Below are 201,854 nucleotides of genomic sequence, written 5' to 3' on the forward strand. Positions count from 1 at the left end.
GGAACTCGGCACCGGTCTGGTGCGCTACCCCGGCGGCAACTTCGTCTCGGGGTACCACTGGGAGGACGGTGTCGGACCGCTCGCCGAGCGGCCGCGACGCCTGGACCTCGCCTGGCGCTCGATCGAGACGAACCAGGTCGGCACGAACGAGTTCCTCGGCTGGGCCAAGGGCCTCGGCCTGGAACCCATGATGGCCGTCAACCTCGGCACCCGCGGCATCGACGCCGCCCGCGCCCTCGTCGAGTACTGCAACCACCCCGGCGGGACGGCCTGGTCCGACCTGCGGATCAAGCACGGCGTCGCCGATCCGCACGGGGTGAAGCTGTGGTGCCTGGGCAACGAGATGGACGGTCCCTGGCAGACCGGACACAAGACGGCGACCGAGTACGGACGCCTGGCCGCCGAGGCCGGCAAGGCCATGCGCCAGGTGGATCCGAGCATCGAACTGGTCGCCTGCGGCAGCTCGAACTCGACGATGCCCACCTTCGGGACCTGGGAACGCGAGGTCCTGGAGCAGACGTACGACGAGGTCGACTACCTCTCCCTGCACGCCTATTACGAGGAACTGGACGGCGACCGGGCCAGCTTCCTCGCGTCGGGCGCGCACATGGACCGTTACATCTCGGACGTCGTGTCCACGGCGGACCACGTACGCGCGGTGCGTCACGCCAAGAAGCACATCCGTCTGTCCTTCGACGAGTGGAACGTCTGGTACGCGGCCCGCTTCCCCGGAGAGCGGAACCTGGAGACCGCCGAGACGCCGCGGCTTATCGAGGACACCTACAGCGTCACGGACGCCGTGGTCGTGGGCTCGTTGCTCATCACGCTGCTGCGCCACGCCGACCGTGTCGCCGTCGCGTGCCTCGCCCAACTGGTCAACGTCATCGCTCCGATCCGCACCGAACCCGGCGGGGCCTGCTGGCGTCAGACCATCTTCCACCCGTTCGCGCAGGCCGCCCGCTTCGCCACGGGCCGCGTGCTGCGTACGGAGATCAACGGCACCAGGATCCACACGGACCGGCACGGGGACGTCACCGCCCTGGACGCCGTCGTCACCCATGACGAGACGGACGGTTCCCTCACGGTGCTCGCCGTCAACCGCGCGCAGGACCGCCCGTTGAAGCTGGAAGCGGCGTTGCGGGGTCTCCCGGGAGGCTACCGCCTGGAACAGCATCTGGTCCTCACCGACGACGACCACGACGCCGTGAACACCGAGGCGGAACCGAACCGGGTGGTCCCGCGCCTGGTGGCCGGTGCTCATGTCACGCCTGACGGCGTGCTGGAGGCCGAACTCGCGCCGGTCTCCTGGAACGTCGTCCGGCTGGTCCGCGCGGACTCCTGACCTCGCCCGGGCCGTCGAGGACTACCCGGCGGAGCCGGAGGCGGACACACCCGCTTCCGGCTCCGAGCGGGGCGAGGCACCCCGCCGCATCACCCATGCCCCCCCGGCATCGGTCCTTCCCCTGCGCGGGACGACGGCCCAACGGCGCAGGAGACGCACGTCACACTCGACTGCCTGTCACATTCCGCCGAGTTGCCCGGTCAGCAATGCGTCAATGCAACTCAGCCAGGAGATGGTCATGGAATCGCGCCTCAACTACTTCGGCAACGCCCTCGCGGGGAAGATTCTGAAACACATCAACTCGGCCGCCAAGGTGCTGTCGGAGTCGGGGCTGCCCGCCGCCACCCAGGAGCTGGTGAAGATCCGTGCCAGCCAGATCAACGGGTGTGGCTTCTGCACCGACATGCACACCAAGGAGGCCACTCTCGCCGGTGAGACCGCGGTGCGGCTCAACCTGATCGCCGCCTGGCGGGAGGCGACGGTCTTCACCGACGCCGAGCGCGCGGCGCTGGAGCTGGCCGAGCAGGGCACCCGGGTCGCGGACGCCGCCGGCGGTGTCAGCGACGAGGCCTGGGCGAACGCCGCCAAGTACTACGACGAGGACCAGCTCGTCGCGCTCATCTCCCAGATCGCCGTCATCAACGCCTACAACCGCATCAACGTGATCAATCAGCAGCCGGCGGGCGGCTACCGCCCCGGACAGTTCGGCTGAGCGATTCCGGCCCGGCCGGACACCCACGGTCCGTCTTCTCGTCGCCCCGGCCCACGGCGAGAGGGCGGACTTCCCGTGTCCGCCGGTCCCACGGACCATGCGGCGGGGCGACGGCCGGACGCGCCCGCCGCGAGGAGACAGAGGAATCAAGGGACCCCGGGCACTCGGCGAGTGACGTCGTCAGCACGTCATTCGCGGTTGTTGTACAGGCCACCCAGTGCCGTGGGCGCACTGCTGTGGCGGCTTGTAGCATGGTGATCTCGGGGTCTGAAGGGACGACCATGCACGCTGGGGACGACGCCGACTCCCTCGACCGGGCGACGAAGGATTTCCTGGCAGCGCGCCCGCAGCTCTTCGGTATCGCGTACCGCATGCTGGGCAGCTCCGTGGAAGCCGAGGACATCCTTCAGGAAGTGTGGGTGCGGTGGCAGAAAGCCGACCGCACGAACATCCTCGAACCGGCGGCCTTCCTGACGACCGTCACCACACGTCTGGCCATCAACCATGCCCAGTCCGCCCGGGTGCGGCGGGAGTCGTACACCGGCCCGTGGCTTCCCGAGCCGGTCGACACGAGTCAGGATCCGCAACTGGGCGCGGAGCGGGCCGAGGCGCTCGAACTGGCCGTTCTGGTTCTGCTCGAGAAGCTGAACCCGGTCGAACGCGCCGCATACGTCTTGCGGGAAGCATTCGACTACCCGTACAAACAGGTCGCGGACATGCTGGACACGAGCGAGGCCAATACCCGCCAGCTCGTGAGCCGTGCGCGCAAACACCTGGCAGCCGAGCGCAAGGAGCAGGTCAGCCGGGCCGATCACCGACGCCTGCTGGAGGTGTTCGTCACGGCGGCGCAGACGGGCAATCTGACGGAGCTCGAGGATGTGCTCGCCGCCGACGTCGTCAGTTATGCCGACGGCAACGGAATGCGCGGCGCGTCGAGGATTCCGGTCGTCGGACGCCCGCACGTCTCCAAGTACGTGGTCGCCTTCCGGCCGCGGTTCTGGCCTCAGTCGGACGTCCGGTGGGTCGAGGCCAACGGTCGGCCGGCCGCTCTCGTCACGTCCGGCGGGAACCCCATGGCCCTGCTGTCCATCGATGTGTCGGCGGACGGGATCGACCGTCTCATGTGGGTGCTGAACCCGGACAAGCTCGCGCCCTACATGGCGTCGCTGAACGCCTGAGCGCCGCTCCGTCACAGGCGCGCGGCGCGGCCACCGCTGTTCCAGCGGTCTCGTGGCGCTGCCCGTCTCCCAATGGATGAACGAACACCTGTCACAGGGCGCGCCGTCACGCCGTCGCGCGGGCGGCCCTCCCACCATGGCTCACAGCATGCGGACTCCGAGAAGAGGAACATGACGTCCCCAGTGAACACCTTCGTGATCGTCGGAGGCGGTCTGGCCGCGGGCAAGGCGGCGGAGGCACTCCGGGAGCACGGCCACAACGGCCCGCTCCTCGTCGTCGGCGACGAGCGGGAGCGCCCGTACATCCGGCCGCCGCTTTCCAAGGGCTATCTGCTGGGCAAGGAGGAGCGCGACTCGATCTTCGTGCACCCCGAGGACTGGTACGCGCAGCACGAGGTCGACCTGCTCCTGGGCACGAGCGTGCGCGCCGTCGACGCCGGGGCGAAGGAGGTGGAGCTGGAGGACGGGCGTCGTGTGCCCTACGCCAAACTGCTCCTGGCCACCGGTTCCTCCCCGCGCCGTCTGTCGGTTCCCGGGGCGGAACTGGACAACGTCATGTATCTGCGGCGCGTGGGAGACAGCGAACGGCTGAAGGAAGCCTTCACCGCGGGGGCCAGGATCGTCGTGATCGGCGACGGCTGGATCGGTCTGGAGACCGCCGCGGCCGCCCGGGCCGCGGGGGCGGAGGTCACGGTCCTCGAACACGGGGAGCTGCCGCTGCTGAAGGTGCTGGGGCGTGAAGCGGCCGAGGTCTTCGCCCGCCTGCACACGGATCACGGCGTCACCCTGCGCCCCCGCGCCCAGGTCGAGAGCATCACCGGGAGCGGCGACCGAGTGGACGGCGTACTGCTCGCCGACGGCACCCGGCTGCCCGCGGACGCCGTGGTCGTCGGCATCGGCGCCGCCCCCAACGACCAGCTCGCACAGGAGGCGGGCCTGAAGGTGCGGAACGGCATCGTCACCGACGAGCATCTGCGGACGTCCGCGCCCGACGTCTACGCCGCGGGCGACGTCGCCAACGCCTACCACCCGCTGCTCGGACTGCACCTGCGCGTCGAGCACTGGGCCAACGCCCTGAACCAGCCCGGCACGGCCGCGCTCGGCATGCTCGGCCAGGACGCCGTCTATGACCGGCTGCCGTACTTCTACACGGATCAGTACGACCTCGGGATGGAGTACACGGGTTACGTGCCGGCGGACGGCTACGACCGTGTCGTCTTCCGCGGCGAGGCCGCCGAGCGGCAGTTCATCGCCTTCTGGATGTCCGGGAACCGTGTGCTCGCGGGAATGAGCGTCAATGTGTGGGACGTCATCGATCCGATCCGTTCCCTGATCCGGTCCGGGGCCGACGTCGACGACGCCCGCCTCGCCGATCCCGGTGTCCCCCTGGACGGCCTTCTCCCCTGAGGCCGGCAGTACCGGGGCGAGGGGACGACATCGCCGGTCGTCCCCTCGCCCCGGGAACGGGAAACCCTCCCCCGCTGTCACAAATACCTCCGCCGCCCGGTCGTACTCGATGACGACCAAGTCGATCGGAGTAATCGTGGCTATCACCGAACAACGTTTGTCCACCATGGTGCTGGTGATCGGTACCGGCGGAGCGGGCCTGCGGGCGGCGATCGAGCTGGCCGAGGCCGGTGTCGACGTCCTCGCCGTCGGCAAGCGTCCCAAGGAGGACGCCCACACGGCGCTCGCCGCCGGGGGTATCAACGCGGCCCTGGCCACGATGGACCCCGAGGACAGCTGGCAGCAGCACGCCGCGGACACCCTCAAGGAGAGCTACCTGCTCGGGGACCCCCGTACCGCCGAGATCGTCACCCGGGGCGCCGCACTGGGCATCGACGACCTGGAGCGCTACGGCATGGCGTTCGCCAGGGAGACGGACGGCCGTATCTCCCAGCGGTTCTTCGGCGCGCACAAGTTCCGCCGCACCGCTTTCGCCGGCGACTACACCGGCCTGGAGATCCAGCGGACACTCATCGGGCGCGCGAGCCAGCTCGCCATTCCGATGCTGGACAGCGTCTACATCACCCGGCTGCTGGTCCACGACGGCGCCGTGTTCGGGGCCTACGGCTTCGACCTCGCCAAGGGGACGCGCTACCTCATCCACGCGGACGCCGTGATCCTCGCGGCCGGAGGCCACACACGTATCTGGCGGCGCACGTCCTCCCGACGCGACGAGAACACCGGCGACTCGTTCCGGCTGGCCGTCGAGGCCGGGGCCCGGCTGCGCGATCCCGAGCTGGTGCAGTTCCATCCCTCGGGCATCATCGAACCGGAGAACGCGGCGGGCACCCTGGTCAGCGAAGCGGCACGCGGTGAGGGCGGCATCCTGCGCAACGCGCTCGGCGAGCGGTACATGACCCGCTACGACCCCGAGCGCATGGAACTCTCCACCCGCGACCGGGTGGCCCTCGCCTCCTACACGGAGATCAAGGAAGGGCGGGGGACGGCCAACGGCGGGGTGTGGCTCGACGTCTCGCACCTGCCGCGGCAGACGATCATGACGCGGCTGCCCCGCGTCTACCAGACGCTCCTGGACCTTCAGATGCTGGACATCACGAGGGAGCCGATCGAGATCGCCCCCACGGCGCACTACTCGATGGGCGGCGTCTGGGTCAGGCCGGAGGACCACAGCACCGACGTCCACGGCCTGTACGCCATCGGTGAAGCGGCGAGCGGGCTGCACGGCGCCAACCGTCTCGGCGGCAACAGTCTCATCGAGCTGCTCGTCTACGGCCGGATCACCGGACAGGCGGCGGCCGCCTACTCGGAGTCGCTGACCGCGCAGCCGCGGTCGGCGGCGGCGGTGGCCGAGGCGCGCGCGGAGGTCGACGACCTGCTCGCCGCGGACGGCCCGGAGAACGTGCGTGCGCTGCAGCGCGCCATCCGCAACACCATGACGGAGCACGCCGGAGTGGTGCGGGACGAGGAAGGCCTGCGCGCCGGACTGGCGGAGCTCGCGGTGATCGAGAAGCGGATGCAGGACGTCGGAATCCATCCCGACATCGCCGGCTATCAGGATCTCGCCCACGCCTTCGACCTCAAGTCGGCGGCCCTGGCCGCGCGAGCCACACTGGAAGCAGCGGTGGAGCGTCGTGAGACCCGTGGCTGCCACAACCGGAGCGACTACCCGGACATGGACCCGGCGATGCAGGTCAACCTCGTGTGGTCCCCGGCGACCGGCATCACCCGCGAGCCCGTTCCGGCCGTCCCGGACGAGATCTCCGCGCTGATGGAAGAGGTCTCGACCCGAGGAAAGCTCGTCGAGTAGTCCGCGCGGGCCCGGATTCGGCGCAGCGCGCCGCGGGCCTGCCCCCATGGCTCACGCCCGTGCACGGAGCGTGACGCGACTTGCATGTCGCACCCGAAATACATGAAGACTCATCGAAAGGACCCTCGTCATGAAGGTTGTAGTCATCGGCGGAACCGGACTCATCGGCTCGAAGGTGGTCGCCAAGCTCAAGGAACACGGACACGAGGCGGTGCCCGCCGCGCCCAACACGGGCGTCAACACCCTCACGGGTGAGGGCCTGGCGGAAGTACTGAAGGATGCCTCCGTCGTGGTCGACGTGTCGAACTCCCCGTCGTTCGCGGACGACGCCGTCATGGAGTTCTTCCGCACCTCGACGACCAACCTCCTCCGTGCGGAGGCCAAGGCCGGTGTGACCCACCATGTCGCGCTCTCCATCGTCGGCACCGACCGGCTCCCGGAGAACGGCTACTTCCGTGCCAAGGTCGCGCAGGAGGAGCTCATCAAGGCGTCGGGCATCGCGTACTCCATCGTCCACGCCACACAGTTCTTCGAGTTCGTCACGGGCATCGCCGACTCGGCGACCGAGGGCGACACGGTGCGGGTCCCCGACGCGAAGATCCAGCCCATGTACTCCGACGACGTGGCCACCGCCGTGGCGGGCGCGGCGATGGACGCGCCCCTCGACGGCGTGGTGGAGGTCGCCGGCCCCGAGGCGTTCTCGTTCGAGGAGTTCATCCGCACGGGCCTCGCCGCCGGGAACGACCCTCGTACCGTCGTCGTGGACCCGCACGCCGAGTACTTCGGTTCCGAGCTCGAGGAGACCAGCCTCCTCCCCGGCCCCGGCGCACACATCGCTGAGACCCGCTTCACCGACTGGCTCGCGCAGCGGAAGTAGTCGGCGGGTCGGCTCCGTCCGATGACCAAAGGCGAGAGGGCGGGTGACATGGAGTCACCCGCCCTCTTTTCGGTCGGTCAGCGGGTCGCCCGCGCCGCCTCCTCAATGATCCGGGACACGTCGCCGGGACGCGAGACGCTGACGGCGTGCGAGGCCCTGACCTCCACCGTGCGGGCGTCGGCGCGCTCGGCCATGAAGTGCTGGGTCCTCGCGGGGATGTTGCGGTCCTCGGTGGCCACGAGTGCCCAGGACGGGACGGTCTTCCAGGCAGGCGTGGAGGAGTCCTCCGCCAGGGCGGCACCGGTCACGGGCCGCTGGGTGACCGCCATGATGTCGGCGGTGTTCTTCGGGACGTCCGCGGCGAACTGGCTGCGGAACTTGCCCTGTTCGATGTAGAGGTCCTGGCCCCGTGAGCCGTCGGGCAGGGTGACCGGGACGGGACGCAGGGCCGCGCCGAGCGTGCTGCCGGGGAACTTGTCCGCCAGATCGAGTGCGCTCTCCCCCTTGTCCGGTATGAAGGCGGCGATGTACACCAGCGCCTTGACGTTGTCGGCTCCACGGGCGGCGTCGGTGATGACCGCCCCGCCGTAGGAATGCCCGGCGAGCACGACGGGCCCGTCGATGCCGGCCAGCAGTTCTCTGACGTAGGCGGCGTCGCTGCCGAGTCCGCGCAGGGGGTTCGCCGCGGCCACCACCGGGTAGCCGTCCCGCTTCAGCTTCTTCACGACGCCGTTCCAGCTGGTGGCGTCCGCGAATGCGCCGTGCACGAGAACCACCGTCGGCTTTCGGGTGTGCGCCGTGAGTGCCTTGCCGGCGCTCGCCGGGACGACCGTCGCGGCGAGGATGCCCGCGGCGATACCCGCCGTGGCCATCACAGTGAGCGGGGTGCGGACACTTCGGCGAAGAGGATGCCGGTTCATGAGAATTCCTTTCGGGAATGCCGGTCGAGTGGTTGATGTCGCTCTTATGACAGGAAGCCCATGAAAGATGTGACATCTCCATGGAAAAGTGCCTCGTCAACAGGACTGTCGCCTAGCGCGGCAGCGACTGGCCGGCGGGCGCTGTGACGCGCGATCGGCCGATGTCACAAACGGCGTGGCTGTCCGGTCTGAATGGTTGAACGCACTGAGGGAACAGGGAGGTCGTCCTCCGGGACGCATCCCACCGACGAGGCGCCGGGCCCGCTCCGGCCTTCGTGAACCGCACCGGGGCGATCGACGCGCGGCTGTACCGATGGTGCTGCGCGAAGGGAAGGATGCCGTATGCGGCATTCCGATGAGGCGACGCCCATCACGGAGCTGCTGGACGAGCGGAGAGATCTGCTGGCTCTCGTCCGCGGAATGCTGGGCAGCGGCAGCGAACTCGACAGCGTCGTCGACGAGACCTATCGACGGTGGTACGAGCTGTCCGGTCCGGTGCGGGCGCAGATCGCGGCGCCCGGCTCCTGGCTGACCGACGTCGCCGGCGGCATCTGCCTGGCCCGGCTCGCCCTGCCCGTCCGAGGGGAGGCCCCTGCCGGAAGGGGCATCGCCCGGCAGGCCGAGGCGGGGCCCGGCGAGCCGGCCGGCCACGCGCGCCGCAGCCTTCGAAGGCGGCGCCTGGAGCCCACTACACCGCAGCAGCACGATGTCGTGGTATGTGCCGTCCGGCAGGCGTGTGCGGCCCGGGACGCGGTCGCTCTGGCGTCCTTGCTGGCGTGCGATGTCACGGCGTTCTTCGACGGCGGCGGCAAGATCCGTGCACTGGTCGAGCCGGTGCACGGCAGTGAACAGGTCGCCCGCGCCCTGCTGACACTGCTCTCCGGACACGCGCCCACCACACTGCGCGCCCAGTCCGTCAACGGCAGGACCGGACTGGTGGTGCGCTCCGGCCACCAGGTGGCCGCGGTCATCGGCCTCGACGTGACCGTCCGTCATGTCGTGCAGGTGTGGGTCACCCTCAACCCGGACAAGCTCCGCTCCTGGAACCCTCCCGGCAGCACACCGCGCCCCCGCCCCGGACTCTCGCCACGCCGACAGACGTCGACGTCGTGACCAGGGCGCCGGCGCCCGGGGTGCCTGCTCGTGCGACGCGACGGCGGTGGGGCGGGGTGGCCGGTCCTTGCCGGCCGCCCCGCCCCACCCCGTCACACGCCGCCCGCTCTCAGCCGGCCCCGGCCCTCACACGTCAGCTCTTGGGCATCAGGACGGTGTCGATGATGTACACGTCGGCGTTGGCCGTCTTGACGTTGCCGCAGACCACCTTGGCGGAGTCGTTCACCGTGTAGGACTCTCCCGAGCCGGACGTCATGAGCTTCGACTTCTCCAGCGTGTCGAACGAACCGTTCTCCAGGTCCTTCGGAGATCGCTTCCCGCCGACGACGTGGTAGGTGAGGATCTTCGTCAACTGCGCCTTGTCGCCGAGGACCTTGTCGAGCGTGGCCTTCGGGATCTTGGCGAACGCGTCGTTCGTCGGCGCGAACACCGTGATGTCCTCGGCGTTGTTGAGTGTGTCGACCAGACCCGCCTTCCTCACTGCCGACACCAGGGTGGACAGCGCGGGGTTGTTGGACGCCGCCGTGGCCACCGGATCCTTCGCCATTGCGTCGAAGGAACCCGCACCGCTCTTCGGCACCGACGAACACGCCGGTCCGAACGGCTCGTCCGTCGTCGCGGGGCTGCTCGCAGCGTCGGACATTCCGTCGTCCGAGGCGGACGCGGAGGACTTGGCGGCGGAGTCAGACGTGGCCGAGTCGCTGCCGCTGTCGGAACAGGCGGACAGGGACAGGGGCAGCACAGCGGCTGCGGCCAGGGTGACAGCGGTACGACGGATACGGGTGTTCATCAGATCTCTCCTGTTGTCGATCGACGCGGCGACTGCCGCTGGAACCGTGCGGAAGAAGGTCATGGGTGGGTCATTCGACGGTCACCGCCGTGGAGTGCCATCCACTGGCCCCGTCGGGGGCGGTGCGGGTGCGCTTGTCGGTCTGCACCGCACCGGTGCGGTCGGTGGCACGCACCGTGAGGGTGTGGCCGCCCTTGGTGGCCGTCCAGGCGAACGACCACTGCCGCCAGGTGTCGCGGGAGTCCTCGGCCGCGAGCGTGGCGGTCCGCCAAGGCCCGTCGTCGACACGGACCTCGACCTTGTCGATGCCGCTGTGCTGTGCCCAGGCGACCCCGGCGACCATCACCGTGCCCGCCTCGGGCCGGGCGAACGGCTTCGGCGTGTCGATGCGCGACTGCGTCTTGACCGGCGCCTGCCGCGCCCAGTCGCGCCGGACCCAGTACGGGTCGTACGCGTCGAACGTGGTGAGCTCGATGTCCTCGATCCACTTGCAGGCCGACACGTAGCCGTACAGGCCGGGCACCACCATCCGGACGGGGAAACCGTGTTCGAAGGGCAGCGGCTCTCCGTTCATGCCGAGAGCGAGCAGGGCGTCCCGGCCGTCCATCACGTCCTCGACAGGGCTGCCGATCGTCATGCCGTCCACGGAACGGGCCACCAACTGGTCCGCGGGGCCGCCGTCGGACGGCGCCCGCACCCCGCACTCAGCCAGCAGGCCGGCCAGACGCACCCCGGTCCAGCGGGCGTTGCCCACGTACGGTCCGCCGACCTCGTTGGACACACAGGTCAACGTGATGTTCCGCTCGACCAGTTCGCGGCGCAGCAGGTCGTCGAAGGAGAGCGTCACGGGCCGTCGTACGCCTCGGCCGTGGATGCGCAGCCGCCAGGCCCCCGCGTCCACCTTCGGCACCACCAGCGCGGTGTCCACGCGGTAGAAGTCCCGGTTCGGCGTCACGAAGGGACTCACGCCCGCCACGCGTACCTGGGCACCCCTGGGCACCGCCGAGGCCGGGGACCCGGGGGCGGGGAGGACCACCCGCTGCCGGGACGCCACGGCATCGCGGCCACGCCGTCCGTTCAGGGTGCGTCCGAGGACACCCGCGCCGGTGGACGCGGCGGCGGCAGCGGTCGCGGCGACGACGAAGCCGCGGCGGTCCCAGACCTCGTCCGAGGGCTGGTCTCCGGCCGGTGAGCCGGCGGCGCCGCCACGGCCCACGTCGTCGGTGGGCCGGTCCGCCCGCCCGAGACGGCCGGCGAGCAGGTACAGGAGCAGGGCGCCCGCGGCCGCGCCGGCGAGTGACGGAAGGGCGTCGCCGAAACCGGTCGAGTCCGGACGACCGGTCGCCGCGAGCGCACCCACCCCGCCCAGGATCAGTACTCCGGCGGCGCCGGTGCGCCGACGATGCACGGCGAGAACACCCAGTGCCAGGGCGACCAGCGCCAGGATTGCGAGAATGCCGGTCTGGAGGACGACTTTGTCGCCGGTGCCGAAATGGCGGATGGCCCAGTCCTTGACGGGAGCGGGCGTACGGTCGATGGCCGCACCGCCGACGGCGACGACGGGGGACGCCTGAGGACGCACCGCGGCCGAGACCGATTCGGCGACACCGAGCGAGGCGAAGCCGGCCAGTGCGCCACTCAGTGCGCCCAGCGCCGTCCTTGTCCGCCGGTGTCGGCTGCGTGTCTTCTTCTCGTCGTCCCTCACGTGGGGAATCCGGTCCGGCGCCGCAAGCGGATTGGTGGACTGCCCGATCGGATGAATGTCTCTTCCGGGCCAATCCGAACAGCCCGCGGCAACGGATGAATCGGGTCCTTCGCCGCGCGGACCGCCTTGCGCCAAGGCACTTTCATGACGTCGACCGGCCTCGGTCACACATGTGCGGGCACGCCGTCTAATCCGCTGTGCGGCGCCATGCGACGTGTCCGTGGAATCGGGGCCATCTGCCGCACCGCTCCGGTCAACGGCGCGGGCACGACGTCCGCGACCGACGCCGTCACGGCGGTCCCGCCCTGCCGGGGGTCAGTCGGAGGGGCCCGGCGGCAGGAGCGTACCGAGGGGGCCGAGGTCCAGATTGAGGTCGTCCATGGTCAAGCCGTAACTGGCGCACAGCTCGTTCATGCGGTCGTGGAGGATCATGAGGGTGGCCCCCAGCCGTTCCTCCTCCTCCTCGGTGAGGTCACCGCGGTCGACCCGGTGCAGTGCCTGCCGCTCCATGAGCTGCCGCAGCAGCTCGACGAGCGTGAGGACGAGCCTGACCAGATCACGCTCGACGGTGTCGGGATCTGCGCTGATCCGGCGGGCCGGACGAGGAGGCCCCTGCCGACGGGTCCGTGCGATGTCGTCCGGCACCGCGGGCAGCAGGCGGAAGGCCCGCTCGGCCGCGTCGGTGATCTCCCCGAGACGATCGGGCGGACGGCCGTCGTCCGTGCCCGTCACGGGCCGGCCCCGGGGCGTGCGGCCGCGTCCCACGGTGACGGGTTCTGGGCGCTCACGGAGACGATCAGCGCGCGCAGCGAGATGCGGACGAGGTCGATGTCGGCGATGGACAGCACCACATCACCGGTGAGCACCACGCCACCGCTCAGCAGGCGGTCCAGCAGGTCGATGAGGGCCACCTGGCGCTGCGCCAGGGGCTCGTCCGAAGGAGCCCGCTCGACCGGGTTCACGGCGCCCGATCCGGTGCGGGGTTCTCCTCGCGCTCAGGGGCGGCGAAGGAGTACGGGGCCCAGGGCCCGGTGACTTCGATGCGTATGCCGGACAGTCCCTCCCCGACGTCGAGGATCTGCTTCCGGAAGTCCTCCGCCGTCTCACGCGCGACGAGATAGGCGTCGTTGACGACGTTCTCCCCGGCGCTCGCGGCGAGTTCGCCCTGCTGTACGCGGTGCCGGGCGTGACCGGCGGCCACGGTGCGGCCGATCGCCTCGACGAGCTCGGCGGCCTGCCGGGCGGCTTCGTAGCGCTCGTCCATCGAGTGCCGCTGGGCACGGCGGGCGCGCAGGTAGGCCCGCCCCGGGCTGAGGCCCTCGGCCGCGTCGGGCGCGCCCGCGGCGTCGGGTACCGCGGTGGCGGACGGCGTCTCGACGTAGATCTTGACGCCCCACTCCAGATGCCCCGACAACCGGTCCAGGGCCTGGGAGAACGTCGCCGCGTCCTGCCGCAGCATCGCCCGTACACGTTCGTCGTCGAGGTACACCGTGGCGAGGCGGAGGGGCAGCACGGTGGTGTGCGCGGCCAGCACCTCGATGACGGTGTGGTGGGCGCGCGCGACCGCTTCCAGCCAGTCGAGGTCCTCCAGGTGGCGTCTGAGGGCGCTCTCCTGGAATTCGGGGGCGGGCACCGGGCTCACCGCGGCCGCGAGCTCCATCGCTGCGGTGCCCGCGCTCACGAGGCGGACCGGGGCCCGCGCCACGCCCTCCACCTCCGTCAGGGCCGAAGCGAGCCCGGCGGCGTCGCGCAGCACCGCGTAGGCGTAGGTGACCTGCTCAGCCATCGTCCGCCCTCCCGCGCCGGGCGGTGGACGGCTTGGAACCACGACGCTTGGGGGCGGTCGCCGTGTCCTCCTCGCGAGGCAGCTCCCGCTTCTCCTTGAGCGCCTCGATCTCCGCTCGCAGTCGCCGGTTCTCCTCCGCCAGCGACCTTTCGCCGTTCGCACGGGAGGACAGGGACGGATCGTGCTCCCACCAGTCGATGCCCATTTCCCGGGCTTTGTCGACGGAGGCGACGATCAGCCGGAGCTTGATGGTGAGCAGCTCGATGTCGAGCAGATTGATCCGTATGTCGCCCGCGATGACGATCCCCTTGTCGAGGACGCGTTCGAGGATGTCGGCCAGGTTCGCGGAAGAGCCCTGGCCGTAGCCGTACGGCGCCCCTGCCCGGGACGGGTACGAGCTCAGTCGGCCGGCAGGGGTCTCCGACATGCGGTCACCTCGTTTCCCGTTCAGGGGGCTGTCTCGCCCCGCCGGTAGGCCGCGATCTCGTCCAGCCGGTCGAGGAGTTCGTCCTCCCGCTCCTCGAAGGTCTTCTGGTCGATGCGGCCTTCGAGCAGGTCCTTCTCCAGGTCGGCGAGTGCACGCTGCACGGGCTCCGGGTCGTAGTACTCCTGCTCGGCCGCCTCCACGACGCGGTCGACGACCCAGCCCACGCCCCGCACGGGCGCCAGCGGCAGGGTGAGAATCTGACTCAGCAGGCCCATGAGCAGCACCTCTCGGATCAGACGAAGCTGTAGGGCGGCAGCGGTCCGTGCAGCCGGAACTCGCACTCCTCGCCCAGTTGGTTGGCCAGGCTCATCTCCGTGGCCAGGAACATCTCCTCCTTGTCGTCGGCCACCAGGAAGGAGACGTTCAGGAAGTCCTGGCCCCCCGGGGGTGACACGCTTTCCTCGCGTGCGTACGGGCGCAACGCCTCGACGATGCCCGCCGCGAGCGCCTCCTGCTGCGTCTGGACGTCCTGCGCGATCAGTTCACCGAGCGCGATGGACATGGCGGGGGTGCCGGTGCCGTCACGGATCTGCCGGTTCAGGGTCCGGGCCTCCTCCGACTCCGCGAGGATCCGGCGCAGCAGAGCGTCTTCGTCCCAGGATGCCCTCAGGTGGTACTCGCTTCCGCCGTCCAGGCGGCTGAGCCGTTCCCGGTACTCCCCCGCCCGTTCCTCCAGGACTTCCCGCACCGCCTGCTCGTCGTCGGCCGTGAAGCCGAATCGCAGGGGCAGGATCGCCCCGTCGGCCATCAACCGCTCCTGGACCCCCTGGTGCGCCATGACGTCGCGCCGCCGGGCACGCAGATCCTCGGGCGCGTCGCTCACGACCGCGCACAGGTCTCCGACCGTCACCGTGCGCAGCGGGCAAGGCGGATCGCCGACGCCGGATACGCCGTCGAGAGGCAGGGGATGGTCCTTCGAGGTGATGGAGTAGACGTAGACGCCCATGCTCACTCCCTCTCCCGCCGCGCGGTCCGCCGGGCCGGCCGGCGCCGCTTCTGCCGCGGCTCCTCCTCGTACTCGGCTTCCTCCTCCTCGCCTTCGCCGTCCTCCTCGTACTCCTCGTCCTCGTCACCTTCGTCGTCGCGGCCGGTCAGGGACTCCCTGACGGCATCGACGGCACCTGTCAGGGCACCCTTGGACTTGCCTCTCGCCCCACCCTCGGTGACCTCACCGACCAGGTCGGTGAGCTGTGAGGGCTGTTTGTTGCCGGATTCCAGGTCCAGGCGGTTGCAGGCCTCGGCGAAGCGCAGATAGGTGTCGACGCTGGCGACGACGATGCGCGCATCGATCTTGAGTATCTCGATGCCGACCAGGGACACGCGTACGAAGACGTCGATGACCAGGCCGCGGTCGAGAATCAGTTCCAGGACGTCGTACAGGGTCCCGCTGCTTCCCCGCGAGACACTGCTTCCGCCTTGCGGCACCACGGTCATGGCGCCTCCCTTCGCCTCCCCCTCGTGCGTATCAGCCGCGCCGGTCGATCTGCCCGCGCGTGTAACGGCGGGTCCGCTCGTAGGCCACCAGGTCTCCCTCGTCATCGAGTGTCACGTGGTACGTGCCGATCACGCTGGTGGTCTGGGGGACCCGCTCCAGTTCGAGTACCTCGACATCCGCCTCCCACCCGTCCTCGGTCCGTTTGATCGCCGACACCGATTCGGGAACGCGCCCCAGCAGTTCTGCCAATTGGCCCGCCGCGGATCGCATCGCCCACGCCGCCGTGCGCTTGCCCCGCTTCTGGGCTCCACCCCCGCTCGTGCGACGCGTAGCGCCACCGCGGGAGGGACGTCGCCCGCTCCCGGTGCCGTCCTTCTCCGACGCGGCCATCTTCGGTACTCCGTCACTGGGGCGGCACTTCTCGGCACACAAAACGTACTATTTGAGTATATAGCCCCAAAAAGGTGAGCTGCGATGGGGCGCTTGAGACCGTCCGTCGGCGTGCGCCCACGCGGCGGCTCTCCGGAGGGAATGACCGATGAACGATTCGACGAAGATCGCTCTCGCTGCCGCCGTCGCAGGCGGCTACGTCCTCGGCCGAGCCAAGAAGGGGCGACTCGCCTTCGCGATGGCCACCTTCATCGCCGGCCGTCGTTTCGGACTCGAACCGCAACAACTGCTCACGGAAGGCCTGCGCAAGCTCCAGGAACTGCCGCAAGTCGCCGACCTGAACGAGCAGATGCGCGGCGAACTCAAGGACGCGGGACGCCAGGCACTCGCCGCAGCGGCCGACCGCAAGCTCACGGACCTGGCGGGCGCCCTGCACGAACGGACCGCGCGCATCGGGACCGACAACGGCCGAGCGGAGGAAGAGGAGGAGGTCCCGGAGGAGGAAGAAGAAGAGGAACCGGAGGAGGAAGAAGAAGAGGAACCGGAGGAGGAAGAAGAAGAGGAACCGGAGGAGGAAGAAGAAGAGGAGGAGGAAGAGCCCGAAGAGGAACCGCGAACGGCCAAGAAGGCCGCGCCGAAACGCAAGCGCCCCACCCGGCGTTCCGAACCGGCAGAGGAGAAGGGGGAGTCCGAGAGGCCCACGCGTCGCCGCACCGCCAAGCGGTCCGCGCCACGCAAGGCGCCGGCCCGCAAGACCGCCACGAAGCGGCCGGCGGCCAAGAAGACGCAGCCCGCCAGGAAGGCGCAGCCGGCCAAGAAGACCGCGGCCAAGAAGACGGCAGCCAAGAAGAGCGCGGCGAAGAAGACCGCCCCCAGGAAGACGGCAGCCAAGAAGACCGCGGCGAAGAAGACCGCCCCCAGGAAGACGGCAGCCAAGAAGACCGCCAAGAAGGCTCCAACACGGCGGAGGTAGGCCATGGCCAGGACGGCGCAGGACACCGAGCGGGACGGGCCTTCCGGCCTCGACCGGTTGCGCGACGAGTTCAAGGACTACCTAGGCGCCCAGGTGGAGCATCTCGCGGATGTGGCGGGCGACAAAGTAGACGACCTCACCGGCCAGTTGATGGACGTGGCCGACAGCGGTGGCATCCTTCCCAAGGTCGGCATGCGGGTCCTCCAGGGCGATTCGCCAATCAAGGCCCTGATCGGCGAGAAGGCGAAGAGCATCAAGGATTCCGTGACCGAGAAGGTCTCCGGTCTGTTCGGCGGGGGCAAGGGCCGCAAGTCCGGCACCAGCAAAGTCACCAACATCATCGAGCACTTGGACGTCGGCGTCCCGATACGCGTCGCCTACGACCACTGGACCCAGTTCGAGAAGTTCAGCTCCTTCACCAAGGGCGTGCGAAGCGCGTCCAAGGGGGACGAGACGAACAGCGACTGGAAGGTCAAGGTCGGGCCCTCCACCAGGTCCTGGAAGGCCACCGTCCAGGAACAGATCCCGGACGAGCGGATCATGTGGACCTCCGAGGGCGCCAAAGGCAGCACGCGTGGCTGCGTCACCTTCCACGAAGTGACGCCCACGCTCACCCACATCGTGATCGTCGTCGAATACTACCCCTCCGGCTTCTTCGAGAAGACGGGCAACATCTGGCGCGCCCAGGGCCGTCGACTGAGGCTGGACGCCAAGCACTTCCAGCGCTACGTCACCCTCTCCGACGAGGAGCCGGACGGCTGGCGCGGCGAGATCCGCGACGGCGAGGTGGTGCGCAGCCACGAGGAGGCAGTCGAGGAGGAGGAAGCGGAGTACGACGAGGAGCAGCCCGAGGAGGAGCAGGAGGATCACGAGGAAGCGGAAGGCGAGTACGACGAGGAGCCCGAGGAAGAGGGGGAGGAGGAAGAGGGCGCGGACGAGGACGAACTGGGCGAGGACGAATACCCGGAGGACGAGACCGAGTACGAGGACGAAGAGGAGGAGGAGTCCTGAGGTCCGCCTCTCCAGTGCGCCGCAGGTGAGCGCCGAACCACCCCCGCTCCCTGCCTGTTCCGCCCCGCCGCTCACAAGGCACGGAAGGGGAAAGGCAGTTCAGCAGGGTCAGGCGGCTCCACGGTGTCGTTCGCCGTGCCGGGTCCGACCGTGGACCGATGCGGAATCGTCCGCGTCAGGGACCACACGCAGGTGACGGCGCCTGGCGTGCCGCGGCGTCGGCGGATCGCCGAGCATGAGCTCCTCGACGCGGTCCATCCCGTACAGCAGAAGTCCCAGTGCCGGAAGCACCAGAAGCGCTACGGCTATCACCACACAGCACCTCCCGACCGACGTCAGATCCATCGGGTGCCCCCTTCTTCACCGGTCAGCTACCGGTATGTGTGAAGGTCCGGTGACCCCGTTCCCCCGGCGTCGGGCGCGAGCCCGGCTCCTCGCAACGGACCGTGCGGCTGCTGTGCGGGAGTCCGTCGGGCGTACGCCTCGATCTCGATCTTCATACGGGGGTCGGCGAGGCCGCACACGAGCATCGTCGCGGCCGGCCTGACCGCACCGAAGCGGCGTCGCAGTACCGGCCAGCAGGGCTCGAAGTCCTTGCGGTCGGGCAGCAGGTAACGCACCCTCACCACGTCGGCGAAGGTGCATGTCGCCCCGGCCAGTGCGGCTTCGATGTTCCGCAGGCACTGCTCGGCCTGTTCCACCACGTCGTCGGAGATCGTCATGGTGGCGTAGTCGAACCCGGTGGTCCCGGACACGTGAACCCAGTCGCCGTCGACCACGGCGCGGGCATAGCCGATCTGTTCCTCGAACGTCGAGCCACTGAGGATCGTGTGTCGCTCTGTCATGCCCCGAACGCTAAGTAACCCGCACCGATACGTCCAATACGGCAGGAGGATGGAACTGATACCACTAGGCGTATGGACCGCCCCGAAATCCCCCTGCCACAGCTGCACGCGTTCGTCGTGCTCGCGGAGGAACTCCACTTCGGCCACGCGGCCGCCCGCCTCGGAATCGCCCAGCCGCCGCTGAGTCAGCAGATCCGCCGGCTGGAGGACAAGGTCGGGCACGCGCTGTTCAGCCGTACCCCCGGACGCGTCGCCCTCACACCGGCAGGCCGGGAACTGCTGCCCGCCGCACGAGGAGCCCTCACCGAACTCTCCGACGGACTGGCCGCGGCGCGGGCCGTCGGCAGCGGCCGGGCCGGCCGCCTGCGGATCGGGTTCGCGGCGTCGCTGGCCCTGACCGTGCTGCCGGGTCTGCTGCGCACGTTCCGGCAGCGGTTCCCCGACGTACACCTGGACATCCACGAGATGACCACCGCGCCGCAGATCACCGCCCTGCACGACAAGGTTCTCGACATCGGCCTGCTGCGCGAACCCCCGGCCGACGAGACGGAGCTCAGCTTCCGGACCGTACTCAGCGAGCCCTTCGTGGCCGTACTGCCGTCCGCTCATCCGCTGGCCGCCCAACGGACCGTGGATCTGGCGCAGTTGGCGGACCAACCCTTCGTGCTCCTCCCCCGTACGGTCGGCCCGCGGCTCTACGACCGGATCACCGGACTCTGCACCGAGGCGGGCTTCTCGCCCAGGATCGCCCAGCACGCAGTGGAGTGGCAGACCGTGTGCGCCCTGGTGGAAGCGGGCCTCGGCGTCTCCCTGGCCCCGGCGAGCATCCGACGCATCCGTCTCAAGGGGGTCGCCTTCCGCAGGACGCAACCGGGCGTCGCCCGTACACGTGTCGCCGTCGCCTGGCGGAGCGCCGACCGGAACCCCCTGGTCACGCACCTGACGACGGTCATCCGCCAGGAGCGGACGGACGGGCCGTAGCCGGACGGCCCACGGACCTGGGGAGGCCACCCGCTCCTGCGGCGTCCGCGGGTCGAGCGCCGGCCTCCCCGGGGCACGGCGGGAGCGGCAGCAGCCTTCCGACGACGGCCTCACCTGGACAGGAGAACAAATAGTCCCGTATGCGCAGTTTCTCGTGAGGGAGGGCGGGGACTCGGTCGGAGCGACCGTTCGGCCTCACGGTGTCGGGACGAGGCCGTCGCACCGGGAACACCGCTCCCGTCCTGTCCACGCGCTGGAGAAGCGATCCCCATGGCTGACGAGACTTCCGACCCGGCAACCGGGTCCCAGCCATCACACGGGGACGGGTGTGCTCTCGTCGTCATCGACATGATCAACACATACGACCACGACGATGCCGAACTGCTCATACCGTCCGCCGGTGACGTCGTGCCCGTCCTCGTGGAGCTCATCGGCCGCGCCCGTGCCGCGTCCGTCCCCGTGATCTACGCGAACGACAACTTCGGGCTGTGGCGCTCCCACCACGGCGAACTCGTCGACGCCGCGCTGGCCTGTCCGCACGCCGACCTGGTCGAGCCCGTCCGGCCCGACCAGGACTCGCTCTTCGTGGTGAAGGCCCGGCATTCCATCTTCTACGAGACGCCCATGTCCTACCTGCTCAGTCAATTGCACGTCGGCCGTGTGGTGCTGTGCGGTCAGGTCACCGAGCAGTGCGTCCTCTACTCGGCGCTGGACGCGCACATCCGGCATCTTCGGGTCACCGTGCCCGAGGACGCCGTCGCCTCCATTCACCCTCGACTCGCCGAGGCCGCGCTGGAGATGATGCGGCTCAACATGGGCGCAGACATCCTCACGGCCGAACAGGTGGACTTCACCAGGGCGGAGCCGTCGTGAGCGAGCTGGTCATGGGCGGTGCCATAGCCCCGAAAAGGGCGACACCTCACACCTGAGCCGCTGTACGGTCCCCCAGCCTCTTCCCCGTTCCGCTGACGGTCCACGCCCGCGATCGGCAGGCCGACCGGTCAGTCCTCACCCCGCACGATGTTCGATTCCGTACCCGAATGCGTACCGCCGGGGGCTTGGCGCTTCACTACGGCGGGCTCACAGGTACGTATGCGCTTTCCGTTCAGCCGACGGGCCTTCGACCAGCCCGTTTCGGCTCGGCGGACACTTCGCTCCGTGCCGTAGACGGCCACAGCAAACATCTTCCTTCCACTTCCACTGTCGCGAGACCGTCGGGTCCCCTTCAGGTCAACCATTAAACGCCCTGTGCGGGGGCTCCGCCCGTTGGATCACGGCCGGATTGCCTCGGTCCGTGCGAGCGGGGAACGCTCAGGGGCCGGGCCGGCGCGCGGCCATGAGGTCCGCGGACGGGGCCCGCACGACATCCAGTCCGGCTTCCCGGAGTTCGGCGACGATCACCGACGGTGGGGCGGGCCAGGTGTCGAACGCCTCGCGCTCCTCGCGCAGGAGGCGGCCGTCCCTCTCCACGCGGTAGGTGAACGTGATGCGCAAGGTCTCGTGGCACGGCGTGCTCGTGAGCTCGGCACTGTAGGTGTCGGGGCCGACGCGTGCCGGGCCGAGCCGCCCGACCGTCCGGGCTCCGGCGGGCATGGCGGCGGGAGGAGGGTCGAAGAGCAGCAGGCCGCCCGGGACGAGCGCCGAGACGACGGCCTTCCAGGCGCTGCGTCGGGTGACGGGATCGAGGCAGGCGACGACGTTGGACGCGACCGCCAGGTCCACCACGCCGTCCAAACCCGCTTCCTGCACGGGTTCGGGGTGCACGGTGACGCGAGCCCGCCGGTCGTCCCCGACGTGCGCCAGCCTGGTCAGGAGCGCCGCCCGCATCGCGGGCGCCGGTTCGACCACGTGGACGGGGGCCGCGGACTCGGCGAGCAGGACTTCGGTGACGATGCCCGTACCGGCCCCGATGTCCAGGATCCCGCGGTCGGCCCGGCGGGCGGCCTGCGTGAAGCGTCGTTTCGCCTGGCGGCGGTCCCTCTCGGCCTGCAGCAGGTCGTAGAACTCCACGGAGACCGTGTACGGCGCATCGGGCTTGTCGGTCACGGCGCCGCGGCCGTCCCGGCGACCGAGCCCGACCACGGGCGCGGAAGGTCGGACGCACCGGCTCGACGTGAGGTTCCGGCGCCGTCGAAGAGACCGGCGCCCCGCGGCCGTCCGTTCCGCGCCACGTATGCGCCGGCCCCGAACCGCACAGGGGTGTCGACAGCGCCTGACATCGGCCCGCTCCCCTCTGCGCCGTCGTACCTGATGGGTGCCTCCCTCAGACGCTACGACGCTCCCGGTGCCGCGGCACGGCCAGGCGACCGCGCGCGCTTGCTCCCGGTACCGTCACGGCCGAGCGGCGACGAGCACGCATACTCCCCGCTGCCCTGGCACGGCAGGGCGGCCACGTGCGTCCCTGCTCCGAGTACCGCGTGGAGCAAGGCGCCCGCGCGCGGGTACGCCGGGCGGCCGACGGTGATCCCGCGGCGGTTCCAGTGTGCCGGCGACAGCCAGCCGAATTCCGCCGCCCGGGTTCCCCGCGACGGCGGCCGGCGAGCGGACTTCGGTACCGGGGCCGGTCAGTACGCGCGGGTCGGTGCGGCACGTCGTGACGCTCAGCCGTCGAGGCCCTCGATCAGCAGCCCGTCGAACAGCGCGATACGGGCGGTGATGCACTTGCCGACCGGCTCCCTCCGCGCCTCGAACCCCTGCACCACCGCCATCACGATCTCCAGGCCGTGCTGCCCGACCCGCCCGGCGTCCGCCGCGCGCGCCACCGGCAGCACCGGGTCGGTGTCCCACACCGAGATCTCCACCGCGCTTCCGATGATGCGCAGCTGCACCAGCACAGGTCCGGGCGCGTACTTCAGCGAGTTGGTGACCAGTTCGCTGACCACCAACTGCGCGAAGTCGAGGGCGCGGGCCGACACCGGCAGCCCGTACTCGGACTGCGCCCGCGTCAGGAACTCGGACACCTGGTGGCGCGCCAGGGCGATGCAGCCGTCCGCGCCGTCGAGAGCCACGGTCACCTCGGCAGGTGCATCCGGCATCCGGGAGCCCTCCTCGGGCGGGACAGGTTCCCTGCTGATGGTCTTCGATACCCCGTTCATACGCGCGCGTTTACCCCGTGAGACACGTGATACTCCTCCGGCGCAGGCACGTGGATGGAACATGCATGGACTCCGGGCCCGTGCGGGACGGACTCCCTGCCCGTACGTGCCCTCGTCCGGTGGCGACACCGTGGTCCACGACCGCGTTCCGCACCACAGGCACGGTGCGGTGGGTCAGCGGCGCGAAGGTGTCCGCAGGGCGAGCAGTGCGACGTCGTCCTCGTTGCCGGCCGGCCGGGCCCGCTCCAGCAGCTGGTCCGTGAAGGACTCAAGGCCGCGGTGGACCAGGTCGGCCGCGTGCCGGCGCAACCGGTCCAGGCCCTCGTCGAGCGATCGGCCCGGGGACTCGATCAGACCGTCGGTGTACAGCACGAGCGTCGACCCGGGCGGGAGCGACTCCGTGGCGTCGGTGCGCGGCCGGTCGGTCGCGGTGCCCAGCAGGATGCCGTGCCCGTCGGTGAGATAGCGCGCAACCCCGTCGGGCGTGACCAGCAGCGGGGGCGGGTGCCCCGCGTTGGTCCAGGTCAGCCGCCAGCCGCCGTCGCCGTCGCCGTCGTCCGCCGTCATCCGGCCGAAGAGCAGGGTGGCGACCGGGACCTCGGCGACATGGACGGCCGCCCGGTCGAGCCGCTCGACGACCCGGCTCGGCGGTTCCTGCTGGGACCACGCGTAGGCACGCAGCATGTTGCGCAGCTGCGCCATGCCCGCCGCGGCCTCCAGGTCGTGCCCCACGACGTCCCCGATGGCCAGTGCCAGCACCCCGTCCGTCAGCGCGAAGGCGTCGTACCAGTCCCCGCCGACCTGTGCCGCGTCGGAGGAGGGCAGGTATCTGGCGGCCATCTCCAGCTGCGGTACCCGCGGCAGTTGGGGCAGCAGATGTCGCTGCATGGTCTCGGCGACCTTGCGCTGCTGCTCGTACAGGCGCGCGTTGTCCAGGGCCAGGCCAGCCCTGCGTGTGATGTCCTCCAGCAACGGCAGATCGGCCACGGTGAACGGTTCGGGGCGGTGGGAACGGCCCAGCGTCAGGGCGCCCAGCACCTCGCGCAGGCCCCGTATCGGAGCGATGACCGCCGAGTGCATGCCGGTCGCCTCGAACAGCCGGCGCTGTTGGACGGCGATGCCGGAGTCGGGCGGGCCGTGATAGGTCTGCGGGCCCACCAGGGCGGACCCGACGCCCCGCAGCGCCCGCGACAGGGGCATGGAGGAGTTTTCGGAAACCGGCGGCATGGCGCCCTCCAGGTCGCGCCGGTACACGAGGGCTCCGTCCACCGTGTGAGCCACTGCCGTGCGCCACACCGCGCTCCGGTCGCTGACCAGATCGACGACCGCCCAGTCGGCCAGCCGTGGCACCACCAGGGCCACCAGCCGCCGCAACCCCTCGTCGACGTCCAGCGTGGAGGTCAGTCGGGTAGTGGCCCTGGCCAGCAGGGACAGCCGGTCCAGATCCGTGAGGGGCTCGAGCGCCGGCTCGGGGGGCACCGCCTCCGGCGCACCGGGCTCCGCCGGAGGGTGGAAGAGCACCAGCGTGGCCGGTGCCGGTCCGCCGAGGTCGTAGCGCGTGATGAGCCACGACACCGGCAGCAGGGAGCCGTCCCCGCGCTCGAACCAGTCCAGGTCCGCCTGGGCCGTCCGGCCGGCCAGGAACGCCTGGCGCATGCCGCACCGGGTCCGGGGCAGTTCCTCACCCTTGCTGGTGCGGTGCAGCAGGTCGTGCGCGTCGCGGCCGACCAGGTCCGCGGCGGGGCGCCTCAGCAGTTCCTCGGCGCGCGCGTTGACGGCCACGAAGCGCCCCTGCTCGTCGACCACGTAGGCACCCGAGCCGAGCGCGTCGAGAAGGACACCGAGATCGCCCGGTGGTCTGTGCTCGCCCCCCTGCCCGGCCGTGCCCACGCTCTCCTGACCCCCCATTGCCCTGCCCCCCATCACTTCGGTCGGAGGCGCGCACCCGGTGTGCCGGGTCGTCCCGCCCCGCCGCTCCCAGCGCGGCCTACGCGTCTCATAGTGTCCAACCGACGCGCGCTCGAACATCACACGTTCGACCAACCGGCGTCACGCGACGCCCGGGGATGGCCCGTACGTCAGAGGGGCGCGGGAGGCGGGGAGGGCGTCAGGTGAGCGTGCCCACCAGCAGCGCCGCCGCGACGGTCAGCACGGCGACCGGCAGCACCGCCATACGCAATCGCGTCAGCCAGTCGGCGGCATCACGGCCCTCGTCCGCCGGTGGTCGCCGCTTCACGCCCTGCAACCGGAGCAGTTCGCGGCACCAGCGACAGTCGTCGCCCGCGTCGTCCAGCCAGTAGGCACCCGTCAGTTCGGCGAAGACCGCCCCTGCCCCATCGTCCCTCACAGCGCTCACACCGGGCCAACGACGGACCACGCCGACAGACCACTGCCGGGCACCAGCCTGTGATCCCTCCGCAGCCCAATCGTGATGGACGAGCCCCGATCGTGCCGGACACCTCGAAGCCGGCCCGCCCGGGCCGCGCGTGGCGCGGGCCACTCCGGCCGCGGGCCGCAGACCGCAGACCGCAGACCGCAGACCGCAGACCGCAGACCGCAGACCGCAGACCGCAGAGCCTGGTGACCGCGATCGCCCTCCGCGGCGCGACACGCCCCGGCGCACGCATCGTCCGAGAGCCCGGCGCCGTCGCCCAGGATGATCCCTGCGGACTCCCGGGACGCGACGACAAGGTCGCGTCACGTCGTGCGGGGTCCGTCGGATCGGCAGCCGCCACCGCCCGTCCCCGAGGAGGACATCACACCGTGCACATCGATCTTTCGGGCCGCACCGCGCTCGTCACCGGTTCCACGCAGGGCATCGGCTACGCCATCGCCGCCGGCCTCGCCCGGGCCGGAGCCCTGGTGGCCGTCAACGGCAGGCGCAGCGAGTCGGTCGCCGAAGCGGTGGAGCGGCTGCGCGGGGAGACCGGCAGCGACGGGCTCGTCGCTGCCCCGGGCGACCTGGCGAGCGAAGACGGGACAAGAGGAGTCCTGGACGTGCTGCCCGCGGTGGACATCCTGGTCAACAATCTGGGCATCTTCGGCGCCACCCCGCCTCTGGAGATCGAGGACGCCGAGTGGCGGCGCTACTTCGAGGTGAACGTGCTCTCCGCCGCCCGGCTCATCCGCTCCTATCTGCCCGGCATGAAGGAGCGCGGCTGGGGGCGGATCCAGTCCATCGCGAGCGACTCCGCCATCGTGATCCCCGCGGAGATGATCCACTACGGGATGACGAAGACGGCGCTGCTCGCGCTCACACGCGGCTTCGCGAAGGACGCCGCCGGGACGGGTGTCACCGTCAATTCGGTCATCGCCGGTCCCACGCACACCGCGGGTGTCGAGGACTTCGTGTACCAGCTGGTGTCACGCGACCTGCCGTGGGAGGAGGCCCAGCACGAGTTCATGATCAAGCACCGTCCTCAGTCGCTCGTCCAGCGCCTCATCGAGCCCGAGGAGATCGCGAACATGGTGGTCTACCTCAGCTCTCCGCAGGCCTCCGCGACCACCGGCGGCGCGTTGCGGGCCGACGGCGGCTACGTCGACTCGATCCTGCCCTGACGGCCTGCTCCACGCCTTTTCGGTGGCGCGACAAGGCCCTGGCCGATGGCTCGACGGCGTCCGTGACCGGAGGGGCCGGCGCCCCTCGGCCAGGGCCTCGCACCGCAGCGCGGCGCATCGGGGACGGACAAGATTCACCCGAAGGACGGATGCGTGCCCCCACGGGGCCGGTCCGGGACCGGTCGCCCGGTTGCCGCACCGCACGGATACGCGTTGAGTCGGACACAGCGCGCTCGGGGCCACAGGCGCGCGGGCGGCTGGCCTCAGGGGTAGAGCTTCTTCTGCTCGGCCAGCATTGCTACGTACTTCTCGATCCGCCGCACCCGGGTCTCGGGCTTCTTGGCGTCCTGGATGCGGTAGAGGATCGAGTAGCGGTTCTGCCCGTCCAGTGTCGCGAAGAACTCCGCCGCGGCGGGGTTCGCGGCGAGGGCCTCGGTCAGATCGTCCGGCACTGAGGCGCTCTTCCACCCGTCATACGCGGCGTCCCAGCGACCGTCCGCCTTGGCACGCTCGACTTCGGCAAGACCGGCGGGCCGCATACGTCCATTTTCGAGTAGGGTGTCGGCTTTGTCGCAGTTTGTCTTCGACCACTTGCTCTGCGGTTTGCGCGGCGTGAACCGCTGCAGCCAGTAGGAGTCGTCGAACCTGCCCTTCTGCCCGTCGATCCAGCCGTAGCAAAGTGCAACGTCGAGGGCCTGTGCGTAGTCCAGAGCCACGACACCCGGAGCCTTCTTCCTGAGCTTCAGCCAGATGCCGGGCGAGGAGGAGTGATGATCGTCCAGCCAGCGCTCGAATGCCTCAGCGGAGTCGAACAGGATGATTTCCAAGTCGTCGGCCACCTCTCGGTGTTGGTCCTCAGGCGGGTTCGAGCACAGGGACTGGCTTGCGCCGGGGCTCATTCACTGTGCTCGGTGGCTCGTTCGTCAGGGTAAGACCGTCGGTCGGGACGCCCACCCCTCCCAGGACGTTGAGGCCCGTGCGGTGCGGCGGGGCGAGGAGGCCAAGGGCGTCGCCGTGGAAGCGGGCCGGTTCGGGCGGGTCCGGGCAGGCGAACGCGACGGCCGAGTAGCGGATCGCGGGCGAGGAAATGGTTCCGGTGCTCATGCGGAGGACGCTACGACGAGACCAGGACAGATTCGGTCCTGGTCATGAGGGACACTTCGGGATGTGATCAGCACCTCCGCCCGCCTGCTGCGACTGGTCTCGCTCCTGTCCGCGCGCCCGTCGTGGACCTGCGGCGAGCTGGCCGACCGGATGGAGGTCACCGAGCGCACCGTCCGCCGGGACATCGCCAGGCTGCGCGAACTCGGCTACGGCGTCGAGTCCGAGCCCGGCCCCTGGGGCGGCTACCGCCTCAGCGGCGGAACCCGGGTACCGCCGCTGATCCTCGACGACGAGGAGGCACTGGCCGTGGCCGTCGCACTGCGCGAAGCCGCGTTCAGCGGCGTCCTCGGCAGCGATCAGGCCGCTCTGTCGGCGCTGCTGAAACTGCGCCAGGCCCTCCCGCCGCGGATCGCGGACCGGCTGGGCGCGATGGACGCCGCGTTCGTCCACACACCCAGGCCCGACGAGCGGCAGATCGCGCCCGGCATGCTGCTGGAACTGGCCACCGCGTGCCGCCAGGAGGAGCGCGTCCGCCTGTCGTACCGCGACCGGGAAGGGAAGGACACCGTCAGGGACGTCGACCCGTACCGCCTCGTGCACACCGGGCGCCGCTGGTACTTCGTCGCCCGGGACGTGGCACGGGGCGAGTGGCGAACGTTCCGCGCCGACCGGGTGACGCAGATACGGACAACCGGGGTCGCAGTGGAACTCCTCGATCCTCCCGATCCAGCACTTCTTGTCTCGCAAGGCATCGCGAGCGGCGCGTACCCGCTGTACGTGACGGTCCGCCTCCCGCTGCCCATGGACCGCGCGCTGCGGCTGGTCCCGCCGACGGTCGGCACCCACCACCCGGACGGCCCCGACGCCACCGTCATCGAGATCGGCGGCCCCGACGCCGACGGACTCGCCAAATACCTCCTCAGCCTGGGCACCCCGCTGCGAGTGCTGTCCCCGGACGACGTACGGCGGGCACTACTGCGCCGCACGCGCGGGCTGTTCGAGGACAACGGGGGTTGTCAGCCGCTGTAGGGGCTTTACGCCGGGTACGAGCACCGAACCTCGGTCGAACACCCGGGCCGCGTCACTCAGACCGGTCGAGTCGCGTCGGCCCCGCCGCCCGGTGTCGCCGGAAGCGCCAGATGGGCCAGATCGGGCGGCGGAGGAGTCGCGGCGGGCCAGAGAGGGACCGCGCATCCGTCGGCCACTGCCGCCGGCGCGTCGGTGAGTCTCATGCGTTCACGCAGCCGGCCGTAGAAGTCCATGGGCCCGAGTCGGACCGCCCGCAGGCGGCGGGGGGCCGCGTACACGCCGATCCAGTCGCCCGGATCGAGCACTCCGCGCAGTTGGCCGTCGAGGCTGACGGCGGCCCGACCGGACCGTTCGAGCACCCGCAGGCCGATGGGCTCGTCCGGTGCGGCGACCACCGACCGGTTGAAGGCCATGTGCGGGGCGACAGGTGTGAAAACGAGACCTTCCGCCCGGGGCGACACGACGGGACCCCCGGCGGCGAAGCTGTACGCGGTCGATCCCGTCGGGGTGGCGACGAGCAGGGCGTCGGCGGAGTAGGCCGCCAGCAGCCGCCCGGCCATGTACACGCCCACGGACACCTGCCGGTCTCTGGACAGTTTCTCCAGGACCACGTCGTTGAGCGCGGTGACGTGCAGAGCGATGCCCCACTCACCGCCAGAGGCGCAGTCGGCGCGCACCCGTGGCGGCGGCAGCAGCGGACCGCGGCCGTAGCGGACCAGTGCCTCCATGTCCGGGGGCACTTTCAGGGGGCACGAGGCCCGCATGGTGAGCATCATGCGGCTCTCGACGGTGATGCGGTCCTCGCGCACGGCGTCCAGGGCCGCGTGCATCATCGTCACGGGCACCTCCGTCAGGAAGCCGACCCGGCCGAAGTCGACGCCGAGGATCAGGGCGTCGTGCTCGGCGGCCAGCCGAGCACCTCGCAGGAACGTCCCGTCGCCGCCGAGGGTCACGATGAGGTCGGGGTCGCCCGCCGATTCGACCTCGTCGCACGCGCTGTGCCGTTCGCCGTCGTTCCACACGTCGATGTCCGTGCACTGCACGGCCTGCGCGGCACACCAGGTCCGGACCGAGTCCGCCGCCCGTACGGCTTCCTCGCGCCCCCCGTGCACGACCAGGCCGATACGGCTCACCGTCACGTCTGCCTCCAGTCCACTGTCTGTAGCCCGCGGTCCGCGGTCCGCGATGCGACGGCGCTCTCGACGAATGGCCCGGCGCAGAAGCCATACTCCGCGAACCGGCCCGGACGGCACCGGACGCCACGCCGCCCGGTGCGCGGGACGGGCGGCGCCACCGGAGCCCGAGGGTCGCCACGGCATTCGGGGGTACCCGGTTGGTAAGGAGCCGTTCCGACCGGCCCGGGTCCTGCAGCATGGCTTGCGCCGGTTGGGCAGGCCGAACCAGGGCGGTCATGATGGGAGTGCGGGTCCTCGGACCCCAGGCGTGGAGCGGTACCCGCTCGGGAGGCATGTCCTTCTGGCCAGCGGAGGAGGATCTGCGATGACAGCCCAATCCCGCCGACCGGCCCTCGGCGACGGCGCCGGCCTCGTGCCGCCGCGGCCGACCGGTTTGCTGGACTTGCTCAGCGTGGCCGCCGTGGTGCTCGACGCGAGCGGGCGCATCGTGTTCTGGACCCCGCAGGCCGAGGAGCTCTTCGGCTACACAGCGGAGGAAGCCCTGGGGGAATACGCGGCACGGTTGATGATCGGCCCGGAGCACCTGGATGCCGTACTCGGCCTGTTCGCGGAGGTGCTGGAGACCGGCCGGAGCTGGGCCGGGGCCTTCCCCATCCTCCACAAGGACGGCAGCACTCGCGTGATGGAGTTTCGCAACATGCGGCTGCTGGACGACCTGGGAGACGTGTACGCGCTGGGCATCGCGGCCGACCACACCCTGCTCCAGCGCGTCGAGACCGACCTGGCCCTGTGCGAGCGGCTGATCAACCAGTCCCCCATCGGCCTGGCCCTCATGGACCCCGATCTGCGCTACCTCCTCGTCAACCCCGCGCTGGAGCGCATCGACGGCATACCCGCGGAGGACCACATCGGCCGGCATCTGAGGGAGACCCTTCCCTTCCCCGATGTCGACACGATCGAGTCGGCCCTGCAGCAGGTGCTGACCACCGGCACGCCGCTGCTCGACCAGTACCACGTGGGGCGTCCGCCGTCCGATCCCGAGCACGACCGGGCCTGGTCCCTCTCGTTCTACCGGCTGGAGGACCCCGGAGGCCGGATTCTGGGCGCGGCCGCCTCCGTCGTCGACGTCACCGAACGGCACCGTGCGGCCACCGAGGCCGACCGGGCCCGTAGGCGCCTGGCCCTCATCGCCGCCGCGTCCACCCGCGTCGGCACCACGCTGGACGTCGAGCAGACCGCCCACGAACTGGCCGAGGTCGTCACGCCCGAACTCGCCGACGTCGTCGCCGTGGACATACTCGACTCCGCCCTCGCCTGCCGCCGTACCCGCGCACCGGACAACGGCCCGGAGTTCTTCCGCGCCCTGGCCCTCAAGGCGGCACACCCGACGGCGGCCCTGCGCGCCGCCGACCCGCCCGGCGGCCTCGCCGCCTACGACGGCGACCGTCTCGTCACCCTGTGCGTGCACACCGGCCGCCCCGTCCTGGTGCGCCATGTGGGCGACCACGACCTGCGGCGCATCGCCCGCGACGCGGAGGCCACCGCGATCCTGGCGCGCGCCGGCGTCCACTCGTATCTCGCGGTGCCGTTGATCGCCCACGGCGAAGTACTGGGTGCTCTCGACCTCAAACGGACGCGCAACCCGGTGTCGTTCGACCAGGACGACGTCGTACTGGCCGGTGAGCTCGCGAGCCGCGCCGCCGTGGCCATCGACAACGCGCGCTGGTTCCAGAGCGTGCGCAACACGGCTCTCACACTCCAGCGCAGTCTGCTGCCCGACCACCCGCCGAACCGGACCGGCCTGGAACTCGCCTCCCGCTACCACCCGGCCCAGGCCACCAGCGAGGTCGGCGGAGACTGGTACGACGTCATCCCGCTGACCGACGACAAGACCGCGCTCGTCGTCGGCGACGTCATGGGCAACGGCATCGACGCCGCCGCCACCATGGGCCGGCTGCGCACCGCCACCTGCGCGTACGCGGACCTCGACCTGGCACCCGAGACGCTGCTCCAGCACATGGACAAGATCACCTGCGATCTGGAGCACTACATCGTCACGTGCCTGTACGCGGTCTACGACCCGCGCAGCGGACAGTGCCACATCTCCAACGCCGGACACATGCCGCCGGCGATAGCCCGCCACGGCCACCCGCCCGAGCTGCTCGACCTGCCCGCCGGGGCCCCGCTGGGCGTCGGCGGCATCCCCTTCGAGACGACCACGACCGAACTCAAACCCGGAGACCTGCTCGTCCTGTACACCGACGGCCTCGTGGAGACCCGGCACCATTCCATCGACGACCGGCTCAACACCATGCTGAGCTTCCTCGACGACCTCGACCGGCCTCTGGAGGAGACCTGCGACCGTCTGCTGCACGGCCTGCGCCACCCCGAGGACCACGACGACGTCGCCCTCCTCGTCGTGCGGGCCGTCTAGACGGCCCGACGGGACGACGTCCGGCTCCGGATCCAGGGCCGGACGTCTCAGAGCAGGCGCAGGACTCCGACGACCTTGCCCAGGATCTGCACCCCGTCGCCGGGGATCGGGTCGTAGGCGGGGTTGCGGGGCATCAGCCAGACCTCGCCGTCCCGGCGGCGCAGCTGCTTGACCGTGGCCTCGTCCTCCAGGAGCGCGGCGACGATGTCACCGTGGTCGGCGCTGTCCTGCCGTCGTACGGTCACGATGTCGCCGTCGCAGATCGCCGCCTCGATCATGCTGTCGCCGGACACCGTCAGGGCGAACAGGTCGCCGTCACCGACGATCTGGCGGGGCAGGGAGTAGACGTCCTCCACGGATTCCTCGGCGAGCAGGGGCGCACCGGCGGCGATCCGTCCGACGAGCGGCACCTCCACGGGCGGTTCGCCCCGTTCGCCGAGGTCGGGCGACCAGGGGGAACGCACCCGATAGGCGCGGGGACGATGCGGGTCGCGGTACAGGAGGCCCTTGCGCTCCAGCGTCATCAACTGGTGGGCGACGGAGGAGGTGCTGGCGAGCCGTACGGCCTTGCCGATCTCCCGCATCGAGGGCGGGTAGCCCTGCTGCTGGACCGTCGTCGTGATGAAGTCGACGATGGCCTGCTGGCGTGCGGTCAGCTCGCCCTTGACAGCCCGAATGCCCGGGGGGCGGCCCCGCCGGGCGGGCTCGCTGTTGTCCATTCCGGGCACCTCCGTACAAGATCTCTCGGACGAGACCTTAACCCGCGACACCCCGCGTCTGGAACGCCTCCCGTCGAACATGTGGACCCGGTGCACGGCGTTCCGCCCGCCGTCGGACGCCGGGGAGCCTCGAAGGGACGCGGGAGCGGCGCGCACAAGCGTCAAGCGTGCGGTGGTCCCGACCCCGCGGAAGCGAGTCGGCGCGCTGCGAGCTCACCTGCCGCCCGCAGCGGAGTGCAGCCCTTTTCGTGAGCGAGGTCGAGGACGCGGCTCACGGTGTCCCCGATGGCGTCCACCCGCTTCATCGCCCCATCGTGGCTGTGGTGGTCCGACTCCCGGCTGAGCGTGTAGGCGATGCCGCCCGCGCCGGCGACGTAGTCGGGAATCCAGACGATCCCCCGGGAGGCGAGGTCGTCCGCGACGGATTCCTCGGTGAGCTGGTTGTTCGCCGGACCGACGACCAGCCGGGCGTCGAGCCCCGGGACGGTCTCCTCGCTCAGCACCCCACCCGTCGCGGCGGGCACCAGGATGTCGGCCCGTGCGGAGAGTGCCTGTTCGGGCTCGACCCATCCGAAGCCCGCCGCCAGCGCCGCGTGCTTCCTCGACTGCTCCACGTCCGACACGACGACGTGCGCCCCCTCGGCCGCCAGACCCGCCGCGACAGCGCTGCCGACCGCCCCGAAGCCGCTGATGACGACCGCTCGACCCGTGCAGGACGCGTCGCCGAAGACGTGCCGCGCACCGGCGTGCAGGGCGGCGAGGACGCCCGCAGCGGTGGGGCCACTGGAGTCGCCGGTGCCTCCCTGCTCCTCCGGCGCGCAGTACGCGTACGGAGAGAAGCGGCGCAGGACCACCATGTCGTCGGGGCCCGTGCCGATGTCGGGACCCGTCCGGTAGGAACCCTCGAACGACGCGATCAGTTCGCCCAGGTCCAACAGCGCGGCCTCGCGCAGATCCGGCGTCAGTTCGGTGTGCCGGTCGAGTGCGATGACGCTCTTGCCGCCGCCGAAGTCGAGGCCGGCCACGGCCGCTTTGTAGGTCATCGCCTCGGACAGGCGCAGCGCGTCGGTCAGTGCGTCGCGCCAGCTGTCGTAGCGGCGCAGCCGGCAGCCGCCGACGGCCGGGCCCAGCGCCCGGGAGTGCACGGCCACGATCAGCGGCAGACGGGAACGACGGCCCTGTCGGACCACGATCTCCTCATGCGCAAATGATTCGCTCATGCCCTCGAAGCTAGGGTGATATGCAGGACCGAAACCGTTCTGCCGAACGAAATTCGGCATGCGAGGCCTGGGGGCGATCGTGGACGAACTTGATACAGAGATCCTGCGGCATCTGCAGTCGGACGCACGCCAGTCCAACCGGGCGCTCGCCGAGAAACTCGGCGTCGCCCCCTCGACGTGCCTCGAACGCACCCGGCTCCTGCGGCAGCGCGGCGTCATCCAGGGCTACCGCGCCCAGGTGTCCCTGCCGGCGCTCAACCGCGCCGTACAGGCCATGGTGTTCACCCAGGTCCGGCCGCTGCGCCGTGACGTCGTCGCCGCCTTCGAGCGCTCGGTGACCCGGTTGCCGGAGGTGCTCTCGGTCTACACGATGGCCGGCAGCGACGACTTCCTCGTCCACGTCACGGCGCAGGACATCGACCACCTGCACGCCTTCCTGCTGGACCAGTTCACCGACCGGCGCGAGATCGTCGGCTTCCGGACGTCGATCATCTTCCAGCACCTCACCAACCCGGTGATCGGCCCCCTGCCTGCCGCCGACGAAGCCCGGGGGTGACACACGTACGCCAAATCCCGCGGGACGGTGCCGCGTTCCGGCCGCTCGCGGGGTGTGTGCCGAGCACGGGGGGTCAGCCGAGTCTGCGGTCGAGGTTGAACGCGGCGCTGATGAGGGCGAGATGGGTGAAGGCCTGGGGGAAGTTCCCGTGCTGTTCGCCGGTGTGGCCGATCTCCTCGGCGTAGAGACCGAGGTGATTGGCGTAGGTGAGCATCTTCTCGAAGGCGAGACGGGCCTCGTCGAGCCGGCCCGCGCGGGTGAGCGCCTCGACGTACCAGAACGAGCAGATGGAGAAGGTCCCTTCCTCGCCCTGGAGGCCGTCGGGGCTCGCCTGCGGGTCGTAGCGGTAGACGAGGGAGTCCGAGACGAGGTCGTCGCCCAGGGCGTCGAGCGTCGTCAGCCACTTCGGATCCGTCGGGGCGATGAACTTCGCCAGCGGCATCATCAGCAGGGACGCGTCGAGGATCTTGCTGTCCTCGTACTGGGTGAAGGCCCGCCGTTCGTCGGACCAGCCATGGCGCATGATGCGGCGGTAGATGTCGTCGCGGACCTTCGCCCAGCGGACGGTGTCGGCGGGCAGGCCGCGGTGCTGGGCGAGACGTATGCCGCGTTCGATCGCCACCCAGCACATGAGCCGTGAGTACAGGAACGGCTTGCGCCCTCCGCGGGTCTCCCACACGCCTTCGTCGGGCTGGTCCCAGTTCTCGCAGACCCAGTCCACCAGTTCGCCGATGCTGTCCCAGTGTGCGCTGGAGATCGGCTTGCCCCACTTGTCGTAGAGGTAGAGGGAGTCGATCAGCGCGCCGTAGATGTCGAGCTGGAGCTGTCCGACGGCTTCGTTGCCGATGCGTACGGGTGCGGAGTTCCGGTAGCCCTCCAGATGGGGCAACTCCTCTTCGGGCAGTTCACGGCGGCCGTCGATGCCGTACATGATCTGCAGCGGGCCGGTGGGGCCGGGCTCCTGCGCCGTGGTGAGACCCGCGTAGTCCGTCAGGAAGCCCATGAAGGCCTCGGCCTCGTCGGTGAACCCGAGGCGGAGCAGCGCGTACACGCAGAACGCGGCGTCGCGGATCCAGACGTACCGGTAGTCCCAGTTGCGCTCACCGCCGATCTGTTCGGGCAGGCTGGTGGTGGGCGCGGCGATGATCGCGCCGGTGGGTACGTAGGTCAGCAGCTTCAGCGTGAGCGCGGAGCGGTGGACCATCTCCCGCCAGCGGCCGCGGTACCGGGAACGGGACAGCCACTTCCGCCAGTAGCGCACGGTCGCGTCGAACGACCTCTCGGCCTCGGCCACGGCGCAGAAGCGCGGGGCGACGTCGCCGCCGACCCGGTCGAGGGTGAAGACGGCGGCCTCGCCCTCGTGCAGTTTGAACAGTGACCACACGTCCTGTCCGTCGATCTCGGTGGGGACCGTTGAGGTCAGGGCGAGCTTGAGCGTGGAGCTCTCGAAGAGGGCCTGGCCCGGCTGCTTGCGCACGGTGTGCGGCAAGGTGCCGTAGGCGAAGCGAGGGGCGACGCGGGCACGGAAGGGCAGGGTGCCGCGCACGCAGATCACGCGGCGGATGAGACGGTGCCGGTCGGCCTCGCGCGAGTCGTCGAAGACGGGCATGAAGTCCTGGATCTCACCGACTCCGTCCTCCGCGAAGAACCGCGTGATCAGCACGTTGGTGTCGGGGAAGTAGAACTGCTTCGTGCGGGCGGGCACGTCGGCGGCGAGTTCGAAGCAGCCGCCCCGGTCGGCGTCGAGGATCGAGGCGAAGACGCTGGGCGCGTCGAACCGTGGACAGCAGTACCAGTCGATCGTGCCGTTGGTGCCGACGAGGGCGGCACTGCGCAGATCGCCGATCAGACCGTGTTCGGCGATCGGCAGGTAGCGGGGGGAATGGGCGCCGGCGGACGGGCCGGGCATGCCGTGGGGCCGTCCCCGTGTCCCGGCGCCGGTCGTTGCGTCAGCCGTGTCAGCCACGTCGGCCTCCTTGGGCGTTGCCCGAGCCGCTCCCCCGCACATACAGGCTAGCGAGTCGTTGCCGTCCGCACGTGTCGAGCGCGGGCGCTTCTCGAACTGCCGGGCAGCCGCGAGGCCGTCGCGGCACGGCAGCACACCGGTGAGACACCTCTGACATCCACCCGGCTCAGGGGGCGATACCTCCTCCGCCGAGTCGCGTCAAGTGACGAACAGCCGGGACTACGGCGCGCCGCACCCGGCGGGCACGGTGGCAGGACGCGCCTGACGCAACCCCGGGCGGAAGGCACCTGGAGGCTCGGATGTTGTGCTGGATCGGTGAGGCGGCGACCCGTCGTCCTCGGCTGGTGCTGTTCGCCGGGCTCGTCTTCCTCGTACTGTGCGTGGTGCTCGGCGCCGGAGCCGGCGGCCGTCTGAAGACCCAGGGATACGACGATCCCCGTTCGGACTCCAGTTTCGCGGCCCGGGTGACGGCCGAGCACTTCGGCGGGTCGCCGAACGTGGTCGTCGTCGCGCAGGTACCGCGGGGGTCCGTGGACGACCCCGCCGCCCGTCGGGCCGGTGAGGAGCTGACCCGGCGTCTGGCGGCGCAGCCGCACGTGAGCGCCGTCGTCTCGTACTGGACGACGCATGCGGACCGGCTGCGCGGCCACGACGGCCGCGCGGGCCTGGTGCTCGCGCACGTGGACGGGGAAGGAGAACAGCTCGGGGAGCGGGTCCGGGAGCTGCGCGCCTTGCTGGCCGGGGCCGGGTCGGGTTCTGGTGCCGCCGCCACGGCCGGCTCCGGTGCCGCCACGGCCGGCTCCGGTGCCGCCACGGCCGGGTCCCCTTCCGATGCCGCCACGGCCGACTCCGGGTCCGGGTCCGGGTCCGGGTCCGGGTCCGATGCCGCCACGGCCGGCTCCGGCGCGGCCAGGGCCCGTGCCGGTGGGTCCGCTCTCGGTTCGTCCGTGGCCGCGGGGGCGCCCGCCGACGGATCATCCGGCGCCCGGACCTCCCCGGGCGAGTCCCCCGCTCGCGGGGCTTCCGCCCGCACGGCTTCCTCCGGGGAGGCCCCCGGCCCGTCGACGCCGGGCGGGACGGCCGCCCTGCACGTACGCGTGGGCGGGCCCGCGCTCGTCGAGTCCGAGATCCAGGACCTCTCGGACTCCGACCTGAAACGGGCGGAGGCCGTCGTCGTGCCCGTCACGCTGATCCTGCTGGTCCTGGTCTTCGGCAGCGTGATGGCGGCGCTGCTCCCCCTGCTGATCGGCGGACTGGCCGTCGCCGGAACGCTCCTGGTGCTGAACGTCCTGGGCGCGGTCACCGACGTATCGGTGTTCGCACTGAACCTGACGACGGCGCTCGGGCTGGGTCTGGGCATCGACTACGGTCTGCTGGTCGTCTCCCGCTTCCGTGAGGAGATCGCCGCCGGACGCCCACCGCGCGAAGCCGCCGTGGCCACCGTGCGCACCGCGGGCCACACGATCGTCTTCAGTGCCGCGACCGTCTGCGCCGCGCTGGCGACGCTGCTGGTGTTCCCGCCGTACTTCCTGCGGTCCTTCGCCTACGCGGGCATCGCCGTGGTGGCGATAGCGGCCCTGGGAGCGCTGACCGTCATGCCCGCTCTGCTGGCGCTGCTGGGCCGGCGGGTGAACGCGTGGCCCATGCCGTGGCGCCGTCGGACGCGAGCGGGCGGCGCGTCACACGGCTGGGAGTCGCTGGCACGGCGTGTCGTACGCCGCCCGGTGCTCGCCGCGCTGCCGGTGATCGGCCTGCTGGCGGTCCTCGCCTGGCCGTTCGCACACGCTTCGTTCGCCACCCCCGACGACCGGACGCTGCCGGTGAGCGCGACCAGCCGCCAGACCGGGGACGCGCTGCGCGACGAGTTCGGCGGGAAGGGCGCCGCGCCACTGACGGTGTTCACCACGAGTACGACACCACAGGTCGCCCGGGACTACGGCCCCCGGCTGTCCGCGTTGCCCGACGTGGCCGAGGTCGTCGGGCCGTCGGGCGTCTACCGCGACGGCCGACACGTCGGCCAGACCGACCCACGGGCGGCCGGCACCGGGACCGACACCGACGGTCCCGCGTTCCTGGTCGTCGTACCCTCGGCCGACCCCCGGTCGGGCGCTTCTCAGCATCTGGTGCGTGCCATCCGCGCCATGCCCGTCCCCGCGGGCACCGAGGTACACGTCGGCGGGCCGAGCGCCGTGCTCGTCGATGCCAAGGACACGGTCGCGCATCGGCTCCCGGCCGCGCTGGCGATCATCACCGCCACCACGTTCGTGCTCCTGCTGGGCTTCACCCGCAGCGTGATCCTGCCGTTCAAGGCCATCGTGCTCAACGCGCTGAGCCTCGCGGCCGTCCTCGGCGCGATGGTGTGGGTCTTCCAGAACGGCCACCTGCAGAACCTCCTCGGCTTCACACCCGGACCGCTCACGACGACCATGCCGGTCCTGCTGCTGTGCATCGTCTTCGGGCTGTCGGTCGACTACGAGGTCTTCGTCCTCGCCCGCATCAAGGAGGCCCATGACGCCGGGCAGGGCACCGCCGACGCGATCGTCACGGGCATCGCCCGCACCGGCCCCATCGTCACCACCGCGGGCGCTCTGCTCGCGTTCACCCTGCTCAGCTTCGGCACCTCCCGGGTCGGGCTGCTCCAGTTCTTCGGAATCGGCGCCGGCCTCGGCGTCCTCCTCGACGCCACCCTCGTACGCGGTGTCCTCGTGCCCGCGCTCATGCGGCTGGCGGGCCGATGGAACTGGTGGGCGCCGCGTCCGCTGCGGTGCGGGCCGCCCGCCGCGCGGACCGCGGCGCCCGGCCCGGAGCATCCGCCGGACCGGACGTGCACAACGCCGCCGGACCCGGCGTGCCCACCGCCTCCGGGCTCGGGACGCGGATCGACTCCGCCCCCGCCACCCGTGGCGGCACGCCGGTGGCCTCCTCCTCCGCCGCCGGTCCCGGCGCCGGGGCAGCGGCCACCACCGCCTCCGCCACCACCACCGGTGCCGGAGCATCGGTCGCCTCCGGCGTCCGGGTCCGCGCCGCCCGCCGCGCTCCCCCCGGCCTCCCCGCCCCGTGGCCCGCTCCCCGGTCCAACGACGACCCCGCCCTCCCGAACGAAGGAAGACCTGTCATGACCGCCATCGCCTCCCCCGCCGACATCGCCGTCATCGGGCTCGGCTGCCGTTTCCCCGGCGCCCGTGACCTCCAGGAGTACTGGAAGCTCCTGCACGCCGCCGAGCGGCAGTTCGCCGCCGTCCCTGCGGAGCGCTGGAACCACGCGCCCTTTCACACACCGGGCCGGCGCGCCGCGTCCGCCGCCTACACCGACCAGGTCGTCTTCCTCGACGATGTCGACCGCTTCGCCGCCCTGCACTACGGTCTGCCGCCCGCTCGCGTCGAGGCCATGGACCCGCAGCACCGGCTCATGCTCGACGTGACCCGCGAAGCCCTCGACGACGCGGGCTGGGGCCGCGGCGGGTTCGACAAGGACGACACCGGGGTCTTCGTCGGGATGTCGGCGTCGGACTACAAGGACCTCCTGTCGGCCCGGATCAGGGCCCTCACCCTCGCCGAGGGACCACCAGGTCTGCCTCCCGACGGCCCCGGGTACGGCGCCCGTGGCGGCGCAGCCCTCTCAAGTGACGCCACATCCGCCGGTGACGCGTACACCGCGGAGGCCCGGAGGGCCCGCGCGCGTGCGTCCGATGCCCGTGCCGCCGACGCCCTGCGGCAGTGGGCCCGGCAGCTGTGCGAGATCCGCGCCTTCACTCTGCCCGGCAGTCTGCTCAACATGGCGCCCGCCACCATCAGCCGGCAGTTCGGCCTCGGCGGTCCCAGCTTCGCCGTGGACGCCGCCTGCTCAGGCTCCCTGATCGCGCTGGAGACGGCCGTCTCCCATCTGCGCCGGAACACGTGCCGCATCGCGGTCGTCGGCGGTGTCTACATCAGCCTCACCCCCGACGGCCTGATCGGCTTCTCCCAGCTGGGCGCGCTGTCCGCCACCGGAGTCTGCCGCCCGTTCGACCGGCGCGCCGACGGTTTCGTCCTCGGTGAGGGCGCCGCGAGCGCCGTCCTGCGGCCGCTCGCGGACGCGCTCGCCGCCGGCGACCGGATCTACGCCGTGATCAAAGGCATCGGCTCCGCCAACGACGGCGCCTGCCCCGGCCCGCTGGCCCCCACGTCCGAAGGTCAGCTGCGTGCCATGCGCCGTGCCTACCGCGACGCCGGCCTGGCCCCGTCCTCGGTGGGCTACGTCGAGGCGCACGGCACCGCCACCCGTGCCGGCGACCGCGCCGAGGTGGAGGCGCTGCGCCGACTGCGTACGGAGTTTCCCGACGACGATCCCGGCCTGTGCTACCTCGGCTCGGCGAAGGCCCTCATCGGGCACGCCCTGGCCGCCTCGGGGCTCGCGGGACTGGTGAAGGCGGCTATGGCCGTCCACCGGCGGACGATCCTGCCGCAGCCGGACGTCGCACCGCACCCGGATCTCGCCTTCGGCGCCGCCGGTCTGCGGTTCGCCGACACCGTGCGGCCCTGGCCGCGGGAAAAGGGGCCGGTGCGGGCCGCCGTCAGCTCGTTCGGCTTCGGCGGCACCAACGTGCACGCGATCCTCGAAGAAGCGCCCGCACCCGTCCCCTCGCCTCCTCCGGTCCGACGGGCGCGTGCGCACCACGGAGCTCCGGCCGGGCCGGCCATGCCCCGCCGCCTGCCGCGGCCGCAACGCGCCCCGCACCTCGTCCTCGTCTCCGCCGGCAGTCCCCGTCTGCTGGACGCCCACATCGGCGAGCTGCTCGACGTCCTGGGCCGGGCACCCGAGACACCGCTCGCGGCCCTGGCCCACACCCTGGGCTGCCGCGAGCCCCTGACCTCCCGCCTCGCCGTCACGGCCACCAGCCTTGACGAGTACGTGAGGCGGCTGCGCCTGGCCCGTCGCCGGCTCGCCGAGGGGGCGCGGGGCGACCTGGGCGAGGGCGCGTTCGCCGCGGACGCTCCCCTGCCGCCCGATCGACGCCGTGTCGCGTTCGTCTTCCCCGGGCAGGGCAGCCAGCGGCTCGCCCTCATGCACGACCTCTACCGGCGATTCGCCCCGTTCCGGTCGGCATTCGACGAGCTCGGCCGCGTCGCCCGCGAGCACATCCACCTCGACCCTGCCGAGGTGCTGTACGGGCCACGGGCGACGGCACGGCCGGACGACGCGGAGCTGCGTCGGCAGCTGGCCGCCACCGAGGTGTGCCAGCCGCTGCTGGGCACCGTCCAGATCGCCGCGACCCGTCTGCTGGCCGCCTGCGGCATCCGTCCCGATCTCGTACTGGGCCACAGCGCCGGGGAGTTCGCCGCCGCGGCGGCGGCGGACGTGCTCACCGGCGAGGACACCGTCCGGCTGCTCGCGAACCGCGGCGCCGTCCTCGCCCGCACCGAGTCCGGCCGGCGGGGGCAGGCCGGATCCGCGGGCGGGATGCTGGCCCTGCACGCCGACAAGGCGACCTTCCGGCAGCTGGCCGACGGCGTCGACGACGTGTGGCTCGCCTGCTTCAACCACCCCCGGCACGTCGTGGTGAGCGGATCCCTGGAAGGTCTCGCCACCCTGGAACGCGCCTGCGCGGCCGCGAAGGTCGCCACCCGGCGGCTGGAGGTGTCGGGCGCCTTCCACTCGCCGCGCGTGGCCGACGCCGAGAAGGCGATGCGCAGCCACCTCGCCCGTCGCGACCTCGCCCGCCCCGCCGTGGCGTTCGTCTCCTGCGTGAACGGCGCCCTGTGCACCGAACCCACCGAACTGCGCGAGCTGTGGGCCCGGCACGCCTCCGCGCCGGTCCGCTTCGAGGACGCCGTACGCAGCGCCCATGCCCACGGTGCCCGCGTCTTCGTCCAGGTGACCGGACACCGTTCGCTGCTGTCGTGCGTCCGCCGCACGCTCACCGGCCACGACGGCGTCCACCTCGTGTCCGCCGACGGGCCGGCACCGGACAACGGACACACCTTCCTCGACGCGCTCGCCCGCCTCGCGGTCCTGGGTGCCGGAACCGACCCCCGCGCCCTCGTCCCCCGCGACGAACGCCGGCTCCTGGACCTGCCGGTGGCCCGGCTCGACACCCGGTCCTACTGGATACGGGAGGCGCGGCGGCCCTCGGTACACCCCGAGGCGGGTTTCCACGAAGGCCTCGCCACCCCCGAGGACTCCGCCGTCCCCGTGGGCGACGCCGCCCCCGAGGACTCCGCCGTGCCGGTGAGCGCGGCGGTCGACGCCGGTGTGGTGGACGACGCGACAAGAGCGGACGGAGAGCAACAGGAAACCGGCGTAAGGGACTTGCTGACCGAGGCACTCGCCCTGCTGCGGGAACAGGCCGTCTCACTGACCCGCCTCGAAGCGGCGCTGGATGCCCACGCCGCCACCCGCCCCGCCCCGGCCGCAGGACCGCCCGTGCCGCGGGGCACCGAGCCGAGAGACGGCGCGGACGGTTCAACGGGCCTTGCCCTGGCGGAGGTTGTGACGCTCCCGGCGGCCCGGTGCGAACTGCCCGACACGGCTGGGCCTGACGAAGGGTGCTCGCCGACCCGGGACGTCACGGAAGCCATCGCGGCCGCGGGAGACACGGAGACCGCCGACGGCGCGGGAGCCACGAAGGCCGTCGAAGCCACAGCAGTCGCGGAGGCCGTCGAGGTCCCGACACCCGCGGCGACCGTCCAAGCCCCGACGGCGACGGGGCCCGTCGAGGGCGCCGCAGCCGCGGGCCCCGTAGGGGGCTCCGCAGCCGCGGAGATCGCCGAGACCGTATTCGCACACGTCGCCCGGATCAGCGCGTTCCCGGTCGGTCATCTGCGCGCGGACCATCGACTGGTCGAGGATCTCGGGTTCGACTCGCTCATGCTGACCGACCTGTTCACGGCCCTCGCACGACAGTGGCCGCGGTTGTCGGCCGACGAGAAGCGGCACGAACTGCCGACCCTGGCCGCCCTCACCGCCATGATCACGGCAAGTGCGGGCGGCACGGACGTCTGCGCATCGGCCGCGACACCGCCCGCGGCCGGGCCCGCCGCAATCCCTGCGGGCGAAGCACCGCGCGCCGCTCGGCCCGCACGACCGCGCCCCGGCCAGGAGGCGCCCGGTGTGCTCACCGCCGTACCCGCCACGGAGACGGAACCGGAAGTCGACGGCAGTCACGACGGCACCAAGGCCCGACCGGCAGTGGACGACGGCCACAACGACACGGATGCCGGCCCGAGGGCGCATGCCGGCCACCACGACACGGACACCGGACCGAGGATGGACGGCAGTCACGACGGCACCGGTCTGGAGGGGCCGCCCGCCCGCCCCGACGCGACGGCACCCGCCGCCGAGGGACGGGGCGGGCGGCAGAGCCGGATCGACCGCTTCCCGGAGGTCGCCGCGCACAACGCACGCGTGGCCGCTTTCGTTCAAATGGGCCTACCCAACCCGTACTTCCTCGTCCACGACGGCGGCATGACGGACACGACCCTCGTCGAGGGCCGCGAACTGCTGTCGTTCTCCAGTTACAACTACCTGGGCCTGGCCACCCACCCGCACGTCTGCGAGGCCGCCGCGCAGGCCATCGAACGCCACGGCACCTCGGTGTCCGCCAGCCGGCTGCTGTCCGGCAACCGCCGGCTCCACCTCGACCTGGAGAGGGAACTGGCCTCCGCCCTCGGGTGCGAGGCCGCGCTCACGCTGGTCAGCGGACACGCCGCGAACGTCACCCTGATCGGGCACCTCGTCGGCGAAGGAGACCTCGTCGTCCACGACGCCCTCGCGCACGACAGCATCCTCCAGGGGTGCCGGCTCTCCGGTGCCACGCGGCGGCCCTTCCCGCACAATGACGCGGCCGCGCTCGACGCTCTGCTCACCGAGGTGCGCCCTCACCACCGCCGGGTCCTCGTCGTCGTCGAGGGCGTGTACAGCATGGACGGCGACATCGCCGACCTGCCCGCGCTGATCGAGGTCAAGCGCCGCCACGGCGTGCTGCTGATGATCGACGAGGCGCACAGCATCGGGGTGCTCGGCGAGCACGGCCGCGGCATCGGGGAGCACTTCGGCGCCGCCGCGGACGCCGTCGACCTGTGGTCGGGCACCCTGTCCAAGGCACTGGCGAGCTGCGGCGGCTACGTCGCCGCGAGTCGTACGGTCGTGGAGTACCTGCGCTACACCGTTCCCGGATTCGTCTTCAGCGCCGGAATGACACCCGCCAACACCGCCGCGGCCCTCGCCGCTCTGCGCGTCCTGCGCGCCGAGCCCGAGCGCGTCGCACGCCTGGCGGCCAACGCCCGTCTCTTCCTCCGTCTGGCCCGCCAAGGAGGCGTCGACACCGGTGACAGCCGCGGCACGCCGGTCGTCCCGTGCATCGTCGGGGACTCGATGAAGACGCTGCGTGTCGCCGATCTGCTCTTCCGGCGAGGGATCAGCGTCAATCCCATCCTCCACCCGGCGGTGCCCGAGCAGGAGTCCCGGCTGCGCTTCTTCGTCACCCGCGACCACACCCCCGAGCAGATCTACCAAGCGGTGAGCACGCTCGTCGCCGTGCTGCGCGAAACCGACGCCACGGGTACCGCCGCCGCCTGAGCGGGGTCCGCAGGGCAGCCGACGGGCCCGGGCGTGACCGCCCGGGCTGCGGGTGTCACGACCGTCCCGCGCCGCAGGACGGTCAGGGGGCCGGGGCCGTGTGCTTGAGCTCGGTCTCGACGAAGGCCAGGTGCGCCTCGCCGACGTTCACGACGTCGCGCTCGCCGCCGGCCGGGCGGGCGTACGACTGCCCCGCCCGCAGGTCGGACTCGGTCACCGACCCGTCGGGGGCGACCGCACCGGTGCGCCCGTCGGTCACCGGTACGACCACGTAGTCGTGGGCGTGCACGTGCCGACCTGTGCGCTCGCCGGGCCGGAAGTCCCAGCGGGTGACCCGGATGTGGTCGTCCTCGTACTGCACGCCCGCCTGCGCTGTCGTCGTCATCGACGTTCTCTTCCACTCGCCTTGATCCATTGCCCCAGGCCAGCGGACCACACCGAGGTGCCCGCACGGTCGGCGCGGCCGTCCGATCGTGCGGCCGTCGTAGCCTGTGCCGTGCTGAGCCGGTGGCCTCGCGTGTCACCCTCCTAGATCGCCTGAATTGTCCGTTAGGCTCGCGCCGCCACACAGGTCTCGATCTTCACGGAGGGCAGGACGGCGAAGATCAATCGCGAGCGTCTCGTCAGAACGCTGACGTTCTGGCTGCGCCCCGCCTTCGCGTTGCGCGTCGTCGGCCGGTTCCAGAAGATCGTCGGCTTCGACCGCTCGATGGCCCTGGCCTCCAGCGCCCTGACCACGCTGATTCCGCTCGCGATCCTGAGCAGCGCCGTTCTGAGAAACCTCGTCAAGGAGGACTCCGCACAGCGGATCATCAAGCGTTACGGCCTGACCGGCGCCGGTGCCGAGGCGGTCGACTCCCTCTTCTCCCCCGCCGAGAACACGGACGCGAGCGTGGGCATCTTCGGTGTGCTCTTCCTGACCATCTCGGTGCTCAGCTTCGCGCGAGCGGCTCAACGGCTCTTCGAGCAGACCTGGGAGCTGAAGCCCCTCAGCGTGCGCAACACGCGCAACGGCCTGTGGTGGGTCCTCACCCTCGGCGTCTACGCGATTCTCACCGGATGGCTCACCGCTGAGCTTTACGATGGCGGACTGGGACTGGTGACCGCCGCGTGCCATGCGCCGCTGACCGCCGTCTTCCTCGTCTGGAGCGGCTGGAGTCTGTCGGCGAAGCGGATCGCCTGGCGCGACCTGATCCCCTTCGGCGTCACCGCGGCCATCCTGACGGCGGCCTACTCCGTGGCCGCGACCCTCTATCTGCCGCACCTGTTCAACTCGTACGCCACGCGCTACGGCGTCGTCGGCGCCGTCTTCGCGATGATCTCGTCCCTCTTCTCGGTGATGCTCGTCGTCGTCGCCTCGTCCGCGCTGGGACGAGAAGTACGGGACGAACTCGTCCGCATCCGCGACGGCCACCGTCCGTCCGACCACGAGGTCCGGCGGCAGTGGGACAGCGTGGTCGAACAGGCCCGGTCCCGTTGGCGCTCGGCACGGGAACAGGTCTCTCATCACCGCTTCAAGGACACGAACCACTGATCGGCGGGGCGGACCGCACCCGCACGACCCGCATCACGTCTCGCTCAGAGCCATGACGAGAGTGCGAAGGACCTCAGGCGGTCGGCCAGTGCGCAGACGGGTGTGTGTGACCATCATGAGTTCGTCCGCGCCGGTCGCGTCCACGAGGTTCGCCGGGTGCTTCGCGACGGTCTCGGGCGCGCCGCGCGCCTGCTGGGCGCGGAAGTCCGCCGGCGCCGGCAGCTCGTCCGCGGCGAACGAGTGGGCCGCCGCCTCGCCGGGCACTGAGCTGTACGGTGATCATCCGGCCGGTGCAGAAAGCGTCCGCTGAGTCGAAGTCCGTCGCCCGCACGGCAGTTGGGCCACCGAGGCCGACTCACCCGCCCGGTTCCGGCACGCGCCGGACGACAGCCATGGATCCGTCCCGCCCGCCGGCCGGACCGGCACCCGGACGGCGGTGTGTCACAGGCCGAGCGAGATGGCCAGTCGGGTCATCTCGGCGGTGGTGGTGATGTTGAGCTTGGCGCGGATCCGGCGCAGGTAGGCGTCGACCGTGTGCTTGGACAGTCCCATCTGGCGTGCCGCCTGCAGGTAGGTGCAGCCGGCGGCGATATGTCGCAGGGTCTCGCGTTCGCGCGGGGCCAGCGCGGGGGCGTCGGCCTCGGAGGTCGTGGCGGAGGTCATGGCGGAAACCTGGGCGCCGGGGGCCGAGGTCTCGGCGGACGGGGCGGGGACCGGGGCGGACGGGGTGGAGATCGGGGCGGTGAGGGCGGGGCTCATGAGGTCTTCCTTCTCTGTCGACGGGTCGGCCGGGTCGTCACTGCCCGCACCCTCGGAAGCAGTAGGCAAATGCCCGATTAAGGCGTTTTGCGCTGGTTCCAAAAGACTGACTCGGCGACGTCATCACCACGTCCGTCGACTGTCACGGGCGTGTCACAGGCCACATCCCCGACACGTACGACCACTGGCACCCGCCACGGCCCCACGCGCACGAGTGGCACCCGCCATCCGTCATGCCCCGTCTGCCGCACCCCACCGGACACGGCCGTGAGGACGCACCCGGGTCCCTGCCGCGACGCGGCAGGGGACGGCGGCCACGCGGCGACCGGGCGCATGGCCCTGGAGGGCAGCGCCGGGTTGGTGCTCCGCGCTCCCCAGGATCATGCTGGACAGGAGGGCCCTTGCCCCAGGCCCAGCCGTCCAGGTTCCCGAAGGGCGAGATGAGCGGCGATGGAGCGACTTCCCACCCCTCCCGGTGAGCAGGCGCAGGCAAATGCCCTGCCCGACCCGGCCGTCACGACCACCACCGCCACGGCGACCATCAGCGACCAGGGCATCGTGACCGGATGGAGCGAAGGCGCCGAGCGCCTGCTCGGCTACACGTCCTCGCAGATCGTCGGACAGCCCGCCGTACGCCTGCTCGCCGACGACGCCGACGGCACGGGCGGCCCGGTCGACGCCACCGACACCGCCGCGGCGCTCCGCCGGGACACAGCCGGACGGGAACGGTGGAACGGCACCGTGCCGCTGCGGCACCGCGAGGGCCACCAGGTCACCCAGCGGCTGCTCGCGCACCACCGGACCGAGAGGGCAGCCGGCTGGCTGGTCGTCTCCGCCGTGCGGGACCGCCCGCACCCCCCGGCTCGCCCGGTCGGCAAGCCCTCGCAGGAGGGCGACGTCCTGAGGGAGTGGACCTTCCGCCAGACGCCGTGCATCCTCGCCGTCTTCGACACGGATCTGCGGCTCGTGCGGGCCAACGTCGGCATGGAGCACGCCCTCCTCCTGACCGAGGACGACATGCGCGGGCTGCGGCTGTCCGACCTCGCTCCCCACACCGCGAGCGACGAGGCCGACGCGAAGATGCGCCTGGTCCTGGACAGCGGCGAGCCGCAGCACATGGACGCCTTCCTGCACCACTCGGGCGTCAGCAGCGAACACGGCTGGCCGGCGTCGCTCACCCCGCTCAAGGACCCATCGGGCCGAGTGCGTGCCGTGTGCCTGGCCGCCCACGACATGCCGCACGAAGAACCCGCCCGGCAGCGCATGCAACTGCTGCACGACGCCGCCGGGCGCATCGGCACCACCCCCGACAGCCGGCGCACGGCCCAGGAACTCGCCGACGCAGTCGTCCCGCGCCTCACCGACCGCGCCGTCGTCGACCTGTTCGAGACCCCCCAGCCCGCCGACACCTCCCACGCTCCGCAGGCCAGGGACTTCACCATGTTCCGTGCCGCCGTGAGCCCGGCACCGGACAGCGGCCCGCCGTCTCCCACTGGCTCCGGTCCGAAGGTCCGGCACCTGGCGGAGTCACCGGTGGCGCAGTGCCTGGCCCAGGGCCACGGGGCCCTGTTCGACGCGGAGTCCCCCGCGCTCGCCGAGTGGGTCGCGCACGACCCCGAGGCCGCCCGGATCCACGAGGGCGGCATCCACTCCTTGATGATCGTGCCGCTGCGCGCGAACGGCTCCACCCTCGGCGTCGCCCTCTTCGCCCGTCACGAGCACCCCGCCCCTTTCGAACAGGACGACCTGTGGCTCGCCGAGGAGCTCACCGCCCAGGCCGCCGTGAGCATCCACCACTCCCGACGTCCGGCGCGCGACCACACCACCACCATGACCCTGCAGCGGAGCCTGCTCCCGCAGACGCTGCCCGACCAGCACGCCCTCGACATCGCCACCCGCTATCTGCCCGCCGTCGCCAAGGCCGGAGTCGGCGGCGACTGGTTCGACGTCATCCCCCTGTCGGGCGCCCGCGTGGCCCTGGTCGTCGGCGACGTCGTCGGGCACGGCATCCGTGCCTCGGCCACCATGGGCCGCGTGCGCACCGCGGTGCGCACCCTCGCCGACGTCGACCTGCCGCCCGACGAACTCCTGACCCACCTCGACGACCTCGTCCTCCACCTGTCCGCCGAGGAGACCGGCGCCGACGACGCGACACCCGAGACCGCCGGAGGCATCGGCACCACCTGCCTCTACGCCGTCTACGACCCCATCTCCCGCCGGTGCACCCTCGCTCGTGCCGGCCATCCCCCGCCCGCCGTGGTCACCCCCGACCACACCGTCCGCTTCCTCGACGTCCCCGCCGGCCCACCGCTCGGCCTCGGCGGACTGCCCTTCGAGGCCTTCGAGACCGAGCTGCCCGAGGGCAGCCTCCTCGTCCTCTACACCGACGGGCTCCTCGAAACCCGAGAGCACGACATCGACGAAGCCCTCGACACCATGTTCGCCGCCCTCGCCCGCCCCGCCCAGAGCCTCGACACGGTCTGCGACCGGGTGCTGACGTCGATGGTGTCGCACCGTCCCGACGACGACATCGCCCTGCTCATCGCCCGCACCCGCGCCCTGCAGACCGACCACGTCGCCGCCTGGGACCTCGACTTCGATCCGGCGGTCGTCGGTCGGGCCCGCCAGCATGCCACCGAGCAGCTCACCGCCTGGAGACTCGACGACGCCGCCTTCATCACCGAGCTCGTCGTCAGCGAACTGGTCACGAACGCCATCCGCTACGGCCGCCCGCCCGCCCAGCTCCGCCTCATCCACCAGAACAGCACCCTGATCTGCGAGGTCTTCGACTCGAGCAGCACCGCACCGCACATGCGTCGGGCCCGTACCTTCGACGAGGGCGGCCGGGGCCTGCTGCTGGTCGGACAGCTCGCTCAGCGCTGGGGCACCCGCCACACACCGACCGGAAAGACGGTCTGGGCCGAGCAGTACCTCACCCCCGACGAGGGTCCGCGTTCTGAAGCCCCCTAAGCCAGGGCCTTGGCCTTGTACGACTCCGGGTAGTGCTCCGTGAACTTGACCGTGCACGCCAACAGGACGATCGGGACGACCCAGTTGAACCAGTCGTCCAGGGACGGCACGAGGATCGCGAGCAGGCCCAGCACGGCGATGACGACGAAGACACCGCCCCACACGGTGGTCAGGACCATGTTGATGTGCTTGAAGACCGGCGAGTCCCAGACACTGGGCGGGGTCGCACGCCGCGCGTACTGGGCGGTGAACGGATCGAAGAACAGCGAGCCGAGTGCCACAAGGGCCACGACGGCGTTGGCGAGCACCTGCGCGTAGGTCTCCAGCCAGATCAGCTCGTGGTGGTCCAGGGCCAGGGCGAGGACGGAGATCACGGCGAAGAACACGATGCCGGTCATGTCGAGCAGGTTCAGGTGGCCCTGCAGGATGTCCCGTCCGGAGAGCACGAGGGACGCGGCGAGCGCGGCCAGCGCCGCGTACTCCCAGGTGCTGGGACCGGCCACGATCGTGAAGATGATCCAGGGAGCGAACCCGAGGAAGACGCCTCCGGCGCTGACGGATCTCTTCGGCGGTGCCTGCGTCTCCGTCATCTGTCCCATGGAACGGCTCCCATCGCTTGTCACGAGCGAGCGGGCGGGCACACCGCTTTCCTCATCATGCCGACGGGGAGACACGGTTGCACCCGGGCGGCACCGGGCCCCAGTGCGCGCCTGCACGGACCCCCACCGATCACGGATCCCGAATATCGGCAGTTCGCCTTCGACGGCTGGACGCCCACGCGGACGGCTCGGGAGCCCGGCCACCGAGCCGTCCGCACACGCACGCCCTACCGCTCATCCGTCCGTTCGCCGACGACCACCTTGGTCGAAGCACCGGCCGGTCGTGCCCGGCGGCCCAGCGGCCTGCGATCACTGGATTCCCAGGTCGCCCTACCGCTCGCCCTCCGCCTGGGACGGCTCGGTCCTGGGAACGTCCGGGTGCCGCTCCATGGCCGCGCTCACGCGCTCGGCGGGCTCGTCGCGCTCGCCCTCGGCCTGGGAGGGTGTGTGGGAGTACAGCCAGCGGTCGTACTCCGAGGCTCCGGTCTTCATGGTGGCCTCCCTTGCTCGCTCACCTCCCATGGTCCTCTTCGGACCGCGCCGGGGCCAGGGCAGTCGGCACGCCGGTACGGCTGTCCCGTCGGAGCGCCGGTTCCCCTGTCCTGGCCCGGCCGTGTCAAGTCACGAGATCCCGTGTCGTGACCCCGGGCGCCGGCTCGGGCCTACTGGAAGCACGGGCCCGCCTACATGACGCGGGCCCGGCCAAAACACCCTCACGAGATGTCTTCCGCCGCCGGGACGGCCGACAGGCCGGACAGATGGAGCGGCGTACGGGACGGCTTCTCCTTGCGGACGAAGGCGCGCCGCAGCGCGTGGTACGAGCTGTCCGGGTCGTCGAAGGTCCGGCGCATCCGGGCCAGCTCCCGTTCCCGGAAGACCTCCAGTGGTCCGGTGTTCGCCTGCTCGGCCTTCTTCCTCTCGATCCGGGCGCGCGTGGCCGGAGCCGCGGCCAGCCGGGCCGCCAGGAGACGGACCTCGTCGGCGAAGTCGTTCGCGCCGCACTCCACGACACGGTCGACGAGGCCGAGGCGCAAGGCGCTGGCGGCGCTGACCGGAAAGGCTTCGCGCATGAGCCGTGCCGCGGCGGCGGCTCCCACCCGGCGAGGCAGAGTGCACGTCCAGTACTCCGAGCCGTACAGGCCCATCAGACGGTAGTGCGGGTTCAGCACGGCGCCGCCGCGGCACCACACCTCGTCGGCGGCCAGGGCGAGCATCACGCCGCCCGCCGCCGCGTTGCCCGGGACGGCGGCGACGACGAACTTGTCGTCGGTGGTCATCACCGCCTCGACCAGGTCGTCGATGGCGTTGATGTTCGCCCAGGACTCCGCGGCGGGGTCGGCGGCGGCCTCGATGACGTTGAGATGGATGCCGTTGGAGAAGAAGTCCCGCCGTCCGCCGAGGACCAGCACGTCGGTGGGGCGGGCGCGCACCTCCTCGTAGGCGTCCAGGAGCCGACGGCACTGGGATGTGCTCATGGCTCCGCCAGGGAAGGAGAACGACAGGTGGCCGACGCCGTCCTCCTCGCGGTACTCGATGTCCGACCAGGTGCGCCGGCCGTCCGCCGGGAACAGCGGTGCGCCGAGCTCGGGCAGTGGGGGCAGCCGGGAGCCGAGTGCCGACACGGCCGGAAGCTTGAAGGTGGGCGGCTGCCCGGGCACGCGCCGCCGCCGCAGCTCGGGGATCCACACCGCGCCGTCCTTCGTCGCCCGGCAGAGCGCTCCGGTCCTGGTGGCGAGCGGCTCGCCGGGGGCGCCGCGCAGGGTGTCCTCGGGATGGCCGCCGTGCAGGTACCACTCCTCGCCGAACAGCACGTCCAGGACGCCGGGTTGGGAGTCCGCGGCACGCAGCTTGCGCAGGACGGCCGGCGTGTCGTCCTCCTGCCAGTCGATCCGCCGGGCGCTCTGACCGAGGTAGGGGCGGGTGCGGGAGGTGCTCTGCGGCAGGGGGGTGTGAGTGCCCGAGGCGAAGCGTTCCACGGCCAGCAGGACGGCGGAGAGTGCGGCGTCGGCGATCTCGTTGCGGTACAGGTCGCTCTTGGCCAGCGGCGGCAGCGTGCAGGCCGCGGTCGCCCAGATGTCACCGGCGTCCATCTCCTCCACAGCCTGAAGGACCGTCACACCCCAGTCCTCCGCGCCCTCTTGGATGGCCCAGTCGAGGGAGGACGGCCCCCTGTCGCCGAGAGGACCCGGGTGGACGACGAAGCAGGGGTAGGAGGCCCACACGTCGCGAGGGATGGCCGTTCTCAGCATCGGGGCGATGACGAGTCGGGGTGCGTGCCGGTGGACGGCGTCCGCCAAGGAGCAGCCCGGGAGGGCGAGTTCCACGGGGACCGTGTGGCCACGGTCCCGCAGCTCGGCGTGGACGCGTTGGGTGAGGCTGTTGAAACCGCTGGCGATGAGCAGGATGTGCACGGCGAACTCCCCCGGCGGGCGACGGTGTCTGCGATGATGCCAGGCCGCCTGTGATCCTGTGGCCCGCTCTCGTCAGGCACGCGTCGACCGGCCGGCCGATCCCTCGAAAGCGAGGCGGGAACGGCCACTTGGCCGCGCGACCACCCCACCGCGCGGGCCGCGCCCACTGCCGGAGCGCGTCCCGCCGGTCGGACCGTGGTGTGGCGCTCGTCCCCGGCGCCGGGATCCGTACTCGCCCTCAGCGCCTGGACATGTAGAGGTTTAGAGCCTTGTGGAGGACCTTGTTGAGCGGGTAGTCCCACTCGCCGAGGTACTCGACCGCCTCGCCGCCCGTGCCGGCCTTGAACCGGAGCAGGCCCAGCAGGTGGTTGCCCTCGTCCAGCGTGTCGGTGATGCCACGGAAGTCGTAGATCCGGGCTCCGAGTTCGTGGGCGTCGGACATCATGCGCCACTGGACGGCGTTGTTCGGCTGGACCTCGCGCCTGCGGCTGGTCGAGGCGCCGTAGGAGTACCAGACGTGGTCGCCGACGGTGAGCATCGTGGCGGCCGCGAGGACCTCGCCCTCGTGATGAGCGAGGTAGAGGCGCATGCGGTCGGGATCCTCGGACGTCAGAGCGGCCCACATCCGCTGGAAGTAGGGCAGGGGGCGGGGGATGAACCGGTCCCGTTCGGCCGTCTCGACGTACAGGTCGTAGAAGGCGGGCAGGTCTTCGTAGCCTCCCTGGACGACCTTGACGCCGGCCTTCTCCGCCTTCTTGATGTTGCGGCGCCACTGCTGGTTGAGGCCCTGCCGGATCTCGTCGAGCGACCGTCCGGCGAAGGGCACCTGGAACACGTAGCGCGGCTGGCCCGCGGCGAAGCCGTCCTCGCCCCCGGGTTCGGTCCGCTGCCAGCCCATCCGCCGCAGCCGGTCCGCGATGTCCGAGGCTCCGGGCTCGTGCGCGGTGGCCTCCACCTCCCGCAGCCACCGGGCCTGCGGGTCGGCGATCGCGTCCTTGACCGCCTCGGCGCTCCAGCGCCTGGCGACGACCGGTGGGCCCATCTTCACCGAGAACGCGCCCTGGTCCTTGAGATACGCGAGCATCGGCTCCAGCAGACGCTCCAGGTCCGGCGCCGCCCAGTCGAGGACCGGACCCTCGGGCAGATAGGCGAGGTACCGCTTCAGCTTGGGCAACGGCCGCATCAGCACCAGACCGGCGCCGACGAGCCGGTCGTGCTCGTCGAACCAGCCCAGGCTCTCCGCCCGCCAGTCCGGCTTCACGTCCCCCCACGAGGGAACCTGCATATGACTCACCGAGGAACGGGCCGAGACGAAGCCCAAGTGCTCGTCACGGCTGATCGCCTTCAGGCGATAACTCATGCGCAATGCTCCTTTGCTCGGCGCACCAGCCTACTGAGCCGTAGCGCGATCACGGCGTGTCACACGGCCGGGAGCGCGAAGCGGGACGAGCCGGGCCCGGGCAGGCGCCACCGAGGGTGCCCGCGGTGTCCGGCGAGTGGGACGCGGACCGCCGCGCGCGCCCCCGCTCGGCCTGCACGTCGGGGACCCCGCGGTGCGCCTCCCCGACGAATACAGACCTGACGGCGTCAGACGGCCGGAGGGACGACCTCGCCACCGCCCCGGCCGCCGCCCTTGATGCGCGCCCGGCCGCCGCGGGCAGCCGGCTGGAACGTCCGTGCAGTCGGGGCGACGGGGCGAGGGGGCGAGGGTGGCTCAGTCCGGGAAGTCAGGCAACGGCGGAAGTGGGATGCTGCTGTTGGAGCAGTGACCATTTGCCCTGTTCGGCCGTGCCAGGCGGTGGTCCCGATTGATCAGGGTCGTGTCAGGAGGCCGGTGTGTACCGCTCAGGTCAGCGCCTGCACGAGCGGCGCCGTCGCGGCCGGCGCGCGCCGGCCGTATCGCGGCGTACGTCGATGCGCACACCACGTGCGCCCTGCCCCGACCTGCGGACGAGCATCCGGGCTGCCCTCCTGTCCGGCGACCCGACCGCGGCCGGCGCCCCCACTCGGCAGCATCGAGCCGACGCGGCCGGCGACGGCACTCCGTCGACCTCGACCGAGACGGACCGCTGCCACCCGAGGACGCCGCGGTCCCGACATCAGGCCGTCAGGCGCTCGTGATGGCCGGACACGAGGAGGGCAGCCCGAGGCAGCCGCACCTGCCAGATCTGAATGTGCGTCTGCGCGCCGAGGTGGGCCGCATCGACGAGCAGTTGCGGGCCCTGCTGGACGCCATGGACCGGCTGCAAGGGCTGCTGGACGCGGTGGTGGCCATCAGCAGGGAGGTGGAACTGTCCGCCGTGCTGCACCGCATCGTCAGCACCGCCATGGACCTGGTGGGCGCCCGCTACGGTGCGCTGGGTGTCCTCAGCGAGTCCGGGGAACATCTGGAGCAGTTCATTCCGCTCGGCCTGTCCGAGCAGGAACGAACCGATCTGGCCGAAACCGGGATGCCGCGCGGGCTGGGTGTCCTCGGGCACCTGATCCATCACCCCGAGCCGCTGCGGGTCGACGACATCTCGGCCCATCCGTCCTCCTCGGGGTTCCCGGCCGGCCACCCGCACCTGCGCACCCTGCTCGGCGTCGCCATCAGCGTGCGCGGCGAGATCTACGGTGACCTCTACCTGTCGGAGAGGAGTGACGGCCGGCCCTTCGACGTGCACGACGAGAACGTCGTCATCGCGCTGGCGAGCGCCGCGGGCATCGCGATCGACAACGTCCGCCTGTTCGAACGGGTGCGTGTCGGGGCCGAGCAGTTCCAGCGACTCCTGCTGCCGAGCCTGCCCGACCTGCGGCCCTTCTCGGCCGCCGCCATCTACCGGCCCGCCACGGAGCCCAGCCAGCTCGGCGGGGACTGGTACGACGCCGTACTGCTGCCCGACCACGTGGTGGCGATCGTCATCGGTGACGTGATCGGCCACGATCTGCACGCCGCCGCCTCCATGGCCTCCACCCGCAACATGCTGCGCGCCCTCCTGTTCGACCGACTGAACCCGCCCGGCGCGGTCCTCTCCCAGCTCGACCGCACCCTGCAGGCCGTCACCAGCAATCCCGTCACCACGATCACTCTGGCGCGGCTCGAACCGGAGGGGCCGGGGTGGCGCCTTCACTGGAGCACGGCGGGCCATGTGCCACCGCTGGTGATCAGCCCCCCGCACCGCGCGGAATACCTGTTCGCCGAGCCCGGACTGCCGCTGGGCGTCGATCCCGACCAGCCACGCCCCGACCACTCCCGCTACGTGCCGCCGGACTCCACCGTGGTGTTCTTCACCGACGGCCTCATCGAAGATCCGGCACGGCCGATCGACGAGAGCCTCGACAGGCTCGCCGGCCTCGCGGCGACGTACAGCAGTCTTCCCCTGGACGACTTCGTGCAGGCACTGGCCGATCACCATCCCAGTGACGGCCACGACGACATGGCCATCCTCGCGCTGCGCACCCCGCACGTCTGATCCGGTCCTCCGCCCGGGGCCCGGCGCCGGCCCGAAGGCGCCGTGGAGGATCCGGGAGATCCGACGGATGATGGATCTCGGGGCGGTGTCGATGCGGAGGTCGCCCGATGGCTGTCGCGCCGCATGAACGGCTCCGGCGCGGCGGGGTACTCGCCCTGGAGATCTGCGTCGTCGCCGCGCTGTACTACGGCTCGGCCCGGCTCGGACTGGCCCAGCAGCTCGTACGCAGCCAGGTCACACCGCTCTGGCCGCCCACCGGTATCGCGCTGGCGAGCCTGCTGCTGCGCGGCCCCCTCGTCTGGCCAGGAATCACGCTCGGTGCCTTCCTGGCCAACTTCTCGCTCGGCCCGTCGATCCCGGCCGTCCTCGCGATCACCGCCGGGAACACGCTGGCACCCCTCTGCTCGTACCTGCTGCTCCGCCGGACGGGGTTCCACAACGAGATCGGCCGATTGCGGGACGCACTCGCCCTGATCTTCCTCGGTGCGTTCGTCGGCATGCTGGTCAGCTCGACCATCGGCAGTGGCACCCTGGTCGCCGCCGGTGTGCTCGGCCCCGGCGCCTTCTGGCCGACGTGGTCGGTGTGGTGGACCGGGGACGCGATGGGCGTCCTGCTGGTCACTCCGTTCCTTCTCCTGCTCCGCTCTGTGCGTCCACCGAGGGGCATCCCGGCGGCGCGCTGGGTGGAGGCGCTGCTGCTGGTGGCAACCACCGTCGCGGTCGGATACCTCCAGACGACCGACACACCACTGCTCTTCCTCGGCTTCCCCCTGCTGATCTGGGCGGCCTTCCGTTTCCAGTTGGCCGGGGCCGCGCCCTGCGCCCTCGCCGTCTCGACGTTCGCCATCGTCGGCGCCGTCCAGGGAACGGGCCCGTTCGCGGGTCGCGACCTGCTCACCAGCATGATCACCCTGCAGGCCTTCAACGGTTCCGCCTCGCTGACCGCGCTTCTGCTCAGCGCGGCCGTCACCGAGCACATTCAGACCCAGTTGGAGGTCGCGCGAGCCTGCAGGCAACTCGCCGAGATGGTGGCCAAGATCGCGGCCAGCAGCCACCGCCCGGTTCTCTCCGACGGCGAGCACGAGGACGTGTGCGAGGTGAAGGAGGTGGAGCAGGACGTGGAGCAGGAGGTGGCGAACGGGGCGGAGAAGCACGAGGAGGGCAGCCGGACCGCGAAACCGTGAACACGCGACCGCTGCGTGCCGGGCCTTGCCCTGCAATGCCGTACGGGTCGCGCCGTGGCGTGTCGGAGACGGCCTCACCGGCAGGCGATCGGGCAGGCCGTCCCGGCGGCTGCCGGGCGGCACACAGTGCCGCGCGACGCGGAACCCCTTGTGCACGTCCACGCCGACCAGACGTCCGTCCATGACCGAAACGTACAGAGCGCCACGGACGGTGAAGCGCCGCTGTACCGCCTCGCCCAGCCCGGCCCAGCCCGGCCCGCCCAGCCCCGCCCTGCCCGGCCCGGCCCGTCGCGGGGCTGGGCAATGAGACCGGCGAGGCCATTGGCCGACGTGCGTGAGCGGCATTGTCAGTGGTGGACGGCAAGATGCCCGTCATGACTACAGCTGCAGCAGTGATCGTGGACGCCGTCGCCTACGCCCAGGCGGTCGAGGACGCCGTACGAGCGGCGACCGCCTATTACGAGGGTGGCACTTCGCCGATCGACGACGACACCTACGACCGCCTGGTGCGTGCCATAGCCGAGTGGGAGTCCGAGCATCCCGACGAGGTGCTGCCCGACTCGCCGACGGGAAAGGTCGCCGGCGGATCCGTCGAGGGCGACGTCCCTCACACCGTGGCGATGCTCAGCCTGGACAACGTGTTCTCCGCCGAGGAGTTCACCGCGTGGACGGCGTCACTGGCCCGGCGCATCGGCCATGACGTCACCCGCTTCAGCGTCGAGGCGAAGCTGGACGGTCTCGCGATCGCCGCGCGCTACACCGGCGGCCGCCTCACTCGGCTGATCACCCGGGGCGACGGGACTGCCGGGGAGGACGTCTCGCACGCGATCGGCACCATCGAGGGCCTGCCGCGGGAGCTGGCCGAGCCGGTCAGCGTGGAGGTGCGGGGCGAAGTCCTCATGACGACCGCCCAGTTCGAGCACGCGAACGAGGTGCGCACCGCGCACGGCGGGCAGCCGTTCGCCAACCCGCGCAATGCGGCCGCCGGCACCCTGCGGGCGAAGGAGCGCGCCTACACGGTGCCGATGACCTTCTTCGGCTACGGCCTACTGGCCCTGCCCGACACCGACGCCGAGCTCTCCGCGCGGCTGAACGAGCTCGCGCACAGCGACCTGATGACCCTGGCCGCCGAGCTCGGCGTGCACACCACGGCGCGAACGGCCGTGCCGGGCACGGCCGTCGACACCGCGGAGCAGGTCCTGGAGCGGGTGACGGAGATCGCCGGCCTGCGCGCCGAGCTGCCCTTCGGGATCGACGGGATCGTCGTCAAGGCCGACCTGGCGGCCGACCAACGGGCCGCCGGAGCGGGCTCTCGGGCGCCACGCTGGGCCGTCGCCTACAAGCTTCCCGCCGTGGAGAAGATCACCCGGCTGCTGGCGGTGGAGTGGAACGTCGGGCGGACCGGCATCATCGCCCCGCGCGCCGTACTGGAGCCGGTGCGGATCGAGGGTTCCACGATCACGTACGCGACCCTCCACAACCCGGCCGACATCACACGCCGCGACCTGCGGCTGGGCGACCATGTGATGGTCCACCGCGCAGGTGACGTCATCCCGCGCATCGAGGCCCCCGTGGCGCATCTGCGCACCGGGGACGAACAGCCCATCGTCTTCCCCGAGCAGTGCCCGCGCTGCGGGTCGGCGATCGACACGAGCGAGGAACGCTGGCGCTGCGAACGCGGACGCGACTGCCACCTGGTGGCCTCCCTCTCGTACGCGGCGGGCCGCGACCAGCTCGACATCGAGGGGCTCGGCGGCACCCGGGTCGTCCAGCTCGTCGCGGCCGGTCTGGTCACCGACCTCGGCGACCTCTTCGCCCTGACCCGGGAGCAGTTGCTCGGCCTGGAACGGATGGGTGAGACGAGCACCGACAATCTGCTCGCGGCGATCGAGAGGGCCAAGGGACAGCCGTTGTCCAGAGTGCTCTGCGCGCTGGGCGTCCGCGGCACCGGACGGTCCATGTCGCGGCGCATCGCCCGGTACTTCGCGACCATGGGCCATGTCCGCGCCGCCGATGCCGAGGCGATGCAGCGTGTGGAGGGCATCGGTGCCGAGAAGGCCCCGTCGATCGTCGCCGAACTCGCCAGCCTCGCCCCTCTCCTCGACAAGCTCGCCGCGGCCGGGGTCAACATGACCGAGCCCGGTGCCACGGCGCCCGCCCCCGCGGACGCGACCGACGAGGCCGTCGCCACGGACACCGAGGAGGGTGGTCCGCTGGCCGGCATGGCCGTGGTGGTCACCGGCGCGATGACCGGTCCGCTGGAGAAGCTCACCCGCAACGAGATGAACGAACTCATCGAGCGTGCCGGTGGCCGGTCCTCGTCCAGCGTCTCCAAGAAGACCAGTCTCGTCGTCGCGGGGGAGAACGCGGGCTCCAAGCGCGCGAAGGCCGAACAGCTCGGCATACGGCTCTCCACCCCCGACGACTTCGCCGTTCTCGTCGCCGACTACCTGGCCTGACCCGCCTCGACCGCCACGCTCGCCGTCCGGAGGTCCCGACGCCCTGTGCCGGGGCCGCCGTGGCGGGACTCCGGGAGCGGTATCGTGCGGCGGTGACCGGTACCGGACAGCGTGCACTGCTCTTCCTCGACGTCGACGGACCACTGATCCCAGCCTGGGTGTCGGCCCACCATCCGGGCCGCGCCCTGCTTCATCGCGTCGACCACCGTCGCGGACTCGTCGACGCGGACTACGGCGTTCTCGAGAAGTGGCTGCGAGGAGCTGCAGAGGGTCCGGGCGTGGTCCACCGCCGCCGTCACGACGAGGCGGGCCAGTCCCCGCCCCCGCAGGTCGGGCGCGACGGCCACGCCTCCGACGCCCATGACGTCCCGGCGTGTTCCCCCGATCGACAGGGGGATCCTCAGCAATCCGGTATGGGCCACGAGGCGGCCGGCCAGCCTGATGCCGAAATGCTCTTCCTTGGGCAGCCACGTCAACCCGGCGTCCGCGACACCGAAGGGGTCGGCGCCGTCACCGAGGATCTCGTCCTGATCGGCCCTCTCGTACCGCGCCAGCCGTTCGACGATCGGCGCTGCGGGAATCACGTCGTCAGTCATCCCCACATGATCCACCGCACACGGGTCGCGGCCGAGCGAGTGGGCCGTCGCGTGAGCGGTCCCCTAGCCTGAGCAGGTCCGTGAATCCGAGTCCCCGTGCCGGAGGTGGCCGAGACATGGCGGTTCCGAGCGTCCTCGGGGTGTTCGCGCATCCTGACGACGAGTCTCTTTCGGCCGGGGGCGTGCTCGCGCGTCACGCCACCATGGGGGCGCGGACGGCGGTCGTCACGGCGACCTGGGCGGAGGGCACCCCACGTGCGGCGGAGCTGTCCGAGGCGCTCCGGATTCTCGGTGCCGGCGAGCCGCGGCTCCTCGGCTACGCCGATGCCCGTGCTCCGCAGTCGGCCCCGGGACATGTCCGGTTCTGTGATGCGCCGTTGGACGAGACGGTGTGGCACGTGGTCGCGCACATCCGGGAGTTCCGCCCGGATGTGGTCATCACCCACGACGCGTACGGCGGGCTGACGGGTCATCCGGACCATCTCCATGCGCACAGGGTGACCTCTTTGGCGGTGCAGGCCGCCGCTCTGGAACGGCTCTGTCCGGACGCCGGTGCCCCTTGGCGGCCCAGCGCCCTCTACCTCGCCACCCACCCGCACTCGGCGGCTCGGGCGCTGGGGGCCGGGCTCATGCGGCCAGGCAGGGAGATGTTCAGCGTGCCGGACGAGTGGATCGGCGCCGCCGTGGACGTGGGTCCGTGGTTCGAGCGGAAGGTCGCCGCCGTGCTGGCCCACCGCTCCGAGGTGGCTCGAGGCGCCCTGCCAGGTCGCATCGCCGCACTCCCGCCCGGCGAGCAGAGACGTCTGCTGGCCACCGAGTGGTACATCCGCCACGACCTCGCTCCCGCGCCCGCGGCTGCGGCCAGGGCAGGACTGACCCTGTGAGCGCCGGGCCGAGGCATGCGGTCGTCGGATCCGCCGACACCGGCGCCGACGTCCGGCGGGGCCCCGCCGTCCGGCTCGCCGCCCCTGTACGGCCGGGCGACCATGGACGTACCGCATCGGTCCGAGGGCCAGGCAGCGGGAGGCACCCGTGGCGCACACCCCAACGACCGACGTCCTGATCGCCGGCGCCGGCGCGGTGGGGCCGGGTGCGGCCGCCGACTGGGCCGGCACGGAGCGAGCTGTCGTCTCGTCGACCGGCTGCCGACGGCGCCCGTCCGGCCTCCCGCGGACGGCGCCTACGGCGTCGGCCCGCTGAAGACAGGGCGCGCCCAGGCCGGCGGTTCGGGCGCCGGTCCCGGCCTCCGCGGCGCGGCCGACCCGCTCCGGGTCCCGCCCGCGGGACGGTCGGTGCCGGCCCGTGGGACCGGACCATGTCCGGCGGTGATGCCGGCCGCAGCGGCGGCACGCAGCGCGGCCACGAACTCCAGGCACGAGTCGAAACGGTCCTCGGGCACCTTCGCCAGAGCCTTCGCGAGCACGTCGTCGAGGCCCGGCGGAGCACCCGGCCGTCGCTCGCTCAGCGGCGGCGGCTGGTCGTACTGGTGCGCCCACAGCAACGCGATGTCCTCGTCCCGGACGAAGGGCGGCCCGCCCGCCAGCATCTCGTACACCACGCAGGCGAGACTGTAGAGATCGCATCGGCCCTCCACGGGGCGGCCGGAAATCTGCTCGGGCGCCACATAGTCCAGGGTCCCGACGAACTCGCCCACCGTCGTGAAGCCGGTCAGCGACAAGGACTTCTTCGTCAGTCCGAAATCCGTCAGGTACACGTGCTCCGGGTGATCGCTGTCCGTGCCGGGGGCCACCAGGACGTTCCCGGGCTTCACGTCGCGGTGCACCAGATCGTGCTCGTGCGCCGCGTCCAGAGCCGATGCCACCTGAGCGCCGATCCGCAGCGCCGCGTCCACCGGCAACGGCCCGTCCCGGTCCAGCAGCGCCCTCAGATCGAGACCCGAGACGAACCGCATCGCGATGTAGAGAACCCCCTCCACTTCACCGGCCTCGAAGATCGGCACGATGTGCGGGTGGTCGATGGCCGCCGCCACCCGGGACTCATGGGCGAAGCGACGGCGGAAGGTGTCGTTGCGCGCCATCTCGGGGGCGAGCAATTTCAGCGCGACCGTTCGCTCCAGACGCAAATCACGTGCGCAATAGACGACCGCCATTCCCCCACGCCCGATTTCACGCTGAACGTGATATCCGGCGAACTCCACCCCCACCAGGCCTTCCCCGCCGCTCCCGTACACCCCTGAGACACCCGGCACCGCCGGACTCGCCGTTCCGTCCGGCGTGGAGGCCATCACACATCACCTCGCAGTCGGCCCCGCCCGTGCCGGCGTGCCCCGCTCACGCCGGCACCACGAATTCAACAAAACTCTCATCTACTCATAAATGCTACCGACCTCCCCCATCGAAGGCATTCGTTTCCTCTCGGCTCGGGGCAGGGCGGTATGTCAGCGAGACGAGCCACGGGTCCTTGCCGGGCCCGGCGGTCAGCAGCTCCCACGCCTGGGGGGTGCGGCCGGGCCGGTAGAGCGGAGTCCCGTCGGTGAAGACGGGGACGACGGTCATGGTCAGCTCGTCGACCAGGCCGGCGTCGCAGAGCGTCTGCCCGAAGCGGCCGTGCCCGTAGACGATCAGGTCCTGGCCCGGGTGCCGCTTGAGCTGTGTCACGGCCTTGACCGGGTCCTCGCCGATCACTGTGGTGTTGTTCCACCGCGGCTCCTCGAGGGTGGAGGAGAAGACGTACTTCGGCATCGCGTTGAGCCGGGCCGCGTAGGGGCCGGGCGCCGACGGCCACTGCCGGGAGAAGACGTCATAGGTGCGGCGGCCCATCAGCAGCGCTTCGCACCGCTCCAGGACCTCCAGGGAGTGCGCGGCACTGCCCTCGCCGAAGTACGGTCCGGCCCAAGCCAGCGGTTCGCTCGTCACACCGTTGAGGGACACGAGCAGCGACTGCAGGAGCCTGCGGGAGTTCTCTTCTGTCTGGGTCATGCACAGGTGGACCCGCGCGGCGTGCGAAAGGAATCGACGTGCGTCAGTCGGCGGTCTCCGGCCCCCAGTGGTCCGGGCCGACACCACGCCAGTCGATGAGCGAGGACGTGGCCACCTCCTCGGGCGCGATCTCCAGCCCGGCCCGGCGCAGGAACTCCGCCACGTCCGCCACGTCGAACGCCAGCCCGAGGATCTCTCCGTCCACGCGCACCCGCCGTCCGCCCGTCGGCGACGGCGGTGACACGATCACGGACCGCGGATCAGCCATGCTCCCAGGATCATCCGTCCACCTCGGGTTCGCATGGGGAAGGCGGTCCACGCACGTGCCTAGAGCTGCTCCTCCATGCCGATCGCCTTCCGCAGGTCGTCATGGGCTTTGCGGCCCTCCCCCTCGTACTGTTCGAGCAGAGCCGCCGCGATGCTGTCGAGCTTGCGCTGGACGGCGTGCTCCGCCCGGCGCTCGGAGTTCTTCAGCAGCGCCAGCAACAAGAGGTTCACGGCCGTCATGACGTCGCCGACGAGCAGCTGCCACGACAATGGCAGGTGTGCCGCGTGGACGGCGATGAAGGCGGCGACCAGAGCCACGCAGAAGCAGGCGAACGGCACCGAGCTGGTGACATTCGAGGCCGTCTCGGCCAACCGCTCGAACCACCCCCGGCCGTTGTGGGTGCGCTCGGCGGGATGCGACACGGTCATGGAGCGCCTCACTTCCCGGGCAGTGCGGGCCGCCCGGCTCGTCGGACTTCGCCGCGCAGATGTCGTCCGGCTCCGGCATCGGCATCGGCTCCGGAATCGACCGGTACCGGCGTCGGCTCCCGTGCGCTCGCGACAGTCGCCGACGTCCTGTCGCCGTACGGCCGGTGCGGGCGCACGGCGTGCAACCGGCCTCCGCTCGCCGTGCGGCCGGCGCTGCTGCACGGCGTGTGGGGAGCCGCGGACTTCAGGACGTGCAGTAGGTGTGAGCCGGTGCGCCGTTCCAGCGCACCCGGACCGGATTGTCGAGCAGGTGCGGACCGAACGGCATCCCGGACCGACGCATGAGCTCGACCACCTCGGTGTCGCTGTGCGCCAGACCCACCCGATGGTCACGCACGGTTACGGGCCGGCCTCCGGCGGGCACCGGTCCGTGGACTACGATCGGCGCGGTCACCATGTGCCCAGCTTGCCCCGCCTGCGCGGACTCCGCCTCTGGTCGGCCGCGGGCCGCTCAGCCCAACGCCCGGTACTCCTCGGGCGGATCCTGCAGGTCCGGGCGGTCCACCCAGTACTGGGGGCCCTCCAGGTCGAGCATCGCCCAGTGCCATGCCTCGTCGTGGAACGTCAGTCCGCGGTGGGGCGTGCCGGGCGGTTCGTACGGGTAGCGCCGCAGGGCCGCCTCACTGGCCTGCCACGACGTCATGCCGCCGTGGCTTCGCATGACCCACGCGTAGGCTTCCCGCTCCGCGCGCAGACACTCGTCGTACCCACCTTCGTCCCACGCCTCTTCGCCGGCCACGGCCTCAGGCTACGGCCTGCCGCGTGCCGGTCAGCCGAGGAGCCGGCGCTTCTGCGCCTCGAACTCCTCCTCGGTCAAAACGCCTTGTGCCTTCAGATCGGCCAACTGCTTGAGCTGGTCGATCTTCTGGGTCATGTCGTCGGCGGCCGGCGGCGCCGCGGGAGCCGGCTCCGCCGGCTGCTGGAACGCCTGTTGTTGCCGGTAGGCCTGCTCCTCCGCCGGCTGCTGGAACGCCTGTTGTTGCCGGTAGGCCTGCTGCTGAGGCGGCTGCTGGAACGCCTGTTGTTGCCGGTAGACCTGCTGCTGAGGCGGCTGCTGCTCTTCCTGTTGCGCCCAGCGCCCCGCCTGTCGTCGGGACACACGGTTGGACACCGCCGTGGCGGTTCCGGCGACGACGGCGGTGCGTGCGACGCCCCTGAGGAGTCCAGGCATGATCACTCATCTCCCATGCTGCGACGTGCGCGGAGCCGGTACGGTGCTGCCGGCCCGGACGGATCAGCGGTTCGGGCGGCTGCCCTGCCGCCGCCGGGGTCGTTCATTCCGTCGCGTCCAGCGAGGCCAGGATGGCCTGCACGGGGATACGGCCGCCGGCGACGATCTGCGCCCCGCTGCGTCTAAGCGCGCCGGCCATCGGCGCGGCCCACAGGTTCTCGTACACCAGGACGGCGGCGGAGTTCCCGGGCTCCAGGGCGTTCCCCGCCTCGTCCATGTCCTCTTGGTCGATCAGTCCCGAGGAGGCGCCTTCGAAGACGGTCAGATCGACCTCGTCCCCCAGTTCCCGCAGCTCCAGAGCGGTGACCGATCCGTCGGTGTCCTTGCGGAGGAAGGCGAGATCGAGGATCCGGATGATCCGGCGCTCGGCGAGGTCGACCAGCAGGGGAAATGCCTCCCCCGTCATCCGGTTGCCGGGGAACTCGATGACCAGGTAGTCGACGGGGCCCATGTCTTCGACGTGGTTCATGGCCACTCCTCGCGAGCGGGACGGGAGTCGATGGCCGGCACTTCACCGCCCGTCCCTCGCGGCAGCCGTGGCGGACGGCCGGCGGTCGTCGGTCCTCGTGGTCATTCCAGCACGCGGGGATGTACCGCGCACTTCCTGAACCGCACCGGCTGCACGGACGGCGTCCGGCCTCGAGGCGGACGCCCGCGGCACGGACGACGCCCGCCACCGAGACGCATGCCCTGACATGGACGACGCCCGCCACCCGAGGCGAATGCCCGCGGCCACCGCGCACGCCGAGCCCGCACCGTCACCGTGATCACGGTGGCTCAGGCGCGCGGCGGTGTTCCGACGCGCGTGTACGTCACATCGAAGTCCGGTTTCCAGAGCTCGCCGTCCTTCGGCCGCTCCCAGCCGCCCGCGATGGTGTCGCGCCCGTCGCTGAAGGTGGCGTTGAACCGGTGTGGGAAGCCAGGTGCGGCGCGCGCCGCTGGGTCCGGCCGCCGTCGCTCAGGCTCGTCCGGTCGACGCGGCCGACGCCACGGGCGTCGGCGTACGACGTGGTGAAGCCGTCCGTCGTGTCGTCGTACCCGGTCATCGGTCGACGACGACGCCGTCCGCGTCACCGGCGACTCCCCCGCCGAGGCCGGCCGAGGGTCCGATCGTCGGCACCTGGCCCTAGGGAAGCAGAGCCAGCGTCTCCCGGAGGTTGTGCTCCGCGATCCCTCGCATGAACTCACGGTCGGGGAAGTCGCCGTCGAGCAGGCGCAGGGGGCCGGCGACGAGGGAGAGCCGCATCGCCGTCATGTAGAGGTCGAGGCGCCGCCGGTCGAGGCCCGGCCGGGCAAGAACCGGATAGCGCTCACCGAAGCGGAGGCTCAGGAAGACGTGCTCCCACTCGATGTCGAAGAACATCAGGCCCTCGATGTCGATGAGGACAGCCTGCCCCTCCGGGTTCACCAGGACGTGGTCGGGGCCGAGTTCGCCGTGGATCAGACCGAATTCACCACGGGGGGCCACCAGCGCGCGCAACTCGCGCAGCCGGTCGTCGAGCCGGGTGCGTACGGACTCGATCCTGGCGTCCCGGCCCGCCGCCTCGTCCAGGTCGCGCAGGGCCCGGTCGAGGACCACCTGCTCGCAGGATTCCCCGACGGAGACGCCGCCGCCCTCCAGCAGGTCCACTCTCCCGTACCGGGAGGCCTGGTGACGGTGCATCAGCCGCAGGGTGCCGGCCAGATGGTCCAGTGCGGTCGCCGCACGAGCGGGGTCGGTTTCGAAGAGCGCTTCCAGGGTGCCGCCGGGGATGTCCTCGACGACGGCGACGTCCGCTCCGTATCGCCGCCCGCTGCCGTCCGCCCACAGCACGCGCGGAACGCACGCTCCGATCTCCGCGAGCTCGCGCTGCGCTGCCAGGAAGGGCATCAGTCCGGAGGCGCGCGCGAAGGGGTCGGCCCCGTCGTCGTCGGCCGTACCCGGCCAGAAGTTCTTCTCCTGGGCCCAGCTGTAGACGATCACGCTCGCCGGGCCGGCCCCGGCGAGCCGCACACGGTAGACGCCCTTCTTGCTGCCCCCGCGCAGGCGGTCGGCGCCGACGATCCGGCAGTCCTCCCCCAGCGCCTCGCGCACCACTGCCGACAGGTCCTCGGCCCCCGCAAAAATCCTCATCCGGAGACCGTAGTCAAAGTCGCGTGAGCAGGCACCGCCAATTCCCGGCCCCGGGTGCGCAGAGGCGGCTCGTCAGGTCCGGAAGACCGATCGTGAGGACGGTCGGCGCGACGAGCGCCGCCGGCGTGTCGGTGGCGCCCACGGGTGGGGACGCCGCACGGTGTGCTCCGGGGCCGGGACCGACGCACCACCCCGTACGACCTGTCCGAAACCCTCCGTTACATTGTCCCCTCTGTGGCGAGAGGGGAGACGGACGTGCGGGGCGGGGCTGTGAAGGTGTGGGGTGCTGCGGCACATGTGGCGTTGCTCGCCGGGGTGTTGACCGGGTGCTCGGAGGGGACCGAGGACGACCCGAAGGCGTCGACGAGCGCCACGGCGTCCGCGAGTGTCACCGGAGGCGACGCGCGGACGGCGAAGAGCGGCGGCACCGTCGGGGCGGCGGGGTCGCCCTGCGAGCTCCCTGTGACCTTCGACATCGCCGAGGACTGGAAGGCGGAGGCCGTCGACGCCGGCGGGGCGAAGGACAGGGCCTCCGCGTCCGGCGGCGGTGAGGACGACCTGGCTTCGGAGATCGCCGACGCCCTTCTGCGCCAGGGGCCCGTCACCGCCGCCTGCGAGGTCGACGCCAAGCCCGCCGGGAACATCGGCTACCTCCGTGTCTGGACCGGCGCGCCGGGCGACGCCACGGCAAGGGCCGTGCTGGAGGAGTTCGTGGCGGCCGAGGACGGGGCGAGCAGGGCGAAGTACCGGCCGTTCGAGGCGGGTGGCCTCAGCGGCGCCGAGGTGGAGTACCTCTACACGAGCCAGGCGCTCGACGAGACGAAGAAGGAACGCGCCCTCGCCGTCACCACGGCGGACGGTCCGGTCGTCCTGCATCTCGGAGGAATGGACACCGCGGAGCACGAGGCGATGCTCCCGGCGTTCGAGCTCGCCAAGAGCACCCTGCGCACCACGTGACCCGCCCACGGCACCGCGGGCCTCGGACACACTCGTCGAGTACCGCCCCGACTGTCGCCGAGGATGTCCACCCCCGGGGCACGGCTCATCCAGCGGCCAGGGGCCCTTTGCGCAGCATGCGGAGGCCGTCCAGGGCCGCCGGGGTCAGCGCGGCCTGCCGCAGGTCGCGCAGGGGGATCCATCGCACCTGGTCGGTGGATCCGGCTACCTCGACCACCCGCGCTGCGCCCTCCTTCACCGTCACGGCGTAGAACAAGGACACCAGGTTCCAGTCCACGTCGTTTCGGTGGACCAGGTAGCTCCGGGCGTCGATCAGCCGGGCATCGGCCGGCTGGAGGCCCGTCTCCTCCAGGAGCTCCCGGGCCAAGGCCTCATCCGGCTGCTCCCCCGGGTCGATCCCTCCACCGGGGAGGTGCCACATTCCCGGGGCGAAGACCGGAGAGGCGTCGGACAGGCGGGTCAGCAACAACCGCTCGTCCTGCACCACCAGGGCATAGGCCGAAACTCGGGCCCGCACACGAGAGTTCAAGGTTTCCCGCCTCCTCGAAACAGCCGACATCCCGGGAAACTCTAGAAGCAGTCCGGCCGTCCTTCGGGGGCACATGTGTGCACCGCGCAGCGGGCGGAGGTCGCGGGGAGCCCGGGCACGGTCACGATGCGGCAACGGAGCCGGCCGACCGGGCCCACGGCCCGAACGACACGGGGGGGCCAGGCGTCACAGGAGCGGCGCGGTCGCGACGCCGCGCCGCACACTCTCAGCCCGTCACCGACAGCACCAGGGGGACCCATGCGTACGAGGACCACACGCACCGTCGATCTGCTCGTCCTGCTCTCCCTGCTCGTCGGCGGGGCCGGAGCGGCGACGGGATGCGGGAGCGAGAAGGCCGGCGGCAGCGCCGTCGTCACGGACCCGTACGCGCGGACACGTGCCCGTCAGGTCGCCGAGGCCTGGGACGGTTCGCAGGCCGCCGAGACGTGGCGCAAGGGCTACTACGCGCTGACGGACGGGGTCCAGCTCCCCGAGGGCGCCTTCCACGACAATGCCGACAAGATCGCCTTCACCACCCAGAACTTCGTCCTGCGCACCGAGCTGCCCGCGTCCCCGGACAAGGAGGGCAGGGTGGAATGGGACGGCGGAGCCTCGCTCGACCTGCCGCTCATGTCAGCACGCGAGGCGTACGAGACCGTGGCCCGCGGCAGCAACGACGGACCTCATCTGACCGTGACCGGAGCGAAGTCGGGCCGCATGAAGCTGACCACGAGCCGCGGGCCCGCGACCGTCCCCGCCTGGCTGTTCACCTTGGAGGGATACGACACCCCGCTCAAGCGGGCCGCCGTCGGCTCGGGGCACGTGCCCAAGTCGCCCGTCAAGCCGAGCCGGGCGGTGCCCGACAGCGTCCTGGCCGCCCTGGGGCGGCTGGTCGAGGTGGCCGGGGACGGCCGGTCGGTGACCGTACTGGCCCACCACGGTTCCTGCGACGACGGACCGGCCGTCCACGTCCTGGAGACCGACGGAAGCGTGGTGCTGTACGCGTCCGTCGTGGGCACGCGGGAGGGTCCGTGCACCAGCGACCTGCGTGCCGAAGAGGTGACCGTACGGCTGGCGCGACCGGTCGGCGGCCGTGTCCTGCTGGACGCCTTCACGGGCCGTCCGGTGTCGAACGGGCCCGGGCGGGGCTGACACGGGGTCGGCCGCGACTCGGCACGTCCTTGCCTCTCATACGCCCGCAGCACCCCCTCGCGCGGGCACGGCCCGGCCCCGGCCGGTGAACCGGTCGGGGCCGATGCGGGTGGAGAGGACGGGAAAGGCCACGTGCTGTGGCGGAAGCCGGTACGGTCAGCGGGCCGTGCCGAAGTCCTGCGTCCAGTAGTCGCCGGGCTGCGCGAGACCGACGCCGATCTCCTTGAAACCGCAGTTCAGGATGTTCTCCCGGTGACCGGGGCTGGACATCCAACCCGCCATGACCTGCTCGGGGGTGGAGTACCCGTAGGCGACGTTCTCGCCGTAGGAGCTCCAGCTGTAACCGGCGCTCGTGATCCGCTGGCCCGGGTCCGAGCCGTCGGAGCCGGTGTGCGACATGTTCTGGTGGCTCGCCATGTCCGCGCTGTGGGCCTGGGCGGCGTTCGAGAGCTTCGCGTTCAGGGTCACCGCGGAGCAGCCGGCCTTGCTGCGCTCGCTGTTGACCAGGGCCACGATGCGGGCCACGGCACCGGACGCGGGGGCCGAGGCGCTCGGCGTCGCAGAGGGGGGCGTCGAGGCGGATGGTGCCGAGGTGGACGGCGCGGAGCTCGACGGCCTGGGCGCGGCGGGCTTCGCCGGCGTGGGTGCCTGGGGCGCGACGGGCTTCGCCGGCGCCGACGCCGTGGGGGCCGCGGGCCTGTGGGAAGCGGACGCCTTGTGCCACGTCCTGTGCCACGTCTTGTGCCCGGCGTGCCTCTTCTTCGCCTTGTGCGTCCCGGGTGCCGACAGTGCCGTGGAAGCAGGCGCACTGGGCGCCTGTGTGGTCGGTGTCGCCGACGGCGAGGTCAGGTCCTGGCTCTGCCACTGCCCCCGGTGGGCCGCGTCCAGCCAAAGCCCCTGGTTGTCGGACACGTTCTGCCACTGACCGGCGGAGCCGACGGTGCGGGTTCCCTGGTCGTCCCAGCACGCCATGGCGGCGGTGGGCACGGCCAGCGCGCCGAGCGCGAGGGCAGCGACGGTTATCTGCCGATGCCGTGTCTTCCTGCGGTGCTTCCTCATTCGGGCCTCGCTCGGTGGTCGCGGGGCGTCACTGGTGGGGTCGGCTCGGCACGAGCGGTGTGCCTGAGCTGCGGAGACGCCCCTGTGGGGCCGTCATTGTTAAAACCCGTGCGAGGCAAGGGCAACGCGCGTCACTACTACCCGACCTCGTAGCCACCGGGGGTCCTTGAATTGAGCGCACGGGTGTGCAGATCCGGCTCACGGGAGCACAACAACCCCTGACCATCCGTCAGGAGCACGCACAGATCGGACAGAAGGCACGAAGGGGCTGCGTGAGGCACATCGCTCCGCACCACCTGCACCGTATGCCTGGTTGCGGCATGATAAGTCGCCCATATCGCCCGGACGGCGTCTACTAACCAACCCGTCTAGTGCGGGAAGTCGGCGTGAGGGATGTCACCGGGCACCTCGGGAACCCTTTCGGACACCCCGGGATCAGCCGTTCAATAGCCCGTGTGGGCGGGTGATATGAGGACATACGAGTCTATGGCGCATCTTGCTGACATAGTGCGGCCATGACGATCATGACCGCGCGAGCAGGAGCCGCCCCCGAGGCCGGGAGGAGAGTGCCCCCGCCGACCGGCAGGCGCGTCCATCGACCGACGAGCGGCCGCGCGTGCCGACCTGCGTCCGTGTCCCGGGACGCCCGTCGGACGCTCCGATGAGGACGGCGCGCACCCGGCCGCCGCGGGACCCGGCCGGCGAGGAACGCGCCGTCCGGGGCCTGCGTACCCGTCGTATGGCCTTCGTGCTCACCCTGGGCAGCACCGTCGGGATCGCCGCGGCCACCGTCCTGATCGGTCTCCCCGGCGAAGGCGGCCACTCCTCCGATCCTCCCGGCGTCATCGCCCCGGGCCCCTCCGCCGCCAGGACCGGGGCGGATCCCTCCCCTGGCGCGCGCGGAATCGGCGACCCCCTCATGCCCCTCGCCGGCAACGGAGGCTACACGGTCCGCCATTACGCTCTCGACTTCGACTGGCGGGCGCCGAGGACGCCGTTCGAAGCGGCCGCCACCATCAGTGCCACCGCCACGCAGGCCCTGTCCCGCTTCGACCTCGACTTCGCGGGCAACACTCTGCGCACGGTCACGGTGGACGGCCTGGAGGCGAAGGCGGTACGCGACGGCGACGAGCTCGTGGTCACCCCGGCGAAGCCGATCCCCCAGGGCGGCGCGTTCACCGTCCGGGTCGCCTACACCGCCGACCCGACACAGCAGCGGCACCGCGGCGACGCGGTCGGCTCCTACGGCTGGGTGCCCACGCCCGACGGCACCCTGCTCTTCGCCCAGCCCGACGGCGCCAAGATGATCTTCCCGTCGAACGACCACCCCAGTCTGCGGGCCCCGGTCACCTTCCGGATCACCACACCGTCCGGCCTCGGCGCGGTGGCCAACGGCCGGCTCGTCGAGCGGACACAGCAGCCCGACGGACGCCTGCGGTGGACCTACGACTCCGAGCACCCGGTCTCGCCGCAGCTGGTCCAGATGGCGGTCGGGAAGTTCACGTTCGCCGAGAGCACGGGACCGCACGGCCTGCCCCTGCGGGACGCCGTCCCGGACAGCCTGGTGGACCGGACCAAGGAGTACCGCTCACTCACCGCCGAGCACCTGGAGTGGCTGGAAGAGCGGCTCGGGCCGTACCCCTTCCACCGCTACGGCGTGCTGGTCGGGGACACCGATCTGCCGGCGGCGCTGGAGACACAGTCGCTGTCCGTGGTGCCGAAGGGCGACCTGCTGGGCGACCGGACGGAGGCCGAGCGCAACCTCGTGCACGAGCTGGCCCACCAGTGGACCGGCGACAGCGTCGCCATCCGGCGCTGGTCGGACCTGTGGCTGAGCGAGGGACACGCCCGGTTCTACGAACGTCTGTACGCCGAGACGCACGGCGGTCCCGACATGGAGGACGCGATGCGGCTGGCCTACGAGCAGCACGACCAGTGGCGGCACGACGCGGGCGCACCCGCCGAGCCCACCGCGCCGACCCTGTTCAAGCAGATGCGCTACGACGGTTCGGCGCTGGTGCTCTACGCCCTTCGGGAGAAGGTCGGCGAGGAGACCTTCGACAAGATCGAGCGGGCCTGGGTCACGAAGTACCGGGACCGCGCGGCCGGAACCGAGGACTTCGTCGCCCTCGCCTCCGAGACCGCCGGACAGGACCTGGAGCCTTTCCTGACCCCGTGGCTCCACGGCTCGCACACCCCGCCGATGCCGGGGCACCCCGACTGGCAGGTGGACCCGGCCGAGGACTGAGCCGTCACCCCGCCGCCACCGCACCGCGGCAGCCGTACGTGACCCCGCGCCGCGCTCGCGGCCGGGGCCTTCGTGCTGCCGCCGACCGGGTGGCCTCTGCCGGACCGCTGGTCCACGCCGGTGACCCTTGGCGCGACGTGGCGCTCCAAGCACGGAAACGTACAGGAGGTGTCGAGAACGGCAAGTCCGCTGTCCCGGTTGTGACGAGCATTGGAGACGCCCGCAGTGAAGAAACGTTCTACCCCTCGTGTCCCCACTGCCGTACGCAGGCACCGTCGGATGGTCTGTGTGACCGCGTCGACGGCGTTGATGGCTCCGCTCCTCATCCCCCTGCTGTCCGGCCCGTCGGACGACGGGGTGGCGGCGGACCGGCGCCTGCAGAACGACTTCACCACCGCGGCGGACGAGTACCGCGTGCCGCGCAGCGTGCTCATGGGCGTGTCGTACCTCCAGTCCCGGTGGGACTCCCATCCGGGCGCGCCGAGCGTCAGCGGCGGCTACGGGCCCATGCACCTGGTGGACGTCCACCAGTCGCAGGCGCCGTACCACGGAACCACCAGGCCCCGGGTGGTCGCGGCCGGGCCGCCGCCCTCGGCCCAGGCGAGCGCTCCCGGCGGGCCTCTCCAGCCGACGGACCTGCGCAAGGCCGCCCGCCTCATCGGGGTTCCGGAGGAGCGGCTGCGGACCGACTCCTCCGACAACGTCCGCGGCGGCGCGGCCCTCCTCGCCGCGGCCCAGCGCAAGCTGGGCAAGCCGCTCAGCGCCGATCCGGCGGACTGGTGGGAGGCGGTGTCGGAATTCCCGGGCACGGACGACGAAGAGGCGGCGGCCACCTTCGCGAACGACGTGTTCGCGGTGATCCGCAGTGGCGCCCACCGCACCACCGACGCCGGGCAGCGCGTCACGCTCCCCGCCGGCCCTGATGTGCGGCCCCACGCGGCGAGCACGGCCGGGGCCAAGCGACCGAAGGACGTCGAGTGCCCCAAGGAGCTGTCGTGCTCCTGGCTCAGCGCGCCGTACACGGAGATCGACGACGAGCGCTACGGCAACCACGATCTGGCCGACCGGCCCAAGGACCAGAAGATCGATTACATCGTCATCCACGACACCGAAGCACCTCTGACGTCCATGCTCCAGACGGTGCAGGATCCCGAGGAGGCCTCGTGGCACTACTCGGTCCGCTCCAGTGACGGCCACGTCATCCAGCACATCAAGACCAAGGACGCCGCCTGGCACTCCGGCAGCCAGTTCGTGAACGGGCGGTCGATCGGCATCGAGCACGAGGGTTTCCTCGCTCAGCCCGACGCCTGGTACACGGAGCAGATGTACCGCTCCTCGGCCCGCCTGGTGCGTTACCTCGCGAAGAAGTACCACGTCCCGCTGGACCGGCAGCACATCTTCGGACACGACAACGTGCCCGCCCCGACCGCCGACTCCATCCCCGACATGCACGACGACCCGGGTCCCTACTGGGACTGGCGGCACTACTTCGACCTGCTCGGCGCGCCGCTGAAGGCCACGGCGGGGCCGGACAGCGACATGGTGATGGTGCTCCCGGACTTCGACGCGCACAGGCCGCGGTTCACCGGGTGCACGGAGGACGGGGCGGCGTGCGCGCCGCACGGCTCCAGCGCCGTCCGCCTGCACACCGCGCCGGCCGACGACGCTCCGCTGATCCAGGACCCCGGCCGGCGCCCGGACGGCGACGACTCCACGGAGGACGTCAACGACCTGGGTTCGCGGGTCTCCGCCGGCCAGACCTACGCGGTCGCCGACCGCAGCGGCGACTGGACGGCGATCTGGTACCTGGGCAACAAGGCCTGGTTCAGGAATCCGAGGATTCACCCCACGGCCGTCGGCGCGAGCGGCCAGATGGTCACTCCCAAGGAGGGCCTCTCGGAGGTCGAGGTGTTCGGGCGCGCTCTCCCGGAGGACGACGCCTACCCCGAGGGCGTGCCGGAGCCCCAGGAGTCTCCGCTGCCGTACACGCTTCGCGCGGGCCAGCGGTATGTGACGCAGTCCCGTCTGGTCGGCTCGTACGTCGACCGGTCGACCTTCGAGGACAAGCCGAGCCCCGTCGTCAAGGGTCAGGAGGCGTACTACGAGATCCAGTTCGGGCATCGGCTCGCGTATGTCCGGGCGAGTGATGTGGACGTGGTGAAGGTGAAAGCACAGACGCAGGCAGGACCGCCGTCGGGACACGGGGGCCGTTCCGCCAAGCACTGACCGGCCGGACCTCGGACACCGACACGGCACGCGGCGCCGACCGTGCGACGGCGCCGCGTGGCCTGTGCCTGTGCCTGTGCAAGTGATCATAGTGGACCGATAAGCATGAAAGCCGTATTTGCGCATTCTCTGTGCGCGGCGCCGCCTCTGGCACCCGCCGCCTCAGGTGCCCGCCACCGGCATCACGTTCGCGCCGAAGTCGTCGAGGCCGGGAGGTCCCACGGGCCGCCCGGTGCCGCCGGGCAGCGACGAGCGACGGCCTTCGGACGGGGGACCGTGCGCCGGACGGTGCATCGGCGTCCGGCCAGAAGGGCGCACCGGGCGGTGGTTTGCCGGTCCGGCAACAACGCTCGCCCCGTGCGCGATCCGCCCCGCATGATCGGCTGTGAGCACCGGGCACGGGTGAGCCACCCCGGCCGCGGCCCAGGCAGGCCGATCGACGCGGAGGACTCATGCACTGGCAGGACACGAACGTCACTCATCGCCTGGTCCCGTCGTCAGCGGGCCGTATCCATCTGGTGGAACAAGGCAGCGGTCCGCTGGTGCTGCTCGTGCACGGCTTCCCGGAGTCCTGGTACTCCTGGCGTCACCAGTTGCCCGCACTGGCCGACGCCGGCTACCGCGTGGCCGCGCTCGACGTCCGCGGCTACGGCCGCTCCTCGAAGCCCGACGACACGGCCGCCTACCGGATCGTCGACCTGGTGGCGGACAACGCCGAGGTGGTGCGGGCCTTGGGCGAGGACACGGCGGTGATCGTCGGTCACGACTGGGGGGCGGCCATCGCCGCGAACTCCGCACTGCTCAGGCCGGATGTCTTCCGTGCGGTGGGACTCATGAGTGTGCCCTACGCTCCGCGCGGCGGTCCGCGCCCCAGCGAGGTCTTCGCGGCGATGGCCGCGAACGAGGAGTTCTACGTCTCCTACTTCCAGCGGCCCGGCCGTGCCGAAGCCGAGATCGAACCCGACGTACGCGGCTGGCTCGCCGGGTTCTACGCCGCCCTGTCGGCCGACACCATGCCCGCGCAAGGCGCCCCCGACCCGCACTTCGTCGGCACGGGCGGGACGCTGCGCGAGAGGTTCCCCGCCGGTGTCCTGCCCGCATGGCTCGGCGAGAGCGAACTCGACTTCTATGCAGCGGAGTTCGAGCGGACCGGCCTGACCGGGGCACTGAACCGCTACCGGAACATGGACCGCGACTGGGAGGATCTAGCCGCCTTCGACGGGTCTCCCCTCACCCAGCCGTCCCTGTTCGTCGGCGGACGGCTGGACGCGTCGACCATGTGGCTGGCCGACGCGATCGAGGCCTACCCCACCACGCTGCCCGGACTCGTCTCGTCCCATCTCCTCGACGGCTGCGGCCACTTCGTCCAGCAGGAGCGGCCCGACGAGGTGAACCGGATCCTCACGGACTGGCTGGCCGCACTGCCCTAGTGCGGAACTCGCCCGCGCCCGAAGGCGGTCCGAGGAGTCGGCCGTCTCGGCAGGATGTTGCGCGAACGCGTGAACCCCGCCCCCAGACAGGGGCGGGGTTCGGATCGGAGCGCCGGGCAGGCCTTGCACCTGCATCTCCCCGCAGGAAGCGGGACGTCTTTCCTTGGACCACCAACGCACGGCCGGACACCTGTCGGTTCAGGCGTTCTGCTCAAGATCAAGTCTACCCCACTCCACGGGATGCTGTCTCCCGACACGCCCACGGGCGACGCCGAGGCCGGGCGCCGCTCACGCTGCCCGCCGGAGTCAGCCCATCAGGCCCGCCGCCACCGTCGCACCGAGTTCCCAGCACGCTTCGGTGTCCGCCTTGGCCGGCTCCCCGGTCACCGTCACCGGCTCGGCGGCACGTCGCCAGCCCAGGCCCGTGGTGATCGACTCGATGCCCCGCACCGCGCCGGTGACGTCATTGCCGCCGTGCACCCAGAAGCCGAAGGGCCGCCCCCGCGTCTCGTCCAGGCAGGGGTAGTAGACCTGGTCGAAGAAGTGCTTCAGCGCCCCGGACATGTAGCCCAGATTCGCCGGTGTGCCGAGCAGGTACGCGTCGGCGGCCAGCACGTCGGCCGCCGTGGCGGACAGCGCCGCCCGCCGCACCACCCGGACACCCTCGATCTCCGGGGCCGTCGCACCGGCGACGACGGCCTCGAACAGGGCCTGGCAGTTGGGCGAGGGAGTGTGATGCACGATCAGCAAGGTAGCCATACCGCGGAACCCTGCCGCGACGCCCCGGCCCGCCGCAAGCCGTGACGCCGCCGTTCGCTCCTCCTCCGTCGTCGGGCTCGTGTACGGCGTGAACGAATGGCTGTCGAAGTGGACCGCTGTCGAGCACGGGTGCCGCGGGTCGGTGAGCATGCGGTGGACGAACTGTGCGGTCGACCCGTCGAAGCGATGCCAGTGCGCGTACACGTGAAGCACAGGCCACCGGCATCGCCCCTCGGGGCTCGTCCCCGGCCGGGCCTGCGCGCGGTGCGGCTTCTCAGGGCGCCTTGAACAGGCCCGGGAAGCGGGGCGCGAGCCAGGGCCTGCGACCGGTCACGAGGATGCGGCCCTGGGCCAGGGCGCCTACCTGGCCGCGGCGGCCGAGGGCCATCAGGAAGAAGGTGACCGGCTCGATGTGGATGGTGCAGTCCGGGCGGGCGGACGGCTGTGCCTCGACGGACACCGCACCGTCGTCCACCGTCACACCGAACCGTTCGCCGCCCCAGAGGCGGATCGCGTAGCGGACGGTCAGCTCGGCGGTGCGGGCCGTGTCCGTCACCCGTGGCATGGCCGTGAGCATGAACGGCAGGGTGAGGCCGACCCGGGCACGGTCGATCATGTGGGGTCGGCGCAGGGCGCGGGCCAGGTCGTATCCGTGGCCCAGCATGTGCGTGAGCAGGTAGGACCCCAGGACCACGGGGTTCATCGGGCCCAGCGGGGTGAGGACGGTTCCGTCCGCGGCGCCTTCGTCCAGCGCCTTCAGATAGGCGTCGGCCTGGTCCACGATCATGGCGGCCAGCGGTTCGGCCGCGCGCTCGTCGAAGGCGGCGAGCGCCTGCTCGTTGGCCGCGGCGAGGCTCTGCGGTGTGCCGTCACCGTAGGGGCGTGGGTTTCCCGCGGCGAGGTCGGCCATGAGTTCGTTGGCCTGTGCCAGATGGGCCGCCGCCTCCCCCACGGTCCACTGGGAACCGGGGACGGGGCGCTCCATGTCGGTGCACTGGCGCAGCAGCGCGGCTATGTCCTCGGCGGTTTCGCGTATGGCGGTGCCCAGTCCCTCGGGCAGGGTGTCCCGTACGTTCTCTCCAGCCGTCGATTCCACGCCGTTCCCGTCCTGGTCCGCTGCTCCTGCCGGGTGCGCGCGCAACCGGGCGGTGAACGCGTCGCCGATCACCGGGGGTACAGGAGACCAGTCGATCGAGATCGCGGCAAGACCCTGAACAGCTCGTTCTGGCGCGGACCGGGGGTGCCCGTCCAGTCGCGGCCCGGTGGACGTCGGGCCGACAGGCCTCGTGCTCGGCTTCGGACGGGACGAGCCGGCTGCCTGGGGCAGCCGGCTCGCCTGGTTCACGGCGCTCGATCAGCCCGCGATCACATGGAGCTGCGCCTGATACGGCGAAGGAGGACGAAGCCCCCGATCACGAGGAGGCCTCCCACCGCGGCCGGCCACAACTGCGTTCCGGTGTCGGCGAGATCGCCCGTCACCGCCTGCGGCTCGGTCTGGTCGTCGGCCGACGGAGCGGGCGCCTGCGTGGCGGGCGCCTGTCCGGAGTCGCCCGCCTCGCCGCCGTTGTCGTCCGTGTCGCCCTGGCCCGCGGGGGCTTTGGCGCTCTGGGAGGCAGCGGGCTTGGTGTCGGACTTGGTGTCGGGCCCGGGGTCCGACTTTTCGGTGTGCGTGCCGCCGCCGGCCGGTGCGCTGGTCGTCGTGCCGGTGTCGGCCGGAGGCTGCGACGCGTCGTCACCGCCGTTGTCGCCGCCGCCCGGGTTGCCGGTGCCGTTGCCCGGGTCGCTCGTGCCGTTTCCGTCGCCGTTTCCGCTGTTGTTCCCGTCGGCGGGGTCGTCGGCGGTCTGGGTGGGGGTGGGCTCGGGGTCGTCGGCGGTCTGCGTGGGGGTGGGCTCCGGGTCGTCCTGCGGCGGCTCGTCCCCGCCGCCCGTACCGGCGCCGCACTTGCGGCCGCCGTTGATGCAGTCGACCATCTCCCGCATCAGGTTCTCGTCGAAGACGTTGATGAAGTCTCCGTGGTCGGTGACCGGCTTGTGGAGCTGCTCGGGGAACGAGTCCACCGCGAACAGCGGGGTGGTCTTGCCGCCGTCGTCCAGGCTGGGCGCGTCGACGTCGTACACGATGCGCTGAACCAGTTGCGGGATCGCCCGGAAGCCGCCCGCGCAGCTGCCGTCGGCCGCGGCGAACGCCACGTGCGTACGATGGTTGGCGCTGTCGATGTTCTGACCGTCCCAGCAGCTCTGGAACTTGAAGGTGCGGACCACGTCGCTGCCCTTCGGGCAGATCGGGTACTTGTCCTTCAGCTGCCGGTCCTCGAAGCCGGTGCAGCTCCAGGAGGCGTTGGCGTTGCCGGGGCCGTTGACGAAGGCCTTGGCGTCACCGGTGATGATGCGCAGCAGTCGCGGCATGGCCGTGACCTTGCCGCGCGGGCTGCCCACGAAGGTCAGGGTGACCTGCTTGGGCGTGACGATCTGGCCGGCGTTGCCCTCGGTCCCGCCGCCGGGCGCGCCCGCGTCCCGCTCCTGGGTGCCGTTCTGCAGGCGCAGCACGGGCCAGTAGTAGGTGGACTTGTCGCCCTGGTTCTCGCAGGTCGTGTCGGCCTTCGCCAGGTCGTCGTCGGTGGCGAAGGCGTTGTTGGACTGGTTGCCGACGTAGTCGTGGAAGTGGTGCGCGCCGTTGGTGACGCCAGGGGCCACGATCACGTTGTCCGAGTTGAACAGGCCGTTGGCGTTGACGCCGCAGCTGGTGGCGAAGGTGCCGCGTGAGGCGTCCCCGCCGGGGTTCGGGTTCTGCACATTGGGCTGGACGGAGTTGATGTCCGCGTAGTCGGCGGCCACGGGGCCGTTGCCGGCCTGACCGCCGTTGCCGGCCTGGCCGTTGCCCTGGTCCTGGCCGCCGTTCTGGTCCTGACCGCCCGGCTGTTCCTGGCCGGCGCTCTGGTCCTGACCGCTCTGGTCGCCGGCGTTCCCGTCCTGGCCGTCGCCGTTCTTGTTGCCCGAGGCCTGCAGGGTGCAGGGGGCGAGCTCGTCCAGTCCTTCGGGACGGTCTCCGACGCGGTCGATGGCGTCGGCGATCCGCCCGATCGTCGCCGTCCGCTTCTCCTTCAACGGGTTCATGATCGCGTTGTCGGCGAAGCCGTTGTCCTGCTGCTGCGCCTGCGCCGATTCCTGGACCCGCTGGTAGGCCTCGGCTATCTGCTGGTCAAGGAGCGCGAGTTCCTTGTCCACGTCCGCCTTGGCCTCTTCCGGCACGTCCGTCAGCTTGGCGCCGACGTCCGGACAGTCGATCGTGGCGGCACCGGAGGCGAGGACGTGGTCGGCGTCGCTCCCCTGCGTCTGGCCGGAGTCGCCCTCGGTGGCCGACGCGTAGACGTTGACGGCCACGAGCCCACCTCCGCCCAGCATCATGGCGATCGCCAGCGAGGTCGCACGCCGTGCACCCGTGGGTCGGCGTCTGCGCGTGTTGCGTCTCAAGGCACTACTCCTGCGCGTCGTGAGCGGCTCGACATCGAAATCCCCGTGGCCCTATACGGAGATGAGTCATGGCGCGTTCAAGTGCCTCGGAAATTCACAGGAATTGCATACGGCCTCGCGCGTTTCCAGCCGCCTGAGCAGGGGAAGCGCACGCGCGCCGATGCATGGCGGGAGTCTGCGCACGGCGTCCGCGGTTCCGGCCGCCGGCCGGACCGGGCGTCATCGGTCCCGGACGCACGACTGCCCGGCCTCCGCGATCCGCGGAGGCCGGGCAGGCCGCTCGGTGTGCGTTCCGTCAGCCCTGGCGGGCCTTGAAACGCGGGTCCTTCTTGTTGATCACGAACGTCACACCACGCCGGCGGACCACCTGGGCCCCGGGCTTGGACTTAAGTGACCGCAGGGACTTGCGTACCTTCATGACTCTGCTCTCCTCCATGTACGGAAGACCGTTCTTCGGCGCGGGCCTCGGCACGCCGTGTGCGTGTCGGGCGCGGGCCGCTGCGCGAGGGGGCGCTTCAGACTCGGGCCGCGGACGTACGGCCGTAGCGGCGTTCGAACCGCTCGACTCGGCCCTCCGTGTCCAGGACCCGCGAGGTCCCGGTGTAGAAGGGGTGGCTCGCAGACGAGATCTCCACGTCGATCAGCGGGTAGGTGTGACCGTCCTGCCACTCGATCGTCCGGGCGGAGTCCGCGGTCGAGCGCGTGAGGAAGGCGACGTCGGCGGCGCGGTCACGGAAGACGACCGGGCGGAGTTCGGGGTGGATACGGGTCTTCATGCGATGTCCTTCCTGGTGACCGTGCGTCCGGTGGCGTGGCGCCTGGGTCAGCGCTCCTCCCGGAACGCGACGTGCCTGCCGACCACCGGGTCGTACTTGCGCAGGACGAGCCGGTCGGCGTCGTTCTGACGGTTCTTGCGCGTCACGTAGGTGACGCCGGTCCCGGCGGTCGACCTGAGGGTGACGACGGGGCGTGCGGTGCTGCGTGCCATGAGGTGCTCCTTTCACCGACATCCCCGGATTGATCCGAGCATGTCAGTCACGCTCGTTGTAACAGGGCGGGGGGCTTGCGCATTCCCGCCCCTTCTCCCCGTCCTGTGCCTTATCTCACGTCCGAATACCGCCCATCGGCGCCGCCCCCGGAAATACGGGCGGATCACCTGCCCGTTGTCGCTTACATCCGTGGGCTCTCTGGAGGCTGGCATGGACAACGGTCGTACGGGACGGCGAAGGCGGCCGCGATGAGCCACTTCACCCCGGGGCTCTTCCGCGGTGGCTCCGGCCGCCCCGCACCCGGCACGGCGTCGCGCGGAACACGGCAGCGCGGCGCGATCGTCCTGCTCGCGGTGGGTCTCGACCTGGCCGCCGCGGTGATGCTGCTGAGCCGTGATCTCTCGAACGCCCTCGTCGGTCTGCTCCTCGCGGTCCTCGGCTGGTTCGCGACCGGTCGCGTCGCGGCCCGGCACCCGGCGCCCCAGGAGAGCGGAACCGACAGACGGACGCGGCGATGAGCCGGCCGACCACGACCACCGGGACGGTCGCCGCCTTCCCGGATGCACCCCTTCCGGCCAAAGCCGCTCATTGCGGGCGAGGCGGGCGCGCCACCCCGGAGGAGCGGCGCCGGAAGCACGTCGTGGAGCTGCTCACGGCGTCAGCGCTGGTCCTCGTCCCCTGGACGGTGCTGCTCGGACTGACGCTGCCGTCCGACTACCGCGTCCACGCGTGGCGTGCGACCTGGGTCGGATTCGACGTGCTGCTGCTCACGGCGCTGACGACGACGGCCGTCCTCGCCAAGCGGCGTCACCGGGCGGTGGTGATGCCCGCGCTGGCCAGCGCAGTCCTCCTCGTGTGCGACGCATGGTTCGACGTCTCCCTCTCCCTGGGCACGCCGGCCGTCTGGGGGTCCCTCGCCTTCGCCGTCTGCGCCGAACTGCCCATGGCGGCATTTCTCTTCCACCGCACGCACGCATTGCTCCGGCGGCAATGGGCGCCCCGGCAGCCAGTGGACGGCGACGCACGGCAGGCGACCGAGGCCACGACCGGCCGGCTCTGATCACCTCGCGTGCCCCGTGGCCGGTCGAATCGCGACGGGCCGTACGGCACGTCGAGCGATCCCCCGGCTCGGGTGCGCCGCGTCGGCGACAGGGCCGCTCCCCTGCCAGAGGCACACGAAGCGGCCTCGTAAGAAGCGCGCGAAGCGGCGCTGTCAGGACCGGGCGAAGCGGCGCTGGACGTCGGGCCGCGACTTGAGCCGCTCCGGGTAGCCGGGCCCCATCCGCACGGACGTGTTCTCGGATCCCATCGGCTCGCCGCACGCGGAGCACACGACCCGCGCCTCGGCGTCGTGGCCGCAGGAATCGTGGTGAAGTGTGACGGGGACTCCCTCCTCCCCCGCAAGCCATCGGTCGCCCCACCGTGCCATCGCGGCGAGGACGGGGAAGAAGTCGCGCCCCTTCTCCGTCAGCACGTAGTCGTAACGGGGCGGCTCACTGTCGTAGAGCCGCTTCTCCATCAGCCCCTCGGCCACCAGACCGCGCAGCCGGTCCGTCAGGGTGTTGCGCGCGATGCCCAGCTCCTGCTGGAACTCGTCGAAACGCCGGCTTCCGTAGAACGCCTCCCGCAGCACCAGCGACGTCCACGCGTCGCCGAGGAGATCGACGGTGCGCGCGATGGAGCAGGGCCAGTTCGCGAACGACTTCCGCGCGGTCATCACGCATCACCGACTTCACGGACCAGTTCGATGGCCCTGGCCAGCGTGTCGAGCTTCGCCGGCATGCCGTCTCCGGCCGGATACAGCCGTACGGTGTCCACGCCCGCGTCGCGCCATACGCGCAGCCGTCGCCGCACCATGTCCTCGGTGCCGATCAGTGTGGTGGCGAGCACCATGTCGTCGGTGACCAGACCGGCCGCACCCTCGCGGTCGCCGCCCTGCCAGCGCTCCCGGACCTGCGCGGCCACGTCGGCCCAACCCTGCCTGCTGTAGGCGCGGTTGTAGAAATTGGTCGACGCGGAGCCCATCCCGCCCAGGCTGAAGGCCAGTTCCTTCTTGCGGCCCGCGACCATGGCGCCGAGCGCCTCCTCGTCCGGGGCGAAGGCCACCTCGGCGCCCTGGCAGACGTCGAAGTCGGCACGGCTGCGGCCGCTGAGGGCGAGTCCTTCGTCCAGCGGGGCGAAATAGGCAGCCGCCGCCCCTTCGGGGACGAAGCTGGTGCCGAGCCAGCCGTCCGCGACCCGGCCGGTCAGCCGCAGCATGGCCGGGGACAGGGCGGCCAGATACACCGGGATCGGGTGCTCGGCTCGCATGGACAGACGCATGGGTACCGCGTCCCCGCCGGGCCGCGGGATCGTGAACTCCTCGCCGGCGTACGAGATCTTGTCGCCCGCCACCGCCTGCCGCACGATCTCCACGGTCTCGCGGACGCGCGCCAGGGACCGGGCGAAGGACACGCCGTGCAGCCCTTCCATCACCTGGGGACCGGAGGGGCCGAGGCCCAGCAGGAACCGCCCGCCGGAGAGGTTGGACAGGGTGATCGCCGTCTGCGCCAGCGCCACCGGGGTGCGTGTGCCGACCTGCATCACGGCGGAACCGAGCAGCATGCGTTCGGTCCTGGCCGCGTAGAAGCCCAGGGCGGAAGGGGCGTCGGAGCCCCACGCCTCGGCCACCCAGCAGATGTCGAGGCCGGCCTTCTCGGCCTCGACGACGAAGTCCGCCTGCTCCGTCCAGGAATCGAAGCCCGACGCCTCGACCGTCGTCGCCGTGCGCATCACGCCTCAGCCAGGTTCTTGATGTGCTCCAGCGTGACGGTCATGTTGCGCTCGAACTCACGCATGCGCACGAACACGATCTTCTGCTCCTTGTCCGGCATGGCGTCGATCGCGTAGGAGAGTCCGGAGCGGCCGGGGCCCATCTGCATCCACTGCGTCAGCTCGGTCCCCCCGTCCTTGGGTTCGAGCCGGAATCGCCAGACGGCGCTCGGGTGCGCCGGGTCCTCCACGGCCCAGGCGAACACCCGCCCCGGCTCGGCTTCGACGACCGTCGAGGTGGTCGCCCACTCGCCGAAGGAGTCGTGCCTGCTCCGCCCGACGAACCTGGCGCCGGCCGCGGGCCGGGTGGCCCCGTCGAGCCATTCGACGGACTGCAGCTCCGAGCTCATGCCCGGCATCAGCTCCACGTCCGAGACCAGCTGCCACACCCGCTCCGGTGTGGCAGCGATCCACGTCGTCACCTCGACCGTCGGTCTGTCCGCGTACACCGCACCCGTCCACTCCACCGTGGGCCGCCCTCCGCGCCGTCATGGGGTTCCGAACTCCAGAGTTGCGTAATAAGACTCACCAGGTCAAGGGATCCCGGCAGGCCAGGAGTGCGGAACGCGCAACAGGAGTGCGGGCGGCCGGGGCGAAGGGGCCGGGCTGCGCGGTGAAGCGCCGGTGGTCCGGCCGCGGCAGGCCGGCAGCCGTGTACTACTGGGCCAGCTGCGGGTAGAGCACCGCCGGGTCTGCGGCCAGGCCCGCCTTGACCTGCCGCGTGAGGTCGTCCGCCAGTACCTCGAAGGCTCCCGCCTCGACGCCGTCGAGCGCCAGGGCCGCGATGTCGTGGGCACCGGACTTGGGTGCGTCCACATGGGCGGCCATGTCGGTGTCCACGTAACCCATGTGCAGGCCGGTGACACCGATCCCGCGCTCGTGCAGTTCCAGCCGCAGGGTGTTGGTCTGCGACCAGAGGGCGGCCTTGGAGGCGCTGTAGGAGCCCGAGACGCCCAGCCAGGAGAGCACGGAGTGGGCGTTGAGTATGTGGCCGCCGCCGTTGCGCTCGATGATCGGCACAAAGGCGCGGGCGAGCAGGAGCGGGCCGTAGAAGTTGGTCTCGAACTCGCGGCGGACGTCGTCCACGGACGAGTCGAGGAAGGACGCCCCGACGTAGGCACCGGCGTTGTTGACCAGGAGGGTGACGTCCTGCGCCTGCTCGGCGGCGGCAGCCACGGAGGCGGGGTCCGTCACCTCGAGCGCCAGCGGGACGGCGTCCGGGTGCGTCACCGTGCGCGGATCGCGGGCCGTGGCGTACACCTTGGCGGCTCCGCGGGCGTACAGCTCCTCGACCAGAGCCTTGCCGATCCCCCTGCTGCCGCCGGTGACGAACGCGGTGGCTCCCTTGATTTCGGTCATGACTTCCTCCAGAACGTTGGAAACCGATCGGTTTCCGCCTACCGTAAACCGATCGGTTTCCGCATTCAAGTCAGGAAGGGGCAACTGAGTCCTGTCTTCAAACTCACACCGAGGCGTGACAGGCCGACAGCAGCACCTACGGGTCGCCGGGCAGCACTGGATCACGCCCGCCCCAGACCGGGGCGGGCGCCATGTCAGCGTGAACGAAGCAGGTCAGCGCAGTCCTGCGGCGTCCAGGAGCGCGGCCACCGTCGGTCCGATGAGCCCCACGAGGTTGTCGGCACCGACCCCCGCACGGGCGCTCGCCCCGTCGAACACCAGGGTCAGCTGCCGGGCCAGCAGATCGGGATCGCTCGCCCCGCCCTGCTCCGCCTCCACGCGGAAGAAGTCCGTCAGGGTTGCCTTGACCCTGTGAGCCACCCGGCTCGCGGGGTGGTCCACGTCCTTGAGTTCGATCTGGACGGCGAGATAGGGGCAGCCGCGGTATCCCGGCGCGGCGGCCTGCGCCTCCGCCTGCGTGAAGACGTGCAGGATCCGTTCGCGGGGCGAACCGCCGTCGCCCTCCGGGGGCAGCAGCCGGTCGGAGAAGTCGGCCGCGCGGCGCTCCAGACTCTCCGCGAGCAGGTGGTCCTTGCTCTCGAAGAGCTGGTACATCGACCGCTTGGAGACGCCCGCGGCCCTGCACAGCGCCTCGACGCCGACACCGACGCCCTCGGCGTACGCGAGACTGGCCGCCGCATCGAGCAGCCGGTCGCGGGAGCTGGTCTTCGCCTCTGAGGTCATGCCAAAGGCTAACGCGATTGCGCCCGATCAAAAACCGATCGGTTTACGGCACCGTCCGAGGTGCCCCTGGCCGGACGGGCGACGCTCGCTCCGCTGTCAGGCGCGCGCTGCCGAGGCGAGTGCCGCCGTGCGCTGAGCAAGGCGCCTCAGAGCCATCTCGCCCCACTGGATCGTCGATCGTTCCAGGGCGAGTCCGCCCTGCAGGGTGAGGTACGGCCCGAGGCGCTCGACGGTGGCGCAGTACTCGTCCTCGGTGCGCCCGTCGAGCATGCGCTGCTGTGCGCGCTCGTACCGGGCGAGCTTGGCCGCGGCCCGTTCGACGCGCTCGACGAGGTCGGCTCGTACGGCCTCGATGTCGCCGAAGTCGACGCACTGCACCTTGACGAGCAGCTCGTCACGGATGGCCGTCGGCTTCGCGGGCGCGTCGGAGACGAAGGCACGGACGGCTTCGAGGCCCGCTTCGGTGAGCGAGTAGAGGCGCTTGTTGGGGCGGCGCTCCTGCTGCACGACACGGGCGGAGACGATGCCCTCGCTCTCCATGCGCTCCAGCTCGCGGTAGATCTGCTGCGGCGTGGCCATCCAGAAGTTGGCGACGGAGACCTCGAACCCCTTCGCGAGGTCGTACCCGGACGCCTCGCCCTCCAGAAGCGCGGCCATCACCGCATTGCGCAGAGCCATGACGCCCAACCTAACACCGCGTCCGACGCCTGCCGACGCGCCTGATCACTGCCTGAGCGGAGCACTGGAAGCCCCCTCGGCGGGGGCTCTTTCAGACCGCGCCGCCGATCGGTTCGGCGGCCTGTCCCAGCGCCTGCCGGCAGGCGACGATCGCGGGATGGCCGCCGCGGCCCCCGCGTACGGCGGTGAAGATCTTCCGTTTCCGCGACCGTGCGGGAGTGGCGTGAGGGGCACCGTCGGCGCGTACCCGCTGCGGACCAGGTCCGGGAGGAAGGCGACGGCGTGCCCCTGCTCGACGAGCGGTTGGGCGCGGCGGGCGCGGGCCCGGCGGGCCTGGTCGCCGTCCCGGCCGGCGTGGGGTCGCTCGCCCATGCCGCCGTCACCCACTACCGCCGAGGCCCGGCGGGACCCGCCACCTCCCTGTTGCCGGTGGAGCCGGACAACGCCGCCTGCGTCCTCGCGAGCTCGTCGCGGCCTGAGACACACGGGTCACGTCAGTGAGCCACGGGTCCTCGGCGGTCAGGACAGGTCTTCGGCGGGCACGGCCACCGGCAGGAGCGCCGGCCTCTTCGCCGTCCGGCCGTCGCCGGACGACCGTCCCCGTACCCGCCGCGCGATCCACGGCCCGAGGAAGGAACCCGCCCAGCGCAACTCCGCGCGGACCGCCCGCAGTCCCGACGGGGTCGCGTGGTCGGCGGGCAATGGCCGCGTCCAACTGTCGTCGCTGCCCGGCAGGTCGAGTGCCTGCGCGACCGCGGAGGCGATGCGTGCGTGGCCGAGCGGGGCGGCGTGCAGGCGGTCCGCGCTCCACAGCCGCGGATCGGTCACGACGGGATGGTGGGAGGTCTCGGCCACCACGACACCGTGCCGCCGGGCGGCCACGCGGATGCCGTCGTTCAGAGCGAGGACGCGGTGGCCGACGGGTCGGGCCAGAGGCGTCATCCTGGCGACGTCCGGGAAGGTCAGCGTGGCGACGCGGGCTCCCTGCGCGGTGAGTGCGGCGAACATGGCGTCCAGGTGGGCGACGACCTCGTCGGCGTCGAACCGGGGACGCAGGACGTCGTTGACACCGGCCACGACCGTGACGAGGTCGGGGCGCAGAGCGAGGGCGGGTTCGAGTTGTTCGGCTCGCACCTGCCCGGCCAGCCGGCCCCGTACGGCGAGGTTGGCGTACACGAGGTCCGGGCTGCTGCGCGCGAGTTGCTCGGCGAGCCGGTCCGCCCAGCCACGCAGCCCCCGGACGTCGTCGCCGTCCCCGAGCCCTTCCGTCTGGCTGTCCCCCAGCGCGACGTACCGCAGGTATGCGCTGTCGGGCACCTGCCGATCACCGTCCTCCGTCACCGCGGTCGCGCGGGCGCGTCGTCCCGCTTCGCGCAAACCACCAGTCAACAATGCACCTAGGTGCATTGTTGACTTTAGCAAGGCATGGTCAGGGCCGCACGTCTCCGCTCCGCCGCACTTCGAAACCCGCGTCCGCGACCGGCCCGTCCAGCGGCAGGTCGACGCGGTTGTGGGGTATGCCCGGACTGCTCGCGCCGTGCACCGGATGCCGGCGGATACGAGTCCTGGGCGGTCGGAACTCGACGGCCGGAAGCCGACCGCCCGGGCGCAGCACACGGCACATCTCGCGCAGCGCCACAAGCCGGCGCGACGCCGCCGCCCGACGAAGCGGACCGCGCCGAGGAGAACGCGGTCGGACTGCGCGCCGTCCTCGTGACGGCGGACCGGGTCGGAGTCAGGCCCCGGCCGTCGCCTCGATGCGCCAGCGGCCGACCTCTTGATGGTCCGAGTCGTAGACGGCCGAGCCGTCACCCGGTTCGAGCGCGTAGTGGTGGAGGTTGCCGCCCCAGTAGCGGAGGATGCGGCCGAGTTCGCCCGCGGGGTCCTCCGCCAGGCGCGCGTCGTCCATGGTGACTTCCAGCAGGAATTTCAAGTCGCCCACTCCCCTGATGCATCCGGACAGCCCGCTCGAACGGCCGGGCCTCGGCTTTCAATTGTTTCATTCAATTGCTTGTGGGGACTTCCGGAGCAATCAGCCCTGGACATGCCCTCGTGATGTCCGAAAAGTCTCAACCGGCCTTGAGGGGTTAAGGTGAGCGTCTCGATACGGGCGGCGGGGACAGCGGAGGTCGATGTGGGTCAGCGACTGCGCGCCGTCGACCTTGCGCGGACCGCCGGGATCTCGGTCCAGCAGGTCCGCAATTACGTGGAGTTGGGGGTTCTGCCGCCGACGGAGCGGACGGAGAGCGGATACCGGGTCTTCACCGCCGCCCACGCGCGGGCCCTCGGCGCGGCCCGCGAGATGGCCGCGGGTCACGGGTGGCCGACGGCCCGCGTAATCATGCGAGCCGTCCACGACGGCGACCTGGAGGCGGCGTTGGCCGCCCTCGACGCCAGTCATGCCCGACTGGACCGCGAAAGAGCGGAGTTGGCCGCGGCGCACGAGGCGCTGGGCACCGTGCTGGCGGGCGGCACGATCACGTCGGCGTCCGCTCGCCGTCACCTGCGTATCGGTCAGGTGGCCAGAGCCGTGGGGGTCCGGCCACCTGTCCTGCGGCTCTGGGAGGACCGCGGTCTGCTGCGGCCGGACCGGGAGCCGGCCACCGGCTATCGGGTCTACTCCCGCACTGAAGTGCATGCCGCGCAGGTCGTCTCGCTGCTCCGCCGAGGCCATTACCCCCTCGCGACGATCAAGGCGGTCCTGGACGAACTGCGGTCCACCAAGAACCCCGACCGTGCGGTCGGCGAACTGGCCGGCCGGGCCCGGGACCTGCATCGTCGCAGCCTCCACCGGCTGCGTGCCTCGGCGGCCCTGGACGATTACCTGGGGTACCTCGGTCACCGGGATTGAGGGGGCGCCGGCGTGTTGCCGGCGCCCGCACCGCCTCCGCGCGCCCGGTCGTCTCCAGCCCGCCGGCTGAGCCGACGGCCCGGCGTGCGGAGCGTCATCGGGACGCCGGTGTGCCGAGAAGTCCGGACAGGAGCGCGGTGGCCGCGGGCTCCAGCAGCGCGCTGCCCTCGGCCTGCGACTCCAGGCCGACGACGAGCGCGATGGCGATGTCGGCGGCCTCGGCCGGCTCGACACCGCCGACCGTGCCCGCCTCGGCGAACAGGCCGATGAGCAGGCGCCGCAGGTCGGCGGTGAAGGCGCAGCAGATCCCGCCGAACAACCGGGCCTTGGCGTCGAGGAGTTCGGCGGTGTGCGGCGACGGGCCGCTGAGCTCGAGGACGAGGTCCAGCTTGGCCGCCAGGACGCCCCTGATGCGTCGGTCGTGCGGGGCGTCCCGGTCGGCGGCGGCCGCCCGGGCACGGACGAGGGCCCGGTCGTGCAGGCGGGCGGCCAGTTTGCAGAAGGCGTCGTCCTTGCTGCGGACGTACTGGTAGACCGCCGACCGGGACACGCCCATGGTGGAGGCGATGTCGTCCATCGTGGTGCGCCGTACACCGTACCTGGTGAGGCAGTCGTACGTGGCGCCGAGGACCTCTTCGAGCCGGTCGGTGCTCATGCGTCAGCCCAGCTTCTGCAGCAGTTCCGCGGCGAGCGGTGCGGAGGACGCGGGGTTCTGGCCGGTGACCAGGCTGCGGTCGACGACCACGTTGGGCGCCCAGGGCTCGCGGACCTGTACGTCCACACCGGCCTCGACGAGGCGGGTCTCCAGGAGCCACTTCGCACGGTCGGCGAGTCCGGCCTGGGTCTCCTCGACGTCGGTGAAGGCCGCGACCCGGTAGCCGGCGAAGGCGTTCGTGCCGTCGTCGCGGGTCGCGGCGAGCAGCGCGGCGGGCCCGTGGCAGACCACGCCGAGCGGCTTGCCCGACGTCAGGGTGTCGATGAGGAGCCGGCCGGAGGTGGCGTCGACCGCCAGGTCCTCCATGGGACCGTGGCCTCCGGGGTAGAAGACGGCGGCGTAGTCGTCGAGGTTCACGTCCTCGAGACGGATCGGGTTCCGCAACTCGGTCATCCCGGCGAGCACGTTCGCGACCTTGTCGGCGCCTTCCTGGCCGCCGTTGACCTCCGGAGCGAGGCTTCCCTTGTCGACGGTCGGGACGACGCCGCCGGGCGTGGCGACGACGATCTCGTGACCGGCCGACGTGAGGATCTCGTACGGGGCGGCCGCTTCCTCGGCCCAGAAGCCGGTGGGGTGCTTGGTGCCGTCGGCGAGGGTCCAGTGGTCGACGCCGGTCATCACGAAAAGGATCTTGGACATGCGCTGCCTCCGAGGGATAGGGGCCCGTGGGGGCCCGGGGCGATGGTGATCGCACACTCCGGCATTCTGCGAGCGCTGACGCTTCGGGTGCAGATCGTCAGTGCGGCCACGTCCTCGAAGGTAGGTCCCCCCTCCTATTCGTTTCCAATGACGATCCCAATGTCAGGCATTGGAAATCCAATGCCTGACAGGAGTGCGGGCCAAAGTGCCGACCGAAGCCACCACAAGCAGCTACCCGTCGGGGACTTAGGACGTATGCCGTAGAACGAGCAAGGGGTGGCCGCGGAACAAGCGAGGGGCGACCACCACCCGCTCCCCGCACCTCGGCCCCCGCACCGCAGCGCCCTCACCCCGTCGCACGGCTCCCGCGGGCCGTCCGACCCTCGTTCAGCCCGGCACGGGGACCGACCGCGCCGTGAGGTACCCGGCGCTGTGCAGCCCGACGACCAGCACGGCACACACCAGCCCGGTGCCGGCCAGCACTGCCCACGGCAGCCAGCTCACGCCCGTGTCGAACAGCGCCCCGACGCCGAGATTGCCGAGGGAGACGGCGATGCCGGAGACGGTGTTGTAGGCGCCGTAGTGCGTCGCGACCAGCCGGTCGCCGCAGAGACGTACGACGGTGTCCATCTCGAACGGGTAGAGGAGCGCCCCGCCCCAGGCCAGCAGTGCCGCGCACACCACCAGAGCGCACGCCCCGGCCACGGGGTCGTACGGCCGGGGCACCAGCGGCAGGAAGGCGGCCCCCATCACCACCAGTCCGCACGCGATCGCCTGCGGACCGGGCAGCGTCCGCTTCGCCCAGGCCGTCAGCTTCAACTGGCCCGACAGCGCGGCGAGCGCGGAGACGGCGAAGACAGCGCCGGTCACCAGGCCGGTCCGCTCGCCGAAGAGTTCGCGGGCGCGCAGCGGCAAGGCGAGGTACACCTGAAAGGCCAGGACGTACGAGCAGCTCATCGCCGCCGCGAAGAGGAGGAAGGGGCGGTTGGCGGCGACCGTGCGCCAGTCGGCGGCGACCGACCGCCGGGCAGGTTCGGCCCCCCGGTCCACCGCGGGACGTACGGGCAGCGCCCGGGCCTGCACGATCGCCAGCGCGCCGAAGATGAGCGCGGCGACCGTGCACACCACCGCGAAGTCCCAGGCCAGCAGGGCGAGTCCGGCCAGCGGGCCGACGAGGATGCCTGCCTGGTAGAACACGTTGAACGCGGCGAACGCCTCGACCCTTCGCTCCTCCCCCGCCTCCGCGGCCAGATAGGCACGCACCGCCGGGTTGAACAGGGCTCCCGCCAGACCCGTCAACGCCGAGGCCGCGATCAGTGCGGGCAGTCCGTCGGCCACGGCGAGCAGCCCGAACCCGACCGTCCGCAGCGCGCACCCGGCGAGGATCGCCGGCTTGCAGCCGTAGCGGTCGGCGATCGTCCCGCCGACCAGGAACATGCCCTGCTGCGAGAGGTTGCGCACGCCGAGGACCAGGCCCACGGTCCAGGCCGCGAGGCCGAGCCCGTGGGCGAGATGGTCGGCCAGGTACGGCATCAGCATGTAGAAGCCGAGGTTGATGGCGAACTGATTGACCATCAGCAGCCGCGCGGGGCCGTCGAAGGAGGCCACCTGGGTACGCAGCCCCTTCATCGGACGCCCGCCCTCACCGCGCCGCGGCCGAGCGGATCGCGCACCCGGCTGCACCGGGTCCAGCGTGTCACGACCCGTTCGTCCTGCTCGGCGATCTCGTCGGGTTCCTGCGGCGCCGGGCGGCCGAGGAGCCGCTGCTCGTGGCACCAGGCGTCGTTGTAGACGGTCTCCAGGTACCGGTGCGGGCCGTCGGGGAAGATCGCGGCGATCCGGGTTCCGGCCGGAAATTCCCGCGCGGCCCATCCCGCGACGAGAGCGACCGCGCCGACGCTCCAGCCACCGGAGGCGTAGTGGCGGCGGGCCAGTCGGCGACAGGCCCACACCGCCTCGTCCGGAGCCACCCAGTGCACCTCGGCGAAAGCGCCGTAGTCGACGTTGGCGGGGTGGATGCTGGATCCCAGGCCGCGCATCAGGCGCGGCGCGGCGGGCTGTCCGAAGATCGTCGAGCCGACCGCGTCCACCCCGATCAGCTTCAGCCCGGGGAACGACTCGCGCAGCCCCGCCGTGACACCGGCAGAGTGACCGCCCGTGCCCACCGCGGCCACCAGGACGTCGACGTGGCCGAGTTGGGCGGCGAGCTCGGCGGCCAGCGGCCGGTAGGCGGCCGCGTTGTCCGGGTTGTGGTACTGGTCCGGGCAGTACGCGTCCGGCGTACGGGCCAGGTGTTCGGCGACGCGGTCACGGCGGGCCTGCTGCCAGCCGCCCTCCCGGTGCGGGACGGGGACCTGGTCGACCCGGGCGCCGAGCGCGGTCAGCAGCCGGACCACGGACAGCTCCGCGCCGGGATCGGTGACGACGGTGACGGGGTGACCGTACGTCAGCCCGGCCAGGGCGAGGCCGAGGCCGAGGGTGCCGCTGGACGACTCCACGATCGGGGCGCCGGGGACGAGTTCGCCGCGACGGCGCGCCTCGCCGACCATGTGCAGTCCGGGGCGGTCCTTGATGCCGCCGGGGTTGGCGCCTTCCAGCTTGGCGTGGAACCCGCGGCCGGGCGGGGCGAAGGGTTCGCCGACCCACAGGACGGGGGTGTCGCCGACGAGTTGGGCGGGGCGGCGGGCGATCGCGGGAAGCGGGCTGCGCCCCCCGCGGGCTTCGAGCAGGGAGAGGTGCATGGGCGTACGGCTCCTTGGCGCCCGGCCGGATTCGGCGGGCGCGTCGCGGCGGATCACGGGCACACGGCGGCGCCCCCCGGCGGCGCCCTTGCGCGGGGGCGCCGACGAGGAGTGCGGGCGGGCGTCTAGAGCCGCCAGACGCAGTGCAGCGCACGGATGCCACGACGGTCCGCCGCGGCGAGCGGCCGGGGCGGACCGCCGCCGGGGGCGTGCGCGGCTCCGGGAGCGACGGCCGTGGCCGGCGGGGTGTCCGGTCCGTCGTGGCCGGGCCCCGGGCCGATTTCGCCGGTGCGGGGCCGGTCCGCCACGTGGTCGACATGCCCGTCGGCCGTGTGGTCGTGACCGGGAGACGGCTTGATCCCGTCGGCGGTGTACTCCGCGCCGTCCGCGTGGGAGATGACCGGGAAGGCCGTGTGAGTGCCCGCGAGAGCGGCGCCGTGCACGGCTCCCGCGAGATGGGCGACGACGATCAGGACGACCCCGAGGAGCAGCCAGAGCCGTCCGGCCCCCGATGTCCTCGTCCTGACGCGCACCCCGATCATATGCACAGAGTATGCGACCGGATGCACTGTGTTACGCAACGACGGTCCGGCTTGCCCGTCACATGCGCACGATCACCAGGGCGGTGTCGTCGGTGGCGCCACTGGAATTCCTCGTTCGCGTCGGCGTAGGCCAGTCGTGGGGTGTGCAGGGCCACCGCACCGGAAGGGCCTGGAAGACCGCCGCGTAGTCGATTCCCGGTTCCGTCACCTGCTCCTGCCTCGCCGTTCGCCCGCCGGGGGCTCCCACCATAGGAGCGGGCGCCCGGCAGGCCGACGATGCGGCCCCGGCCGAGCGGGGGCGTTCGCACCGTCGGCCCCGGACCGGCGGATGTCCGGCCGCCGGCGCGCGATTCCGGAACTCAGGAAGTGGCGGCGGGGGACGCGTTCAGGTCGTGGTTGACCGCGCGGGCGGCGGCCTCCAGGGTGGCCACGCCTTCGTCCATCGTGCGGTTGTCCTGGGAGAGAACGGCCATCCCGTAGTCGTGGCCGCCGCCGGTGAACACGCCGACGCTGTGCACCCTCCAGCCATGGGTCTCCAGCGGCAGCCAGCCGTTCTTGACGTGGACGGCCGCGGTCGCGGGAGCTCCGGCGGGCGCGCCCCAGCGCTGGTCCGCGGCGACGTGGCCCATCAGCCGGAGGGCGTAGGCGCGCGCGTTCCGGTCGAGGACCGGGTTGTCGGAGGTGAGCAGGCGCAGCAGCTTGAGCTGGTCGGCGGCCGTGATCCGGGTCCGCCCCCAGTGGTTCGCCGATCCGGGCACGGTGTCCTTCATGCCGGCCTGGTCCAGGAAGTGCTGGATGCCGTCGGCGCCGATCCGGTGCCACAGGGTGTTGGTCGCCTCGTTGTCGGACTTGGTGATCATCGCGGTGGTCAGCTTCACCTCGTCGGCTGTGAGCTCGCGCTTCTCCTCCGCGGCCTGCCGCAGCAGGGCACCGAGGACGGTGACCTTGACCACGCTCGCCGAGTCGAAGGCCGCGTCGGCGCGGTACGCGCAGGAGGTCCCCGTGGTGCGGTCGTAGAGGGCGAGGGCCGAGGCGTCCTTACGGCCCTTGAGAGCCTCGGCTATGTCCAGCGCCAGCCGGTCCGCCAGCGCCGACCGCTTCGAGGTGCACGTCACCTTCGCGCCACCGACGGTCGTCGAGGCGGAGCTCGCGTGGGCGGGGGCGGCGGCCGCGAGCGCTGCGAGCGCCGTCCCCGCGGCCATGGCCCCAACGAATCCACGGCGCGCTCGGCGCGATGTCTGCGTTCCCGGCATGGAGTGTCCGTCCTGCTGCGTGTCGGCGGGCGTGTCTGTTCGGGGCCGTGGGCGGGTCCCGGCCGACGGTGACGCTACAGGGGGGCATTGATCAACCAGCCGCCAAATGCACCTTTATGTCCGAAATGCGAGGTTGTCGGCAATGTGACATTCGCTACGGAAACGGGCGGTATCGCCACCGCGCCGAAGCCGAGCGTGACGGCGGCAGGCGGTTACTCGACGCATTCGCCGCTGTGCCCTTGCGGGAGCATTCGCCGGTGCGTGCTTCGGCGCGTCCGCACGACCGCCGGGGCCAGATCCCTGTGCGCACCCCAAGCCCTCGGCGCTGCGCGGCACCGCCCGGGCCGGAACGCGTGGCGGCCGGCTCGCAAGGCGTGGCGCCGCCTCGGCGGTCGTACGGGCGATCGGCTCCACAGGCGGGCCCCGCCTCGGCGGTCGTAGGGGCGACGGACTCGGCGGGCGGTACCGGCCACCAGTTCGGCGGACGTACGCACGGCGAGCCGGACAGGCGGCGGGACGCCGTCCCCGGTCCCGTCGGCGCCGCGTGGCCTCTCGGACCTTCCAGCCGTTTCACCTGCGGTTGTGCGGGCCCGGCGGACGCACCCGCGCCCCGGGGACGTCCCCGCCGTCCCCCGGGACGCGGGGACGGAATCCGCCCCGGCGGCCACGGAAACGCTTGGCGACACGAGATCACACCTCGTGATCCAGAACGTCAGTCCGGAGGTTTCCATGTTGCGTCGGACCACGCAGAGCGGCCTTCTTGCCACGGTCGCGGTGTTCGCGCTGCTGCCCACCGCGGCCGTCGCCGCCGACTCGGGCACCACCGTGTCCCGCCCGGCCCACTCGGCGGCGCCGCACGGCACGTACTCACCGCTGCCCGCCCTCGGCTCCAGCCTGCACACCACCACGCGTCACACGCCGAAGTACCGGCACCACACCAAGCGTCACGTCACGCATCACCGCACCCACGCGGTGGGGCGTGTCGTCACCCGGCGCGCCGCGCTGAACGTCCGGTCCGGACCCGGCACCGGGTACTCCGTGGTCGGCCACCGGTCCCGGAACGGTCTCGTCCACCTCACCTGCCTCCGTGACGGATCGTCCGTGTTCGGAGTGCGGCACTGGTACCGGCTCGCACACCACAAGGGGTACGTCTCCGCCCGCTACGTGTACACCCGCGGCTTCGTCCCCTGGTGCTGAGGCGGCCTGACCTCCCCATCTCCCCGTGAACGGCGGCCTGTTCGAGCACCCCGTGCCCGGACGGGCCGTCGGCGTGCCTGCCGCACCGACTCACCCTTCTCATCCGTGCACCAGTGTGTCGCGACACCACTCCCCCGGGAACAGATATCGACAACAGGGTCTAACCACCTATAAAGGACGAAAGATTGGGAGTCGTGTCATGCGGCAGCCCCCAGGTGCACGGTGTCCGACGGCCGCGACGACGCCGGAGCGCCAGGACGAACCGTTCGTGGCCGAACTGCGTCTGCTGCGGTCACGTACGGGACTGAGCCTCGCGGCGCTGGCCGCGCGCACCCCGTACAGCAAGTCCGCCTGGCACCGCTATCTCGCCGGGACGAAGGTGCCTCCCCTCTCGGCCGTGGAGGCACTGGCCGCGCTCGCCGGTGCGGAGCCGGGTCACCTACGGGATCTGCACCAGTCCGCGGTGCGCTCCGCCGCACGGAAGGACGGCGCCGATCCCGGCGACGCGAGCCGGGAGAGCGGTGGACACCCGGCGGGAACGGCCACCGCGCCGTCGCCGTCGCCGTCGCCGTCGCCGTCGCGAGCATCGTCGTCAGGGACGGCGGGCGCCCTCGCCCGGCGGTCGGCCCTGCCGGTCTGCATCCTGCTCGCCATGGCCGTGGCGGCGGTCGTGGCGGCCGCCGCCACCAGCGGGCACGTCAGCCCACGGAGCGGGGGTGTCGCGTTCTCGACGCGCTGCGGCGGCGCGTCCTGCCAGGGCCGGCTGCCGGAGGACGTCGCCTGCGACCGCGACGCGCGGACCGAGAGCACCGTCACCGACACCTCGTACGCGGTTCGCCTCCGGTACTCGCCGTCCTGCGGCACCGCCTGGTCCGAGGTCCGGGCCCGCACCTCCGAACCCCGGGAGCTCTCCGTCCGCTCGGGGCAGGACGTGCTCTCCGCCGCCTATCCGGGGGACGGCCCCGCGGGTTCCACGAGTCCCATGCTGGCCGTGCACTCTCCCGAGGGTGTGGAGGCCTGCGCGGAGGTGGCCGGGAAACTGGCGTGCACCGGCCTCGACGACGGCTGGGAGACCGATCCCGTCGAGCGACGATGAGCCGGCAACTGCCCGATCGGGTCAGGGCCGGCCGCGTCATGAGGTACGAGGAGACACGTGGACGCGAGCACGTCGGCCCGCCGGCTGGCCCGTCTGCCCAGCGGAGGCGGCCTCGGCGACTGCGGCCCGGTCCTCGCCACCGTGGAGTCGTGGCTCTCCGAACGGGCCCTCCGGCACCGGCGCCTGCACGATCCCGACGGCGCCCTCGCCGGCATCGTGGTGGAAGCCCCGGAAGCCGGGCCCGGCCCCGCCGCGCGGACGTCGAACCGGTCGCCACCCGGCCCCGTTCCAGCTACGCCCCGAGGAGGAGCCTGCGGCGGCGCTGCTGGCCGCCGCCCGAGCGGTCGGCCTCGCGCCGCGCCCGAAGACCACCGGACCGTCGAACATCGGGAACCTCCTCGCCGGCGAGGGCATCCCCGCGACAGCAGGGTTCGGCGTGCGCTACGAGGGCCCGCACGGCACGGACGAACACGCCGATCTCACGGACCTCCCCCTGGTCCCACGCCGCCCACCACGCCGCCCACCACGGAGCCGTCCGCAGCTTGCTCGCCGCGCCATGACGGGATGCGGGTGCCGGCCGCGGCGCCGCCGAGGCGCCGATCGCACACCCTCGATCCACACATCACAAACAGGATGAATCGAACATAGTCACCCGTCTGGGGATGTCCGTGATCCACGGGGACCTCGCTGATTCCCCTCGGGACCCGCGGTGACCATACTGGGAACGCACACCGCACCCCACCAGCAAAGTGACACATGCCCAAGCCCCCTACCGCCCGTGTCGCGGCCCCCGAAACGGTCTGGCTGGCACGCGGGCGACACACCGGACCCGATCCGCGGGAGCTGCTGCGGGAGAACCTGCGGCAGCTGAAGGCCGACGGCACGATCGACGGCTTCATGGAGCCGGAGCGCTCCGCGCTCCTTGCCGAACGGGTCTTCGAGGCCCGCTGGCGCGTCGACGGCACCGGCACCGTGCGTGCGAGGCTCAGCGTCGAACCACCGGAACGGCCGGAGCGTTCCGACGACTGGCCCTGGACGCTCGCCGCCGAGGCGGACCGCCCGTGGAACCCCGGCTGGTCCTCCCCCGCGACCAGGTTCTGGCCCGACACGGACGACGTCTCCTGGGACCACGACGTGGTGCCGGGCCTGCGTCTGCGGGACACCAACCCGCTCCCCAAGGAGGACGCCGCGCTGCGCCGGCTGCTCAAGGACGCCGCGCGGCACAGCTGGTGCATCAACGTCGTCGTCCACGAGGCCATGACGCCCGATCCGCGCGGCCGGCTCCCCCTGACCCGTCTGCTGCCGCCGGTGCTGCGGCACCGCGTCGTGGAGCACCGCGCCGCGCCCGAGCAGTTCCAGGCCGTCAACTGGGCACTCAGCGACCTGGGTACTTCGGTGCCTCGCGGCGGCGCGGTCATCCTGCCCGGCACCCCGCTGAGACCCGGGTACGACGACGAGGCCTTCACCGTACGCAGTGTGTTCCTCGACGGCTCGGAGCCGACGGAGCTCCTGGAGAAGATCGTGCGGTACGCGGAGCTGCCCTGGCCGCTGCCGGTCGGTGCGGCCGAGGCGCTCGCGGCGCTGCGCCAGGACTGGCACCTGGTGACCGTCGAGGAGGAACTCGCCCATGCCCGGGCACTGCTGGACTCCTACGCCGAGGCGCTCGACGCCATGACCAAGTCGCGCGACCTGTACCGCGAGGCCACCGAACTCGCGCACGCGGCCCTGGCCGACCTCAAGGACGCCCAGGGCGCGGCGGACACAACGGGCACGGCCCCGCACGGTCGGGCGCCGCACCCGCTGGCGAAGACGCTCCAGCGGGTCGCGGGCAGCATGTGGTCGCGGCGCGCGACGGGCGACGCCACCCCGGCGGCGGAAACACCCGATCCGAAGACCGCGGCACGCAAGCCCGACCACTAGACCACGGGACCCGCGTTCGGCCCGGTCCGGGCGCGGGCGAAGATCCATCTCGGCACGGTGGTGCGGTGCCGAGGGGACCGACAAGCACCTACGGCCGGGCCGAGAACCTGCCGTACGGTCCGCCCGCGCCCACCGGTCAGGGGCCGCGCCAGATGTTGGCGAACGCGGCGTTCTCGATGGCCCGCCGCTGCCGTACGGCTTCGAGTTCCATGACGGCGTCATGGACGGCGGCCAGCACGGTCGTCTCCGGGTCGTCGCCACCGGCCGGAGCCTCCTCCCGCGCGATGTCCTCGCCCGAGGCCCCCTCGCCGGACATCTCCTCGCCGTACCCGGCCGAGGTGTCCTCGCCAAAGGCCTTCTCGCCGTGGATCCCCACGGCGGACGCCAGCGCGTCGAGGACGGGGTCGCGCGACGTCCAGCGGCTCATGGCGTGTTGACGCTCTGGCGAGTCGGCCGGCTCCATACGGGCGGTGCCGAGCGACAGCCGGCCGCGCCGGTGCTCCGTGAGGAGACCTGCCTCCACGAGGGCGGTCTGGTATGCCTGGGACAGGTCACGGCCCCGGCGCCAGAGCCAGTCCTCGACACGTTCGTACGGAGCGTCGCGCTCCAGCAGGGACGCGGCCTCGCCCAACAGCGCGTCGTCCGTAGCCGGCTGACCGGCAGTCGGCACGATGCGGTCTCCGTCGATGTCGACGGCCCGGCCGCCGAGGAGATCGATCAGCTCGGCTCCGGCGAGCGCCAGCGACAGGTCGCCCTGCCCCACGGAACGGCTGGGCTCCACGTCGAGGGCGACGATGAACAGATCCTTGGCCGTGGTCATGAACGGCTCCCCTCGCGGTTGTCGGCGACGGCGCGTCCGGCCCACCGCCTGCCCGTCGCCGGTCCGCCCGCGGGCCGGTCGGCGCACGGGACGCCTACGGTGTCAGACACATAGGACGACATGCCAGGCGTCCGGCTCCCCATGTGCCCGGGACACCCGGCGGATGGGCTGGGCCGCGGCTCATCGGGCCGCCGGCTGTGCGGGCAGGTCGAAGACGTGCTCCGGTGTGATGATCTTGGTGATCGCCTGGCCGAACAGCGTGCTGGGCTCCGTGTCGTCCTGGCCGATGTCCGTGTTGAGCACCACCACGAGCGTCGCCCGGGCCGACGGGAGATAGATGGTCAGGGACTCGTAGCCGGGCAGCGAGCCGTTGTGGCCGATCCAGCCCTGGACATCGAAGATGCCCAGCCCGTACCCGGCCCCCGGAATCGTGGTGGGCGGTGTGGTGAGCCGCTGCTTCTGCGTGGCGGGGCTCACCATGGTGCGGCCGTCGGGCAGGATCCCCGTGGCGACCGTGCGCGCCCAGATGCGCAGGTCCTGAAGCGTCGAGATCATCGCACCGGCCGCCCAGCCCCAGGACGGGTTCCAGTCGGTGGAGACCTCGACCTTCCCCGTCGCCGTCTGGTTCGTGTATCCCTGCGCGTGCGGAGTGGGGAACGCCGCGTCGTCGGGGAACGACGTGTCGTCCAGGCCCGCGGGCGTCAGGATGTTCGTCCGGATGAAGTCCGAGAGCCGCCGGCCGCTCTCCTTCTCGATGACCAGGCCGAGCAGGATGAGGTTGGTGTTGGAGTAGGAGAACTTCTCACCGGGCGGGAACAGCACGGGGTGCCTGAAGGCGTAGTTGAGCAGTTCCTGCGGGGTGAAGGGGCGCTGCGGGTCGGTGGTCAGGGCCTTGAAGAAGTCCGGGTCCTCGGAGTAGTTGTAGAGGCCGCTGCGCATCCCGGCCAGTTGGCGCAGGGTGATCGTGTCCCCGTTGGGCACTCCGCTGATGTACTTGCCGATCGGGTCGTCGAGTGTCACCTTGCCCCGGTCGACCAGCTGCAGCAGCGCGGTCACCGTGAACGTCTTCGTCTCACTGCCGATCCGCGTGAACAGATCGGGCGTCATCCTCTGCCCGGTGCTCTTGTCCGCGACCCCGAACGAGCGGACGTAGTTGCCCTTGTCGGGTGTCCACACCCCCACCGTCACACCTGGAACCTTCGCCTCCTGCTGCACCTTCTGCACGGCTTCGTCGATCTGCTGTCTGACGGCCGGGGTGAGTTCCTGGAAGCCGGACGCCGACGAGTCGGACGGTGACGGTGGGTCGGCCGACGCGGCGGCCGAGGGTACGAACGCGGGTGCCCCGAAGGCCGCGCCACCCGCCGTCGGCACCATGAGCACCCCCACCGCCACGGCGGTGACGGCCCCCCTGCGCAATCGCCTGGACGAGTGGGTCATGGGCTGACTCCAACCGCAAGAGGACGAGACCCGCGATCGCCTACGACGACAGCGGGTCGGAAAGGTGTCCGCCTGCGGGGACGCCCGACGGAAGTTCCGCCGAGCGAGAGCGTCCGGGGCGAGCGGACGAAGTGGTGGGGGCGGGCGAGTCGCCTGCGGCGGAACCGTGGCGGACGGCGCGGGACGGCCGCGGTCACGGCGGACGTGCCGCGTCACAGGCCGCGATGACGCCGTAGGAGACAAGCTCCATCCCCCTACGGCACCAGCATAGGAGCGGCCGCCGCACCCCGCCTGTCGGACGTCGGGGCACGTGCGACGCCGCCCCGGGCACGGCCGGGACCGCGTCGCGCGCCGCTCTTTGGGCCGTGTCCTCGTGCCGCGGTTCAGACGAGATGGGCGAAGACGACCAGATTCTCGGTGTAGTCCTCGGCGGCGTGGTCGTAGGAGCCCGCGCAGGTGATGAGCCGGACCTGGGCCTGGGGGGTGTCGGCGTACACGCTGTCGGGGAAGTCGTCCTTCTCGAACGTCTCCGAGCTGTCGACCACGAACCGGGCCGTACGGCCGTCGGCCCGCTCGACCTCGAAATGGTCGCCCTCCTCCAACTCGCCGAGGCCCACGAACACGGCGGCGGAGGTCTTCGTGTCGACATGGCCGGCGATGATCGCGGTCCCGGGCTCGCCGGGCGAGACACCGGCCGCGTGCCATCCGACGAGGTTCACGTCGTCGGCGGGCGGAGGTTCGAGGCGGCCCGACGGGCCGATGGAGAGGGCGGTGAACGGTGCGTCCACCGAGATCTTCGGGATGATCAGGCGCGTCGGAGCGGACCTCGGCAGATGTTTGCCCGCCTTCGCGACCACCGACGGTGAGAGCGCCGCGGAGCCGTGGGGTCCGCGGGAGGCTCCGGCCGACGGGTCATGACTGCCGATCAGCCCTAGGGCCAGGATCAGCAGGCCGATGGACCAGGTGAGCAGGGTGCGGCCGGCGCGGGCGCCCTGCCCCGGCTCGGCGTTGTCGGTTGGTGAGGACGACCGGGCTGTCATCGGGAACCACCTCACAAGAACGCGGCAGCTGTGGGGCACAGCGGGAGGAGGGGCGAGCCGCGGCCGCCACGGTGTGCACACGCGGCGGCCGCGACTGCTATCGCGTAGGCCTTCGGTCAGGACAAACCGCCGGACGTCTTCTTGCGACGCATCGCGAAGGCGCCCGCCGCGGCGACGGCCAGGACCGCCGCCCCGCCGGCGGTGACGCTCGGGGAAGCGAGCCCGCCACCACCGGTGTGCATGCCGCCGCTCGGCTTGTCGCGGTCGCCGCCCGAGTCGCTGCCGTAGTCGGAGTCCTTGTCCTTGTAGGTCTCCGGGTCGAACCTCTTGTCGTTGCCGTTGTCGTTGCTGTTGCCGTTGCTGTTGCTGTTGCCGTTGCCGTTGCCGCTGCCGCCGCCGTCCTTGCCCCAGTCGTCGTCGCTCTTCAGCATCGCGAGCGCACCGCCACCGGTGTGCATGCCGCCGCTCGGCTTGCCGTGGCGGCTGCCCTCGTCGTCCCCCTTGCTGTACGAAGAGTCGTGATCGCTCCCCCCGTCGCGGGAGGAGTCGTCACCCTTGCTGTACGAGTCGTCCTTGCTGTGGGAATCGTCCTCCTTGCTGTAGGACGAGTCGTCGCCGGAATCCCGGTCGAACAGGCCTGCGGCGTGGGCACCGGGTGCGGCGATCGCGAGGGCCGCCGTGGCCGTCGCGGTGGCGAGGAGCATGCGGGCAGAGCGCATCGTCGGATTCCTTCCGTCTCGGCCGGGCAGCTGGCGCTGTGTCAGCTCAAGAGAACCCGGCCTCGACGTGATCCACCGTCAGTGAGTCCCTTCCGTCCCACCACTCGGGCGGCTCACCTGGGCTACCCCTGTGTCCGCTCATGGTCGGCCTGGCCGACGTCCCACCCCGCCCGGCCGTGAATGGCTGACCTGGTGGTTCGTCACGGATGGCGGAAGGCCCCGGCGCCGGGGCGACGCCACGGAAACAACCCGTTCGGCTGGACACACCTCCGGCGCGCCTCCGGCACTCCGTGATCAAGGTGTGGCACCGGCATCGGGCGGGCCGTCCCGAATGACCGGTCAGTAGGTTACGTACTGGTAGCCGTGGCGGGGAGGTCCGCTGCCGGGACCGGCCACCGGACGCGAGCGGACACAGAACTGACATTCCCTGACGCCCTGTTCGACACCGATGGGCGTCCCCTGCCCGCCCCCTGACCGGTTCTGGCCGAGCCGACCGGATCACCACGGCGACGGCATCCGGGCCCTAACGTCGAGGCAGCGCAGTACCGAGACACACCCCACCGACCCGAGCCGAGGATCCACGCGTGCACGACGCACCGATCTACGCCCAGCTGATCTCAGAACGCGGCGACATTCCCCTCCTGGTGCGCAGCGAAGCTCGCCGACTGCGGCGCGAGTTCGAATGGATCCTCAGCTGGGACCCCTCCGCGGGCGGTCCGCTCCCCGGACACAAGGGCCGGTCGGAGTCCGCTCCCCGGCCGTCGGGCCCCGACGGCTCCCGTGCCGCCCCGGGCGACCGGACAGCCTGACATCTCGAAGACGCCGGGGGACGGCGCCGGGTGGTAACGCCCTGGTGAGGACGACGTCGGACACGCGCGGGGTCCTCGACGACGGCGTTCGCGTACGCCCCGGGTTCTCCCCGGCGGACGGTTACTCATTCGCCGTGCGCCCGGACCGGCCGTCGAACAACCCGTCGGGGTGAACCGGGCGGCGCAGGGGGCTGCCTCCTTGGCGCCGCACGGTCCGGCCAGGCGCCGCGCTCGACGAGGCCGAGGATCAGGGCGGCGATGTTCCAGGCGTCGTCCTCGCCCCGGTGGTGCCGTCCCTCCAGCGGAAGTCCCGCGACGCGCAGCGCCTGTGCCATGCCCGGCCGCTTGCGCAGGCCGTGCGCGTCGGTGAAGACCGCCTTGGCGTTGGTGTGGCGATGGCCGAAGGGGTACGTGGTTCCCGTGGCGCGGCACTGGCGGATGAACTGATGGCGGTCGTAGTCGCCCCAGCTCGCCCATGGGCGTTCACCCGCCCGGTGCCGGACGGCCAGGATCCGGCAGGCCTCCGCGAAGCCGACTCCCGCCGCGACCTCCTCCCGGGTCAGCCCGGTGAGTTCGGTGCAGAAGGGGCTGACGGCCGAGCGGGCCGGCGCCACGAGGAGGCGGTGCTTCTCGACGCGCTCGCCCGTGCCCAGATCGACGACCGTCAGTCCGATCTCGATGATCTCGCTGACCGCGCCCGGCGGGGGTCGCCCATCCCAGCAGGTCGCCTCGACGTCGATGACATTCAGAAGTCCCCCGGTCTCGGTCATGCGGGGAGCCTAGACAGGCGTAAGTCGCGGGGCATGCGGTTTTTTTTGGGCGGTGACCGGCCGCCGCCGCGCGCACGCGGCGGCGGCCGTCAGGGCCGGGGCCAGGGGCGTCCGCCGAGGCGCTCGATGTCGGTGTTGAAGCGGCGGAGATAGGCGGCGAACGCGGCGATGTCCTCGTCCGGCCATTGCGCCATGACGTTGTCCAGGGAGCGGATGAGCCCCATCCGTTCCTCGTCGAGCAGACGCGTCCCCTCGTCCGTGATGCGGAACTTGCGGGCCATGCCGCCCTCGGGGTCCGGGATGCGCTCCACGAGCCCGGCGCGCATGGCCGCCGCGGTCTGCCGGTTGAGGGTGGACGCGTCCAGCCCGAAGGCGTCGCTCAGCTCACCGATCGACATCGGCCCCTGGACGCGGATCCTGCTGAGCAGGATGTAGGCGCTGCGCTCCAGCACGCTGTCCTTGGTGCGGCCGCCCTTGTAGTGCAGGAGGCCGTGGCGGCTCAGCAGCATCTGCTCGTACTCGACCTCGTGCGTGGGCCTGACCATCCGCGTGCCGCCTCCTCGTGTTCAGCGAAGCCGCCTGCGCATCTCGTTCCGGTGCGGCCCGAATCCATCCTCCCACACATGCATGTATGGGACACATCACATGCTCTATGCATACGACATGTACGATGCACATCCTTGCTCCCGCAGTCAGACACACGAGGAGTCCCGCTATGGACGCCCCCCAGCCCACCGCCCGCGCAGGCGGCGTGATCGCCACGCTCGCCTTCGCCGGCACCGTGGCAGCGATCATGCAGACACTGGTCACGCCACTGATCGCCGAGCTGCCGCAGATCCTGCACACCTCGTCCTCGAACTCCGCGTGGGTGATCACCGCCACTCTGCTGGTGTCGGCCGTGTGCGTCCCGGTCTCCGGCCGCCTGGGCGACCTCGTGGGCAAGCGGCGGATGCTGCTCGCGTGCTCCGTCCCGCTGGTGGCGGGATCCGTCGTGTGCGCGCTCTCGTCCTCGGTCGCGCCCATGATCGTCGGACGCGGTCTCCAGGGCATGGGCATGGGCATGGTGCCCCTCGGTATCGCGCTGCTGCGCGATGTGGTGCCCGCCGAGAAGCTCAGCTCGTCCATCGCGCTGGTCAGCGCCTCCATGGGCATCGGCGGCGGCCTCGGCCTGCCGATCTCGGCGGCGGTCGCCCAGTACACGAGCTGGCGCGTGCTGTTCTGGGGCTCCGCGGCGCTCGCCGTGGCGATCGGTGCGCTGATCTGGTTCCTCGTGCCGGACGTACCGGCCGGCGCCAAGGGTCAGCGCTTCGACGGACCGGGTGCGATCGGCCTGGGCGCCGGCCTGGTCTGCCTGCTTCTCGGGGTCTCCAAGGGCGCCGACTGGGGCTGGGGCTCCGTGACGACCCTGGGCCTGCTCGGCGCTGCGGTCGTGGTGCTGCTCGCGTGGGGCGTGTGGGAGCTGAAGGCCCATGACCCGCTGATCGACCTGCGCACCACGGCCCGCCCCCGGGTCCTGCTCACCAACCTCGCCTCGATCTTCGTCGGATTCGGCATGTACGCGAGCATGCTGATCATCCCTCAGCTGCTCCAGTTCCCCGAGGCCACGGGATACGGCCTGGGCCAGTCGATGCTCGCGGCCGGCCTGTGGATGGCCCCCGGCGGCATCATGATGATGATCGTCTCCCCGCTCGGCGGGAAGCTGACCGACGCCCGCGGCCCCAAGTTCACGCTGGTCTGCGGAGTTCTGGTCATCGCGCTCGGCTACGGCCTGTCGCTCGCGCTGATGGGCTCCGCCTGGGGCCTCATGCTCGTCGGCATGGTCATCAACAGCGGTGTCGGTCTCGCCTACGGCTCGATGCCCGCCCTGATCATGACCTCGGTCCCGCTCTCCGAGACCGCGGCCGCCAACGGCTTCAACACGCTGATGCGCGCACTGGGCACCTCGGTCGGCGCCGCGGTGGTCGGCGTCGTCCTCGCGCAGCTGACCACTTCCGTGACGGGCTACACCTTCACCTCCGAGAACGGCTTCCGGACCGGACTCGTCCTCGGCGGTGGGGTCGCGCTGATCGCAGCGGCGATCGCGGCCGTCATTCCGGCGGCCCGCGCCGCGGGGGGCGACGGCAAGGGCGATCCGGCCACCGCGCCCCGGACGGCCGCGGTCGAGGCCTGATCATCCGGAGCGGATCCCGGGCCGGCGTTTCGGACCCGGCGGCCATCGCTTCCGTTCCAGTGGCCGTCTTCGTACCGGGGAGGCCCGCGGGCTTTCGTCCCGCGGGGCCGCTCGCGCGCCGTCCCGCGGGAGGCGTCACGGCAGCGGCCGGGCGCCTCACACGTCGTCAGGGGAGGGTCGGCGCCGCCCCGGGCGACGTCGACCGTACGGCCGTCGATCGGCCCAGGTACGTGAGAGGGCCCGGGTCCGGAACGTCGATCTCGTAGAAGCCGAGACGGTCGTAGAACGCCCGCGCGGCCACGTTCGCGGTGACCATGCCCAGGTGGACGGCGGGCACCCCGCGGTCGTACAACGCGGCCAGGAAGGTGGCCATCAGGGCCCGGCCGTGGCCGCGTCGCTGGAAGTCCGGCAGAAGGTCGATGTGCAAGTGCGCGGGGTGCTCGGCCAGTTCGGGCACGAGCATGCGCTCGGGCGTGTGCAGCAGCGAGATCATCTGCTCGCTGGGGGTGACGGGTGGTGCGGTGGGGGCGGGATAGCGGTCGGCGACGCGCGGGATCCACTTGTCGCGGAAAGCCCTGACGAACACGTCGGTGTCCGCGGTGCCGACGACGTAGCCGACCACCCGGCCGTGTCCGTCGTCCAGGACGAAGGCCAGTTCGGGCTCCAGGTGGCAGTAGGGCTCGGCGAACAGGGACGGCATCAACTCCTCGTCCGGGTAGAGGGCGCGTGAGTCCCCTCCCAGATCCGCGGTGCTCACGCACACATGGGCGACGTCCGCCCGGTCGGTGGGCCGGTAGGCGCGGATGAACGGCTGTGGCTCCATGGAGGCATCCTGACTATTTTGGGAGCGCTCCCACAAGTGGTTTGACGCCTCTCGTCCGGGTCAAAAACGGGGGCTCGACCACTTCGGCTGCGGAGCGACGCCTCGTGACATGCTGGAACCGCTGATCATGCGGTGCGGAGAGGCAGGAAGAACGGCCACGTGAGGACCGGGAAGAACGACCACGTGAAGACCGCGGGGAGCGGCCGGGGGACGGCACGGGCACGATCCCGGCCGGCGGAGATCTGGGACCGGTTCGCGGCCTCGGACCCCGGACTGCTGCGGCTCATGGCCGGTCTGCGCACCGTGGCCGCCATCGCCCTCACGCTCGCCGTGATGGCTCCCTTCGGGGTTCCCGTGACACATCTGGTGGCCGGCTCCGTGGCGGCCATGGTCGCCACCTTCGCCCTCAAGGAGAAGCAGTGGCGCGGGCAGGCCGTCACTCTCGCCCTCGGCCTGCCGGTGGCGCTCGCGGCGCTCTCGCTGGGCGCCCTGCTGAGCACCCGGATCGTCGCGGGCGACCTCTTCTTCATCGCGCTGATCTTCGCCGCGGTGTACGGCCGCCGCTTCGGAGACCGTGGCACGGCACTCGGACTCATCGGGTTCCAGACGTACTTCGTCGCGCTGTTCGTCGGGGCCTCGCCCGCCGCCCTCCCGGGGCTGTGCGCGACCGTGGCGGTCGCCTTCGCGTGCAGTGCGGTGGCGCGCTTCGCCCTCGTGCCCGAGACACCGGAGCGCATCCTGCACAGGCTGCGCCAGGCCTTCCGGACACGGCTCGCTCAACTGGTGTCCGCCCAGATCGACCTGCTCGACGCCGGGCCCGACGAGGCCGACAAGGCGCTGGACGACGTACGACACCACACCGCGCGCCTGCACGAGAGCGCGATGATGATCCAGGGGCGGCTGGAGGAGGGCACCGGTGACCGCGCCACCGCCGCGCTCGTGCAGCGTCGTGTCGCCGACGCCGAGATCGCCGCGGAGCGGCTGGGTGTCCTGCTGCTCACCGCCCGGAGCGCCGAGCGAGCCGACACGCTGACCCTTCATCTGCCGGACGCGCCGGTGCCCGCCCCGGGCGACCGGCTCCGGCCCCAGGACGACACCACCACGACGCTGCGCCGCGACCTCGACTCCCTGCGGGTGCTCGTCATGCGCCCGGTGACGCACACGGGCGGCCTGGCGGTGGCCCAGGTGCGCAACCGGCTGCTGGGGTACCGGGACGAGGAGAACCTGCCGCGCGCCTCGGCCGCCGTGCAGGACGTGTTCCGCGGCATCGGCGAGGCGGCGCGCGCCGTCCTGGGACTACGGCTCGCACTCGACGGACCACAGGACGAATCCGACGACTCGCCCGCCACCGCCCGCTCGCGCGAGGAGCTGGAGGCGGAGCACGTCGCCATCGCGGGTGCCGAGGAGAAGAAGCCGACCGCGGACGAACGTCGGGGACTGCGGCCCACGACCCGTACGGCCGTGCAGGTGTCGGTGGGTTCGGCGCTGGCGATCGCGGGCGGGGAGCTCCTGTCCAGCCAGCGCTGGTACTGGGCGGTGCTGACCTGCTGGGTCGTCTTCCTCAACACCTCCTCCACCGGGGAGATCCTGGTGAAGGGCTACCGCCGGCTGCTCGGCACGGTCGTCGGCGTCGTCGCCGGTGTCGGCCTGGCGGGCCTGGTGGGCACCCACACCTGGACCGCTTTCGCGCTGGTCCTGCTGTTCATCTTCGCCATGTTCTTCACCGCCCCGCTCTCGTACGCCCTGATGTCCTTCTTCGTGACGGCGATGCTGGGGCTGCTGTACACGCTGCTCCACACCTACAGCACCCAGGTGCTGGTGCTGCGGATCGAGGAGACGGCTCTCGGCGCCGCCTGCGGTGTGATCGCGGCAGCCCTCGTCCTGCCGGTCAACACCGACCGCCGTACCGACGAACTCCTCGCCACGGTGCTGACCCGGCTCGGCGACGTGACGGGAGCGGCGGTGGAGCAGCTCAGCGGAGGTCCGGCGATCGACCTGCTGGACAAGGCCCGGGATCTGGACACGGCACTGGAGGATCTGCGGGCCTCCACGCAGCCGCTGACCCATCCGATCACCCCGCTGCGGGCCCGCCGCCAGACCGCCCGTTACGTCGTGGCGCTGCTGGAGACGTGCGCCTATCACGCACGATCGCTGGCGGCGACGGCCCAACTCCTCCCTTACAGCAAGACCGTGGCCGCGGATCCGCGGCTGAAGGGGGCCGGCCGGCGCATCGCCCACAACATCGACGTCCTGATCGCCCGTGTCGAGGACGAGGACAGCGACGGTGTGGCCGAGACCGGCGCGAGCCTCGCGGCCATGCTGGAGACGGACCGGCCGGGTACGCCCCGCCACGACCGCGTGACGGACCGGGTCCTGCGGCACCTCCAGCGGCTGGACGAGGGCGTGATCGGACTGGCCCGGCCCCTGGAGGTGCCGGTGGCGCGGCCCGAGGGATCGTCGGCCAGGAGCACCGTCGCCTAGCCGGTTCGGGGTCGAGCCGCGAAATCCGGCCGGGCGACGTACGAACCGTACGGTCGGTCCACGATCCGTGCGGTCCGCTCGGGCGACGCCCGGATCAGCCCACGTTCCACAGGAACCGGTGCGTGTGGATGCCGAAGTAGGGGAACGACTGGACCTTGCCGACCCCTTCGAGGGGGCGGACCACGTCGTTGACGAAGTCCAGCAGTTCTCTCGGCCCCGGGCAGACCACTTCGGCGAACAGGTCGAAGCCACCGGAGGTCAGTACCGAGTACACGACCTCCGGACGCTCGGCCAGTTCGTCGGCGACGGCACGCGGATCGCCGTCCACGGCGATGCCGAGCAGCGCCATCGACTGCCCGCCCATGCCCATGGGGTCGGTGACTCCGACGACCTGCACGGCCTGGGTGTCCAGCAGTCGTTGCAGTCGCTGGCGGGCCGCCGACGCGGACAGGCCCACCTTGGGGCCGAGTTCGGCATAGGCGATGCGCCCGTCGATCTGCAGCTCCCGCAGGATGGCCCGGTCGATCTCGTCCACGCTGTTCCTCTCCGGCTCGCCCGGTCCAAGATTAACGGCGTGGGTCAGCCGACGAGTTCGGCGAGGGCCGCGGCGAAGACCTCGGTATGGGTGTCCACGTCCTGTTCCGTGGTGGCCGGGCACATCAGCGCCATGTTGTGGAACGGCGTCAGCAGGATGCCGCGGTTGGCGAGGTAGAGGTGGAGGAAGTCCTCCACCTCCGTGTCGGACGCCGCGGCCGATTCGGTTCCGGTGCGCGGCGCCGGATCCGCGAACCGGTACTCGGTGCGGGCGCCGAGGCGGCTCACCGACCACGGCAGCGACCAGGTGTCGATGCCCGCGCGCACCCCGGCCTCGAATCGCTCCGACAGCTTCGACATGGCGTCGAAGGCGTCGTCGGTGAGGACGTGTTCGAGGGTGGCGCGCATGGCGGCGACGGAGAGGGCGTTGCCGGCGAGGGTGCCCCCGACGCCTCCCATGTCCACGAGGTCCAGGTCGTCGCGGTCGAGCAGCCGCTCGGCGAGTTCGGCCGAGAGCCCGTAGGCGCCGGCCGGGATGCCTCCGCCGATCGCCTTGCCGATGGTGAGCACGTCCGGTTCCAGGCCCCAGGCGGCGGTGCAGCCGCCCGGTCCGGCGGAGAAGGTGTGCGTCTCGTCGTTGATGAGGAGCGTGCCGTACCGACGAGTGAGGGCGCGCACGCCTTGCAGGTAGCCGGGTTCCGGCAGCACGATGCCTATGTTGGTGAGGGCGGGCTCCATCAGGACCGCGGCGACGTCGCCGTGGGCGAGCTCGCGTTCCAGCTGCGCCAGGTCGTTGAACTCGGCGACCCGGCTGGTCAGCGTGACGTCGCAGGGGGCTCCGACGTTGCCGGGCCGGGCGGTGCCGTGGCCGTCGGGTCCGACCACGATCAGCGACTCGTCAACGCTTCCGTGGTAGCTGTAGCTGTTCACCAGGATCTTGGGGCGGCCCGTGACCGCGCGGGCCAGCCGGATGGACCAGCGATTGGCGTCGGTCGCGGTCAGCGAGAAGCTCCAGCGCGTCAGTCCGAAGCGGCGGGTGAGCTCGGCGCCCACCCATTCGGCGTCCTCGGTCGGCAGCATGGCAGTGGCGCCGCCACGTTCGGCGAACTGGTGCTGGACGGCCTCGGCCACCACCTCGGGCGAGTGTCCGGCCATGGCGCCCGTGTCCCCGAGACAGAAGTCGATGTACTCGTGGCCGTCGATGTCGGTGACGCGGGCGCCGCGCGCGGTGTCCAGGTAGCGGGGGAAGGCTCCCGCGGCGGTCTTGTTCATCCAGGTCATCGGAACCCGGCCGAAGAGGTGGTCGGCCCGCGCATAGGCGGCCTTGGAGCGCGGGTTGCGGCGCGCGGCTTCGGCGCTCTCACGGGCCAGGAGCTGCTGCAGGCGGATGCGATCCATCGGATGTGCCCTTCGTATGCTGACCGGATACGCCGATGCTACGAGTGAAAACGCCGCGTCGGCAAGTTCTTACGATCGATTCAATCGTCTCAACGATCGAATCGCGCGCGGTGACGACCGATCCCCCTGTCCCGATGCGTCGCGGACGCATCGGATCCGGTCGGAATGAGTCACAGAGCGACGCCCTTCGTATGAGTGGATCAGCGCGGACACGCCCCGTCCTGTCGGTGGGCGACCCCGCGCTCGCCTCCCGAGCCGCCGGTCACGGACGAGACGTGGCCGCGCGCCGGGACCGGCGTCGAGGATGAGCGAGGAGCGGTGAATGGCAGGCATCACGGGGGCGTCCACGTGCGCGGACCACAACGGACGGGAGAGCGGGAGCGCCCGCGGGGCCAGGACGCCGGGCCCGGCCCGTCGGCGTGTCAGCCTGGTCAAGGACACTCCGGCCCCCAGGGACCGCGGCCCGGCCGGGGATCCGGCACCACCCGCGCCGGGCGCGCCGGTGGACGCAGCCGTGTTCGTGGACGTGAGCGGTCGTCGGCGCGCATGGCTGCGCGGGATGGGTTGGATGGTGGCCGCGTCCTGCGTCTGCTTCGGGGCGACGCTCGCGGCGGTGCTGAGCGGCGCCGACTCGGCCGCTCCGCGGCTCTCGCTGCCGGGTGGGGTGCGGACCCACGACAAAGCGGGCACCGGTGCCGCGACGCCGGGGGAAGGCCCCGGGCGCAGCGCCGTCCGGTCGCCGTCGCCGGGGGGCGGCCTCGGCGCGCCGCCCCGGCCGGCCCAGGTCGACACCACGGGCGGCGCGGTGCGTGCCGACGGTTCGTCCGCTCCGGCACCTGCCGGCACGCCCCCGCTGACGCAACCGCCTCCCGGCCCTTCGCGCGGCACGGCCGCGCCCTCGCCGAGTCGCCGGTCGACCGCGACACCGCCGGGACCGTCGCCGACTCCCCCGGCGGGCGAGGCGACCGGCTCTCCCTCGGCCTCCGCCGGCGACGACCCGGCCGGCACCGGCGAACCGTCGGCCTCGGCACCCGGCGGCGAACCCACCGAGGGCACGGCTTCGCCGGGCGCGCTGCTCGAACGGGTCTCGCGGCTCCAGGCATCGGGCTGACGCCACCGCGGCCAGGCTTACGAGGTGGCTGCGTCGGCCGGCGGCCCGGGGACGCAAGAGTGCCGCCCGCCGCGCAGGACCGGGCGGGCGGGACGCGAGGAAGCGGCGCTCAGCCGGAGGTCTCCGGGGCCCAGACGCGTTCCGCGTAGTCCAGGAAGTTACGGCCCATGATCTTCTCGATGCGTTCGGAGCGGTACCCGCGGCGTTCGAGGAGCCTGATCAGCTCCCGGAACTGCTCCACCCCGCGCAGGTCGAGCACGAAGGGCAGTGTGTCGCTGCGCTCCCCCGCCGCGCCGACCCCGGCCGCACGGCGCAGTTCCACGTGCTCGGCGAGCCGGTCCCGGTACGCGTCGAGGTCGTCGACGGTCGTGACGGTCCCGTCGGTGCCGATGCCGACGTGGTCCTCGCCGCACACGTTCACCGCGTGGTCGATGTGTTCGACGACGTCCGCCGCGCGGGCGTGTCCCGAGGTGTCGAGGAAGGGCATGAAGTAGATGCCCACGAAACCGCCGCGCGAGGCCACCAGGCGCAGCTCCTCGTCGGTCTTGTTGCGCGGCAGGTCGGCCAGCGCGCGGCAGCCGGTGTGGTTGACGGACACCGGGACGCGCGAACTCCGCGCGGCGTCGAGGCAGGTGTTCTCCCCGCTGTGAGAGAGGTCGACCATGAGGTGGTGCTCGTTGAGCGCGTCGACCAGGCGGCGGCCGAAGTCGGTCAGGCCCCGGTTGTCCGGTGCCATCGAGCCGTCGCCGATGTGGTTGGCCTGGTTGTACGTCAGCTGGACCACACGGACGCCGAGTTCGGCGAAGGTGGCGACGCGACCGGTGTCCTCGCCCACGGCAACGGCGTTCTGGAAGCCGTAGATCACGCCGATCCTGCCCTCGCGGTGGGCCCGGTGCACATCGGCGACGGTCCGGACCTTCAAAAGGTCGGCCTCGTTGTCCTGGACGATGCGGTCCCACACGGCGATCTCGTGCACAGTGTGCTCGTACGGCGGCATGTCGCCCATGGTGTATCCCAGGGTGACGTTGACCGCGGTGAGGCCGGAGGCGCGGGCGTCGGCCAGGGTCCGGGCGTCGACGGTGAGTTGTTCGCTGGAGGGGTTGAGCTCGGCGGCGGCCTCGGCCGACCTGGGCGCGTTGGGATTGTCGAGCTGGCCGAGCGCGTTGATGATCATGGGTGTGGTGGTCATCGGGTCTCCTCGACGCGGTGGGGCTGCCGGTCTCCCGGGTTCGGGGTGCGGTGCTGTGTCTCCGCGGCCGGCGCTTCGGGTACGAAGTCGCCGCGCTCGAAGCGGCGTCCGCGCTTGACGGTCAGCGACACGCTGCGCAGATGACCGATGTCGGCCAGCGGATCGGCGTCCAGGACGACGAAGTCGGCCAGCTTGCCCGCTTCGACGCTTCCCCTCATGTCCTCGGCGCCGGCGCTCCGGGCGCCCAGGAGCGTGGCGGAGCGCAGCACGTCCGCGGGCGGCATCCCGCAGCGGTCCACGAGGAAGGCCAACTCCTCGTACAGGGCGGGGAACGGGTCCTTGAGGTCGGTCTCGTAGTCCGTGCCCGTGCAGATGTCCACTCCGGCGCGATGGGCCTGCGCGGTGAGGCGGGCGGCGAGTTCCGAGTCGGCCGCCGCCTTGGCCGCGGCCTCGGGCCCGTCTTGGGCCAGGGCGTCGCTCGCCCACATTCCGGCGGTCGCGTCGAGCACGGTGCCGCGTCGGCGCATCAGGGCGAAGAGTTCCTCGACGCGGGGGTCGTCGCCGGCGGCGAACCGGTCGTGGTCGACAGGCGGTTTGTGCTTGTAGCTCGTCAACTCGGCGTCCCGGCCCTCGAAGGCGAGCAGGGTGACGTGCGAAACGCTGTCCGCACCGGCCAGCACGACCTGTCGGGGCGTGGCGGGGAACACGGCGGCATGCGCCCACACGGGGATGCCCTGGCGGTGCGCCTCCTCGGTGATCGCGGCGACGGTGCCGTGGTCGAGATCCGCGTAGACCTTGATCGCCGCAGCATGGGTGCCCCGCGCCAGGGCGACCGCCAGGCGCAGATCCGTGTCGGCCGTGACGGCCTGCATCCACGGCACCGCCCCCGGCACCTCACCCTGGGTGACCTGGTGGGTGCGCGGATCGTCGAAGAACCCCGGGCCCGCCATCAGCGCGGCGTACCGGATGTCCGGTCCCGGGATCTCTCCGACGAGCGAGGCCCGTGCGAGGTCGCCCACCTGCCGCAGGTCGTCGGCCATGTCCCGGATGGCGGTGACGCCGCTGTACACGAGCCGGCGCAGCACCGCCTCGGCCGCCGGCCGGTCGGGGGGCGTCGCGAGGTGCTGGTGCGAGTCGATCAGACCGGGGACGACGAAGCGGCCGTCCAGGTCGAAAACCTCGGCGCCCGCGGGCAGTTCGGCGGAGATCTCGGCGTCGTCGCCGACGGCGAGGATGTACTGGCCGTCGATCACGATCGACGTGGAAGGCCGGGACGGACTCCCGGTTCCGTCGAACAGGGTGGCTCCCCGGTACACCGCCACGGTTCCCGCAGCCGGGGGCGCGTACGGGACCGGAGCACCCGAAGTCTCGTCCGCCATCTTCACCTCGCATATCGTTGTTACGCTCTACGAAACAGCTGTATCGCTTGCCGAAACATGCGTTACCGTACGCTCGCCGTCGCGGACACCACAAGGAGGGGTGGGCATTGCCCGAAGCACCGCGCACCGCCGTCGACAAGGCGCTGGACCTGGTCGAGGCCGTGGCCCGTTCACCGCATCCCCTGCGCCTGACCGACCTGGCCGAGGAGGTCGGCCTGCACCGGGCGACCGCCTATCGCGTGCTGCTCGACCTGGTGCGCCGCGGCTGGGTGCTGCGGGCGGGCGACCGCTATCTGCCGGGCACCGCGGTCCTCCAGCTGTCGTCGTCCGCGGCCCGGAACTCGCTCGTCGCCCTCGCCCGGCCGGTCCTCACGGCGCTGGCCGAGCGCACCGGCATGATGGTCAATCTCCAGGTTCCGGAGACCGACCGCTCCCGGGTGATCGACGTCGTGCGCCCCGACCGTCTCTCGATGATCACCCGTCTGATGGGCGAGGCCCTGCCGGTGCACCGGTTCGCCGGACCGCTGGCCCTGGTCGCCGCGCTGGCCCCCGCGGAGCGGGCCCCGTATCTGGGCGTCGCCGAGGAAGCAGGTCACGCGCTGAGCGGTCCGGAGGGTCTGCTGGCCGACGTCGAGCGCACCGAACGCACCGGATTCGCCGTCGAGTACGGACGCAATGAACAACCCGTCGCCTCGCTGAGCAGGGCGGTCGTGCCCCAACCGGGCAGACCCGTCTGCGCGGTGACCGTGGTCGGCCTCGCCGCGGAGTTCGACGAGGCCCGTCTGCCCGAACTGCGCCGGGCCCTTTGCGAAGCGACGGACGCACTGTCCTCGCTCCTCACCGGCTCGGCGGGGCCGTCCGGGACGGCGGAGGGGACGGCATGAGCGAGCTGCTCTTCCTCGACGGCGCACGGACGCGCGCGGCGCTCGAACCGCGGCGTGTCATGGACGCCGTGGCGACGGCTCTGATCGCCGTCGGCCGGGGCGAGGCCTCCGCGCCGCCCCGGATCGCGGCCCGCGCCCCCGGCGGTCTGCTCGGAGCCATGCCCGGATACGTTCCCGGGCTCGGCCTCGCGGCGAAACTCGTCTCCGTGTTCGGTGATCCGGCACGGCCGGGGCGCAGCAGCCACCGCGGCGTCGTCGCCCTCTTCGACGCCGAGGACGGAAGCCCGCTCTGCCTGATGGACGCCGAGCCGCTCACCGAGATCCGCACGGCGGCGGTCGCCACCGTCAGCGCCCGCGCGCTGGCCCGGCCCCGGCCCGAGCGCATCGCCGTCGTCGGGACCGGCGCGCAGGCCCGAGCCCAGGTGGGACTGCTGGCGGCGCTCGACCCCGGCGTCCCCGTCGTCGTCGCCGGACGCGACCGGCGACGCGCGGAGAGCGCCGCCGCGCCGCATCCGGCCGCCCGGGCCGCGGACACCGTCGAGGCGGCCGTCCGCGAAGCCGACACGGTCTTCTGCTGCACCGGCGCCGTGCGGCCGGTGATCCGCCGAGACTGGCTCTCCCCCGGCACACACATCAGCTCCGTGGGCGGATCCCACGGTCCGGAGGTGGACGCCGACACCGTGCGTGACGCCGCTCTCTTCGCCGAGTGGCCCGGCGCCGCGGACACCCGGCCGCCGTCCGGCGCCCACGAGTTGCAGGACCTCCCGGCCGGGCGGACCGTCACGCTCCTCGGTTCCGTCCTGTCCGGACGGCACCCCGGCCGCCTGGACGAGAGCGAACTGACGCTGTTCAAGTCGACCGGGCATGCCGCCCTGGACGTCGCCGCGGCCCACGTCGCCCACGCCGTGGCCGTCGAGCGCGGGTGGGGCCGGCCCGTGGCGATGTGACCGCGGGCCATATGCCGGGCCTGCCCACCCTCCGCTTCACGCCAGGGGGACGAAGACCCTGACCGACTTGCCGCCCCGCGGACCCGGTTCGATGGTGATGTCGCGGGACAGCCGGATGATCAACGGCCAGCCGTAGCCGCTGACTTGGTGCCCCTGGGGGAACTCCCCGGTGCCGTGGGCCGGGGTGGGGACGACATCGCTGTTGTCGCGCACGTCGAGCAGTATGCCGCCGTCGGTCACCGTCGCGGTGAAGCCGGCCAGCCCCCCGCCGTGCCGAATGGCGTTCGTCACCAGTTCGGAGACGACGAGGAGGAGGTCGGTGACGGCGTCCGGGCCCATCGCGCCCTGGGACGGATTCCAGTGCTCGCGCAGCAACGACCGGACGTGGTCGCGTGCCGCCGCCGCACTCGTGATGGCGTGACCGCTCGCCGGGAGCGGGGCCAGGTTCTCGTGAGCTGCCGGAAGGCCGTTGATATGGTTCATCGCTCGGTCGCCTGGTCCGGGAGGGCCAAGGCGGCCTGCACGTTGTCCACGAGGACGAAGAAGTCCTCGGTCCCTGTCACCTCGAACAGCCTCCGAACGATGTCGCTGAACGGTCCGCACACCACCATGACGGTTTCGCGGGACCGGTGGGCACGCTGTGCTTCGAGGAGGACGTGCAGGACCGAGGAGTCCGCGAAGGCCACTCGCGAGAGATCCACGACCGTGCGCGAGGCGCCCACTCGGTGCGCCTCGTGGAGGGCCTCCTCCAGCCGGGGGGCGCTCTCGTAATCGATGTCGCCGCCCACGCGTACGACGAAGGCGTCTTGGGCCGCCCCGTGCGTGACCGTGGCCTGCAACTCGTCGGGCATCTGCACACTCTTTCCGGTCTGCTCTGTCAGGGGCACGCCTCGCGCTGCCCATCAGTCTGGCCTTCCGGCCGGCAGGCTCCGGTAATAGCTGCCGACGTCGGCCAAGTATGCGGGGTCGAACGTCTCACGGTCGGTCTTGAACACGGGGGCCGACTTGATCTCCTCCCGTGTGCACGACACGGTGATCTTCTGGCTCTCCGTGTCGATCCCGGCCACGACACCCACGGGAACGAGCACGCTCTTCCCGAACACCCATACACCCGTGTCGACGATCAGGTGACGCATGCCGGAGTCGTCGGCCTGCCGGTCGACATGCCCTATCGTCCCGTCGGTCGCCTCGACGGAGTATCCGGTGAGTTCATGGGCCTCGGGATGACCGAACTCAGGGGCGTAGGACCAGATTCTGTCGACAGTCACCATGTACTCCTTCTGTGTCACCGGCATCGCCACCGGCGTTTCCCGCCCTGGGCGGGAACCGGCAGGCGGAGGCCCGGTGGGGGGAAATCCGTCCGCGTCGCGCTCCAGGGCTGCAATTACCCTGTCGGCCGCCCTGCATTCGGTGCACTTTCCCTTGCCGTGATAGCGCCCGGGGCATGCCCGCACGCCCCTGTTCCGTCCGAGGCCCCCAGATGTCAGCCGGCTCCCGGGCGCTGCTCGCGTCGGCCCACGTCGCAGGGTGCGGTGAGGTGGGCGAGCGTTCCCGTGATGTCCAGGAGCCGCTCGAGGCCGGCCGGGCGCTCGTCGAGATGCAGACGGACCCCCGCGGCGTCCGTCTGACGCCGGATCATCAGCAGGGCGGAAAGGCCCATGGAGTCGATGTTGTCGAGTCCGGCGAAGTCCACGTGCAGCCCCTGGACGCCGTGGGGGCCACCGCCCCGGCCGGCGAGGGTCTGTCGGACGGTGCTCACCAACGCGTCGCACGTCTCGTGGTCGAGATCACCGACGACGCGGACGACGGCTTCGGTGGTCTCGACCTCGACGGTGAGCGAGAAGGACGGATGATGTGAAGTGGTCATGCGGGCTTTCCGGGGCGGGGGATCTTCTGTGCCGGCGTTCGGGTCCTGAGCGCCTCCCGTGCGTGGGCCAGTGCGTGACAGGCGCGCGGGAAATCCTTGAGCTGTGCGGCCAGCAGGTCGAGAGCGGGGTCGAGGCTGCGGGCGGGAACGCGTCGGGCCGTGAGAATGTCCGCGGTCCAAAGGATGAACCGGGCGAACGGCTCGTCGTCGGCGACGTACAGCGCGGTGGCCAGGTACTCGACGATGTGGGCGATGTCCTCGGCGGTGTGCCGGCGCTGGCGTTCCGTGTAGCCGCGCATCGGCGCGAACCGGTCCTCCAGTTCCGTCAACGTCCCCTTGACGAGCTGGTGCGTGGTGCGCACGACCATGGTGTATTCCTGGTCGGCCAGATGGGGCAGGTCGTCCACGACCTGGTGGGCGGCCAGCGGATCGGGGCGGCTCAGGCCCTTCTCGAGGATCGTGGCCGCTTCCCTGGCGTGCGGGGCCCAGGCGTCCGCCCCGAGCGCGCGGGCGTAGCGGCCGTCGGGCCCGAACGCCGCGCCGCCCGCGATGACGGGGACGCCGGTCGCCTGACAGGCCGTGATGGCGCTGTGCGCCGTGGGCAGATGGGTGGGGATCGAGGACGACAGGGCGATCGCCTGGGGGCCCGTCCGGTGCAGATGCGCGATGAGGTGCGGGGTGGGCACGTGTGCGCCGAGGAAGTCGACGTTCCAGCCGCGCAGCCGCAGCACCTCGGACAGCAGTCTGGCGGGCAGGGCGTGCCATTCGCCGTCCACGCAGGCCACGGTGACGAGGGGGCCGGCCGGTACGCCTGTTCGGTGGTCGGGGTGGTGGGCCAGAGCCGCGATGACGCGCTCGTGTATGGCGGTCGCGGTGTGCTCCTGTGCGACGGTCAGCCGGTTCGCCGCCCACTCCATGCCGACCTTGGCCTGGACGGGGGCGATCAGGTCGAGCAGTACCGCCTCCAGGTCGGCGGAGGACCTCGCGGCGTCGAGGACGACGGCGACGGCGCCGTGTTCGTCGCCGCCGTGCACCGCGGACCACAGACGCTCCCGGGCGTCGTCGAGTGCCACGCCGCCGTCGGCGTGGGCGGGACGTCTCATCATGCGGTGTACCTGCCCCGGGTGTGGCCGTTCACCGCACTGAGGTGCGCGTGGTGGGGTGCGGTGACGGCGACGGTCGCCATGTCGTCGTGGCCGCCTCGTCCGACCCACTGGGCCGCGAGCATCTGCACGTGCTCCACGACCGCCTCGGCGGGCATGCCCGCGCACTGGGTGAGCGCGGCCTCCAATCGCTCGGTACCGAAGAGTTCGTCGCCGAGCGGGCCGCCGCGGGCCTCGGTGATGCCGTCGGTGAAGAAGAGACAGGTCTCGCCCGGGGCCAGTTCGAGGTGCGCCGTGGTGGAGCTGACATCCCAGAACGCGCCGACGAGCGTCCCGCGTGTCGGCGCCTGTTCGACCTGCCCGTCGGCGCGCACGATCAGCGGCGCGGGATGGCCCGCGCTGGTGACGCGAAGATGGACAGTGCCGCCGCGGCGCACGACGGAGGCGAGCGCCAGGGTGGCGAACCGGGCGTGATGGGAGTTCATCAGCGCTCCGTTGAGCAGGCCGAGCAGCCGCTGGTGGTCGTCGGCCAGCGGCAGCAGCGCCTGCACCGTGTTGCGGATCTTGCCCGTCAGCACCGCGGCTTCCAGCCCCTTGCCGCACACGTCCCCGAGGACGACGAGGGACTCCTGGCCCGCGTCCGTACCGGGGTGGACGTCGTAGAAGTCGCCGCCCACCCGGTCGGCCTGGCCCGAGGGCCGGTACTTCCCGGCGAACTCCACGCCGTGCACGCTGTGCAGCGTCGGCGGCAGCAGCTCACGCATGAGCGTGGTGGTGATGGCCGCCTGCTCGGCGTACATGCGGGCCGCCGACATGGCCGCGCCCGCCCGCGAGGCGAAGAGCCGGGCGAAGATCTCCTCGCCCTCCGAGAAGGCCGCCCGGTCGCGGGCCCGGAGCAGGACCAGCGCACCGGCCGGAACCCCGTGACCGGGCAGCGGTGTCACCACGGCGGAGCCGACGGGCTGTGCGAAGCCGTCGGGGACGGCCCAGGCCGGCACGGTGGCCGGATCGATCCAGCGGGACGGGACGGGCGGGAATCCGCGCAGGGCGTCGCTGAGTCCCGGCAGGAGGTCGATGTTCTCCTGCACCGTGCGGTGCGTGACCGCTCCGTCGGGCCCGCAGTACGTCAGCGGTACGTTCATGCCGCGCGGCGGCGCCACGATCACCGCGGCGTCCGCGAGGTGTTCGGCGGCCAGGCGGGCCGTGACCTCCATACAGCGCTCGACGTTCAGCGACGACAACAGGGCGCTGGACGCGCCGGCCAGGAAAGCGGTGCGCTCGCGTTCGCTCTTGAGGGCGTCCTCGGCCAGCCGCCGGTCGGTGTCGTCGACCAGCCACCACATCACGTCGCCGTCGTCGGTGCAGGTGGGATGCGCCTCGAAGGTCCGGTCCCCGACCGCGCCGTGGGCCGGCCACCCGAACTCGCCGCCCTCCGGGCGGGTCCGGACGCGGGCATGGGCGTCGGCGATCCACGCCGGGGTCACATCCGTCAGCCAGGAGCCGGTGACCGCACCAGGGAAGAGCACGGCCGCGGCCGCGTTCAGTTCGACCACGCCACCGGATGGGTCCGCGACCACCACGGGGTAGGGGGCGGAACCCCACGTCGCGCCGAGGCCGACACTGCGCGGGCTGGCAGGGGGCTGCTGGGAAGTGTCCACGAGCAAGGGCCCGCGTAGGCGGGCCCACCACCTTTCCGGTCGGCTGAGATTGTTTCCTTCCGACAACCATCTCGCGCCCGGCGGTGCGACTGCAAGTCGCTGACCCCAAGTCCCTCCGAGAACATTCGTGACGGTCACCATGTGTTTTGGCCCTGCCCAGAGATGCCGCGTCCGCAGATGCCGCGTCCGCCCGCCCGGCGGGCGAGCGGGAGACGACCGGGACCGGGGCGCGGGGTCACCGCCCGCCGCGCCCCGGCGCGTGGGCCTGTACCGGCGGGGACGGGGTAGCCGCACGCTACGAGCGACCACAGCCAACCCCTGCCTGGAGGACCGTCATGCCCGGAATCGTGGACCGGATCAAGCAGTTCGCGCGCAGCCCGCAGGGCCGGCGCGCCACGGAGGAGGTGCGCCGGGCCGCGGCGGACCCCCGTCGCCGGGCGCAGGCGCAGCGGCTCCTCGGCAGGCTGCGCGGACGGCACTGACCGCCGCCGCCCGGCGCCGAGGGTGCCCTCGGCTCGCACCGGAGCGATGAGCGCCGTGGGACCTGCTCGCACAGAAGTCCGCTTCCGCGGGCCGGGACCAGACGGGGTTCCTGCCGCCATCATTGACTTCACGCCACCCGGGGTGCGAGCGTCGCACGTCCTGCTCCCGTCGCCGCGCGCGCACTCCGGGGGCCCACGCCTTGTCGCGAACGGAACGAAATGCCCGACACCGGGGACTCCTCGGCCCGGCCGCCCACCGGGATCCCGTCATGACGGCGGACCGCATCCCGGGACTGATCCTCCCCGTGATCTTCCTCTGTGCGGCCGGCACGGGCCTCGTCTGGTACTGGCGGCATCGGGGCGAGTAGCGGCCCGGGCGAAAAAGATCCGTCTCCGCGACGCGTCGAATCGAACAAACGGGTTACCAGGCCTCCTACTTGTCCTACCTGTGGGAGGAATCCATGTCCGGAGCCCAGAATCCGTTGTCGATCGATGTCTCCGTGCCCCGCGAAGACGCCGCCCTGCTGGCCGTGGACGGTTTCCTGGACATCGACACGGCGACGGAGTTGCACCACCATCTGGCCAATCAGCTCCATCACGGACGCCGGCACTTCCTTCTCGATCTGTCGGGCGTCCCGTTCATGGACTCGTCGGGGATGAACGTCATCCTGAGGGGCTACCAGGAGACACGCGAAGTGGCGGGCAGCGTGCACGTCATCGCTCCCACACCGGCCGTGCGGCGCATCCTCGACCTCACCGGGGTCAGTCTCACCGTGTCGCTCGCGGACAGCGTCGACGAGGCCCTGGCACACGTGGACGCCCGAACGGCGCAGCCCTCGCCCGAGGACCGGACGGACACGCCGGGCGCCTGAGGACGGGCGACCGGTGAGGGGCGTTGTCGCCACCCCCGCGGGGGTGGCGACAACGCCCCTCACCGGCACGGTGCGAACGGCACGCCCCGTCAGACGAGCGTCCCGGGCACGGCGCCGCCCCGGCTGCCGGGCACGGTGGCCGGCCGGCCGTGCGCGGCGACCGCCTCGACGGGCGGCCGTACACGGGCCACGGGGAAGGGGGGCTGTTCCCGTCCCTCCTCGTCAGCGGATCCGCGCTGTCCGCCTGCGGCGACCAGCAGGGCGTCCGCGGCGGCCACGGCGTCGTGGACGCGGTTGGTCCCCGTCATCACACAGAGCGTGTAGGTGACGTCCTCGAGCGCGCGAGCCGTCTCGAGGGTCTCCTTCTCGGCGTACGCGATCTTCAGTGACGCGTAGCGGGTCAACAGCCTCCGCACTACCTTCGGGTCAGGCACGAGCACGGCGAGGGCTCCTCTCTCCATTTGGCCTTCGTGTGCCCGCCTGTCGCCTCTTCATTCACAAGTACCCCCTCTCACAACCCTTTTGGCGCAATCGCGAAGCCGGTCCGCACACGTCGGGGCACCACGGCGAAGCGGGGCCGACCGCGGGGAAGCGGGCGGCGAAAGAGATCAAGCGCGGGCGAGATAGCTGCGCACGGTGGTCCCAAACCTCCCGGTGTGCACCCGGACGAGGTCGGAGACGAAGTGGACGAGGAACAGTCCGCGCCCGCCGATCTGGTCGGGCCGCACCGGGCGCCGCCCGGCCATCGGGTCCGACAGGCGCCCCTCGTCCTGCACCTCGCACACGATCCGGTCGTCCTCGGCCCAGATCCGCAGCGTCCCCGAACCACCCCCGTGCACGACGCTGTTGGTCGTGAGCTCGGCGACGACGAGGTTCAGGTCCTGCAGGCGAGCCGGTCCCATCCCCCGCTCGCGCGCCTCGGCGACCGCGAAGTCCCGTGCGGCCGGGAGGAACCCGGCGTCGAACCGGACCGCCGCCGCTCCCGGCGGATGCCGCAGCGCCTCGTTGTAGCGGGCGAGCACGCCGTCGGGGTCGTAGGCGTGGCTGACACCGGCCCGGCCCGCACGGATCACGACGGGGTGCGTGGCATGGGCGTCCGCGATCACGTCCTCGGCCAGGGCCCGTGCGTCGTACGGACACAGGATCGTGACGTCGCGTCCGCCGAACGCCGCATTGATCAGCGCTTCGTGCTGGACGCAGGCCGGGTACTCCACGGACGTCCGCCCGTCCCAGATCGGCTCGCCGACGATGCGCACGCGCCTGCCCGGGTGGGCATCGGCGAAGGCGCGCAGCACCGAGGGAATGATCCGGCCGGGGTTCCGTCCCGCCTCGGTCATGTCGATCCAGCGGACATGGTCGGCGTCCGCGCCGAGGGCGGACCGGAGAAGTCCGAGCCGTCGGACCGGCACGGCCACGGCGACCGGATGCCCGGCGGCCAGTCCCTCCTGCACGAAGGGAGCGGTGCCGTCGACGTACTCCCGGTCGCCGTCGTAGAGGAGAGCGGGGTGGGCGAAGGGTTCGGCGGGCGGCGTCGCGGGCGTCATGTCACCGCCCCTGGCGTCCGGCCGTCGCACCGCGCCCGCACGAAAGAGCCACGACCGCTGAAGTGCGCCGCTCGGTGAACTCCGCGGCCGGACAAGGCTGTGAGGGCCTGCTTCCAACCGCGTGGGGCAAGCGGCTCGGTCCCGAGGCACAGAAGGGTCAGAAGTGGCGGAAAAGTGCCTTCTCGCTGCTCCATGCCCACATGCTCACCCCGAAACCCAGCTTACTCGGCGACCGTCGCCCCGGTCCTGTGGCCCGGCGGCTTAGGAGCACCGCCCATGGTGCGCCCCGGCGCTCCCCTGCCCCGAGGCCTGTCCACCGAACCGTCCACCGCGCCCGCGAGAAGACACTGCGCGAACTGCATCCGGACGACGGCTTCGTGAGGAAGCACTGACCGGTCCGGCTACGGAACGTCCGCGGAAGATCGCCTTCCAGAGATTTTCCGGAACCGGCAGGCATGACCCACATGAAGCAGGGCAGACGCGCCCTGTCATCAATTCCTTCGGAGATATGGGGTGGACGGCATGGCAGCCGTGGCGGAGGCGAACGCGACGGACACGGCACAGCGGGCAGTGACGGCAGAGGGGGCGATCCTTCCTCAGATCGACGAGCCGCTGAAGATCAGTCCCAAGGACGCCCGCGAACTGTCCCGGCCGTTCTTCGACCGACTGGCCGTGTTGGAAGAAGGCACGCACGAATACCAGTACGCGCGCAACACCCTCATCGAGATGAACCTCTCCCTCGTGCGGTACGCGGCGGCGCGGTTCCGCAGCCGCAGCCAGGGCGAGATGGAGGACATCGTCCAGGTCGGCACGATCGGCCTCATCAAGGCCATCGACCGCTTCGAGCTGTCCCGCGAGGTCGAGTTCACCTCCTTCGCGGTGCCGTACATCGTCGGTGAGATCAAGAGGTTCTTCCGCGACACGAGCTGGGCCGTCCATGTGCCCCGCCGCCTCCAGGAGGCGCGGGTAGAGCTCGCGAAGGCGACGGAGGAGCTGCGTACCCGACTCGGCCGTACTCCGACCACGCGCGAGCTGTCCGAGCTGATGTGCCTGTCCGAAGAAGAGGTCATCGAGGCCCGCAAGGCCTCGAACGGCTACAACTCGTCCTCCCTCGACGCCGCGCTCACCGCCGACGGCGGGGCGGACGGCGAGGCCGTGCTCGCGGACTTCATCGGCGAGGACGACCCGTCGCTGGAACTCGTCGAGGACTTCCACTCCTTGGCACCACTGATCGCCGAACTCGACGAGCGTCAGCGCCGGATCATTCACATGCGGTTCGTCGAGGAGCGCACGCAGGCCCAGATCGGTGAGGAGCTGAACATCTCCCAGATGCACGTCTCCCGCCTGATCACGCGCATCCTCAAGCGGCTGCGCGCCGGACTGCTCGACCCCTCCGTCGTCTGAGATCCGCACGCCACGACCGGTCCGTCGGCCGCCGCCCCGACTCCGGGCGGCGGCCGACGGCTGTCTGCGTGTGTGCGATGCGCTGCGCGGGCCCGTGGCGCTCTCTCCGGCGTGCCGGTCAGTGGGCCAGTTCCCCGATGTGCGGCACGACCCGGGTCAGCCTCACCACGCCCCACAGGATCAGCCCGACACCGACTGCCTCGGGCAGCAGCCACCAGCCGGTCCGGACGCTCTCCTCGAACAGGAAGACGCCCAGCAGCAGGCTGACCGTCGCGTCGCCGATGGTGAGGGCGGGCTGCGACGCGGCCAGGGGGCCCGCCTGCAAGGCGTTCTCCAGCAGCAGGATGGCGCCGACACCGGTCACCGCGAAGCCGTACGTCTGCCACGCACCGAGGAAGGCGTCGAAACCGTGGTCGGCGAGTGCCCCGGCGGACGATTTCAGCAGCGCGGCCGTCAGCGCGTTGCTGACGGCCGACGCCGAGCCGAGCACGGCGGCCCGGAACAACGGCGGCCGCCCCGGCCGGGCCAGTGCGATCGCGCAGCCGACGGCTCCGAGGCACACCACCAGCACCGGGACCCACCGCGTCATCGGCGCCTGGTGCGTCACACCCGACGGCGCGGCCGCGCCGAGGACCAGTCCGAGGCCCACGACCACTCCCGCGACGGCCCACCAGCCCGCGCGGGGCAGACGCCGGTGCAGCAACGGGATGGCGAAGAGCAGAGCGAAGGGCAGTTCCAGGATGAACAGGGGCTGCACGAGTGCCATTGGCCCGTTCACGAGAGCCAGCGCCTGGAAGGTCGCGGCCCCGATCACTCCCGCGATGCCGATCATCCAGGCGGGCTGCCGTGCCAGTGCGATCAGCAGGCGCAGACCGCCGCCGGTCGGGACGGTGGCTGCCGCCTTGCGCTGGAACGCCGTCCCCGCCGCGTTACTCGCGGCCCCCAGCAGAGCGAACAGCACAGCCAGCACAGTCACGCCTCCACCATGCCCTCCGGAACGGGCCCGGGCCTCCCGTCGCGGCCGGGACACACCCGCGCGGAGCAGCCCGGGGACCGCTCCGGAGCTCTAGAGCGCGGCGGCCTCCCCGTCGCCCTGCGCGAGCGTCTCCTCGCCCGGCGTGTCGGTGACCGTGTCGGCTGCTTCGGTCGTCGGCGTGTCGCTGAGCGAGGGCATTGGACCGGGGGGCGTGCTCGGCGAGGGCGGGCCGGAGGACGGTGACGTGGCCGCGATCGTGCTCGGCGCGGCCGCCGACGTTCCCCGGGCGTCCGGGTCCCCGTTCCCGCACGCCGTCAGCGCCGCGCACAGAATCCCCAAACTTATCGCCGCCACGAGCCGGGGCCGGACGGATCCGGGCAGCCCGGTGGCACCTGTCCTGACGGACATGACATCCCCTCCCCCACCTGAAGGCTCCCCCACGAGCCTCAGGAGGCAGGACGTTACGCTTCGCGTTCGTTCCGTCACGTGATACGCGGCCTTCGTTACCTTTTAGTGCCTGCGCCCGCACGTCTGTCCGGTCGTCGACGTCCGGGCCCGGCGGCGCGGGCCTCCGGTGCCGCCCTCAGCCGGCCGGGCGGTTCAGCCGGGCCCGCTCCTTGGCCGCGTGCACCGCGGCCGTGAGGCTCTCGATGTCGTACGCGCCATGGTGGCGGCGGCCGTTGACGAAGAACGTCGGCGTCCCCGAGACACCGCTCAGGTCGGCGGACTCGACGTCCTCGGCGACCCGCGCGGCGCCGGAGTGGAGGCGCAGGGCCTTGTGGAAGCGTTCGGTGTCGAGGCCCAATTGCTCGGCGTACCGGAGCAGATCGACCGCCCGCAGGGCGCCTTGGTGTTCGAGGAGCAGATCGTGCATCTCCCAGAACGCGCCCTGTTCGGCGGCGGCCTCCGCGGCCTCGGCGGCGAGTTCGGCGTGCGGGTGCACGTCGTCGAGGGGCAGGTGGCGAAAGACGTAGCGGACGTCTCCGTAGTCGGCAAGCAGTTCACGGATGACGGGCTCCGCGAGCCCGCAGTACGGGCATTCGAAGTCGGCGAACTCGACGACCGTCACGGGCGCGTCCAGGGGACCGCGGACGTGGTCGCGGTCGACGTCGACCGGCGGGACCAGGTCGACGATCGTCGCCCCGGTGCCGAGCAGGGCACGGCTGCGCGCCTGGCCCGGCAGGTGGCCGACGATCCAGGTGACCAGCCACGTCGTCGCGAAGGAGCAGACGACCGCGCTCAGTACGCCGATCTTGGCCTGGGTGAGGCGCTCTCCCGAGAAGGCGAGGGTCGCGATCAGCAGGGAGACGGTGAACCCGACCCCGGCGATGGCCCCTCCTGCCGTGGTCGCGCCCCAGCCGACCGGCGGGCGCAGGTTCCCGCGGCTGAACCGGGAGACGAGCCAGGAGGCACCGACGATGCCCACGGGCTTGCCCACCACGTAGCCGGCCAGGATGCCCAGGGTGATCGGTGACGTGTACGCCTCGGCGAGCCGGCCGCCGTCGACGGTGATCCCCGCGTTGGCCAGCGCGAACAGCGGAACGATCACGTAGCTGGTCCACGGGTGGTACATCCGCTGGAGCCGCTCGTTGGGCGAGATCGCCGAGGCGAGACCTAGTCGCACCGACCGTTCCAGCTCCGGCGTCGGCTGTTCACGGAACAGCCGGAACAGCCCGCTCGCCCGCTCCAGGTCGCTGCGGCTGGCCGGGTACGCGTAGGTCAGCAGCCCCATGGCCAGTCCGACGACGACCGGGTCGACGCCCGACTTCTCCAGGGCCACCCAGGTCGCGACGGCCAGCACCGCGTACACCGCGCCGCGCCGCACGTGCGCGGCCCGCACCGCGAGGATCACGACGAACAGGCCGAGGGCGGCCCACAGGGCCGGCTGGTCGATGGGGCCGCTGTAGGCGACGGCGATGACGACCAGCGCCACGAAGTCGTCGACGACCGCGACGGTGAGGATGAAGACCCGCAGGCCTGTGGGCAGGCGTCCGCCGAGGAGTGCCAGCATGCCGAGCGCGAAGGCCGTGTCGGTCGACATCGCCGCGCCCCAGCCCTGCGCGGAGGACTCGCCCATGTTGAGCGCGAGGTAGATCACGACCGGCACGAGCATGCCGGCCAGTCCGGCGATCACCGGCAGGGTGACCCGTCTGCGTTCGCGCAGCTCGCCCATGTCGAACTCGCGCCGCGCCTCCAGGCCGACGACGAAGAAGAACAGCGTCATCAGACCGCTGTTCACCCACTCGCGCAGATCGAGGGCCACCCCTCTCGCGCCGAGGTGGACGGACAGCTCCGTCCCCCAGAACGTCTCGTAGGCACCAGGAGCGAGGTTGGCCCAGGCCATCGCGGCGAGGGCGGCGGCGAGCAGGACGGCGGCGCTGCCCGTCTCCGTGCGCAGGAAGTCGCGCAGTGGTGTGTGCATGTCCGAGCCGCACTCGGTCCGCCCGGTCAGGTGGGGCGCCGTCGGCGGCATGCTCGTCTCCCGTTCCGCCCGCTCCGTGCCTGTCGCCGACTGGTTCGGCGTGGCCGGCGTCCGGGTCGGGACGCGGTCCGAGCGGCTTGATCGTACTTCGAGGTGAACCCTCGCCCATCGTGATCTGTTCCGGGCCGAGGCGCGCGGAGCCGCCGACAGCGCCGACACAGGCGGCGGCCCGGTGTGCGCCGAGCCTCGCGTGCTCTGCTCCTGACCACGAGCCTGCGTCGCGGCTCCGGGTGAGCGCCATCCTCGGCCACCGGCGTCCCGAGCATCGCCGAAGGCCGGTCCGGGCGGGCAACGGCACACACATCGCGACAACCGCCGCACATGTGCGTCAACCTCGATCACGACCAGACGGTCGGCTGCTCTTTTCCGTCATGTTCCGCAGCAGGCACACGAAAACTACACAGAGGCATCACTATGTGACGCGACGAAAGCGTCGACGGCCGGCGTCTGAGGGGGGCGACGGCGTCACGCAAGGGGGTGCGTCCGCTCCATGGGAGCAGTGATCGCCCCTGCCCGGGGAGGGAACTTCACCGCATGAAGCGGACCATTGGCTCGACCGCGCTCGGCGTGGGCGCACTCGTCGCCCCGCTCGGCCTACCGGCCGGGGCGGCGTACGCCGACACCACCGCGCCCCGCATCGACCCGCGGGTGCTGGTCGTGAGTGACGGCGGCGCGACCACCGACGCGATCGCGGCCGAACCGGACGCGGCCGCCGACGTCCCCGAGCAGGACGCGAGCAACAGCACTCCACGCCCACGGGTACCGGCCGCAGTGAACGAGCGGGTGCCCTACGCCGCGGACAACTGAACGGCGCACCGACCGAAGGTCCCGGCCGCGCACGGCGGCCGGGAAGGCCCGACCACCCCACACCTCGGCCGTGGAGCACATCGATGCACGTTCCCCACGCCGCGCGGCGCCCCAGCGCGACGCGCGTCACCCTGCTCACCGAAGGCACATACCCGCACAGTCACGGCGGCGTGAGCGTCTGGTGCGACCAACTCGTCGTCGGCATGCCCGACATGGACTTCGACGTCATCGCCGTCACCGGAACCGGACGTGAACCGATCGTCTGGGACGTGCCCGACCACGTCTCGCGCGTCGTCGGGGTCCCGATGTGGGGCCCGCCGCCCGAGGGCGGTCCGCCGCGCGGGCGCCGCCGCGACCGGCTGTCCGCCGCCTACGAGCAGTTCCTGACCGCACTGCTCGACCCTTGTGCCGAGGACCGGTTCGGCACCGGCCTGTACGAGATGGCGACCGCGGCTGCCGACGGGCAGCTGAGTCCCTTCCTGCGCGGCGACCGGGCCGTCGCGATCCTCGCCTCCGCGTGGAACCGCCCGGGGCTCGCCGTGCGCGAGGCCCGGCCGACCCTGCACGACGCCGTCACCGCCACCGCTCTGCTGGAGCACGCCCTGCGTCCGCTGGCCGCGCCGCTGCCCGAACACGGAGTGGCGCACGCCGTGAGCGGCGGCCTCGCCGTCCTGCCGGGGCTGGCCGCGCTCCGACAGCACGGCGTGCCACTGCTGTTGACGGAGCACGGGGTATATCTGCGGGAGCGCTACCTCGGCTACCGCACCGCTCCCTACCGCTGGCCGGTCAAGGCCCTCGTCCTGGGCTTCTTCCGGCTGCTCGCCGAGGAGACCTACCGGCGGGCCGCGCTGATCACGCCGGGCAACCGCTACAACCGGCTGTGGGAGGAACAGGGCGGCGCCGACCCGGCGTCCATCCGCACCGTCTACAACGGAGTGGACCCGAGCGCCTTCCCGCCGGCCGGTCCCGAACCGGAGGAACCCACGCTCAGCTGGGCGGGCCGGGTGGACCCGATCAAGGACCTGGAGACCCTCATCCGCGCGTTCGCGCTCGTCCGGGCCCGACTGCCCGCCGCACGGCTGCGGTTGTTCGGCGGCACACCGCGGGGCGGCGAGTCCTACCGTGAACGGTGTGAGGCCCTGGCCGCCGAGCTTGGGCACGCGGACGCGGTCACCTTCGAGGGACGCGTCGACGCCATCAAGGACGCGTACGCGGCGGGCAACGTCGTGATGCTGTCCAGCATCAGCGAGGGATTCCCGTTCACCCTGATCGAAGCCATGTCGTGCGGTCGGGCGACCGTCTCCACGGACGTGGGTGGCGTACGGGAGGCCGTGGGCGACACCGGACTCGTCGTCCCGCCGCGCGATCCCGCCGCCATGGCCGCGGCGGCGCTGGAACTGCTCGCCGATCCCGGGCGGCGCCGCACCATGGGCGAGGGGGCCCGGCTCCGGGTGGTCGAACAGTTCACCCTGCGCCGGACCGTCGACACCTTCCGCTCGATCTATCTGGAGCTGTCGGCACTCGGCGGCTTCACCCTGCGCGACCCGTGGGAGGCCGGCACCGCCGCCGACCTCGCTTCGACGGGCGAGCCGCGGGCCGCCCTGCCGAGGAGTCTGGCCGGATGAGCGGACCGATGGCCCTCGAACCCGGGGGCGCGGAGGGCGACATGCTGTCGCTGCGGCTCGCCGGCCACCGCGCACCGGCCGCGGCGGCGCCGGACCACCCGGAACCGGACGCGGTCGACCGGCTCGCCGCGGAGCTGGCCGACCGCATCGGCCCGGCCGTCCACCCCTACGAGGTGGCCGCGCTGCTGGAGTCGGAGGGCCTGACCGCCGAGGTGATCCAGGAGCGGTACCGGCACCCGAACCTGTTCTCCCTCGCCTCCGCGCTGTACGAGCGGGTGCCGCGCACCTTCCCCGAGCCCGCGACGCCACCGGACCCCTGGCGGCCGGACCATGTGCGCTGTGCCCTGCGCGGTGTGCTGTTCGCCCTGCCGGGACTCGCGTATCTGCTCACCGCCGGCCTGTGGCACGCCGCGCGCGACACCGACGTCCTGGTCGTGGCCGGGCTGGTGTCATGGGCCTGGGCCCAGGCGCTCGGGCACCGGGCGCACCTGCGGATGGGCGCGGGACGGCGCGAGGCGGGTCTCACCCTCCGGGCCGGCGCGCCGCTGGGCGCCGCCGTGGCGACGGCCTCGGGGGTCCTGTTCGCCGGTACGGGCACGGCGGCGGCCCTGGCCACCGCGCAGTCGGTATACCTCGCGGCGGCCGGGGTCCTGCTGGTGCTGGGCAGAGAACGGCTGCTGCTGGCCGCGCTCGCCCCGGTGGTCGCAGGATCGGTGGTGCTGCCCTGGTGGGAGCCGGGCACCGTGCTCCGTGTCGCCCCGCCGCTGCTGTCCGTGGTGGGCGCCGTCGGCGCGGCGGGCTGGGCAGTGCGGGCCACCCTGGCGGTCGCGCCCGCGCCGGGCGCCGTCCGGCCCCCGCTGCTGCCCTCCCTGCCGTACGGCTTGTTCGGCCTGGCCGCCGGAGTGCTGGTCCTGCTGGAGGGGCGGCAGCACCCGTACGCCGTGATCGTGCTGACGGTCAGCATGGGGCCGGCCGAGTGGCTGCTGTACCGGTACCGAGGGATGTCGGTCGCGGCGCTGCGGGCGACCGCGACCCCGCCCGCGTTCCTGTTCCGGTCCACCGGTGTGCTCGCTCTGTGCCTGTGCGCCTATCTGCTGCCGCTGCTGCCCGCCGCGCTGCTGACCGATGCCGAGCCGATACCCCTGCTGCTGCTCGCGGCGACGCTGTGGACCGCGCTGCTCCTCCAGGCCTTCGGGGCCGCATGGCCGCCCGCCGGGGTGTGCCTGGCCGCCGCGGCCGGTGCCACGGCGACAACCCTGTCGTACCCGCCGAAGGGCCCGGGACCGCTGTCGCTGTGCTGCGGCGCCGCCGTGCTGTGTCTCACGGCGTGCGTGCTGCGCCTGCTGGGGCGGCCCGCACCGCACTCCTGAAGCTCCCCGCCCCATCCGACTTCTCATCCCGTCCGCTGTGTCGCACGGGTCGCGCCCGGCATCCCGCCGGGACGACCGGACACGACCGCGGCCGTCGCGGGACGCCCGCGACACCGTCGCCAGACGCGGACACCGCCTGCGCAAACCGACCGGAAGGACCAAGAGTTGACCACCGCACCGCTCGCCGCCGTCACCGGAGCCGAAGGCTTCATCGGTTCCCATCTCACCGAGGCACTGGTCGCCTCCGGGTGCCGGGTGAGGGCCATGGCGCAGTACAACTCCTTCTCCTCCTACGGCTGGCTGGACACGCTGGACCCCGGCGTCCTCGACCTGGTCGAGATCGTCCTCGGCGATGTCCGCGACCCCGGCTCGGTCCGGGATCTGGTCGAAGACGCCGACTGCGTCTACCACTTGGCCGCCCTCATCGCCATCCCGTACTCCTACCGGGCACCGCACAGCTATGTGGACACCAACGTCACCGGAACGCTCAACGTGCTCGAGGCGGTGCGCGCGCTGGGCACGCCCCGGCTGGTGCACACCTCCACCAGCGAGACCTACGGCACCGCCCGGAGCGTGCCGATCACCGAGGACCACCCCATCAACACCCAGTCCCCGTACGCGGCTTCGAAGGCGGGCGGGGACCGGCTGGCCGACAGCTACCACGCGAGCTTCGGCACCCCCGTGGTCACGCTGCGGCCGTTCAACACGTTCGGCCCGCGCCAGTCCATGCGGGCCGTCATCCCCAGCGTCATCGGCCAGGTCGCGGCGGGCGAACGCACCCTCACCCTCGGCGATCTGCGCCCGACCCGCGACTTCACCTACGTCAAGGACACCGCGCGGGCGTTCCTCGCGGTGGGCACCGCGCCCGCCGACCGGGTCGTCGGCAGGACCTTCAACGCCGGTACCGGCGGCGAAATCTCGGTCGGCGACCTGGTCGCGCTGATCGGCAAGGTGATGGACACCGCCCTCGACGTACGGGAGGACTCCCAGCGCATCCGGCCGGCCGACTCCGAGGTGATGCGGCTGGTCGCCGACGCGACCCGGCTCACCGCGGCCACCGGCTGGAGTCCGGCCCACGACCTCGAACAAGGCCTCGCCCACACCGTGGAGTTCTTCCGCGACCCGGCCAACCTCGCCCGCTACAAGACCGGCATCTACAACATCTGAGCGACCGGTACGTCCACGAAGGAGGAGTCCCATGCACGCAGTGATCCTGGCGGGAGGCAAGGGCGTCCGGCTGCGGCCCTACACCACCGCACTGCCCAAGCCGCTCGTGCCCATCGGCGATCAGCACGCCATCCTGGAGATCGTGCTGCGCCAGCTCGCCACGTCCGGTTTCACCGGCTGCACCATCGCCATCGGCCACCTGGGCGAGATCATCCGCGCCTACGTCGGTGACGGCTCCCAGTGGGGCATGGCCGTCGACTACGCCACCGAGGAGAGCCCGCTCGGCACGATGGGCCCGCTGCTCACCATGCGCGAGCGTCTGCCGGAGTCGTTCCTCGTGATGAACGGCGACGTGCTCACCGACCTCGACTACGCCGCCGTCCTGAAGCGGCACCGCGCCTCCGGTGCGCCGCTGACGATCGCCACGTACGCGCGCAAGGTACTCATCGACTTCGGGGTCCTGACCACCGACGCGAGCAAGGTCGTCGCCTTCACGGAGAAGCCGAGCATGGACTATCGCGTCTCCATGGGCGTGTACGGGCTGTCGCGGTCGACGCTCGACGGCTACACCCCGGGACTGCCGCTCGGCTTCGACGAGCTGGTGCTCGATCTGCTCCGGATCCAGAACCCCCCGCACGCCTACGAGTTCGAAGGCTACTGGCTCGACATCGGCCGCCCCGACGACTACGACCGGGCCAACGCCGAGTTCACCACCCGCAAGTCACTGCTGCTCAAGGGAGCCTGACCACCGTATGCGCATTCTCGTCCTGGGCCTCACCGGCTATCTGGGCGGTCACGTCGCCGACCACCTGCGCGCCCTTCCGGGCGTGCGGGTGCTCGGCGGCGGCCGATCGGCCGCCGCCGAGATCGGCATCGACCTCGCCACCGACCGCAGGGACCAGGTGGCGAAGGCCCTCGCGTCGGCGGCACCCGACGCGGTGATCAACTGCGCGGGAGCGACCGGCGGCGACGCCGTGACGCTGGCCGAGGTCAACTCCCGAGGCCCCGCCGTGCTGTGCGCGGCCCTGCGTGACGCCGCTCCCACCGCACGCCTCGTCCATCTCGGCTCGGCCGCCGAGTACGGTCCCGGCACCCGGGACGTCGATGTCGCGGAGTCGGCCGCCACCCGCCCCGTCACGCCGTACGGGGCCACCAAGCTCGCCGGAACCGTCACGGTGACCGCTTGCGGTCTCGACGCGGTGGTCCTTCGCGTGGGCAACCCGGTGGGACCCGGCGCCCCGCCCGCGGGACTGCCCGGCCGGATCGCCGGGCTGCTGCGCGAGGCCGGCGGGGACCCGGACGCGGTGATCCGGCTGGGTGACCTGTCCGCCCACCGCGACTTCGTGGACGTACGGGACGTGGCGCGAGCGGCGGCCGCGGCCGCGACGGCGCCCGCTCCGCTGCCCCGCGTGCTCAACATCGGCGGCGGGCGGGCCGTTCCGGTGCGCGACCTGGTGCGGACGCTGGCCCTGATCGCCGGGTTCCGGGGGCGCATCGAGGAGAAGGGCGGCGGGTCCGTGCGCTCCGGGGACGTGTCGTGGCAGTGCTCCGACATCACCTCCGCCGCCCACGCCCTCGACTGGCGCCCGTCGTACTCGCTGGACGAGTCGCTGTCCGCGCTGTGGGCCGCGGTCACGGAACCTGCCGGCCGGGAGCGGGAGGGCGACCGCACATCATGAGCCTGCTGATCCCGCTGTACGTGCATCCGGGCGAGGACCCGGCCGCCTGGCACCGTCTGATCACCATGGCGGACCGGACGTACGCGGTGGTCCTCAACCCCGCAGACGGCCCGGGTCCGAGCCCCGACCCGGCGTTCACCGCGGCGGCCGGCGCACTGCGGGACTCGGGGGCCCGGCTGCTCGGCTACGTGGACACCGACTACGGCGCCAGGGACCCGGACGAGGTCGCGGAGGACGTCACCCGGCATCGGGAGTGGTTCGCGACGGACGGCTGCTTCCTCGACCGGGTGCCGTCGGGCCGGGCCGAACTGTCCACCGTCAGAAGGCTGGTACGGACGGTGCGCCGGCTCGGTGCGGCTCCCGTCGTCCTCAATCCGGGCGTCCACCCGGCACCGGGGTACGCGCGCCTCGCGGATCTGGTCGTCACGTTCGAGGGCCACTGGTCGACGTACGTCTCGGCGTTCAGCAGACCGGAGTGGACCTCGCGCCATCCGGCCGAGCGCTTCTGTCATCTCGTGTACGGCGTGCCCGAGGCCCTCGTGCCGCTCTCCGTCCGTACCGCCCGGGAGCGGGGCGCGGCGGTCTGCGGACCGGTCACGGGCGAACTGCCCAATCCCTGGTCCCGGTTGACGCCCGCGCTGGACCAGCCGCAGAGCTGAGGTCCGCGCTTCGGGTGACCGCCCGGAGGGGACGGCCGTGTCGCCGGGGTGCGAGCCCGGGCGACACGGCAGCGACTCGCGGCCGGGGTCCAAAGGCGGCTCCGCTGCACGCCAACGCCAACGGCCGGCACCGCCGGTCGGCCCGGCGACGCGGCAGCGCTCTCGGCCCGAGCCCGAAGAGGCCCGAGCGATGTGGCAACTCGCTTGGGTCGGACCGGGAGAAGTCAGAAGTACGCGGCTTTTACCCGCACCTGATGGCATGCTCCGGTCAAATCTGCGACGCTTCCGGCAGTCGTCGCCCCGACTGTGGGGCGACGCGGAAGAGCTCCCCAGCAATCACGCAACCGTCAGGCACAAGCCCCTGACCGCCCGCGGCACACCCACGCCGTCCGGGCGGCACCGAGCAGGCCGCGATCCCGGCCGCCTCAAAGGAGTTTCGCGTGAGACCAACCCCCCGCAAGGCCATCGCCGCAAGCGCACTCGCCGTCACGGCACTGGCCGCCCTGTCGCTCCCCGGCACACCGGCGGTCGCCGCGCCACCCGCAGCCCCCGTGGCCGCCGACTGCACCCCGACGCAGGTGGTCGCCAACGGCGGCTTCGAGAACGGCACTTCACCCTGGAGCCAGTCGTCGACCAGGCTGATCACCAACCGCGCCGGCCAGACCGCCCACAGCGGCACCAGCTTCGCGTGGCTCGGCGGCGTGGGCAGCACCCACACCGACACGCTCTCGCAGAGCGTCACCGTCCCGTCCGGCTGCAGCAGCGCCACCCTCACCTTCTGGCTGCACATCGACACCGCCGAGACGACGTCGTCCATCGCGTACGACAAGCTGACGGCGAAGATCGGCAGCACCACGCTGGCGACCTATTCGAACCTCGACAGGAACACCGGTTACGCGCAGAAGTCGTTCGACGTGTCGGCGTTCGCCGGCCAGACCGTGACCCTCGTCTTCACCGGCACCGAGGACTCCAGCCTCCAGTCCAGCTTCGTCGTCGACGACGTCGCGCTCGACACCTCGGGCGGAACGACCCCGCCGGCCGACTCCACCCGCACGCCGGCCGCCCCCTCGTACACCGTCAGCCTGAGCAGCGACACGAGCGGCACGGTCTGGTCGGGCCACGAGAGCGCCACCTTCACCAACGCCTCCTCCACCCCGCTGAGCGAGGTCTATCTGAGGCTGTGGGACAACTATCACGGCACCTGCTCGGCCATGCCGATCAAGGTCAGCAACGTCACGGGCGCCACCATGGGGGCCCTGTCGGTCGGCTGCACCGCCCTGGAGATGGACCTGCCCGCCCCGCTGGCGCAGGGCCAGAGCGCCACGATCGGCTTCGACCTGGGCATTACCGTCCCCAGTGGTGCCGACCGGTTCGGCCACGACGGCGCGTTCAGCTTCATCGGCAACGCCCTGCCCGTCCTCGCCGTCAAGGACGGGGCCGGCTGGCATCTGGACCCGTACACGAACAACGGCGAGTCGTTCTACTCCCTGGCCGCCGACTTCAAGGTGACCCTCGACCACCCGAGCACGCTGCTGGTCCCGGCGACCGGCACCTCGGTCGACACCCCCGGCTCCAGCGGACGCACGGTCACCACGGCCACCGCCTCCAAGGTGCGTGACTTCGCCTGGGCCGCGGGCCCCTTCAGCAAGATCTCCGGCACCTCCACCGCCGGCACCCGCGTCAACGTCTACTCCGTCTCGGCCATCAGCTCCACCGACGCGCAGTCGATGCTCACCACGGCCAAGTCCGCGGTGGACGCCCACGCCTCGCGATTCGGCGCCTACCCCTACGGCGAGCTGGACGCGGTGATCGACAACAACTACTGGTTCGGCGGCATGGAGTACCCGGGCTTCGTCCTCGACCTGGTCAGCACCACGGCGCTGACCCATGAGATCGGCCACCAGTGGTGGTACGGGATCGTCGGCGACGACGAGTACACCAGTCCCTGGCTCGACGAGGCGTTCACCGACTACGCCACCGATCTGGCCCTGAACAAGACCGGCACGAACTGCTGGAACAGCGTCTCCTGGGCCTCCTCGACGGAGAAGATCACCAACTCGATGGCGTACTGGGACGCCCACTCGTCCCGCTACTCCACCGTCGTCTACGGGTACGGGAAGTGCGCCCTGCACGATCTGCGGCGCCTCATCGGCGACACGGCCATGACCAAGCTGCTGAAGGACTACGCCACCGCGCACTGGTACGGCGTATCGACCACGGCCGAGTTCAAGGCGGCCGCCCAGGCGGCCGCCGGCACGGACCTGACCTCCTTCTGGAGCACGCACCGCATCGACGGCTGACACCGCACCGGCTCGCCGCGGTGAGCGCCCCAGGCGCCGGCCGCGGCGAGCCCACGCCGCGCGGCCTGCCGCGTGCCGTCACGGATCTGTGCCGTTCCTGCTCACGACGCGCCTCCGCGCGATCACCCGGGCAGGCCCTGCGTCCACGGCCCCGTTCACCCGTCTGCGAGCCGACCGGAATGCGCGCCCCGGCCGAATGGTGGAGCGTGGTGGATGAGGAGGAGCGCTATGGCCGGGAGGGCCGGGTCGGGGCGGCGGGACGGCGGGAAGCGGGGCTGGCTGCGCGGCTCGCCTCCTCCGCGCTGGGTGCGGGCGCTGCCGCCGGGCCTGCTGGTGGCGACCTGCGCGATCGAGCTCGGGATCGCCCATCCGCTCGACATCGGCTTTCTGCTCGGCGTCATCCCGACCATGGCCGTGCTCTCCTACGGCCCCCTGGCCACGGCTCTGTTCGGAGTCGCCGTCGTACTGCTGCTGAACGTCCCCGCCCTGGGGCTGAACCGAGCGGGCAACACCGACCTGCTGACCATCACCTTCATCGCCGTGCTCAGCGTGTTCGTGTCCCTGGTGCGCAGCCGCCGGGACGCGCAACTGGTCACGGTGCGCAGCGTCGCGGAAGCCGCCCAGCTCGCCGTCCTGCCGCCGCTCGCCGAGCGGGTCGGCACTGTGCGCTGCTCCGGTCTGTACCGAGCGGCGCAGAGCGAGACGCTGGTCGGCGGCGACTTCTTCGACGTGCGGGAGGGGCCCTTCGGTGTGCGGGCCCTGATGGGCGACGTGCAGGGGCACGGGCTGTCGGCCGTGGGCACCGTCGCCTCGCTTCTCGGGGCGTTCCGGGAGACCGTGCTCGACCAGCGGGACCTCAAGGCCACCGCCGCGCGCCTCGAACGCAGACTGGTGGTGGACTCGGCGGGCGAACACCCCGCCGAGATGTTCGCCACCGCTCTGCTCCTGGACTTCCCGCCGGGGACCGACACGGTCCGGCTGGTGTCCTGCGGGCATCCGTACCCCCTGCTGCTGCGCGGCACGAAGGCGTTCGAGCTCGAACTCGAAACGGGGGCGCCGCTCGGGGCGGGGCTGTTCGACATCGCTCCGCCGATGACCCGCACCGTCCGTCTGGAGCCGGGTGACCGGCTGTTCCTCGCGTCCGACGGCGTGTCCGAGAGCCGGGACAGCAACGGGGCCTTCTACCCCCTGGCCGAGCGGCTGACCGCGCTCGCCGAACAGTCGCCGGTCTCACTGGTCGACAGCGTCTGGGAGGACCTCACCCGGTTCTGTCCCTCGATCCGCGACGACGTCACCATGCTGCTTCTGACACCGGGCGAGGAGGAGCAGAACCGTACCGACTAGTACCCGGGGTCAGGACGCGGCGGTCGCCGCGATGTCCAGGGCCGCGATGTAGCCGAACGTCATCGCGGGACCGATCGTCGAGCCCGCGCCCGCGTAGCTGTGCCCCATGACCGCCGCACTGGCGTTCCCCGCCGCGTAGAGGCCGCGGATCACCGAGCCGTCCGGGCGCAGCACGCGCGCCCGGGCGTCCGTGCGCAGTCCGCCCTTGGTGCCCAGGTCGCCCGGGACGATCCGGAAGGCGTGGAAGGGGGCGAGCCAGAGGGGAGCCAGACAGGAGTCGGGGAGGATCGCCGGGTCCGTGTAGTAGTGGTCGTAGACGCTGTCGCCGCGGTGGAAATCGGGGTCCCGCCCGCTCAGGGCGAGGCCGTTGAAGCGGCTGACCGTGGCGCGCAGGGCCGCCGCGGGCACGTGTATGGCCGCGGCGAGGGCGTCGAGCGTCCAGGCCTTGTACGCGGCGCCCGAGGTGTACCAGGCGTCGGGGAACGCGAAGGCCGGCGCGACGTCCTTGAACAGGTACCGGTTGCGGTAGTTCTGGTCGACGATCAGCCAGGCCGGGATGTCGGGCGCGGTCGCGTTCCGTTCGTACATGGTGTGCACGACGTCGCTGTAGGGGGCGGCCTCGTTCACGAAGCGGGCACCGGCCGCGTCGACCAGCAGGCCGCCGGGGAGGGTGCGCTCGGCGAGGCAGAAGTAGGGCTGGCCGGGCAGCGGGATCGTCGGCCCCCACCAGGCGTCGTCCATCAGGTCGAGCGCCGCGCCCGCCCGCTCCCCCGCCCGGATGCCGTCGCCGGTGTTCTCCTTGGCGCCGACCGTCCACTCGGTACCGATGGGCTGTTGCTGGTACCGGGCACGCATGGCCGCGTTGTGCTCGAAGCCGCCGGAACCGACGATCACCCCGCGCCCGGCGCGGACCAGACCTGGAGTGCCGTTCCGGGTGACCACCGCGCCGGTGACGGCGCCGCCCTCCGTGTACAGGTCGGTGAGCGGGCTGTTCAGCCATACCGGGACCTGCGCGGAGAGCAGACCGGCGCGCAGGCCCGCCGCCAGCGACTGGCCCATCGTCAGGGGTTTCTGGCCGAGGAGGGCCGCCTTGGTGCCGCGGGCCAGGCATTCGGCGGCCACCGCCGCGCCCTTCGCGCTCACGGCGGCGAGGGTGAGCCACTTGTAGTCCGCGCTGAAGACGACCATGCCGGCCGGGACCGGCATGTACGGCGGGTTCAGGTGCGCGAGTTCGGCGCCCAGGACGGTGCCGTCGAGCTGGTCCGGCTCCATCGACCGGCCGCGGGGCAGTCCGCCGGGGAGCTCCGGGTAGTAGTCGCTGTACCCGTCCATCCAGCGGAAGCGGAGCGGACTGTTCGCCATGACGAAGGAGATCATGGCGGGTCCGTGGTCCAGGAAGGCCTGCCGGCGCTCGGCGGACACCTCGTGACCCACCACGGCCGCCAGGTAGGCGGCGGCCTTCTCGGGGGTGTCGGGGACTCCGGCGGCGAGGACGACCGGGTTGTTCGGGATCCAGATGCCCGCTCCGGACCGTGCCGCCGAGCCGCCGAAGGTGGGGGCCTTCTCCACGACCACGCAGCTGAGCCCCTGCCGGGCGGCTGTCAGCGCGGCGGTCATGCCCGCCGCCCCGGAGCCGATCACCACGACGTCGAAGGTGCCGAGCAGGGGGAGGTCGGCCGCCGCGGCGGTGCCCGGCAGGCTCGCCGCGAGCGCGAGCCCGGCACCCGTCGCGGCGCCGAGCACATGGCGTCGCGAGGGCCCGGGTGCCGGGGAGGGTGCGGTGGCACGTCTGACGGGTTCCGCGCTCGGGGACATGGCAGGGCACTCCAGCAAGGCGAGGGAACGTGGGGGCGTGCGGGTGCTCCGGGAGGCGGCGGGGCGCCTGCCGTCACGTTTTCTGATGCGGAGTCAGAAATGTCGCGCGAGGGTCTTGTGAAGTCAAGAGGCGCGGTCACCGGCCCTTAACGCCTCAAGATCGGACACAAGTTACCAATCGGTATGTAGTGACTTGACAAGCAAGTGACAGTAGAACGTGTTCCCACTCATCGAGAGTGAGGAGCGTCACATGGGTGACACTGTCCAGTACAACAACGAATCCAGAGGTGTTTCGCGGCGAAGATTCATTGCTGGAACTGGTTCTATTCTTGGAGCGATTACACTCGCGGGACACGCCGCGGCGGCGCCGCAGAGGTCGCTCACCGCCGCCGGTCCGATCCCCTCGGGAGCCCACGTCCCCGTCCTGGTGATCGGCACCGGATACGGCGGATCCGTCACGGCACTGCGCCTCGCCCAGGCCGGTGTCGACGTACAGATGGTCGAGATGGGCATGGCCTGGGACACCCCGGGCCCGGACGGCAAGATCTTCGCCAACACGACCAGCCCGGACTACCGGTCCTTCTGGCTGCGGACCAGGACGAAGCAGCCCATCAGCAACTTCCTCGGCTTCCCGATCGACAAGAACGTGCCCCGCTACACCGGGATCCTGGACGCCGAGGAGATGGGCGGCATCATCGTCTACCAGGGCCGCGGTGTCGGCGGCGGCTCGCTCGTCAACGGCGGTATGGCCGTCACCCCCAAGCGGGAGAACTTCGGCGCCGTGCTCCCCTCGGTGAACGCCGACGAGATGTACGCGACGTACTACCCGCGCGCCAACGCCGGTCTCGGCGTGGGCACCGTCGACCCGACGTGGTTCGACAGCGCGGACTGCTACCAGTACGCGCGGGTCGGCCGTAAGCAGGCGCAGCGCTCCGGCTTCCCGTTCGTCTTCGTGCCCGACGTGTACGACTGGGACTACATGGAACAGGAGGCTGCCGGAACCGTCCCCAAGTCGGCCCTGGCCGGCGAGATCCTGTACGGCAACAACTACGGCAAGAAGTCGCTGCAGAAGACCTACCTCGCCCAGGCCGCGGCCACCGGGCGGGTCACGGTCTCACCGCTGCACAAGGTCACCTCGGTCTCCCCGGCGTCCGGCGGCGGCTACACGGTCCTGATCGACCAGATCGACACCACCGGGGGCACCACGGCCACCAAGACCGTGACCGCGGACCGGGTGTTCTTCGCCGCCGGCAGCGTCGGCACGAGCAAGCTGCTGGTCAAGCTGAAGGCCACCGGCGCACTGCCCGGTCTGAACGACCAGATCGGCAAGGGCTGGGGCGACAACGGCAACGTCATGTGCGGTCGCGCCAACCACCTCTGGGACCCGACCGGCGCACTCCAGGCCAGCATTCCGTGCGGCGGCATCGACAACTGGACCGCAGGGGGCGCGTTCGCCGAGGTCGCACCGCTGCCCACCGGCATCGAGACCTTCGCGTCGTTCTACCTGTCCATCACCAAGAACCCGAACCGCGCGGAGTTCTCCTGGAACGCCGGCACGGGCACCGTCGGCCTGAACTGGCAGACCGCCTGGAAGCAGCCGTCCATCGACATGGCCAAGTCGATCTTCGACAAGATCAACGCGAAGGAGGGGACGATCTACCGCACCGATCTCTTCGGCACGTACAAGATCTGGGGCGACCACCTCACGTACCACCCGCTGGGCGGCGCGGTCCTGAACAAGGCCACCGACAACCACGGCCGTCTGCACGGCCATCCGGGCCTGTACGTCGTCGACGGCGCGCTCATCCCGGGCAACACCAGCGTCAACCCCTTCGTCACCATCACGGCGCTCGCCGAACGCAACATCGAGAAGATCATCGCCACCGACCTGTAGCGGTGACCGGGCCGACCGAGCGGCCCGGACCCGTCAGTGGGTGGGCAGCACGCACACGGCGTCCAGGCCCAGCACATGGTTGAGCCGGCCGAACGCCAGCCAGGAGCCGATGCTCATGCTCAGCTCCACGATCTCGTGCTGGCTGTAATGCGCGGTCATCCGAGTCCAGAACTCGTCGTCCAGACCGTGGTGATCCAGTGCGTACCGCTCGGCGTACTCCGCGGCCAGCCGGGTGCGGTCGTCGAAGGCGTCGGTGGTACGCCACTGGGTCACCGCGTCGGCGAACTCCTCCTCGACCTTCTGCCCGTCCCGCTCGGTGCGCCAGTCGAGACAGAACAGACACCCGTTGATCTGCGCGATGCGCAGCCGCGCCGCCTCGAACTCGCGCAGCCCCAGGGTCGTGTGCTCGTACACCGACAGCGAGAAGTTCGCGGCGGCCATACCGATGCCGGGGACCATCTCGGCCCACACGTAGCCGATCGGTTCCTGGCCCTCGGGAATGTCGATGTGCATGGTCGTGGTCACTTCCTTCCGAGTCGGCCGACTGCGGGACGCAGCGGGACGTCGAGCGCGTCGTAGAGTCCGGGTTCCGCGTCCACCAGCCAGTCGATGGCTCCCACCAGCCGTCCGACGGCGGTGGCATTGCCGCCGGCCGAGCGGTTCTCGCCCTCGTCGGTGGCCTCGACGGTCACCTGGATGCGCGGCCGGCCCTCGATGATCACGCGATGGGCGCCGTCGCCGTCGGGCGGCATCGGCCAGTCCGGTGCGCAGGACGGATGGATGCGGGTCACATGCTCGATCACGATCCTCGGTTCGCCCCCGACGATGCCCCGCACCTCGAACCGCACCGCACCCTGGGTGCCCGCCTCGAACTCGCCCATCGTCCGGGTGCGCACGGTGTCGGTGAGCGCACGCCGGTCCGTGGTCTCCCGGATCTCGTCGAGTTCGACGCCGAGCGCCCGGGCCATCAGCCGGATCTGCCCGCCCCACACCATGGTGGGAACGGACGGCGCGAGCATCAGCGGCTCGTAGTCCATCGGGTGCCCCATGCCGATGAGCTGACGGACCGAATACTCCTGGTCGTACGTCGAGTAGTCGAAGATCTCCTGGCAGCGGACGGCGTCCACCGTGGTGCCGAGTCCGCTGATCAGCAGGGGCAGGACGTCGTTGCCCCACCCGGGATCGACGCCGGAGACGAAGAGGGAGCCGCCGCCCTCGGCGACGGCGGCGAGCATCGGGTCCCTGAACTCCGGCGGGGCGTTGCGCTGGTCGTAGAGCGGATAGAGAGCCGGGGTGACGACCACGGCACCGGCGCGGATCGCCCTGCCGATGTCGGCGAGGGCTTCGTCGGGACGGATGTCGCCGGTCGCCGCGTACACCACGGCCCCCGGTGAGCCGGCCAGGACGGCGTCGACGTCATCGGTCGCCGCGACCCCCAGACCGTGGTCGAGCCCGGCGAGTCCGCCCGCGTCGCGGCCGACCTTGCCGGGGTTGTGGACGAGCACCGCGGCGAGTTTCAGAGCCGGGTGCGCCTCGACGGCGCGGATGGCCGCGCGGCCGACATTTCCGGTACCCCACACCACCGTGGAAATCATGCGCGGAGGGTAGCCAGAGGACCTCGAGGTTCATAGAGCCGTGAGCGGTGAAATGTCCCGGGCCGTGCGCCGCCGGCGCGTCCGGGCCGTGCGCCGGTCGTCCTGGCGGGTCGGCGGCGGATCTAAGCTCGGTGTATGGCCAAGTACTTCGACGTGCACCCGGAGAACCCGCAACGGCGCATCATCGGCCAGGTGGCCGAGATCGTCCGTTCCGGAGGGCTCATCGTCTACCCGACGGACTCCTGCTTCGCGCTCGGGTGCCAGCTGGGCAACCGGGAGGGGATCGACCGCATCCGCTCGATCCGCCGGCTCGACGAGCGTCACCACTTCACCCTGATGTGCCAGGACTTCGCGCAACTGGGCCACTTCGTACGCCTCGACAACACCACGTTCCGCACCATCAAGGCGGCGACGCCGGGCAGTTACACGTTCATCCTCCCGGCGACGAAGGAGGCGCCGCGCCGGATGCTGCACCCGAGGAAGCGGACGGTCGGGGTCAGGATTCCCGACCATGTCGTCGCCCAGGCGATTCTCGCCGAGCTCGGCGAGCCGCTGCTGTCGAGCACCCTGCTCCTGCCGGACGAGGAGAAGCCCCTCACCCAGGGCTGGGAGATCAAGGAGGAGCTCGACCACGTGGTGGACGCGGTCATCGATTCCGGGGACTGCGGCACCGAACCGACGACCGTCATCGACTTCTCCGGCGGGGAGCCGGAGATCGTCCGCCTGGGTGCGGGGGACGCCTCCCGCTTCGAGTGAGCCCCGGAGCACGCGAGTGACGCCTTCCCTGCCTCCACTCCCCCGGCCTGCATGACGAGGCCGCGGCGTGGGCCGTCCTCATGGAGGACCCACGCCGCGGCGGACGCGCGGTGGTTCAGGCGGTGCCGGTCAGCTGGTCGTCAGGGCGGTGTCGTCGACGACGAAGCTGGTCTGCAGGGAGGAGTCCTCGACGCCGCTGAACTTCAGCGTGACGGTGGAGCCGGCGAGCGAGGACAGGTCGAAGGTCTTCAGGGTGTACCCCGAGGCCTTGTTGAGGTTGGAGTAGGTCGCCAGCGTCTTCGACCCGGCAGTGACCGTCAGCTTGTCGTACTGGGTGCTGGTCGTGGTCTCCGCGGAGTCGATGTGCAGGTAGAAGGTGAGCGTCGCCTTGCAGCCGCTCGGAATGGTCACCGACTGGGACAGCGTGTCGGTGTTGGTGGTGCCGTAGCCGTCCAGCCAGGCCTTGTAGGAACCGCCGTGCGCCGCCTGGCTGCTGGAGTTGGTGATGACGCCGCTGGTCGCGGTCCAGGTGATGTTGCCGGACTCGAAGCCGGGGTTGCCGAGCAGCTGCGTCGAGGTGCATGTGCCGCCGGAGGAGCTGACGGTCCAGGTGAAGGACGCGGTGCCGGTGGCGCCCGTGCTGTCGGTCACCGTGACGGTCGTACTGTACGTGCCCGCCGTGGTCGGGGTGCCGGAGATCACGCCGGTGGAGCTGTTGATGGAGAGCCCCGTGGGCAGACCGGACGCGGCGTACGACAGTGCGCCGCTGTTGGTGCTGCTGGCCGAGATCTGCAGGCTCACCGCGGTTGCGACGGTGGAGGACTGGCTGCCCGGGTTGGTGACCGTCACGCCCGAGGACGGCGGTGTGATGTGGCTGCCGACGTTGATGCCCGCGAAGGCGTTGCCCACACCGGCGTACTGGGTGGAGTTGGTGCCGTAGAGCGCGGCGGCGGCGTTGAGCGCCGCGGTGCGGGCGCCGGCGTAGTCGGTGCTGGACGTCATGTACGTCGTCAGCGCCTTGTACCAGATCTGCAGCGCCGCGGCCCGGCCGATGCCCGTGACGGCGACACCGTCGGACGTCGGCGAATTGTAGGTGACGCCGTTGATGACCTTGGTGCCACTGCCCTCGGAGAGCAGGTAGAACATGTGGTTCGCCGGGCCCGAGGAGTAGTGCACGTCGAGGTTGCCGACACCGGAGTACCAGCTGTCGGCGGAGCCGCCGTCCTTGCTGGGCTTGTCCATGTAGCGCAGCGGGGTGCCGTCGCCGTTGATGTCGATCTTCTCGCCGATGAGGTAGTCACCGACGTCGCTGCTGTTGTTGGCGTAGAACTCCACGCCGGTGCCGAAGATGTCGGAGGTCGCCTCGTTCAGGCCGCCGGACTCGCCGGAGTACTCCAGGCCCGCGGTGTTGGAGGTGACACCGTGGCTCATCTCGTGGCCGGCCACGTCCAGCGAGGTGAGGGCGTGGGTGCCGCCCGATCCGTCGCCGTAGGTCATGCAGAAGCAGTCGTCGTCCCAGAAGGCGTTCACGTACGCCGTGCTGTAGTGGACACGCGAGTAGGCCGCGACCCCGTCGTTCTTGATGCCGCTGCGGCCGAAGGTGTTCTTGTAGAAGTCCCAGGTCTCCTGGGCTCCGTAGGCGGCGTCCGCGGCGGCCGTCTGGTCCGTGCTGGAGCTGGACGCGGTGCCGGTGCCCCACACGTCGTCGGCGTCCGTGAACAGCGTTCCGGTGCCCGAGGTGCCGTGCTTGAGGTTGTACGTCTTGTGCCCGCCGCGCGTGCCGTCGGTCAGCTGGTACGTGGACCCGGACAGCGTGGTGTTCAGGGTCACCGTGCCGCTGTACTGCGTGTTGCCGGTGCCGGTCTGGACGCCCTCGTAGCGGTGGAGCTCCTTGCCGGTCGTGGCGTCGGTGACGACGTGCAGTCGGCTCGGTGTGCCGTCGTCCTGGAAGCCGCTGACGACGGTCTCCCAGGCGAGCCGCGGGGTGCCGGTGCCGGCCCAGATCACCTTGCGGGCGCTGTCGGCGGCGGGCTTGTGCGCGTCGAGGGCCTGGGCGGCCTTCAGCGCCTTGCCCGTGGCGGCCGACTTGGTGACCTTCGCCGTGGTGGAGGCGACCTTGATGGCGCGCTTGTTGTTGAAGGTGGTGCTCACCGTGCCGGAGGCCAGGGAGGCGGGCGGGGTGTGGACGACGAGGTCGCCGCCCAGCACCGGCAGGCCGGCGTAGGTGCGTTCGTAGCGGGTGTGGAGGGTGCCGTCCTTGTCCTTGACGACGTCCTTGACGACCAGTTTCTCCTTGGCGCCGAGGCCGAGGGAGTCGGCGGTCGCCGCGCTCCGCTGCGTTGCGTTCTTCAGCAACGCGGTGTGCTGGGCCGGGGTGAGTGCGGCCTCCAGTCCCCCGGTGCGCAGGGGGCTGGCGTGGGGGGCGGGCTTGGCGGCTGCCGGGACCGTCTGTATGCCGACGGCCAGGAAAGCGGCGGTGGCCACCAGGGCTCCGGCCGCGGTCGCCTGACGGGGGATACGTCTCACTCGTACTCCTACTGCTTCGGCCGCGTAGGGGCGGCCGCTGACAGACCGGGCAGACGGGGTTGTGCTGTCCGGACGAGCTGAGCTGGGGCGTGCGGGAACGCGACCGTGGGCAGACCGGGTGAGGCCTGCACGACAGGTGGGGGAAGGATTGCACCGTTGACCGATGCATGACATGACCTCGCGGTCGATCGAGGGACGATCGAGGGTTATCCCTACGCCCCGCCCTCAGGGACCCTCGTTCCGCCGTCGGCCGGCGGGGCAGGACGCCCGCGCGATGGCCGACAATCGGCACATGGACGTCCTCGAACTGCTCGAATCCGCCGCATTGTTGGTGCCCGAGGACCGGGCGTCCGGGAACGACGTCACGGTGAGCGACGTATGGGAGTACCTCGCGGCCGACGATTGGGAGCTCGCCGTCGGTCTGCTGGAGGAGCTGACGGACACCGGTCCTCTTCCTGTGCCGTTCTGGGAATCGCTCGCCGCTGCCGCGGAGGGGCTGCGGCTGGAGCGGAGCGCCGCATGGTGCCACTGGCGGTGCTCCGAGCTCCGCAACGGCGTGGTGCTGGCCGATCTGACGCTGCGTCCGGCCGCGGAGGGGCCACGCACCACGCCCGTCCCCGGCGCGGGCGTACTCCGCCCGATGTGGGACCTCGGGGAGCGGACCGCCGACGGCGAGCCGGCGGTTCGCATCGCCGGGATGTGGGTGGAGCGCACCGCCCTCCTGGAGCCGGGCGGACAGGGCCGGGTCCGGCTCGTGCCGCTGGTGCCGTCAGGCTGGCGGCACGTCGAGCCGGGTCAGGAGATCACGATGTACGAGACCCGGGCCGCGGCCGGGACCGCGGTCGTCGTGGACGTCCGTCCCCCTGCCGGGGAGGGTGGCTGACCCGCGGGGGCGACTCCGTAAGGCGGACGGCGCATCGGCGCGCGGCGCCACGGGGCGATTCCCCCACAGCGGACAGAGCTTCGACGCGCAGCCTCACCGAGGACGACCCCCCACAGCGGACGGCGCATCGGCGCCCGGCCCTGTCGAGGGTGACTTACCACGACAGACAGAGCTTCGGCGCGCAGGCCCCCGGACGGCGACAGCGCGCGGCGCGCGGCCCCTCGCTGCCCGGCGCACCCCCTGGCGCGGCGTCCGCCGGCACGGACGCCCCCGGGCGCGGGAAGCCGCCTGGAAGCGCGCGGCTCCCCCGCCGTACCCCGCCAGGATAACGGCCGGCCCGCCCCCGGCACCTCGACCTCGACGGCCAGCACCTGGCCGCTTCCGGGCGTGACCATCTCGGATGCCGTCATCCCCCGCCATTCCGCGGCCACGACGAACAGGGTCGTACCTTCCGGTCCGCCCAGCGCGCAGGCGAAACCGCCGCGATCGAGGTCGACGCGGTCCAGCACCTTGCCGCCCTCCGCGACGCGCACGCAGCAGCGGTTCGGCACGTCGGCGTACCAGACCGCCCGCTGCGCGTCGACGCAGACGCCGTCCGGAGTGCCGTCGCCGAGGTCGGCCCAGACGCGCCGGCCGGACAACCCGCCGTCCGGGGCGATGTCGAAGGCCAGCAGGCAGTGCCGGTACGAGTCCGCGACGACGAGCGTGGCGTCGTCGGGCATCACCGCCATCCCGTTGGGGAAGGCGATGTCGTCGGCGACCCTGCGCACCGAGCCGTCCGGGGTGACAGCCGAGACCCAGCCCGGCCTGAAGTCCTCCCCCGCCATCGGGGCGAAGTCCGCACGGTTCACGTAGGCGGTGCCGCGCCCGTCGATCACGATGTCGTTCCAGCCGGACCTGCCCAGTTCCGCGTACGTGGTCAGCGAACCGTCGGCCTCGCGACGCAGCAGCCGCCCGTCCGGCGAGGAGACGATCACCATCCGGCCGTCGGGATGCCAGGCGGTGCACAACGGCAGCGACGCCACACGGGCGAACACCTCGGCATGCCCGGCCAGGCCGACGGAGACCACCTCCCCCGCCGTCCAGTCGGAGAAGTACAGCCGGTCGCCGTGCCAGCGCGGCGATTCGAGAAGTCCTCGCCCGTCGAGCAGTGTCCGTACCTCGCGCATCCTCACCACAGCCCTCGTCCGGCACCGGCACGGCGCCGGCGTCTCACCCTCTGGACGAACGCGCACCGGCGGAATCGACAGGTTCCCGCCGCACGGCGCCGGCCGGCACAAATCCGGTCGCCAGTGGAACCGCCGCTGCCTAGCATGACCGGATGCCCGAACTCGAACGCCTCCGCCCCGAACACGCCCCGGCTCTCCTGGAGTTCGAGCGGGAGAACAGGGAGTACTTCGCCGCGTCGATCCCAGACCGCGGCGACGACTACTTCGCCCGCTTCGACGCACGCCACGCCGAGCTGCTCGCCGATCAGGCGGCGGGCCTGGACATCTTCCACCTGATCGTGGGAGACGGCGGCGAGGTCCTGGGGCGGGTCAACCTGGTCGACGTGGCGGACGGTTCGGCCGAACTCGGATACCGCATCGCCGAGCGCGCGGCCGGACGGGGCCTGGCGACCGCCGCGGTGCACGCGGTCTGCTCCCTGGCCGTCGCGGAGTACGGTCTGCGCGAGCTGCGGGCCAGGACCACCGTCGACAACACCGGTTCACGGACCGTCCTCGCCCGTACGGGGTTCGTGTCCGTCGGCGACGTCGAGTTGAGCGGTCGCCCCGGGATTCGTTACGTGCGAAAGCTTCGGGACGCCGACTCCCCGGCGTCCGGCACGTTCAGGGAATCGGTTCGGCGGACGGGTTGAGCGGCGACTGATAGGCGCCGCTCGCCAGCATGCGCACCTCACCCGCCGGGGTGATCTCGGCACGGAGTATGCCGGTGGGATCGGTGTACACCGGGTGGCCACCCGGTCCGAGACTCTCGGTCCGCTCGACGACCACCTCGTCGGTCAATACGCCGGCACCGCCCGATCCCGGATGGGTGAAGGACAGCCGGAAACGGTCCGGGTTCTTCATGACGACCTCCCGCGCTCGAGCCACAAATGCGGGCAAAAAGTTCCTTCTCCATCATGCGGCCAGATGCTCGCGAAGGCAGCCCCGCCATGCCTGCATCGGCAGTTCCGCCCCTGCGGCGGAGGGCCGGGCCCGTTGCGCGGACCGGCATCCGCGGCCTCTCACGCTGTGTGACGCCTCTCGCCTCCGGGCGCCGGGCAGTGTAGACATAGCACATGGTCGGACTATTGGGTCGAACCCGGGCTCAGTCGACCCGCCGCACCACCACACCGCTCTCTCACCGTGGGTCGAACGAGGGCAAGAACCGTCGCGGCGCGTCCGCCGGGCCCCGGTCGGCACTCAGTGTGCGCAGTGTCGCCGGACAGGTGTTCGTCCTTCAGGTCGTGATCGTGCTGCTCCTGGTGGTGTCCGCCGTGGTGGCCCTGGTGCTCCAGGTGCGTCACGACAGCACCCAGGAGGCCCGTAACCGCTCCCTCGCGGTGGCTGAGACGTTCGCCCACGCCCCGGGCACCCGGGCGGCCCTGAGTTCTCCCGACCCCACCGCCGTCCTCCAGCCGAGCGCGGAGGCGGCCCGCAAGGCGGCGAACGTGGACTTCATCGTCGTGATGAACACCGACGGCATCCGCTACACCCATCCCGAGCCCGACCGGATCGGCAAGAAGTTCGTCGGCACGATCGCGCCCGCGGTGGCCGGCAGGTCGGTCGTCGAGGAGGTCAACGGCACCATCGGTCCGCTGGTGCAGGCGACGGTGCCGATCGAGGACCCCGGGGGCAAGGTCGTGGGCCTGGTGTCGGCCGGCATCACCACGGCGAACGTGGGCGGCGTGGCCGAGCGGCAGCTGCCGCTCGTCCTGGCCTCGGCCGGCGTCGCACTCGCCCTGGCCACCGCGGGCACCGCGCTCGTGAGCCGGCGGCTGCTGCGCCAGACGCGCGGCCTGGGCCCGTACGAGATGACCCGGATGTACGAGCACCACGACGCGGTGCTGCACGCCGTGCGGGAGGGAGTGATCATCGTCAGCGGCGAGGGACGGCTCGTGCTCGCCAACGACGAGGCCAACCGGCTGCTCGACCTGCCCGACGACGCCGAGGGCCGGCACGTGCTCGATCTGGGCCTCGACACGGACACCGCGGACCTGCTGGCCTCGGGGCAGGTCGTCACGGACGAGGTGCACCTGGTCGGCGACCGGCTGCTCGCCGTCAACCAGCGGCCCACGGACCTCCAGGGCGGCCCGCCGGGCAGCGTCGCGACCCTGCGCGACTCGACGGAGCTGCGCGCGCTGTCGGGACGGGCGGAGGTGGCACGCGAGCGCCTGAAACTGCTGTACGACGCCGGAGTGGGCATCGGCACGAGCCTGGACGTGCGGCGGACCGCCGAGGAGCTCGCCGAGGTGGCCGTCCCGCGCTTCGCCGACTTCGTGACCGTGGACCTCTCCGACGCCGTCCTGAACGGGCAGGAGCCGGACCCCGTCAACGGTCTGCGCCGCACGGCGTCGGGCGGGATCCGCGGGGACGCACCGCTGTATCCCGTGGGTCACCACATCGGCTTCATGGCCTCCTCCCCCCAGGCCCACAGCCTGCGCACCGGGCGGGCGGTCATCGAGCCCGCCCTCGGCGACGCCCCCGGATGGCTCGCGCAGGACCTCCAGCGCACCACGCGGGTCGTGGACTACGGAATCCACTCGCTGATCGCCGTGCCCCTGCGCGTGGGCCCGCTGATGATGGGCGTGGTCAACTTCTGGCGCTCGGAGAAGCCCGAGCCCTTCGACTCGGAGGACCTGGCCCTCGCCGAGGAGCTGGTCGCGCGGGCGGCGGTCTCCATCGACAACGCGCGCCGCTACACCCGCGAGCACACGATGGCGGTGACGCTCCAGCGCAGCCTGCTGCCCCGCACCCTGCCCGAGCAGAACGCGCTCGACATCGCCTACCGCTACCTCCCGGCCCAGGCAGGGGTGGGCGGGGACTGGTTCGACGTGCTGCCGCTGCCCGGCACCCGGGTCGCGGTCGTGGTGGGGGACGTGGTCGGCCACGGGCTGCTGGCCGCGGCGACGATGGGGCGCCTGCGGACCGCGGTCCACAACTTCTCCGCCCTGGATCTGCCGCCGGACGAGCTCCTCGGCCTCCTCGACGAGCTGGTCGGCCGGATCGACCAGGACGAGCTGTCCGAGGAGAGCAGGTCCGCCGTCACCGGCGCCACGTGCCTGTACGCCATCTACGACCCGACGACCCGGCGGTGCACGGTGGCGCGGGCCGGGCACCCGCCGCCCGCGGTGGTGCGCCCGGACGGCAGTGTGGAGTTCCCCGACGTGCCGGCCGGTCCGCCGCTCGGCCTCGGCGGCCTGCCGTTCGAGACGGCCGAGCTCGAACTGGAGGAGGGCAGCCGGCTGGTCCTGTACACGGACGGCCTCGTCGAGGACCGGGAACGGGACATCGACGAAGGCCTGCGACTGCTGCGCACCGCCCTGGCCGGGGCGGACCGCTCGCCCGAGGAGACCTGCCGCGCCGTGCTCCACGCGCTGCTGCCCGCCCGGCCGAGCGACGACATCGCGCTGATCGTCGCCCGTACCCACGCCCTGGGCGAGGACCGGGTCGCCGACTGGCAGGTCCCCTCGGACCCGGCGGCCGTCGGCGAGGTGCGCGCCTCGGTGACCCGCCGGCTGGCGGAGTGGGGGCTGGAGGAGATGGCGTTCACCACCGAGCTCGTCATCAGCGAGCTGGTCACCAACGCGATCCGCTACGGCAACGGCCCGATCCGGGTCCGTGTGCTGCTCGACCGCACGCTGATCTGCGAGGTCTCCGACGGGAGCAGCACCTCACCCCATCTGCGCCACGCGGCCTCCATGGACGAGGGCGGGCGCGGCCTGTTCCTGGTCGCGCAGCTCGCCGAACGCTGGGGCACCCGCTACACCCCCGACGGGAAGGTGATCTGGGCCGAGCAGCCGCTGCCGTGACCCGGCGCCGAGGCGTGCGCGGCCATCCGTCGTGGGAAGTTCTCGACCTCGCTCCGCGTGGTCAGCGAGCCACCGCCGAAGATCGCGCCCCGAAGACGAGCGGCTCGAGCTCGGCGCGCGCTGCAGAGGGCGGCGGCGTATCCGGCGGGGCCGGATCCGATGACGATGACCTCGCGTATGCCGGTGTCCGTCACCGATGTCACGCCTCCCGCTCCGCGTCGATCTCAGCGATCAGCGCCTCGATGCGGATCTTGATCTCGTCCCGGATCGGGCGCACCGACTCGACGCCCTTACCGGCCGGGTCTTCGAGCGCCCAGTCGAGGTACTTCTTGCCGGGGAAGATCGGGCAGGCATCGCCGCATCCCATGGTGATGACGTAGTCGGACGCCTGGACGGCCTCGGTGGTGAGGATCTTCGGCTTGGCATCGGTGATGTCGACGCCGACTTCCTTCATCGCCTCGACGGCGGCGGGGTTGACCTGGTCGCCCGGGATCGAGCCGGCGGAGCGGACCTCGATCCGGCCGCCCGCGAGGTGGTTCAGGAATCCGGCGGCCATCTGCGAGCGCCCGGCGTTGTGGACACAGACGAACAGCACGGAGGCGAGCGGGCTGGAGGACATCGGTTCTTCCTTCACGAGTGATCGAGCGTGTCGAGCGGATGGTGCGGGACGGGGGCAGGCCGACACCGGGTGCCCCCTGGACATGTGCGAGTGCGTCGAGCCTGTCGGCGGCGATGTTCGGCCGGCACGACCGGGTGGGTACGGGCGCTCGCGTGCTCGGCGAGGCGCTCGCAGGAGGATGACCAGGCACTGGATGGTCTCGGGCGAGAAGCGCCCACGGTAGCGGAGGGCAGGAGCGGAAATGCCTGCCGCGAGACGTTCATCCGGCAGCACAGGGGGTGAGATGCGGTCATGGCAAACCCCTTTCGGGGCACGGGTCCCCACCTGTGCCGGGACGCGGATCCCAAGCATCACTCCAGGCTGGTATCAGCCCAGATTGATGTGAGAGTATCAGTCCATGATGACGTCAGTCGACACTGATCTGATGCGGGTTCTCGCCGACCCGCTCCGGCTGCAGATCGTCACCCTGCTCGCCGGGGAAACGCTCTGCAGTACGCACCTGATCCAGGAGACGGGGGCCAAGCAGACCAACCTCTCCAACCATCTGAAGGTGCTGCGCGAGGCCGGGATCGTGGACACCGAGCCGTGCGGCCGGTTCACCTACTACCGGCTCAAGCCGGACGTCATCGCCTCCCTTGCGGGCCAGTTCGCCGATCTGGCGGAGACCGCGCGCGCCACCGCCGAGAACAACGTCAAGCGGTCCTGCCCCTGATCTCCGCCCCTGCGGAGACCTGCACCGAGGAGTCCTGTTGACCGCCACCGAGGCCACCGAGCACCCTCGCGTCGAGGGATCCGCGACAGCCCCCGCCGCCGGGGTGCCGCAGCCCGCCCCGGGCGCCACTGCGCCCCAGGCGCCCCCGCTGATCGCCAAGGCCGCAGCCGAACTGGTCGGCACCGCCGCCCTGGTGGCGATCGTGGTCGGCTCCGGCATCCAGGCCACCGAGCTGACGAAGGACGTCGGCCTGCAGCTGCTCGCCAACTCCATCGCCACCGTCTTCGGCCTCGGCGTCCTGATCGCCCTGCTCGGCCCGGTCTCCGGCGCGCATTTCAACCCGGTCGTCACCCTGGCCGAGCGGTGGACCGCCCGCCGCGGGGGAGCCGGGGTCACCCTGCGCGAGGCGGCCGTCTACGTCCCCGCTCAGATAACCGGCGCGATCGCGGGCGCTGTTCTGGCCGACGCGATGTTCGGCGAGGCGCTGGTGAAGTGGTCCACCCACGACCGTTCCGCCGGGCACCTGCTGCTGGGTGAGATCGTCGCGACGGCCGGACTCATCCTGCTGATCTTCGGGCTGGCCCGCACCGACCGGCTGCGCTTCGCGCCCGTCGCGGTCGCCTCGTACATCGGCGCCGCCTACTGGTTCACCTCGTCCACTTCCTTCGCCAACCCGGCGGTGACGATCGGCCGAGCCTTCACCGACACCTTCGCGGGCATCGCCCCCGCCTCGGTCCCCGGGTTCATCGGCGTGCAACTCGTCGGTGCCGTGGTGGGGCTGGCGCTGGTGGCCCTCATCTTCATGCCCGGCCGGAGCGAGGCCGAGCAGCCCGCCGGATGACGCGGACCGTCCAGGTCGCGGTGACCGGCGACGGCCGGGCCGGGCTCGCCGCCGGCTACCACCTGTGCCGACCGGGCATCGAGTCCGTCATCCTCGACGCCCGAGCCGCACCGGGCGCCGGGCGACGTCGTCGCTGTCCCGCCGGTTCATGAAGCCCGCGACCGTGGCCTGCTCAAGGCGAGCCCGACGTTCTCCCGCCTGGTCCCGGGGGGCGTCGAGTGGGCCGTCGGTACGCGCGCGGAGGCCGACGCGATCATCCGGTGCACCGGCTTCCGCCCCGCCCTGTCTCGTCTCGCACCGCTCCGGCTCCGCCGCCGGCGCGGCCACCTCGCCGTCGACGGGACGAGGGCGGTCGACGAGCCGCGGCACCGCGGCGAAGGCTGCGACACCGCGTCACTTGTGCGCGTCCGAGCGGGCAGGCCGTGGTCTGGGGGCCCTGACCGTGGTCAGGCGGCTGCCGGGGTGATGCTCAGCAGCTTGCCCATCGAGGCCAGTACGGAGGGCTCGACTCGGTAGTAGACCCAGGTGCCGCGCCGCTGAGAGGTGAGCAGGCCGGCCTCCTTGAGTTTCTTCAGGTGGTGGGAGACCGTCGGCTGGGAGACCCCGACGTCGGAGATGTCGCACACGCAGGCCTCGCCACCCTCGCGCGAGGCCACTGCGGAGAACAGACGGAGTCGCACCGGGTCACCGAGAGCTTTGAACATCCGTGCGGCCGTCTCGGCCTCTTCCGCGGTGAACGGGCGCTCGGTAAGCGGCGGGCAGCACGGCTCCACAGTCTGGTCCGCGGGCTCCGACAGCGGCAACAACTCCATATTCGACATGCATCTATGTTGACATACATCGAAACAGCCCGGCGAGGGCTGGGGTCGGCTACTCGAACGCGCCTCGCCGAGTGAGCTGATTAGATAACCGTCTATGTTGACGTTTGTCGAATCAGGCGTCATGCTGACGTTGCAAGCCATCGACGGATGTCGAATTACCGAGGAGTCGACCGTGAACGCGCCTGTCACCACCGATCTGCCCGTCGTCGTGATCGGAGCCGGCCCCGCCGGACTCGCTGCCGCCGCCCACCTGGTCGACCGCGGGCTCACCCCGCTGGTGCTGGAAGCCGGGCCGCTCGCTGGAGCCGCAGTGCGCGACTGGGCACACGTCCGGCTGTTCTCCACCTGGGGCGAGGTCACCGACCCGGCCGCCGAGAAGCTGCTCGCCCCGACAGGATGGGTGAAGCCGGATGCCGCCACCTACCCTTCGGGCGGGGACTGGGCCGAGCAGTACCTCCAGCCGCTCGCGGACGTCCTGGGCGAGCAGGTGCGCTTCGGCGCCACTGTCACCGGCGTCTCCCGTGCAGGCCGGGACCGGATCGTGGACGCCGACCGCGAGGACCAGCCGTTCGTCGTCCACGTCGCCCACGCGAACGGCCGCGAGGAGCGGCTGTTCGCCCGCGCGGTGATCGACGCCTCCGGCACCTGGACCACACCGAGCCCCGCCGGCGGCAGCGGCTTGCCCGCCCTCGGCGAGAAGGCCGCGTCCGACCGGATCACCTACCGCGTGCCCAACCTCAAGGACCCGGTCGTGCGGGCCCGGTACGCGGGCAAGCGCACCGCGGTCATCGGCTCCGGCGCATCCGCGTTCACCGCGCTGGCCTACCTCGCCGACCTCGCCAAGTCCGACGACGGCACCGGCACCAAGGGCGTGTGGATCCTGCGCCGGGGCATCTCCGGCTCCACCTTCGGCGGCGGCGAAGCCGACCAGCTCCCCGCCCGCGGTGCTCTCGGCCTCGCCGCCAAGGCCGCCGTCGAGCAGGGCCACGCCGACGCGGTCACCGGCTTCCGCACCGACGCCGTCGAGCGCGACACCGACGGACGCCTGGTGCTCGTCGGCGAAGACGGCCACCGCCTCGACCCGGTCGACGAGATCATCGTCCTCACCGGCTTCCGCCCCGAGCTGGCCTTCCTGTCCGAGCTCCGCCTCGGCCTGGACGAGCGCCTCCAGGCACCCACCGAGCTGGCACCGCTCATCGACCCCAACCAACACTCCTGCGGCACCGTCTACCCGCACGGGGTCAACGAGCTGTCCCACCCGGAGAAGGACGTCTACCTGGTCGGTATGAAGTCCTACGGCCGCGCCCCCACGTTCCTGGCGATGACCGGCTACGAGCAGGTCCGCTCCATCGCCGCATCACTCGCCGGAGACCGGGAGGCCGCCGAGCGGGTCGAGCTGACCCTGCCGGAGACCGGGGTCTGCGGCGGCGCCGGCCTGTTCGACGACCCCTCCGCCGCGCAGGGCAGCGACGGCGGAGGCTGCTGCGCGGCCCCGACCACCCTCCAGATCGGCATCGGCGCCCCGGCTCAGCCCGGCGGCTGCTGATCCACCGTCCCACCCATCACCAGCAGGAGGCTCGCCATGTCCCGCATCCAGCTCGCCCTCCGCGTCCCCGACCTCGCCGCGTCCATCGCCTTCTACACCAAGCTGTTCGGCACCGAGCCCGCCAAACTCCGCGACGGCTACGCCAACTTCGCCATCGCCGAGCCCCCGCTCAAGCTCGTCCTCGTCGAAGGTGCCCAGGGAGAGGACACCCGCATGGACCACCTCGGCGTCGAGGTCGAGACGACCGAGGCAGTGCACGCGGCCACCACCCGGCTCGCCGAAGCCGGGATGGCCACCGTCGAGGAGAACGACACCACCTGCTGTTACGCCCTCCAGGACAAGGTCTGGGTCCATGGCCCGGGACAGGAACCCTGGGAGGTGTACGTCGTGAAGGCCGACGCCGACTCCCTTGCCAAGCAGCAGGGCAGCACCTGCTGCACCGGGCCGGGCGAGAGCGCCCCGGACGAGGCGGCGGCCTCAGCGGCAGGCTGCTGCTGACCGTAGAAACAGGCGGGCGTGGACACACGCCGAGGGGCCGGTGGCACCGTTCGACCACGCGGTGACGTGGCTGCACAAGAACCGGGTGCTGCAGCCCGGGGTGTGCGTGCGCCGGCCCGTGAGCCGCTGCGTGAAGTCCTGGTCGCCACGGTGGACGAGCTCGTCGGTGACGGCGGCCGACGAGCCTGCCTGATCGTCGGCGCCGCCGCGGAGCGCATCGCCCGCGACCAGGAGGCAGCCGCCCAGGTGCGCCCGACAACAGCCTCGTTGGAGGGCGCACCTTCCGCGGTCATCGCGGAGGCTCAGGCGGATGGGCACCTGCCAAACACGCGCGATGCCGGGGACGTGGCCCGGTATCGCGTCGTGACGATGCACGGCCTGCGGGTCATGGGTGCCGTCCAGCCCGGCCGGACGTCACTGATGGCGGTCGTCGAGGCTGCCCTCAGGGCCCTGGAGTGACCCGCCCTGCCGAACCGCCGCCCACACCGCCGCCCGGCGGATACGAGTAGCGGGGTTCGGACGAATTCCGCGCTCGGCGTCGTCCAGGCGGTCCACCTGGCGCCGCACGAGTGCCGCCCGGCGCTCGCGCCAGTCGCGCAGCCGCGCTTCGGCTGCCGGTGCGGGCGGCAGGCACGCGGCGCGCCCGTCGGCCGGGTCCGTCTCGCGGCGCGGACCGCCGTCCCGCTGGTGACCAGCGTCGAGACGCAATTGCCCGCGAGATGGAGCTACTTGGCCGCTTCCGACACACCGACGCCGGGACGGGCGGCGACCAGCCGCAGCGGTTCGACCTCGGCACCGCGCAGCCGCGCGGCCGTCATGCCGCCGCGCAGCCGCCGCCGGATGAGGCGCCGCACCCGGCCAGGGTGTCGGGAAGGCGCGGGTCCAGAGCAGGCAACCCTCCGCAACCCGTCGTGCGCGAAAGATCCGGGTGTGCACCGCATTTCGAGGGGTACCCGGGGATGTGCTCGCCGGCGTCCCGCACGCCGGAAGGATTCCGACGGGTCAGTGTCCATTGGAGGGAACCGTGCCGGCCGAACCAGCTCCCGTGTCCATCGACGTGACGCTGCCCCGGGAGGGCATCGCCCTGGTCATCGTCGAGGGGGACCTGGACGTCGAGACCGCCCCCGAACTTCGTCATCGTCTGTCCGAACAGGTCCGCGCCGGGCGTCGGCATCTGCTGATCGACCTGGCCGCGGTCCCGTTCATGGACTCGTCCGGCATCAACGCCCTACTCAAGGCCCACGAGGAGACCCGGCTGGCGGGCGGGACCGTACGCCTCGTCTCGCCCGCACCGGCCGTCCGGCGCGTCCTCGACCTGACCGGCGTCCACCTGGCGATCGCGTCCTCGGACAGCGTGGACGCCGCACTGGCTCTCGCGGCCGAGGACGCCACGCCCCGCTAGCACCACCGGCTCACCGACAACGGTGAACCGTCGCCCTTTCGGGGTCAATAGTTGTCATTTGACAACTGTAGCCGTGAGGCAACAAAGTGATCGATGTCGGAGTGCGGAAAGGATCTGAGACATTGCAGTGGGTGAACCCGGCTGCCCACTCGGGACGACAGCCACGCAGGGACCGGAACACGCCGGCGCCCACCTGCCGCGACCGTGCCGGTCAGGCCGTACGGGCGTCCATCGTGTCGTCCTCGTGCATCTGCGCCGCCGCGGCGGTGCAGAAAGCCTCCAGCCCCTCCAGGAGCGCCTTCCGCTTGGCCGCGGGCATCTGCGCCAGCACGGCCTCCAAGGCCCGCTCGCGACGTGTCCGCAGCTCCTCGAGGAACGAGGTGCCCCGAGGACTGAGGAAGAGGCGCAGTTCACGGCGGCTGGTGGAACTGGGTCTCCGGTCGACGTATCCCACCGCCTGGAGCCGGTCGCAGAGCCTGCTCGTCGAGGGCGGAGTGGAGCCGAGCGCGTCGGCGAGCGTCCGCAGGTTGATTCCCTCGTTGTGCTCCAGGATGAACAGCACGCGCAGTTGGGAAGCCGAGACAGGGGCCGTCGAGGCGCGGCCCCAGAGAATCTCCAGCAGTTCGGCCGCCTCGGAGGTCACACGAGCCACCTCGCTGGGCTGCGGACGCGGGCCGGAGGATGTCACCGTCTCACTCTCCCAGTCTTCATGCGCGCTGTCAGCCCGCAAAGGCTCCCACACGACCAAACAATAGACAGCGGTACCCATCAGAGACCGAGCCGCTCCCCATGAGCGTGGACCAGGCATCGCACCAGTCGAAGAATGGCATATCCGACATCGTGAACAGATTCGTGGCCGCGGAACGGGCATTGCGCACGGCGGCACCCCACCAGTTGCTGGACGCGGTCCGTACCGTGCTGTGTCGTCATTACGCGGCCGAGACCGTCGAACTCTTCATGGCCGACTACGGACTCACCGTGCTCCAGCCCGTCTCCGTCCTGCCGCACACACTCGAACCCGTGGGAGTGCACAGCAGCCCACAGGGCCGGGCCTTCGGCGCCCAGGAGACCTTCGTCGAACCGTACAGCGGCGACCGCCGCCAGGTGCACCTCCCGGTGACGGTGCGCGGCGACCGGCTCGGCGTCCTGTCCGTCATGCTGCCCCTGGAGGCCTGCGACACCGACACGCTGGCCGAGCTAGCCGACATCGCGGAAGTCCTCGCTCACGAGGTGCTCGTGGCCGAACGGGACACCGACCTGTACCTCCAGGCGCGCCGCAAGGACCGGCTGACGCTGGCGGCCGAGATGCAGTGGCAGCTGCTCCCGGGGCGTTCCTGCTCGCGGCCCGAGTACGAACTCGGCGCCCAGCTGGAGCCCGCGTACGCGATCTTCGGCGACAACTTCGACTGGTCGTCCAGCGCCGACCGTCTGCTGCTCTACATCACCAACGGAATGGGCGAGGGCATCGAGGCCTCGCTGCTGACCAATCTGGGCATCAACGCGCTGCGCAACGCCCGGCGCGCGGGCATCCCCCTCCACGACCAGGCGGCCCTGGCCGACCAGGCGATCTACGCCCAGTACCGTGGCTCCTCGTACCTGTCGGTCCTCATGCTCGACTTCGACCTGGCCACGGGACGCATGCGGGTCATCGACGCGGGCTCGCCCCAGATGGTGCGGCTGCGCGGCAGGACCGTCGAGCGGGTCGACTTCGAGGCGCAGCTGCCTCTGGGCATGTTCGAGGAGACCGACTACATCGTGCAGGAGTTCGAGGTGGAACCCGGCGACCGACTGCTGTTCGTCAGTGACGGCGTGTACGCGGTCACGGGGCCGGGCGGCGAGAAGTACGGGGAGAACGCGCTGGCCAAGGCGATCACCTCCACGAGACTGCTGCCCGCCACCGAGGTGCCGCGCGCCGTCCTGCGCGAGCTGTCGGGGCATCGCGGCAGACCCAAGCCGGAGGACGACGCCCTGGTGGTGTGCCTGGACTGGCACGGTCGCCCGCCGGCCGGGGAAGCGGGCCCGGAGAACGGCCCCGGGCGGGACACCGGAGCCCCCTCCGCCTGAAGACGATCTCCACGAGCCGAGCGGGTGTCGTCCGCGCCCGCGGGCCGTGGCTACAGTTGTCGCACGACAATAGATCACGCCGTGGCAGTTGTCCCGGCACCGACAGGCGTACACACATCCGAAGGAGACGAGCAGGTGGCGGACCACGAGGCAGCGGGAGAGCGGAATTCGTCGGCACAGGAGGTGGGGGAGTTCCTGCGTCGCCGACGCGAGCAGATCGCCCAGCGCTGGGCCGACGAGACGCTGTTCCGCACCGTCTTCACGATGTCCCGGGACGAGGCCGTGGAGGCCTGCCGGGTCGTGGTGGAGGCGCTGGCCGCGGTGGCCGTGGCGGACCAGGTCGAGAACCTGGGGGCGGCGGGCTTCCTCGCCGTGCGCGACCAGCTCGGACGCATGGTGGCGTCGCGCACCCGCACGGGAGCCGGTTCCACCCAGATCGCCGACGAGGTGGCCGCGCTGCGGGCGCCGGTCGCCGAGCTCCTGCGCTCCGAACTCGACGGCTCGCCCTCCGGCCGGGCCGAGGAGTGTTCGGTCACCCTCACCGCCCTGATGGGAACCCTGCGGCTGGTCGTCCTGGAGACGGCGCTCAACGCGGGGCAGGAACTCATCGACCGGCAGCGCCTCCAACTGCTGGAGGTGGCCACCCCCGTCATCAAACTCTGGGACGGCGTCGTCGCCGTCCCGCTGATCGGCACCCTGGACAGCGCACGCAGCCAGGTGGTGATGGAGAGCCTCCTCGACGCCGTCGTCGGCCAGCAGGCCCGGTTCGCCATCCTGGACATCACCGGGGTGCCGACCGTGGACTCCCTCGTCGCCCAGCACCTGATGAAGACCGTGGCGGCAGCCCGCCTCATGGGAGCCGAGTGCATCGTGTCGGGCATCCGCCCCGCCATCGCCCAGACCATCGTCCACCTCGGCATCGACCTCGGTTCGGTCATCACCCGGGCCAGCCTCGCCGATGCCCTCGCGTACGCGCTGCACGAGCAGGGCAGCGTGGTCGTGGACAGGAACCACACCGGTACGAGCGCGCGATGACCGGCCCGATCCACGGCTCCCCGGGCACCCATGTGCCCGTGCTCAAACTCGGCGGCATCCTGCTGGTCACGCTTCAGGGCGAGTTGCACGACCGCGCCGCCGAACAACTCCAGCAGGACATCGGCGAAGCCGTCGAGGCCAGTTCCGTCACCGGCGTCGTCATCGACATCTCCGGCGTCGAGATCGTCGACTCGTTCCTGGGCCGTGTGTTCGCGGAGATCGCGGCCCAGGCGAAACTGCTCGCGGCGCGGACGGTCGTCGCGGGCATGCGGCCCGCCGTCGCCATCACCCTGGTCGAGCTGGGCCTGACCCTGCCCGGTCTGCGCACCGCGCTCGATGCCGAGCAGGCCATGCTGATGCTCGACCCGGCGTCCACGCCGGTCCACCACAGTCCAGTACGCCGGGAGAGCCCGTGACGGAAACCTCCGGCTCCGTCACCGCCTGCCTGCCGATCCACTCGGACATGGATCTCGCGTGGGTGCGCCAGCACGTACGCCAGGCAGCGGCCCAGCTCGGATTCGGCCTCGTCGAGCAGACGAAGCTGGTCACCGCGGCGAGCGAACTCGCCCGCAACACCCTGGTGCACGGCGGAGGAGGCCACGTCGAGTCCACCGCCCTGACGAGCGGGATCTCTCGCGGCCTGCGTCTGACGTTCAGGGACGAGGGGCCCGGGATCACCGACATCCAGCGAGCGCTCAGCGACGGTTACACCTCCGGCGGGGGCCTGGGGCTGGGACTGGGCGGAGCCCGGCGCCTGGTCCACGAGTTCTCCATCGACAGCCGTCCCGGCGACGGCACCGCCGTCACGGTGATCTGCTGGGTCGGCGGTCCGCCCCACCCGCGCCAGGAGGGCCGATGACGCGTGTGTGGGACGTCCCCGTCCACGACTCCACCCGGGTCCGCGACGTCCGGGTGGCCGCCGAGGCCGCGTCCGGCCACGCCGGACTGGGCCAGGCCCGTACGGCCGTGGCCGCGCTCGTCGCCACGGAACTCGCCACCAACCTGCTCAAGCACGCGGGCGGTGGGCAGATCCTGATCGACACCCCGGTGGCCGACCTCGCTGTCTCCGGCGACGAGCAGGGACCCGCGCTCCAGATCGTGGCGCTCGACCACGGACCGGGCATGGCCGACCTCGCGGCGGCGCTGCGCGACGGGTATTCGACGACGGCCTCGCTGGGCGCCGGACTCGGCACCTGCCGTCGTGTCGCCGACAGCTTCGGCGTGCACACGGTGCGGGGGCAGGGCACGGTGGCGGTGGCCCGTGTCCACGCGGCCCGCGGGGAACAGCATCCCGGACGTGTCCCCGCGGCGGGGTCGCCGGTGCGGGCGGGCGGCGTCAACATCCCGCTGCGGGCGGCCGAGCACTCCGGCGACGCCTGGGCCTGCACACGCTCCGGCGACTTCGTGACCCTGCTGCTGGCCGACGGGCTCGGCCACGGCCCCGCCGCAGCGGAAGCCTCCGACGCGGCCGTACGACTCCTGCGCCAGCGTGCGCACCTGTCACCGCAGGACCTGCTCGGGGAGTTGCACGGCGCGCTGCGCGACACCCGGGGAGCAGCGATCGCGGTGGCCCGGCTCGATCTCGCCGCCGGGCAGCTGGACTTCGCCGGCATCGGCAACGTCGGCGCCCGGCTGGGTGCCGACGGCACCTGGCGGCCGCTGCTGTCGCACCCCGGAATCGTGGGCGCGCATCGTCCGGCCCGGCTGCCCGGCTCCCGGACTCCCTGGACCTCCGACAGCGTGCTCGTCCTGCACAGCGACGGTCTGCCCAGCCGCTGGGCTCCCCCACCCGCCGCCGCCCTCGCCTCCATGGACCCCGCCGTGTCCGCAGCCGTGATCGTGCGCGATTCGAGCAGTGCGGCCCGCCCCACGCGGGACGACACCACCGTGGCCGTGCTGAACCCCACCTCACTGGACCCTCAGACATGACGCAGACCTGGCAGATCACCACGGTCGACGACGCGGCCCGGGCTCGCGTCGCCACGGCCCGGCTCGCCGCCGCCCACGGCCTCTCCCTCCTCGACCGCACGCGCCTCGTCACCGCCCTCAGCGCGCAGCTGCGTCAGTGCCTAGTCAAGGGCGGCAGCTGGCGGTTGACGCTGCGGACCACGGCGCCCACGGCCGGGGGGCGCGACGGGCGGCTCACGGCCGTCGTCCGTCAGCAGGAGGCGAACGGCTCGGCGGACAAGCCGGGTTGGCAGACCTCGGTCCGCCTCCCGGACGGTGGCAGCGGCGCTATCCCGGCACAACTGCCCGGCGGCCGCACGGTCCTGGCCGATGCCCTGCTCAGCGCCGACGAGGACACCTCGCTGGTCCTGGACAAGCTCTCCGAGCAGGAGGAACTGGTCGCCTTCCACCGGGAGGAACTGCACCAGACCAACCAGGGCGTCCTGGCGCTGCACGCGGAACTCGACGCGGCCGGGCGGGTGCAGCGCGAGCTCTTCGCCGCCGAACGCGAGGCCCGTACGGAGGCGGAGAGCGCCCGGCACAGACTGACGTTCCTCGCCGACGCCAGCGCGGACCTCACCGCCTCGCTCAACCACGAGGAGATCCTGCACCGCCTGCCGGAACTCCTGGTCCCCACCTACGCCCAGAGCGCCGAGGTGTGGCTCTTCACCGAGGAGAGCACGGGCCACAAGCAGGACCCCCACCCCGCGGCCGCCGTCGCCGCCGCGCGCACCGGCCGCCCCCAGTACGCCGCCGACCACCCGGGCGGTCTGCCCGGCGTGGACGACCATCCGCCCTCGGCGCTGCACCCGACGCAGTCCCTGCTGTGCATCCCGCTGTCGGCCCGCACCGCGCCCCTGGGGGTGGTGACGCTGACGTCGCCGCAGGAGCGGTGGAACTCCGACGACGTCACCATGCTCGTCGAACTCGCCCGCCGGGCCGGCATCGCGATAGACCACGCCCAGCGCTTCGAGCACAGCCGGGACATCGCGGAGACGCTGCAACGCGCCCTTCTCACCGACCTGCCGACCACCCCCGGCCTCAGCCTCGCGGCGCGGTACCTCCCCGCCACCCACGGCCTGAACATCGGCGGTGACTGGTACGACGCCTTCCGGCAGCCCGACGGGGGCCTGGTGGCGGTCATGGGCGACGTCACCGGCCATGGCCTGCACGCGGCCGTCATGATGAGCCAGTTGCGCACCGCGCTGCGCGCCTACGCGGTCGCCGGAGGCACACCGGGCCGACTGCTCACCCAACTGCACTCGTTCCTGCACCACCTGCAGCCCGACCTGTACGCGACCGCGGTCATCGCCCGCTTCCATCCCGACGAGACGGCCGTCACCTGGGCCGCCGCCGGACATCCGCCGCCGGTGCTGCGCGGCCCGGACGGCCGGGTGCGGGTCCTGGACGCCAAGCCGGGCGCGATGCTGGGCATACCGCTGCACCAGGACATCCGCGACCACACGGAACACATGCCGCCGGGGTCGACGCTCGCCCTCTACACGGACGGTCTGGTGGAGCGCCGGGCCCAGGGCATCGACCCGGGCATCCGGCGCCTGGCCGACACACTCGCGGCCCAGCGCACCTCCGACCTGGAACACCGTCTGGAGCGAGCGGCCGACCGCATCCTGGATCCGATGCTGTACGACTCCCAGCGGGACGACGACGTCTGTCTGCTCCTGTGCCACATCGGCGGGTCGTCGGTCGCCGCGTCCGCGGTGGACCGGACGCGCGAGGCCTGCGCCGATCGTGCGAGGGCCTGACCGTACGAGGGGACGGGCGAGCTCCTGATCGGCTCTACTCGTCCGCCCCGCAGCCGGCGCCGGGAGAGCGGCGGGCGTCATGGAACGCCCGCAACCCCTCGTCCAGCGCGGCCCGTTGGACGGGGCTCATGGCCGCCAGGACGGCGGACAGGCTCAGCGTCCTGCGCTCACCGATCTCCGTGAGGAGCCTGCCGCCCTGTGGCGTGAGCAGGAGTTGCAGAGCGCGCCGGTTGTGCGGATGCGGGACGCGCTGCACCAGACCCGCGGCCTCCAGGCGATCGCACAGCCGGCTCGCGGCGGGCAGCGCGATGCCGACCGTGTCGGCCAGTTCGGTGAGGTTGAGTTCGGAGCGGGCCCCGACGGCCTTCAGTGCCTTCAACTGGTGTGCGGACAGCCGGGGGGTGACCATCTCGCCCGAGGAGGTCCACAGTTGGACGAGGGCCTCCACGGCGTCGGCGATCCGGCCCGCCACGGCTTCCGGGCGGCTTCCCGGTTCCAGAGGGCTGCCGGGCTCCGGGCGACGGCCCGCTACGTGCCGACTCCCCGGCTCCGGGTCACTGCCCGCGTAGCGTCGGCTCCCGGGCTCCGGACGACCGCCCGCGTCCGCACGGCTGCCGGGCTCCGGACGACGGTGGTCTCCCGGCTCCACGGCGTGCTGTACGTCCCCGTCATCCGCCACGGGTCATCACGCGCTCCCCCGGGGCCGGTTCGCGGCACGCTCCCGGCCGACGGAGGACTCCGTCACGGCGAGTGTCGCTGCTGGATCGCGAATGATGCTTCGTCCTCGGGTTCTCAGAAGGGCACGACGGCACGGACGGTCTTGCCGTCCGGGCGGAAGTTCACGGTCAGTTCGGCGGACAGACGCCGCACCATGGGCCAGCCGAAGCCGCCCTGCCCCGTGTAGTCCACGCGGCGCGGACGGGGTGGCGAGGGGTCCTCGTCGGAGACGGATATGCCGATCCCGTACCCCATGTCCTGGAGGGCGACGCTGCACCAGCGGCCGCGCGCGTGCCGTACTGCGTTGGTCACCAGTTCCGACACCACCAGCGTGATCGCCTCGACGACGTCCCGCGGCACGTGCCCCGGCAGCCCGCCGACGAAGGTCCGCACCATGCGTCGTGCCCGTTCCGCCGCCTGTGGCTCGCGCTCCAGCCTGGCATCGCAGACCGAGCCGGAGTCAGGGAGCGGTTCGACGGTCGTCATGCCTCGGCCTCCCTCGCCGTGTCGATGTCGTGCACCGCGTGCACGCGACGCCACCCGGTGTCCGGCCGACGTGCCGAGCGGGCTGCAGCCCTCCTTCCCGGCCCCGGCAAGCCCATGTCATGAGATCACCCACCTTCACATCCCGGTCACACCTGGGCACCGCGCGGCAGGATCCGGGGCGCCCCGCGAACGGTGCCCCAAGGCCGGGCGGGCGCCCCCGCCGGACCGGGCGGGCGGCGTCTCCTCACCCGGTCCCGGCACCGGCTACGTGGGTTTCTCGCCCGTCTCGCAGATACGGCGGGCGATCTCGCGCAGCTTGATGTTGTGGTCCTGCGAGGCCTTCTTCAGGACCTTGAAGGCGTCGTCCTCGCTCAGGCCGTGCCGCTCCATGAGGATGCCCATGGCCTCGCCGATCTCGTGACGGGTCTCCAGGGCGTGCCCGAGCTGCTGGTGGGTGCGGGCTGCCGAGAAGGCGACGGCCGCGTGGGAGGCGAGTACCCAGCCGGCGGTCTGGGCCGACTCGTCGAAGGTGCGCGGCACGTGGGAGTACACGTTCAGCGCGCCGAGCTCGTCCTCGTCCGTGAAGAGCAGGAAGCCCATCATGCTGCCCATGCCCAGCTTCCTCAACTCGGGCGCGAAACTCGACCACCGCTCGTGCGGCTGGCGCAGGTCCTCGATGGCGTAGAGCTGCTGCCGGTCGGTGACGGCGTCGAAGCACGGCCCCTCGCGCAGATCCTGCTGGATCCGGTCCGCCATGCGCACCACGTCGCTGGTCGCCGCCAGGGCACTCACCTCGCCCCGGCGCACCGTGAGGATGCCGGCCTCGTCGCATCCGTTGATCAGTACGGTCGCGTGCTCGACGATCCGGTCCAAGGTCGCCTGGACCGAATCCTGAGCCAGCAGATCACGTGCCATGTCCGCCAGGGCGACGGCGAACTCCTGCCACACTTCGCCGGACTCGTGCGCCATGTCCCACCTGCTCATCCGTCGGAACGCCGCCCGCGTTCACCTGGGGTTCCATCTTGCCACCCGGCCGCACGCATCGTGCCGGACCCACGTTTTCGGCCTCTCCCGTGCCGGGTCGCGGGGGCTCGATCCCGGGGCCGTGGCCGCTCCACCGGAGTCCGTTCGCACCTCGCCTGTTTCACCCGGGCGATCAAGGGTGACCCGAGAAGGGACGAACCCATGAAACACGCCCCTCGCGATCAAGGAGGTCCCATGAGCGACTGGCGAGAATCCGCTGCGTGCCGATCCGTCGACCCCGACCTGTTCTTCCCCATCGGCCACACGGGCCCCGCCCTGTTGCAGATCGAGGAGGCGAAGGCCGTCTGCCGGGCCTGCCCCGTACGTGACGCGTGCCTGCGCTGGGCGCTCGACACGGGCCAGGCCATCGGCATCTGGGGCGGCACGAGCGAGGCCGAACGGCGAGCACTGGCGCGGCGCGAGGCCCGTCGGCGATCCCGGGACGCCACGGCGTAGAGGCGGGCGACGGGAGGCCGGTCCCGGTCCGCGCCCGCGGGCCCCACACCGCGAAGCAGTACGGAATCCGGCCGACGAGATCCGGGAAGGCGCGATGGAAATCGAACCCAGTCGGGACAAGAACCGGTCGGGTGCGGAGATCGAGACTCTCACCATGACCTTCGCGGGTCGGCTGCAGAACGTGACCGACGCCCGCCTGGCCGCCGAGGGCTTTCTGCGCGACCTCGCGCGGGCGTCGCCGCCGTCGGCGGCGGAGCACTGGGACGACGTCCTGCTCGTGGTGACCGAACTGGCCGCGAACACGATCCAGTACGCACCCGGCCCCTTCGAGCTCCATATGCGCCCCACCATCACCCGCGACGGCGTGCACGTGACGTTGCGCGACGGCAGCAGCACCCCGCCGACCCCGCGCCGCTTCCGTCCCTCCGAGGGCGGCGGCGGCATCGGCTGGCATCTCGTCCACGCGCTCTGCGACCAGGTGAGCGTGGTGACGCGGCCCGACGGCAAGGACGTGCACGCCTTCCTCCCCTGGTGAACGCCGCGGACCGCGGTCCCGGGGCGACCACCGCTCGCAGGGACGTTCATCCATTGACAGGTGTCGGTGCCGCTCGCGGGGGCAGACGGGCCTGCCTGAGGAGTCATCACTCGCCGGTACGCGAACGAGGTGGAGCAGTGAGCCTGCAGCAGGACCGAACACCGGACCCCGCTCCCGGCGGCGACCCGGGCGACGCCGGGGCACATCCCTCCGAGCAGGAGCACGCCGCCTGGTCGCGGGTACGCCGTACGGCGACGGGGATGGGACATCACGCGGCCAAGAACGCGCTGGTCGCCGCCAGGAAGGCGGCCGAGGACGATTCGCTCATCGGCCAGGACGCGTTCCTCGCGCGCGCGGTGGCCGAGGAGTGGGAGCGGATCGCCGAGACCCTGGCCGACCACGCGGGGACCTACGACCCTGCCGACGATCCCTTCGTCCAGGGCGAGCTCGCGGCCCGGGCCCATCAGGAAGAGACGGCGGTCCACGATCACTGAGCGGAACGGCCGCACACGCCTCGCGCAGGGCAGGCCGCGGCTCCGGGCGGTGCCCACGGGCACGGTCCGACCGCATTGTCAGTGCCCTGAGGAACAATGCTGAGCAGCGAGAACGTCACCGCCCAGAGGCAGGTGATCCGCCCCGTCCGTCGAAAGGCCGCATGGAGATGACGCCCACCCCGCACCGCCGCGCCGTGCCGCGAGTCCTGAGCGGAGGCCGGTGACGATGCTCCGCGCGCTTTCCCGCCCGCACGCGCCGCTGGGCGCCGGTGGTGCCGAGGTCCTGCGGCTGATCACGGAGCAGCGGTTCCCGGTGTTCCTCACCGTGCACACCAACGGCCGCCGCCGGTACGGCTATTGGCAGCCCTCCCCCACCGGCGCCGGACGGGGCGGCTGCCATGTCGCGCTGCCCACGGACGACTGCGACGCGCTGCACGCCGCCGGCCGGATCGTGCTGGGGGACCCGCTGGAGGATCCGGGCAAGACCACGTATCCGGTGCGGGCCGCGGCCACGGCGCGCGGCGCAGCGGGCGTCGCGAGCGCGTCGCGGCACGCTTTGACAGCCTGAGGGCGACGCGGCTCACGGCAGCGCCGACGCCGGCCCGGCGGGGCGCTGCCGCTCGAACCGGCTCTCGCGGGGTGCGGCCATGCGTCCTCACCGCCGTTCCCGGTGATCCCCGCACGTGCACGGGCCCGTGCGGGGATCACCGTGCGTGCGTGACGCGTGCCGCCACCGAGGTCTTCCGTGCGCGCGGGCCACGGGGTGCCCGCCGCACGCGCGCACGCCACGGGGCCCGCCGCGACTTCGCGCTGCGGGCCCCGTGAAAACGGCTCGGACGCCATTCGTTCACCAATACCCGATTCCGTTACGTTCGGTACCGGATTCAGTGCGCGTAGCCACCTGATTCGGCACCGCTCGCCCGTGACGAATTCAGTGGCGGAAGACGTCCTTCGTCTTTTCCTTGGCCTGCCGGGCGTCACCCTTCGCCTGCTCGGTCCGGCCCTCGGCGGTCAACCGCTCGTTGCCGACCGCGCGTCCAGCGGTCTCCTTGGCCTTGCCCTTGGCCTGCTCCATCTTGGCTTTGGCCTTCTGGTCCTTGGCCACAGCAGTTCACATCCTCACTGCGTCGACAAATGCGATCCACTTCCACGACTCACCGTGAAAGGGAATTCCAAACGCCATCGGCCGTGAATTCCTGCGGATTCCCGCACACGGTCGTGACCACCGTGCCGAACATGCCCGGGTGAGCGGGCCCCGCCCCAATGCGGATGGTGGGCGGGACCCGTTCACCCTTCCATTTTCTGTATGTGATCGGGCCGTCGGCAGCGAGTGAGACGAGGCACCTGCGCACAACCGCGTACACCCTGTGTGCGGACCGAGCGCCCGGTGTGTGTCCGCGGCGAGTCGAGCCGGTCGCGCCGTCGAGGTCGACGACCGACCGGAAGGAAGGAAGGAAGGAAGGCGCGGGCAGGCGGGCAGGCAGGGAGCGTACGGGGGCGTCGTCCGCGCCTCGCAAGCGCGTGCACCCCGCACCCCCCTTCCGCTTACCGTCCAGTAATATCGCGCGTCAGTGTCCCCCTGAGGAGGAACCGTGCCACGGTCGGAACGCTCGCCCCTGCTGCTCGCCGGCCTGCTGGCCACAGCGGGCGTAGCCCATTTCGTCTCTCCGCGCCAGTTCGACGAGACCATCCCGCGGGCCCTGCCGGGCGCCCCGCGGACCTGGACCTACGCGAGCGGTGTCGCCGAACTGGCCCTGGCCGCCGGTCTGGTGTCGCCCCGCACGCGCCGCGCCGCCGCGCGGGCCGCCACCGCCTTCTTCGTCGGCGTGTTCCCCGCCAACGTACAGATGGCCGTCGACTGGCGGGACCGCCCCGCCCCGCAGCGGACCGCGGCACTGGCACGCCTTCCGCTCCAGGTGCCGCTGGTCCTGTGGGCGCGCGGCGTCGCCCGGAACGCGCAGGGGCAGTCATGACGGGCCGGATGAACGTCGGGGACACGGTCGAGGACTTCACGCTGCCGGACGAGAGCGGAGCGGACCGGCGCCTGTCGGAACTCCTCTCCGACGGACCCGTGGTGCTGTTCTTCTACCCGGCCGCCCTCACCCCGGGCTGCACCGCCGAGGCCTGTCATTTCCGTGACCTGGCCGCGGAGTTCGCCGCCGCCGGAGCGAGTCCCGTCGGGATCAGCGGTGACCCCGTCGACCGGCAGCAGGAGTTCGCCGACCGGCACACGCTCGGGTTCCCGCTGCTGTCCGACCCCGAGGGCGTCGTCCGCGAACGCTTCGGTGTGAAGCGCGGCTTCTCCCTGGCCCCCACGAAGCGGGCCACTTTCGTGATCGCGCAGGACCGGACGGTCCTGGAGATCGTCCGGAGTGAGCTGAGGATGAGCGCGCACGCCGACCGCGCCCTCGCCGTCCTGCGCGACCACCAGGGCTGACCGGAGCGCTCCGGGCGGCGCGGCGGTTCGTCGGTCACCGCCCGCGCCTCCCCGGGTGTTCCTCCTCCGGAGGGCGTTGCCCGTCGGCGCCCCTGCGTCCCCCGTACGGCCGCACAGCGTCCAGCGCGGTGACGTCGACCGTACCCGCGCGGGCCCGGCAACGAACCGGACGAGCGCGTGCGGTGGGCCTGCGCAGGGCCGAAGCTGGGGTCGAGACCAGCGAGGCGCGCGGTGCCGGCACCGCGCGCGTGCCGAACGAGGAGGACACACCCGCGTGCCTGCCAAGAACGTCTCCGTCAATCGCGCGGCCCTCGGGCACCGCGTCGCCTACGCGCTGCGCCACCCCGGGCGGGTGCCCCGTCATCTCGCCCGTGCCGCCCGCGACGCGTGGCTGCGCCACCGCTGGCCGGACCACATCTCGTACTACCGCGCGGTGATGCGCTCCGACACGCGTGCCGACCCGGACGCGGCCGTCGGCAGCCGCAGCCACGAGCGGTGGCTCGCCCTGGGCGCCCTGCAGTTCGACTACCTGCTCGGCCACGGCCTGCGCTCCGAGCACCGGATGCTGGAGATCGGCTGCGGCAATCTGCGGGCGGGCTGGCGGTTCATCAGGCACCTGGAACCCGGGCACTACTACGGCATCGACATCTCCCCCGACATCCTGCTGGCCGCGCAGGACACGGTGGTGCGCATGGAGCTTCAGAAACGGCTCCCCACGCTCACCCCGGTGCGCGACCTGAAGCTGGGCTTCCTGCCGGACGCCCACTTCGACGTGGTACACGCGCACAGCGTCTTCTCCCACTCCCCGCTCCCCGTCATCGAGGAGTGCTTCGCCCACGTCGGCAGGGTGCTGGCCCCCGGCGGCTGGTTCGACTTCACCTTCGATCGCACCGAGGGCGAGGAGCACCATGTGCTGCGCGAGGACTTCTACTACCGCACCGAGACCCTCCTGGCTCTGGCCGAGAAGCACGGTCTGGCCGGTCGCTTCATGGCCGACTGGGAGGAACTGCCGCACGGTCAGTCGAAGATCCGCGTCACCCACCGCGACGCGCCCTGTCCGGCGACGGGCCCACGCGTCATGCTGGACCCCGACGGATCGGCCACCTGATCGACGGAGCCCTCATGACGGACCAGGTCACGCGACTCGAAGTGAAGCCGGTCGCCGGGCACATCGGCGCCGAAGTCACCGGAGTCGACCTGGCCGGCGAGTTGGACGACGCGGTCGTCGCCCGCATCCGGAAGGCGGTGCTGCGGTGGAAGGTGGTGTTCTTCCGGGACCAGCATCTCGACCACGCCTCCCACATCGCGTTCGCACGGCGGTTCGGCGAGCCGGTCCGCCTCCGTTCGCGCGGCAGCGCGTCGCCGAAGGACTTCCCCGAGGTGGAGACGACCGCCGACCGGCTGGAACTGGGCGGGCGTTACGGCATGGGTCACGAGGAGTGGCTGCGCCGGCGGCGCCATTCGCTCCTGCGGGGCTGGCACTGCGACCACGGTGCCCGGGTCGACCCGCCCGCCGCGACGATCCTGCGTGCCGAGACCGTGCCGCCGTACGGAGGTGACACCACCTGGTCCAATCTGGCCGTCGCCTACGCGGGCCTGTCGGCACCGGTGCGGGAGTTCGTCGACGGGCTGCGCGCCGAGCACCGGCTCGGTGTCGGCTACCAGACACGACCCGGGGACGACGCGTACGTTCGCCATCTGCTGGACCATCAGATCGCCTCCGACCACCCGCTGGTGCGGGTGCACCCGGAGACCGGCGAACGGGTCCTGTCCGTCAACGGCTACTACGTCGAGCAGCTCCTCGGGCTGTCCCGGCCGGAGAGCGGAGCGATCCTGGAGATGCTGCTGGAGCAGGCCACCCGGCCCGAGTACACGGTCCGGTTCCGGTGGGAGCCGGGCAGCGTGGCCTTCTGGGACAACCGGGCCACGATCCATCTGGCGCCCGGGGACACCGCGCACGTGGACCATCCGCGGATCATGCACCGCGTGATGCTCGCCGGGGACGTCCCGGTCGGTACGGACGGCAAGCCGTCCGTACCGGTCGCGGGCAGTGCGCCGCAGCGCTGGTGAGCGGTGCCCGTGGGCGCCGGCCCGCGGGCATCCGGGGGGACCGGCGTCATTCCGGCACGTGGCTCCGTCAGAAGATGCCCTGGCCCGGTACGAGGATGCCGCGCGGGTCGTAGGTGTGCCGGGCGGTGGCCAGCCGGCGCCAGGCGGGCCCGAAGTGCTCGCGCCAGTCCGCGGGTGCGAAGGGGACTGAGCCGACCGGGTAGTGGGTGCCGCCGGCCGCGTGGACGGTGTCGTAGGCGGCCCGATTGGCGGCGAGCAGACGGTCGACGGTGGCCGTGTCGTCGGGCGGGGTGGTGCGCAGGACGGCCAGCAGGTACGGCACCGGGTCGTCGGGCATGCGCAGCAGTGGAGTGCCGAGCCGGTCGCGCAGCAGCGGGTAGAGGAGGACGACTCCCGGGCCGAGGTCTTCGGGGGTGAGGTCGTCCAGCACGGCTCCGGCGACGGCGGCGGCCGTGCGGCCGGGCAGCAGCAGGTTGAGCCACGGGTGGGCGTACGCCCACAGGCCCGCCTCCTTCAGGGCGGCGACGCTCGGCGCGAGCCGGTCGAGGAAGTCGTAGTACGCGAGGTCCGACTTCTGCACGCCCGAGGGGTCGTGGCGCAGCCCGCGCAGCAGTCGGGCGTCGTCCGGGGCGGGCCCGACGGGCGGGCCGTAGGCGACGGCTTCGAGGAGGTAGCCGCGGAAGGCTCCGCCGGCGTCGGGGGTGACCTGGCCCTCGACGTAGGCGAAGCGGCCCTCCTCGACGAGCCGTCGCTGGTCGTCGAGGAAGATCCGCAGGTCGTCGTACGGGAGGAGGTAGTGGCGCACGGTCTCGGGTGCGCGGACCAGACGCAGGGTGGCCCCGACGACGACGGCGCACTGGCCGAGTCCCGCGAGCACGGCGAGGAACAGGTCGCGGTGGCGGGTCGGGGAGCACCGTACGAGCTCGCCCGCGCCGGTGACGACCTGGAGTTCGGTGACGTTGTCTACCTGGGCGCCCTGCTGGTGGGTCTGGCCGCCCAGACCACCGACCGACAGAGTGCCGCCGACGGAGAGTTCGAGGTAGTCGGTGAAGGTCGGCGGTGTGAGTCCGTGGGCGAGCGTGGCCTTGGCGACGTCGCTCCACTTGGCGCCCGCCCCGACCGTGACCGTCCTGCTGCCCGGTCCGACCGGTCCGATGTCCGCGAGCGGCGTGGTCTCGACGACCAGGCCCTGGTCGGCCTGGGCCTGCCCCTGGGTGGCGTGGCCCTGGCCTCTGGGAGCGACCTTGACACGGTGCGTGTTGCAGAAGCGGATCATCGCGACGACGTCCTGGACCGAGCCCGGTCGCAGGACGGCGACGGGACGCCGGTGGACGATGTGCCCGAAGTCGTCGGCGGCGGCCCCGAGCGAGGCGTCGTCGGTGTGGATGCTCCCGTCCAGCGGCGGGAGGCCGGTCAGCGGCCGGGCGGACGCGCTGGTCGCCCAACTGCGGGTGAAGGGGTCGAATCCGATGACCGCGGCTCCGGCGGCCGCGAGGCCGTGCAGTGCGGTACGTCGCGAAGGGGTCCGGGGCACGCGCTCCTCCTGGGGCGGGCGGGATGCAGCGGTCGACTGCCGCCGATCATAAGGCAGTTGGGTCTTGGACCAAGGGAAAACGATGTCGCGGGTGCCGCTCCCGTCCCCGGGGCCCCGGCCTCACCCGCTCCGACACGGACCGGGCGACGCGTCCGGCTCACCGGTGCAGCCTGCCCGCCACCGGGACCTGAGCACATGGCCCGCGTTCGCGCGCGGGCCGTGTCACGCGGACGCGGCCGGCCTCTCCCCGATCTGCTCGCGATCGCCTTGCGCGCAAGCCGCCGGGTTCCCGGCTCCCGGCCGCCGTCGGACGACGGCGGCCGGGTTCACCGTGCCACGGGCGACGGCGTGCGCCGACGCGCCGGTGGTCGTACAAGGTGACGGTCGACGGTCACTCGTCGACGGCGGCACCGAAGCGGGCGTCACCGCCCGGCGCGCCCAGCGCGCCCGCCCCGAAGAGCCAGGAACCGTCGGCCACCAGGCCCTTGGTGCCGGCGGGCAGGTGCCAGACCACGCCGTCCGCACTGTCCTCGCCGGGCGCGGCGGCCAGGAGTTCGCTGCGGCCGTCGGCGTCCGTGTCGGCGAGCCGGACCTGCGCACCCCACGTGTCGTCCATCTCGGCGGTGCCGGGGATGCCGGGGGTGTTCTGGTCGAAGGACTGCGCGCCCGTCGCGGTCAGGCCGTCCGCCGAGCCGCGCAGCAGCCACACCGCGCCGGCGTCCGACACGGTGCCGATGTCCTCGCCGGGTGCGCCGACGGCCACGTCCGCGTAGCCGTCGCCGTCGCTGTCGCCGACGGACAACTCCGTGCCCCACGCGTCGCCGTGCTCTCCGGTGCCCGGCACCCCCGGCGAGTTCTGGGTCCACCACCGGGGGGTGCTGCCGGGTCCGTCCTGGCCCTCGAGGCCGTCCTCGCCGCCGTGGTAGACACCGACGAGTCCGCCGGTCAGGCCCTCCGCCTCGTCGTCGGGGCTGCTGTTCTGGCCGGTGACGAGGTCGTCGTAGCCGTCGCTGTCGATGTCGCCCGAGGCCGTGGAGATGCCGCCACGCAGGTCGCGCAGGTGGGTCAGGCCGTGTTCGCCGCCCGAGTAGACCGCCGACCAGCCCTGCGTGTAGTCGTCGTCGGGGCTGTAGCCGGAGACGACGAGGTCGGCATAGCCGTCGCGGTCGTAGTCACCCGTGGTCACGTAGGCGGGCCGGACGGCCCGGCCGGCGGGGTGCGCGGTCGTGTCGAGCGTGCCGGTGTGGTGCAGTGCGCCCCCGCTGTACGTGAACAACTGCGCACCCTGCCCGTCGAGTACGGCGACGACGTCGGCAGGCGTGTCCCCCGTCAGCCGCGCGGCGGTGACGGCGGCACCGAAGCGGGCTCCGGCCGCCGGGACGGCGGAGGCGAACGTGACGCTCCGGGCCGGGCCGAGTCCGCTCCTGGAGCCGTACAGCACCGTCACGCGGCCCGCGTCCTCCAGGGATCCGACGTCCTCGCCGGGCGCCGCGACGACCGCGTCGTCGTAGCCGTCGCCGTCGAGGTCTCCGGTGGCGACGGCCGCACCGAAGGAGTCGTAGGTCTCCGAGGTGCCGGGGACGCCGACGGTGGACTGGCTGAAGACGGCGGTACGCGCCTGGGGGACGCTGTTGCCGGCACCGATGCCGTTGGCCGCCCCGTACTGGACGGTGACGAAGCCGGCGCCCTTCTTGCCGTCGACGGTGCCTTCCGGCGCGCCGATGAGGACGTCGTCGTAGCCGTCGCCGTCGAAGTCGGAGTTGCGGTCGTTGGCCTGGGTGCCGCCGGGGGTGCCCGCGTAGGAGGCGGGTGCGGCTGCGATACCGAGGCCCGCGAGCAGCAGGAAGGACGCGGCCGCCAGGGCGGCCGTGCCCCTTCTGCGGCGGGCACCCGTGGTGCCGGTGGTGGAGGTCGTCGTGCCGGACGCACGCTGCGCGCTGGTCATGTCCTGCTCCCCGTGATGAAGACGCGGCCGGGTCGAAAGGCCGGGCTTGGTGGTCAATATGGTGAAAGGACCAAGTTCCTTTCACTCACGCCCGGTTCGACAGGACACGTGCCCGGGGAGTTGTGGTGCCCCCAGGGGCCGTGACACAGCGGTGACAAGTGTTGCGCGAAGCGGACTTCCGGGCGGGTGGTGAGCCCGCCCGGACGCTTCAGGCCTGGCCGGTCCGGCCGTTGTCCGGCCCGGCCTGTTGGGTGTCCTCGTCCGGTGCGCGGGTGTAGCCCTGGAGTGCGAGCGGGGCGTCCGCCTTGTCGGGGCGGGTGTCGGGACTCTGGCCGTTCAGGTTCTGCCGGACGGAGTCCAGGATCGTCAGCCCCTGGGCGACCAGTCCCGCCGCGATCTCGCCCAGGCCGTCTGCGCCGTTGAGGACGTTCACGTTGGCTCCGGCGAGCCCGCCCGCGGCCTCCTTGACGATCTGCGGCAGCTGGTCGATCAGCATCCGGTCGAGCGCGACGCGATCGTGCGAGGCCGCGGCCTCGGCCTGGATCTTCATGCGCTCGGCGTCGGCGACGGCGAGCACCCTGATCCGCTCGGCCTCGGCCTCGGCGGGCTTCACGATCTCGGCCACCAGTTGCTGCTGCCGCAACGCCGCCTGCTTCTGGGCCAGTTCGGTCTGCGCGGCGAGGACCTCCTGCTGGGCGTGGGCCTGCGCCAATGGTCCCGCCTGGGCGGCCTGGGCCTGAGCCCGGTCCACCTCGGCCGAGTACTCCGCCTTCACCACGGCGGTCTGCCGCGCGTACTCGGCCTGGTTGCGCGCCGCGACCTGTTCGGCCTCGACCGCCACCTGGGTGGCCTGGGCCTGGGCGATCTGGGCCTGCCGCTGGATCGCCGCCTTGTGCGGTGCGGACATGGCGTCGATGTATCCGGTGTCGCCGTCGTCGATCGACTGGATCTGCAGCGAGTCGACGATCAGCCCGATCTTCGCCATCTCGGTCTTGGAGGTGTCCAGGACCTCCGCGGCGAGCTTCTGCCGTTCGGTGACGATCTCCTCCACCGTCATCGAGCCGATGATGGCGCGCAGATGACCGGCGAAGATGCGCCCGGTGAGCACCGACATCTGGTCCTGGTCGGAGAGGAACCGCTGTCCGGCGTTGATGATGCTCTCGGTGTCGTTGCCCACCTTGAACGCGATCACGGCGCGGACGTGCAGGGAGATGCCCTGCTTGGTGACACAGGTCTCGGTGACCTCGGACTCGCACATCGACAGCGTGAGGAAGCGCGTCTTGCGGAAGACGGGCAGGACGAACTTGCCATGGCCCGTCACCACCCGGAACGGCGCTCCCCCGAGTCCCCGCCTCCCTCCCGAGATCAGCATCGCCTGGTCGGGAGCGGGAACGCGGTATCCGAACATCGTTGTCCATCCTCCTCAGCCTGCGCCGGCGGGATGACCGCCCAACGCCTCCAGGGGGTCGGCCCACATGATGACGTCGACCGCACGGCATCCGCGGGATGCGACCACGAGCACGGTCGCCCCTGTCGGCAGGGGCTCCGGCGACCAGGCGAGGAAGGTCTCGGATCCGCCCCGGACCTGCACGAGGATCTCGCCGGGACCGGCGGATCCGCGTGTGCCGATGAGCAGTTCCCCCGTGCAGCCGATCACGGCGTCGTCCTCCACCACAGCCGGCCGCCCCCCATCACCCTGGTACTGCTACCGACAGTAGACCTCCCCGCGCCCCGTCGCCTACGCCCCTGCCGATCTCCAGCCCGCACCGGCGCCCCGGCCGCGGGCCGCACCACTGTCGGCGTGCCTCAACTCCTGTTGAACTTGTAGGTCTTGCTGTCGGTCAGGACGCAGAAGCCCGGCGACACGACGATCACCCGCAGGGTGCCGGTGCGCCGGTCGTAGTCGATGCCCTCGGCCTCGAACGTGCCCGAGCAGGCGCTGCGCAGCGGGAGTTGACGCAGGGCGGTGACGTGACCGGACACGTCCGCCGTGCCGTTGGGCTCGCCGGACAGATCGATCTGGAGCAGCGGCTTGGTGATGCCGAAGAGGGTGCCCGCGGGGTCGTCGGACGAGCACAGCAGCCGCGTCGCGGTGACGAAGTCGCAGCCCTGTACGTCGCGTACGGCGTGGTCCAGGTTGATGGTGGACGCCTGCGGGAGGTTCGCCGCGGGCGACGTACCGGAATTGACGCCGGGCGTCGGGAACACCAGGAGCCGGTTCATCGTGCCCCACTCTCCGGACACCATCCAGGAGCCGTCGGGCGAGATGGTGACGAACGAGTTGTTGAGGGCCTCGCCCGGGCTCAGCGCGTGGACGTACTCGGACCAGGCGCCGCCCGGCGCCTGTACACGGAACATCTTGGCGCTGCCGGAGTCGCTCTGATACGGCTCGATGTAGTAGCCGTTGTAGGAGGCGTCCGGGTCGCCGACGTGGTTCCAGCCGCGGCTGCTGACACCGATGGGAATGGTGCCGATGCCCGTGTAGTGGTTGGGGCTTCCGGCCGGGACCTCGACCGAGGTGAGGCCCTGGCTCTCGGTCAGCGGATCGGCGCGGTCGGAACCCGTCTCGGTCCAGGTGTCGGCGGCCTGGGCGGGCCCGGTGGTGGCGACGGACACGACGACGGCGGTGGCGAGCGTGACGATCCCTGCCAGAACTGCGTGACAACGTTGCCGTGCGGGCATGCGCATGGTCTGCTCCTCGTCGGGGGGCGGGCTGCTCGGCGCACAGTCTGGCCGGTCCTGATGGTCATGTACAGACCAATGAATGGACACCACGCGTCGGCTCACCGTCCACGAGGCGACGCGCCGCACGACGTCCGGGAAGGGCCCGGGACACGCCGCCGCCACGCCCCGCGCGGCCGGCCCCGCCGGACTACCGCCGGCCGGCGCCACACCGACGAGGGCCACGCCAACGCCACCCGCACCAAGGGCAGTTGCACCGGCGAAAGCACACCGACCACACCACGCACCGCTCACCGGCGACGACCAGGTGACCCCGGCGACACGACGGGATCGGCGACCGGGAGCAGACAAGCGTCCGCCGGGCAGGGAAATCCCTGCCCGGCGGACGTGACCGTTCAGTCAGGCAAGGAAGCCCCTGCCCGGCACACGCGACGGCTTCGTCAGTCGGCCGTGCACGTGTTGTTGGTCGCCGGGTTCAGCAGGGACAGCACGTCGATGGAGTCGCCGCAGAGGTTGAGACCCAGGTCCACGGGGATCTGGATCACGTTGCCGGACAGAAGTCCGGGGCTGTTCGCGGCGACGCCGACCGGGTCGGGGTCGTCCGCGGCGGCAGTCCCGGCCGTGGCCACAAGAGCCACGGTCGCCAGGCCGGCGGCGGCCATCAGACGAATGCGCATGTCAAGCTCCCATCATTCGCAGGGGTGCGAGTGCCTCCACCATCACCCGCACGGGCCGCGACCGATATCGCTGTACGCCCGAACGGGGTGCCCCTCCCGTACGGCCCCGCCGGGTTGCGTCCGGGCTCGAGACGCACCTGCGGGCCGTGTCGCGCGGGCGCTGCGGAATGCCCGTAGCGTGAGAACAGGTCACGTGGAACAGGGAGAGATCATGTCAACGAGCCAACCCGATGCGTCCGCGCCGTCCGACGACAGGGCGACCCCCGACTCGCTGCTGCACACCGGTGCAGGGGGCGCCGTGACCGCTGAGGACCTGGTACTCGCGGCGGGACGCGACATCAACCCGCGCAACCTCGCCTGGGCCGAGCGCAAGCTCAAGGAGGAAGGCCCGGCGGCCCTCGACAAGCTGCTTCCCTGACGCGACCGGCTCCGATGCGGCGGAGCCGGTCGACGAACCCCCGGTGCCCGGCCGGCTCCGACACGACGGAGCCGGCCGGGCACGCGCGCGTTCAGCCCCAGGATCCAGGGGTCAGGGGCTCGGGCACTCCTTCCAGGCCAGGTGGTAGACGGTGCTGATGTCGCCGTCCGTCGAGTCCATGGTCATGAAGCTGGAGCTGCCGGGAGTGGACGTCCCCGCGTTGACGCGGAGTTCGGTGTTGATGTTGAAGTTCCGCTGCACGCCACAGGGCGCCCACACCAGTTGGGCCCAGTCCGTGGTGTCCGTGGCCTGCCAGTTGTCGTCGTACGGGCCACGGAAGGGGTGGGTGATGGCGGCCGTGTTCGGGGAGCCCTGGAAGTAGTACGAGGCCTTCTCGGTGCTGCTCGCTCCCTGCTGGAGCGCCGCGAAGCCGCGGTAGTCGGCGCTGGCGATGGCGTACGTGAAGCCCTGGGGCACGTGGACGATCAGGTTGAGCTGGCAGTTCTTGCGGAACGCGGTGGGGTCGGCATTGCCTCCGACCTGCGCGAGGTAGTCGCTGTAGGTCACCGTGAACGCCGTGTTGTCCGGCGAGACCGCGACGGCCGCGGTGCCCTGGGGACATCCCGAGCCGTTCACCGTGGCGACCTTGATGACGATCTTGTCCGGGGGCGGGTCGACGATCCCGGAGGACGGGTCGTGCGCGGGGAGTGCCGAGGCGAACAGGGCGGCGATGGCGCCACCCAGTAGCAGCCCACCAGTCATGGGGCTCCAATCCATTGCGTCGGTGTTCCGGCGGCGGCACGCGAGGTGCGCCGCCCTGGAATGGGGGGTGCGGCTCCCCGCGGGTGGGGAGCCGTCGCAGACCAGTGCGTTGGATCAAGGACTTGTTGAACATGCACATGTCAAGCAGGCATGCGCATTCCCCCGGGCTGTGAAGGAGCTGTGAAGGCCGGGAGTGACGGCATCGTACGAAGCGGCGACCGGTGCGGCCAGGGCGATCTCCGGCCATTCACCGCCCGGCCGCCGGTCACCTGCCGTAGCGGCCGACCAGCCTCCCCGAAGCCGTGACGTGCCCGGCCAGCGCGCGTTGCACATCGCCCGCTCCGGCCCCCTCGGTAAAGGTCGGTTTCACGTCGGCGGCGAAGACCGAGAAGACGTAGTGGTGCGCCTTCCCCTCCGGCGGGCACGGGCCGCCGTATCCGAGCTTCCCGAAGTCGTTGCGGCCCTGCACGACTCCGCGCGGCACGGCGCCCGCGGCCAGCGCCGTCTCGTGCGGATCGATGCCCCACACGGTCCAGTGCACGAAGGTGCCGCCCGGGGCGTCCGGGTCCTCGACCAGTACGACCAGCCCGGCAGCGCCCTGCGGCACCCCGGAGAAGTCCAGCGGCGGTGAGACGTTCTCGCCGTCGCAGGTGTAGCGGCGCGGAATCGTGCCGCCGTCCGCGAACGCGGGGCTCGACACCCCGATCTTCGACGACGCCCGGAGCCCGGGGGTCGCCGACGACGCGGCGCCCCCTCCCCCGCCGCCGCAGCCGGCCGCGCACAGCGCGAGAAGCGCCCCGAGGATTCCGGCCCGCCGCCGGCCGTGATGCCGCATACGCGCCACGCTAGCGCCGCGGTGGCCGACGGGCGGCGCGACACGGCGCCACCCGCCCGTGCCGCGACGGGCACGCGGAACGGACCGTGGGCGAGGTGCGCAGGCGGTACGGCTCATCGCGCGTGAGGTGCGCAGGCGGTACGGCTCATCGCGCGGCCCACGGGTCACACGCACTGAGGGCGGGCGCGACACGTGGCGCACGCCGCACCCGCGGATCTCATGACGTCTGGCCAAAAGCCGTGTGCAGGGGCGGAGTCGACCGAGTGACCAGGCGAGACGTCGCATCACCTCGTGGACCCACAAGGACGGCCGGTGGCGCCGTCGAGCAGCGGTCGCCGAGGTGGTGACGCGGGGTGGACGGCCACCGCCGGCACCGATGGGGTGGCCGTGTGGATCAGGGATGAACGGCTGCTGCACGCCTCGTCGTTCGGCGCGCCGGCGGCCTCGTACGCCGAACACCGTCCGGACCACGCGCGGGCCGCGGTGCGCTGGGCGCTCGAACCCGCGCCCGGCCCGCGTGTGCTCGACCTCGGCGTGCCGCGTGTGCTCGACCTCGGCGCCGCCGCCGGCACGTGATCCGGGCCGGGTCCGACGGACGGCTTCCACCGGCAACGCTCGCGGGCGGGCTCGATCACGGCTCGGTCGTCGGCCGTCGTCCGCACGCGCGCCCGCGGGAACGGATTCGCTCGCTGACCTGAGAGGTGCCTCCGGCCGACGCGGAAGACAGCGACACCCGCCGCGGAGCCGGCCGCAGGACCCGTGGCGCGGCCGGGCGGGAATCGCCCCGCCGCCTCATCACCGCGACGGTGTGCCTGCGACACTGAGCCCCATGGATCCACGACACCTGAGGCTCGGCCGCCGTCGCATATGGATGTGCAGCGCTGTCTGTTTTGTGGTGCTCGGCCCGGTCGGGTGGTTCCTGGGCGGCTGGATCCCGGTGGTGCTGCTGGGCGTCGCACTCGCCGCGGCCACCGCTGTCCTCCATTGGAAGGCCCCTTCGTGGCTCGCCCCTGCCATCGCGAAGGGGCAACGGCAGAGCCGCCAGGACGTGTCCGCCTTCTGCGCGGTCATCGCCGTCAGCGGCTACGCCCAGCCCCCGGCGGCCGCCGACAGCGCCTCCCGTGACATGACAGGGCTGCGCCTCGAGGCGTACCGCGCAGCCGCCGACGACGATCTGTCCGAGGATCTCCGCCGGCTGGCGGCCGACGCGCTGGCCGCCGCCGACCACGCCCACGACGAGGACACCCCCGCGCAGTGGCGCACCGCGCGTGCGAGCGCGGAGCGGCTGGCGCACGCCGCGCAGGACGGCAACCCGTATGTGCGTCAGCTCCTCATCCAGTGGGTGGAGGGGAATCCGGCCGGGGAGCGCTAGGCCCTCTCGCGGCTCAGGACTCGGCTTCCCTGCGGAGAAAGTTGCTCACCTGGCAGGCCAGGGTGTCCCGGGCCGTGTCGGGACGGGCGCCCGCCTCGACCGTGGTCTCGTACGGGTCGATGCCGCCCGCCCAGAGGTACCGCTCGGTCCACTCGTCGTCGACCTTCAGCTGGACCTGGATGTCCACGCGGTGCAGGAACGCCTCCGCTCCCGCGGCGAAGAGGACGGCGGTGGCCCGGCGCAGCGGGTAGACGTCGAAGCCCTCGATGAACTGAGAGTTCCGCCAGTCCAGGAACGCGCTCTCGCCGTCGGCGCCGATGCGGATGTCGATCTGGCCGTCCTCGAGGTGGATCCCGAAATGCTCGGTCGTGCGGTTTTCGACCGTCACTCGAAATGCGAAGTAGGCGAGCCCATCGGCGGCGTCGTCGCGTCCTCGCGGCGGCTCCGCCTTTTCCACTCCATGGACGCGGACACGCAGACCGGCATGCTCGTCGTACTCCTGCCAGTCCCCGACCACGTTCGGCTCGCGCACAGTCCACCTCTCCACTTCAGAGAGCTTTTCCTATCTGTGGCCCCAATGAGGTGTCAAATGCACCGAACATGCCGTGGCCAGGGATTTCACCTTTCTTGATCGGCGATCAAGCCGTGCCCAGCCAGAACCTTTCCCCGGCCGCCGCGGAGAGCTTTTCCCGCGTGCTGCACATCACGTCCCGAGGCGCCTCATCCACCGGCCCGCAGCCGGCGGAGCTGCTCGTCGAGCGGGCCGAGACCGACGTCGCGCCGGCGCTCGTCGAGGGTCTGCGGCCGGCGCACGGGGTACGGGCGCAGCGTCGCGGGGTCGATGCGGGTGCCGTAGTACTGGGGCCGGCCCAGTTCCACGGCGCAGTGGTCGGCGATGTACGCGTGGTGGAGAGCGGGGCAGCGCCCGTCCGCCGCGGCGTCGGCGATCAGGTCACGGCACTTCAGCTGGAAGTCCGGACAAGGGGCGTGCAGCAGGATCATCAGCGCCGCCGTGGAAGCGGGGAGGCCGACCAGGTCGGCGGACGGCCAGCCGTACCGGTGGACGACGGTGGCGAGGGCCTCGGCATTGTCCTCACGGCACCGGGCGAGGGCGCGGTGCCGCCGATGGCCGGATGCCGTCCGTGCCTGTCGCATCAGGCGTCGTTCCTCGTCCACCCGGCGCAGCAGTTCCGCGGCCAGCGCCGCGGCGAGTCCCGGAACCATCGGTCGCCCGGTCGTGAGCCCGGGCGGTACCGCTGCGGCGCCCACCGGGGGATCGGACCGCGTCTGCCTGCCGAGCCCCGAGGCCGTCTCCCGGCGGGCGGCCTCCGAGGACGCGGGCGCCTCGCCGCCGATCGCCGAAGACGCGGACTCGGGCAAGGGCCGCCACGGCTCGCAGACCGCCGTGGGCGCGGGCGGGACGCCGCCGGCCGGCGAGGGTGCGGGCCGCGCGTGTCGGCGGAACTCCGGGAACGCGGGCGGTCCCGCGCCTGCCGTGGGCGGCGCGGGATGCACCTCCCCGTCGACCGCCTCAGGGGTGGACAGCTCCTCCGGTCCGGTCGCCCGGCGCGTCGGCGACCGGCTCACGGCAGTCCCTGGAGCACCAGCGTGAACCACACCTTCTTGCCGCTGAGGCCCGGGTCCGGCGGGGCCACGCCCCAGTCGTCGGTCAGGGCGGCCACGATGGCCAGCCCGCGTCCCGACTCCTCGGCCCCGTCCGCGGTACGCGGCCGCGGCAGGACGGGCGAGCGGTCGGCGACGGTGACGCGCAGCTCGCACCGGGTGTACTCGACGGAGACGGTCACGGTGTCGCCGCGGTCGGGGCTGCCGTGCTTGAGCGCGTTGCCGAACAGTTCGTCCGTCGCGAGGACAGCGTTGTCCAGGTGCTCGGGCGCGAGCCGGAGGTGCCTGAGGTGTTCGGTGACCATGGCCCGCAGACGTGGCGAGCGGGAGGGGTGGGCGGGGACGGTGGTGCGCAGGAGGTGGGCCTGGTCCACGGGCGCCGCCGGAGTCGCCCCGGACGCCGACGGCAGGAGCGGCACGGCGGGCACCGCGGTGACGGGGATGTCGGCCGGCGCCTCGGCGGGCCGGGGCCGCGCCGCGGGCGTTCGGTCGTCCGCCCCGTGGTCGTCACACGCCGACGCGCGGCCGTCGGGCAGGCGCGCGTGGACGTCATCCGCCAGTGAGGGCGACGGCCCGCGGCGATGTGCCCTGGATGCCGTCATCGATCCTCCTTCGGAGGCAGCACGGGTGGGGGTCGGTCTGGATGGCTGCCCCAGCAGCCAACACGCCGGAGTAGCCGGGCGACCAGGGGGTATTCGGGTTGTCCGGTTGCAGGCACGTAGTGGCATGGGATGTATGTTCGATCACGTGAGGGATGTGGACGGGGGGCGGACTGCGGTGTACGCGGAAGGCGACACCGGATGGTCCGGCGTGCGCGGAAAGCGCGTACTGGTCACCGGCGGGACCCGGGGGCTCGGCGAGCAGATCGTGCGGTTGCTGTCCGCCGAGGGCGCGCGGGTGGCGACCTGCGCCCGCACGGCCCGTGACCTGGAGGCGCTGACGGCGTCACTGGACGCGGAGACGTTCACCCGGCCGCTCGACGTCACCGCGCCCGGCTCGCTGGAAGACTTCGTCGCGGCCACGGCGAAACGTTTCGGCGGCCTGGACGGAGTGGTGGCCTGCGCGGGCGGATCCCGCGGCGGCGGCATCGAGCAGGCGGCCCCCGACGACTGGGCTGCCACCTGGGAGGTCAACGTCGGCCACGCGGCCCGGCTGGTACAGGCGGCCGTCCCGCACCTGCGGGCGGCGGGCGGCGGCTCGGTCGTGGTGATCTCGTCGATCTCCGGCTGGAAGCCCGGTCCGCCGGCCCAGTACGGGGTCGCGAAGTCCGCGCAGATCCATCTGGCCGCCTCGCTCGCCCGGGAGCTCGGCCCGGACAACATCAGGGTGAACGCCGTCTCCCCCGGCTCCATGCTCATCCTGGGTCGGCGCTGGGACCGGATGCGCCGTGAGGACCCCGAGGCGTTCGCCGCGTTCGTCGCGGCGGAGCTGCCGAACGGCGGGCCGGTGGCACCGCAGGAGGTGGCCAGGGTGGTGGCGTTCCTGCTGTCCGACTGGTCGAGCGGGATCTCCGGTGCCCACCTGCCGGTTGACCGGGCTCAGAACGCCCCGTCCCCGGACGGCTACTGAGGCACCGGATCCGCGACCGACGCACCGGGATGACCCGCGGCGCCCCGGTCCCGGATCACGCCGCCACCCCCAGCACGGCACGCGACCTGCGCTCGAACTCCTGCACCACGGGCTCGTGACGGCGCGGCTCCAGCCGTCTGCGGAAGTCCCGCAGGGCCTGGATCGACCGCTCGCTGTGCACGGTGCTGAGGGTGTCGAGCGCCTCGGTCGCGGTGCCGACCGCCTCGTCCAGACGGTCCTGCTGGAGATGGGCGGTCGCCAGGACGGAGCGGCTGATGGCCTGGCGCCTGCGCCGGTCGGGGTTGGCTCTGAGCGACTCGCTCGCCGTGCGCTCCGCCTGGGCGGCCAGACCCAGGTCGCGGAAGCACAGGGCGGACTCGGCCTGGAGATAGTGGTGATCGAGATAGCGGACCCACACCGACTCCTGCGCAGGCCCCTTGCTCGCCTCCAGCTGCCGGTCGGCCAGGCGCAGCGCCTCGGAGGCCTCGCCGTGGCGGCCCCGCGCGGCGTGACCGCGGGCAGCCATGGCGTGCAGGCGCATCAGCCCCAGCGGACTGCCCGCTCCCTGCGCGGTGACGATCCCAGCGCGGGCGAGGGCCACCCCTTCGTCCGGCCGGCCGAGGTTGGTGGCCAGGTGGGAGAGGCCGGCCAGGATCTGACCGCCGAGCACCCGGTCGCGGCCCTCCGCGCACAGTCTCAGTGCCTGCGTCATATAGCGCTGCGCCAGGCCGTACTCCCCCGCGTCGTACGAGCTCCAGCCGGCCATCGCGGCGAGGCGCGCGGCGGCGGCGTACAGCTGTCGGCGCAGGTGTGCCGGCGTACCCCGGCGCTGGAGCATGGGGACGACCTCGGTGGCGAGGTAGTGCACGATGCTGGTGCGCACTCCACCGCCGCCGTAGTGGTTGTCCATCTGGTCGAACATGGCGATCATCGCGTGCACCTGCTCGACCGGTCCGTCGCTCGCCGCCGGCGTCGGACGTCCGGGCTCCTGTTGCTCCAGCAACCACAGCAGCCATTCGCGTTGTGGATTCGTCAGTGCGGCGGCCACGAAGGGGACCGAGCCGAGGAGGCTGCGGCGGGAGATGTCGGTGGACCCCAGTTCCGCCAGGGTGTGAAGGGTTTCTGCCACGTCTTCGCCATAGACGAGCGCCCTGCTCGCGACGGGGCGCTGCTGATCGGAATGGAAGCCCAGGTCCGCGGGGGACACGGCCCGGCCGAGCCGCTCGGACAGCACGGCGGCGATCAACTCGGGTGTGGTTCCCCGCGGTTGCTGACCCTGGAGCCAGCGGGTGACCGACGCCTTGTCGTAGTGGGAGTCCGTGCCCTGGCGGCGACCGAGCTCGTTGACCCGCAGAGCGAGCGAGGCGTAGGAACAGCCGGCCTCCTTGAGGGCGGCCGCCAGCACCTTGTTGCCCCCGGCGGGGGCTTTGCCGGCGTTCCTTGCTTGTCCGTCGGTCACCGTGGCCATCCCCGTCTCGCCTCACGTCCGCGTGCTGCTGCGCCGGTCGAGTCGTCTGGCGGAACGTCAAATCCCCTACCAATAGGCGCAGTTGTGCCTGACCGAAGCCGAATGTGCGGCAGGTCACTCGATCACTATGGTCGCCGACAGACTCAACGTGCAAGCTGCGTTCTGATAATTTCAGAACGATTCGCATCGCTCTGTCTCTGTCAGGAAGCGCGTGGCACACTGCACGCTGTGACAGCCGTCTCGGGAGGTAGGACGTGAGCGAGAACCGCCCTGGCGGCAGCGCGCCGACCGTCCTGCGGATGGTCCTCGGAAAACGACTGCGTCACCTGAGGGAACAGGCGGGCGTGTCGTTCGAGGACGCGGCACGCGCGATCGAGGTCACTCCCCTGACGGTGCGGCGGATCGAGAAGGCCGAGGTCGGACTCCGCATCCCGTACGTGCGGGAGTTGCTGCGCACGTACGGCGTGCCGGCCGCGGAGATCGACGACTTCCTCGCCCTGGCCAGGGAGGCCAACCAGCCGGGCTGGTGGTACAAGTACCGCGACGTGCTGCCCGAGTGGTTCAGCGCCTACGTGAGCCTGGAGAGCGAGGCGAGCGTCATCCGCCTCTACGAACCCCACTACGTGCCCGGCCTGTTGCAGACGCACGAGTACGCCACCGCGCTCATGCGCGTCGGCTTTCCAAACGAGTCCAAGGAGGAGATCGCCCGCCGCGTCGCCCTGCGGGTCAAACGTCAGGACCTGCTCGCCAAGCCGGACGCGCCCGCCGTCTGGGCCATTCTGGACGAGACGGTACTGCGCCGGCCGGTGGGCGGAGCCGAGGTGATGCGCGCCCAGATCGACCGGTTGCACGAGGCTCTGGACATGCCGAAGGTCCGGATCCAGATCATGCGCTTCGGCGTGGGTGCGCACCCGGGCGCGTTCGGGCCCTTCCACCACTTCCGCTTCGGCTTCTCCGAACTCCCCGACGTCGTCTACACGGAGAGCCTGGCCGGCGCGGTCTACGTCGACCGGCCGGACGACGTCGTCAGCTATCTCGAAGTACTGGACCGGATGTCCGTGCAGGCGGAACCGGTCGCTCGGACCAGGGCCATCCTGGGTGAACTGCGTAAGGAGTTGTGATCCATGGGATCCGTCCACAGCGGCATGTCCGCGGCCGAACTGGGAACCGAGGGCTGGGTCAAGCCCTGGAGCGGCACGAACGGCGGAAGCTGCGTCGAGGCCAAGCGGCTGCCGGACGGCAGCGTCGCCCTGCGTCAGTCCAGGGATCCCGAGGGGCCCGCGCTGGTCTACTCCCGCGAGGAGATGATCGCGTTCCTCCAGGGCGCCAAGTCCGGCCAGGCCGACTTCCTCATCGCCTGAGCCGCGGCGCCGTACGGGGCAGCAGCAGACCCGCCGGGCCCACGGCCCTGACGGAGTGCGGCGTTCCGCACCGGCCCCGCACCACTACGCCCGCACAACCGGACAACCCGCGCGCGCACTCCCGGCGTGCGGGTTGTCGCCGTCACACTGGTGGCGTCGTTCGTCCAGGAGGGTGCCGGAGGGGAGTGGGTGCGGGGATGGTCCTCCACCAGGCCCTCGCGCGGTGCCGGACGCTGGTCGTCGAGGGCCCCGACGGCATCGGCAGGAGCGGCCTGATCGCGGACCTGGCCCGGGAGGGATTCCTGATCCGGCGCTCGCGCGGACACCTCCACCATGTGGACCCCACCCAGCCCTACCGTGAACTCCTTGCCGCCCCGGGCCGGTTGGCCATCGACGGCAGCCTCGTACATGAACTCGTCTACGGGCCGCTGCGCCGAGGGCGCTCGCGCGTCACATGGATCCAGGCGCTCGACTTCGCGGAGGCGGTGGCCGAACGCGACGGCGTGCTTGTGCACGTCACCGGAGAGGCCGACGACACCGAGGCGGTCGACGCGTACGAGCGGGCCCTGCGCACCCTTTCCCAGCACGTCCCCGTGATCACCCTGGACCCCATGGACCCGGCCCGCCCGGCCCGCGCCCCCACACCCCCCTCCATCTCTCAACTCGGCTGCTGTACAAAGACGTTGACGATAAGTTGATGACCGACCGCGTGACGCACGGCAGGAGACTCCCCATGGCAGACGGCCAGTCCACCCCCGACCAAGAGGCGCTGTCCAAGATCGACACCACGGTGCCGCACTCCGCCCGCATCTGGAACTACTGGATGGGCGGCAAGGACAACTACGAGGTCGACCGGGCGGCGGGCGACGCCTACCGCGAAGTCGCCCCCAACATCGAGACGATGGCCCGCGCCTCGCGCGGCTATCTGATCCGCACGGTCACCTTCCTGGCCGAGGAGCTCGGCATCCGTCAGTTCCTCGACATCGGCACCGGCCTTCCCACGTACGACAACACCCACCAGGTCGCACAGCGCGTGGCACCGGAGTCCCGCATCGTCTACGTCGACAACGACCCGCTGGTGCTCCGTCACGCGCAGGCGCTGCTCACCAGCACGGCCGAGGGCGTCACCGACTACATCGACGCGGACCTGCGCGAGCCCGAGAAGATCATCGAGACGGCGAGCCGCATCCTGGACTTCGACAGGCCCGTCGCCCTCATGCTCATGGGCATCCTGGGCCACATCCAGGACTACGAGGAGGCCAAGTCGATCGTCCGCCGGCTTCAGAGCGCCCTGCCCTCCGGCAGCTACTTCGTGCACTACGACAGCACGGACACCGACGCGGCGCTCAAGGAGGCCCAGCAGGGGTACGACGACACCGGCGCGATTCCGTACGTGCTGCGCAGCCCCGACCAGATCACGGCCTACTACGAGGGCCTCGAACTGATCGAGCCCGGCATCGTGTCGTGCCCGCTGTGGCGTCCGGAGCCGGGTACTTCGCCCGAGCCCACGGACGTCCACGGAGGCGTGGCCCGCAAGCCGTGATCAGGCCTGCGGCGGCCGGATGTTCTGGTTCAGGCGGAACAGGTTGCCCGGGTCGTACGCGGCCTTGACCTGGACCAGCCGGGCGTAGTTGTCGCGATAGCTGGCCCGCACCCGCTCCTGGCCCTCGTCCATCATCATGTTCACGTAGCCGCCGCCCGCGGAGTACGGCTGCAGGGCGTCGGAGTAGTCGACGCTCCACTGCCTGACGAGGCCGGCGTTGGCGGGGTCGGGGTCCACACCCGCGTAGACGGCCGACCAGCCGGAGCTGCGGTAGCTCCACGCGGTGTCCGTCGGCGCGTGGTCGTGCACGGCCCCGTCGATGGGGTACATGTGCATCGTCGACTTCCAGGTCGGCATCTCGGCACCGAACTTGGCGTGCAGGTCGATCGCCTCGGCGGGGAGCGCGTCGATGAAGCCGGCTCGCCAGTACCACTGGTCGCCGGGCGGATAGACCCCGTCGAAGGCGGACTGGAGGGCGGGGAGCGGCATCGGCGCCGGGCCGTGCAGCAGCGGTTCGGGCAGGGCGTCGAGGAGCGGTGCCATGTCCCGGGCCGCCGCGTCCGTGTCGTCGCCGATGCGGCACCACATGACGCCGCACACCTTGCGCAGGTGAAGTTCCTCCGGGAACGGCGGCGCGGGCGGCACCGAGGTGAACAGGAAGAAGCCGCCGAGTTCGCGGGGCGCGTGCGGGATGAAGTCCCGGTAGGCGGTGAGGACTTCGGCGCCCATGTCGACGGGCCAGAAGGTGGGGCCGGCGACGACCGTGTTCACGTCGTGCAGCCCGAACAGGAACGAGGTGACGACTCCGAAGTTCCCGCCGCCCCCGCGCAGCGCCCAGTACAGGTCGGGGTTGTCGTCTGCGCTCGCACGCACCTTCTCCCCGCTCGCCAGGACGACATCGGCGGCGAGGAGGTTGTCGATGGACAGCCCGCACTTGCGGGTGAGGTGTCCGAGGCCGCCGCCGAGCGTGATGCCGCCGACACCCGTCGTGGAGATGATGCCGCTGGGCACGGCGAGCCCGTGCGCGTTGGTGGCACGGTCGACCTCGCCGAGACGGCAGCCGCCGCCGACGCGTGCGGTACGGGCCTGCGGATCGACCTCGATGTCGTTCATCGGCGTGAGGTCGAGGACCACCCCGTCGTCGCACGTTCCCATTCCCGCGCCGTGGTGGCCGCCGCCGCGTACGGCCAGGGGAAGGCCGTGGTCCCGGGCGAAGCCGATGACCAGGGCGGCGTCCTCGGGGGTGGCGCAACTCGCCACCAGGGCGGGCCTGCGGTCGATCATCGCGTTGTAGACGGCGCGCGCCTCGTCGTACCCGGGATCGTCGGGACCGATCAACTTCCCCTGAAATCCCTTGAGTTCTTGCCGTGCCGCCTGTGCCGGTGTGGTGGACATGTGCATCCCCCGTGTCTGGGGACCGGTTCCGGGGCGCCAGGTCCGGGCCCCGGCTCCAGTTTCCCCCCATTGCGTGCCTCGTGCCTGTTCTGGCCTCCGGCCGCATCGAGCCGGCCCCGCCCACCGGGCCCGGACGGCCTGCACGCCGCGGGGAACGCCGAACGCGTCGATCCGTGCTGGATCGACGCGTTCGGCGTTCGGGTGGCCGGGTCCGGCGCCGTCAGGGGATCACCCCAGGGCGGCGACCGCCTCGACCTGGTCCCGCGAGATCGACAGCGCGGGCTCCGGGAGCGGGACATGGCGGGGCGTGCGTCGGGCCTCCCGCAGACTCGGGGCGGGGGCCGGGGGGACCAGCGGGGCACGCTCGGCGGCCCGCGCCCGCCACGAGAACCAGATGATCTTCCCGCCGGCGCCCGTGGCGCAGCAGCCCCAGCCATCGCTCAGCGCGGCGATCTGGGCGAGGCAGCCCTGCGGTGCCCTGTGCGGGCCGATGTCCTGGCTGTTGTCCGAGACGGCGGTGATGAGGTGCTGACCGTTCCACCACATCTCGATGGTCGAGTTCTTGTCCGCGGCATGCTCCTCGATCGTCCGGAGCAGCGCCTCGGCGCAGTGACAGACGGACTCGACGAGGATCTCCAGGTTCCAGTACCGCAGGTGCGCGGCCAGGATGCGTTTGACCTGTCCCACTCGTTCCGGGCTGACCTCTACGTCGAGGTGGTAGTAGCAGGGCACTGCAGGTTTCATCGTCGTTGGCTCCTCACCGGCGAAGCTCCCGCTTCTTCTCGCCCGGATGGGCCGAGCCCCGAACACGAAGCGTGAGCGGTGATCGCTTCTGAGTCAGTCTCAGAGTGAGAGCACTACTCCATTCGCGCAACTCGAGCGGGCCTCCCAATGTTGTTGAAGAGCCAACAAGACGCTGGGTGTCCATACAGGCACCATGAGTGAGGGCGTCGGCCTCCACATGGGACCGGTGCCCCTGCGTGTACGGCCTTCACCCGCCAGCCAGGCAAGCCGTGCACGGTCCGATGAGTGGGAAGGTGACCGGCGTGATGCTGCTGCCTGCCAAACCCGAGGTCGCCAGGCATCTGGAGAGATACCGGGCCTGGGAACGCCTGCTGCTCGCCGCCCCCGCCGACCACGTGGTGCGGGGCAATTTCGAGAACACCGGCTACACCCTGTGCGTGCTGATGGGGAAGCGCTGCGCGCGGGAGGCCGCGGACGCGGCCGAGCACTATCTGCAGGACGTTCCCGCAGGAGTGTGAATCACACGATCGGGCCCAGATGGGGCGGAGGCGAAACCCAAGACGGCGGAGGCAGGACCCATGGACGCGAACACGCACACCGGCCGTATCCCCCTGGTGGATGTACGGCCGGTCGTCGACCGCGGCAGACGCCCCGCGAAGGCGGTCGCCGGTGAGACCTTCCGGATCACGGCGACCCTCTTCGGCGAGGGCCACGACTGCGTCGGCGCCAATGTCGTGCTGTGCGATCCCGCCGGGTCCCCCGGCCCGTGGACCCCGATGCGGGAACTGACCCCCGGCAGCGACCACTGGGGCGCCGAGGTGACTCCGTCGAAGGCAGGCCACTGGTCCTACCGGGTGGAGGCCTGGAGCGACCCTGTGACCGCGTGGCGGCGCGCCGCCGAGATCAAGATCCCGGCCGGGATGGACACGGGGCTGGTCCTGGAGGAGGGCGCCGAACTGTACGAGCGGGCCGCCGCCCAGGTGCCGGAAGGAGCGGACCGGGACGCGGTGGCCGCCGCCGCGAACGCCCTGCGCGACGAGTCCCGTTCACCCGAGGCGCGGCTCGCCGGCGCGCTGACCGCGCGGGCCGACGCGGCCCTCGCGCAGCACCCGCTGCGGGAACGGCTCACCCGTTCCGAGCCGTTGCCGCTGCTGGTGGAGCGTGAGCGCGCCCTGTACGGGTCCTGGTACGAGTTCTTCCCGCGGTCGGAGAACGGCCGGCCGGGAAGCGACCCGTCGGTCCCGGCGGTGCACGGCACCTTCCGTACGGCCGCGGAGCGGCTGCCCGCGATCGCCGCGATGGGCTTCGACGTCGTCTACCTCCCGCCGATCCATCCGATCGGCAGCACCTTCCGCAAGGGCCCCAACAACACGCTCTCCGCGGGTCCCGGCGACGTGGGCGTGCCCTGGGCGATCGGCTCGCCGGAGGGCGGGCACGACGCCGTGCACCCGGACCTGGGCACCATCGACGACTTCGACGCGTTCGTGCGCCGCGCCGGCCGGGAGGGTCTGGAGGTCGCGCTCGACTTCGCGCTGCAGTGCTCGCCCGACCATCCGTGGGTGCACAAGCACCCGGAGTGGTTCCACCACCGCCCCGACGGCACGATCGCGTACGCCGAGAACCCGCCGAAGAAGTACCAGGACATCTATCCGATCGCCTTCGACAAGGACATGCCGGGGCTGGTCGCCGAGACCGTGCGCGTCCTCAGGTACTGGATGGACCACGGCGTACGGATCTTCCGCGTGGACAACCCGCACACCAAGCCGGTGGTGTTCTGGGAGCAGGTGCTCGCCGACATCAACGGCACGGACCCCGACGTGATCTTCCTCGCCGAGGCGTTCACCCGGCCCGCCATGATGCGTACGCTCGCGGCGGTCGGCTTCCAGCAGTCGTACACGTACTTCACCTGGCGCAACACCAAGCAGGAGCTCACGGAGTACTTGACCGAGCTGTCGGGCGAGACCGCCTCCTACATGCGGCCCAACTTCTTCGTGAACACCCCCGACATCCTGCACGAGTTCCTCCAGCGCGGCGACCGTCCGGCCTTCGAGCTGCGGGCCGTGCTCGCCGCCACCCTCTCTCCGACCTGGGGCATCTACAGCGGGTTCGAACTGTGCGAGAACACCCCGCTGCGGGCCGGCAGCGAGGAGTACATGGACTCCGAGAAGTACCAACTGCGGCCCCGCGACTGGGAGTCCGCGGAGCGAAACGGACATAGCATCGCGCCATTGGTGCGCGCGCTCAACGCGGTCAGGCGGCGCAGTCCCGCGCTGCGTCAGTTGCGCGATCTCCACTTCCACCACGCGGACAAGGATGCGGTGATCGCCTTCTCGAAGTCCGCCGTGGACGCACGCGGTTCGAACACGGTTGTGGTGGTGGTCAACCTCGACCCCCACCACACCCAGGAGGCCACGGTCTCGTTGGACATGCCGCGACTCGGCCTGGACTGGCACGAGTCCGTGCCGGTGCGCGACGAGCTCACCGGCGAGACCTACCACTGGGGCAGGGCCAACTATGTGCGTCTGG

At 71.5% G+C, this 201,854-nt stretch carries 200 protein-coding genes and 2 pseudogenes (1 of these 202 cut by a window edge); 90 read left to right on the forward strand and 112 right to left on the reverse strand.

The genetic code is table 11. The annotated features are described in order from the left end of the window. The 6 genes from H305_RS0116320 to H305_RS0116345 form a co-directional block, all read left to right on the forward strand. On the forward strand, nt 1-1,342 hold the 3' portion of the coding sequence (locus H305_RS0116320) for an alpha-N-arabinofuranosidase (protein WP_028801315.1). 176 nt of this gene lie to the left of the window's left edge; only the last 1,342 of its 1,518 coding nucleotides appear in the window; its start codon lies beyond the left edge, outside the window; the stop codon is at nt 1,340-1,342. Nucleotides 1,343-1,580: 238 nt separating this feature from the next. Further along, nucleotides 1,581-2,054: a carboxymuconolactone decarboxylase family protein gene (locus H305_RS0116325; RefSeq protein WP_028801316.1), complete on the forward strand. Its 474-nt coding sequence runs from the start codon at nt 1,581-1,583 to the stop codon at nt 2,052-2,054. 281 nt (nt 2,055-2,335) lie between these two features. Then, nucleotides 2,336-3,232 (forward strand): RNA polymerase sigma-70 factor, encoded by an 897-nt coding sequence (locus H305_RS0116330; RefSeq protein WP_028801317.1) that lies wholly within the window; start codon nt 2,336-2,338, stop codon nt 3,230-3,232. A 171-nt stretch (nt 3,233-3,403) separates the two neighbouring features. Beyond that, on the forward strand, nt 3,404-4,639 hold the full coding sequence (locus H305_RS0116335) for an NAD(P)/FAD-dependent oxidoreductase (RefSeq protein WP_028801318.1): 1,236 nt from the start codon (nt 3,404-3,406) through the stop codon (nt 4,637-4,639). Nucleotides 4,640-4,805: 166 nt separating this feature from the next. Next, on the forward strand, nt 4,806-6,506 hold the full coding sequence (locus tag H305_RS0116340) for an FAD-binding protein (RefSeq protein ID WP_037764167.1): 1,701 nt from the start codon (nt 4,806-4,808) through the stop codon (nt 6,504-6,506). 130 nt (nt 6,507-6,636) lie between these two features. Continuing rightward, entirely contained in the window at nt 6,637-7,383 is a 747-nt protein-coding gene (locus H305_RS0116345; protein ID WP_028801320.1) for an SDR family oxidoreductase, read from the forward strand. A 77-nt stretch (nt 7,384-7,460) separates the two neighbouring features. Here H305_RS0116345 and H305_RS0116350 read toward each other — a convergent pair whose 3' ends face one another. After that, nucleotides 7,461-8,303: an alpha/beta fold hydrolase gene (locus tag H305_RS0116350; protein WP_028801321.1), complete on the reverse strand. Its 843-nt coding sequence runs from the start codon at nt 8,301-8,303 to the stop codon at nt 7,461-7,463. A gap of 342 nt (nt 8,304-8,645) precedes the next feature. Here H305_RS0116350 and H305_RS46150 point away from each other — a divergent pair, with 342 nt between their 5' ends. Then, a complete protein-coding gene (locus H305_RS46150; protein WP_037764171.1) occupies nt 8,646-9,416 on the forward strand; it encodes a hypothetical protein in 771 nt (256 codons plus the stop codon). A 133-nt stretch (nt 9,417-9,549) separates the two neighbouring features. Here H305_RS46150 and H305_RS0116360 read toward each other — a convergent pair whose 3' ends face one another. From H305_RS0116360 to H305_RS0116405, 10 genes are all read right to left on the reverse strand, one after another. Further along, a complete protein-coding gene (locus H305_RS0116360) occupies nt 9,550-10,206 on the reverse strand; it encodes a fasciclin domain-containing protein (RefSeq protein ID WP_028801322.1) in 657 nt (218 codons plus the stop codon). A gap of 70 nt (nt 10,207-10,276) precedes the next feature. Continuing rightward, entirely contained in the window at nt 10,277-11,911 is a 1,635-nt protein-coding gene (locus tag H305_RS0116365; protein ID WP_028801323.1) for a molybdopterin-dependent oxidoreductase, read from the reverse strand. A 315-nt stretch (nt 11,912-12,226) separates the two neighbouring features. Next, nucleotides 12,227-12,643, reverse strand: coding sequence for a gas vesicle protein K (locus tag H305_RS0116370; RefSeq protein ID WP_028801324.1), 417 nt, complete (start codon nt 12,641-12,643; stop codon nt 12,227-12,229). After that, the gene (locus H305_RS0116375) at nt 12,640-12,873 is read right to left on the reverse strand and encodes a gas vesicle protein (RefSeq protein WP_028801325.1); all 234 of its coding nucleotides are present in this window, start codon (nt 12,871-12,873) and stop codon (nt 12,640-12,642) included. Before H305_RS0116375 ends, H305_RS0116370 begins: the two co-directional genes overlap by 4 nt. Further along, entirely contained in the window at nt 12,870-13,697 is an 828-nt protein-coding gene (locus tag H305_RS0116380) for a GvpL/GvpF family gas vesicle protein (RefSeq protein ID WP_028801326.1), read from the reverse strand. Before H305_RS0116380 ends, H305_RS0116375 begins: the two co-directional genes overlap by 4 nt. Beyond that, nucleotides 13,690-14,124, reverse strand: coding sequence for a gas vesicle protein (locus H305_RS0116385; protein ID WP_028801327.1), 435 nt, complete (start codon nt 14,122-14,124; stop codon nt 13,690-13,692). The genes H305_RS0116380 and H305_RS0116385 overlap by 8 nt, the downstream gene beginning before the upstream one ends. 20 nt (nt 14,125-14,144) lie before the next feature. After that, nucleotides 14,145-14,399 (reverse strand): gas vesicle protein GvpG, encoded by a 255-nt coding sequence (locus tag H305_RS0116390; RefSeq protein WP_028801328.1) that lies wholly within the window; start codon nt 14,397-14,399, stop codon nt 14,145-14,147. A gap of 17 nt (nt 14,400-14,416) precedes the next feature. Further along, a complete protein-coding gene (locus H305_RS0116395; protein WP_028801329.1) occupies nt 14,417-15,130 on the reverse strand; it encodes a GvpL/GvpF family gas vesicle protein in 714 nt (237 codons plus the stop codon). Between the two features lie 2 nt (nt 15,131-15,132). Next, on the reverse strand, nt 15,133-15,618 hold the full coding sequence (locus H305_RS0116400; RefSeq protein ID WP_028801330.1) for a gas vesicle structural protein GvpA: 486 nt from the start codon (nt 15,616-15,618) through the stop codon (nt 15,133-15,135). 31 nt (nt 15,619-15,649) lie between these two features. Beyond that, entirely contained in the window at nt 15,650-16,009 is a 360-nt protein-coding gene (locus tag H305_RS0116405; RefSeq protein ID WP_028801331.1) for a gas vesicle protein, read from the reverse strand. Between the two features lie 148 nt (nt 16,010-16,157). On the opposite strand from H305_RS0116405, the gene H305_RS54020 reads away from it, so the two are divergent. Continuing rightward, entirely contained in the window at nt 16,158-16,982 is an 825-nt protein-coding gene (locus H305_RS54020; protein ID WP_028801332.1) for a hypothetical protein, read from the forward strand. A 3-nt stretch (nt 16,983-16,985) separates the two neighbouring features. Then, nucleotides 16,986-17,993 (forward strand): SRPBCC family protein, encoded by a 1,008-nt coding sequence (locus H305_RS46155; RefSeq protein ID WP_037764174.1) that lies wholly within the window; start codon nt 16,986-16,988, stop codon nt 17,991-17,993. A gap of 371 nt (nt 17,994-18,364) precedes the next feature. Here H305_RS46155 and H305_RS46165 read toward each other — a convergent pair whose 3' ends face one another. Further along, nucleotides 18,365-18,838, reverse strand: a complete 474-nt coding sequence (locus H305_RS46165) for a RidA family protein (protein WP_234020890.1) — start codon at nt 18,836-18,838, stop codon at nt 18,365-18,367. A 72-nt stretch (nt 18,839-18,910) separates the two neighbouring features. On the opposite strand from H305_RS46165, the gene H305_RS0116430 reads away from it, so the two are divergent. Both H305_RS0116430 and H305_RS0116435 read left to right on the forward strand, forming a co-directional pair. Continuing rightward, on the forward strand, nt 18,911-19,819 hold the full coding sequence (locus H305_RS0116430; RefSeq protein ID WP_028801333.1) for a LysR family transcriptional regulator: 909 nt from the start codon (nt 18,911-18,913) through the stop codon (nt 19,817-19,819). A 270-nt stretch (nt 19,820-20,089) separates the two neighbouring features. Further along, the gene (locus tag H305_RS0116435; protein WP_051370640.1) at nt 20,090-20,692 is read left to right on the forward strand and encodes a cysteine hydrolase family protein; all 603 of its coding nucleotides are present in this window, start codon (nt 20,090-20,092) and stop codon (nt 20,690-20,692) included. A 438-nt stretch (nt 20,693-21,130) separates the two neighbouring features. On the opposite strand, the gene H305_RS46170 is transcribed toward H305_RS0116435, so the two are convergent. The 4 genes from H305_RS46170 to H305_RS0116455 form a co-directional block, all read right to left on the reverse strand. Further along, on the reverse strand, nt 21,131-21,865 hold the full coding sequence (locus H305_RS46170; protein WP_063611342.1) for a class I SAM-dependent methyltransferase: 735 nt from the start codon (nt 21,863-21,865) through the stop codon (nt 21,131-21,133). 554 nt (nt 21,866-22,419) lie between these two features. Further along, nucleotides 22,420-22,854 (reverse strand): ATP-binding protein, encoded by a 435-nt coding sequence (locus H305_RS0116445; RefSeq protein ID WP_051370644.1) that lies wholly within the window; start codon nt 22,852-22,854, stop codon nt 22,420-22,422. 234 nt (nt 22,855-23,088) lie between these two features. After that, the gene (locus H305_RS0116450; protein WP_028801336.1) at nt 23,089-24,822 is read right to left on the reverse strand and encodes a SpoIIE family protein phosphatase; all 1,734 of its coding nucleotides are present in this window, start codon (nt 24,820-24,822) and stop codon (nt 23,089-23,091) included. Nucleotides 24,823-25,021: 199 nt separating this feature from the next. Then, nucleotides 25,022-25,261, reverse strand: coding sequence for a hypothetical protein (locus H305_RS0116455; RefSeq protein WP_028801337.1), 240 nt, complete (start codon nt 25,259-25,261; stop codon nt 25,022-25,024). A gap of 416 nt (nt 25,262-25,677) precedes the next feature. On the opposite strand from H305_RS0116455, the gene H305_RS0116460 reads away from it, so the two are divergent. Then, on the forward strand, nt 25,678-26,472 hold the full coding sequence (locus tag H305_RS0116460; protein WP_028801338.1) for an SDR family NAD(P)-dependent oxidoreductase: 795 nt from the start codon (nt 25,678-25,680) through the stop codon (nt 26,470-26,472). 263 nt (nt 26,473-26,735) lie between these two features. Here the strand turns inward: H305_RS0116460 and H305_RS0116465 are convergent, their stop codons facing one another. Then, complete coding sequence (locus H305_RS0116465) at nt 26,736-27,371, reverse strand: YdeI/OmpD-associated family protein (protein WP_078629084.1); 636 nt, start codon at nt 27,369-27,371, stop codon at nt 26,736-26,738. Next, complete coding sequence (locus H305_RS54025) at nt 27,328-27,576, reverse strand: hypothetical protein (RefSeq protein WP_028801340.1); 249 nt, start codon at nt 27,574-27,576, stop codon at nt 27,328-27,330. Before H305_RS54025 ends, H305_RS0116465 begins: the two co-directional genes overlap by 44 nt. 63 nt (nt 27,577-27,639) lie before the next feature. Here H305_RS54025 and H305_RS0116475 point away from each other — a divergent pair, with 63 nt between their 5' ends. After that, on the forward strand, nt 27,640-28,605 hold the full coding sequence (locus H305_RS0116475; protein WP_028801341.1) for a helix-turn-helix transcriptional regulator: 966 nt from the start codon (nt 27,640-27,642) through the stop codon (nt 28,603-28,605). Between the two features lie 56 nt (nt 28,606-28,661). Here the strand turns inward: H305_RS0116475 and H305_RS0116480 are convergent, their stop codons facing one another. Further along, nucleotides 28,662-29,744, reverse strand: a complete 1,083-nt coding sequence (locus H305_RS0116480; protein WP_028801342.1) for an NAD(+)/NADH kinase — start codon at nt 29,742-29,744, stop codon at nt 28,662-28,664. Nucleotides 29,745-30,105: 361 nt separating this feature from the next. Between H305_RS0116480 and H305_RS0116485 the strand changes: the two genes are divergently transcribed. Next, entirely contained in the window at nt 30,106-32,175 is a 2,070-nt protein-coding gene (locus H305_RS0116485) for a SpoIIE family protein phosphatase (protein WP_028801343.1), read from the forward strand. Between the two features lie 47 nt (nt 32,176-32,222). Here H305_RS0116485 and lexA read toward each other — a convergent pair whose 3' ends face one another. Both lexA and H305_RS0116495 read right to left on the reverse strand, forming a co-directional pair. Beyond that, nucleotides 32,223-32,975, reverse strand: coding sequence for a transcriptional repressor LexA (lexA, locus tag H305_RS0116490; protein WP_028801344.1), 753 nt, complete (start codon nt 32,973-32,975; stop codon nt 32,223-32,225). A gap of 80 nt (nt 32,976-33,055) precedes the next feature. Continuing rightward, nucleotides 33,056-34,114, reverse strand: coding sequence for a Glu/Leu/Phe/Val dehydrogenase dimerization domain-containing protein (locus H305_RS0116495; protein ID WP_028801345.1), 1,059 nt, complete (start codon nt 34,112-34,114; stop codon nt 33,056-33,058). A 58-nt stretch (nt 34,115-34,172) separates the two neighbouring features. Here H305_RS0116495 and H305_RS0116500 point away from each other — a divergent pair, with 58 nt between their 5' ends. Beyond that, entirely contained in the window at nt 34,173-34,670 is a 498-nt protein-coding gene (locus tag H305_RS0116500; RefSeq protein ID WP_420708074.1) for an Lrp/AsnC family transcriptional regulator, read from the forward strand. A 73-nt stretch (nt 34,671-34,743) separates the two neighbouring features. On the opposite strand, the gene H305_RS0116505 is transcribed toward H305_RS0116500, so the two are convergent. Further along, on the reverse strand, nt 34,744-36,579 hold the full coding sequence (locus H305_RS0116505; RefSeq protein WP_028801347.1) for a glycoside hydrolase family 15 protein: 1,836 nt from the start codon (nt 36,577-36,579) through the stop codon (nt 34,744-34,746). Between the two features lie 356 nt (nt 36,580-36,935). Here H305_RS0116505 and H305_RS50700 point away from each other — a divergent pair, with 356 nt between their 5' ends. After that, the gene (locus H305_RS50700; protein WP_078629085.1) at nt 36,936-39,755 is read left to right on the forward strand and encodes an MMPL family transporter; all 2,820 of its coding nucleotides are present in this window, start codon (nt 36,936-36,938) and stop codon (nt 39,753-39,755) included. Next, on the forward strand, nt 39,752-45,193 hold the full coding sequence (locus H305_RS49410; RefSeq protein WP_158690542.1) for a type I polyketide synthase: 5,442 nt from the start codon (nt 39,752-39,754) through the stop codon (nt 45,191-45,193). The genes H305_RS50700 and H305_RS49410 overlap by 4 nt, the downstream gene beginning before the upstream one ends. A gap of 82 nt (nt 45,194-45,275) precedes the next feature. Here the strand turns inward: H305_RS49410 and H305_RS0116520 are convergent, their stop codons facing one another. Further along, nucleotides 45,276-45,578, reverse strand: a complete 303-nt coding sequence (locus H305_RS0116520) for a cupin domain-containing protein (protein WP_028801348.1) — start codon at nt 45,576-45,578, stop codon at nt 45,276-45,278. A gap of 276 nt (nt 45,579-45,854) precedes the next feature. Between H305_RS0116520 and H305_RS0116525 the strand changes: the two genes are divergently transcribed. Next, on the forward strand, nt 45,855-46,727 hold the full coding sequence (locus tag H305_RS0116525; protein ID WP_028801349.1) for a hypothetical protein: 873 nt from the start codon (nt 45,855-45,857) through the stop codon (nt 46,725-46,727). Between the two features lie 33 nt (nt 46,728-46,760). Here H305_RS0116525 and H305_RS0116530 read toward each other — a convergent pair whose 3' ends face one another. Together H305_RS0116530 and H305_RS0116535 are read right to left on the reverse strand one after the other, a co-directional pair. Then, nucleotides 46,761-46,991, reverse strand: coding sequence for a hypothetical protein (locus tag H305_RS0116530; protein ID WP_028801350.1), 231 nt, complete (start codon nt 46,989-46,991; stop codon nt 46,761-46,763). A gap of 177 nt (nt 46,992-47,168) precedes the next feature. Beyond that, nucleotides 47,169-47,486 (reverse strand): response regulator transcription factor, encoded by a 318-nt coding sequence (locus H305_RS0116535; RefSeq protein WP_234020902.1) that lies wholly within the window; start codon nt 47,484-47,486, stop codon nt 47,169-47,171. A gap of 450 nt (nt 47,487-47,936) precedes the next feature. Here H305_RS0116535 and H305_RS0116540 point away from each other — a divergent pair, with 450 nt between their 5' ends. After that, the gene (locus H305_RS0116540; RefSeq protein WP_028801351.1) at nt 47,937-50,456 is read left to right on the forward strand and encodes a SpoIIE family protein phosphatase; all 2,520 of its coding nucleotides are present in this window, start codon (nt 47,937-47,939) and stop codon (nt 50,454-50,456) included. Here the strand turns inward: H305_RS0116540 and H305_RS0116545 are convergent. The 4 genes from H305_RS0116545 to H305_RS0116560 form a co-directional block, all read right to left on the reverse strand. Further along, entirely contained in the window at nt 50,453-51,046 is a 594-nt protein-coding gene (locus tag H305_RS0116545; protein ID WP_234020904.1) for a hypothetical protein, read from the reverse strand. The two genes, H305_RS0116540 and H305_RS0116545, sit on opposite strands and share 4 nt — an antisense overlap. A gap of 339 nt (nt 51,047-51,385) precedes the next feature. Then, nucleotides 51,386-51,547 carry a hypothetical protein gene (locus H305_RS54030; protein ID WP_199791415.1) on the reverse strand — a complete coding sequence of 54 codons (162 nt, stop codon included), beginning with the start codon at nt 51,545-51,547 and terminating at the stop codon, nt 51,386-51,388. 221 nt (nt 51,548-51,768) lie between these two features. Further along, the gene (locus H305_RS0116555) at nt 51,769-53,466 is read right to left on the reverse strand and encodes a hydrogenase maturation protein (RefSeq protein WP_028801353.1); all 1,698 of its coding nucleotides are present in this window, start codon (nt 53,464-53,466) and stop codon (nt 51,769-51,771) included. A 238-nt stretch (nt 53,467-53,704) separates the two neighbouring features. Beyond that, nucleotides 53,705-54,826, reverse strand: a complete 1,122-nt coding sequence (locus tag H305_RS0116560) for a lipid II:glycine glycyltransferase FemX (protein WP_028801354.1) — start codon at nt 54,824-54,826, stop codon at nt 53,705-53,707. A gap of 760 nt (nt 54,827-55,586) precedes the next feature. On the opposite strand from H305_RS0116560, the gene H305_RS0116565 reads away from it, so the two are divergent. From H305_RS0116565 to ligA, 3 genes are all read left to right on the forward strand, one after another. After that, nucleotides 55,587-56,918 (forward strand): PP2C family protein-serine/threonine phosphatase, encoded by a 1,332-nt coding sequence (locus tag H305_RS0116565; protein ID WP_078629101.1) that lies wholly within the window; start codon nt 55,587-55,589, stop codon nt 56,916-56,918. Between the two features lie 107 nt (nt 56,919-57,025). Beyond that, complete coding sequence (locus tag H305_RS46185) at nt 57,026-58,102, forward strand: MASE1 domain-containing protein (protein ID WP_078629086.1); 1,077 nt, start codon at nt 57,026-57,028, stop codon at nt 58,100-58,102. A 374-nt stretch (nt 58,103-58,476) separates the two neighbouring features. Beyond that, entirely contained in the window at nt 58,477-60,561 is a 2,085-nt protein-coding gene (gene ligA / locus H305_RS0116575) for an NAD-dependent DNA ligase LigA (protein WP_078629102.1), read from the forward strand. Here ligA and H305_RS54835 read toward each other — a convergent pair. Next, nucleotides 60,549-61,157: a GNAT family N-acetyltransferase gene (locus H305_RS54835; protein WP_234020906.1), complete on the reverse strand. Its 609-nt coding sequence runs from the start codon at nt 61,155-61,157 to the stop codon at nt 60,549-60,551. The genes ligA and H305_RS54835 overlap by 13 nt on opposite strands. A 116-nt stretch (nt 61,158-61,273) precedes the next feature. On the opposite strand from H305_RS54835, the gene H305_RS0116585 reads away from it, so the two are divergent. Next, the gene (locus H305_RS0116585) at nt 61,274-62,041 is read left to right on the forward strand and encodes a PIG-L deacetylase family protein (RefSeq protein ID WP_037764186.1); all 768 of its coding nucleotides are present in this window, start codon (nt 61,274-61,276) and stop codon (nt 62,039-62,041) included. A gap of 296 nt (nt 62,042-62,337) precedes the next feature. On the opposite strand, the gene H305_RS0116590 is transcribed toward H305_RS0116585, so the two are convergent. The 9 genes from H305_RS0116590 to H305_RS0116630 form a co-directional block, all read right to left on the reverse strand. Then, entirely contained in the window at nt 62,338-63,267 is a 930-nt protein-coding gene (locus H305_RS0116590) for a serine/threonine-protein kinase (RefSeq protein WP_420708085.1), read from the reverse strand. A 229-nt stretch (nt 63,268-63,496) separates the two neighbouring features. Then, the gene (locus H305_RS46195; RefSeq protein ID WP_051370648.1) at nt 63,497-64,096 is read right to left on the reverse strand and encodes a dihydrofolate reductase family protein; all 600 of its coding nucleotides are present in this window, start codon (nt 64,094-64,096) and stop codon (nt 63,497-63,499) included. Nucleotides 64,097-64,139: 43 nt separating this feature from the next. After that, nucleotides 64,140-64,364 carry a hypothetical protein gene (locus H305_RS0116600; RefSeq protein WP_028801359.1) on the reverse strand — a complete coding sequence of 75 codons (225 nt, stop codon included), beginning with the start codon at nt 64,362-64,364 and terminating at the stop codon, nt 64,140-64,142. A 59-nt stretch (nt 64,365-64,423) separates the two neighbouring features. Further along, complete coding sequence (locus H305_RS0116605; RefSeq protein ID WP_028801360.1) at nt 64,424-64,792, reverse strand: low affinity iron permease family protein; 369 nt, start codon at nt 64,790-64,792, stop codon at nt 64,424-64,426. Nucleotides 64,793-65,036: 244 nt separating this feature from the next. Beyond that, on the reverse strand, nt 65,037-65,189 hold the full coding sequence (locus H305_RS0116610) for a hypothetical protein (protein ID WP_324608104.1): 153 nt from the start codon (nt 65,187-65,189) through the stop codon (nt 65,037-65,039). Between the two features lie 114 nt (nt 65,190-65,303). Beyond that, nucleotides 65,304-65,591 (reverse strand): hypothetical protein, encoded by a 288-nt coding sequence (locus tag H305_RS0116615; RefSeq protein WP_037764189.1) that lies wholly within the window; start codon nt 65,589-65,591, stop codon nt 65,304-65,306. Nucleotides 65,592-65,621: 30 nt separating this feature from the next. Further along, nucleotides 65,622-66,023, reverse strand: a complete 402-nt coding sequence (locus H305_RS0116620; RefSeq protein ID WP_028801363.1) for an SHOCT domain-containing protein — start codon at nt 66,021-66,023, stop codon at nt 65,622-65,624. A gap of 103 nt (nt 66,024-66,126) precedes the next feature. Beyond that, complete coding sequence (locus H305_RS0116625) at nt 66,127-66,552, reverse strand: DUF6325 family protein (protein WP_234020910.1); 426 nt, start codon at nt 66,550-66,552, stop codon at nt 66,127-66,129. 657 nt (nt 66,553-67,209) lie between these two features. After that, on the reverse strand, nt 67,210-68,196 hold the full coding sequence (locus H305_RS0116630; RefSeq protein ID WP_028801365.1) for a phosphotransferase family protein: 987 nt from the start codon (nt 68,194-68,196) through the stop codon (nt 67,210-67,212). A gap of 255 nt (nt 68,197-68,451) precedes the next feature. On the opposite strand from H305_RS0116630, the gene H305_RS0116635 reads away from it, so the two are divergent. Further along, entirely contained in the window at nt 68,452-69,153 is a 702-nt protein-coding gene (locus H305_RS0116635; RefSeq protein WP_051370650.1) for a lipoprotein, read from the forward strand. Nucleotides 69,154-69,238: 85 nt separating this feature from the next. Here H305_RS0116635 and H305_RS0116640 read toward each other — a convergent pair whose 3' ends face one another. Further along, entirely contained in the window at nt 69,239-69,682 is a 444-nt protein-coding gene (locus H305_RS0116640; protein ID WP_037764192.1) for an NUDIX domain-containing protein, read from the reverse strand. A gap of 258 nt (nt 69,683-69,940) precedes the next feature. On the opposite strand from H305_RS0116640, the gene H305_RS0116645 reads away from it, so the two are divergent. Further along, nucleotides 69,941-70,834 carry a hypothetical protein gene (locus tag H305_RS0116645; protein WP_028801368.1) on the forward strand — a complete coding sequence of 298 codons (894 nt, stop codon included), beginning with the start codon at nt 69,941-69,943 and terminating at the stop codon, nt 70,832-70,834. A gap of 156 nt (nt 70,835-70,990) precedes the next feature. On the opposite strand, the gene H305_RS56050 is transcribed toward H305_RS0116645, so the two are convergent. After that, the gene (locus H305_RS56050) at nt 70,991-71,359 is read right to left on the reverse strand and encodes a CAP domain-containing protein (protein ID WP_324608105.1); all 369 of its coding nucleotides are present in this window, start codon (nt 71,357-71,359) and stop codon (nt 70,991-70,993) included. Here H305_RS56050 and H305_RS56055 point away from each other — a divergent pair. The 4 genes from H305_RS56055 (at nt 71,349) to H305_RS0116675 (ending at nt 77,797) form a co-directional block, all read left to right on the forward strand. After that, the gene (locus H305_RS56055; protein WP_028801370.1) at nt 71,349-71,759 is read left to right on the forward strand and encodes a hypothetical protein; all 411 of its coding nucleotides are present in this window, start codon (nt 71,349-71,351) and stop codon (nt 71,757-71,759) included. The two genes, H305_RS56050 and H305_RS56055, sit on opposite strands and share 11 nt — an antisense overlap. Nucleotides 71,760-72,554: 795 nt before the next feature. Continuing rightward, nucleotides 72,555-74,141 carry a M1 family metallopeptidase gene (locus H305_RS0116660; RefSeq protein ID WP_234020912.1) on the forward strand — a complete coding sequence of 529 codons (1,587 nt, stop codon included), beginning with the start codon at nt 72,555-72,557 and terminating at the stop codon, nt 74,139-74,141. Nucleotides 74,142-74,420: 279 nt separating this feature from the next. Then, entirely contained in the window at nt 74,421-76,367 is a 1,947-nt protein-coding gene (locus tag H305_RS0116665) for an N-acetylmuramoyl-L-alanine amidase (protein ID WP_199791416.1), read from the forward strand. Between the two features lie 452 nt (nt 76,368-76,819). After that, on the forward strand, nt 76,820-77,797 hold the full coding sequence (locus H305_RS0116675) for an alpha/beta fold hydrolase (RefSeq protein ID WP_028801373.1): 978 nt from the start codon (nt 76,820-76,822) through the stop codon (nt 77,795-77,797). A gap of 306 nt (nt 77,798-78,103) precedes the next feature. Here the strand turns inward: H305_RS0116675 and H305_RS0116680 are convergent, their stop codons facing one another. The 6 genes from H305_RS0116680 to rpmG form a co-directional block, all read right to left on the reverse strand. Then, complete coding sequence (locus H305_RS0116680) at nt 78,104-78,556, reverse strand: flavodoxin family protein (RefSeq protein ID WP_028801374.1); 453 nt, start codon at nt 78,554-78,556, stop codon at nt 78,104-78,106. A gap of 274 nt (nt 78,557-78,830) precedes the next feature. After that, the gene (locus H305_RS0116685) at nt 78,831-79,652 is read right to left on the reverse strand and encodes a maleylpyruvate isomerase family mycothiol-dependent enzyme (protein ID WP_028801375.1); all 822 of its coding nucleotides are present in this window, start codon (nt 79,650-79,652) and stop codon (nt 78,831-78,833) included. Nucleotides 79,653-79,921: 269 nt separating this feature from the next. Continuing rightward, nucleotides 79,922-81,958, reverse strand: coding sequence for a DUF1996 domain-containing protein (locus H305_RS0116690; RefSeq protein WP_107440046.1), 2,037 nt, complete (start codon nt 81,956-81,958; stop codon nt 79,922-79,924). A 364-nt stretch (nt 81,959-82,322) separates the two neighbouring features. Beyond that, nucleotides 82,323-82,445 carry a type B 50S ribosomal protein L36 gene (gene ykgO / locus H305_RS0116695; protein ID WP_028801377.1) on the reverse strand — a complete coding sequence of 41 codons (123 nt, stop codon included), beginning with the start codon at nt 82,443-82,445 and terminating at the stop codon, nt 82,323-82,325. Between the two features lie 97 nt (nt 82,446-82,542). After that, entirely contained in the window at nt 82,543-82,803 is a 261-nt protein-coding gene (locus H305_RS0116700; protein ID WP_028801378.1) for a type B 50S ribosomal protein L31, read from the reverse strand. A gap of 47 nt (nt 82,804-82,850) precedes the next feature. Continuing rightward, a complete protein-coding gene (gene rpmG, locus H305_RS49415) occupies nt 82,851-83,015 on the reverse strand; it encodes a 50S ribosomal protein L33 (protein ID WP_051370651.1) in 165 nt (54 codons plus the stop codon). 249 nt (nt 83,016-83,264) lie between these two features. On the opposite strand from rpmG, the gene H305_RS0116710 reads away from it, so the two are divergent. Both H305_RS0116710 and H305_RS46205 read left to right on the forward strand, forming a co-directional pair. Continuing rightward, entirely contained in the window at nt 83,265-83,534 is a 270-nt protein-coding gene (locus tag H305_RS0116710) for a hypothetical protein (protein WP_028801379.1), read from the forward strand. After that, the gene (locus H305_RS46205) at nt 83,531-84,076 is read left to right on the forward strand and encodes a hypothetical protein (protein WP_199791417.1); all 546 of its coding nucleotides are present in this window, start codon (nt 83,531-83,533) and stop codon (nt 84,074-84,076) included. The genes H305_RS0116710 and H305_RS46205 overlap by 4 nt, the downstream gene beginning before the upstream one ends. A gap of 153 nt (nt 84,077-84,229) precedes the next feature. On the opposite strand, the gene H305_RS0116720 is transcribed toward H305_RS46205, so the two are convergent. The 6 genes from H305_RS0116720 to H305_RS0116745 all read right to left on the reverse strand — a co-directional run bounded on the left by H305_RS0116720 (nt 84,230) and on the right by H305_RS0116745 (nt 88,647). Continuing rightward, nucleotides 84,230-84,733 carry a winged helix-turn-helix transcriptional regulator gene (locus H305_RS0116720; RefSeq protein ID WP_037764204.1) on the reverse strand — a complete coding sequence of 168 codons (504 nt, stop codon included), beginning with the start codon at nt 84,731-84,733 and terminating at the stop codon, nt 84,230-84,232. Then, on the reverse strand, nt 84,733-85,788 hold the full coding sequence (locus tag H305_RS0116725) for an LLM class flavin-dependent oxidoreductase (protein WP_028801381.1): 1,056 nt from the start codon (nt 85,786-85,788) through the stop codon (nt 84,733-84,735). Before H305_RS0116725 ends, H305_RS0116720 begins: the two co-directional genes overlap by 1 nt. Further along, nucleotides 85,788-86,294, reverse strand: coding sequence for an SRPBCC family protein (locus tag H305_RS0116730; RefSeq protein WP_028801382.1), 507 nt, complete (start codon nt 86,292-86,294; stop codon nt 85,788-85,790). Before H305_RS0116730 ends, H305_RS0116725 begins: the two co-directional genes overlap by 1 nt. 190 nt (nt 86,295-86,484) lie before the next feature. Further along, complete coding sequence (locus tag H305_RS0116735; RefSeq protein WP_028801383.1) at nt 86,485-87,186, reverse strand: SDR family oxidoreductase; 702 nt, start codon at nt 87,184-87,186, stop codon at nt 86,485-86,487. 213 nt (nt 87,187-87,399) lie between these two features. After that, nucleotides 87,400-87,969, reverse strand: a complete 570-nt coding sequence (locus tag H305_RS0116740) for a TetR/AcrR family transcriptional regulator (RefSeq protein WP_028801384.1) — start codon at nt 87,967-87,969, stop codon at nt 87,400-87,402. A gap of 96 nt (nt 87,970-88,065) precedes the next feature. Continuing rightward, nucleotides 88,066-88,647 carry a PadR family transcriptional regulator gene (locus H305_RS0116745; protein ID WP_028801385.1) on the reverse strand — a complete coding sequence of 194 codons (582 nt, stop codon included), beginning with the start codon at nt 88,645-88,647 and terminating at the stop codon, nt 88,066-88,068. 282 nt (nt 88,648-88,929) lie between these two features. On the opposite strand from H305_RS0116745, the gene H305_RS0116750 reads away from it, so the two are divergent. After that, nucleotides 88,930-89,148, forward strand: coding sequence for a hypothetical protein (locus H305_RS0116750; RefSeq protein ID WP_028801386.1), 219 nt, complete (start codon nt 88,930-88,932; stop codon nt 89,146-89,148). 18 nt (nt 89,149-89,166) lie between these two features. Here H305_RS0116750 and H305_RS0116755 read toward each other — a convergent pair whose 3' ends face one another. Both H305_RS0116755 and H305_RS0116760 read right to left on the reverse strand, forming a co-directional pair. Next, nucleotides 89,167-89,964: an SGNH/GDSL hydrolase family protein gene (locus H305_RS0116755; protein ID WP_028801387.1), complete on the reverse strand. Its 798-nt coding sequence runs from the start codon at nt 89,962-89,964 to the stop codon at nt 89,167-89,169. 418 nt (nt 89,965-90,382) lie between these two features. Continuing rightward, complete coding sequence (locus tag H305_RS0116760; protein ID WP_028801388.1) at nt 90,383-90,580, reverse strand: hypothetical protein; 198 nt, start codon at nt 90,578-90,580, stop codon at nt 90,383-90,385. A gap of 159 nt (nt 90,581-90,739) precedes the next feature. Here H305_RS0116760 and H305_RS0116765 point away from each other — a divergent pair, with 159 nt between their 5' ends. After that, entirely contained in the window at nt 90,740-91,498 is a 759-nt protein-coding gene (locus H305_RS0116765) for a MerR family transcriptional regulator (protein ID WP_234020913.1), read from the forward strand. Between the two features lie 94 nt (nt 91,499-91,592). Here H305_RS0116765 and H305_RS0116770 read toward each other — a convergent pair whose 3' ends face one another. The 7 genes from H305_RS0116770 to H305_RS0116795 all read right to left on the reverse strand — a co-directional run bounded on the left by H305_RS0116770 (nt 91,593) and on the right by H305_RS0116795 (nt 97,337). Further along, nucleotides 91,593-92,153, reverse strand: a complete 561-nt coding sequence (locus H305_RS0116770; protein ID WP_028801390.1) for a TetR/AcrR family transcriptional regulator — start codon at nt 92,151-92,153, stop codon at nt 91,593-91,595. 3 nt (nt 92,154-92,156) lie between these two features. After that, nucleotides 92,157-92,852, reverse strand: a complete 696-nt coding sequence (locus H305_RS0116775; protein ID WP_028801391.1) for a type 1 glutamine amidotransferase domain-containing protein — start codon at nt 92,850-92,852, stop codon at nt 92,157-92,159. Nucleotides 92,853-93,239: 387 nt separating this feature from the next. Further along, nucleotides 93,240-94,481: an MDR family MFS transporter gene (locus H305_RS0116780; RefSeq protein ID WP_028801392.1), complete on the reverse strand. Its 1,242-nt coding sequence runs from the start codon at nt 94,479-94,481 to the stop codon at nt 93,240-93,242. Next, the gene (locus tag H305_RS0116785; protein ID WP_037764211.1) at nt 94,478-95,593 is read right to left on the reverse strand and encodes a PLP-dependent cysteine synthase family protein; all 1,116 of its coding nucleotides are present in this window, start codon (nt 95,591-95,593) and stop codon (nt 94,478-94,480) included. The genes H305_RS0116780 and H305_RS0116785 overlap by 4 nt, the downstream gene beginning before the upstream one ends. A gap of 125 nt (nt 95,594-95,718) precedes the next feature. Further along, a complete protein-coding gene (locus H305_RS49420; RefSeq protein WP_051370653.1) occupies nt 95,719-96,135 on the reverse strand; it encodes a hypothetical protein in 417 nt (138 codons plus the stop codon). A 58-nt stretch (nt 96,136-96,193) separates the two neighbouring features. Further along, nucleotides 96,194-96,343 (reverse strand): hypothetical protein, encoded by a 150-nt coding sequence (locus H305_RS53425; protein ID WP_158690543.1) that lies wholly within the window; start codon nt 96,341-96,343, stop codon nt 96,194-96,196. A gap of 151 nt (nt 96,344-96,494) precedes the next feature. Next, on the reverse strand, nt 96,495-97,337 hold the full coding sequence (locus H305_RS0116795; RefSeq protein ID WP_234020918.1) for a serine hydrolase: 843 nt from the start codon (nt 97,335-97,337) through the stop codon (nt 96,495-96,497). A gap of 780 nt (nt 97,338-98,117) precedes the next feature. Between H305_RS0116795 and H305_RS0116800 the strand changes: the two genes are divergently transcribed. From H305_RS0116800 to H305_RS0116810, 3 genes are all read left to right on the forward strand, one after another. Continuing rightward, nucleotides 98,118-98,585, forward strand: coding sequence for an SH3 domain-containing protein (locus tag H305_RS0116800; RefSeq protein WP_037764324.1), 468 nt, complete (start codon nt 98,118-98,120; stop codon nt 98,583-98,585). Nucleotides 98,586-98,784: 199 nt separating this feature from the next. Beyond that, nucleotides 98,785-99,681 carry a helix-turn-helix domain-containing protein gene (locus H305_RS0116805; protein WP_028801396.1) on the forward strand — a complete coding sequence of 299 codons (897 nt, stop codon included), beginning with the start codon at nt 98,785-98,787 and terminating at the stop codon, nt 99,679-99,681. A gap of 756 nt (nt 99,682-100,437) precedes the next feature. Then, on the forward strand, nt 100,438-101,601 hold the full coding sequence (locus H305_RS0116810) for a hypothetical protein (protein ID WP_028801397.1): 1,164 nt from the start codon (nt 100,438-100,440) through the stop codon (nt 101,599-101,601). Nucleotides 101,602-101,737: 136 nt separating this feature from the next. Here H305_RS0116810 and H305_RS0116815 read toward each other — a convergent pair whose 3' ends face one another. The 4 genes from H305_RS0116815 to H305_RS0116830 all read right to left on the reverse strand — a co-directional run bounded on the left by H305_RS0116815 (nt 101,738) and on the right by H305_RS0116830 (nt 105,617). Then, a complete protein-coding gene (locus H305_RS0116815; RefSeq protein ID WP_028801398.1) occupies nt 101,738-102,421 on the reverse strand; it encodes a GOLPH3/VPS74 family protein in 684 nt (227 codons plus the stop codon). Nucleotides 102,422-102,601: 180 nt separating this feature from the next. Continuing rightward, nucleotides 102,602-103,858: a serine hydrolase domain-containing protein gene (locus tag H305_RS0116820; protein WP_028801399.1), complete on the reverse strand. Its 1,257-nt coding sequence runs from the start codon at nt 103,856-103,858 to the stop codon at nt 102,602-102,604. Between the two features lie 383 nt (nt 103,859-104,241). Next, nucleotides 104,242-104,898, reverse strand: a complete 657-nt coding sequence (locus H305_RS0116825) for a class F sortase (RefSeq protein WP_028801400.1) — start codon at nt 104,896-104,898, stop codon at nt 104,242-104,244. A gap of 116 nt (nt 104,899-105,014) precedes the next feature. Beyond that, nucleotides 105,015-105,617: a hypothetical protein gene (locus tag H305_RS0116830; protein WP_028801401.1), complete on the reverse strand. Its 603-nt coding sequence runs from the start codon at nt 105,615-105,617 to the stop codon at nt 105,015-105,017. Between the two features lie 584 nt (nt 105,618-106,201). Between H305_RS0116830 and H305_RS52455 the strand changes: the two genes are divergently transcribed. Further along, nucleotides 106,202-106,426, forward strand: coding sequence for a hypothetical protein (locus H305_RS52455; protein WP_028801402.1), 225 nt, complete (start codon nt 106,202-106,204; stop codon nt 106,424-106,426). A 125-nt stretch (nt 106,427-106,551) separates the two neighbouring features. Here the strand turns inward: H305_RS52455 and H305_RS46215 are convergent, their stop codons facing one another. Both H305_RS46215 and H305_RS0116845 read right to left on the reverse strand, forming a co-directional pair. After that, nucleotides 106,552-107,196, reverse strand: coding sequence for a 3'-5' exonuclease (locus tag H305_RS46215; protein WP_078629090.1), 645 nt, complete (start codon nt 107,194-107,196; stop codon nt 106,552-106,554). Between the two features lie 89 nt (nt 107,197-107,285). Further along, nucleotides 107,286-107,741 (reverse strand): MarR family winged helix-turn-helix transcriptional regulator, encoded by a 456-nt coding sequence (locus H305_RS0116845; protein WP_028801403.1) that lies wholly within the window; start codon nt 107,739-107,741, stop codon nt 107,286-107,288. Between the two features lie 170 nt (nt 107,742-107,911). Here H305_RS0116845 and H305_RS0116850 point away from each other — a divergent pair, with 170 nt between their 5' ends. Then, nucleotides 107,912-109,366 carry an MFS transporter gene (locus H305_RS0116850; RefSeq protein ID WP_028801404.1) on the forward strand — a complete coding sequence of 485 codons (1,455 nt, stop codon included), beginning with the start codon at nt 107,912-107,914 and terminating at the stop codon, nt 109,364-109,366. A gap of 166 nt (nt 109,367-109,532) precedes the next feature. On the opposite strand, the gene H305_RS0116855 is transcribed toward H305_RS0116850, so the two are convergent. Continuing rightward, nucleotides 109,533-110,189 (reverse strand): GNAT family N-acetyltransferase, encoded by a 657-nt coding sequence (locus tag H305_RS0116855; protein ID WP_028801405.1) that lies wholly within the window; start codon nt 110,187-110,189, stop codon nt 109,533-109,535. 285 nt (nt 110,190-110,474) lie between these two features. Between H305_RS0116855 and H305_RS0116860 the strand changes: the two genes are divergently transcribed. Next, on the forward strand, nt 110,475-112,670 hold the full coding sequence (locus H305_RS0116860; RefSeq protein ID WP_078629103.1) for an FUSC family protein: 2,196 nt from the start codon (nt 110,475-110,477) through the stop codon (nt 112,668-112,670). A gap of 94 nt (nt 112,671-112,764) precedes the next feature. On the opposite strand, the gene H305_RS0116865 is transcribed toward H305_RS0116860, so the two are convergent. Both H305_RS0116865 and H305_RS0116870 read right to left on the reverse strand, forming a co-directional pair. Then, nucleotides 112,765-113,205 carry an Lrp/AsnC family transcriptional regulator gene (locus H305_RS0116865; protein WP_028801407.1) on the reverse strand — a complete coding sequence of 147 codons (441 nt, stop codon included), beginning with the start codon at nt 113,203-113,205 and terminating at the stop codon, nt 112,765-112,767. A 44-nt stretch (nt 113,206-113,249) separates the two neighbouring features. After that, on the reverse strand, nt 113,250-114,602 hold the full coding sequence (locus H305_RS0116870; RefSeq protein ID WP_028801408.1) for a transaminase: 1,353 nt from the start codon (nt 114,600-114,602) through the stop codon (nt 113,250-113,252). Between the two features lie 322 nt (nt 114,603-114,924). On the opposite strand from H305_RS0116870, the gene H305_RS49425 reads away from it, so the two are divergent. Next, complete coding sequence (locus H305_RS49425; RefSeq protein WP_158690544.1) at nt 114,925-115,713, forward strand: hypothetical protein; 789 nt, start codon at nt 114,925-114,927, stop codon at nt 115,711-115,713. A gap of 109 nt (nt 115,714-115,822) precedes the next feature. On the opposite strand, the gene H305_RS46225 is transcribed toward H305_RS49425, so the two are convergent. Next, nucleotides 115,823-116,902: a dipeptidase gene (locus H305_RS46225; protein WP_037764219.1), complete on the reverse strand. Its 1,080-nt coding sequence runs from the start codon at nt 116,900-116,902 to the stop codon at nt 115,823-115,825. Next, complete coding sequence (locus H305_RS46230) at nt 116,899-118,281, reverse strand: amidohydrolase family protein (protein WP_051370694.1); 1,383 nt, start codon at nt 118,279-118,281, stop codon at nt 116,899-116,901. The genes H305_RS46225 and H305_RS46230 overlap by 4 nt, the downstream gene beginning before the upstream one ends. Nucleotides 118,282-118,388: 107 nt before the next feature. On the opposite strand from H305_RS46230, the gene H305_RS46235 reads away from it, so the two are divergent. Further along, the gene (locus tag H305_RS46235; RefSeq protein ID WP_037764221.1) at nt 118,389-119,165 is read left to right on the forward strand and encodes an IclR family transcriptional regulator; all 777 of its coding nucleotides are present in this window, start codon (nt 118,389-118,391) and stop codon (nt 119,163-119,165) included. After that, nucleotides 119,162-120,112 (forward strand): ornithine cyclodeaminase family protein, encoded by a 951-nt coding sequence (locus tag H305_RS0116895; protein ID WP_028801410.1) that lies wholly within the window; start codon nt 119,162-119,164, stop codon nt 120,110-120,112. The genes H305_RS46235 and H305_RS0116895 overlap by 4 nt, the downstream gene beginning before the upstream one ends. A gap of 36 nt (nt 120,113-120,148) precedes the next feature. Here H305_RS0116895 and H305_RS0116900 read toward each other — a convergent pair whose 3' ends face one another. The 6 genes from H305_RS0116900 to H305_RS0116925 form a co-directional block, all read right to left on the reverse strand. Next, a complete protein-coding gene (locus H305_RS0116900; RefSeq protein ID WP_051370656.1) occupies nt 120,149-120,595 on the reverse strand; it encodes an ATP-binding protein in 447 nt (148 codons plus the stop codon). Continuing rightward, entirely contained in the window at nt 120,592-120,963 is a 372-nt protein-coding gene (locus H305_RS0116905; RefSeq protein WP_028801412.1) for an STAS domain-containing protein, read from the reverse strand. The genes H305_RS0116900 and H305_RS0116905 overlap by 4 nt, the downstream gene beginning before the upstream one ends. A 51-nt stretch (nt 120,964-121,014) precedes the next feature. Further along, nucleotides 121,015-121,407, reverse strand: coding sequence for a PRC-barrel domain-containing protein (locus H305_RS0116910; RefSeq protein ID WP_234020931.1), 393 nt, complete (start codon nt 121,405-121,407; stop codon nt 121,015-121,017). A 188-nt stretch (nt 121,408-121,595) separates the two neighbouring features. After that, nucleotides 121,596-121,979, reverse strand: coding sequence for an STAS domain-containing protein (locus H305_RS46240; protein ID WP_037764224.1), 384 nt, complete (start codon nt 121,977-121,979; stop codon nt 121,596-121,598). Beyond that, nucleotides 121,976-123,085 (reverse strand): cobalamin B12-binding domain-containing protein, encoded by a 1,110-nt coding sequence (locus tag H305_RS46245; protein WP_420708078.1) that lies wholly within the window; start codon nt 123,083-123,085, stop codon nt 121,976-121,978. Before H305_RS46245 ends, H305_RS46240 begins: the two co-directional genes overlap by 4 nt. After that, the gene (locus H305_RS0116925) at nt 123,082-124,740 is read right to left on the reverse strand and encodes a PP2C family protein-serine/threonine phosphatase (protein ID WP_037764227.1); all 1,659 of its coding nucleotides are present in this window, start codon (nt 124,738-124,740) and stop codon (nt 123,082-123,084) included. Before H305_RS0116925 ends, H305_RS46245 begins: the two co-directional genes overlap by 4 nt. A gap of 335 nt (nt 124,741-125,075) precedes the next feature. On the opposite strand from H305_RS0116925, the gene H305_RS54035 reads away from it, so the two are divergent. Continuing rightward, on the forward strand, nt 125,076-125,222 hold the full coding sequence (locus H305_RS54035; protein WP_179332276.1) for a hypothetical protein: 147 nt from the start codon (nt 125,076-125,078) through the stop codon (nt 125,220-125,222). A 461-nt stretch (nt 125,223-125,683) separates the two neighbouring features. After that, nucleotides 125,684-126,094: an STAS domain-containing protein gene (locus H305_RS0116940; RefSeq protein ID WP_028801415.1), complete on the forward strand. Its 411-nt coding sequence runs from the start codon at nt 125,684-125,686 to the stop codon at nt 126,092-126,094. 89 nt (nt 126,095-126,183) lie between these two features. On the opposite strand, the gene H305_RS56395 is transcribed toward H305_RS0116940, so the two are convergent. Continuing rightward, complete coding sequence (locus tag H305_RS56395; RefSeq protein WP_420708079.1) at nt 126,184-126,555, reverse strand: DUF5133 domain-containing protein; 372 nt, start codon at nt 126,553-126,555, stop codon at nt 126,184-126,186. Nucleotides 126,556-126,702: 147 nt separating this feature from the next. Further along, nucleotides 126,703-127,638: an anti-sigma factor RsbA family regulatory protein gene (locus H305_RS0116950; protein ID WP_028801416.1), complete on the reverse strand. Its 936-nt coding sequence runs from the start codon at nt 127,636-127,638 to the stop codon at nt 126,703-126,705. Nucleotides 127,639-128,160: 522 nt separating this feature from the next. On the opposite strand from H305_RS0116950, the gene H305_RS0116955 reads away from it, so the two are divergent. After that, the gene (locus H305_RS0116955) at nt 128,161-129,042 is read left to right on the forward strand and encodes an RNA polymerase sigma factor SigF (protein WP_028801417.1); all 882 of its coding nucleotides are present in this window, start codon (nt 128,161-128,163) and stop codon (nt 129,040-129,042) included. A gap of 118 nt (nt 129,043-129,160) precedes the next feature. On the opposite strand, the gene H305_RS0116960 is transcribed toward H305_RS0116955, so the two are convergent. Both H305_RS0116960 and nhaA read right to left on the reverse strand, forming a co-directional pair. Further along, nucleotides 129,161-130,018, reverse strand: a complete 858-nt coding sequence (locus H305_RS0116960) for a DMT family transporter (protein WP_028801418.1) — start codon at nt 130,016-130,018, stop codon at nt 129,161-129,163. A gap of 583 nt (nt 130,019-130,601) precedes the next feature. Continuing rightward, nucleotides 130,602-132,491: a Na+/H+ antiporter NhaA gene (gene nhaA / locus H305_RS0116970; RefSeq protein WP_028801419.1), complete on the reverse strand. Its 1,890-nt coding sequence runs from the start codon at nt 132,489-132,491 to the stop codon at nt 130,602-130,604. Between the two features lie 543 nt (nt 132,492-133,034). On the opposite strand from nhaA, the gene H305_RS0116975 reads away from it, so the two are divergent. The 9 genes from H305_RS0116975 to H305_RS0117015 all read left to right on the forward strand — a co-directional run bounded on the left by H305_RS0116975 (nt 133,035) and on the right by H305_RS0117015 (nt 143,451). Then, nucleotides 133,035-133,307, forward strand: coding sequence for a hypothetical protein (locus H305_RS0116975; RefSeq protein WP_028801420.1), 273 nt, complete (start codon nt 133,035-133,037; stop codon nt 133,305-133,307). Nucleotides 133,308-133,390: 83 nt separating this feature from the next. Next, a complete protein-coding gene (gene pelF, locus H305_RS46255) occupies nt 133,391-134,932 on the forward strand; it encodes a GT4 family glycosyltransferase PelF (RefSeq protein ID WP_063611340.1) in 1,542 nt (513 codons plus the stop codon). Beyond that, a complete protein-coding gene (locus H305_RS0116985; protein WP_028801421.1) occupies nt 134,929-136,302 on the forward strand; it encodes a hypothetical protein in 1,374 nt (457 codons plus the stop codon). The genes pelF and H305_RS0116985 overlap by 4 nt, the downstream gene beginning before the upstream one ends. A 165-nt stretch (nt 136,303-136,467) precedes the next feature. After that, entirely contained in the window at nt 136,468-137,469 is a 1,002-nt protein-coding gene (locus H305_RS0116990; RefSeq protein ID WP_028801422.1) for a GDP-mannose 4,6-dehydratase, read from the forward strand. Between the two features lie 31 nt (nt 137,470-137,500). Then, nucleotides 137,501-138,214: a nucleotidyltransferase family protein gene (locus H305_RS0116995; protein ID WP_028801423.1), complete on the forward strand. Its 714-nt coding sequence runs from the start codon at nt 137,501-137,503 to the stop codon at nt 138,212-138,214. 7 nt (nt 138,215-138,221) lie between these two features. Next, a complete protein-coding gene (locus tag H305_RS0117000) occupies nt 138,222-139,148 on the forward strand; it encodes an NAD-dependent epimerase/dehydratase family protein (RefSeq protein ID WP_028801424.1) in 927 nt (308 codons plus the stop codon). Then, entirely contained in the window at nt 139,145-139,807 is a 663-nt protein-coding gene (locus H305_RS0117005) for a spherulation-specific family 4 protein (RefSeq protein ID WP_028801425.1), read from the forward strand. Before H305_RS0117000 ends, H305_RS0117005 begins: the two co-directional genes overlap by 4 nt. 440 nt (nt 139,808-140,247) lie before the next feature. Next, on the forward strand, nt 140,248-142,107 hold the full coding sequence (locus tag H305_RS0117010; RefSeq protein ID WP_028801426.1) for a M1 family aminopeptidase: 1,860 nt from the start codon (nt 140,248-140,250) through the stop codon (nt 142,105-142,107). Nucleotides 142,108-142,335: 228 nt separating this feature from the next. Further along, entirely contained in the window at nt 142,336-143,451 is a 1,116-nt protein-coding gene (locus H305_RS0117015) for a PP2C family protein-serine/threonine phosphatase (RefSeq protein ID WP_028801427.1), read from the forward strand. A 9-nt stretch (nt 143,452-143,460) separates the two neighbouring features. Here the strand turns inward: H305_RS0117015 and kstD are convergent, their stop codons facing one another. Next, a complete protein-coding gene (gene kstD, locus H305_RS0117020; RefSeq protein WP_051370660.1) occupies nt 143,461-145,266 on the reverse strand; it encodes a 3-oxosteroid 1-dehydrogenase in 1,806 nt (601 codons plus the stop codon). A gap of 250 nt (nt 145,267-145,516) precedes the next feature. Between kstD and H305_RS0117025 the strand changes: the two genes are divergently transcribed. Further along, entirely contained in the window at nt 145,517-147,160 is a 1,644-nt protein-coding gene (locus H305_RS0117025) for a GMC oxidoreductase (protein ID WP_028801429.1), read from the forward strand. A 33-nt stretch (nt 147,161-147,193) separates the two neighbouring features. Here the strand turns inward: H305_RS0117025 and H305_RS0117030 are convergent, their stop codons facing one another. After that, a complete protein-coding gene (locus H305_RS0117030; protein ID WP_028801430.1) occupies nt 147,194-147,673 on the reverse strand; it encodes a carboxymuconolactone decarboxylase family protein in 480 nt (159 codons plus the stop codon). An 8-nt stretch (nt 147,674-147,681) separates the two neighbouring features. Beyond that, complete coding sequence (locus H305_RS0117035) at nt 147,682-148,755, reverse strand: dihydrodipicolinate reductase (RefSeq protein WP_028801431.1); 1,074 nt, start codon at nt 148,753-148,755, stop codon at nt 147,682-147,684. A gap of 135 nt (nt 148,756-148,890) precedes the next feature. Here H305_RS0117035 and H305_RS0117040 point away from each other — a divergent pair, with 135 nt between their 5' ends. After that, a complete protein-coding gene (locus H305_RS0117040; RefSeq protein ID WP_028801432.1) occupies nt 148,891-149,511 on the forward strand; it encodes an L-threonylcarbamoyladenylate synthase in 621 nt (206 codons plus the stop codon). Between the two features lie 129 nt (nt 149,512-149,640). Here the strand turns inward: H305_RS0117040 and H305_RS0117045 are convergent, their stop codons facing one another. Beyond that, a complete protein-coding gene (locus H305_RS0117045) occupies nt 149,641-152,037 on the reverse strand; it encodes a M4 family metallopeptidase (protein WP_028801433.1) in 2,397 nt (798 codons plus the stop codon). 274 nt (nt 152,038-152,311) lie between these two features. Between H305_RS0117045 and H305_RS0117050 the strand changes: the two genes are divergently transcribed. Beyond that, entirely contained in the window at nt 152,312-152,920 is a 609-nt protein-coding gene (locus H305_RS0117050) for a hypothetical protein (RefSeq protein ID WP_028801434.1), read from the forward strand. Here H305_RS0117050 and H305_RS46260 read toward each other — a convergent pair. Beyond that, the gene (locus tag H305_RS46260) at nt 152,833-154,089 is read right to left on the reverse strand and encodes an SMP-30/gluconolactonase/LRE family protein (RefSeq protein ID WP_107440041.1); all 1,257 of its coding nucleotides are present in this window, start codon (nt 154,087-154,089) and stop codon (nt 152,833-152,835) included. The two genes, H305_RS0117050 and H305_RS46260, sit on opposite strands and share 88 nt — an antisense overlap. A gap of 152 nt (nt 154,090-154,241) precedes the next feature. On the opposite strand from H305_RS46260, the gene H305_RS46265 reads away from it, so the two are divergent. Then, nucleotides 154,242-154,778 carry a GNAT family N-acetyltransferase gene (locus H305_RS46265; RefSeq protein ID WP_051370664.1) on the forward strand — a complete coding sequence of 179 codons (537 nt, stop codon included), beginning with the start codon at nt 154,242-154,244 and terminating at the stop codon, nt 154,776-154,778. Here the strand turns inward: H305_RS46265 and H305_RS0117065 are convergent. Beyond that, nucleotides 154,750-154,989: a DUF6296 family protein gene (locus H305_RS0117065; RefSeq protein WP_028801435.1), complete on the reverse strand. Its 240-nt coding sequence runs from the start codon at nt 154,987-154,989 to the stop codon at nt 154,750-154,752. The two genes, H305_RS46265 and H305_RS0117065, sit on opposite strands and share 29 nt — an antisense overlap. Nucleotides 154,990-155,201: 212 nt before the next feature. Between H305_RS0117065 and H305_RS0117070 the strand changes: the two genes are divergently transcribed. Next, nucleotides 155,202-157,934, forward strand: coding sequence for a SpoIIE family protein phosphatase/ATP-binding protein (locus tag H305_RS0117070; RefSeq protein WP_078629092.1), 2,733 nt, complete (start codon nt 155,202-155,204; stop codon nt 157,932-157,934). Here H305_RS0117070 and H305_RS46270 read toward each other — a convergent pair. Beyond that, nucleotides 157,886-158,137 carry a hypothetical protein gene (locus tag H305_RS46270; protein ID WP_063611341.1) on the reverse strand — a complete coding sequence of 84 codons (252 nt, stop codon included), beginning with the start codon at nt 158,135-158,137 and terminating at the stop codon, nt 157,886-157,888. The genes H305_RS0117070 and H305_RS46270 overlap by 49 nt on opposite strands. Beyond that, entirely contained in the window at nt 158,134-158,553 is a 420-nt protein-coding gene (locus tag H305_RS0117080; RefSeq protein WP_028801437.1) for an arsenate reductase ArsC, read from the reverse strand. Before H305_RS0117080 ends, H305_RS46270 begins: the two co-directional genes overlap by 4 nt. Before the next feature lie 397 nt (nt 158,554-158,950). Between H305_RS0117080 and H305_RS0117085 the strand changes: the two genes are divergently transcribed. From H305_RS0117085 to H305_RS53430, 3 genes are read left to right on the forward strand one after another with little or no spacing between them, the layout of a single operon-like run. Then, nucleotides 158,951-159,265, forward strand: a complete 315-nt coding sequence (locus H305_RS0117085) for an ArsR/SmtB family transcription factor (RefSeq protein WP_028801438.1) — start codon at nt 158,951-158,953, stop codon at nt 159,263-159,265. A 37-nt stretch (nt 159,266-159,302) separates the two neighbouring features. After that, a complete protein-coding gene (locus H305_RS0117090; protein ID WP_028801439.1) occupies nt 159,303-160,106 on the forward strand; it encodes an MIP/aquaporin family protein in 804 nt (267 codons plus the stop codon). Beyond that, complete coding sequence (locus H305_RS53430; protein ID WP_158690545.1) at nt 160,103-160,258, forward strand: hypothetical protein; 156 nt, start codon at nt 160,103-160,105, stop codon at nt 160,256-160,258. The genes H305_RS0117090 and H305_RS53430 overlap by 4 nt, the downstream gene beginning before the upstream one ends. 294 nt (nt 160,259-160,552) lie before the next feature. On the opposite strand, the gene H305_RS0117100 is transcribed toward H305_RS53430, so the two are convergent. Beyond that, entirely contained in the window at nt 160,553-160,927 is a 375-nt protein-coding gene (locus H305_RS0117100; protein WP_028801440.1) for an ArsR/SmtB family transcription factor, read from the reverse strand. A 172-nt stretch (nt 160,928-161,099) separates the two neighbouring features. On the opposite strand from H305_RS0117100, the gene H305_RS0117105 reads away from it, so the two are divergent. From H305_RS0117105 to H305_RS46275, 3 genes are all read left to right on the forward strand, one after another. Continuing rightward, entirely contained in the window at nt 161,100-162,473 is a 1,374-nt protein-coding gene (locus tag H305_RS0117105) for an NAD(P)-binding domain-containing protein (protein WP_028801441.1), read from the forward strand. A 36-nt stretch (nt 162,474-162,509) separates the two neighbouring features. Next, nucleotides 162,510-162,971, forward strand: a complete 462-nt coding sequence (locus H305_RS0117110) for an ArsI/CadI family heavy metal resistance metalloenzyme (protein WP_028801442.1) — start codon at nt 162,510-162,512, stop codon at nt 162,969-162,971. Nucleotides 162,972-163,073: 102 nt separating this feature from the next. After that, nucleotides 163,074-163,430, forward strand: coding sequence for a hypothetical protein (locus tag H305_RS46275; RefSeq protein ID WP_051370668.1), 357 nt, complete (start codon nt 163,074-163,076; stop codon nt 163,428-163,430). On the opposite strand, the pseudogene H305_RS46280 reads toward H305_RS46275, so the two are convergent. Continuing rightward, nucleotides 163,386-163,876 (reverse strand): annotated as a pseudogene (locus H305_RS46280) (MarR family transcriptional regulator). The gene H305_RS46275 and the pseudogene H305_RS46280 overlap by 45 nt on opposite strands. Nucleotides 163,877-163,995: 119 nt before the next feature. On the opposite strand from H305_RS46280, the gene H305_RS0117125 reads away from it, so the two are divergent. Next, nucleotides 163,996-164,373 carry an STAS domain-containing protein gene (locus tag H305_RS0117125; protein WP_037764235.1) on the forward strand — a complete coding sequence of 126 codons (378 nt, stop codon included), beginning with the start codon at nt 163,996-163,998 and terminating at the stop codon, nt 164,371-164,373. 211 nt (nt 164,374-164,584) lie between these two features. Here H305_RS0117125 and H305_RS0117130 read toward each other — a convergent pair whose 3' ends face one another. Then, nucleotides 164,585-165,016: a MarR family transcriptional regulator gene (locus tag H305_RS0117130; RefSeq protein WP_028801444.1), complete on the reverse strand. Its 432-nt coding sequence runs from the start codon at nt 165,014-165,016 to the stop codon at nt 164,585-164,587. A gap of 197 nt (nt 165,017-165,213) precedes the next feature. On the opposite strand from H305_RS0117130, the gene H305_RS46285 reads away from it, so the two are divergent. The 6 genes from H305_RS46285 to H305_RS0117160 all read left to right on the forward strand — a co-directional run bounded on the left by H305_RS46285 (nt 165,214) and on the right by H305_RS0117160 (nt 171,182). Beyond that, the gene (locus H305_RS46285) at nt 165,214-166,437 is read left to right on the forward strand and encodes a PP2C family protein-serine/threonine phosphatase (protein WP_037764368.1); all 1,224 of its coding nucleotides are present in this window, start codon (nt 165,214-165,216) and stop codon (nt 166,435-166,437) included. Nucleotides 166,438-166,572: 135 nt separating this feature from the next. After that, nucleotides 166,573-167,472 (forward strand): STAS domain-containing protein, encoded by a 900-nt coding sequence (locus tag H305_RS0117140; RefSeq protein ID WP_028801445.1) that lies wholly within the window; start codon nt 166,573-166,575, stop codon nt 167,470-167,472. Further along, nucleotides 167,469-167,888 carry an STAS domain-containing protein gene (locus tag H305_RS46290; RefSeq protein ID WP_037764238.1) on the forward strand — a complete coding sequence of 140 codons (420 nt, stop codon included), beginning with the start codon at nt 167,469-167,471 and terminating at the stop codon, nt 167,886-167,888. The genes H305_RS0117140 and H305_RS46290 overlap by 4 nt, the downstream gene beginning before the upstream one ends. A 47-nt stretch (nt 167,889-167,935) precedes the next feature. After that, nucleotides 167,936-168,331 (forward strand): anti-sigma regulatory factor, encoded by a 396-nt coding sequence (locus H305_RS0117150; protein WP_051370697.1) that lies wholly within the window; start codon nt 167,936-167,938, stop codon nt 168,329-168,331. Further along, on the forward strand, nt 168,328-169,401 hold the full coding sequence (locus H305_RS0117155) for an ATP-binding SpoIIE family protein phosphatase (RefSeq protein WP_028801447.1): 1,074 nt from the start codon (nt 168,328-168,330) through the stop codon (nt 169,399-169,401). Before H305_RS0117150 ends, H305_RS0117155 begins: the two co-directional genes overlap by 4 nt. Continuing rightward, the gene (locus H305_RS0117160) at nt 169,398-171,182 is read left to right on the forward strand and encodes a PP2C family protein-serine/threonine phosphatase (protein ID WP_028801448.1); all 1,785 of its coding nucleotides are present in this window, start codon (nt 169,398-169,400) and stop codon (nt 171,180-171,182) included. Before H305_RS0117155 ends, H305_RS0117160 begins: the two co-directional genes overlap by 4 nt. Nucleotides 171,183-171,216: 34 nt before the next feature. Here the strand turns inward: H305_RS0117160 and H305_RS0117165 are convergent, their stop codons facing one another. The 3 genes from H305_RS0117165 to H305_RS0117175 all read right to left on the reverse strand — a co-directional run bounded on the left by H305_RS0117165 (nt 171,217) and on the right by H305_RS0117175 (nt 173,354). After that, a complete protein-coding gene (locus H305_RS0117165) occupies nt 171,217-171,654 on the reverse strand; it encodes a MarR family winged helix-turn-helix transcriptional regulator (RefSeq protein WP_028801449.1) in 438 nt (145 codons plus the stop codon). A 320-nt stretch (nt 171,655-171,974) separates the two neighbouring features. Then, nucleotides 171,975-172,385, reverse strand: a complete 411-nt coding sequence (locus H305_RS0117170) for an ATP-binding protein (protein WP_078629093.1) — start codon at nt 172,383-172,385, stop codon at nt 171,975-171,977. Between the two features lie 264 nt (nt 172,386-172,649). Further along, nucleotides 172,650-173,354, reverse strand: coding sequence for a GAF and ANTAR domain-containing protein (locus H305_RS0117175; protein ID WP_028801451.1), 705 nt, complete (start codon nt 173,352-173,354; stop codon nt 172,650-172,652). Between the two features lie 249 nt (nt 173,355-173,603). On the opposite strand from H305_RS0117175, the gene H305_RS0117180 reads away from it, so the two are divergent. From H305_RS0117180 to H305_RS46300, 4 genes are all read left to right on the forward strand, one after another. Further along, entirely contained in the window at nt 173,604-173,864 is a 261-nt protein-coding gene (locus tag H305_RS0117180; RefSeq protein ID WP_028801452.1) for a WhiB family transcriptional regulator, read from the forward strand. Nucleotides 173,865-173,958: 94 nt separating this feature from the next. After that, entirely contained in the window at nt 173,959-174,399 is a 441-nt protein-coding gene (locus H305_RS0117185) for an ATP-binding protein (RefSeq protein WP_028801453.1), read from the forward strand. Nucleotides 174,400-174,536: 137 nt separating this feature from the next. Further along, nucleotides 174,537-174,893 (forward strand): hypothetical protein, encoded by a 357-nt coding sequence (locus tag H305_RS46295; RefSeq protein WP_051370669.1) that lies wholly within the window; start codon nt 174,537-174,539, stop codon nt 174,891-174,893. Between the two features lie 226 nt (nt 174,894-175,119). After that, nucleotides 175,120-175,461, forward strand: coding sequence for a hypothetical protein (locus H305_RS46300; RefSeq protein WP_051370699.1), 342 nt, complete (start codon nt 175,120-175,122; stop codon nt 175,459-175,461). A gap of 363 nt (nt 175,462-175,824) precedes the next feature. Here H305_RS46300 and H305_RS50725 read toward each other — a convergent pair whose 3' ends face one another. Next, complete coding sequence (locus tag H305_RS50725) at nt 175,825-175,998, reverse strand: CsbD family protein (protein ID WP_078629094.1); 174 nt, start codon at nt 175,996-175,998, stop codon at nt 175,825-175,827. Nucleotides 175,999-176,485: 487 nt separating this feature from the next. On the opposite strand from H305_RS50725, the gene H305_RS0117205 reads away from it, so the two are divergent. From H305_RS0117205 to H305_RS0117220, 4 genes are all read left to right on the forward strand, one after another. Next, a complete protein-coding gene (locus H305_RS0117205; protein ID WP_028801454.1) occupies nt 176,486-176,866 on the forward strand; it encodes a DoxX family protein in 381 nt (126 codons plus the stop codon). After that, complete coding sequence (locus H305_RS0117210; RefSeq protein WP_028801455.1) at nt 176,863-177,330, forward strand: peroxiredoxin; 468 nt, start codon at nt 176,863-176,865, stop codon at nt 177,328-177,330. The genes H305_RS0117205 and H305_RS0117210 overlap by 4 nt, the downstream gene beginning before the upstream one ends. Nucleotides 177,331-177,604: 274 nt before the next feature. Beyond that, entirely contained in the window at nt 177,605-178,438 is an 834-nt protein-coding gene (locus H305_RS46305) for a class I SAM-dependent methyltransferase (RefSeq protein WP_051370672.1), read from the forward strand. Nucleotides 178,439-178,452: 14 nt separating this feature from the next. After that, nucleotides 178,453-179,400, forward strand: coding sequence for a TauD/TfdA dioxygenase family protein (locus tag H305_RS0117220; protein ID WP_028801456.1), 948 nt, complete (start codon nt 178,453-178,455; stop codon nt 179,398-179,400). 67 nt (nt 179,401-179,467) lie between these two features. Here H305_RS0117220 and H305_RS0117225 read toward each other — a convergent pair whose 3' ends face one another. The 6 genes from H305_RS0117225 to H305_RS0117250 all read right to left on the reverse strand — a co-directional run bounded on the left by H305_RS0117225 (nt 179,468) and on the right by H305_RS0117250 (nt 186,238). Then, a complete protein-coding gene (locus H305_RS0117225) occupies nt 179,468-180,934 on the reverse strand; it encodes an FAD-binding protein (protein ID WP_028801457.1) in 1,467 nt (488 codons plus the stop codon). A 391-nt stretch (nt 180,935-181,325) separates the two neighbouring features. After that, nucleotides 181,326-182,879, reverse strand: coding sequence for an integrin alpha (locus H305_RS0117230; protein WP_051370673.1), 1,554 nt, complete (start codon nt 182,877-182,879; stop codon nt 181,326-181,328). A gap of 208 nt (nt 182,880-183,087) precedes the next feature. Continuing rightward, nucleotides 183,088-184,287, reverse strand: coding sequence for an SPFH domain-containing protein (locus tag H305_RS46310; protein WP_234020922.1), 1,200 nt, complete (start codon nt 184,285-184,287; stop codon nt 183,088-183,090). A gap of 15 nt (nt 184,288-184,302) precedes the next feature. Beyond that, nucleotides 184,303-184,554, reverse strand: a complete 252-nt coding sequence (locus tag H305_RS0117240; protein ID WP_028801459.1) for a hypothetical protein — start codon at nt 184,552-184,554, stop codon at nt 184,303-184,305. Between the two features lie 131 nt (nt 184,555-184,685). Then, a complete protein-coding gene (locus H305_RS0117245) occupies nt 184,686-185,567 on the reverse strand; it encodes a hypothetical protein (protein WP_028801460.1) in 882 nt (293 codons plus the stop codon). A 434-nt stretch (nt 185,568-186,001) separates the two neighbouring features. Continuing rightward, nucleotides 186,002-186,238 carry a chaplin gene (locus tag H305_RS0117250; protein ID WP_028801461.1) on the reverse strand — a complete coding sequence of 79 codons (237 nt, stop codon included), beginning with the start codon at nt 186,236-186,238 and terminating at the stop codon, nt 186,002-186,004. A 211-nt stretch (nt 186,239-186,449) separates the two neighbouring features. Between H305_RS0117250 and H305_RS0117255 the strand changes: the two genes are divergently transcribed. Further along, the gene (locus H305_RS0117255) at nt 186,450-186,656 is read left to right on the forward strand and encodes a hypothetical protein (protein WP_028801462.1); all 207 of its coding nucleotides are present in this window, start codon (nt 186,450-186,452) and stop codon (nt 186,654-186,656) included. A 111-nt stretch (nt 186,657-186,767) separates the two neighbouring features. On the opposite strand, the gene H305_RS0117260 is transcribed toward H305_RS0117255, so the two are convergent. Both H305_RS0117260 and H305_RS0117265 read right to left on the reverse strand, forming a co-directional pair. Beyond that, entirely contained in the window at nt 186,768-187,418 is a 651-nt protein-coding gene (locus H305_RS0117260) for a DUF4360 domain-containing protein (RefSeq protein WP_028801463.1), read from the reverse strand. A 265-nt stretch (nt 187,419-187,683) separates the two neighbouring features. Next, nucleotides 187,684-188,253, reverse strand: a complete 570-nt coding sequence (locus H305_RS0117265) for a YbhB/YbcL family Raf kinase inhibitor-like protein (protein WP_078629095.1) — start codon at nt 188,251-188,253, stop codon at nt 187,684-187,686. Between the two features lie 387 nt (nt 188,254-188,640). Here H305_RS0117265 and H305_RS46315 point away from each other — a divergent pair, with 387 nt between their 5' ends. Together H305_RS46315 and H305_RS0117275 are read left to right on the forward strand one after the other, a co-directional pair. Continuing rightward, a complete protein-coding gene (locus H305_RS46315; RefSeq protein WP_234020923.1) occupies nt 188,641-188,829 on the forward strand; it encodes a hypothetical protein in 189 nt (62 codons plus the stop codon). Between the two features lie 253 nt (nt 188,830-189,082). Continuing rightward, nucleotides 189,083-189,625 carry a hypothetical protein gene (locus H305_RS0117275; RefSeq protein WP_158690546.1) on the forward strand — a complete coding sequence of 181 codons (543 nt, stop codon included), beginning with the start codon at nt 189,083-189,085 and terminating at the stop codon, nt 189,623-189,625. A gap of 13 nt (nt 189,626-189,638) precedes the next feature. Here the strand turns inward: H305_RS0117275 and H305_RS0117280 are convergent, their stop codons facing one another. The 3 genes from H305_RS0117280 to H305_RS46320 form a co-directional block, all read right to left on the reverse strand. Continuing rightward, nucleotides 189,639-190,157: a hypothetical protein gene (locus tag H305_RS0117280; RefSeq protein WP_028801466.1), complete on the reverse strand. Its 519-nt coding sequence runs from the start codon at nt 190,155-190,157 to the stop codon at nt 189,639-189,641. Nucleotides 190,158-190,345: 188 nt separating this feature from the next. Continuing rightward, nucleotides 190,346-191,212 carry a DUF6624 domain-containing protein gene (locus H305_RS56060; protein ID WP_324608106.1) on the reverse strand — a complete coding sequence of 289 codons (867 nt, stop codon included), beginning with the start codon at nt 191,210-191,212 and terminating at the stop codon, nt 190,346-190,348. After that, complete coding sequence (locus tag H305_RS46320) at nt 191,209-191,850, reverse strand: ATP-binding protein (protein ID WP_078629096.1); 642 nt, start codon at nt 191,848-191,850, stop codon at nt 191,209-191,211. Before H305_RS46320 ends, H305_RS56060 begins: the two co-directional genes overlap by 4 nt. A gap of 145 nt (nt 191,851-191,995) precedes the next feature. Here H305_RS46320 and H305_RS0117295 point away from each other — a divergent pair, with 145 nt between their 5' ends. Then, entirely contained in the window at nt 191,996-192,817 is an 822-nt protein-coding gene (locus H305_RS0117295; RefSeq protein ID WP_420708083.1) for an SDR family NAD(P)-dependent oxidoreductase, read from the forward strand. Between the two features lie 55 nt (nt 192,818-192,872). On the opposite strand, the gene H305_RS0117300 is transcribed toward H305_RS0117295, so the two are convergent. After that, entirely contained in the window at nt 192,873-194,285 is a 1,413-nt protein-coding gene (locus H305_RS0117300) for a hypothetical protein (RefSeq protein ID WP_028801469.1), read from the reverse strand. Between the two features lie 254 nt (nt 194,286-194,539). On the opposite strand from H305_RS0117300, the gene H305_RS0117305 reads away from it, so the two are divergent. The 4 genes from H305_RS0117305 (at nt 194,540) to H305_RS0117320 (ending at nt 197,189) form a co-directional block, all read left to right on the forward strand. Next, on the forward strand, nt 194,540-195,406 hold the full coding sequence (locus H305_RS0117305; protein WP_028801470.1) for a helix-turn-helix domain-containing protein: 867 nt from the start codon (nt 194,540-194,542) through the stop codon (nt 195,404-195,406). A 3-nt stretch (nt 195,407-195,409) separates the two neighbouring features. Next, nucleotides 195,410-195,646, forward strand: coding sequence for a DUF397 domain-containing protein (locus tag H305_RS0117310; protein ID WP_028801471.1), 237 nt, complete (start codon nt 195,410-195,412; stop codon nt 195,644-195,646). 197 nt (nt 195,647-195,843) lie between these two features. Beyond that, nucleotides 195,844-196,344: a hypothetical protein gene (locus H305_RS0117315; protein ID WP_028801472.1), complete on the forward strand. Its 501-nt coding sequence runs from the start codon at nt 195,844-195,846 to the stop codon at nt 196,342-196,344. A 35-nt stretch (nt 196,345-196,379) separates the two neighbouring features. After that, on the forward strand, nt 196,380-197,189 hold the full coding sequence (locus H305_RS0117320; protein ID WP_028801473.1) for an SAM-dependent methyltransferase: 810 nt from the start codon (nt 196,380-196,382) through the stop codon (nt 197,187-197,189). On the opposite strand, the gene H305_RS0117325 is transcribed toward H305_RS0117320, so the two are convergent. Both H305_RS0117325 and H305_RS0117330 read right to left on the reverse strand, forming a co-directional pair. Then, nucleotides 197,190-198,584: an FAD-binding oxidoreductase gene (locus H305_RS0117325; RefSeq protein WP_028801474.1), complete on the reverse strand. Its 1,395-nt coding sequence runs from the start codon at nt 198,582-198,584 to the stop codon at nt 197,190-197,192. Between the two features lie 228 nt (nt 198,585-198,812). Further along, a complete protein-coding gene (locus H305_RS0117330) occupies nt 198,813-199,328 on the reverse strand; it encodes a hypothetical protein (protein ID WP_028801475.1) in 516 nt (171 codons plus the stop codon). Nucleotides 199,329-199,633: 305 nt separating this feature from the next. Between H305_RS0117330 and H305_RS46325 the strand changes: the two are divergent. Together H305_RS46325 and H305_RS46330 are read left to right on the forward strand one after the other, a co-directional pair. Beyond that, nucleotides 199,634-199,825 (forward strand): annotated as a pseudogene (locus H305_RS46325) (DUF5133 domain-containing protein); the annotation flags it as partial. An 81-nt stretch (nt 199,826-199,906) separates the two neighbouring features. Next, nucleotides 199,907-201,854: alpha-1,4-glucan--maltose-1-phosphate maltosyltransferase (locus H305_RS46330; protein ID WP_037764246.1), on the forward strand; the 1,948-nt coding region annotated here is incomplete at its 3' end.

The organism is Streptomyces sp. 142MFCol3.1, assembly GCF_000424945.1.
In the GTDB taxonomy this organism is placed as follows: Bacteria; Actinomycetota; Actinomycetes; order Streptomycetales; family Streptomycetaceae; genus Streptomyces; species Streptomyces siamensis.

Coding starts and splice junctions, on each gene's coding strand:
- H305_RS0116325 (WP_028801316.1), top strand. CDS start 1,581: ATGGAATCGCGCCTCAACTACTTCGGCAACGCCCTCGCGGGGAAGATT.
- H305_RS0116330 (WP_028801317.1), top strand. CDS start 2,336: ATGCACGCTGGGGACGACGCCGACTCCCTCGACCGGGCGACGAAGGAT.
- H305_RS0116335 (WP_028801318.1), top strand. CDS start 3,404: ATGACGTCCCCAGTGAACACCTTCGTGATCGTCGGAGGCGGTCTGGCC.
- H305_RS0116340 (WP_037764167.1), top strand. CDS start 4,806: ATGGTGCTGGTGATCGGTACCGGCGGAGCGGGCCTGCGGGCGGCGATC.
- H305_RS0116345 (WP_028801320.1), top strand. CDS start 6,637: ATGAAGGTTGTAGTCATCGGCGGAACCGGACTCATCGGCTCGAAGGTG.
- H305_RS0116350 (WP_028801321.1), bottom strand. CDS start 8,303: ATGAACCGGCATCCTCTTCGCCGAAGTGTCCGCACCCCGCTCACTGTG.
- H305_RS46150 (WP_037764171.1), top strand. CDS start 8,646: ATGCGGCATTCCGATGAGGCGACGCCCATCACGGAGCTGCTGGACGAG.
- H305_RS0116360 (WP_028801322.1), bottom strand. CDS start 10,206: ATGAACACCCGTATCCGTCGTACCGCTGTCACCCTGGCCGCAGCCGCT.
- H305_RS0116380 (WP_028801326.1), bottom strand. CDS start 13,697: ATGGCTGAGCAGGTCACCTACGCCTACGCGGTGCTGCGCGACGCCGCC.
- H305_RS0116385 (WP_028801327.1), bottom strand. CDS start 14,124: ATGTCGGAGACCCCTGCCGGCCGACTGAGCTCGTACCCGTCCCGGGCA.
- H305_RS0116390 (WP_028801328.1), bottom strand. CDS start 14,399: ATGGGCCTGCTGAGTCAGATTCTCACCCTGCCGCTGGCGCCCGTGCGG.
- H305_RS0116395 (WP_028801329.1), bottom strand. CDS start 15,130: ATGGGCGTCTACGTCTACTCCATCACCTCGAAGGACCATCCCCTGCCT.
- H305_RS0116400 (WP_028801330.1), bottom strand. CDS start 15,618: ATGACCGTGGTGCCGCAAGGCGGAAGCAGTGTCTCGCGGGGAAGCAGC.
- H305_RS0116405 (WP_028801331.1), bottom strand. CDS start 16,009: ATGGCCGCGTCGGAGAAGGACGGCACCGGGAGCGGGCGACGTCCCTCC.
- H305_RS54020 (WP_028801332.1), top strand. CDS start 16,158: ATGAACGATTCGACGAAGATCGCTCTCGCTGCCGCCGTCGCAGGCGGC.
- H305_RS46155 (WP_037764174.1), top strand. CDS start 16,986: ATGGCCAGGACGGCGCAGGACACCGAGCGGGACGGGCCTTCCGGCCTC.
- H305_RS46165 (WP_234020890.1), bottom strand. CDS start 18,838: ATGACAGAGCGACACACGATCCTCAGTGGCTCGACGTTCGAGGAACAG.
- H305_RS0116430 (WP_028801333.1), top strand. CDS start 18,911: ATGGACCGCCCCGAAATCCCCCTGCCACAGCTGCACGCGTTCGTCGTG.
- H305_RS0116435 (WP_051370640.1), top strand. CDS start 20,090: ATGGCTGACGAGACTTCCGACCCGGCAACCGGGTCCCAGCCATCACAC.
- H305_RS0116445 (WP_051370644.1), bottom strand. CDS start 22,854: ATGCCGGATGCACCTGCCGAGGTGACCGTGGCTCTCGACGGCGCGGAC.
- H305_RS0116450 (WP_028801336.1), bottom strand. CDS start 24,822: ATGGGGGGTCAGGAGAGCGTGGGCACGGCCGGGCAGGGGGGCGAGCAC.
- H305_RS0116465 (WP_078629084.1), bottom strand. CDS start 27,371: ATGAGCCCCGGCGCAAGCCAGTCCCTGTGCTCGAACCCGCCTGAGGAC.
- H305_RS54025 (WP_028801340.1), bottom strand. CDS start 27,576: ATGAGCACCGGAACCATTTCCTCGCCCGCGATCCGCTACTCGGCCGTC.
- H305_RS0116485 (WP_028801343.1), top strand. CDS start 30,106: ATGACAGCCCAATCCCGCCGACCGGCCCTCGGCGACGGCGCCGGCCTC.
- lexA (WP_028801344.1), bottom strand. CDS start 32,975: ATGTTCGACGGGAGGCGTTCCAGACGCGGGGTGTCGCGGGTTAAGGTC.
- H305_RS0116495 (WP_028801345.1), bottom strand. CDS start 34,114: ATGAGCGAATCATTTGCGCATGAGGAGATCGTGGTCCGACAGGGCCGT.
- H305_RS0116500 (WP_420708074.1), top strand. CDS start 34,173: ATGCGAGGCCTGGGGGCGATCGTGGACGAACTTGATACAGAGATCCTG.
- H305_RS0116505 (WP_028801347.1), bottom strand. CDS start 36,579: ATGCCCGGCCCGTCCGCCGGCGCCCATTCCCCCCGCTACCTGCCGATC.
- H305_RS50700 (WP_078629085.1), top strand. CDS start 36,936: ATGTTGTGCTGGATCGGTGAGGCGGCGACCCGTCGTCCTCGGCTGGTG.
- H305_RS49410 (WP_158690542.1), top strand. CDS start 39,752: ATGACCGCCATCGCCTCCCCCGCCGACATCGCCGTCATCGGGCTCGGC.
- H305_RS0116520 (WP_028801348.1), bottom strand. CDS start 45,578: ATGACGACGACAGCGCAGGCGGGCGTGCAGTACGAGGACGACCACATC.
- H305_RS0116535 (WP_234020902.1), bottom strand. CDS start 47,486: ATGAGCCCCGCCCTCACCGCCCCGATCTCCACCCCGTCCGCCCCGGTC.
- H305_RS0116540 (WP_028801351.1), top strand. CDS start 47,937: ATGGAGCGACTTCCCACCCCTCCCGGTGAGCAGGCGCAGGCAAATGCC.
- H305_RS0116545 (WP_234020904.1), bottom strand. CDS start 51,046: ATGACGGAGACGCAGGCACCGCCGAAGAGATCCGTCAGCGCCGGAGGC.
- H305_RS54030 (WP_199791415.1), bottom strand. CDS start 51,547: ATGAAGACCGGAGCCTCGGAGTACGACCGCTGGCTGTACTCCCACACA.
- H305_RS0116560 (WP_028801354.1), bottom strand. CDS start 54,826: ATGAGTTATCGCCTGAAGGCGATCAGCCGTGACGAGCACTTGGGCTTC.
- H305_RS0116565 (WP_078629101.1), top strand. CDS start 55,587: ATGGCCGGACACGAGGAGGGCAGCCCGAGGCAGCCGCACCTGCCAGAT.
- H305_RS46185 (WP_078629086.1), top strand. CDS start 57,026: ATGGCTGTCGCGCCGCATGAACGGCTCCGGCGCGGCGGGGTACTCGCC.
- ligA (WP_078629102.1), top strand. CDS start 58,477: ATGACTACAGCTGCAGCAGTGATCGTGGACGCCGTCGCCTACGCCCAG.
- H305_RS54835 (WP_234020906.1), bottom strand. CDS start 61,157: ATGACTGACGACGTGATTCCCGCAGCGCCGATCGTCGAACGGCTGGCG.
- H305_RS0116585 (WP_037764186.1), top strand. CDS start 61,274: ATGGCGGTTCCGAGCGTCCTCGGGGTGTTCGCGCATCCTGACGACGAG.
- H305_RS0116590 (WP_420708085.1), bottom strand. CDS start 63,267: ATGGCGGTCGTCTATTGCGCACGTGATTTGCGTCTGGAGCGAACGGTC.
- H305_RS46195 (WP_051370648.1), bottom strand. CDS start 64,096: ATGACCCAGACAGAAGAGAACTCCCGCAGGCTCCTGCAGTCGCTGCTC.
- H305_RS0116600 (WP_028801359.1), bottom strand. CDS start 64,364: ATGGCTGATCCGCGGTCCGTGATCGTGTCACCGCCGTCGCCGACGGGC.
- H305_RS0116605 (WP_028801360.1), bottom strand. CDS start 64,792: ATGACCGTGTCGCATCCCGCCGAGCGCACCCACAACGGCCGGGGGTGG.
- H305_RS0116620 (WP_028801363.1), bottom strand. CDS start 66,023: ATGCCTGGACTCCTCAGGGGCGTCGCACGCACCGCCGTCGTCGCCGGA.
- H305_RS0116625 (WP_234020910.1), bottom strand. CDS start 66,552: ATGAACCACGTCGAAGACATGGGCCCCGTCGACTACCTGGTCATCGAG.
- H305_RS0116630 (WP_028801365.1), bottom strand. CDS start 68,196: ATGAGGATTTTTGCGGGGGCCGAGGACCTGTCGGCAGTGGTGCGCGAG.
- H305_RS0116645 (WP_028801368.1), top strand. CDS start 69,941: ATGCGTACGAGGACCACACGCACCGTCGATCTGCTCGTCCTGCTCTCC.
- H305_RS56055 (WP_028801370.1), top strand. CDS start 71,349: ATGCGGGCCACGGCACCGGACGCGGGGGCCGAGGCGCTCGGCGTCGCA.
- H305_RS0116660 (WP_234020912.1), top strand. CDS start 72,555: ATGAGGACGGCGCGCACCCGGCCGCCGCGGGACCCGGCCGGCGAGGAA.
- H305_RS0116665 (WP_199791416.1), top strand. CDS start 74,421: ATGGTCTGTGTGACCGCGTCGACGGCGTTGATGGCTCCGCTCCTCATC.
- H305_RS0116675 (WP_028801373.1), top strand. CDS start 76,820: ATGCACTGGCAGGACACGAACGTCACTCATCGCCTGGTCCCGTCGTCA.
- H305_RS0116680 (WP_028801374.1), bottom strand. CDS start 78,556: ATGGCTACCTTGCTGATCGTGCATCACACTCCCTCGCCCAACTGCCAG.
- H305_RS0116690 (WP_107440046.1), bottom strand. CDS start 81,958: ATGCTGGGCGGAGGTGGGCTCGTGGCCGTCAACGTCTACGCGTCGGCC.
- ykgO (WP_028801377.1), bottom strand. CDS start 82,445: ATGAAGGTACGCAAGTCCCTGCGGTCACTTAAGTCCAAGCCCGGGGCC.
- H305_RS0116700 (WP_028801378.1), bottom strand. CDS start 82,803: ATGAAGACCCGTATCCACCCCGAACTCCGCCCGGTCGTCTTCCGTGAC.
- rpmG (WP_051370651.1), bottom strand. CDS start 83,015: ATGGCACGCAGCACCGCACGCCCCGTCGTCACCCTCAGGTCGACCGCC.
- H305_RS0116710 (WP_028801379.1), top strand. CDS start 83,265: ATGAGCCACTTCACCCCGGGGCTCTTCCGCGGTGGCTCCGGCCGCCCC.
- H305_RS46205 (WP_199791417.1), top strand. CDS start 83,531: ATGAGCCGGCCGACCACGACCACCGGGACGGTCGCCGCCTTCCCGGAT.
- H305_RS0116720 (WP_037764204.1), bottom strand. CDS start 84,733: ATGACCGCGCGGAAGTCGTTCGCGAACTGGCCCTGCTCCATCGCGCGC.
- H305_RS0116725 (WP_028801381.1), bottom strand. CDS start 85,788: ATGCGCACGGCGACGACGGTCGAGGCGTCGGGCTTCGATTCCTGGACG.
- H305_RS0116735 (WP_028801383.1), bottom strand. CDS start 87,186: ATGACCGAAATCAAGGGAGCCACCGCGTTCGTCACCGGCGGCAGCAGG.
- H305_RS0116740 (WP_028801384.1), bottom strand. CDS start 87,969: ATGACCTCAGAGGCGAAGACCAGCTCCCGCGACCGGCTGCTCGATGCG.
- H305_RS0116745 (WP_028801385.1), bottom strand. CDS start 88,647: ATGGCTCTGCGCAATGCGGTGATGGCCGCGCTTCTGGAGGGCGAGGCG.
- H305_RS0116770 (WP_028801390.1), bottom strand. CDS start 92,153: ATGAGCACCGACCGGCTCGAAGAGGTCCTCGGCGCCACGTACGACTGC.
- H305_RS0116775 (WP_028801391.1), bottom strand. CDS start 92,852: ATGTCCAAGATCCTTTTCGTGATGACCGGCGTCGACCACTGGACCCTC.
- H305_RS0116780 (WP_028801392.1), bottom strand. CDS start 94,481: ATGAAGGGGCTGCGTACCCAGGTGGCCTCCTTCGACGGCCCCGCGCGG.
- H305_RS0116785 (WP_037764211.1), bottom strand. CDS start 95,593: ATGCACCTCTCCCTGCTCGAAGCCCGCGGGGGGCGCAGCCCGCTTCCC.
- H305_RS49420 (WP_051370653.1), bottom strand. CDS start 96,135: ATGATCGGGGTGCGCGTCAGGACGAGGACATCGGGGGCCGGACGGCTC.
- H305_RS0116795 (WP_234020918.1), bottom strand. CDS start 97,337: ATGGCCGCGGGGACGGCGCTCGCAGCGCTCGCGGCCGCCGCCCCCGCC.
- H305_RS0116800 (WP_037764324.1), top strand. CDS start 98,118: ATGTTGCGTCGGACCACGCAGAGCGGCCTTCTTGCCACGGTCGCGGTG.
- H305_RS0116805 (WP_028801396.1), top strand. CDS start 98,785: ATGCGGCAGCCCCCAGGTGCACGGTGTCCGACGGCCGCGACGACGCCG.
- H305_RS0116810 (WP_028801397.1), top strand. CDS start 100,438: ATGCCCAAGCCCCCTACCGCCCGTGTCGCGGCCCCCGAAACGGTCTGG.
- H305_RS0116815 (WP_028801398.1), bottom strand. CDS start 102,421: ATGACCACGGCCAAGGATCTGTTCATCGTCGCCCTCGACGTGGAGCCC.
- H305_RS0116820 (WP_028801399.1), bottom strand. CDS start 103,858: ATGACCCACTCGTCCAGGCGATTGCGCAGGGGGGCCGTCACCGCCGTG.
- H305_RS0116825 (WP_028801400.1), bottom strand. CDS start 104,898: ATGACAGCCCGGTCGTCCTCACCAACCGACAACGCCGAGCCGGGGCAG.
- H305_RS0116830 (WP_028801401.1), bottom strand. CDS start 105,617: ATGCGCTCTGCCCGCATGCTCCTCGCCACCGCGACGGCCACGGCGGCC.
- H305_RS46215 (WP_078629090.1), bottom strand. CDS start 107,196: ATGACCGAGACCGGGGGACTTCTGAATGTCATCGACGTCGAGGCGACC.
- H305_RS0116845 (WP_028801403.1), bottom strand. CDS start 107,741: ATGGTCAGGCCCACGCACGAGGTCGAGTACGAGCAGATGCTGCTGAGC.
- H305_RS0116850 (WP_028801404.1), top strand. CDS start 107,912: ATGGACGCCCCCCAGCCCACCGCCCGCGCAGGCGGCGTGATCGCCACG.
- H305_RS0116855 (WP_028801405.1), bottom strand. CDS start 110,189: ATGGAGCCACAGCCGTTCATCCGCGCCTACCGGCCCACCGACCGGGCG.
- H305_RS0116860 (WP_078629103.1), top strand. CDS start 110,475: ATGGCCGGTCTGCGCACCGTGGCCGCCATCGCCCTCACGCTCGCCGTG.
- H305_RS0116870 (WP_028801408.1), bottom strand. CDS start 114,602: ATGGATCGCATCCGCCTGCAGCAGCTCCTGGCCCGTGAGAGCGCCGAA.
- H305_RS49425 (WP_158690544.1), top strand. CDS start 114,925: ATGGCAGGCATCACGGGGGCGTCCACGTGCGCGGACCACAACGGACGG.
- H305_RS46225 (WP_037764219.1), bottom strand. CDS start 116,902: ATGACCACCACACCCATGATCATCAACGCGCTCGGCCAGCTCGACAAT.
- H305_RS46230 (WP_051370694.1), bottom strand. CDS start 118,281: ATGGCGGACGAGACTTCGGGTGCTCCGGTCCCGTACGCGCCCCCGGCT.
- H305_RS0116895 (WP_028801410.1), top strand. CDS start 119,162: ATGAGCGAGCTGCTCTTCCTCGACGGCGCACGGACGCGCGCGGCGCTC.
- H305_RS0116900 (WP_051370656.1), bottom strand. CDS start 120,595: ATGAACCATATCAACGGCCTTCCGGCAGCTCACGAGAACCTGGCCCCG.
- H305_RS0116905 (WP_028801412.1), bottom strand. CDS start 120,963: ATGCCCGACGAGTTGCAGGCCACGGTCACGCACGGGGCGGCCCAAGAC.
- H305_RS0116910 (WP_234020931.1), bottom strand. CDS start 121,407: ATGCCGGTGACACAGAAGGAGTACATGGTGACTGTCGACAGAATCTGG.
- H305_RS46240 (WP_037764224.1), bottom strand. CDS start 121,979: ATGACCACTTCACATCATCCGTCCTTCTCGCTCACCGTCGAGGTCGAG.
- H305_RS46245 (WP_420708078.1), bottom strand. CDS start 123,085: ATGATGAGACGTCCCGCCCACGCCGACGGCGGCGTGGCACTCGACGAC.
- H305_RS54035 (WP_179332276.1), top strand. CDS start 125,076: ATGCCCGGAATCGTGGACCGGATCAAGCAGTTCGCGCGCAGCCCGCAG.
- H305_RS0116940 (WP_028801415.1), top strand. CDS start 125,684: ATGTCCGGAGCCCAGAATCCGTTGTCGATCGATGTCTCCGTGCCCCGC.
- H305_RS56395 (WP_420708079.1), bottom strand. CDS start 126,555: ATGGAGAGAGGAGCCCTCGCCGTGCTCGTGCCTGACCCGAAGGTAGTG.
- H305_RS0116950 (WP_028801416.1), bottom strand. CDS start 127,638: ATGACGCCCGCGACGCCGCCCGCCGAACCCTTCGCCCACCCCGCTCTC.
- H305_RS0116955 (WP_028801417.1), top strand. CDS start 128,161: ATGGCAGCCGTGGCGGAGGCGAACGCGACGGACACGGCACAGCGGGCA.
- nhaA (WP_028801419.1), bottom strand. CDS start 132,491: ATGCCGCCGACGGCGCCCCACCTGACCGGGCGGACCGAGTGCGGCTCG.
- H305_RS0116975 (WP_028801420.1), top strand. CDS start 133,035: ATGAAGCGGACCATTGGCTCGACCGCGCTCGGCGTGGGCGCACTCGTC.
- pelF (WP_063611340.1), top strand. CDS start 133,391: ATGCACGTTCCCCACGCCGCGCGGCGCCCCAGCGCGACGCGCGTCACC.
- H305_RS0116985 (WP_028801421.1), top strand. CDS start 134,929: ATGAGCGGACCGATGGCCCTCGAACCCGGGGGCGCGGAGGGCGACATG.
- H305_RS0116995 (WP_028801423.1), top strand. CDS start 137,501: ATGCACGCAGTGATCCTGGCGGGAGGCAAGGGCGTCCGGCTGCGGCCC.
- H305_RS0117000 (WP_028801424.1), top strand. CDS start 138,222: ATGCGCATTCTCGTCCTGGGCCTCACCGGCTATCTGGGCGGTCACGTC.
- H305_RS0117005 (WP_028801425.1), top strand. CDS start 139,145: ATGAGCCTGCTGATCCCGCTGTACGTGCATCCGGGCGAGGACCCGGCC.
- H305_RS0117015 (WP_028801427.1), top strand. CDS start 142,336: ATGGCCGGGAGGGCCGGGTCGGGGCGGCGGGACGGCGGGAAGCGGGGC.
- kstD (WP_051370660.1), bottom strand. CDS start 145,266: ATGTCCCCGAGCGCGGAACCCGTCAGACGTGCCACCGCACCCTCCCCG.
- H305_RS0117025 (WP_028801429.1), top strand. CDS start 145,517: ATGGGTGACACTGTCCAGTACAACAACGAATCCAGAGGTGTTTCGCGG.
- H305_RS0117030 (WP_028801430.1), bottom strand. CDS start 147,673: ATGCACATCGACATTCCCGAGGGCCAGGAACCGATCGGCTACGTGTGG.
- H305_RS0117035 (WP_028801431.1), bottom strand. CDS start 148,755: ATGATTTCCACGGTGGTGTGGGGTACCGGAAATGTCGGCCGCGCGGCC.
- H305_RS0117040 (WP_028801432.1), top strand. CDS start 148,891: ATGGCCAAGTACTTCGACGTGCACCCGGAGAACCCGCAACGGCGCATC.
- H305_RS0117050 (WP_028801434.1), top strand. CDS start 152,312: ATGGCCGACAATCGGCACATGGACGTCCTCGAACTGCTCGAATCCGCC.
- H305_RS46260 (WP_107440041.1), bottom strand. CDS start 154,089: ATGCGCGAGGTACGGACACTGCTCGACGGGCGAGGACTTCTCGAATCG.
- H305_RS46265 (WP_051370664.1), top strand. CDS start 154,242: ATGCCCGAACTCGAACGCCTCCGCCCCGAACACGCCCCGGCTCTCCTG.
- H305_RS0117065 (WP_028801435.1), bottom strand. CDS start 154,989: ATGAAGAACCCGGACCGTTTCCGGCTGTCCTTCACCCATCCGGGATCG.
- H305_RS0117070 (WP_078629092.1), top strand. CDS start 155,202: ATGGTCGGACTATTGGGTCGAACCCGGGCTCAGTCGACCCGCCGCACC.
- H305_RS0117080 (WP_028801437.1), bottom strand. CDS start 158,553: ATGTCCTCCAGCCCGCTCGCCTCCGTGCTGTTCGTCTGTGTCCACAAC.
- H305_RS0117085 (WP_028801438.1), top strand. CDS start 158,951: ATGATGACGTCAGTCGACACTGATCTGATGCGGGTTCTCGCCGACCCG.
- H305_RS53430 (WP_158690545.1), top strand. CDS start 160,103: ATGACGCGGACCGTCCAGGTCGCGGTGACCGGCGACGGCCGGGCCGGG.
- H305_RS0117100 (WP_028801440.1), bottom strand. CDS start 160,927: ATGTCGAATATGGAGTTGTTGCCGCTGTCGGAGCCCGCGGACCAGACT.
- H305_RS0117110 (WP_028801442.1), top strand. CDS start 162,510: ATGTCCCGCATCCAGCTCGCCCTCCGCGTCCCCGACCTCGCCGCGTCC.
- H305_RS46290 (WP_037764238.1), top strand. CDS start 167,469: ATGACCGGCCCGATCCACGGCTCCCCGGGCACCCATGTGCCCGTGCTC.
- H305_RS0117150 (WP_051370697.1), top strand. CDS start 167,936: ATGGATCTCGCGTGGGTGCGCCAGCACGTACGCCAGGCAGCGGCCCAG.
- H305_RS0117155 (WP_028801447.1), top strand. CDS start 168,328: ATGACGCGTGTGTGGGACGTCCCCGTCCACGACTCCACCCGGGTCCGC.
- H305_RS0117160 (WP_028801448.1), top strand. CDS start 169,398: ATGACGCAGACCTGGCAGATCACCACGGTCGACGACGCGGCCCGGGCT.
- H305_RS0117170 (WP_078629093.1), bottom strand. CDS start 172,385: ATGACGACCGTCGAACCGCTCCCTGACTCCGGCTCGGTCTGCGATGCC.
- H305_RS0117175 (WP_028801451.1), bottom strand. CDS start 173,354: ATGGCGCACGAGTCCGGCGAAGTGTGGCAGGAGTTCGCCGTCGCCCTG.
- H305_RS0117180 (WP_028801452.1), top strand. CDS start 173,604: ATGAGCGACTGGCGAGAATCCGCTGCGTGCCGATCCGTCGACCCCGAC.
- H305_RS0117185 (WP_028801453.1), top strand. CDS start 173,959: ATGGAAATCGAACCCAGTCGGGACAAGAACCGGTCGGGTGCGGAGATC.
- H305_RS46300 (WP_051370699.1), top strand. CDS start 175,120: ATGCTCCGCGCGCTTTCCCGCCCGCACGCGCCGCTGGGCGCCGGTGGT.
- H305_RS0117210 (WP_028801455.1), top strand. CDS start 176,863: ATGACGGGCCGGATGAACGTCGGGGACACGGTCGAGGACTTCACGCTG.
- H305_RS0117220 (WP_028801456.1), top strand. CDS start 178,453: ATGACGGACCAGGTCACGCGACTCGAAGTGAAGCCGGTCGCCGGGCAC.
- H305_RS0117230 (WP_051370673.1), bottom strand. CDS start 182,879: ATGACCAGCGCGCAGCGTGCGTCCGGCACGACGACCTCCACCACCGGC.
- H305_RS46310 (WP_234020922.1), bottom strand. CDS start 184,287: ATGTTCGGATACCGCGTTCCCGCTCCCGACCAGGCGATGCTGATCTCG.
- H305_RS0117245 (WP_028801460.1), bottom strand. CDS start 185,567: ATGCGCATGCCCGCACGGCAACGTTGTCACGCAGTTCTGGCAGGGATC.
- H305_RS0117250 (WP_028801461.1), bottom strand. CDS start 186,238: ATGCGCATTCGTCTGATGGCCGCCGCCGGCCTGGCGACCGTGGCTCTT.
- H305_RS0117255 (WP_028801462.1), top strand. CDS start 186,450: ATGTCAACGAGCCAACCCGATGCGTCCGCGCCGTCCGACGACAGGGCG.
- H305_RS0117260 (WP_028801463.1), bottom strand. CDS start 187,418: ATGACTGGTGGGCTGCTACTGGGTGGCGCCATCGCCGCCCTGTTCGCC.
- H305_RS0117265 (WP_078629095.1), bottom strand. CDS start 188,253: ATGCGGCATCACGGCCGGCGGCGGGCCGGAATCCTCGGGGCGCTTCTC.
- H305_RS0117275 (WP_158690546.1), top strand. CDS start 189,083: ATGGATCCACGACACCTGAGGCTCGGCCGCCGTCGCATATGGATGTGC.
- H305_RS46320 (WP_078629096.1), bottom strand. CDS start 191,850: ATGACGGCATCCAGGGCACATCGCCGCGGGCCGTCGCCCTCACTGGCG.
- H305_RS0117300 (WP_028801469.1), bottom strand. CDS start 194,285: ATGGCCACGGTGACCGACGGACAAGCAAGGAACGCCGGCAAAGCCCCC.
- H305_RS0117310 (WP_028801471.1), top strand. CDS start 195,410: ATGGGATCCGTCCACAGCGGCATGTCCGCGGCCGAACTGGGAACCGAG.
- H305_RS0117315 (WP_028801472.1), top strand. CDS start 195,844: ATGGTCCTCCACCAGGCCCTCGCGCGGTGCCGGACGCTGGTCGTCGAG.
- H305_RS0117320 (WP_028801473.1), top strand. CDS start 196,380: ATGGCAGACGGCCAGTCCACCCCCGACCAAGAGGCGCTGTCCAAGATC.
- H305_RS0117325 (WP_028801474.1), bottom strand. CDS start 198,584: ATGTCCACCACACCGGCACAGGCGGCACGGCAAGAACTCAAGGGATTT.
- H305_RS0117330 (WP_028801475.1), bottom strand. CDS start 199,328: ATGAAACCTGCAGTGCCCTGCTACTACCACCTCGACGTAGAGGTCAGC.